At 65.5% G+C, this 228295-nt stretch carries 193 protein-coding genes, 13 tRNA genes, 3 rRNA genes and 2 pseudogenes (1 of these 211 only partly in view); 131 read left to right on the top strand and 80 right to left on the bottom strand.

From position 1 onward, the window contains the following. A protein-coding gene (locus WK25_RS10820; protein WP_040144651.1) for a DUF2863 family protein crosses the window boundary here: on the bottom strand, positions 1-989 show its 5' portion. 229 nt of this gene lie to the left of the window's left edge; the window shows 989 of its 1218 coding nt (coding positions 1-989); the start codon lies at positions 987-989; the stop codon falls past the left edge of the window. A 565-nt stretch (positions 990-1554) separates the two neighbouring features. Between WK25_RS10820 and WK25_RS10815 the strand changes: the two genes are divergently transcribed. The 8 genes from WK25_RS10815 (at position 1555) to WK25_RS10785 (ending at position 8486) form a co-directional block, all read left to right on the top strand. Beyond that, a 16S ribosomal RNA gene (locus WK25_RS10815) occupies positions 1555-3087 on the top strand. A gap of 62 nt (positions 3088-3149) precedes the next feature. After that, positions 3150-3226 (top strand) — tRNA-Ile (locus WK25_RS10810). A 90-nt stretch (positions 3227-3316) separates the two neighbouring features. Further along, positions 3317-3392, top strand: a tRNA-Ala gene (locus tag WK25_RS10805). Positions 3393-3782: 390 nt separating this feature from the next. After that, positions 3783-6663, top strand: a 23S ribosomal RNA gene (locus tag WK25_RS10800). Positions 6664-6793: 130 nt separating this feature from the next. Continuing rightward, positions 6794-6906, top strand: a 5S ribosomal RNA gene (gene rrf / locus WK25_RS10795). Together the 16S, 23S and 5S rRNA genes with 2 tRNA genes alongside form the textbook arrangement of a ribosomal RNA operon. A gap of 330 nt (positions 6907-7236) precedes the next feature. Continuing rightward, entirely contained in the window at positions 7237-7641 is a 405-nt protein-coding gene (cueR, locus tag WK25_RS10790; protein WP_069241571.1) for a Cu(I)-responsive transcriptional regulator, read from the top strand. A 215-nt stretch (positions 7642-7856) separates the two neighbouring features. After that, a complete protein-coding gene (locus WK25_RS30250) occupies positions 7857-8003 on the top strand; it encodes a DUF3563 family protein (protein ID WP_080294620.1) in 147 nt (48 codons plus the stop codon). 114 nt (positions 8004-8117) lie between these two features. Next, positions 8118-8486, top strand: a complete 369-nt coding sequence (locus WK25_RS10785; RefSeq protein ID WP_040144649.1) for a hypothetical protein — start codon at positions 8118-8120, stop codon at positions 8484-8486. Between the two features lie 15 nt (positions 8487-8501). On the opposite strand, the gene WK25_RS10780 is transcribed toward WK25_RS10785, so the two are convergent. Then, complete coding sequence (locus WK25_RS10780) at positions 8502-9347, bottom strand: 23S rRNA (adenine(2030)-N(6))-methyltransferase RlmJ (protein ID WP_040144648.1); 846 nt, start codon at positions 9345-9347, stop codon at positions 8502-8504. A gap of 111 nt (positions 9348-9458) precedes the next feature. Beyond that, positions 9459-10430, bottom strand: a complete 972-nt coding sequence (locus WK25_RS10775) for a potassium channel beta subunit family protein (protein WP_069241979.1) — start codon at positions 10428-10430, stop codon at positions 9459-9461. A gap of 156 nt (positions 10431-10586) precedes the next feature. Here WK25_RS10775 and WK25_RS10770 point away from each other — a divergent pair, with 156 nt between their 5' ends. Further along, positions 10587-11375 carry a 3-hydroxybutyrate dehydrogenase gene (locus WK25_RS10770; protein ID WP_069241570.1) on the top strand — a complete coding sequence of 263 codons (789 nt, stop codon included), beginning with the start codon at positions 10587-10589 and terminating at the stop codon, positions 11373-11375. A gap of 146 nt (positions 11376-11521) precedes the next feature. Here WK25_RS10770 and WK25_RS10765 read toward each other — a convergent pair whose 3' ends face one another. Then, positions 11522-12721, bottom strand: a complete 1200-nt coding sequence (locus WK25_RS10765) for an amino acid aminotransferase (protein ID WP_059548259.1) — start codon at positions 12719-12721, stop codon at positions 11522-11524. A gap of 259 nt (positions 12722-12980) precedes the next feature. Between WK25_RS10765 and uvrB the strand changes: the two genes are divergently transcribed. From uvrB to WK25_RS10735, 5 genes are all read left to right on the top strand, one after another. Further along, positions 12981-15071, top strand: coding sequence for an excinuclease ABC subunit UvrB (uvrB, locus tag WK25_RS10755; protein ID WP_040144645.1), 2091 nt, complete (start codon positions 12981-12983; stop codon positions 15069-15071). 219 nt (positions 15072-15290) lie between these two features. Continuing rightward, positions 15291-15842, top strand: coding sequence for an iron transporter (locus WK25_RS10750; RefSeq protein WP_040144644.1), 552 nt, complete (start codon positions 15291-15293; stop codon positions 15840-15842). Positions 15843-15896: 54 nt separating this feature from the next. Beyond that, positions 15897-16229 (top strand): cupredoxin domain-containing protein, encoded by a 333-nt coding sequence (locus WK25_RS10745; RefSeq protein ID WP_006760846.1) that lies wholly within the window; start codon positions 15897-15899, stop codon positions 16227-16229. Positions 16230-16286: 57 nt separating this feature from the next. Further along, complete coding sequence (locus WK25_RS10740; RefSeq protein WP_040144643.1) at positions 16287-17129, top strand: FTR1 family iron permease; 843 nt, start codon at positions 16287-16289, stop codon at positions 17127-17129. After that, entirely contained in the window at positions 17126-18523 is a 1398-nt protein-coding gene (locus WK25_RS10735) for a 4Fe-4S binding protein (protein ID WP_069241569.1), read from the top strand. Before WK25_RS10740 ends, WK25_RS10735 begins: the two co-directional genes overlap by 4 nt. 312 nt (positions 18524-18835) lie before the next feature. Here WK25_RS10735 and hemP read toward each other — a convergent pair whose 3' ends face one another. From hemP to WK25_RS10720, 3 genes are all read right to left on the bottom strand, one after another. Beyond that, positions 18836-19081 (bottom strand): hemin uptake protein HemP, encoded by a 246-nt coding sequence (gene hemP / locus WK25_RS10730; protein WP_040144641.1) that lies wholly within the window; start codon positions 19079-19081, stop codon positions 18836-18838. Positions 19082-19229: 148 nt separating this feature from the next. Beyond that, positions 19230-19712 (bottom strand): SRPBCC family protein, encoded by a 483-nt coding sequence (locus WK25_RS10725; protein ID WP_040144998.1) that lies wholly within the window; start codon positions 19710-19712, stop codon positions 19230-19232. Positions 19713-19811: 99 nt separating this feature from the next. Next, positions 19812-20684 (bottom strand): pirin family protein, encoded by an 873-nt coding sequence (locus WK25_RS10720; RefSeq protein WP_040144640.1) that lies wholly within the window; start codon positions 20682-20684, stop codon positions 19812-19814. A gap of 122 nt (positions 20685-20806) precedes the next feature. On the opposite strand from WK25_RS10720, the gene WK25_RS10715 reads away from it, so the two are divergent. Continuing rightward, on the top strand, positions 20807-21781 hold the full coding sequence (locus tag WK25_RS10715; protein WP_040144639.1) for a LysR family transcriptional regulator: 975 nt from the start codon (positions 20807-20809) through the stop codon (positions 21779-21781). Between the two features lie 381 nt (positions 21782-22162). Here the strand turns inward: WK25_RS10715 and WK25_RS10710 are convergent, their stop codons facing one another. The 9 genes from WK25_RS10710 to WK25_RS10670 form a co-directional block, all read right to left on the bottom strand. Next, on the bottom strand, positions 22163-22591 hold the full coding sequence (locus WK25_RS10710) for an ExbD/TolR family protein (RefSeq protein ID WP_040144638.1): 429 nt from the start codon (positions 22589-22591) through the stop codon (positions 22163-22165). A 13-nt stretch (positions 22592-22604) separates the two neighbouring features. Continuing rightward, positions 22605-23336, bottom strand: a complete 732-nt coding sequence (locus WK25_RS10705) for a MotA/TolQ/ExbB proton channel family protein (protein WP_040144637.1) — start codon at positions 23334-23336, stop codon at positions 22605-22607. A 34-nt stretch (positions 23337-23370) separates the two neighbouring features. Beyond that, positions 23371-24102, bottom strand: a complete 732-nt coding sequence (locus WK25_RS10700; protein WP_040144636.1) for an energy transducer TonB — start codon at positions 24100-24102, stop codon at positions 23371-23373. A 217-nt stretch (positions 24103-24319) separates the two neighbouring features. Further along, the gene (locus WK25_RS10695; protein ID WP_011885486.1) at positions 24320-24556 is read right to left on the bottom strand and encodes a (2Fe-2S)-binding protein; all 237 of its coding nucleotides are present in this window, start codon (positions 24554-24556) and stop codon (positions 24320-24322) included. 161 nt (positions 24557-24717) lie between these two features. Continuing rightward, positions 24718-25578, bottom strand: coding sequence for a glutamate racemase (murI, locus tag WK25_RS10690; RefSeq protein WP_069241568.1), 861 nt, complete (start codon positions 25576-25578; stop codon positions 24718-24720). A gap of 43 nt (positions 25579-25621) precedes the next feature. Next, on the bottom strand, positions 25622-26098 hold the full coding sequence (bfr, locus tag WK25_RS10685) for a bacterioferritin (RefSeq protein ID WP_040144634.1): 477 nt from the start codon (positions 26096-26098) through the stop codon (positions 25622-25624). A 195-nt stretch (positions 26099-26293) separates the two neighbouring features. Further along, on the bottom strand, positions 26294-27817 hold the full coding sequence (locus WK25_RS10680) for a fumarate hydratase (RefSeq protein WP_040144633.1): 1524 nt from the start codon (positions 27815-27817) through the stop codon (positions 26294-26296). A gap of 44 nt (positions 27818-27861) precedes the next feature. Further along, on the bottom strand, positions 27862-28443 hold the full coding sequence (locus tag WK25_RS10675) for a TIGR00645 family protein (RefSeq protein WP_059548269.1): 582 nt from the start codon (positions 28441-28443) through the stop codon (positions 27862-27864). A gap of 114 nt (positions 28444-28557) precedes the next feature. Continuing rightward, positions 28558-29469 (bottom strand): DMT family transporter, encoded by a 912-nt coding sequence (locus WK25_RS10670; RefSeq protein WP_069241567.1) that lies wholly within the window; start codon positions 29467-29469, stop codon positions 28558-28560. A gap of 326 nt (positions 29470-29795) precedes the next feature. On the opposite strand from WK25_RS10670, the gene acs reads away from it, so the two are divergent. From acs to WK25_RS10655, 3 genes are all read left to right on the top strand, one after another. Next, positions 29796-31778 (top strand): acetate--CoA ligase, encoded by a 1983-nt coding sequence (acs, locus tag WK25_RS10665; protein ID WP_069241566.1) that lies wholly within the window; start codon positions 29796-29798, stop codon positions 31776-31778. 86 nt (positions 31779-31864) lie between these two features. Further along, entirely contained in the window at positions 31865-32209 is a 345-nt protein-coding gene (locus WK25_RS10660) for a DUF4212 domain-containing protein (RefSeq protein ID WP_069241565.1), read from the top strand. 3 nt (positions 32210-32212) lie between these two features. Beyond that, entirely contained in the window at positions 32213-34228 is a 2016-nt protein-coding gene (locus WK25_RS10655) for a sodium:solute symporter family protein (protein ID WP_059546071.1), read from the top strand. Positions 34229-34274: 46 nt separating this feature from the next. Here WK25_RS10655 and WK25_RS10650 read toward each other — a convergent pair whose 3' ends face one another. The 5 genes from WK25_RS10650 to WK25_RS10630 form a co-directional block, all read right to left on the bottom strand. Continuing rightward, positions 34275-34526, bottom strand: coding sequence for a PAAR domain-containing protein (locus tag WK25_RS10650; RefSeq protein ID WP_069241564.1), 252 nt, complete (start codon positions 34524-34526; stop codon positions 34275-34277). Beyond that, entirely contained in the window at positions 34523-35227 is a 705-nt protein-coding gene (locus tag WK25_RS30235) for a hypothetical protein (protein ID WP_080294595.1), read from the bottom strand. Before WK25_RS30235 ends, WK25_RS10650 begins: the two co-directional genes overlap by 4 nt. Positions 35228-35233: 6 nt before the next feature. Beyond that, on the bottom strand, positions 35234-37981 hold the full coding sequence (locus WK25_RS10640) for an SH3 domain-containing protein (RefSeq protein ID WP_226208987.1): 2748 nt from the start codon (positions 37979-37981) through the stop codon (positions 35234-35236). 57 nt (positions 37982-38038) lie between these two features. Then, positions 38039-40546, bottom strand: a complete 2508-nt coding sequence (locus WK25_RS10635) for a type VI secretion system Vgr family protein (RefSeq protein ID WP_069241562.1) — start codon at positions 40544-40546, stop codon at positions 38039-38041. A gap of 777 nt (positions 40547-41323) precedes the next feature. Beyond that, positions 41324-41414, bottom strand: a tRNA-Ser gene (locus WK25_RS10630). 246 nt (positions 41415-41660) lie between these two features. Between WK25_RS10630 and WK25_RS10625 the strand changes: the two genes are divergently transcribed. After that, positions 41661-42281, top strand: a complete 621-nt coding sequence (locus WK25_RS10625) for an HAD family hydrolase (protein ID WP_069241561.1) — start codon at positions 41661-41663, stop codon at positions 42279-42281. A gap of 68 nt (positions 42282-42349) precedes the next feature. Here the strand turns inward: WK25_RS10625 and WK25_RS10620 are convergent, their stop codons facing one another. Continuing rightward, complete coding sequence (locus WK25_RS10620; RefSeq protein WP_069241560.1) at positions 42350-43483, bottom strand: fatty acid desaturase; 1134 nt, start codon at positions 43481-43483, stop codon at positions 42350-42352. Positions 43484-43708: 225 nt separating this feature from the next. Between WK25_RS10620 and WK25_RS10615 the strand changes: the two genes are divergently transcribed. Continuing rightward, positions 43709-44746: an AraC family transcriptional regulator gene (locus WK25_RS10615; RefSeq protein ID WP_040144622.1), complete on the top strand. Its 1038-nt coding sequence runs from the start codon at positions 43709-43711 to the stop codon at positions 44744-44746. A 104-nt stretch (positions 44747-44850) separates the two neighbouring features. Here the strand turns inward: WK25_RS10615 and WK25_RS10610 are convergent, their stop codons facing one another. After that, the gene (locus WK25_RS10610; RefSeq protein WP_069241559.1) at positions 44851-45900 is read right to left on the bottom strand and encodes a lactonase family protein; all 1050 of its coding nucleotides are present in this window, start codon (positions 45898-45900) and stop codon (positions 44851-44853) included. After that, entirely contained in the window at positions 45887-47248 is a 1362-nt protein-coding gene (locus WK25_RS10605) for an MFS transporter (protein WP_069241558.1), read from the bottom strand. The genes WK25_RS10610 and WK25_RS10605 overlap by 14 nt, the downstream gene beginning before the upstream one ends. Positions 47249-48051: 803 nt before the next feature. Between WK25_RS10605 and WK25_RS10600 the strand changes: the two genes are divergently transcribed. Continuing rightward, positions 48052-49032, top strand: coding sequence for an acetyltransferase (locus WK25_RS10600; protein WP_069241978.1), 981 nt, complete (start codon positions 48052-48054; stop codon positions 49030-49032). A 226-nt stretch (positions 49033-49258) separates the two neighbouring features. Here WK25_RS10600 and WK25_RS32260 read toward each other — a convergent pair whose 3' ends face one another. From WK25_RS32260 to WK25_RS10590, 3 genes are all read right to left on the bottom strand, one after another. After that, complete coding sequence (locus WK25_RS32260; RefSeq protein WP_040144619.1) at positions 49259-49381, bottom strand: hypothetical protein; 123 nt, start codon at positions 49379-49381, stop codon at positions 49259-49261. Further along, positions 49372-50604 (bottom strand): MFS transporter, encoded by a 1233-nt coding sequence (locus tag WK25_RS10595; RefSeq protein WP_040144618.1) that lies wholly within the window; start codon positions 50602-50604, stop codon positions 49372-49374. Before WK25_RS10595 ends, WK25_RS32260 begins: the two co-directional genes overlap by 10 nt. A gap of 349 nt (positions 50605-50953) precedes the next feature. Next, positions 50954-51895 carry a LysR substrate-binding domain-containing protein gene (locus WK25_RS10590; RefSeq protein WP_069241557.1) on the bottom strand — a complete coding sequence of 314 codons (942 nt, stop codon included), beginning with the start codon at positions 51893-51895 and terminating at the stop codon, positions 50954-50956. A gap of 122 nt (positions 51896-52017) precedes the next feature. Between WK25_RS10590 and WK25_RS10585 the strand changes: the two genes are divergently transcribed. The 13 genes from WK25_RS10585 (at position 52018) to WK25_RS10520 (ending at position 66788) form a co-directional block, all read left to right on the top strand. Further along, the gene (locus WK25_RS10585; RefSeq protein WP_040144616.1) at positions 52018-53118 is read left to right on the top strand and encodes an alpha/beta fold hydrolase; all 1101 of its coding nucleotides are present in this window, start codon (positions 52018-52020) and stop codon (positions 53116-53118) included. A 163-nt stretch (positions 53119-53281) separates the two neighbouring features. Further along, positions 53282-54031 (top strand): 4'-phosphopantetheinyl transferase family protein, encoded by a 750-nt coding sequence (locus tag WK25_RS10580; protein ID WP_040144615.1) that lies wholly within the window; start codon positions 53282-53284, stop codon positions 54029-54031. A gap of 9 nt (positions 54032-54040) precedes the next feature. Beyond that, on the top strand, positions 54041-54265 hold the full coding sequence (locus WK25_RS31195; protein WP_156789027.1) for a hypothetical protein: 225 nt from the start codon (positions 54041-54043) through the stop codon (positions 54263-54265). Between the two features lie 162 nt (positions 54266-54427). Next, complete coding sequence (gene hutH, locus WK25_RS10570) at positions 54428-55951, top strand: histidine ammonia-lyase (protein WP_040144613.1); 1524 nt, start codon at positions 54428-54430, stop codon at positions 55949-55951. A gap of 4 nt (positions 55952-55955) precedes the next feature. Then, positions 55956-56651 carry a histidine utilization repressor gene (gene hutC, locus WK25_RS10565; RefSeq protein ID WP_040144612.1) on the top strand — a complete coding sequence of 232 codons (696 nt, stop codon included), beginning with the start codon at positions 55956-55958 and terminating at the stop codon, positions 56649-56651. A gap of 39 nt (positions 56652-56690) precedes the next feature. Further along, positions 56691-58379 (top strand): urocanate hydratase, encoded by a 1689-nt coding sequence (gene hutU, locus WK25_RS10560; RefSeq protein WP_040144611.1) that lies wholly within the window; start codon positions 56691-56693, stop codon positions 58377-58379. 2 nt (positions 58380-58381) lie between these two features. Next, a complete protein-coding gene (locus WK25_RS10555) occupies positions 58382-58993 on the top strand; it encodes a HutD family protein (protein WP_069241555.1) in 612 nt (203 codons plus the stop codon). A gap of 4 nt (positions 58994-58997) precedes the next feature. After that, complete coding sequence (hutI, locus tag WK25_RS10550) at positions 58998-60221, top strand: imidazolonepropionase (protein WP_059546050.1); 1224 nt, start codon at positions 58998-59000, stop codon at positions 60219-60221. A 23-nt stretch (positions 60222-60244) separates the two neighbouring features. Then, entirely contained in the window at positions 60245-61621 is a 1377-nt protein-coding gene (locus WK25_RS10545) for a formimidoylglutamate deiminase (protein ID WP_069241977.1), read from the top strand. Between the two features lie 59 nt (positions 61622-61680). Next, on the top strand, positions 61681-62478 hold the full coding sequence (gene hutG, locus WK25_RS10540) for an N-formylglutamate deformylase (RefSeq protein ID WP_069241554.1): 798 nt from the start codon (positions 61681-61683) through the stop codon (positions 62476-62478). A gap of 725 nt (positions 62479-63203) precedes the next feature. After that, positions 63204-64016 carry a gamma-glutamyl-gamma-aminobutyrate hydrolase family protein gene (locus tag WK25_RS10530; protein ID WP_069241976.1) on the top strand — a complete coding sequence of 271 codons (813 nt, stop codon included), beginning with the start codon at positions 63204-63206 and terminating at the stop codon, positions 64014-64016. An 11-nt stretch (positions 64017-64027) separates the two neighbouring features. Beyond that, positions 64028-65365 carry a glutamine synthetase family protein gene (locus WK25_RS10525; RefSeq protein WP_040144606.1) on the top strand — a complete coding sequence of 446 codons (1338 nt, stop codon included), beginning with the start codon at positions 64028-64030 and terminating at the stop codon, positions 65363-65365. Positions 65366-65393: 28 nt separating this feature from the next. Then, entirely contained in the window at positions 65394-66788 is a 1395-nt protein-coding gene (locus tag WK25_RS10520; RefSeq protein WP_069241553.1) for an aspartate aminotransferase family protein, read from the top strand. 121 nt (positions 66789-66909) lie between these two features. On the opposite strand, the gene WK25_RS10515 is transcribed toward WK25_RS10520, so the two are convergent. Beyond that, positions 66910-66984 (bottom strand) — tRNA-Val (locus WK25_RS10515). A gap of 84 nt (positions 66985-67068) precedes the next feature. Next, positions 67069-67551, bottom strand: a complete 483-nt coding sequence (locus tag WK25_RS10510) for an Lrp/AsnC family transcriptional regulator (protein ID WP_040144604.1) — start codon at positions 67549-67551, stop codon at positions 67069-67071. A gap of 192 nt (positions 67552-67743) precedes the next feature. On the opposite strand from WK25_RS10510, the gene WK25_RS10505 reads away from it, so the two are divergent. The 4 genes from WK25_RS10505 to WK25_RS10490 all read left to right on the top strand — a co-directional run bounded on the left by WK25_RS10505 (position 67744) and on the right by WK25_RS10490 (position 72054). Then, a complete protein-coding gene (locus WK25_RS10505) occupies positions 67744-68958 on the top strand; it encodes an amino acid aminotransferase (protein WP_069241552.1) in 1215 nt (404 codons plus the stop codon). Positions 68959-68987: 29 nt separating this feature from the next. Beyond that, the gene (locus WK25_RS10500; RefSeq protein WP_040144993.1) at positions 68988-69374 is read left to right on the top strand and encodes a RidA family protein; all 387 of its coding nucleotides are present in this window, start codon (positions 68988-68990) and stop codon (positions 69372-69374) included. Positions 69375-69505: 131 nt separating this feature from the next. Beyond that, positions 69506-70543, top strand: a complete 1038-nt coding sequence (locus WK25_RS10495) for a porin (RefSeq protein ID WP_069241551.1) — start codon at positions 69506-69508, stop codon at positions 70541-70543. 92 nt (positions 70544-70635) lie between these two features. Beyond that, positions 70636-72054, top strand: coding sequence for an amino acid permease (locus WK25_RS10490; protein ID WP_069241550.1), 1419 nt, complete (start codon positions 70636-70638; stop codon positions 72052-72054). 34 nt (positions 72055-72088) lie between these two features. Here the strand turns inward: WK25_RS10490 and WK25_RS10485 are convergent, their stop codons facing one another. After that, positions 72089-72991 (bottom strand): LysR family transcriptional regulator, encoded by a 903-nt coding sequence (locus WK25_RS10485; protein WP_040144600.1) that lies wholly within the window; start codon positions 72989-72991, stop codon positions 72089-72091. 173 nt (positions 72992-73164) lie between these two features. Between WK25_RS10485 and WK25_RS10480 the strand changes: the two genes are divergently transcribed. The 3 genes from WK25_RS10480 to WK25_RS10470 all read left to right on the top strand — a co-directional run bounded on the left by WK25_RS10480 (position 73165) and on the right by WK25_RS10470 (position 77690). Next, positions 73165-74919 carry an acyl-CoA dehydrogenase family protein gene (locus tag WK25_RS10480; RefSeq protein WP_069241549.1) on the top strand — a complete coding sequence of 585 codons (1755 nt, stop codon included), beginning with the start codon at positions 73165-73167 and terminating at the stop codon, positions 74917-74919. A 14-nt stretch (positions 74920-74933) separates the two neighbouring features. Beyond that, the gene (locus tag WK25_RS10475) at positions 74934-76169 is read left to right on the top strand and encodes a CaiB/BaiF CoA transferase family protein (protein WP_069241975.1); all 1236 of its coding nucleotides are present in this window, start codon (positions 74934-74936) and stop codon (positions 76167-76169) included. 108 nt (positions 76170-76277) lie between these two features. Further along, on the top strand, positions 76278-77690 hold the full coding sequence (locus tag WK25_RS10470; protein ID WP_069241548.1) for an MFS transporter: 1413 nt from the start codon (positions 76278-76280) through the stop codon (positions 77688-77690). Between the two features lie 175 nt (positions 77691-77865). Here WK25_RS10470 and WK25_RS10465 read toward each other — a convergent pair whose 3' ends face one another. After that, positions 77866-78141, bottom strand: coding sequence for an oxidative damage protection protein (locus WK25_RS10465; RefSeq protein WP_006478357.1), 276 nt, complete (start codon positions 78139-78141; stop codon positions 77866-77868). A gap of 49 nt (positions 78142-78190) precedes the next feature. Continuing rightward, positions 78191-79570: an amino-acid N-acetyltransferase gene (gene argA, locus WK25_RS10460; RefSeq protein WP_040144597.1), complete on the bottom strand. Its 1380-nt coding sequence runs from the start codon at positions 79568-79570 to the stop codon at positions 78191-78193. Between the two features lie 23 nt (positions 79571-79593). Between argA and hrpA the strand changes: the two genes are divergently transcribed. The 5 genes from hrpA (at position 79594) to WK25_RS10435 (ending at position 87711) form a co-directional block, all read left to right on the top strand. Then, positions 79594-83796, top strand: coding sequence for an ATP-dependent RNA helicase HrpA (gene hrpA / locus WK25_RS10455; RefSeq protein ID WP_069241547.1), 4203 nt, complete (start codon positions 79594-79596; stop codon positions 83794-83796). A gap of 181 nt (positions 83797-83977) precedes the next feature. Beyond that, entirely contained in the window at positions 83978-84967 is a 990-nt protein-coding gene (locus WK25_RS10450; protein ID WP_040144595.1) for a beta-propeller fold lactonase family protein, read from the top strand. A 16-nt stretch (positions 84968-84983) separates the two neighbouring features. Continuing rightward, positions 84984-85958, top strand: a complete 975-nt coding sequence (locus WK25_RS10445) for a sterol desaturase family protein (protein WP_040144594.1) — start codon at positions 84984-84986, stop codon at positions 85956-85958. A 113-nt stretch (positions 85959-86071) separates the two neighbouring features. Then, the gene (locus tag WK25_RS10440) at positions 86072-86899 is read left to right on the top strand and encodes an EI24 domain-containing protein (protein WP_059546139.1); all 828 of its coding nucleotides are present in this window, start codon (positions 86072-86074) and stop codon (positions 86897-86899) included. Next, positions 86896-87711: a competence/damage-inducible protein A gene (locus WK25_RS10435; RefSeq protein WP_069241546.1), complete on the top strand. Its 816-nt coding sequence runs from the start codon at positions 86896-86898 to the stop codon at positions 87709-87711. The genes WK25_RS10440 and WK25_RS10435 overlap by 4 nt, the downstream gene beginning before the upstream one ends. 140 nt (positions 87712-87851) lie before the next feature. Here WK25_RS10435 and WK25_RS10430 read toward each other — a convergent pair whose 3' ends face one another. After that, positions 87852-88316, bottom strand: a complete 465-nt coding sequence (locus WK25_RS10430) for a rhodanese-like domain-containing protein (protein ID WP_040144591.1) — start codon at positions 88314-88316, stop codon at positions 87852-87854. Positions 88317-88719: 403 nt separating this feature from the next. On the opposite strand from WK25_RS10430, the gene glnA reads away from it, so the two are divergent. The 4 genes from glnA to WK25_RS10410 all read left to right on the top strand — a co-directional run bounded on the left by glnA (position 88720) and on the right by WK25_RS10410 (position 95204). Beyond that, positions 88720-90135, top strand: coding sequence for a type I glutamate--ammonia ligase (gene glnA / locus WK25_RS10425; protein ID WP_040144590.1), 1416 nt, complete (start codon positions 88720-88722; stop codon positions 90133-90135). A gap of 161 nt (positions 90136-90296) precedes the next feature. Then, positions 90297-91439 carry a nitrogen regulation protein NR(II) gene (gene glnL, locus WK25_RS10420; RefSeq protein ID WP_040144589.1) on the top strand — a complete coding sequence of 381 codons (1143 nt, stop codon included), beginning with the start codon at positions 90297-90299 and terminating at the stop codon, positions 91437-91439. Between the two features lie 46 nt (positions 91440-91485). Further along, positions 91486-93015 carry a nitrogen regulation protein NR(I) gene (ntrC, locus tag WK25_RS10415; protein WP_040144588.1) on the top strand — a complete coding sequence of 510 codons (1530 nt, stop codon included), beginning with the start codon at positions 91486-91488 and terminating at the stop codon, positions 93013-93015. Between the two features lie 80 nt (positions 93016-93095). Then, positions 93096-95204: a prolyl oligopeptidase family serine peptidase gene (locus WK25_RS10410; RefSeq protein ID WP_069241545.1), complete on the top strand. Its 2109-nt coding sequence runs from the start codon at positions 93096-93098 to the stop codon at positions 95202-95204. Between the two features lie 23 nt (positions 95205-95227). On the opposite strand, the gene xth is transcribed toward WK25_RS10410, so the two are convergent. Next, positions 95228-96004 carry an exodeoxyribonuclease III gene (xth, locus tag WK25_RS10405; protein ID WP_209824410.1) on the bottom strand — a complete coding sequence of 259 codons (777 nt, stop codon included), beginning with the start codon at positions 96002-96004 and terminating at the stop codon, positions 95228-95230. A gap of 182 nt (positions 96005-96186) precedes the next feature. On the opposite strand from xth, the gene WK25_RS10400 reads away from it, so the two are divergent. Next, positions 96187-96263 (top strand) — tRNA-Met (locus WK25_RS10400). 82 nt (positions 96264-96345) lie between these two features. Here WK25_RS10400 and WK25_RS10395 read toward each other — a convergent pair. Next, positions 96346-97038 carry an aspartate/glutamate racemase family protein gene (locus tag WK25_RS10395; protein ID WP_069241543.1) on the bottom strand — a complete coding sequence of 231 codons (693 nt, stop codon included), beginning with the start codon at positions 97036-97038 and terminating at the stop codon, positions 96346-96348. A gap of 189 nt (positions 97039-97227) precedes the next feature. On the opposite strand from WK25_RS10395, the gene dinB reads away from it, so the two are divergent. Beyond that, positions 97228-98496: a DNA polymerase IV gene (gene dinB, locus WK25_RS10390; protein WP_083252980.1), complete on the top strand. Its 1269-nt coding sequence runs from the start codon at positions 97228-97230 to the stop codon at positions 98494-98496. 58 nt (positions 98497-98554) lie between these two features. Here dinB and WK25_RS10385 read toward each other — a convergent pair whose 3' ends face one another. The 4 genes from WK25_RS10385 to fixL form a co-directional block, all read right to left on the bottom strand. After that, positions 98555-100642: a M3 family metallopeptidase gene (locus tag WK25_RS10385; RefSeq protein ID WP_069241542.1), complete on the bottom strand. Its 2088-nt coding sequence runs from the start codon at positions 100640-100642 to the stop codon at positions 98555-98557. Between the two features lie 277 nt (positions 100643-100919). After that, a complete protein-coding gene (gene folD / locus WK25_RS10380; protein WP_059546129.1) occupies positions 100920-101777 on the bottom strand; it encodes a bifunctional methylenetetrahydrofolate dehydrogenase/methenyltetrahydrofolate cyclohydrolase FolD in 858 nt (285 codons plus the stop codon). A gap of 246 nt (positions 101778-102023) precedes the next feature. Beyond that, a complete protein-coding gene (fixJ, locus tag WK25_RS10375; RefSeq protein ID WP_006493245.1) occupies positions 102024-102662 on the bottom strand; it encodes an oxygen response regulator transcription factor FixJ in 639 nt (212 codons plus the stop codon). Further along, a complete protein-coding gene (gene fixL / locus WK25_RS10370) occupies positions 102659-105175 on the bottom strand; it encodes an oxygen sensor histidine kinase FixL (RefSeq protein ID WP_040144582.1) in 2517 nt (838 codons plus the stop codon). The genes fixJ and fixL overlap by 4 nt, the downstream gene beginning before the upstream one ends. Positions 105176-105448: 273 nt before the next feature. On the opposite strand from fixL, the gene aceE reads away from it, so the two are divergent. From aceE to lpdA, 3 genes are all read left to right on the top strand, one after another. Continuing rightward, positions 105449-108145 (top strand): pyruvate dehydrogenase (acetyl-transferring), homodimeric type, encoded by a 2697-nt coding sequence (aceE, locus tag WK25_RS10365; protein WP_040144581.1) that lies wholly within the window; start codon positions 105449-105451, stop codon positions 108143-108145. A 69-nt stretch (positions 108146-108214) separates the two neighbouring features. Beyond that, a complete protein-coding gene (aceF, locus tag WK25_RS10360; RefSeq protein WP_069241541.1) occupies positions 108215-109864 on the top strand; it encodes a dihydrolipoyllysine-residue acetyltransferase in 1650 nt (549 codons plus the stop codon). Positions 109865-110171: 307 nt separating this feature from the next. After that, positions 110172-111938, top strand: a complete 1767-nt coding sequence (lpdA, locus tag WK25_RS10355; protein WP_040144579.1) for a dihydrolipoyl dehydrogenase — start codon at positions 110172-110174, stop codon at positions 111936-111938. Positions 111939-112127: 189 nt separating this feature from the next. On the opposite strand, the gene WK25_RS10350 is transcribed toward lpdA, so the two are convergent. Then, the gene (locus WK25_RS10350; protein ID WP_040144990.1) at positions 112128-112697 is read right to left on the bottom strand and encodes a phasin family protein; all 570 of its coding nucleotides are present in this window, start codon (positions 112695-112697) and stop codon (positions 112128-112130) included. 671 nt (positions 112698-113368) lie between these two features. Here WK25_RS10350 and pbpG point away from each other — a divergent pair. Beyond that, complete coding sequence (gene pbpG, locus WK25_RS10345; RefSeq protein ID WP_040144578.1) at positions 113369-114502, top strand: D-alanyl-D-alanine endopeptidase; 1134 nt, start codon at positions 113369-113371, stop codon at positions 114500-114502. A 94-nt stretch (positions 114503-114596) separates the two neighbouring features. On the opposite strand, the gene WK25_RS10340 is transcribed toward pbpG, so the two are convergent. Further along, positions 114597-115406 carry an IclR family transcriptional regulator gene (locus WK25_RS10340; protein ID WP_040144577.1) on the bottom strand — a complete coding sequence of 270 codons (810 nt, stop codon included), beginning with the start codon at positions 115404-115406 and terminating at the stop codon, positions 114597-114599. A gap of 186 nt (positions 115407-115592) precedes the next feature. Between WK25_RS10340 and WK25_RS10335 the strand changes: the two genes are divergently transcribed. The 12 genes from WK25_RS10335 to iscX all read left to right on the top strand — a co-directional run bounded on the left by WK25_RS10335 (position 115593) and on the right by iscX (position 124827). After that, positions 115593-116315, top strand: a complete 723-nt coding sequence (locus WK25_RS10335; RefSeq protein ID WP_040144576.1) for a (Fe-S)-binding protein — start codon at positions 115593-115595, stop codon at positions 116313-116315. A 38-nt stretch (positions 116316-116353) separates the two neighbouring features. After that, positions 116354-117766 carry a lactate utilization protein B gene (locus WK25_RS10330; protein WP_069241540.1) on the top strand — a complete coding sequence of 471 codons (1413 nt, stop codon included), beginning with the start codon at positions 116354-116356 and terminating at the stop codon, positions 117764-117766. 126 nt (positions 117767-117892) lie between these two features. Next, on the top strand, positions 117893-118120 hold the full coding sequence (locus WK25_RS10325) for a hypothetical protein (protein ID WP_040144574.1): 228 nt from the start codon (positions 117893-117895) through the stop codon (positions 118118-118120). 101 nt (positions 118121-118221) lie between these two features. Beyond that, positions 118222-118704, top strand: a complete 483-nt coding sequence (locus WK25_RS10320; RefSeq protein ID WP_069241539.1) for a low molecular weight protein-tyrosine-phosphatase — start codon at positions 118222-118224, stop codon at positions 118702-118704. Between the two features lie 117 nt (positions 118705-118821). Continuing rightward, positions 118822-119361 carry a Fe-S cluster assembly transcriptional regulator IscR gene (iscR, locus tag WK25_RS10315; protein ID WP_009691731.1) on the top strand — a complete coding sequence of 180 codons (540 nt, stop codon included), beginning with the start codon at positions 118822-118824 and terminating at the stop codon, positions 119359-119361. Between the two features lie 63 nt (positions 119362-119424). Beyond that, complete coding sequence (locus tag WK25_RS10310; protein WP_059546122.1) at positions 119425-120648, top strand: IscS subfamily cysteine desulfurase; 1224 nt, start codon at positions 119425-119427, stop codon at positions 120646-120648. A 68-nt stretch (positions 120649-120716) separates the two neighbouring features. Continuing rightward, entirely contained in the window at positions 120717-121124 is a 408-nt protein-coding gene (iscU, locus tag WK25_RS10305; RefSeq protein ID WP_009691729.1) for a Fe-S cluster assembly scaffold IscU, read from the top strand. Between the two features lie 148 nt (positions 121125-121272). Next, positions 121273-121596 (top strand): iron-sulfur cluster assembly protein IscA, encoded by a 324-nt coding sequence (gene iscA, locus WK25_RS10300; protein WP_011885413.1) that lies wholly within the window; start codon positions 121273-121275, stop codon positions 121594-121596. Positions 121597-121690: 94 nt separating this feature from the next. Continuing rightward, complete coding sequence (gene hscB, locus WK25_RS10295; protein ID WP_040144989.1) at positions 121691-122218, top strand: Fe-S protein assembly co-chaperone HscB; 528 nt, start codon at positions 121691-121693, stop codon at positions 122216-122218. Positions 122219-122272: 54 nt separating this feature from the next. Continuing rightward, positions 122273-124141, top strand: coding sequence for a Fe-S protein assembly chaperone HscA (hscA, locus tag WK25_RS10290; RefSeq protein ID WP_069241538.1), 1869 nt, complete (start codon positions 122273-122275; stop codon positions 124139-124141). 90 nt (positions 124142-124231) lie between these two features. Then, complete coding sequence (fdx, locus tag WK25_RS10285) at positions 124232-124573, top strand: ISC system 2Fe-2S type ferredoxin (RefSeq protein ID WP_040144570.1); 342 nt, start codon at positions 124232-124234, stop codon at positions 124571-124573. A 44-nt stretch (positions 124574-124617) separates the two neighbouring features. Beyond that, a complete protein-coding gene (gene iscX / locus WK25_RS10280; RefSeq protein ID WP_040144569.1) occupies positions 124618-124827 on the top strand; it encodes a Fe-S cluster assembly protein IscX in 210 nt (69 codons plus the stop codon). Positions 124828-124956: 129 nt separating this feature from the next. Here the strand turns inward: iscX and WK25_RS10275 are convergent, their stop codons facing one another. From WK25_RS10275 to WK25_RS10250, 5 genes are all read right to left on the bottom strand, one after another. After that, complete coding sequence (locus tag WK25_RS10275) at positions 124957-125682, bottom strand: glycine zipper 2TM domain-containing protein (protein WP_040144568.1); 726 nt, start codon at positions 125680-125682, stop codon at positions 124957-124959. Between the two features lie 346 nt (positions 125683-126028). Further along, on the bottom strand, positions 126029-127555 hold the full coding sequence (gene lysS, locus WK25_RS10270; protein WP_069241537.1) for a lysine--tRNA ligase: 1527 nt from the start codon (positions 127553-127555) through the stop codon (positions 126029-126031). A gap of 75 nt (positions 127556-127630) precedes the next feature. After that, positions 127631-128735 (bottom strand): peptide chain release factor 2 gene (gene prfB, locus WK25_RS10265; protein ID WP_144245455.1). Its coding sequence is split into 2 segments (ribosomal slippage): positions 127631-128653 and positions 128655-128735, totalling 1104 coding nucleotides; the frame shifts between segments, so codons are not numbered across the junction. A gap of 141 nt (positions 128736-128876) precedes the next feature. Continuing rightward, complete coding sequence (gene recJ, locus WK25_RS10255) at positions 128877-130574, bottom strand: single-stranded-DNA-specific exonuclease RecJ (RefSeq protein ID WP_069241536.1); 1698 nt, start codon at positions 130572-130574, stop codon at positions 128877-128879. A gap of 10 nt (positions 130575-130584) precedes the next feature. Then, positions 130585-131661: a regulator gene (locus tag WK25_RS10250; RefSeq protein WP_069241535.1), complete on the bottom strand. Its 1077-nt coding sequence runs from the start codon at positions 131659-131661 to the stop codon at positions 130585-130587. Between the two features lie 139 nt (positions 131662-131800). On the opposite strand from WK25_RS10250, the gene WK25_RS10245 reads away from it, so the two are divergent. The 9 genes from WK25_RS10245 to ftsB all read left to right on the top strand — a co-directional run bounded on the left by WK25_RS10245 (position 131801) and on the right by ftsB (position 142791). Continuing rightward, positions 131801-133054, top strand: a complete 1254-nt coding sequence (locus tag WK25_RS10245; RefSeq protein ID WP_040144564.1) for a lipoprotein-releasing ABC transporter permease subunit — start codon at positions 131801-131803, stop codon at positions 133052-133054. Further along, positions 133047-133805: a lipoprotein-releasing ABC transporter ATP-binding protein LolD gene (gene lolD / locus WK25_RS10240; protein WP_080294592.1), complete on the top strand. Its 759-nt coding sequence runs from the start codon at positions 133047-133049 to the stop codon at positions 133803-133805. Before WK25_RS10245 ends, lolD begins: the two co-directional genes overlap by 8 nt. Before the next feature lie 66 nt (positions 133806-133871). Beyond that, positions 133872-134660, top strand: a complete 789-nt coding sequence (locus tag WK25_RS10235) for a TatD family hydrolase (RefSeq protein ID WP_040144562.1) — start codon at positions 133872-133874, stop codon at positions 134658-134660. 57 nt (positions 134661-134717) lie between these two features. Then, positions 134718-137219 (top strand): DNA internalization-related competence protein ComEC/Rec2, encoded by a 2502-nt coding sequence (locus WK25_RS10230; protein WP_069241534.1) that lies wholly within the window; start codon positions 134718-134720, stop codon positions 137217-137219. Positions 137220-137350: 131 nt separating this feature from the next. Then, positions 137351-138196, top strand: a complete 846-nt coding sequence (locus tag WK25_RS10225; RefSeq protein ID WP_040144560.1) for an alpha/beta hydrolase — start codon at positions 137351-137353, stop codon at positions 138194-138196. Between the two features lie 187 nt (positions 138197-138383). Continuing rightward, the gene (locus WK25_RS10220; RefSeq protein ID WP_040144559.1) at positions 138384-140042 is read left to right on the top strand and encodes a CTP synthase; all 1659 of its coding nucleotides are present in this window, start codon (positions 138384-138386) and stop codon (positions 140040-140042) included. After that, positions 140039-140893, top strand: coding sequence for a 3-deoxy-8-phosphooctulonate synthase (gene kdsA, locus WK25_RS10215; protein WP_069241533.1), 855 nt, complete (start codon positions 140039-140041; stop codon positions 140891-140893). Before WK25_RS10220 ends, kdsA begins: the two co-directional genes overlap by 4 nt. 106 nt (positions 140894-140999) lie before the next feature. Beyond that, positions 141000-142283, top strand: a complete 1284-nt coding sequence (gene eno, locus WK25_RS10210; protein WP_011885396.1) for a phosphopyruvate hydratase — start codon at positions 141000-141002, stop codon at positions 142281-142283. An 82-nt stretch (positions 142284-142365) separates the two neighbouring features. Then, a complete protein-coding gene (gene ftsB / locus WK25_RS10205; protein WP_040144557.1) occupies positions 142366-142791 on the top strand; it encodes a cell division protein FtsB in 426 nt (141 codons plus the stop codon). 92 nt (positions 142792-142883) lie between these two features. Here ftsB and WK25_RS10200 read toward each other — a convergent pair whose 3' ends face one another. From WK25_RS10200 to WK25_RS10190, 3 genes are all read right to left on the bottom strand, one after another. Then, the gene (locus WK25_RS10200; RefSeq protein ID WP_059546111.1) at positions 142884-143237 is read right to left on the bottom strand and encodes a hypothetical protein; all 354 of its coding nucleotides are present in this window, start codon (positions 143235-143237) and stop codon (positions 142884-142886) included. Positions 143238-143370: 133 nt separating this feature from the next. Further along, positions 143371-144321 (bottom strand): Hsp33 family molecular chaperone HslO, encoded by a 951-nt coding sequence (gene hslO, locus WK25_RS10195; RefSeq protein ID WP_040144555.1) that lies wholly within the window; start codon positions 144319-144321, stop codon positions 143371-143373. Between the two features lie 25 nt (positions 144322-144346). Then, positions 144347-144871, bottom strand: a complete 525-nt coding sequence (locus WK25_RS10190; protein WP_040144554.1) for a gamma carbonic anhydrase family protein — start codon at positions 144869-144871, stop codon at positions 144347-144349. A 141-nt stretch (positions 144872-145012) separates the two neighbouring features. On the opposite strand from WK25_RS10190, the gene WK25_RS10185 reads away from it, so the two are divergent. The 11 genes from WK25_RS10185 (at position 145013) to WK25_RS31680 (ending at position 154412) form a co-directional block, all read left to right on the top strand. Beyond that, a complete protein-coding gene (locus WK25_RS10185; protein ID WP_069241974.1) occupies positions 145013-145873 on the top strand; it encodes a ferritin-like domain-containing protein in 861 nt (286 codons plus the stop codon). Positions 145874-146086: 213 nt separating this feature from the next. Beyond that, entirely contained in the window at positions 146087-146977 is an 891-nt protein-coding gene (locus tag WK25_RS10180) for an alpha/beta fold hydrolase (RefSeq protein ID WP_069241532.1), read from the top strand. Positions 146978-147058: 81 nt separating this feature from the next. Beyond that, positions 147059-147889, top strand: a complete 831-nt coding sequence (locus WK25_RS10175; RefSeq protein WP_069241531.1) for a 3',5'-nucleoside bisphosphate phosphatase — start codon at positions 147059-147061, stop codon at positions 147887-147889. Between the two features lie 72 nt (positions 147890-147961). After that, positions 147962-148594, top strand: coding sequence for an L-threonylcarbamoyladenylate synthase (locus tag WK25_RS10170; protein WP_040144551.1), 633 nt, complete (start codon positions 147962-147964; stop codon positions 148592-148594). Between the two features lie 45 nt (positions 148595-148639). Continuing rightward, entirely contained in the window at positions 148640-149302 is a 663-nt protein-coding gene (locus WK25_RS10165; protein WP_069241530.1) for a site-2 protease family protein, read from the top strand. An 8-nt stretch (positions 149303-149310) separates the two neighbouring features. After that, positions 149311-150513, top strand: a complete 1203-nt coding sequence (locus WK25_RS10160; RefSeq protein ID WP_040144549.1) for a tryptophan--tRNA ligase — start codon at positions 149311-149313, stop codon at positions 150511-150513. Between the two features lie 9 nt (positions 150514-150522). Beyond that, a complete protein-coding gene (locus WK25_RS10155; RefSeq protein WP_069241529.1) occupies positions 150523-151125 on the top strand; it encodes a class I SAM-dependent methyltransferase in 603 nt (200 codons plus the stop codon). A 47-nt stretch (positions 151126-151172) separates the two neighbouring features. Next, on the top strand, positions 151173-152078 hold the full coding sequence (gene dapA, locus WK25_RS10150) for a 4-hydroxy-tetrahydrodipicolinate synthase (protein WP_040144547.1): 906 nt from the start codon (positions 151173-151175) through the stop codon (positions 152076-152078). 111 nt (positions 152079-152189) lie between these two features. Further along, entirely contained in the window at positions 152190-153335 is a 1146-nt protein-coding gene (gene bamC, locus WK25_RS10145; protein WP_059546103.1) for an outer membrane protein assembly factor BamC, read from the top strand. A 4-nt stretch (positions 153336-153339) separates the two neighbouring features. Then, positions 153340-154116, top strand: a complete 777-nt coding sequence (locus tag WK25_RS10140; RefSeq protein WP_040144545.1) for an MBL fold metallo-hydrolase — start codon at positions 153340-153342, stop codon at positions 154114-154116. A 113-nt stretch (positions 154117-154229) separates the two neighbouring features. Beyond that, a complete protein-coding gene (locus tag WK25_RS31680) occupies positions 154230-154412 on the top strand; it encodes a hypothetical protein (RefSeq protein ID WP_162474623.1) in 183 nt (60 codons plus the stop codon). Between the two features lie 20 nt (positions 154413-154432). Here the strand turns inward: WK25_RS31680 and WK25_RS32405 are convergent, their stop codons facing one another. Together WK25_RS32405 and WK25_RS10135 are read right to left on the bottom strand one after the other, a co-directional pair. Next, positions 154433-154678: a hypothetical protein gene (locus WK25_RS32405; RefSeq protein WP_011657350.1), complete on the bottom strand. Its 246-nt coding sequence runs from the start codon at positions 154676-154678 to the stop codon at positions 154433-154435. Positions 154679-154732: 54 nt separating this feature from the next. Next, positions 154733-155953: a cupin domain-containing protein gene (locus WK25_RS10135; protein WP_040144544.1), complete on the bottom strand. Its 1221-nt coding sequence runs from the start codon at positions 155951-155953 to the stop codon at positions 154733-154735. Positions 155954-155985: 32 nt separating this feature from the next. Between WK25_RS10135 and WK25_RS10130 the strand changes: the two genes are divergently transcribed. Continuing rightward, on the top strand, positions 155986-156528 hold the full coding sequence (locus WK25_RS10130; protein WP_040144543.1) for an FKBP-type peptidyl-prolyl cis-trans isomerase: 543 nt from the start codon (positions 155986-155988) through the stop codon (positions 156526-156528). On the opposite strand, the gene WK25_RS10125 is transcribed toward WK25_RS10130, so the two are convergent. The 6 genes and pseudogenes from WK25_RS10125 to WK25_RS10110 form a co-directional block, all read right to left on the bottom strand. Beyond that, positions 156508-157782: a hypothetical protein gene (locus WK25_RS10125; protein ID WP_069241528.1), complete on the bottom strand. Its 1275-nt coding sequence runs from the start codon at positions 157780-157782 to the stop codon at positions 156508-156510. The genes WK25_RS10130 and WK25_RS10125 overlap by 21 nt on opposite strands. Continuing rightward, complete coding sequence (mutS, locus tag WK25_RS10120; protein ID WP_040144541.1) at positions 157763-160420, bottom strand: DNA mismatch repair protein MutS; 2658 nt, start codon at positions 160418-160420, stop codon at positions 157763-157765. The genes WK25_RS10125 and mutS overlap by 20 nt, the downstream gene beginning before the upstream one ends. 218 nt (positions 160421-160638) lie before the next feature. Beyond that, a pseudogene (locus tag WK25_RS32400) lies at positions 160639-160744 on the bottom strand (inositol monophosphatase); the annotation flags it as partial. Between the two features lie 48 nt (positions 160745-160792). Next, entirely contained in the window at positions 160793-161083 is a 291-nt protein-coding gene (locus WK25_RS31185; protein WP_156789025.1) for a hypothetical protein, read from the bottom strand. A gap of 210 nt (positions 161084-161293) precedes the next feature. Then, the gene (locus tag WK25_RS10115) at positions 161294-162151 is read right to left on the bottom strand and encodes an alpha/beta fold hydrolase (RefSeq protein ID WP_167432644.1); all 858 of its coding nucleotides are present in this window, start codon (positions 162149-162151) and stop codon (positions 161294-161296) included. Between the two features lie 53 nt (positions 162152-162204). Next, a complete protein-coding gene (locus WK25_RS10110) occupies positions 162205-163224 on the bottom strand; it encodes a MerR family transcriptional regulator (protein WP_069241526.1) in 1020 nt (339 codons plus the stop codon). Positions 163225-163798: 574 nt separating this feature from the next. Between WK25_RS10110 and WK25_RS10105 the strand changes: the two genes are divergently transcribed. Next, on the top strand, positions 163799-165067 hold the full coding sequence (locus WK25_RS10105; protein ID WP_069241973.1) for a M20 family metallopeptidase: 1269 nt from the start codon (positions 163799-163801) through the stop codon (positions 165065-165067). After that, positions 165064-165708 (top strand): trimeric intracellular cation channel family protein, encoded by a 645-nt coding sequence (locus WK25_RS10100; RefSeq protein ID WP_069241525.1) that lies wholly within the window; start codon positions 165064-165066, stop codon positions 165706-165708. Before WK25_RS10105 ends, WK25_RS10100 begins: the two co-directional genes overlap by 4 nt. A gap of 571 nt (positions 165709-166279) precedes the next feature. Here WK25_RS10100 and WK25_RS10095 read toward each other — a convergent pair. Both WK25_RS10095 and WK25_RS10085 read right to left on the bottom strand, forming a co-directional pair. Beyond that, positions 166280-167902: an NAD(P)/FAD-dependent oxidoreductase gene (locus WK25_RS10095; RefSeq protein WP_069241524.1), complete on the bottom strand. Its 1623-nt coding sequence runs from the start codon at positions 167900-167902 to the stop codon at positions 166280-166282. Between the two features lie 296 nt (positions 167903-168198). Then, entirely contained in the window at positions 168199-169002 is an 804-nt protein-coding gene (locus tag WK25_RS10085) for an inositol monophosphatase family protein (protein WP_040144538.1), read from the bottom strand. Positions 169003-169281: 279 nt separating this feature from the next. Between WK25_RS10085 and WK25_RS10080 the strand changes: the two genes are divergently transcribed. Both WK25_RS10080 and cysE read left to right on the top strand, forming a co-directional pair. Beyond that, positions 169282-170106: an RNA methyltransferase gene (locus WK25_RS10080; RefSeq protein ID WP_069241523.1), complete on the top strand. Its 825-nt coding sequence runs from the start codon at positions 169282-169284 to the stop codon at positions 170104-170106. Between the two features lie 321 nt (positions 170107-170427). Further along, positions 170428-171201 carry a serine O-acetyltransferase gene (gene cysE / locus WK25_RS10075; protein ID WP_040144536.1) on the top strand — a complete coding sequence of 258 codons (774 nt, stop codon included), beginning with the start codon at positions 170428-170430 and terminating at the stop codon, positions 171199-171201. 62 nt (positions 171202-171263) lie between these two features. On the opposite strand, the gene WK25_RS10070 is transcribed toward cysE, so the two are convergent. From WK25_RS10070 to WK25_RS10055, 4 genes are all read right to left on the bottom strand, one after another. Further along, on the bottom strand, positions 171264-172064 hold the full coding sequence (locus tag WK25_RS10070; protein ID WP_040144535.1) for a UDP-2,3-diacylglucosamine diphosphatase: 801 nt from the start codon (positions 172062-172064) through the stop codon (positions 171264-171266). A 27-nt stretch (positions 172065-172091) separates the two neighbouring features. Continuing rightward, positions 172092-172583: a peptidylprolyl isomerase gene (locus tag WK25_RS10065; RefSeq protein ID WP_040144534.1), complete on the bottom strand. Its 492-nt coding sequence runs from the start codon at positions 172581-172583 to the stop codon at positions 172092-172094. An 88-nt stretch (positions 172584-172671) separates the two neighbouring features. Next, the gene (locus WK25_RS10060) at positions 172672-173247 is read right to left on the bottom strand and encodes a peptidylprolyl isomerase (protein WP_040144533.1); all 576 of its coding nucleotides are present in this window, start codon (positions 173245-173247) and stop codon (positions 172672-172674) included. Between the two features lie 40 nt (positions 173248-173287). After that, positions 173288-174010 carry a tetratricopeptide repeat protein gene (locus tag WK25_RS10055; protein WP_069241522.1) on the bottom strand — a complete coding sequence of 241 codons (723 nt, stop codon included), beginning with the start codon at positions 174008-174010 and terminating at the stop codon, positions 173288-173290. A gap of 234 nt (positions 174011-174244) precedes the next feature. On the opposite strand from WK25_RS10055, the gene cysS reads away from it, so the two are divergent. The 4 genes from cysS (at position 174245) to tilS (ending at position 179091) form a co-directional block, all read left to right on the top strand. Next, a complete protein-coding gene (cysS, locus tag WK25_RS10050) occupies positions 174245-175642 on the top strand; it encodes a cysteine--tRNA ligase (RefSeq protein WP_069241521.1) in 1398 nt (465 codons plus the stop codon). Between the two features lie 43 nt (positions 175643-175685). Continuing rightward, positions 175686-176555 (top strand): DNA-3-methyladenine glycosylase family protein, encoded by an 870-nt coding sequence (locus WK25_RS10045; protein ID WP_040144530.1) that lies wholly within the window; start codon positions 175686-175688, stop codon positions 176553-176555. Positions 176556-176654: 99 nt separating this feature from the next. Further along, entirely contained in the window at positions 176655-177626 is a 972-nt protein-coding gene (locus WK25_RS10040; RefSeq protein ID WP_034207712.1) for an acetyl-CoA carboxylase carboxyltransferase subunit alpha, read from the top strand. Positions 177627-177669: 43 nt separating this feature from the next. After that, positions 177670-179091, top strand: coding sequence for a tRNA lysidine(34) synthetase TilS (gene tilS / locus WK25_RS10035; RefSeq protein WP_069241972.1), 1422 nt, complete (start codon positions 177670-177672; stop codon positions 179089-179091). Positions 179092-179212: 121 nt separating this feature from the next. Here tilS and WK25_RS32395 read toward each other — a convergent pair. Next, positions 179213-179450, bottom strand: a pseudogene (locus tag WK25_RS32395) (hypothetical protein); the annotation flags it as partial. Between WK25_RS32395 and WK25_RS10030 the strand changes: the two are divergent. The 14 genes from WK25_RS10030 to WK25_RS09965 all read left to right on the top strand — a co-directional run bounded on the left by WK25_RS10030 (position 179433) and on the right by WK25_RS09965 (position 196117). Then, the gene (locus tag WK25_RS10030; protein WP_040144529.1) at positions 179433-180686 is read left to right on the top strand and encodes an aspartate kinase; all 1254 of its coding nucleotides are present in this window, start codon (positions 179433-179435) and stop codon (positions 180684-180686) included. The pseudogene WK25_RS32395 and the gene WK25_RS10030 sit on opposite strands and share 18 nt — an antisense overlap. A gap of 110 nt (positions 180687-180796) precedes the next feature. Continuing rightward, a tRNA-Ser gene (locus WK25_RS10025) sits at positions 180797-180890 on the top strand. 206 nt (positions 180891-181096) lie between these two features. Then, positions 181097-182470 (top strand): hypothetical protein, encoded by a 1374-nt coding sequence (locus tag WK25_RS10020; RefSeq protein WP_059546090.1) that lies wholly within the window; start codon positions 181097-181099, stop codon positions 182468-182470. 452 nt (positions 182471-182922) lie between these two features. Further along, positions 182923-184452, top strand: coding sequence for a complex I subunit 4 family protein (locus WK25_RS10015; protein WP_069241520.1), 1530 nt, complete (start codon positions 182923-182925; stop codon positions 184450-184452). Between the two features lie 301 nt (positions 184453-184753). Next, entirely contained in the window at positions 184754-185641 is an 888-nt protein-coding gene (gene cyoA, locus WK25_RS10010; RefSeq protein ID WP_040144526.1) for a ubiquinol oxidase subunit II, read from the top strand. 3 nt (positions 185642-185644) lie between these two features. Beyond that, the gene (cyoB, locus tag WK25_RS10005; RefSeq protein ID WP_040144525.1) at positions 185645-187651 is read left to right on the top strand and encodes a cytochrome o ubiquinol oxidase subunit I; all 2007 of its coding nucleotides are present in this window, start codon (positions 185645-185647) and stop codon (positions 187649-187651) included. After that, on the top strand, positions 187651-188259 hold the full coding sequence (cyoC, locus tag WK25_RS10000; RefSeq protein WP_040144524.1) for a cytochrome o ubiquinol oxidase subunit III: 609 nt from the start codon (positions 187651-187653) through the stop codon (positions 188257-188259). The genes cyoB and cyoC overlap by 1 nt, the downstream gene beginning before the upstream one ends. Then, positions 188260-188592: a cytochrome o ubiquinol oxidase subunit IV gene (gene cyoD, locus WK25_RS09995; protein WP_040144523.1), complete on the top strand. Its 333-nt coding sequence runs from the start codon at positions 188260-188262 to the stop codon at positions 188590-188592. It begins immediately after the preceding gene. Positions 188593-188986: 394 nt separating this feature from the next. After that, entirely contained in the window at positions 188987-189346 is a 360-nt protein-coding gene (locus WK25_RS09990; protein WP_040144986.1) for a hypothetical protein, read from the top strand. A 201-nt stretch (positions 189347-189547) separates the two neighbouring features. After that, complete coding sequence (locus WK25_RS09985; RefSeq protein ID WP_040144521.1) at positions 189548-191431, top strand: extracellular solute-binding protein; 1884 nt, start codon at positions 189548-189550, stop codon at positions 191429-191431. A gap of 50 nt (positions 191432-191481) precedes the next feature. Then, positions 191482-192525 carry a microcin C ABC transporter permease YejB gene (locus WK25_RS09980; protein ID WP_040144520.1) on the top strand — a complete coding sequence of 348 codons (1044 nt, stop codon included), beginning with the start codon at positions 191482-191484 and terminating at the stop codon, positions 192523-192525. Between the two features lie 75 nt (positions 192526-192600). Next, a complete protein-coding gene (locus WK25_RS09975) occupies positions 192601-193698 on the top strand; it encodes an ABC transporter permease (RefSeq protein ID WP_040144519.1) in 1098 nt (365 codons plus the stop codon). Further along, positions 193695-195317, top strand: a complete 1623-nt coding sequence (locus tag WK25_RS09970) for an ABC transporter ATP-binding protein (RefSeq protein WP_069241519.1) — start codon at positions 193695-193697, stop codon at positions 195315-195317. Before WK25_RS09975 ends, WK25_RS09970 begins: the two co-directional genes overlap by 4 nt. 128 nt (positions 195318-195445) lie before the next feature. Beyond that, a complete protein-coding gene (locus tag WK25_RS09965) occupies positions 195446-196117 on the top strand; it encodes a C40 family peptidase (RefSeq protein ID WP_069241518.1) in 672 nt (223 codons plus the stop codon). Between the two features lie 139 nt (positions 196118-196256). Here the strand turns inward: WK25_RS09965 and WK25_RS09960 are convergent, their stop codons facing one another. After that, positions 196257-197183, bottom strand: a complete 927-nt coding sequence (locus WK25_RS09960) for a patatin-like phospholipase family protein (RefSeq protein WP_069241517.1) — start codon at positions 197181-197183, stop codon at positions 196257-196259. A 280-nt stretch (positions 197184-197463) separates the two neighbouring features. On the opposite strand from WK25_RS09960, the gene gltX reads away from it, so the two are divergent. The 9 genes from gltX to WK25_RS09915 all read left to right on the top strand — a co-directional run bounded on the left by gltX (position 197464) and on the right by WK25_RS09915 (position 200665). After that, positions 197464-198873, top strand: a complete 1410-nt coding sequence (gene gltX, locus WK25_RS09955; protein WP_040144515.1) for a glutamate--tRNA ligase — start codon at positions 197464-197466, stop codon at positions 198871-198873. A gap of 127 nt (positions 198874-199000) precedes the next feature. Continuing rightward, positions 199001-199076 (top strand) — tRNA-Ala (locus WK25_RS09950). A gap of 139 nt (positions 199077-199215) precedes the next feature. Next, positions 199216-199291 (top strand) — tRNA-Glu (locus WK25_RS09945). Between the two features lie 80 nt (positions 199292-199371). Further along, a tRNA-Asp gene (locus WK25_RS09940) sits at positions 199372-199448 on the top strand. 63 nt (positions 199449-199511) lie between these two features. After that, a tRNA-Glu gene (locus WK25_RS09935) sits at positions 199512-199587 on the top strand. Between the two features lie 77 nt (positions 199588-199664). Then, a tRNA-Asp gene (locus WK25_RS09930) sits at positions 199665-199741 on the top strand. Between the two features lie 65 nt (positions 199742-199806). Then, positions 199807-199882: transfer RNA gene (locus tag WK25_RS09925), tRNA-Glu, on the top strand. 73 nt (positions 199883-199955) lie between these two features. Beyond that, positions 199956-200032: transfer RNA gene (locus WK25_RS09920), tRNA-Asp, on the top strand. 168 nt (positions 200033-200200) lie between these two features. Further along, positions 200201-200665, top strand: a complete 465-nt coding sequence (locus WK25_RS09915) for a GNAT family N-acetyltransferase (RefSeq protein WP_040144514.1) — start codon at positions 200201-200203, stop codon at positions 200663-200665. A 39-nt stretch (positions 200666-200704) separates the two neighbouring features. On the opposite strand, the gene WK25_RS09910 is transcribed toward WK25_RS09915, so the two are convergent. Beyond that, positions 200705-201583 carry an AraC family transcriptional regulator gene (locus WK25_RS09910; protein WP_040144985.1) on the bottom strand — a complete coding sequence of 293 codons (879 nt, stop codon included), beginning with the start codon at positions 201581-201583 and terminating at the stop codon, positions 200705-200707. A gap of 285 nt (positions 201584-201868) precedes the next feature. On the opposite strand from WK25_RS09910, the gene WK25_RS09905 reads away from it, so the two are divergent. Beyond that, complete coding sequence (locus WK25_RS09905) at positions 201869-202282, top strand: gamma-glutamylcyclotransferase family protein (protein ID WP_040144513.1); 414 nt, start codon at positions 201869-201871, stop codon at positions 202280-202282. 135 nt (positions 202283-202417) lie between these two features. Here the strand turns inward: WK25_RS09905 and aceB are convergent, their stop codons facing one another. Together aceB and WK25_RS09895 are read right to left on the bottom strand one after the other, a co-directional pair. Further along, positions 202418-204010: a malate synthase A gene (gene aceB, locus WK25_RS09900; RefSeq protein WP_040144984.1), complete on the bottom strand. Its 1593-nt coding sequence runs from the start codon at positions 204008-204010 to the stop codon at positions 202418-202420. Between the two features lie 67 nt (positions 204011-204077). After that, positions 204078-204839, bottom strand: coding sequence for a haloacid dehalogenase type II (locus WK25_RS09895; RefSeq protein WP_040144512.1), 762 nt, complete (start codon positions 204837-204839; stop codon positions 204078-204080). A gap of 155 nt (positions 204840-204994) precedes the next feature. On the opposite strand from WK25_RS09895, the gene WK25_RS09890 reads away from it, so the two are divergent. Together WK25_RS09890 and WK25_RS09885 are read left to right on the top strand one after the other, a co-directional pair. Further along, positions 204995-205900: a LysR family transcriptional regulator gene (locus WK25_RS09890; protein ID WP_040144511.1), complete on the top strand. Its 906-nt coding sequence runs from the start codon at positions 204995-204997 to the stop codon at positions 205898-205900. Positions 205901-206058: 158 nt separating this feature from the next. Next, positions 206059-206493: a universal stress protein gene (locus tag WK25_RS09885; protein ID WP_040144983.1), complete on the top strand. Its 435-nt coding sequence runs from the start codon at positions 206059-206061 to the stop codon at positions 206491-206493. 224 nt (positions 206494-206717) lie between these two features. Here WK25_RS09885 and aceA read toward each other — a convergent pair whose 3' ends face one another. From aceA to WK25_RS09870, 3 genes are all read right to left on the bottom strand, one after another. Continuing rightward, the gene (gene aceA, locus WK25_RS09880; RefSeq protein WP_059547756.1) at positions 206718-208025 is read right to left on the bottom strand and encodes an isocitrate lyase; all 1308 of its coding nucleotides are present in this window, start codon (positions 208023-208025) and stop codon (positions 206718-206720) included. A 377-nt stretch (positions 208026-208402) separates the two neighbouring features. Next, the gene (locus WK25_RS09875; RefSeq protein ID WP_040144509.1) at positions 208403-209944 is read right to left on the bottom strand and encodes a DEAD/DEAH box helicase; all 1542 of its coding nucleotides are present in this window, start codon (positions 209942-209944) and stop codon (positions 208403-208405) included. A gap of 356 nt (positions 209945-210300) precedes the next feature. Next, positions 210301-210570, bottom strand: a complete 270-nt coding sequence (locus WK25_RS09870; protein ID WP_040144508.1) for an acyl-CoA-binding protein — start codon at positions 210568-210570, stop codon at positions 210301-210303. 147 nt (positions 210571-210717) lie between these two features. On the opposite strand from WK25_RS09870, the gene tsaB reads away from it, so the two are divergent. The 4 genes from tsaB to WK25_RS09850 are packed head-to-tail and all read left to right on the top strand — an operon-like array spanning position 210718 to position 213935. Continuing rightward, positions 210718-211485 carry a tRNA (adenosine(37)-N6)-threonylcarbamoyltransferase complex dimerization subunit type 1 TsaB gene (gene tsaB, locus WK25_RS09865; protein WP_040144507.1) on the top strand — a complete coding sequence of 256 codons (768 nt, stop codon included), beginning with the start codon at positions 210718-210720 and terminating at the stop codon, positions 211483-211485. After that, positions 211482-211982, top strand: coding sequence for a ribosomal protein S18-alanine N-acetyltransferase (gene rimI / locus WK25_RS09860; RefSeq protein WP_040144506.1), 501 nt, complete (start codon positions 211482-211484; stop codon positions 211980-211982). Before tsaB ends, rimI begins: the two co-directional genes overlap by 4 nt. Beyond that, positions 211969-212979 (top strand): uracil-DNA glycosylase, encoded by a 1011-nt coding sequence (locus WK25_RS09855; RefSeq protein WP_069241516.1) that lies wholly within the window; start codon positions 211969-211971, stop codon positions 212977-212979. The genes rimI and WK25_RS09855 overlap by 14 nt, the downstream gene beginning before the upstream one ends. Beyond that, complete coding sequence (locus tag WK25_RS09850; protein WP_040144504.1) at positions 212976-213935, top strand: DUF1853 family protein; 960 nt, start codon at positions 212976-212978, stop codon at positions 213933-213935. Before WK25_RS09855 ends, WK25_RS09850 begins: the two co-directional genes overlap by 4 nt. 25 nt (positions 213936-213960) lie before the next feature. Here the strand turns inward: WK25_RS09850 and thiD are convergent, their stop codons facing one another. After that, positions 213961-214770 carry a bifunctional hydroxymethylpyrimidine kinase/phosphomethylpyrimidine kinase gene (gene thiD / locus WK25_RS09845; RefSeq protein WP_069241971.1) on the bottom strand — a complete coding sequence of 270 codons (810 nt, stop codon included), beginning with the start codon at positions 214768-214770 and terminating at the stop codon, positions 213961-213963. A 67-nt stretch (positions 214771-214837) separates the two neighbouring features. Next, positions 214838-216145, bottom strand: a complete 1308-nt coding sequence (gene lplT / locus WK25_RS09840; RefSeq protein WP_040144503.1) for a lysophospholipid transporter LplT — start codon at positions 216143-216145, stop codon at positions 214838-214840. A 218-nt stretch (positions 216146-216363) separates the two neighbouring features. Between lplT and alr the strand changes: the two genes are divergently transcribed. From alr to WK25_RS09825, 3 genes are all read left to right on the top strand, one after another. Continuing rightward, entirely contained in the window at positions 216364-217434 is a 1071-nt protein-coding gene (gene alr, locus WK25_RS09835; RefSeq protein ID WP_069241515.1) for an alanine racemase, read from the top strand. A gap of 19 nt (positions 217435-217453) precedes the next feature. After that, entirely contained in the window at positions 217454-218830 is a 1377-nt protein-coding gene (gene radA / locus WK25_RS09830; RefSeq protein WP_040144501.1) for a DNA repair protein RadA, read from the top strand. Positions 218831-218979: 149 nt separating this feature from the next. After that, positions 218980-219246, top strand: coding sequence for a DUF2866 domain-containing protein (locus WK25_RS09825; protein ID WP_040144500.1), 267 nt, complete (start codon positions 218980-218982; stop codon positions 219244-219246). Positions 219247-219426: 180 nt separating this feature from the next. Here the strand turns inward: WK25_RS09825 and WK25_RS09820 are convergent, their stop codons facing one another. After that, the gene (locus WK25_RS09820) at positions 219427-221355 is read right to left on the bottom strand and encodes an ATP-binding cassette domain-containing protein (RefSeq protein ID WP_040144499.1); all 1929 of its coding nucleotides are present in this window, start codon (positions 221353-221355) and stop codon (positions 219427-219429) included. A gap of 136 nt (positions 221356-221491) precedes the next feature. Here WK25_RS09820 and WK25_RS09815 point away from each other — a divergent pair, with 136 nt between their 5' ends. After that, positions 221492-221971, top strand: coding sequence for a glutathione peroxidase (locus WK25_RS09815; RefSeq protein WP_040144498.1), 480 nt, complete (start codon positions 221492-221494; stop codon positions 221969-221971). A gap of 133 nt (positions 221972-222104) precedes the next feature. Here WK25_RS09815 and cls read toward each other — a convergent pair whose 3' ends face one another. The 6 genes from cls to dapC form a co-directional block, all read right to left on the bottom strand. Then, a complete protein-coding gene (gene cls, locus WK25_RS09810) occupies positions 222105-223544 on the bottom strand; it encodes a cardiolipin synthase (protein ID WP_040144497.1) in 1440 nt (479 codons plus the stop codon). Between the two features lie 114 nt (positions 223545-223658). Next, positions 223659-224567, bottom strand: coding sequence for a 50S ribosomal protein L3 N(5)-glutamine methyltransferase (gene prmB / locus WK25_RS09805; RefSeq protein WP_040144496.1), 909 nt, complete (start codon positions 224565-224567; stop codon positions 223659-223661). Between the two features lie 11 nt (positions 224568-224578). Next, positions 224579-225718, bottom strand: a complete 1140-nt coding sequence (gene dapE / locus WK25_RS09800) for a succinyl-diaminopimelate desuccinylase (protein ID WP_059547747.1) — start codon at positions 225716-225718, stop codon at positions 224579-224581. Positions 225719-225798: 80 nt separating this feature from the next. Next, positions 225799-226167: an ArsC family reductase gene (locus WK25_RS09795; RefSeq protein ID WP_040144494.1), complete on the bottom strand. Its 369-nt coding sequence runs from the start codon at positions 226165-226167 to the stop codon at positions 225799-225801. After that, on the bottom strand, positions 226167-226994 hold the full coding sequence (gene dapD / locus WK25_RS09790) for a 2,3,4,5-tetrahydropyridine-2,6-dicarboxylate N-succinyltransferase (RefSeq protein WP_009695700.1): 828 nt from the start codon (positions 226992-226994) through the stop codon (positions 226167-226169). The genes WK25_RS09795 and dapD overlap by 1 nt, the downstream gene beginning before the upstream one ends. 45 nt (positions 226995-227039) lie before the next feature. Next, a complete protein-coding gene (gene dapC, locus WK25_RS09785) occupies positions 227040-228272 on the bottom strand; it encodes a succinyldiaminopimelate transaminase (protein WP_069241514.1) in 1233 nt (410 codons plus the stop codon). Positions 228273-228295: the final 23 nt, after the last annotated feature.

The raw sequence follows: 228295 nt of genomic DNA, 5'->3' as shown, positions 1-228295 counted from the left end.
GCCACGTCGCCGTTTTCGCGGCCGTAGAGCGGCCACACGACTCCATAGATCACGTCGTTGCTGGCGCGTCGCGTGAAGCCGACGCGATACTCGTCGATCCGTCGTTCGCCGAAGCCGGCAACCACAGCACGCAGTTCCTGCGGCGCTGCACCAAGTGTGTCGAAAAGATAACGGATGGCCGTTCGGACTGTGTGCGGACGGATTCGCTCGTCCGCATCACGGCAAGCGGAGTAGTACGCGTCCGGAAGCAGGCATTCGAACTCGCAGCCCGGGAGTGCGACCGACAGATTCGGGCCGCCCTGGGCAGTCCATTGTTCCAGGCATTGGCCGCGTTCGATCCGGTTGCCGTGCTCTTCTTCCTGCCAACGGAACAGCGGTGCGCCGGCGGGGGCGGCGACGACGGCGAGCAGGAAGCGCGGATCGGCCAGAATCGGCGAAGTCTCGGGCAGGTCGCCGAAGCTCAGCTTGGCCGCGTGCTGGCCGACGGCTGCATGCGCGAGTTGCTGGGCGAGCCGGTAGGTCTCGACGTGGTGTCGCGGCAACTGATCGATGCTGTACAGGAACGGCGCGAGTCCCACGAGCGTCCCGGATGCCAGCACATGCGCGTGCAGATGAGCACGCAGCGCGTCCGCGACGTCGCCTTTCAGCGGACCGGACGGGATCATGTAGCGCGTCCATGCAAGAACGGGGACGGCGACCAGCAGTGCATCGTACGGCTGGCCTTCGTGATCGATCACCATCGATTCGCTGTGCGTCTCGGCCATGTCGGCGAGCGCGCCATATGCATCGGGATGATTCTGCTGCAGATGATCGAGTGCCGCGTCGAGCGTCGTCTGGTTGCCGTTGCGAACGATCTTGGCGAGCAGCGCATCGAGCTTCGCTTCCCAGAAGCGATCCTCAATGCGGCTGCCGGAGGCGAAGAGCGCAAGCGACAGGCCGACCAGTTTGTCGGCGTCGGGGGGGAGGCGTTTGGCGATTCGCTGGCGCATATTAAATACGTATAGAAAGAGGCGAAGAACCTCACATTCTAGTCCGTTCTTTGCACCATAAGCGCTCTCGTGCTCGGGCATGGCTGGAAGGTCGTCTGGACGGGGGGCGAAATAAATCCGCCGAACCCCTTGCGCGATCGCTGAACGATGCCTAGAATCACGCCTCTTTCGCGCTAACGGAAACGCGGCGCGGGAGAAGAAGGGAAGCGGTGCGATTGGGTCAGCGGTAGCGGCCCTGGGCACACGAAGCTGAACCCCTCGCGGTCGCAACGAAGCAGTTCAGAAAGTTGTTGACGAGCGAAGAAAGGCGGTTCATAATCTCGCTTCTCTGCTGCTGAAAACGCAGCGCTGCCGGGAAACGCGAAGTTCCTCGCAGGAATGCTCTTTAAAAATTAACAGCCGATAAGTGTGGGCGCTTGATGGCAGCGAGCTGATCCTCGGATCAGAAAGCGAAAGTATCAAGAGTCTCACACTAAAGTAAGTCAGGTTTATGAAGTGATTCATATTCCTGTCAGCTTTGAGTGAGCGACCGGTTCTTAACGGAACCGAAAACAGTAACAGGTTTGAACTGAAGAGTTTGATCCTGGCTCAGATTGAACGCTGGCGGCATGCCTTACACATGCAAGTCGAACGGCAGCACGGGTGCTTGCACCTGGTGGCGAGTGGCGAACGGGTGAGTAATACATCGGAACATGTCCTGTAGTGGGGGATAGCCCGGCGAAAGCCGGATTAATACCGCATACGATCTACGGATGAAAGCGGGGGACCTTCGGGCCTCGCGCTATAGGGTTGGCCGATGGCTGATTAGCTAGTTGGTGGGGTAAAGGCCTACCAAGGCGACGATCAGTAGCTGGTCTGAGAGGACGACCAGCCACACTGGGACTGAGACACGGCCCAGACTCCTACGGGAGGCAGCAGTGGGGAATTTTGGACAATGGGCGAAAGCCTGATCCAGCAATGCCGCGTGTGTGAAGAAGGCCTTCGGGTTGTAAAGCACTTTTGTCCGGAAAGAAATCCTTGGCTCTAATACAGCCGGGGGATGACGGTACCGGAAGAATAAGCACCGGCTAACTACGTGCCAGCAGCCGCGGTAATACGTAGGGTGCAAGCGTTAATCGGAATTACTGGGCGTAAAGCGTGCGCAGGCGGTTTGCTAAGACCGATGTGAAATCCCCGGGCTCAACCTGGGAACTGCATTGGTGACTGGCAGGCTAGAGTATGGCAGAGGGGGGTAGAATTCCACGTGTAGCAGTGAAATGCGTAGAGATGTGGAGGAATACCGATGGCGAAGGCAGCCCCCTGGGCCAATACTGACGCTCATGCACGAAAGCGTGGGGAGCAAACAGGATTAGATACCCTGGTAGTCCACGCCCTAAACGATGTCAACTAGTTGTTGGGGATTCATTTCCTTAGTAACGTAGCTAACGCGTGAAGTTGACCGCCTGGGGAGTACGGTCGCAAGATTAAAACTCAAAGGAATTGACGGGGACCCGCACAAGCGGTGGATGATGTGGATTAATTCGATGCAACGCGAAAAACCTTACCTACCCTTGACATGGTCGGAATCCTGAAGAGATTCGGGAGTGCTCGAAAGAGAACCGGCGCACAGGTGCTGCATGGCTGTCGTCAGCTCGTGTCGTGAGATGTTGGGTTAAGTCCCGCAACGAGCGCAACCCTTGTCCTTAGTTGCTACGCAAGAGCACTCTAAGGAGACTGCCGGTGACAAACCGGAGGAAGGTGGGGATGACGTCAAGTCCTCATGGCCCTTATGGGTAGGGCTTCACACGTCATACAATGGTCGGAACAGAGGGTTGCCAACCCGCGAGGGGGAGCTAATCCCAGAAAACCGATCGTAGTCCGGATTGCACTCTGCAACTCGAGTGCATGAAGCTGGAATCGCTAGTAATCGCGGATCAGCATGCCGCGGTGAATACGTTCCCGGGTCTTGTACACACCGCCCGTCACACCATGGGAGTGGGTTTTACCAGAAGTGGCTAGTCTAACCGCAAGGAGGACGGTCACCACGGTAGGATTCATGACTGGGGTGAAGTCGTAACAAGGTAGCCGTATCGGAAGGTGCGGCTGGATCACCTCCTTTCCAGAGCTTCTCGCAAAGTTGAGCGCTCACGCTTATCGGCTGTAAATTAAAGACAGACTCAGGGGTCTGTAGCTCAGTCGGTTAGAGCACCGTCTTGATAAGGCGGGGGTCGTTGGTTCGAATCCAACCAGACCCACCATTGTCTGACGTGTCGGTGATCGTTAGCGCTTTAGCGCTTACGAGCAGCCCATGCCGATGGCTGTAGTACCTGAGGCAAATCTGTACTCATGGGGGCATAGCTCAGCTGGGAGAGCACCTGCTTTGCAAGCAGGGGGTCGTCGGTTCGATCCCGTCTGCCTCCACCAATTGCGATGATCGTTAGCGCTTCAGCGCTTACGAGCATCTCACTCCCGAAGGGAGCCCAATGGATAATGTTTGATGGAGTTCGAGAGAACGAATCGAACATTACTCATTGGCGATTGAGCCAGTCAGAGCGGTACGAAAGTATCGGCTGTCGTTCTTTAACAATCTGGAAGAAGTAAGTAATTTGGATAGCGGAAGCGTCTTTGAGATGGACGTGAAAACTATCCGGGTTGTGATTGTATCGATGTATCTCAAGATGATTCGAACTTCATGTTCGGCTCCCTACGGGAGTGGGGCCAGAGTAAGCGCTAAAGCGCCAACTCTGGTCGACATCAACTTGGAATACGGCACAACGCGAGAACTCAACCTGTAACGAGACAGACTCGTTATAGGGTCAAGCGAACAAGTGCATGTGGTGGATGCCTTGGCGATCACAGGCGATGAAGGACGCGGTAGCCTGCGAAAAGCTACGGGGAGCTGGCAAACGAGCTTTGATCCGTAGATGTCCGAATGGGGAAACCCACTCCTTATGGAGTATCCATGGCTGAATACATAGGCCATGCGAAGCGAACGCGGTGAACTGAAACATCTAAGTAACCGCAGGAAAAGAAATCAACCGAGATTCCCAAAGTAGTGGCGAGCGAAATGGGATGAGCCTTGCACTCTTTATTTGTATTGTTAGCCGAACGCTCTGGAAAGTGCGGCCATAGCAGGTGATAGCCCTGTAGGCGAAAACAGTATGAAAGAACTAGGTGTGCGACAAGTAGGGCGGGACACGTGAAATCCTGTCTGAAGATGGGGGGACCATCCTCCAAGGCTAAATACTCGTGATCGACCGATAGTGAACCAGTACCGTGAGGGAAAGGCGAAAAGAACCCCGGGAGGGGAGTGAAATAGATCCTGAAACCGCATGCATACAAACAGTCGGAGCCTCGTAAGGGGTGACGGCGTACCTTTTGTATAATGGGTCAGCGACTTACGTTCAGTAGCAAGCTTAACCGTATAGGGCAGGCGTAGCGAAAGCGAGTCCGAATAGGGCGTTCAGTTGCTGGGCGTAGACCCGAAACCAGGTGATCTATCCATGGCCAGGATGAAGGTGCGGTAACACGTACTGGAGGTCCGAACCCACTAACGTTGAAAAGTTAGGGGATGAGCTGTGGATAGGGGTGAAAGGCTAAACAAACCTGGAAATAGCTGGTTCTCTCCGAAAACTATTTAGGTAGTGCCTCGTGTCTCACCTTCGGGGGTAGAGCACTGTCATGGTTGGGGGGTCTATTGCAGATTACCCCGCCATAGCAAACTCCGAATACCGAAGAGTGCAATCACGGGAGACAGACATCGGGTGCTAACGTCCGGTGTCAAGAGGGAAACAACCCAGACCGCCAGCTAAGGTCCCCAAATATAGCTAAGTGGGAAACGAAGTGGGAAGGCTAAAACAGTCAGGAGGTTGGCTTAGAAGCAGCCACCCTTTAAAGAAAGCGTAATAGCTCACTGATCGAGTCGTCCTGCGCGGAAGATGTAACGGGGCTAAGCTATATACCGAAGCTGCGGATGCGTGCTTGCACGCATGGTAGGAGAGCGTTCCGTAAGCCTGCGAAGGTGCGTTGAAAAGCGTGCTGGAGGTATCGGAAGTGCGAATGCTGACATGAGTAGCGATAAAGGGGGTGAAAGGCCCCCTCGCCGTAAGCCCAAGGTTTCCTACGCAACGTTCATCGGCGTAGGGTGAGTCGGCCCCTAAGGCGAGGCAGAAATGCGTAGCTGATGGGAAGCAGGTCAATATTCCTGCACCGTCGTTAGATGCGATGGGGGGACGGATCGCGGAAGGTTGTCCGGGTGTTGGAAGTCCCGGTCGCTGCATTGGAGAAGGCGCTTAGGCAAATCCGGGCGCGTAATTCAAGGGTGTGGCGCGAGCTCCTTCGGGAGCGAAGCAATTGGAAGTGGTTCCAAGAAAAGCCTCTAAGCTTCAGTCTAACGATGACCGTACCGCAAACCGACACAGGTGGGCGAGATGAGTATTCTAAGGCGCTTGAGAGAACTCGGGAGAAGGAACTCGGCAAATTGGTACCGTAACTTCGGGATAAGGTACGCCCTTGTAGCTTGACTGGCCTGCGCCAGGAGGGTGAAGGGGTTGCAATAAACTGGTGGCTGCGACTGTTTAATAAAAACACAGCACTCTGCAAACACGAAAGTGGACGTATAGGGTGTGACGCCTGCCCGGTGCCGGAAGATTAAATGATGGGGTGCAAGCTCTTGATTGAAGTCCCGGTAAACGGCGGCCGTAACTATAACGGTCCTAAGGTAGCGAAATTCCTTGTCGGGTAAGTTCCGACCTGCACGAATGGCGTAACGATGGCCACACTGTCTCCTCCCGAGACTCAGCGAAGTTGAAGTGTTTGTGATGATGCAATCTACCCGCGGCTAGACGGAAAGACCCCATGAACCTTTACTGTAGCTTTGCATTGGACTTTGAACCGATCTGTGTAGGATAGGTGGGAGGCTATGAAACCGGAACGCTAGTTTCGGTGGAGCCGTCCTTGAAATACCACCCTGGTTTGTTTGAGGTTCTAACCTTGGCCCGTGATCCGGGTCGGGGACAGTGCATGGTAGGCAGTTTGACTGGGGCGGTCTCCTCCCAAAGCGTAACGGAGGAGTACGAAGGTACGCTAGGTACGGTCGGAAATCGTGCTGATAGTGCAATGGCATAAGCGTGCTTAACTGCGAGACCGACAAGTCGAGCAGGTGCGAAAGCAGGTCATAGTGATCCGGTGGTTCTGTATGGAAGGGCCATCGCTCAACGGATAAAAGGTACTCTGGGGATAACAGGCTGATACCGCCCAAGAGTTCATATCGACGGCGGTGTTTGGCACCTCGATGTCGGCTCATCTCATCCTGGGGCTGTAGCCGGTCCCAAGGGTATGGCTGTTCGCCATTTAAAGAGGTACGTGAGCTGGGTTTAAAACGTCGTGAGACAGTTTGGTCCCTATCTGCCGTGGGCGTTGGATATTTGAAGGGGGCTGCTCCTAGTACGAGAGGACCGGAGTGGACGAACCTCTGGTGTACCGGTTGTCACGCCAGTGGCATCGCCGGGTAGCTATGTTCGGAAGAGATAACCGCTGAAAGCATCTAAGCGGGAAACTCGCCTTAAGATGAGATATCCCTGGGGACTAGATCCCCTTGAAGGGTCGTTCGAGACCAGGACGTTGATAGGTCGGGTGTGTAAGCGCAGTAATGCGTTCAGCTAACCGATACTAATTGCCCGTAAGGCTTGATCCTATAACAAGTCTGTTTCGCGCTACAGAGCGCGTCGGACGGTTGGATTCTCGTGTGTGATACACACAACCTAAAATTACTGCTTCTTCCCAGATTGGTTCTGTTGGCCATGCCAGCAGGACAACCCTCTTTGCCTGATGACCATAGCGAGTCGGTCCCACCCCTTCCCATCCCGAACAGGACCGTGAAACGACTCTACGCCGATGATAGTGCGGATTCCCGTGTGAAAGTAGGTAATCGTCAGGCTCCCTAAGCCAGAAACCCCCGCCCGAACAGGCGGGGGTTTTTGCATTTGCGGCGGCGGAAATGGCAGCGTGAGAGGCGCTGGCAGCCCGCGGGCGCCTGCGGGCCGCGCCACCGCAAGATCCATCATCAGTGCGGATCGCTTTACCGTCCCGACGGCAGGTCGGTCGATCCGGCTTTCACCAATGCTTCGCCAATTCCGATTGCCGTGGCACACGTCCCCTACGACATCCCGGAAGTGAACCCCGCGATTTGCTACGATCGGTTTGTCGCGCCGCTAGTCGGTGGCGATATCTGCGTTCGCGCCAATGATTGATCGAGAGAGGGTCGGGAATGAATATCGGGGACGCATCGCGCGAATCCGGCGTCAGCGCAAAAATGATACGGTACTACGAAGAGGTCGGCCTCCTTGCACCGAGCAAGCGGAGCGATGCCGGATACCGGATCTACGGCACGGACGAGATCCATATTTTGCGTTTCATCCGCCAAGCCCGCCGGCTCGGTTTTCTCGTCGAGGATATCCGTAAGCTGCTGACCCTGTGGCAGGATCGCTCTCGAGCCAGCGCCGAGGTGAAATCGATCGCCCTTGAGCACGTCGCCGAGCTGGATAAACGCATTGCGGAGTTGAGCGACATGCGGGACACGCTGGCCGATCTCGCAGCGCACTGTCACGGGGACAGCCGCCCCGAATGCCCAATTTTGGCGCGTCTGGCTGCACCTAACGATGACCCAGATTAGTGCAAGCCCTCGGGCTCCAAAACAAGCGGCGAGCTGAAACCTAGCAAGATCAACGGTTTATACGCAATGCTTCAGAATCCATTCCAATCTGGAATGCTCTCCATGCAAGCATTTCACTGGCATCTTGGTGTGGCATCGCTATAATTCGGGATAACCCTATACGGGAAATCCCTGAATCTCGATTCGCCAGGGGTCCCCCTTCCTTGGAGAACATCATGATCGCCTACATCGTCGAAAAGCTGAGCAACTGGTTCGAATCCGCAGAACGTGAGCGCCGCGAGGCCTACCTTGCATCGTCGTCGGACATCGTCCAGCTCGAGAGCCGCATTCGCTCGCTCGAAGCAAACGGCTACTCGCTGTAAATACTGCCGCCGTCAGGCGCAACGTGGCGCCGAACGAAAAGCAAGCCCCGTATTGACGGGGCTTTGTTTTTTTGTGCGATGGATCTGGCGAAATCGTTGGCGCGGCGCTATGGTATGGACCTGCTTTTCAACCGGAAGAATATGATCATGCGCTTGCGTCTCGATGTGCGTCACGTTTCCCGCGCGCGTCTGTTGTTGGGCGCCGCGGTGCTCGTTCATGGCGTCGCGGCTGTTGCCGCGACTTCGTCCCGGCCGCTGATTCTCGATACGCAGCGGGGCGTCCAGGACGGCCAAGGCGGGTTGGTGTTGCAAACGGCTCCGTTTTCGTCCGAACCGATCGTCGAACCCGCCGGCTTGCGAACGACGGCCGGCCAAGGGACCAATTCTTCGGTGCCGCTGTTTGTCGCGCCGTACATCGATGTGCCGGGCTGGAGCGCGTCACCGGCCAATCAGCACCGACCGACCGCGCGTCCGCAGCCGTAACGGCAATCGTCTCCTTCAGTTCGCTCGGTGCTCGATCTCGCACCGAGCGCCACTATCCCGCCCCAGGCGCTCCACCAGATAGGGCAGCACCTCTTTCATGCTCTGTGCGAGCGTGTACGGCGGATTCAGGATGAACATCCCGCTCCCGTAAAGGCCGAGCCCATCCGCGGGCGGGTTCGATACCGTCAACGTCAAATGCAGCCAATTATTTGGCTGCAGTCGCTTGAGCTGTTCCGGAAAACGCTGAGATTCCACTCGGGCGACCTGCGGATACCAGATCGCATAACAGCCGGTCGCGAAGCGCTTCAGGCATTCCGTCACGCACGTCACCGTGCGGGCGTAGTCCTTCTTGTCCTCGTAAGACGGATCGATCAGCACGAGCGCGCGTCGCGGCGGCGGCGGCAGTAGCGCCTTTATGCCTTCGAAGCCGTCACCGGCGAAGATCATCGCGCGTCGCCCCGCATCGCGAAAGTTGTGACGCAACACGTCGATTTCGGTCGTGTGCATCTCGAACAGACGCATCCGATCCTGTTCGCGCATCAAGCGCCACGCGAGATACGGCGATCCCGGATAGTAGTGCAGTTCGCCGTCATCGTTCAGCGCGCGCACTTCGTCGATGTAATCGCCGAGTGCTTCGGGCAGACTCTTGTCGTTCCATAGCGGGCCGATGCCCGTGTCGAACTCGCCCGTCTTGGCCGCGTAGCCGTCGCGCAGCGAATACACACCGGCACCGGCGTGCGTGTCGATGTACCAGTACGACTTGTCCTTCTTGTTCAGGTAGCGCAGCAGTTGGACGACGACGGTGTGCTTGAGCACGTCCGCGTGGTTGCCTGCGTGAAAACCGTGACGATAACTGAGCATGGCTGACTGCCTGAAACGAAAGGTGAATCGATGAAGACGGACGATCGAGCGCGGCCGTCAGGCCGGGCGCCGATGCGGTCGCGTATTGTACGCGAGTGGCCGTGAGCCGCCTTACTCGTATGCATCGCCGACGGCCTCAGCGATGCGCTGCATGATCTCTGGCGTCAGCTTCGCGGCGACGTCGACCGCTCGCATGTTGTCGCCGATTTGCTCGACACGCGATGCGCCCGTAATCACCGAACTCACGCGCGGATTCGCGAGCACCCACGCGATCGCGAGCTGGGCCGTGCTGCAGTCGAGGTCGGCCGCGATCGCGCCGATACGCTCGACCGCGTCGTTGCTGGCCGGATCCGTGAGCCGGTCGCGGAGCCAGTCGTAGCCGGGCAGTTCGGCGCGGCTGCCGGGTGGAACGCCGTTGCGGTACTTGCCGGTGAGTAGCCCCGATGCCAGCGGGCTCCACGTCGTCAGGCCAAGCCCGTAATCGTCATAGAGCCGCGCGTATTCCTGCTCCACCCTTGTACGATGGAACAGGTTGTACTGCGGCTGCTCGACCACCGGCTTGTGTAGATGATGCCGCTCGGTGATTTCGTACGCGGCGCGAATCTCGTCGGCACTCCATTCGGACGTGCCCCAATACAGCGCCTTGCCGCGCGCGATCATGTCGCTCATCGCCCAAACGGTTTCCTCTATCGGGGTGTTGGGATCCGGCCGATGACAATAGACGAGGTCGACGTAGTCGAGTTGCAGCCGGCGCAGCGAGCCATCGATCGCGTTGAGCAGATATTTCCGGTTCAGCGTGTGGTACTGGTTCGGCGCTTCTGCGAGTCCCCAGAAGAATTTTGTCGACACGATGTAGCTGATGCGCGGCCATCCGAGCGACTTGAGCGCGTGGCCCATGATTTCCTCGGATTTACCACCTGCATAGACCTCGGCGTTGTCGAAAAAATTGACGCCGGCGTCCCGTGCCGCAGCAAGGCATTCGCGCGCGACACGCTGGTCGACCTGGTTGCCGTAAGTGACCCACGAGCCAAGCGATAGCTCGCTGATCTGCAGGCCCGAGCGGCCAAGCCTTCGATAGTGCATGCGCATCTCCCGAGATTCGGAACGATCTTAAGCTTAGACGTTTTGCGAACGGTCGGCGGGGCTGATCGTGCACAATAGCGGCTGGCCCGCCAGCATGCTCACGGGACGAATGCGGCGGGATATGCTTTTTCGATCGGATAACGCAAGGAGACGGACATGGCAGCAGATCTGGGCGGCAAGACCGCAGTCGTCACGGGCGCCGCAAGCGGCATCGGCAAGGAAATCGCACTGGAGCTGGCGAAGGCGGGCGCGGCAGTCGCGATCGCCGACCTGAACCAGGACGGCGCGAATGCGGTGGCCGACGAGATCAACAAGGCAGGCGGCAAGGCGATCGGCGTCGCGATGGACGTGACCAGCGAAGAGGCGGTGAACAGCGGCATCGATAAAGTCGCCGAGACGTTCGGCTCGGTCGACATCCTCGTGTCGAACGCCGGCATTCAGATCGTCAATCCGATCGAGAACTATTCGTTCGCCGACTGGAAGAAGATGCAGGCGATCCACGTCGACGGCGCGTTCCTGACGACGAAGGCCGCGCTCAAGCACATGTACAAGGACGACCGCGGCAGCGTCGTGATCTACATGGGTTCGGTGCACTCGCACGAAGCATCGCCGCTGAAGTCGGCATACGTGACGGCCAAGCACGGGCTGCTGGGCCTCGCGCGCGTGCTGGCGAAGGAAGGCGCGAAGCACAACGTGCGCTCGCACGTCGTGTGTCCGGGTTTCGTGCGCACGCCGCTGGTGGACAAGCAGATTCCGGAGCAGGCGAAGGAACTCGGGATCAGCGAAGACGAAGTGGTGAAGAAGGTGATGCTGGGCAACACGGTCGACGGCGTGTTCACGACGGTGCAGGACGTCGCGCAGACGGTGCTGTTTCTGTCGGCGTTCCCGAGTGCCGCGCTCACGGGGCAGTCGTTCGTCGTCAGCCACGGCTGGTTCATGCAGTAACGGCTGATCGAGCGGCAGCGGTGCACGGCGCCCGTGCCGGCATAGGGTCGCAAGCCCGGCCGGAGGGCATAAAAAACGCGCTCCAAGGAGCGCGCTTTCGTTTCGGCGAAAGGACCGGCACGGCCCGATGATGGCCGCCGCCCGCCTTACTTCAGAACCGCTGCGATGGCGTTCGCGACCGCGTCGAGGTTGCGCGTGTTCAGTGCAGCGACGCAGATCCGGCCGGTGCCCACTGCATAGATGCCGAACTCTTCGCGCAGACGATCGACTTGCGCCGACGTCAGGCCCGAATACGAGAACATCCCGCGCTGTGCGTTGATGAAGCTGAAGTCGCGATCGACACCGCTCGCCTTCAGGCGCTCGACCAGACCATTGCGCATTGCGCGGATGCGGTCGCGCATTTCGCCAAGTTCCTCCACCCACGCAGCGTGCAGTTCCGGCGACGCCAGCACGGCTGCGACGACGGCGCCGCCGTGAGTCGGCGGGTTCGAATAGTTCGTGCGGATCACGCGCTTCAGTTGCGACAGCACGCGCGTCGCTTCTTCCTTGCTGGACGTGATGATCGACAGCGCGCCGACGCGCTCGCCGTACAGCGAGAACGACTTCGAGAACGACGACGACACGAACGCATTCAGATCGGCCGCGGCGAACAGGCGCACGGCAGCGGCATCGGCCTCGATGTTCTCGCCGAAACCCTGGTAAGCGATGTCGAGGAACGGCACGAGGTTGCGCGCCTTCACGACGTCGACGACCTGCTGCCATTGCGCTTCGGTCAGGTCCACGCCGGTCGGGTTGTGGCAGCACGCGTGCAGCACGACGATCGTGCCGGCCGCGTAGCCGTTCAGCGCCGCCAGCATGCCTTCGAAGTTCACGCCGTTGGTAGCCGCGTCGTAGTACGGGTACGCGACGACTTCGAAGCCGGCGGCTTCGAACAGCGCACGGTGGTTTTCCCAGCTCGGATCGCTGATCGCGACCTTCACGTTCGGGTTCAGGGTGCGCAGGAAATCGGCGCCGATCTTCAGCGCCCCCGTGCCGCCCAGTGCCTGCGCCGTGACCACGCGGCCTGCGGCGATCAGCGGCGAATCGTTGCCGAGCAGCAGCTTCTGCACGGCCGCATCGTAAGCGGCGATCCCGTCGATCGGCAGGTAGCCGCGCGGCAGGCCCGCCTCGACGCGCGCCTTTTCCGCGTCGCGAACGGCGCGCAGCAGCGGAATCTTGCCTTCTTCGTTCGTGTACACGCCGACGCCGAGGTTGACCTTGGTGGCACGCGTGTCGGCGTTGAAGGCTTCGTTCAGGCCCAGGATCGGGTCGCGGGGAGCAAGCTGGACAGCGGAGAAGAGCGACATGATGATTCGGCAGTAGTGAAAAGAGGGTCAGGCTTTCAGCCGGCGGGGCGGGCGCGGCGGACCGCGCGCCAACTGGCACGGCGCCGGAAAGCGCAGCAGCGTGACATTGTAGCGAATTCGTGCTGCCGAAGGCGGCGATTGCGCGGCGAATTGCGATTTCGAGCCCATGCAGCGCATCGCCGCGCGTCAGGATCCGTCAGCGGTCCGCAACGCCCGGAAGCGCTAGAATAGTTTTTTGCCCTTGCTCCGGCCGCACTCCATGTCCGTACATCACGCCGAAGTCGGCGACACGCTCGACGAATCGAAATTCGTGACCTTCGACGGGTCGCCGTTCCAGTTGTACCAACCGTATCCGCCCGCCGGCGATCAGCCGACCGCAATCGAAACGCTCGTCGAAGGCGTCGGCGATGGCCTCGCGTTCCAGACGCTGCTCGGCGTAACCGGTTCGGGCAAGACCTTCACGATGGCCAACACGATTGCGCGGCTTGGTCGCCCGGCGATCGTGTTCGCGCCGAACAAGACGCTCGCAGCGCAGCTCTACGCGGAGTTCCGCGAATTCTTCCCGCGCAACGCGGTCGAGTACTTCGTGTCGTACTACGACTATTACCAGCCGGAAGCGTACGTGCCGCAGCGCGATCTATTCATCGAGAAGGACTCGTCGATCAACGAGCACATCGAGCAGATGCGGCTGTCGGCGACCAAAAGCCTGATGGAGCGCCGCGACGTGGTGATCGTCGCAACGGTGTCGGCGATCTACGGTATCGGCAACCCGTCCGAATATCACCAGATGATCCTCACGCTGCGCACCGGCGACAAGCTCGGGCAGCGCGACGTGATCGCGCGGCTGATCGCGATGCAGTATTCGCGCAACGAGCAGGATTTCCAGCGCGGCACGTTCCGCGTGCGCGGCGATACGATTGATATTTTCCCGGCCGAGCACGCGGAGTTGGCGGTGCGCGTCGAGCTGTTCGACGACGAGGTCGAGACGCTGCAGCTGTTCGACCCGCTGACCGGACGCGTGCGGCAGAAGATTCCGCGCTTCACCGTATATCCGTCGTCGCACTACGTGACGCCGCGCGATACCGTGATGCGCGCGGTCGAGACCATCAAGGAGGAATTGCGCGAGCGCCTCGAGTTCTTCCATCGCGAAGGCAAGCTCGTGGAGGCGCAGCGCCTCGAACAGCGTACGCGCTTCGATCTCGAGATGCTCCAGGAGCTCGGTTTCTGCAAGGGCATCGAGAACTATTCGCGGCACTTCTCGGGCGCTGCGCCCGGCGAGCCGCCGCCGACGCTGGTCGACTATCTGCCGTCCGACGCGTTGATGCTGCTCGACGAATCGCACGTGCTGATCGGTCAATTGAACGGGATGTACAACGGCGACCGCGCGCGCAAGGAAAACCTCGTCAACTACGGGTTCCGGCTGCCGTCGGCGCTCGACAACCGGCCGCTCAAGTTCCACGAATTCGAGCGCAAGATGCGCCAGGTTGTGTTCGTATCGGCGACGCCGGCCGACTACGAGCAGCGCGTGACCGGGCAGATCGCCGAACAGGTCGTGCGGCCGACCGGGCTCGTCGATCCGGAAATCGAGGTGCGTCCGGCCAGCTCGCAGGTCGACGACGTGCTGACCGAAATCAACGCGCGCGTGGAGGCCGGCGAGCGCGTGCTGATCACCGTGCTGACCAAGCGGATGGCCGAACAGCTCACCGAGTTCCTGGCCGATCACGGCGTGAAGGTGCGCTATCTGCACAGCGACATCGATACCGTGGAACGGGTCGAGATCATTCGCGACCTGCGCCTCGGCACGTTCGACGTGCTGGTCGGGATCAACCTGCTGCGCGAAGGCCTCGATATTCCCGAAGTGTCGCTGGTCGCGATTCTCGATGCCGACAAGGAAGGCTTCCTGCGCGCGGAGCGCTCGCTGATCCAGACGATCGGCCGCGCCGCGCGAAACGTGAACGGCAAGGCGATCCTTTACGCAGACAACATGACGGAATCGATGAAACGCGCGATCGGCGAAACCGAGCGGCGTCGCGCGAAGCAGATTGCGTACAACGAGAAGATGGGCATCACGCCGCGCGGCGTGGTCAAGCGCATCAAGGACATCATCGACGGCGTCTACAACGCCGACGACGCGCGCGCGGAACTGAAGGAGGCGCAACAGCGCGCGAAGTTCGAGGACATGTCGGAAAAGCAGCTCGCGAAAGAAATCAAGCGCCTCGAAAAGCAAATGGCCGACTACGCAAAGAACCTCGAGTTCGAAAAGGCGGCGGCCACCCGCGACCAGCTTGCGTTGCTGCGCGAGCGCGTGTTCGGCGCGAACGTGGGCGACCATGTCAACGGCGGCAGGTAAATCTTTCCAAACGTCACTGAAACCTGTGGGTAACGCCGTTGTAAGCCTTGTCGGATAAGGGTTTTACACGGTGGCTCGTTTGTTCCGAAGCCGGTTCGGTGCTAAACTTCGCAAGTATTGAGAATAGTTCGCATTAACGTTCTTCATTGCGTTAGTGTTTTCGGCGAGCCGTCCGGGAGGGCGGCGCGCAGTGTGTCACACGAATAACAAGGAGTGTCCATGTTGGGTTCTTCGTTTATCCGCACGTCGGTTGCGGTGGCGGCGGCGCTTGCCGCGATGTCGGCCTCGGCCGCCGAATACCCGATCGGCAAGCAGCAGATTCAGGGCGGCATGGAAATCGGTGCCGTGTATCTGCAGCCGATTACGATGGATCCGGAAGGGATGATGCGCAAGGCATCGGATTCGGACATCCACCTCGAGGCGGACATCCATGCGGTCAAGAACAACCCGACGGGTTTCGCGGAAGGCGACTGGATGCCGTACCTGCAGGTCACGTACAAGCTGACGAAGCAGGGCGACGCGAAGTGGAAGGCGGAAGGCGACCTGATGGCGATGGTCGCGAGCGACGGCCCGCACTACGGCGACAACGTGAAACTGGCCGGCCCCGGCAAGTATCACCTGACGATGACCGTGAAGCCGCCGATGCAGTCGGGCCACATGGCGTTCGGCCGCCACGTCGACAAGGAAACCGGCGTGGGTCCGTGGTTCAAGCCCATTACGCTCGAATACGACTTCCCGTTCGCCGGCATCGGCAAGAAGGGCGGGTACTGATCGGTGGTATCACGGCGGCGTGCTTCGGTGCGCCGCCGACGCAGAGATTCCAGAATGAAATTTCCCCAGAAAATCGTCGCTGCAGCCGCTGCGCTGTGGCTCGCCGGCGCCGCACATGCCGCCGATCTGCCGACGTTCAAGCTCGAAATGACCGACGGCAAGCTGAATCCCGCCCGCATCGAAGTGCCGGCCGGCCAGCGCTTCAAGATCGAGATCCGGAATACCGGCAAGGGCGCCGCCGAATTCGAAAGCGTGCAGTTGCGCAAGGAGAAAGTGCTCGCACCGGGCGCTGATTCATTCGTGGTCGTCGCCCCGCTGTCGCCGGGCGAGTACAAGTTTTTCGACGATTTCCACCAGCAGGCACAGGGCGTCATCGTCGCGAAGTAATGCGGTTTATCTGCGTGCGTGCGCACGGTTGTGCCGCCCGCGCGTCAGGAGGGTTCTATGGGTCAGATCTTGTTCATCGTCTGGCGGGAGAGCGTCGAAGCGCTGCTCGTCGTCGGCATCCTCTATGCATGGCTGAAGAACGGCGACGACGATGCGCGTCGCGGCTTGCCCTTCCTGTGGACGGGCGTGGCGGTCGGCCTGTTGATGGCAATCGGCCTCGGCGCCGCGCTCGTCGGCTTCACCGAAGTGCTGTCCGGCGACGCGCAGGACTATTTCCAGACGGCAATGGTGCTGATTGCCTGCGTGCTGATCGTGCAGATGGTGCTGTGGATGCGCCGGCACGGGCGCACGCTGAAACGCGACATGGAGCAGTCGCTGCAGCAGAGCACGCGCGACTCGAACTGGTGGGGCGTCGCGGTGCTGGTCGCGCTCGCGATTGCGCGCGAAGGCAGCGAAACGGTGATTTTCCTGTACGGTCTCGGTTTCGGGCAGTCCGGGCATGTGGACGGCAGCCAGATGCTCGCGGTCGTGATCGGCCTGGGCCTCGCGTTCCTCACGTTCTATCTGTTGCAACTCGGCGGCAAGTACTTCTCTTGGCGGCACTTTTTCCGCGTGACCGAGGTGATGTTGCTGTTCCTCGGCGCGGGCCTGTTCCAGACCGGCGTCGACAAGCTGATCGACAAGGAGATCCTGCCGCTCGGCATCTCGCAACTGTGGGACACGTCGGCGATCCTCGATGATTCGGGCACGTTCGGTTCGCTCGTCGCGACGCTGACAGGCTATCGTGCGCACCCGGCGCTGACGAACCTGATCGCGTATGCGGTGTACTGGGCCGTGGTGTGGCTCCTGATGAAGCGCGCGAGCCGTCGTCAAACCGTTCCTGCGGGACGCGCGGCATGAGCGTCGTCGCCGCAGCCAAGCCGGGCTGGCTCGCGCAAGCGGGCCAGTGGATGCAACGCCACGGCGCGGTGATCCGCGGTATCCAGTGGATCGTGGTCGGCATCTACGCGTTCCTGATCATCGTGCCGGCCGTGTTGCCGCTGCCGGACGATTCCGCACACCTGTGGAACAACCTGACGCTCATCGCGCAGTTCGTGTTCTGGGGCATCTGGTGGCCGTTCGTGCTGCTGTCGATGGTGATGCTCGGCCGCGTCTGGTGCGGCGTGCTGTGCCCGGAAGGGGCGCTGACCGAATATGCGAGCAAGTTCGGCCGCGGCGGCGCGATTCCGCGCTGGATGCGGTGGGGCGGCTGGCCGTTCGTCGCATTCGGCCTCACGACGATCTACGGGCAGATGGTCAGCGTGTACCAGTACCCGCTCGCGGTGCTGTTCGTGCTCGGCGGCTCGACCGTCGGCGCAATTGTGATCGGCCTGCTGTACGGCCGCGAGAAACGCGTGTGGTGCAAGTATCTGTGCCCGGTCAATGGCGTGTTCGGGCTGCTCGCGCGGCTCGCGCCGATGCGTTACAAGGTGGACGAGGATGCGTGGCGCCGCTCGTACAAGAACGGCGAGCACGGGCATCGCGTGATCCCGATCAATTGCGCGCCGCTCGTGCCGTTGCGCAACATGAAGGGCGCCGCGTCGTGTCATATGTGCGGACGCTGCAGCGGGCATCGAGACGCGATCGCGCTGTCGTTGCGCTCGCCGTCCGACGAGGTCGTGAACCTCGGCGCGCAGCAGGCGAATCCGTGGGATACCGCGCTGATCCTGTACGGCCTGCTCGGCGTCGCGATCGGCGCGTTCCACTGGACCGTCAGTCCGTGGTTCGTGCAGATCAAGCAATGGCTCGCGGGCTGGCTGATCGATCATGACATCACTTGGCCGCTCGACACGAACGCGCCGTGGTTCCTGCTGACGCACTACCCGGATCGCAACGACGTGTTCTCGTGGCTCGACGGCGGGCTGATCGTCAGCTACATCGTCGGCACGGGGCTCGTGTACGGCACGGCGCTACTCGTGCTGCTGGCCGGTGCGACGCTGATGCTCGGCCGCTTCGACCGCACGCGTCTGCATCATCTTGCACAGGCGCTGATTCCGATCGCCGGTGCGGGCGTGTTCCTCGGGCTGTCGGCGACGACGCTGTCGCTGTTGCGCGCAGAGCACGTGCCGCTCAGCTGGGCAACGGACGTGCGTATCGCGATTCTCGTGTGCGCGAACGCGTGGAGCGCGTGGCTTGCATGGAAGGTGACGGGGCGCTATGCAGCGTGGCCGCGCCGGCTGGCTGCGTTCGTCTGGTTCGCCGTCGGCCTGGCGGTTGTCGATAGCGCATGGTGGCTGATGTTCTGGGGCTTCTGATCCGGCATTGGCCGCGTTACGGCTGCGCTCTGACGTAACGCGCGACGGTGCATCGCTGTCGGCGTCCGGAGCGCGCCGCAGCGGCATCGACATCGCGTGACGCTTGTTGCGCGCGGGGCCCAAACAAAAAGCGACACGTCGTTCGACGTGTCGCTTTTTTCTTCCTTGTGCGAGAGCCAAAAAAGTGGCTTGGCTTGCTGCAACGGCTGCTTGAGTGTGTTTGCACGAAGGGGTCTAGATCTCGCGTGCAAGCCGTTACGCTGGCTACTGCCCAACACCTCTCAGGGAGGTGGTCCCCACAATACGCTGTCGTTACTTCGTCAGAATCAGTTTGCCCAGCCTCGTCGCGCGTAACTGATACGTTTCGCCGTTATGCGCGATGGCGATGTGGCTGTGACCTTGCAGCAGCGCATCGCTGCTCAGGGTGCGCGTACCGGCGTCGCCATTCCCGGCGGGTTTCGCCGGCGTCGTGACCGCCGCCGTCTTCTGACGGTTGGCGCTCGCGGTGCCGGTCGTGCGGCGCAAGGTCAACGTGGTCGGGCGCATGGTGTCGGTCATTCGGTTGATCGCTAACTGTCGATACGATGGAATGAATTCTAAATGATAACTATTCCCATTTACAAAAACTCTTTATCGATCGATCGGATGAATTCGATAGCCACAGTCAAAGGCGCCAGCGGAGGCGGCCCCTCGGCCGCCGTCGCCGTCAGTGGAGCGGATCGGGGTCCTTGCGCCCCTGCGCGTACTCGCGGATCAGGCGAACCGTGTCGATGTCCGACGTGCGATACGCTTCCTTGACGATGCCATGCGTGTGGCGCGCTTCCTCGCTGTCGTCCGTGACCGTCAGCGTCGTGCGGTACTCGAAGCGCAGGAACAACTCGTGGTCGTCGCGTTCCTCGATCGTCATCGTCAACGAGCCGCCGATTTCGCCGCCGGCCGCATGGACGTCGTAGCGTACCTGCTGGTTCGGCGTGAACGTCACGCGGTCGCGCACGGTTGCATGGCCGTAATGCAGTTCGCGTTCAAGCGTGGTTTCCGTCCGCTCGTGGACGACGCAGCTGTCGAGGCCGATCACGAACAGCTGCGGCTGTTCCGCACGCAGCACGAGGCCTTCCCAGAGCTGTTCGCGGGTCAGGGACGGCACGGCCGGATCGTCGGAGTTGATCTGGATCAGATGTTCGAAGTTCAAGGGGACGAGTTCCTTCTGGTGGCGGGCAGCCACATGGTTCAAGAAGTTATTGTGACGCAAAACGCGCAGCTTCGCGGAACCTGCACCCGCGAGCAGCCGTCACGTTTCGATGCGGCCCATGCGGCCCGTCTGGTAGTCGACGACGGCCTGCCGGATCTCTTCCTCGGTATTCATCACGAACGGGCCATAGCGGACGATCGGCTCGTTCAACGGCACGCCGCCGATCAGCAGCAGATCCAGCGGCGTGTCGCTGGCCTCGAAGGTCGCCGTGTCGCCATCGTCGCCGTAGACCACCATGTGCCGTTCGTCGACGCGCTGCCTGTCCGGCCCGTAGCGGCCCGTTCCCGCGAGCGCGTACGCGAACACGCGATACCCGGCCGGCACCGGCTGCGCGACCGTTGCGCCCGGCTGCAGCGTGAAATGCTGATAGAGGATCGGCGTGCGCGTCTCGATCGCCGCGCGAACGCCGAACGCTTCACCTGCGATCACGCGGACCTGCACCCGGCCGTCGGGCGACGTGGCGTTCGGGATGCGCTCGGCCGAAATCTCCTGGTAGCGCGGTGCGATCAGCTTGTCGCGGCGCGGCAGGTTCACCCATAGCTGGAACCCATGCGAGCGTCCACCTGCCTGTGCGAACTCGGGATCCGGCATCTCGCTGTGCACGACGCCCGCGCCGGCTGTCATCCATTGCACGTCGCCCGGGCCCAGCGTGCCGGCATGGCCGGCGGAGTCGCGGTGGCGAAAACGGCCGTCGAGCACGTAGGTGACGGTTTCGAAGCCGCGATGCGGATGATCCGGCGCGCCCTTGGCCTCGCCGGGCGCATAGTTGACGGGGCCCATTTCGTCGAGCAGCAGGAACGGATCGAAGTCCATCAGCAGCCGGGTCGGAAACGGACGGTGAACCACGAAGCCGCCGCCCTCGGTCGTGCGAAGTGCCGGGTACGTGCGGTCAAGCGAGCGAGCAGTCGTCATGCTGAAGCCCTCGATATCATCGGAATAGCGTTATTTTTGAAACATGGCGCTATTATATTGGGCGTTTTACCGGCCGATTTGCGGCGGGTCGCAATGGATTGTTCTGAAATTGGAACGATGACATGAACATCGATGCACACAACCTGAACGACCTGATGTACTTTTCGCAGGTCGTCGAACACGGCGGCTTTTCGGCAGCGGAGCGCGTGCTGGGTATCTCGAAATCGCGTCTGTCGCGGCGCCTGACCGAACTCGAGGCCGCGCTCGGCGTGCGCCTGTTGCAGCGCTCGACACGCAAGCTCGCGCTGACCGAGGCGGGCGAGCTGTTCTACCAGCATTGCCAGGCAATGCTCGCCGAAGCGCAGGCCGCGATGAACGCGGTGCAGCAGCTGCGCTCGTCGCCGCGCGGCTCGGTGCGCGTGAGCGTGCCCGTGACGCTGTCGCAGACGATGCTGTCGCGGATCCTCCCCGAATTCCTCCACCGTTATCCCGAGGTGAAGGTGCACATCCGTGTGACGAATCGTGTGATCGACTTGTTCGAGGACTCGATCGACGTCGCGTTGCGCGTGCGCTCCGAGCCGCCGCAGAACGCGAACATCGTCGTGCGGCCGCTGTGGCGGACCGAGCAGATGCTGGTCGGCGCGCCGAGCCTGCTGAGCCAGAATGCGCCGCCGCTCGTGCCGGACGATCTGGCGCACTTCGAGACGCTCGATACGCCGAGTGTCGACGGACGGCACGTGTTCACGCTGATCGCCCCGGACGGCACGCGTCACCTGCATGAGCACGATCCGCGGCTCGTGACGGCCGACCTGATGACGATCCGCGAGGCCGTGCTCGATGGCCTCGGCATCGCAGCGTTGCCGGAGATGATGTACGGCAATGCGTTGCGCGCAGGGCAGTTGTCTCCGGTGATGCCGGGCTGGACGCTGCCGGTGCCGCAACTCTATGCCGTTTTCGTGTCGCGGCAGGGGATGCCGCCCGCGGTGCGCGCGTTCGTCGACTATCTGGTCGAGAAACTCGACCACGGCGAGTACAAGCAACCCGGCTGCCCCGAGCGTGCGAAGAAGGAAGCGGCAGTCGATGTTTCGGCCACCTGAATGCGGATTGCCGGTCGTGGCAAATTTGTTTTGTCATTGAAGCGGCGCCTGCAATCGCAAGTTTCAATCGTGCGGGCCTTGAATGCATACGCGCGCAGGCCTATATTGAAATCCCATTTCGCGAAGGAAGCTCTGAGTGGAATCAGGTGGCCGCACATGTTGCGAGCCAGATAGGGCAGAACGCGCAGTCCGTGCAGACCACGGTAGCCGCATTTGCGTTGCTCGAGGCGTAACCGATACCGCCGAAGAGCCCGCCGCCCGAAGGCGCCCGCGTGCGCATGAAAAAAGGCCTTCATCTGGCGATGAAGGCCTTTTACTTTGTGAGGCGCTTACGCGGCCATCGGTGCGCGCGCGACCAGTCGCGCCGACGTCATGCCCGCATTACTTTGCCTTCGCGGTCGGCTCCGTCACGAAGCCGAGCTTCGTCAGACCGCCAGCCTGCGCGTCGGACATGACTTCGGCCACGCGCTCATAGGCCACCTTGCGGTCGGCGCGCAAGTGCAACTCCGGTTGCGGCTGGTGCTTTGCCGCTTCGGCGATATGCGCCTGCAACTGCTCGCGTGTGACCGTTTGGTCGTTCCACATGATCGTGCCGTTGCCCTGAATTGCGACGTCGACCGTCTGCGGTTTCTCGTCGACGGGCTGGCTGCTCGCGTGCGGCAGGTCGATCTTCACCGCGTGCTGCATCGCCGGAATCGTCACGAGGAAAATGATCAGAAGCACGAGCATGACGTCGACGAGCGGCGTCATGTTGATCTCGCTCATCACGCCATCGTCGTCGTCATCGCTGAAGCCGGTGTTCATTGCCATGGTTCGCCTCGTCTCAGCTGGCGCGGGAGGCAAGCCGCAGGCCGTCGCGAGGCGACGACGATGCCAGGCGCGCGCCCGTCACGAAGTACGCATGCAGGCCATGCGCGAAGCGGCGCAGCTTGCTGACCACACCCTTGTTCGCGCGGGTCAGCGCGTTGTAGCCGAGCACCGCGGGAATGGCGACGAACAGGCCGAACGCGGTCATGATCAGCGATTCGCCGACCGGGCCCGCGACCTGGTCGATCGACGTCTGACCCGTCGCGCCGATCGCGAGCAGTGCGTGGTAGATGCCCCACACCGTGCCGAACAGGCCGACGAACGGCGCCGTGCTGCCGATCGACGCGAGAATCGCGAGGCCGGCCTGCATGCGCGAGATGCCTTGGTCCATCGTGTCCTTCAGGCAGCGCGTGACCCAGTCTGACACGTCCATGCGATCGTGCAGATGCGGTTGCGTCTGATGGTGGTGATCGGTGGCTTCCTTGCCCGACAGGGCGAGCGCGAGGAACGGATTGTCGGTCGGCGTCGATGCGGCGAGGCCGAGCTTCTTGATGCCGTCGTCGAAATCGTCCGAATGCCAGAACGCCTGTTCCGCATTCTTCGTCAGACGGTTCAGGCGGACCACGTTCCAGCCCTTGACGATGATCACGATCCACGACAGGACCGACATCACCAGCAATATGATCGCGATCGCGCGCGTGACGAAATCGCCTTGCGCCCAGACGTGCGCGATACCGTAGTTTTGCATGTTCGTTTCCTTTGAAGCTTCCGGAGGAGGCGGGTTAGTCGGTGAGCCCGAAGTTGTAGGGCTGTGTGCGGGCGGCGCGGATCGCCTGGCCGTTTTCGATGTACGGGCGGCAGGTGGTCGAGCGCATCGCGTCGAGCGCCGCATCGTCGAGGCGCGGATAGCCGCTGCTTTTCTGCAGTTCGACGCTCTCGATCTTGCCGGTCACGCCGACGACGAAGTGAACATAAGCGGTGCCGGATTCGCCGCGGCGGCGCGACATCGACGGGTAGTCGGGCTTCACGAAGTTGCATTGGAGCGTCGGCACGTTCTTCGGTGCGCTGACCTGCATCGTTTCGCGAGCCGGGCCGGGCGCAGCGGCCGGCGCCGCCGGTGCGGGCGCGGCCGCGGCGGGCGTCGGGTCTGCTGCCGGTGCAGGCGTCGGCGAGGGATCGGGCGATTGCGCGACCGGCTGAGGTGTCGGTTTCGCCGCCTTCTGCACCGGCTTGGGCTCGGCCTTCGGCTTCACGCGCGGCGTGGGCTTCGGCGGTGCGGGCTGGGGTATCGACTCGGCAGCGACCTGCTGCGCGACCGGCGCGGGCGTAATCAGTTGCGCGGTGATCGACTTGACTTCGACCGCCTTCGGCGGCGGCGCGTTGCGATGGAGCCACGCGGCCGTCAACATGATCGCGTGTGCGGCAAGCACACCGACCGCGACGGTAATGACCCGGGGGTTCATACGTGGGGCAGCCGGCAGAACGCCGGTGGAAGCGGATTGCGAAGCCTGCATGTTAGCTTGAAAGTACGACGTCGCACCCGGGGCGCGGCGGGTGAATCGGTATTACTTGCGGAAGATCAGCAGCGAGATGCACACGGTAGTTAGAAATCCGATCAGCAATTCCATGACAGGCTCCTGGGCAGGTAAGCCGTTGGCTCGCGCGGACAGTGGCTTGCTGACGGTCGGACGTAAAACGCGGCTCGCGCCGCATGCGCACGCTCGGCGCGGCTCAGGCCGCCTTGCGGTCGTAGAACGTTACCGGGATCGGGTGAGCGTGATGCTCGACACCACACCGGCTCGCGCAGACGCCTTGTTCGGCCATGAGGTCGCGCACCGACTCCTCGCACTTGCCGCAGCACGTGGCCACGCCGAGCTCGAACTGGAGTTCATCGAAAGAGCTCACGCCCTCCGCGAGGGACGCGCGAATCTTGCGGTCGGAAACAGACTTGCACACGCAGACGATCATGATGAGTTGCGATAGCTAACGTTAATGCGAATTATTATCATTAAATTTGCGAGCGTTGACAACCCTGGGTCCGGGTTTTTTTAAGGTCATCAGACCCTTGAAGCGAAGCGGAGCGGTGCGGCTCAAAGTAACGACGGCCGCGGGCGATGCGGTGGCCGGTGTCAGGCGGTCGCGCAGGGGCGGGCGTTCGGCGACGAAATGGTGACCGATTCGACCGATGCGTCGAGGCCGAGCAGTGTCGAAGCGAGGGCACGCAGCTGGCGGCCGTCGCTCGTCGAGCAGAATCGTGGCGGTGCGGCACGCGTGCCGGCCGGCGCCCGCAGCGCGCGTTCGTCGAGTACTCGCCCGAGCTGGCGGGCGATCGCGTCGCTGGTGTCGACGATCGTCAGGCGGTCGCCAACCAGGTCGCGAATGGTTTCAGTGAAGAATGGATAGTGCGTGCAGCCGAGTACCAGCGTGTCTGCGCCGTCGTCGAGCATTGGCTGCAGGTAACCGTCGAGCAACGCGCGCAACGCGGGCGAATTCGTGTCGCCGCGTTCGATCGCCTCGACGAGCCCGTGGCCGGGCTGGCAAATGAAGCGCCGGCCGGCGCCGTAGCGGTCGAGCAGCGCTTGGAAGCGCGGACTGTTCAGCGTCGACTGCGTGGCAAGCACGCCGGCGACGCCGCTCGCGGACAGCGCGGCGGCCGGTTTGATGCCCGGCTCGACGCCGACGAGCGGTATCGACAGGCGTTCGCGGACGGCAGCGATCGCGCGCGCCGTCGCGGTGTTGCATGCAATGACGAGCGCTTTCGCCCCTTCGCGCGCAAGCCACTCGCCGATCGCCAGCGTGCGTTCCGTAATGAACGCTTCGTCGCGCGGACCATAAGGCGCGTGATGGGAATCCGCGACGTAGATGAACGACTCGCCGGGCAGGTGCGCGCGCACCGCGCGCAGCACCGACAGGCCGCCGAGCCCCGAATCGAAAATTCCGATGGGCGCGGCGGCGGGGCGAGCCCCGGAATCGGCTGGCTGATTCGACATCGTGATACGGACGGCTGGGGGGCGATCGTGGTGCGCGTGGTGATTACTCGGGCGAACCCATCATCGATTGCTGGTAGTTCTGCAGACCGACCTTGCCAATCAGGTCGATCTGGGTTTCGAGCCAGTCGATGTGCTCTTCGGTGTCGTCGAGAATCTTTTCGAAGATCTCGCGCGATACGTAGTCGCGCACCGATTCGCAGTAGGCGATCGCTTCCTTGCAGGTGGACTGCGAGATCTGCTCGAGCTTCAGGTCGCACTTCAGGATCTCTTCCGTCTCTTCGCCGACGAGCAACTTGTGCAGGTCCTGCAGGTTCGGCAGACCGTCGAGCATGAACACGCGCTCGATCAACCAGTCGGCATGCTTCATTTCGCCGATCGATTCGTCGTATTCGTGCTTGCCGAGCTTGTCGAGGCCCCAGTGTTTGTACATCCGCGCATGCAGGAAGTACTGGTTGATCGCCGTGAGTTCGTTTTTCAGTTGGGCGTTCAGATATTCGATGACTTTCTTGTCGCCTTGCATGGCTGTTCCTTGTTCAGTGGGGCTTCAGAAACCGAACGATAATCGCTCGAACGGGAAAAGCCAAGCCTGGTAGCCTTGTCCGGCTTGCCTTCTACGTGCAACGAGAATCAGTCGCGTAGCAACGGCCACACTCAATAATGAGAATGAGAAGTAAAAAGGCCGGACACGCGTCCGGCCTTTCGTGCAAGCGCGGGCTTAAGCAGTTGCGACAGGAATCTTGCCGATCTTCGCCTGCCACTCCTTCGGACCCGTCTGGTGCACCGACGTGCCCGAAGAATCTACAGCAACTGTCACAGGCATGTCCTGCACGTCGAACTCGTAGATCGCTTCCATCCCGAGGTCTTCGAATGCCAGCACCTTCGCACCGCGGATCGCTTTCGACACGAGGTACGCCGCACCGCCAACCGCCATCAGGTACGCAGCCTTGTGCTTCTTGATCGCGTCGATCGCGACCGGCCCGCGTTCCGCCTTGCCGACCATCGAGATCAGGCCGGTCTGCGCGAGCATCGTTTCGGTGAACTTGTCCATCCGCGTGGCCGTCGTCGGGCCGGCCGGGCCGACCACTTCGTCACGCACCGGATCGACCGGGCCGACGTAGTAGATCACGCGGTTCGTGAAGTCCACCGGCAGCTTCTCGCCCTTCGCGAGCATGTCGGCGATGCGCTTGTGCGCGGCGTCGCGGCCGGTGAGCATCTTGCCCGACAGCAGCAGCGTCTGGCCCGGCGTCCAGCTCGCGACTTCTTCCGGCGTCAGCGTGTTCAGGTCGACGCGCTTGCTGGTTTCCGTGTTCGGTTCCCACTGGACCTTCGGCCATGCGTCGAGCGACGGGGCTTCAAGCTTGGCCGGACCCGAGCCGTCGAGCACGAAGTGCGCGTGGCGCGTCGCCGCGCAGTTCGGGATCAGCGCGACCGGCTTCGATGCCGCGTGCGTCGGTGCAGCCATGATCTTCACGTCGAGCACGGTCGACAGGCCGCCGAGGCCCTGCGCGCCGATGCCGAGCGCGTTGACCTTCTCGTGCAGTTCGACGCGCAACTCCTCGATCCAGTCCTTCGGGCCGCGCGCGATGATTTCCTGAATGTCGATCGGCTCCATCAACGATTCCTTCGCCATCAGCATCGCCTTTTCGGCGGTGCCGCCGATGCCGATCCCGAGCATGCCCGGCGGGCACCAGCCAGCGCCCATCGTCGGGACCGTCTTCAGCACCCAGTCGACGATCGAATCCGACGGGTTCAGCATCACGAACTTCGACTTGTTCTCCGAGCCGCCGCCCTTCGCCGCGACCTGCACGTCGACCTTGTCGCCCGGCACGATCTCGTAGTGGATCACCGCCGGCGTATTGTCCTTCGTGTTCTTGCGGGCGCCTTCAGGCGGATTGACGATCGACGCGCGCAGCACGTTGTCCGGGTGCGTGTAACCGCGGCGCACGCCTTCGTTGATCATGTCCGTGAGGCCCATCGTTGCGCCGTCCCAGCGCACGTCCATGCCGACCTTCACGAAGATCGTCACGATGCCGGTGTCCTGGCAGATCGGACGCTTGCCTTCCGCGCACATGCGGCTGTTCGTGAGGATCTGCGCGATCGCGTCCTTCGCAGCCGGGCTTTCCTCCAGCTCGTACGCGCGGCCGAGGGCCTGGATGTAGTCGAGCGGGTGGTAGTAGCTGATGTACTGCAGCGAATCCGCGATGCTCTGGATCAGGTCTTCCTGTTTGATGACGGTCATGGCTGAGACTCTGTGGGGACAGTGGGGAATACGTTGGCGGCGATTCAGGCCGCCGGTCGGGACGCCGCTGGCGCGTGCGCCTCGTGGAAATGGGCCGGGTGCGTGTGGGTCGTCAGGCGGTCGACCCACGCCATCACGAGCGCCGACACGAGGAACGACACGTGGATGATCACCTGCCACATGATCGCGTGCGTCGTGTGCTGGTCGGGGTTGATGAAGGTTTTCAGCAGATGGATCGACGAAATGCTGATCAGCGCCATCGACAGCTTGACCTTCAGCACGCCCGCGTTCACGTGGTCGAGCCATTCGGGTTCGTCGGGGTGCCCCTCGATGCCGAGACGCGACACGAATGTCTCGTAGCCGCCGACGATCACCATGATCAGCAGGTTCGAGATCATCACCACGTCGATCAGGCCCAGCACCGCGAGCATCACGCTGATCTCGTCGAGGCCGGTCGCATGCGACAGCAGGTGCCAGACTTCCTTCAGGAACAGAAATACGTAGACGCCCTGCGCGACGATCAGGCCCAGATAGAGCGGAACCTGGAGCCAGCGGCTCATGAAAATCAGCCCGGGCAGCGGGCGAAGCGGGCGACGGGTGGAGCCGGGCGAATGCGGGGCGGACATGATGGAGGTACGGGCGCTGTGCGCAGGTATCGGGGGTAATCTTGAAAAAGGCGCGCTATTGTAACGCGTCGGCCGGCGCGGCTGCAGCGACGCGCGGGGTTTGCCGGGGACAGATCACGACGCGCCCGCCGGCGCGCGTTTCACGCGCAGGCTCGCGAGCACGATGCCCGTGACGACGCACGCGAGCGCGATGCCGTGGGCGAGCGTCGGGCGTTCGCCGAGGAACGCGATGCCGTACGCGGCCGCCGCGACCGGCAGCACCGCGCTGAACACGCCGGCCAGGCTGCCCGGCACGTGCCGGATGCCCTTCATCCACAGCCAGAACGAGAAGATGCTGGCCGACAGCCCGTACCAGACGACGAGCGCCCACGTGCCCGCCGGCACGCTTGCGTAATCGAAGTGCCACAGCGCCGTCGCGCCGAGCGGCAGCATCAGACACAGACCGAAGAGATGCGTATACGCACAGATGTCAATCGGCGCGAGGGTCTGCGTAAGCCGTCGCGACAGGATCACGTAGATCGATTCGCAGCACACGGCGCCGAGGATCATCAGGTTGCCGGTCAGCGAGCCGGACGCCGTGCCGCCGGCGCCGTGCATGCCTTCCGCGGCGCCGTTCGCGAGGTTGATCGTCACGACGCCCGCGATGGCGAGCGCGATCGACACGAGTGCACGGCCGTTCGGTTTTTCACGCAGGATCAGCCACGCGAACAGCGCGACGATCGCCGGGATCGTGCTCGTGATCACGCCGGCCGCGACCGCGCTCGTGCGCTGGACGCCGTTGAGCATCAGCAGCGTAAACATGAAGGTGCCGAAGAACGCTTGCAGGAACAGGTTCAGCCACTCCGCGCGCCGGACCGCGCGCATCTTCAACGGGCGGAACAACGGCCATAGCACTGCGATCGCGATCACGAAGCGCAGGGTTGCGAGGATGGCGACCGGGACGAATACGACAATGGATTTGCCGATACCGACGTTGCTGCCGACGAGCACCATCGACAGAACGAGAAAGAGCGCATAGCGATTCAAGCTGGAGTCCGGGGGGCGAGTTCAGTTAGGATTGTAGGGTCGCATTTGTAACAGCGTAAAGCGGACCGCAAGGTCGCCGGCCGGAACGCGACGCGGCGTGCGAAACCGCGCGTCTGCGTAAGTGACGGGTAAGTTCGAGCGCTTATCGTGGAAAGTGCCGGACCCACCGTTCACCGACGCGTGACGTGGTGCGGCGCAGCATCGCGTGCAGCCTTCGGGCGGCGCGCGGGTGAGTGGGAGACACGGCGCAGATGCGCCGGCCAAGACGCGCGGCGCGCACGATCGCGCCGCCATGCAGAGGATTCATGTTCACCAAGGGGTAGTCGATGTCTGCGATTGAATCGGTTCTTCACGAAACCCGTCAGTTTGCGCCGCCCGAGGCGCTCGAGAAGGCGGCGACCGTCTCCGGCATGCCGGCCTACCGCGCACTGGCCGCCGAAGCCGAGCGCGATTACGAAGGCTTCTGGGCGCGCCTCGCACGCGAGGGCCTGAGCTGGCACAAGCCGTTCACGAAGGTGCTCGACGAGAGCAATGCGCCGTTCTACAAGTGGTTCGACGACGGCGAGCTCAACGCGTCGTACAACTGCCTGGACCGTCACGTCGAAGCCGGCAACGGCGAGCGCGTCGCGGTGATCTTCGAGGCCGACGACGGCACCGTCACCCGCGTCACCTACGCCGAGCTCCTCGCACGCGTGTCGCGCTTCGCGAATGCGCTTAAAAAACGCGGCATCGGCAAGGGCGATCGCGTCGTCATCTATATCCCGATGTCCATCGAAGGCATCGTCGCGATGCAGGCCTGCGCGCGCATCGGCGCCACGCACTCGGTCGTGTTCGGCGGCTTCTCCGCGAAGTCGCTGAACGAGCGCCTCGTCGACGTCGGCGCGGTGGCGCTCATCACCGCCGACGAGCAGGCGCGCGGCGGCAAGACGCTGCCGCTCAAGAGCATCGCCGACGAGGCACTCGCGATGGGCGGCTGCGAGGCAGTCAAGAGCGTGATCGTCTATCGCCGCACCGGCGGCAAGATCGACTGGTATGCGCACCGCGACCTGTGGATGCACGAACTGGTCGACGGCGAGTCCGACACCTGCGCGCCGGAATGGGTCGGCGCCGAGCATCCGCTGTTCATCCTCTATACGTCCGGCTCGACCGGCAAGCCCAAGGGCGTGCAGCACAGCACCGGCGGCTACCTGCTGTGGGCCGCGCAGACGATGAAGTGGACCTTCGACTGGAAGCCCGCCGACGTGTTCTGGTGCACCGCCGACATCGGCTGGGTCACCGGCCACACCTACATCGCGTATGGCCCGCTCGCGTGCGGCGGCACGCAGGTCGTGTTCGAGGGCGTGCCGACGTATCCGGACGCCGGCCGCTTCTGGAAGATGATCGGCGATCACAAGGTCACCGTGTTCTACACCGCGCCGACCGCGATCCGTTCGCTGATCAAGGCCGCCGAAGCCGACGAGCACGTTCATCCGAAGCGCTACGACCTGTCGAGCCTGCGCATCATCGGCACGGTCGGCGAGCCGATCAATCCGGAAGCGTGGATGTGGTATCACAAGCACGTCGGCCAGGAGCGCTGCCCGATCGTCGATACCTGGTGGCAGACCGAAACCGGCGGCCACATGATCACGCCGTTGCCGGGTGCGACGCCGACGGTGCCCGGTTCGTGCACGCTGCCGCTGCCGGGCATCATGGCTGCGGTGGTCGACGAGACGGGGCAGGACGTACCGAACGGGCAAGGCGGGATTCTGGTCGTCAAGCGTCCGTGGCCGTCGATGATCCGCACGATCTGGGGCGACCCGGAGCGCTTCAGAAAGAGCTACTACCCGGAGGAACTGGGCGGGCGGCTGTATCTGGCCGGCGACGGCACGGTGCGCGACAAGGACACCGGCTACTTCACGATCATGGGCCGCATCGACGACGTGCTGAACGTGTCGGGCCATCGGCTCGGCACGATGGAGATCGAGTCGGCGCTGGTGTCGCACGAGCTGGTCGCGGAAGCGGCGGTGGTCGGCCGCCCGGACGACACCACCGGCGAAGCGGTGGTCGCGTTCGTCGTGCTCAAGCGTTCGCGCCCGGAAGGCGACGAGGCGGCGGCGCTCGCGAAGGCATTGCGCGACTGGGTCGGCAAGCAGATCGGGCCGATCGCAAAACCGAAGGACATCCGGTTCGGCGACAACCTGCCGAAGACGCGCTCGGGCAAGATCATGCGGCGCCTGTTGCGCTCGCTCGCGAAGGGCGAAGCCATCACGCAGGACACCTCCACGCTCGAGAACCCGGCGATCCTCGAGCAGCTGGCCGAAGTGCGCTGAGCACGCCGGTTGCGCGCATTGCGCGCGCGAGCCCCTGCGCGGCAATCACCGATTGCCCGCGCAGGGGCTTTTTGCTAAATAACGGCATGACCGTTCCGTCCCGTCCGGCGCCTGTCGCGCCGCCGCCCGTACCCGAACCGCTCGCGCGTGCTCACGCGCGCTATTGGCGCTTCAATGTCGTGCTGATCGTGGTGCTGATGGCGATCGGCTTTTCCGTGTCGTTCGTCGTACCGTTTTTTGCACCCGCGCTCGCGGGCATCCGCTTTGCCGGCTTCAGCCTGCCGTTCTATGTCGGCGCGCAGGGCGCGATTCTCGTGTATCTCGTGCTGATCGTCGTGTACATCGGGCTGATGCAGCGTGCGGACCGCACGCTGCGGCGCGCGTACGACGACCATGCGGCGCAGGCGGCCGAGGTACACCATGCGCGCTGATCCATGCTGACGCATCGGCTGATTCGCGCGTACGCGCTCTATACGCTGGGCTTTCTCGGGTTCGTGCTGCTACTGTGGCGGATCGAGCGCGCGACCGGCTCCGGCGTATGGATCGGCTACGTGTTCCTGTTCGTGCCGATCGCCGTGTATGCGGTGATCGGACTGCTGTCGCGCACGTCCGACCTTGTCGAGTACTACGTGGCCGGTAGGCGCGTGCCGTCAGCGTTCAACGGCATGGCGACGGCGGCCGACTGGTTGTCCGCGGCATCGTTCATCGGTCTCGCCGGCTCGCTCTACGCAACCGGCTACGATGCGCTCGCGTACGTGATGGGATGGACCGGCGGGTTCTGTCTCGTTGCGTTCCTGCTTGCGCCTTACGTGCGCAAGCTCGCGCGCTACACGATTCCCGATTTTCTTGGCACGCGGTTTTCGAGCACCGCCGTGCGCGCGCTCGCGGCCGGTGCGGCGATCCTGTGCTCGTTCGTCTACCTGGTCGCGCAAATCCAGGGGATCGGCCTGATCGCGACGCGCTTCATCGGCGTCGACTTCGCGATCGGCATCTTCTGCGGACTCGCCGGCATTCTGGTGTGCTCGTTTCTCGGCGGGATGCGCGCGGTCACGTGGACGCAGGTCGCGCAGTACATCATCCTGATCAGCGCGATCCTGATACCTGTGTCGCTGATTGCGATGAAGAACGGGCTCGGTCCGGTGCCGCAGTTCAATTACGGCAAGCTGATGGAGCGCGTGGCCGCGCGCGAGGCGCAGGTGCGCGACGCAGCCGAGGAACAGCAGGTGAGGGCTGCGTATCGGCGGCAGGCCGCGATCATTCAGACGCAACTCGATCGTCTGCCGGGCTCGTATGCGAACGCACGCCAGCAACTCGTCGAGCAGCTCGCGGACCTGCGGCGCCACAACGGACCGCTGCGCGAGATCAATCAGCGCGAGCGCGAGCTCGCCGACTTTCCGCGCGATCCGACGGCGGCGCGCGTCGCGTGGACCCAGGCACGCGACGATCTGCTTGCGCGGGCGGAACCGCCCGTGCCGATGCATGAACCGTTTCCCGCCGCGAACGACGACGCGCGCAAGCCGCGCGAGCGGAATTTTCTCGCGTTGCTGCTTTGCCTGTCGCTCGGCACCGCGAGCCTGCCGCACATTCTCACGCGCTACAACACGACGACGTCGGTAGCGTCCGCGCGGCGCTCGGTCGGCTGGACGTTGTTCTTCATCGCGCTGTTCTATCTGAGCGTGCCGGTGCTGGCGGTGATGATCAAGTACGAGATTCTCACGAACCTCGTCGGGCGGCCGATCGCCGAGCTGCCCGCATGGGTCACGCAGTGGCATCACTTCGAGCCCGATCTGATCAGCGTCGTCGAGGTGATTCGCGACGGCATCGTCCACTGGTCGGAAATACAGATGCAGCCCGATATGGTCGTGCTGGCCGCGCCGGAGATCGCAGGCTTGCCGTATGTCGTGTCCGGCTTGATCGCGGCGGGGGCGCTCGCGGCCGCGCTGTCGACCGCGGACGGGTTGCTGCTGACGATCGCGAATGCGTTGTCGCACGATGTCTATTACTGCATGGTCGCGCCGGACGCGTCGAGCCAGCGTCGCGTGACGATCTCGAAGGTGCTGCTGCTCGGGGTTGCGCTGTTCGCGTCGTATGTGGCGTCGCTAAATACCGGGAAGATTTTGTTTCTCGTCGGCGCAGCGTTCTCGCTTGCGGCATCCAGCTTCTTTCCGGTGCTCGTGCTGGGCGTGTTCTGGAAACGCACGACGACGCGCGGTGCGATCGCCGGGATGCTGACGGGGCTCGCCGTTTGTGTGTATTACATCGTGTCGACGTATCCGTATTTCACACAGCTCACTGGGTTTGCCGGACGGACGTGGTTCGGGATCGAGCCGATCAGTTCAGGCGTGTTCGGCGTGCCGGCGGGGTTCGTGGTGGCGATCGTCGTGAGTCTCCTGGATCGCGAGCCGGATGAGTATACGCGGGCGTTGGTGGATTACATTCGGCATCCGTGAGGCCGGCCGCGCGTCGGCATGGCAGTGGAAAAACTCGTTGTCTCGCTCAAGTGAGACTCGAAATCAGAAGACAGCCACACGTTGCGCGATGACCGTGCCGCGCGATCGGGACGCCATCATCCGTCATCGACGTGTCGCCTTCCTCGATGAGGTTGGGCGACACGTCGGGATGCTGCGGGCACGACACGCGATCACCCTTGCGCGCGACGTAGCGGCCGTCAAAGCGCATCGTATTTGAGCCGGTTTCAACCTTGCCGCCGTGATCGGTGTCGTCACCGATGCGGATGAGATTCATCATTTGGTGGTCTCGCTACCAGCCGGTTGCCGCGGGGCAGTGCCAAGGCTGTTGGATCGCAGTCGGTTACTTCTTACCCAGCCGCGAACTGAGCTGGTTTTCTTCGGATTTTGGTAAGCCACAAACGTGAATCCATGATAGCTAGTGTACGCATCGACGGATTCTCCAGTCAAAATAAAAACTCCTGGGGTTTTACACGTGTAATCTGGTGCTGAATAGAACTGAAGGCGACCGCTTCCAATGACTGCCATCCCACTTTGCGATTGAGGTATGTCAATAGCAAGCTTCGAGGCCTGCTTATTGAGTTCGTCGCAGTTCAAAGCTGCTTTCGATGGCTTGTGAATACAATCCGAAATGAACTTTCGGTATTTTGACTCATTCACCTTCAGTACGTCTGGATGTTCAGGGTCTCGTGTCACATCCAACGCCTTCATCGAATTTGTATCCAAATTCACCCAGCCGATGGACACTTGCTTGTCAAGATTGTCGGGGCTATCCGCAGCAACATACAGTCTGACACTATAGATCCCATCAGACACATCCTCAATATCAGCGTGGATGTCCTTCTTGTTCATTGCAACGTGCTCAAGCGGAGGCACGACCAACTCTCTTAATTCGCTTTTGCAGATATCAGCTGAGGCGTGGACGCCGCATGAAATCAACAGAAGGAGGGTGAGTGTTACGATTTTATCAACGATTCTCATGTCGGATCACTGAAATGAATTCACGATTCGTGGTGTTATGGATTCGAGTGTTTTTCTGTAAACCGCTTGTGCATTTGCGTCGGTTGAAAACCATCGTGCGTAATTTCCGTTGTAGTGCACTATATACTTGGCCTTGAACTCCATGCCTACGCGCACCGACGAAACCACGACGAACACTTTCTTTCGATTCGTAACTTGCGCATTTCCTCCTACGCCGCTGAGGCCGGCACCTTCAAAGGCTGCCCATGTTCCAATCGGAGGTTCGCTGTAAAAATCGGGAGTCCATCCATAGTACGGCGCTGGACCATGTACTTCCATGCCGCCCGTTCCGCATCGACGATATTGACTCGATTGGAAGTGTCTCGTTTCCGTCCGATACATACGCTCAACCGTCTCGGCGATGGTACGTCCATACTTGTCGAAAATGTATTTTAGTGCGTCCCTAGCGTCTTCTTCTGTGAAGTTGTTTTCGCCAGTGACAGGCTTTGCGATGAAATTGCCGACAATCCCGATCGGATGGAAGTGCCAAGGACTGGGCTCCTTTGGGAAGCCGTCGACACTGGTGACTTGCTCCCACCACTGCAATTTTCCGATCCGCTCGATCTCAGTTTTCCACAGCCACAGTAGCTTCTTCATCAACGGCGACAATGCTTCCCACTTACCCAGGCCACCGCCCCATTCGCTTTCACACCGCACGACGAGGTGGGAGAGGGCTTCTGCTATCCACGGCGTTTCCTGCGCGTGCTTCAGTTCCTGCGCTGTCACCTTTCCGTCGTGATTCGTGTCAATCGCCTTCTCGAGCTTTGTAATGAGCGGGCTCGCATTGACCGTTGCGGCGCTCGCCTCGAATTCGGTTTTGCTTTCATCGGCCAGAAATTGTTCGGCGACGTGGATGTACCGCTTGAGCATGTCGACCGGCATGATGCTGCTGTTGTCGACCAGTTCGAAGCCCGGCCAGTCCCACGGCCCGCACATTCGCACGAGCGGATGGTCCTGCTCGCACACCCATCCGTTGCGGGTACTACCGTCCTTGGTACCGATCTCCACGTAATACCAGTGACGCCCCTTGTCATCTTTCGCGATGCTCCCCGGACCGTTCTTCTCCAAGTCGACGCTCCGGAACACGTCACGGAAATCCGCGCCAGGCCCCTTGGCGTTGGAGAAGTTCAGCGGGAAATCCTTCCAGCCCGGCACGATAGCAGTGGTGGTCGTGTTGGCGAGGCTGCCGTCCACCCAAACGGGCGCCCCGGCGTCGTTGAATACCGGCTTCGTGTGTCGGCCACCATGTACTGGTGCGGCTGTTTTCGGTTGCACCTTGACCCATTTGCCCTTTGCGTCGGCGGCGAAAGGTACAAGTTTGGTACCGGGCTGCAGTTTCTGGTCCGGTTCTGGGAGGTCGGTTACGAGCCGCGCACCCGGCGAGATTTCTAGAAATGCTTTGGATGCAGGTAACTGCTTTGCCCGCTCGCGGCTCTTCTGGATGAATGCTTCGAGTTCGGGGCCTGCGAACACTTCCAGGTGTAGCAGTGGCCGGGTTGGCTTCGCTGGCAATAGCTTCGCGTCCGGGTACCGTAGATAGTGGCCGAACTGGCCGATGACGTCGCCAGCCTTCACCGCATAAGGCTGCTTTAGCACGACGACTGTATCCAGCGGTTTCGGATCGACGATCGGATCAAGTTCTCCGAGGAAGACGTACCCGTATGGCGCGTGCGGCGATACGGACTGACCGACAACGGCCGCAGCCGGAGTGCCGGACTTGATCGCCTTGATTTTCGCCCAGCCGGGGTTCACTTTTGTTTGGTCGTCCGTGTCCGAGACGGTCAACTCTGTACCTTGCGGCAAGATACCGAGGATTTTGCTCTTGCCGTTCGGCAGCTCACGGATGCGGAGGCCCGTGACCGGCGGCGGGAGCGGTGTTGTGTCTTTCGTGTCTTCTTCCGGCTCGGGCACCTTCTTGAAATCGCTCTGGATGAACTCTCCGAGTACATCGCGATTGATCGTGTCACGCAATGATGGCACGGGCACCTTTGGCAGCGGGACCTCTTGCTTGTCTTTCGCCTTGTCGCCGACCCGATAGTAACGATCGCCTTCCCAATACGGCATTGGCCCCATGTTCAGCTTGAAGCGGTCGACCTGAGCGACTTTCGCCTGTTCTGCCGCCGACTGGTAGCTATTGTGGTCCATCGTGTGCATGTACAGGCTGAAGAACGTGAGCGTTTCGTTCTTGCCGGGTGGTGTCGTGCTCGACGTTGGGACTGGCGTCGCCGTTGCTGGCGCCGGGGATGACGTTGCCGGTTGGGCTGCAGCATTGTTGGCTGGCTCCGGCTTTGCGGACGGAGGTGGGGGCGGAGGCAGTTTCAGCCGATGACGGATGAGCACGAAGCCCGTCGAATACAACGCGTGGCGGCCGTCTTGGTAGTCCTGTTCCGGATACTTGCTGTCGAGCCTGTACGCGACGACTTCGCCATCGGCGATCGCGCGAATGCCGTCGTCGTGCTTCAACTGGGCAGCCGTGTTCTGGTCGAAGTGGATGCCGCCATGCCACATGCCATTCGCACCCAGTGGATAGAACCCGTCTTCGGCGGCTGCCAGCGCCTTCATATAGGTCATCGGGTTGGCAGGGTCATCTTTGCCGACCGGTGAGAACGGAAAGGCCCAGTTTAGCGGCGTGTACGGTGCTGTTGCAGGTGCGCTCGGGGCGGTCGCCGGCTTGGCCGGCGGCGCTGGCTTCGCGGTAGGGTGGCTATTGCTCATGTTTCTCGGAATCTCTCGTTTCTCTTTTTTGTCGCTACGGGGTTGTCGGACCGAGCGTCAGCCGGAGAAGAGCGAACCGCGGCCGCCGTCAGTCGAAACTGGCGTCGCCTTCAGCGGATCAAGCTTTATTCCGCTGCCACCGCTTGGTTTATCCCAACTCCCGCATTTTTCCAGAATCTGTCCGGTCGTCACGTTCTCGATCAGACCGCCCTTGATGCTGATGTACGAGCCGCCCGCGCCGATCCACACTTCCTTCGCGGCCGTCAGAATCAGCCGCCCGTCCGCGCTTTCGATCTTCACGTCCTGCAGCCCGACCAGCGAGGCCGAGCCGCTTTGCGCCTGAATGTCTACCGGTCCCTTTGCCGCGAAAATCTTGATGCCGAGGTTTTGTGCGAACAGGCTGATCCTGTCGAGCACGCTGACTAGTAACCCTTTACCGGCGGCCAAGTTGACGTTCTTGCCTGCAACGACGTTCGCGTGCTGGTTCGCCGTGATATGCACCGACTGCTGCGTCGACGCGGCGATGCCTTCCGGACTCGACAGCAGCATCACCGGCTTCGCAAAACCGTTCGCATTGCCCGTGCCGCCGCCCGCTGTACGGCCGCCGCTGGCAGAACCAGCGACCGTGCGCTGCGTTGCGTCGGTGAACGACTTCAGCGCGGCCTGACCGTCCTGAAGGCTGTCGGCACGGTTCGTTTCACTCGCCTTCGATACGGTCTCGAGCACGGCTTCTGCGCCGGCAAGCGGATCGGTGGCGGCCGTTACGTTCAGCGGCTGGGCGGTGGCTGGCTGCGTCGATACATAGAGCCCCTGCTCGGCGCGTACCGCGCCGTACGCGCCGGACTTCAAGTCGAATCCGTTGCCGAGGAACGAGCCGCGCGTGTTATCGGATTGCTCGATCAGGTAGCCCAAATGCAGGTGAGAACTGTAGCTCGACGAGTAGAGGTGGACCCGGTTCTGACCGGTAGCGTCGTCCATGACGAGCTGGTTGAAGCCATCACCGCCGTATTCGCGAGAACGGAAGCCGGACAGCAGGCCGTGCGTGTGCCACACCGGCATCGTCGCGCCACCGTGCAGTCGCGAGATGATTACCGGCCGGTCGCAGTCGCCATTGACGAACCCGAGGAGCACCTGATCATCTTTGCGCAACGGGAAGTAGCCGCCGCGCTTCGAGCCTGCGTCCGGCATCGCCGCGCGAATCCATGACGTGGACTTCGTATTGCGATCCTTTCGACTGTTCGACGTCCGGACCCGCACACGATTGCCGTCGTCCGTGGCAATTTCCTCGTCGCTGTCCGTCACGACGATCGCCGTCTGCAAGTGCATTTCGGGCTTCTCGTGCTCGAACGGGCTGCGGAACGGCGTCTTGCGGCGTTGCGCTTCGATCTCGACGTGAAAAAATCCGATACCGCCATCGCGGTGGCTCACGGTCGTGCCAGTTCCGGCGGCCTTGACCTGTTCGATCTCGCTGCGCAGGCTACGCGGAAATCGCGTGAGCGCGTCTATGCCGGGCAAGTTATTTTGGATCAACCAGTCGCTCGCGATGATCGACAGTTCGCGCTCCTCCTCCGGCAATGCATCGAAGAGGGGATGTCCCGACACCTTGAACCAGTAGCCGGGCAATGCATAGCGGGGACTGCCGATCGCGAAATAGCGTTTTGCTCGCGAAGCCCATTCCTCAGTGCGGATGCGGGCCTGTTGTTGTCCAGCATCGGACTCGGCCCATGTCTGTGAGCCGGTATAAAGATACTCTTCGCCCTGACCGGGTAATTCATCGAGGTCAGCCGCTGGCGTGCTCGCCTGTTTATCGAGGTCAGGCCGCTTATAGTCAACGGTGCCGAGCGTCAGCGTCGCACTTTGCGCGTCCTGCTGTTCGCTCAGCTGAGTAAGCCCGTCGAAATCCTCGTCGGTACCCGCGTGGCTGAACTTCATCTCCGAATTCGGCAGCGACGGCCCGAAATACAGATCGTCCATCATGACGACCTTGTGCGACTTGCCATCCTTCGCGAAATCAAAGCGTGGAAATACGCCGACTTCTTCCAGACTACGGTGCACGAAATTCCAGTCGGTTTCCCACTGCACACGGTGCGAATACGAGCGCATCGCAGTGCGCAGCTCCTGACCATAATTGCCCGCCGCCTGGGGATGCTTGTCGAATACGTCGGTGAGAATTTGCCACCCGCTGGCTTCCTGCCAGTCGCGTCGATCGCTGCTGAGTTTAAGGAAACTTAGCCACGAAGCGAACTGAAGCTGAAAATACGAAACGCTTCCGTCATTTCCAAGGCGGCGAGCCCGCTGCACATAGCCATGGATCGGCAGATAGCCTCCGTCGGTCTGCCGAATCCACAGCGTGACGGGTTGCAGCATCAGCGCATTGAGCTTGATTTTGTCGCCCAATGCGGATGACGCATCGACGACTACCTCGAAGTTGCGTCCGAGGCGCGCGCGAATCTGCGCGTACAGTGGTACGAGCCAGTCATCGCCGAGCGGCGTGTCGAGCTTGATGATGCGATCGAACTGCGCGTGTGCGCCACGCAGCGCCTTCAACAATACTTCCGCGCTCATGCGGTCACCCCGTTCCATGGAAAACGCGCCCGATCGTCAGCAGACACCGAAACGTCGGAATTGCGTAAGCATTTCAGCCGAATATTTCGAATAATTGACAATTAATTTCATTGTGCTTTCATAAAGACGCAACACCTCCCGGACGAGAGTCCGGTCGAATGTGCGAAAGATCATACCAAATGCAGTTCAGCCAGATAACTGTGTGGTGACGATCTTTGAAGATTTATTCCAACCTGTCGAAAGCCCGTTTTTGCAGTATTGAGTGCTTACCGATATGCCGAGCGTTTCAATAGGGCAATTGTTCGCGTATGCGACCCGGGCCGTCGTTTTTGGGGGATAAGGCAGCAATTCTTTACCACTCGGTTAATACCCGTCCTCGAGTACATCGGGGGACCAGGAAGTGCCGAAGAGCGGCAGTCCGCGGCAACGAAACTCAAGCGGCTGCTGACGCTGGAGGAAGATCCACTCCGGCATTTACCTGATTGGCACGCGCCGGATTCCGCAACATCGCGTTCCGGGGATTGCGATAACGCGTACATGGTGAGTGTGTCGGCCGATGACAAAAGTCCGCCGAATCAGACCGTACACGTGCGCGATTCTGAACGCCTCGAGGGTGAAGTATGGGCGACGGCGGGGTGAACGGACACGAGGTGACGCGTGGACATTGCCATGGCCTCGCGAAAGGGGGGGCCTCTACAACCGATCTTGATGCTGGGTGGCATGTTGCAAAAAGCCCCGCAAAATCGATCGATTTTGCGGGGCTTTTTGCACTGATTCTGGCGGAGAGAGGGGGATTCGAACCCCCGATAGGCGATTAACCTATACACGCTTTCCAGGCGTGCGACTTAAACCACTCATCCATCTCTCCGGAAGACCGAGAGTATAGCAAACTCTGGCGGCGGCTCGCCACTCCCTTCGACAATCGCCCGAACCTGGCCCGAAATCCCGCTACCGTGCGCGACCCGGCGTGCGTCCGCCGGTCACATGCAGCCCGACGACGCACGAAAGCCGGCTCCGACGCCGCGCGCCACCGAGGCCTGAACTTGCGATAACAGTGGCACGCCCGCCCGACTCTGCTATCTTCCCCGGCATTCGACCGTTTCCGCAGCCTTCCATGACCGACCGCATCGTCGCCGCATTCGATTTCGACGGCACTATCACGACCACCGACAGCTTTCGTCATTTCGTCCGCTATGCGGTCGGTACACCGCGCTTCGCGTGGGCCGGCCTGCGCGCGCTGCCGTGGCTCGTCGCGATGAAGGCCGGCTTGCTGTCGCGCGGCGATGCGAAGGCGAAGTTCGCGTGGTTCGCGCTCGGGCCGATTCGCGAGGACGCGCTCGACGCACTGGCGCGCCGCTTCGTCGACGACTATCTGCCGAACCTCGTGCGTCCGGACATGCTCGACCGCGTGCGTGAACATCAGGCGCGCCGGCACGAGGTCGTGCTGGTCAGTGCGTCGCCGTCGGTATATCTGGAGAAGTGGGCGAAGTCGGTCGGTATCGACACCGTTCTGGCGACGCGCCTCGCGTTCGAGCGCGGCGCGTTCACCGGGCGGTTGAGCGGCGAGAACTGCTGGGGGCCGCAGAAGGTGGTGCGTTTGCGCGGCTGGTGGGGTAATCGGCCGCCGGCGCAACTGTTCGCGTACGGCGACAGCCGCGGCGACAAGGAAATGGCCGAACTCGCGAACCGCGCGTGGATCCGCGGGCACGGACCGATGCTGCCCATCGGCGACTGACGAGATACGGCCCGAAGACCTGACCGCCATGGCGCGCTCGCACCCGCCCGCCATCACACGTCGACCCGCTAGCCGCCGCGCACTGCGCGCACGCGACGACCGGGGCGAACGGAATCACCGGAATCAACGGGACGATACGCGCCCCAGCGATTCGCGCGCCTGAACGTGCCGACATCATTGAACCGCACACCGACTTCCCGCAGTGCCGCATGCGCGGTGCGCGCAGTCAGCTGCCGGATATAGAACGGATCGCGCACCACGAAATGATGAATCGCATGCGTGCTGCCGAAGTTGAAGCAAAACAGCTGGAACGGCAGCATCCACCACGGATTGAGAACCTGCGTCTGCTGGATCACGTTGCGCGAATCGATGTCGCCGAAGTAATGCAGGTTCGAGCTGACGAAGTTGATGCAGAAGCTACGCAGGAAATTTGGCCCGAGCCACACGACCGCGAGGAAATCGACGACGTGCATCACCTGCTGGACGACGGCTGGCATCGTCACCGCATGGCCCAGCGCATGCAGCGCGAACAGTCCCGCGTGATAGACGATGAACGCATGCCACAGCGCGTAGTACATGTGTCCGATCGGCATGTACGACGACACCTGCTCGATGCGCAAGCGGGCGCGTTCGACGGGATCCTGCGCCGGCTGCGCGGCCACGTACTGTCTGACCTTGCGGCGCATCGCATCGGGCCGCAGCACGACGGCGAGCATCCCGTCCGCGATCATCAGCAGCCGCTTCACGCCCCAACGTTCGCCGTTGGTGATGCCGAATTCCTCGAGATCCGATTCGCCGCCCGATGCCTTGTGGTGATGCAGATGCATGCGCCGCCGCGTCCACGGGTTGATCGTGCCCGGCCGCGTGAGCCAGCACAGCGCCATCATCAGGTGATACGCCCACGGCGTCTTCTTGAAGTACATCAGGTGGATCAGGTCGTGCTCGAGCTCATGGATCAGCGACGTGACGAACGCGGCGAGCGGCAGCGCGACGTACCACGCGATCGCGCCGCGCGCATACAGCCACGCGATCGCGAGCATCGCGCCGACCGACGCCGCCATCACGGTCGCGCCGACGAGGTCCTGGTTGTCGAGCAGCGGAAAGCGCGCGCGGATCGCATCGCTCGCGGCGTTGACCTCGCGACGGACATACGCGACCTTGTCGGCATCGTGGCGCAAGGGGGTTCGTGCAGATGGGCGCATCGATTCGAGTCGGGCGGAAAGAGTGGGGCGCAATGCCGATGTGACGAGCATAGGTGCGCGCGGCAGCACACGCGAGGGCCGTCGGTGCCAATGATGGTGTCATTTCGGGTCACATCGCTTGATGCTCGGACCGGCGACGGGGCGTCGGACGGCTAGAGGCCCGCCGCGGTGTCATTGTGGGCCAGCGACGCTACAATCTGCCGAAACCGCTCCGGAGTTCGCCGCATGGCCTTGTCCGCCCCGGATGCCGCGCGCCAGTTGAACAAGGCGACGGTATCGTCCGCGTATGCACTGTTCATGCTGATGCTCGCCGAGGAGCGCGGCATCGACGCGGGCCGCATCCTCGCCGGCTCGGGCGTCGACCGTGACCGGCTCGCACAGCCGGACGCGCGCATCACGCCGCTGCAGCAGGCGGCGATCGTGTTCAACCTGCTCGACGCAACGAACGATCCGTCGATCGCGATCGAGATCGGGCTGCGCAGCAGTCTCACGAAATCCGGGCTGATCGGCTTCGGGCTGATGAGTTGCGCGACGCTTGGCGAAGCGATCGCGCTCGGCATCCGTTATCTGCCCACGCGCGTGCCGTTTTTCTCGGTGCGGCTCGCGCAGCTCGACGGGATCGTCGATATCGACGTGCTCGAGGCGTTTCCGCTAGGCCGGTTGCGCCAATTCGCGGTGGAAAACTTTCTGGTCGAGACAGCGATCCTGTTCAACTCGCTGCTCGATCCCGCACCGGGACGCACGCTGCAGTCGCGTGCCGAGCTGCATTTCGAATGGCCGGAACCGCCGTGGTTCGAGCGCTATCGCGCGCGGCTGCCGCGCTGTCATTTCAATGCGAGTGCAAACCGGATCCGCTGCGACGCCGCGCTGCTCGACGAGCCGATCGGCACCGCGAACGCGCAGACCGCGCAAATGATCGTCCAGCAGTGCGAGGCCGAACTCGCGCGCCTCGGCTATGCGGAAAGCATCGTCGATCGTGTGCGCAACCTGCTGATCTGCGGCGACGCCGGCTATCCATCGGTGGACGAGGTCGCGCGGGAGCTGCACGTGTCGGCGCGCACGTTGAAACGCAAGCTTGCGGAATTCGGCACGACCTATTCGGCGCTACTCGGCGAGATCCGGTTGCGCGATGCGCTGCGGTTGCTCGAGGGTACGCGCTTGCCGGTCGACGAGATCGCGGCGAGGGTCGGCTATACCGATCGGGCGAATTTCACGCGTGCGTTCAAGCGCTGGACCGGCGTCGCGCCGAGCGAGCGGCGCTGACGACGGGCCGGCGCGCGGGCGCGGCTCGCCGCTGCACGTTGTCCTGAGGGCATCGCTCGATCGGGAAATGCGAACGCACACGCGCTCGCTCGACCGTCGAACGATCAGAAGATTGCAACCCAGTTGGCGCCGCGCCCGCCGGCCACGCGGGCATGCAGCGCGAGCGTGCCATCGTCCGGCGCGATCGCGTAGACCGATACATATTCCGATTGCTCGCCGCATGCGACGAGCCATCGTCCGGACGGATCGATCGCGAAGCCGCGCGGTTGCGTTTCGGTGGCGCTTGCGTGTACGGGTTCGAACGAGCCGTCGGCATCGCGCCGATAGCAGAGCAACTGGCTCGACGTGCGTTCGCTGACGTACGCGAAGCGCTCGTCGGGCGTCAGGTGAAGATCGGCGGCCCAGACGGACGGTTGGCTTGGCGCGGGCGGCCGCGCATGACCTTGCGGGAGGCCGGCAACGGCCGGGTGGCGCGCGCTGACCTCGGCGTCGCCGAGGCGCCCGCTATCGATATTGCGCGTGAACGTCGCAAGCGTCGCCTGGAATTCGCTGACCGCGACGAGCACATGGCCGTCGCGCGCGAAGCGCAGATGGCGCGGCCCGAAGCCGGCAGGCACGCGCGTTTCGCCGTGCTCGACCGCACGCAGGCCGTCGGCATCCTCGACCAGCGCGAACGTCAAGATCCGGTCCGAGCCGAGCGAGCTGACGTAAGCGAACCGGTTGTCCGGCGATACGATCACCGCATGCGCGTTCGCGATGCCGTTCGCGACCTGCAGCGGCGCGCCGTCGCCGTCGCGCACGCGCGCGGCATCGTAGACGGTCAGCGAATTGCCGCCGTACGACGCGCCGAGCAGCCACCGGCCGCTGCGGTCGAGCGACAGATACGCATGGCTTGCGTCGATCGCGGTCGCGCCGATGCGGGCGAACGCGCTGGTGCTGGGCGCGACGCGGAACGCGACGATCGCCGGCTGTTCACCACGCGTCGCGACGTACAGCCGCGCACGATCGGGCTGCACGGCAATCGGCATTACGGCGTCGCCGGTCGGGTAGCGGGCGAGCGGCGCCAGCGCGCCGTCGGATGCAAGCGAGAACGTGGCGAGGTCGCCGTCGGCGGCATTCGAGACGACGACGGTCAGGCGGTCAGTGTTCGGCATGGCGGAGCATCGCGGTGTTCGTGAAGGATTCGTCGGCCGGCAGCCCGCGCGGCGGGTCGCTGCGCCGGTGCGTGCGGGCGAACAGCGCGGCGACCGCGGCGACGAGGGATGCGATCGCGAGCGCATACAAGCCGCCCGTGATCGAACCCGTATGTTGCTTCAGATAGCCGAAGGCCGTCGGCGCGACGAAGCCGCCGAGGTTGCCGATCGAGTTGATCAGCGCGATCACGGCCGCGGCGACGCGCGTGTCGAGGTAGCCTTGCGGGATCGGCCAGAACAGCGACGAGGCGGCCTTGAAGCCGAGCGCGGCGAAGCAGATCGACGCGAACGACCACACGGGATCGTGCGACGTCGACGCGAACAAGCCGCAAGCGGCCAGCACGAGCGCGCACGACAGCCAGCGCTGCGGATGCTTCCACTTTGCGGACAGCAGCGCGAAGCCGTACATCGCGCCGATCGCGATCATCCACGGAATCGTGTTGTACAGGCCGACCTGGAAGTCGGTGAGGCCGCCCATCTTGCGGATGATCGTCGGCAGCCAGAAGGTCGCCGCGTAGATCGTCAACTGAATCGAGAAATACAGGAAGCAGAACAGCACGATCTGCGGGTCGCGCAGCAGCGTCACGGCCGACACGTGCGCCTTCGAGCGCACGTCGCGCGTCGCACGTTCTTCATCGAGCGCATTCTGGAGTGCCGCGCGTTCTTCGGCAGTGAGCCACGTCGCATCGCGGATGTGCGATTTCAGCAAGAGCCAGCACGCGCCGCACAGCGCGACCGAGAACAGCCCTTCGATCAAGAACATCCACTGCCAGCCTTGCAGGCCGTAGCCATGGATCGACAGCAACGCGCCGGTCACGGGCCCCGACAGCACTGAAGCGAATGCGGAACCGCCAAGGAAGATCGCCATCGCCTTGCCGCGCTCCTGCGGCGGCAGCCATTGCGACAGGTACAGCACGACGCCCGGGAAGAAGCCGGCCTCGGCCGCGCCGAGCAGGAAGCGCAGTACGTAGAACGACGTGTCGTTCCACACGAATGCCATTGCGGCCGCGACGATGCCCCACGTCGCCATGATCCGCGCGAGCCAGACGCGCGCGCCGTAGCGCTGCATCAGCAGGTTCGACGGCACTTCGAACAGCGCGTAGCCGACGAAGAACAGGCCGGCGCCGAGCCCGTATGCGGCCGCGCCGATGCCGATCGACGCTTCGAGGTGGCGGTCGACGAAGCCGACGTTTACGCGATCGATGTAGTTCGCGATGAACATGATCAGCACGAGCGGCAACACATGCCACTTCACTTTGGATACGGCGGACGCGAGTGGGTCGCGGCCGCGCAGGGCGGGGGTGGTCAAGGGTGTCTCCGGTGGGTTTGCCAGCGGGGCGCGGCGGCCCGCGTCGGGCGTCGAAATGGCGAGCTGTGTAGTATGTCGTCGTATGACATGTTACGCTGGGCGTACGACGCTGACGTCCCGGGTTTACCCGGGATTATCCGGTATTTTTGCGGTGTGGCGAGTGGTTGTCATGTTTTAAAACATACGATGACTTATGACATAACGCAGATCGTCGTGCTACCCCGTCGCAGGCTCGCGATTCACGAGGGCATTCAGCGGCATGCAGTAGCGAGCCAGCACCCGCGCGTGGCATTACTTCCCCATCCGCTACGAAGCTGTTCGTCCGTCTTTCCCGAGCGCGGTTTGCCGCGCCGCACAGGGCTTCGTACAGGTCGCATGCGGGTAGTGTGATTCGCGATCCTGTTCGCTTGGCGTGCCGACCGTCGTGCGCGTCGAACGGACGGACGTGGTCGCGAATAGCGCATTCGTGCGCGGTACTTCGCCGAAGCGGTCGACGAAGGCGACCTCGCCGCGGGTGAGCGGGGCGCGGCACCGACGTGGCGGACAATGTGGCGCTCACGCAGGCGATCGTCCCGCACACCAAGCGACGCACGCGCGACGCGATGGTGACGATTGACACGGATGCCACTCGCAAGCCGTTTGCAGGCGAAGCGGATTACGCTGTTTCGAAAGAGACGTTGGCGGCTGCGCGTGCGGTTGCGGCACAATGCCGTGCGCGCGAACTCCGCGCCCACCGTATCCGCGTGACCGACGCTGGACACGAGCGGCGGCGCGTGCATGTGCTGACAATGGAGCAACGGATCATGCAGGGACGACCACAGGCGCGGCATTTCTTCGCGTTCAACGGCGACGCGGACGGCCTGTGCGCGCTGCAGCAGCTGCGGCTCGCGGAGGGCGAGCGCGGCACGCTGGTCACCGGCGTAAAGCGCGACATCACGCTGCTCGAGCGCATCGACGCACGGGCCGGCGATCGCGTGACCGTGCTCGACGTTTCCCACGACCGGAATCGCGACGCATGTGCGCGGATGCTGCGCGACGGCGCGGCGGTCCGCTACTTCGACCATCACTTCGCGGGCGAACTGCCCGGCGATCCGCGTTTCGACGCCCATATCGACACGGCCGCCGACGTCTGCACGAGCGCGCTCGTGAACGGCTACCTGGGCGGCCGGCACGTGCGCTGGGCGATCGTCGCGGCGTTCGGCGACGAATTGCCGGCGCTGGGCAACGCGCTCGCGCGCGAGCACACGATCGACGCCACCGAACGCCGTACGCTGGCCGAACTCGGGCTCTATCTGAACTACAACGCGTACGGCGATTGCGTCGCCGATCTGCATTTCGATCCGGCGGTGCTCGCCGACGCGATGTTGCCGTGCGCCGACCCGCTCGACTTCGTGCACGGCACGCCGGTATTCGCGGCGCTGCGCGACGGTTATCGCGCCGATCTGGCGCGGGCATGTACGGTCGCGCCTCTGCGCGACGTGCCGGGCGCGACGCTGATCAGGATGCCGGATCATCCGTGGGCACGACGTGCGACGGGGATGCTCGCGAACGAGCGAATGCGCAACGCGCCACATGCGGCGCTCGCAGTACTGTCGCCGCGTGCACAAGGCGGGCTCGTGGTCAGTGTGCGCGTGCCCGACGGCCGGCCGCTCGGCGCGGACGAATTCTGCCGCGGTTTTCCGACCGGCGGCGGCCGCAAGCGCGCGGGCGGCATCAATCATCTGCCGGAAGCCGAGTTCGACGCATTCGCCGAACGCTTCGAAGCGGCATTCCGTCTCGATTGACACGTATGTGAGTGATGTCCGCGCCGTGCTTTGACGGTGCGGTACCTGTGTGCTCGCGAAGCCCGCGCGGCGGCGCCGGGCCGCCCGCATGCGTGCATGTATGTCCACGACGCGGGCGACGGCGCGCTAGTCGCTGCATTGCTGGCTCGCCCTGCTGGCGGAACGTCGCTGCGTACGACCATCCGGCGTCGTCGCGCATTCGGACGCGCAATGCCGCACGTAGCGCTCAGTCGCAGAACGCCGCGCGCTCGAGCAACGCAAGCGCGATACCCGAATCGAAGTACGCGGCGCCGCACCACGCGACGAACGTGAGCACGCCGGCGGCGAGCAACGCGCGTATCACGCCCATGCCGGCTTGCTCGGCGCCGGCCGCGCGACGCGTGCGTCGTCGATCGGCAGATGCAGGAGCGCCGCCAGCACGCCGAGCGCGATCGAGCCGATCCACAGCGGCAGGTAGGAATGCGTTGCGTCGTACACGATCGCGCCGAGCCATACGCCGAAGAAGCTGCCGAGCTGGTGCCCGAAGAACACGAAGCCGAACAGCGTCGCGATGTAACGCACGCCGAATACTTGCGAGATCACGCCGTTCGTCAGCGGCACCGTGCCGAGCCACGTGAAGCCCATCACCGCGGCGAATACATAGACGCTGACCGGCGACAACGGCGCGGCGACGAATGCGGCCATCGCGAGCGCGCGGACCAGATACAGCACCGACAGCACATACTTGCGCCGCAGCAGGCCGCCGAGATGGCCGCATGCATAAGTGCCGGCCACGTTGGTCAGCGCGATCAGCGCGAGCGCGACGCTGGCGTGGCGAGCAGGCAGGCCGTGATCGAGCAGATACGCGGGCAGGTGGGTCGCGATGAACGCCAACTGGAACCCGCATGCGAAGAAACCGGCATTCAGCAGCCAGAACCCGCGATGCGCGAACGCCTCGCGCACGGCCGCGCCGATCGACTGTTCGTGACCTTCCACGCGATTCGCGGCTTGTGCGGGCCGGTCGCGCACCATGACGGCGAGCGGCGCGAGCATACCGGCGACGAGTGCGAGCGCGATGAATGCATGCTGCCACCCGATGTGTCCGATCAGCACCTGCGCGACGGGCACCATGCAGAATTGGCCGAGCCCCCCGATCGCGCCCGCGACGCCCAGCGCCCAGCTGCGCCGGTCAGGCGGGAACAACCGGCTAAGCGCGCCGTAGATCGACGCGAACGCCGACCCCGACAGCGCGATGCCGATTACGAGCCCCGCACCGAGTGTGAACACGCCGGCGGACGCGGCCAGCGCCATGACGAGTAGCCCGGCCGCATAGAGCAGCATGCCGGCGACGATCACGCGCACCGACCCGAAGCGGTCGGCAATCATTCCGGTGAACGGCTGCGCGAGGCCCCAGATCAGGTTCTGCAGCGCGAGCGCGAGGCCGAACGCTTCGCGCGACCAGCCGTGGTCGAGTGTAACGGGTGCGAGGAACAATCCCTGCACGTGGCGAATGCCGAGCGCGGCGCCCATGATCAGGCCGCCCGCGAGCACCGGCAGCCAGCGGCGCCTGGCGTCTTGTTCGATCGGGGTCATGCGTGTCTCCGGATGCGTGCATGCGGCGCGATGGCCGCGTTCGATCCGATTAGACGATCCGGCCCGATGTCGTTCAAGCGACGATTTGGTCGCGTTCGCATGCTCGTAGGGAATGCGACGGCGGTGATGCGCGGGGAAGCGAGAAACGCGAGAAACGTGTGAAACGCGAGAAACGCGAGAAACGCGAGAAACGAAAGCGCAGCGCGTGGCGCCCTCTACAACCCCGGGAACCGATGTGGTGCGACGGGCCCGCGAGGCAGCGGGGCGTCGCGAGATCGACGCATCGCGTGACGCGTCTCGACGTGACCCGCCGCACGCGCAGCGGCTCGACGCGGACACTTGTGCGCCGCTACCGCAGCGTCGCGCCATACTCGCGGATCGCGGTGTCGCAGTCGGCTGCCTCCGCGACGATCCAGTCGAGCACGTCGGCGACTTCACGGCGCGGCGTCCGATCGTGACGGAACAGCCAGTAACCGTATGCATCCGGCACTGCATGCGACTGCGGGCCGCGCACCGCGAGCCGGCCGTCCGCGAGCATCGGCTCGACGAGTGCGAGCCGTCCGAGCGCGACGCCCTGGCCTGCGATCGCGGCCTGAATCACCTGATCGTACTGGTTAAAGCGCAGCACGCCTTTCGGGCGCACTTCGCCGAGTCCGGCCGCGTGCAGGTACGCGTGCCACCGCAGCTGCGTTTGCGGCGGGCCGTCGAATTCGAGCAACACTTGGTCGGCGATCGCGGCCGTATCCGTGAGGAGCCGCTCGGCCAGCGCCGGGTGTGCGACCGGCACGACGATCTCGTCGAACAGATGCAGCGCGCCGGCCGGTGCGCGCTCGCGCGGACAGTAGCGGATCCCCAGGTCGATGCCTTCCGCGCGCAAATCGAGTACCTTGTCGTTCGCGGCCACGCGCAGGTCGATGTCCGGCAGGCGCGCCTGCAGCCGGCCCAGCCGTGGCAGCAGCCACAGTGCGGTGACGCCGATGCTCGCGGTGATCGTCACGGGCTGTCGTTCGCGCGCGGCGGCAAGCGCGGCGACGGTGTCCTGAAGGCTGAGCAGCGCGGCATCCGCGGCGCGGAACAGGCGCTCGCCTTCCGGCGTGAGCGCGATTTTCCGATAGCCGCGCTGCAGCAGCGCGATGCCGAGATGCGCTTCGAGCGCATGCACCTGGCGGCTGACCGCCGACTGCGTCACGCACAGATCCTGCGCGGCGAGCGTGATGCTCATGCGGCGGCCGACGGCGACGAAACCGCGCACGAGGTCCAGCGACGGGAGACGAACGAGCGGCGTTGACATGCGTGGAACTCATGCGAACGGATCAGCAAGATTGGTTGAGAACGCCGCGCTCGTCAAGTTCAATGGAGGCTGCCCGACCGGGCCGGGCGCCAAGCGATGCAGCGCGCCGGACAGGAGACAGGATGACGATTTCGAACGAAACAGGCGGCGCGGCGCGCACCGCCCGAGCGACCGATCAAGCAGCCGATCAAGCAGCCGATCAAGCAGCCGACCAGGCAGCAGTTCGCCCCGCGGGTGCGTTGCCGCCGGAGCCCGTGACGCTGACCGCTGCCGACGGCTACCCGCTGCGCGGCTACGTGTGGCGGCATCGCGGGGGCGCCGCCGTGCGGCCCGTGACGGTCGTCAATTGCGCTACGTCGGTGCGTTGCGACTATTACTTCCGTTTCGCGGCGTGGCTTTTCGCGCAGGGCCGCGACGTGCTCGTGTACGACTATCGCGGAATCGGGGGTTCGCGCCCGGCGCGGCTGTCGACGTTGCGCGCGAACTGGCTCGACTGGGGGCGGCTCGATTGCGAGGCCGCGCTGCAGTATGCACGCGACGCGTTTCCCGGCCAGCCGCTCGACGTCGTCGCGCACAGCATCGGCGGCTGCGTGCTCGGGCTCGCCGCGTCGAATGTGCACGTGCGCCATGTGGTGACCGTCGGCGCGCAATACGCGTATTGGCGTGACTATCGGCCGGAGGAGCGGCGGCGCATGTGGTGGAAGTGGCATGTCGCGATGCCGGCCCTAGCAGCCGTGTTCGGCTACGTGCCCGCGAAGCGGCTCGGCTGGATGGAGGACACGCCGCGCGGCGTCGCGCTGTCGTGGGTGCGCGCCCAAGCGCGCTTCGAGGACGCGTACACGCGCGGCGTGCTCGCCGAGCCCGCCGCGAGCCGCGCCGCGCTGCCGTCCCGGTTCGCGCGGCTGTCGGCGCCGATGCTCGCGATTGGCATCGACGACGACGGATTCGGCACGATCGACGCGATCGAGCGGCTCGTCGGCTATTACACGGGCAGCGACGTCACGCACCTGCGGATCGCCCCGCGCGACATCGGCGTCGATGCGATCGGCCACTTCGCGTTCTTCCACAGTCGCTTCACCGACACGCTGTGGCCGGTCGCGCTCGACTGGCTGCGGCACGGCGCATTGTCGGCCGACGCGCCGGGCCGCGTGCACGCATCCCATCCGGCGCGGCGCGCGGACCGAGCGGGAAGCGACGGGCAGGGTGCCGTCGCACACGGCTGAACGGGCCTATCCCGTTCTGGCCGTCCAGCCATCGGGCGAACGCGTCGACGAAACGGCGAGTTCGCGATACGGCAATTGCGCGCGCCTGACTGGAACACGGCGATTCGCGTGCAGCGCGATCGATTAACATCGGACGCTCAACCCGACTGGCTGCTTCCCTCCGATGTCCGCTCCGCACGATTCCGAAATGTCTGCCGACCTGCGCCGTGCGTGGCGCGTACGCATGCTTGACGTGCCGCCTGCCGCGTTGCGCGCCGGCGTGCAGGTCGCGCGCATCGACTTCGACTGGCGCGTGCCGCTCGCGTCGCCAGCCTATGCAGCGCTGAGCGATGCGGAGCGCGCGCGCGCGGCGCGCTATTTGAGGCACGAGGACGCGGTGCGCAGCGCCGCGACGCGCGCCGCGCTGCGCGACGTGCTCGGCGCGGCGCTCGGCATGGCGCCGCAAGACGTCTCGATCGTCGTCGACGAAGCGGGGCGGCCGTCACTCGACCCGGCGCATCGTGCGTCGCTGGATTTCAACGTGTCGCACGCGGGCGATCATGCACTCATCGCATGGGCGTCGGCACGCGTCGGCGTCGATATCGAAAACTGCAGCCGCACGGCCGACTGGCGAGGGCTGGCCGCCGAAGTATGCGCACCGGCCGAGGCCGCATATCTCGAGAGCCTGCCGCTGGCTGCGCGCGCCGGCGCGTTCATGCGCGTGTGGTCCGCGAAGGAGGCGCTGCTGAAAGCGCTGGGCACCGGCATCGTCGGTGGGCTGCGCGCATTCGCGGTCGTGCCGCCGCGCGATGCGACGACGCCCGCGACGACGATCGTCGAGCCGGCCGCTCCGGCCGCCGGCGTGGCTGCGTTCGACGCGGGCTGGCTCGACGCGGCACCCGGCTACGCCGCGTGCGTCGCCTGGACGCGCTGAGCGGCGCGCTTGAGCGAGTGGCGCGTCGTCCAGCGCCACACGGTACGCGTTGATCGCATCGCCGATCGGGACAGCGGCTCGGGGGCGGGCGATGTGTCGCCCGCGAGCGCGCAGGTCGCGACGAGCACACCGTGGCTGAACGGGGCGGCCAACCGGAACGCGATGATCATGCCAGTGCGCCCTTTGCCGAACTACCGTGAAGCGATGATTCGTATGCTCATAAAAATCAAATAATCGCAACATATGTTAATTGGCCGGCTTGACGAACCGGCGCCGCGGGCCGATCGGGGCATCAGGGAAACTCCCGAGTCCAAATCGTGAAAACGGACTTGTCTAGACAAGTTTGGATGGCTACACTGCAATCCATCCCGAACTTGTCTAGACAGGATTGCTCACATGATTACGTTGACCCCCGGCCACCTGACCCTTCCGCAACTGCGCAAGATCGCTCGCGAATCGGTGCAGCTCCAGCTCGACCCCGCAAGCTTCGCGAAGATCGACGCGGGCGCGAAGGCCGTCGCCGACATCGCGGCGAAAGGCGAGCCGGCATACGGTATCAACACCGGCTTCGGCCGCCTTGCCAGCACGCATATCCCGCACGACCAGCTCGAGCTGCTGCAGAAGAATCTGGTGCTGTCGCACGCGGTCGGCGTGGGCGAGCCGATGGCGCGTTCGTCGGTGCGCCTGCTGATGGCGCTGAAGCTGTCGAGCCTCGGCCGCGGCCACTCGGGCATTCGCCGCGAGGTGATGGACGCGCTGATCACGCTGTTCAACGCGGACGTGCTGCCGCTGATCCCGGTGAAGGGATCGGTCGGTGCATCGGGCGACCTGGCGCCGCTCGCGCACATGTCGGCCGTGCTGCTCGGCGTCGGCGAAGTGTTCATCCGCGGCGAACGCGCGAGCGCGCTCGACGGTCTGCGCGTCGCGGGCCTCGCGCCGCTGACGCTCCAGGCGAAGGAAGGTCTCGCGCTGCTGAACGGCACGCAGGCGTCGACGGCGCTCGCGCTCGACAACATGTTCGCGATCGAAGACTTGTACCGCACCGCGCTCGTCGCCGGTGCACTGTCGGTCGACGCGGCAGCCGGCTCGGTGAAGCCGTTCGATGCACGGATCCACGAACTGCGCGGTCATCAAGGCCAGATCGATGCGGCAGCGGCGTACCGCGAGCTGCTCGAAGGTTCGCCGATCAACCAGTCGCACCGCGACTGCGACAAGGTGCAGGATCCGTACAGCCTGCGTTGCCAGCCGCAGGTGATGGGCGCGTGCCTGGACCAGATGCGCCACGCGGCCGACGTGCTGCTCGTCGAAGCGAACGCCGTGTCGGACAACCCGCTGATCTTCCCGGATACCGGCGAAGTGCTGTCGGGCGGCAACTTCCATGCGGAGCCCGTCGCGTTCGCGGCCGACAACCTCGCGCTCGCCGCGTCGGAAATCGGCGCGCTGGCCGAACGGCGCATCGCGCTCCTGATCGATGCGACGCTGTCGGGCCTGCCGCCGTTCCTCGTGAAGGACGGCGGCGTGAACTCGGGCTTCATGATCGCCCACGTGACGGCTGCCGCGCTCGCGTCGGAAAACAAGACGCTTGCACATCCGGCATCGGTCGATTCGCTGCCGACCTCGGCGAACCAGGAAGACCACGTGTCGATGGCAACGTTCGCCGCACGCAAGCTGGCCGACATCGCGGACAACACGAAGCACATCCTCGCGATCGAACTGCTCGCCGCCGCTCAGGGCGTCGACCTGCGCGCGCCGTTCCATACGAGCCCGAAGCTCGCGCCGGTGATGGAAACGATCCGCAGCAAGGTCGCGCACTACGAGCTCGATCACTACTTCGCGCCGGACATCGCGGTGATCGCGCAACTGGTCGGCGAGCGTGCGTTCGCGAAGGTCGCGCCGTTCTCGTTCGCATCGGAACAGTAAGCCCATGAGCGCGCCGGTCTACCAGGAGATCAAGGATTTCATCCTGGGCCGCATTCACGCCGGCGACTGGGCGGAGGGCGACCAGGTGCCGTCCGAGAACGAACTCGCCCGCGAGTTCAAGGTCGCGCGCATGACCGTCAACCGCGCGCTGCGCGAGTTGACGGCCGAGCAGGTGCTGACGCGCATGAAGGGCGCCGGCACCTACGTCGCACGGCCGAAGTACGAATCGACGCTGGTGGCGATCCGCAGCATCTCGGAGGAGGTCGACGCGCGCGGGCATGCGTACCGCGCCAGCGTGCTCGGCCTCGAGACGATCCGCGCCGACGAGGCGCTCGCCGACGAGATGCAGGTGGCCGTGCGTGCGAAGCTGTTTCATTCGCAGGTGTTGCACTTCGAGAATGACGAGCCCGTCCAGCTCGAAGAGCGCTGGGTGAATCCGGCGGTCGCGCCGGATTATGCCGAGCAGGATTTCACGAACACGACGCCGAACCTGTACCTGATGCGCGCGGCTCCGCTGCAGCGTGTCGAGTACCGGATCGAAGCGGCGGCCCCGGCGCCCGAGCGGCGCGAGCAGCTGCGAATGGACGACGTCGAGCCGTGTCTCGTTTTACACCGACGCACCTGGTCGCAGGGTGTCGTCGCCTCGGTGGCGAATCTGTGGCATCCCGGCAGCCGTTATCGCTTCACCGGGCATTTCTGATTCCTTGTTGATATTTATTTTCCTTCGGGAGCAGTCGTCATGAACCATCCGAAACACATCGATCCCCGTCTCGATCCGACGCGTACGATTCGCGCGCCGCGCGGCAGCGAGAAGGTCTGCAAGACCTGGCTGGCCGAAGCGGCCTACCGGATGATCCAGAACAACCTGGATCCGGAAGTTGCCGAGCATCCGCACGCGCTCGTCGTGTACGGCGGCATCGGCCGCGCGGCGCGCAACTGGGAATGCTACGACCAGATCCTCGCGTCGCTGAAGGATCTCGAGGAAAACGAAACGCTGTTGATCCAGTCGGGCAAGCCGGTCGGGGTGTTCCGCACGCACAAGGATGCGCCGCGCGTGCTGCTCGCGAACTCGAACCTCGTGCCGCACTGGGCCACCTGGGATCACTTCCACGAGCTCGACCGCAAAGGCCTGATGATGTACGGCCAGATGACGGCCGGCAGCTGGATCTACATCGGCAGCCAGGGGATCGTGCAGGGCACCTATGAAACGTTCTTCTCGGTCGCGAACCAGCACTTCAACGGCGATCCGTCGGGCCGCTGGATCCTGACGGGCGGCCTCGGCGGGATGGGCGGCGCGCAGCCGCTCGCGGCGACGATGGCCGGCTTCTCGATGATCGCGGTCGAATGCGACGAGACGCGCATCGACTTCCGCCTGAAGACGCGTTACGTCGACAAGAAGGCGACGACGCTCGACGAAGCGCTCGGCATGATCGACGAAGCGAAGCGTACCGGCAAGCCGGTGTCGGTCGGCCTGCTCGGCAACGCGGCCGACGTGTTCGCGGAACTCGTGCAACGCGGTATCACGCCGGACTGCGTGACCGACCAGACGAGCGCGCACGATCCGATCAACGGCTACCTGCCGCAGGGCTGGACCGTTGCGCAATGGCGCGAGGCGCAGAAGGTGGATCCGCAAAGCATCGTAAAGGTGGCGAAGCAGTCGATGGCCGTGCAGGTGCGGGCGATGTTGACGCTGCAGGAACGCGGCGCGGCCACGCTCGACTATGGCAACAACATCCGCCAGATGGCGCTGGAAATGGGCGTCGAGAACGCGTTCGACTTCCCGGGTTTCGTGCCGGCCTACATCCGCCCGCTGTTCTGCGAAGGCAAGGGCCCGTTCCGCTGGGTCGCGCTGTCCGGCGATCCGGAAGACATCTACAAGACCGACCAGAAGGTGAAGGAGCTGATCCCGGACGATCCGCACCTGCACAACTGGCTCGACATGGCACGCGAGCGCATCGCGTTCCAGGGCCTGCCGGCACGGATCTGCTGGGTCGGCGTGAAGGACCGCTACCGCCTCGGCCAGGCGTTCAACGAGATGGTGAAGAACGGCGAACTGAAGGCGCCGATCGTGATCGGCCGCGACCACCTCGACACCGGTTCGGTCGCGAGCCCGAACCGCGAGACGGAATCGATGAAGGACGGCTCGGACGCCGTCAGCGACTGGCCGTTGCTCAACGCGCTGCTGAACACCGCAGGCGGCGCATCGTGGGTGTCGCTGCACCATGGCGGCGGCGTCGGGATGGGCTTCTCGCAGCACTCGGGCGTCGTGATCGTCGCCGACGGCACCGCCGACGCGCACGAGCGTCTCGGCCGCGTGCTGCTGAACGACCCGGCGACGGGCGTGATGCGCCACGCGGATGCCGGCTACGAACTCGCGCAGCAGACGGCCCGCGAAGCCGGCCTGAAGCTGCCGATGCTCGGCCGCTGAGCATGACGGCGCTCGACCAGGCGCCGCTGCACGCAACGATGATCCGCGCGGCGGATCTCGTTGCGTCGCCGTGGAAGAACGGCGGCGGCGTGACGCGCGAAATCGGCGCGTTTCCCGTCGGCGCCGCGCTCGACGCATTCGCATGGCGCGTGAGCGTCGCGGACGTCGCCGCGGCCGGGCCGTTCTCGCGGTTCGACGGCGTCGACCGCACCCTCGTGCTGCTGTCCGGCACGGGCATGACGCTCGCGGAAGCGGGCGGCGTGCGCCACGTGCTCGATACGCCGCTTGCGCGCGCGGACTTCGCGGGCGAAACCGCGGTTGATGCGACGCTGCACGACGGCGCGACACGCGACTTCAACCTGATGACGCGCCGCTCGGCCGCCCGAGGCACGCTCGACGTGTGGCCCGAGGGCACGCATCGCGTCGGACCCGCCGACACCGTGCTGCTGTTCTGCGCGGCCGGTGCGGTCGGCGTCGGGATCGACGGCGCGCACCATGCATTGCAAGAAATGGACACGCTGCGGCTCGACGGGCTGCAGCGTGCGTTTGACGTCGTCGTGAGCGGAGGCGGTGCGCTGCTCGCCGTGTCGCTCGCCGTCGGCGAACGGGACTGAACGCATGAAACCGACTGTCTGGCATCACCTGAGGCTGTGTCCGCACGGCCATCCCGACGAAACGATCGACGATGCGGCGATCGCCGTCGACGAAACCGGCGCGATCGTCTGGCTCGGCGCGTTTTCCGCGCTGCCGCACGGTTATGCGCATTGGCGCCGGGAAGACCTGCACGGCGCGTGGGTGACGCCGGGCCTCGTCGACTGCCATACGCACCTCGTGTACGGCGGCACGCGCGCAGACGAGTTCGCGCAGCGCCTCGCCGGCGTCAGCTACGAGGAGATCGCGCGGCAGGGCGGCGGGATCGTGTCGACGGTGCGCGCGACGCGCGCGGCCGACGAGACGACGCTGTTCGTGCAGGCCGCCGCGCGCCTGCAGCCGCTGCTCGCCGAAGGCGTGACCGCGATCGAGATCAAGTCCGGATACGGGCTCGACCTCGCGAGCGAGCGCAAGATGCTGCGCGTTGCGCGCCAGCTGGGCGAGCGCTTTCCGGTCACCGTCTACACGACGTTCCTCGGCGCACACGCGCTTCCGCCCGAATACGCGGGCCGCGCCGACGAATACATCACCGAAGTGTGCGACCGGATGCTGCCGGCGCTGGCCGACGAAGGCCTCGTCGACGCGGTCGACGTATTCTGCGAACGCATCGGCTTCTCGCTCGCGCAGACCGAGCGCGTGTTCGACGCCGCAACGCGGCGCGGCCTGCCGGTGAAGCTGCACGCGGAGCAATTGTCGAACGCGGGCGGCACCGCGCTTGCCGCGCGTTATCGCGCGCTGTCGGCCGATCACCTCGAATTTCTCGACGAAGCCGGCATCGAAGCGATGAAGGCGGCCGGCACGGTCGCCGTGCTGCTGCCCGGCGCGTACTACTTCATTCGCGAAACGCAACTGCCGCCGATCGACCTGCTGCGCAAGCACGGCGTGCCGATCGCGCTCGCGACCGATCACAATCCGGGCACGTCGCCGCTCGAATCGCTGCTGTTGACGATGAACATGGGCTGCACGCTGTTCCGGCTGACCGTGCCCGAGGTGTTGCAAGGCGTCACGCGCCATGCGGCGGCGGCGCTCGGGCGCGCCGATCGGCACGGCGTGCTGGAGGCCGGCCGCCAGGCCGATTTCGCGGTCTGGTCGGTCGGCTCGCTGTCGGAGCTCGCGTACTGGATCGGCCGGCCGCTGTGCGAGCAGGTCGTACGCGGCGGTTCGACGGTGTTTCGACGGATGAACGGCTAGCCTTGCAAGAGACGATACTCACCATGACCGAAATGACGCTGTTCGCGGACCATGCCTACCTGCCCGACGGCTGGCGCCGCAACGTGCTGCTGCGCTGGGACGCGACCGGCACGCTGACCGACGTGACGCCCGACACCGATGCGCCGGCCGGCGTCGCGCACGCGGCCGGGCCCGTGCTGCCGGGCATGCCGAACCTGCATTCGCACGCATTCCAGCGCGCGATGGCGGGGCTCACCGAATACCGCGCGAATCCCGCCGACAGCTTCTGGAGCTGGCGCGACCTGATGTACCGCTTCGCGCTGAAGATCACGCCCGACGCGCTCGCGGCGATCGCGCGCTGGCTGTACGTCGAGATGCTGAAGTGCGGCTATACGTCGGTGTGCGAGTTCCACTACGTGCATCACGCGCAGGACGGCTCCCGCTATCCGCAGATCGCGGAGCTCGGCACGCGCGTGATCGACGCGGCGCGCCTGGCCGGCATCGGCATCACGATGCTGCCGGTGTCGTACCAGTTCGCCGGCTTCGGCAACAAGCCGCCGCGCGACGATCAGCGCCGCTTCATCAACACGCCGGACGGCTTGCTCGAACTGCTCGACGCGATGCGTCGCGTCGCGCCCGAGCACGGCGCGTTGCGTTACGGCGTCGCGCCGCACTCGCTGCGCGCGGTGTCCGAAAACGGGCTGCGCGTGCTGCTCGAAGGATTGCCGGACGACGCACCGGTACACATCCATATCGCCGAACAGACGGCTGAAGTCGACGATTGCGTGCGCGCATACGGTGCGCGCCCGGTGCAATGGCTGCTCGATCGTTTCGACGTCGATGCGCGCTGGTGCCTCGTACACGCGACGCACGTCGACGCGGCCGAAACGGCGGCGCTCGCGAAGCGCCGCGCGGTGGCCGGCCTGTGCCTGACGACCGAAGCGAACCTCGGCGACGGCGTGTTTCCTGCGGTCGACTATCTCGCGCAGGGCGGCGTGATCGGCGTCGGCTCGGACAGCCACGCATCGGTCGACTGGCGCTCGGAACTGCGTCTGCTCGAATACGGGCAGCGGCTCGTGCACCGGGCGCGCAACGTGCTCGCGAGCGACACGCAGCCGCACGTCGCGGATCGCCTGTTCGACGCATCGCTCGCGGGCGGTGCACAGGCGAGCGGCCGGCGCATCGGCGCGCTGCGCGAAGGTTGTCGCGCCGACTGGATCGTGCTCGATCCCGATCATCCGGCGATCGCGGAGCACGGCAGCGAAGCGTGGCTGTCCGGCGCGGTGTTCGCCGAGCACGGCGACACGCCGGTGCTCGACGTCTACACCGGCGGCGAGCGCGTCGTGAGCGGTCGCCGTCATCGCGACGAAACCGCGGCGTATGCCGATTACCGCGCCGCGCTGGCGCAACTGCTGCGCTGACGCGCGGCTCGCGGCGCATGCGGTCCACCTGCGCCGGCAGACTTTTACGGTGATGCGACATGACTGAACAACCGGCTGTATTAACGCTGAAGCAGGGCACGCTGCCGCTGCTGATCTCGATTCCGCACGCAGGCACCTATATCCCCGACGACATCGCTGCAACGATGACGCCCGAGGCACGCTTCGTCGACGATTGCGACTGGCATCTCGAACGGCTGTACGGGTTCGCAGCCACGCTCGGCGCGTCGATCCTCGTGCCGTCGCACGCGCGTTACGCGGTCGACCTGAACCGTCCGCCCGACAACGAGAACCTGTATCCGGGGCAGGACACGACCGGGCTCGTGCCGATCGACACGTTCGACAAGGCGCCGCTGTATCCGGCGAATACGCTGCCCGACAACGACGAGATCATGCGCCGTCGCGACCGCTACTGGCGGCCGTATCACGCCGCGTTGCAGGCAGAAATCGCGCGGCTCAAGCGCGAGCATGGCCGCGTGCTCGTGTGGGAAGCGCATTCGATCCGCTCGCACGTGCCGCGCTTCTTCGACGGGCGCCTGCCGGACTTCAACTTCGGCACGTCGAGCGGCGCGAGTGCGCGGCCCGGCCTCGCCGAGGCGCTGGCCGCGTGCGTGACTGCGCACGGCGGCTATACGGCCGTCGCGAACGGGCGCTTCAAGGGCGGCTACATCACGCGTCATTACGGCGTGCCCGCCACCGGTGTCGAGGCCGTGCAACTCGAACTGTCGCAGATCACGTACATGGAAGAGACGCGTCCGTATGCGTACGACGAAGCGCGCGCTGCCCGCATCGTGCCGCTGTTGCAGACGCTGGTCGAAACCGCGCTCGCGCATCGCTGAGCCGTCGCTGCGTGGCATGCGGCGGCGCGGCTCGGCATCGCGCGGCGGTGCGCCGGCAACCGCCGTGCACGCCGACGCAGCGCACAAAACGGCATCGACCCGGCCGGGCGATGCCGTTTTTTTTGTCCGATCGATACCGCGATCGATACCCGAAAATTTGACGCAATTTTTAGTTGATATAAGCTGAATGTCAGGAAGTCGTCACGCGCGCACCGGCCGCGACGGCGCCAATCAGCACTGCGCTGCGCCGGAATCCGCTGCGAGACCCCTTGCCGACGTGTCGCCGCGCGGCATTGCCGCCTCAGCTTCATCGCGACACGTGTTCTGCCTTCATCAGTCAGTCGAGTACGATCGTGAAAGCCGCCAGCCCTTCGATACGCCGGACCCGAAGTCCGTCGGCGGGCGCGCCGCCTCAGGCCGGGCCGATCCGGCATGCTGATCGCGGCACGCGCGCCGCCCTCATACGCGAGCCCCGTTTCTTCGCTGTGTTCCACCGCGGCCTGCGCCGCTTCAACCTCGTGACCGCGCACGTGTTCAGCGCGGTGCAGTGCGACGGCAGCGCTTCGTTGTTGCCCTAGCGTCCTTTCCCGTATTCACATCGGATCGTCCGGCCGGCTGCCGCTTCGTTCTCGCAGCATGGCCATGCATATACGCGCGCCGTGCCGGCGAGCGTACTCGTTGTATCGCGCGCATGCGTGCGGCGCGCACTCACTCCGGAGGCGATCATGCGCCCGCGCCCGATCGTAGCCGTCACCGCCGACCGCATCGTGCGCGGCGCGCATCCGAACCACACGGCAGCGGAGAAGTATCTGGTCGCGCTGGTCGACGGCGCCGGCACGCTCGCGTTCGTGCTGCCCGCGCTCGGTGTACGCCAGCCGGTCGATGCGATCGTTGCAGCGGTCGACGGGCTGCTGCTGACCGGCAGCTATTCGAACGTCGAACCGCATCGCTATGGCGGCGCGGCGAGTGCGCCTGACACGCTGCACGATCCCGCACGCGACGCGACCGCGCTGCCGCTGATTCGCGCGGCGATCGACGCGGGCGTGCCCGTGCTCGCGATCTGCCGCGGAATGCAGGAGTTGAACGTCGCGTATGGCGGCACCCTTCATCAGCGACTCCATGCGAGCCCGGGTTTCGCCGATCATCGCGAACGCGAAGGCGATCCGCTCGAGCGGCAGTACGGCCCCGCGCACCGCGTGCAATTTACGGCCGGCGGCCTGCTGCAGCGGGTCGCGCACGGTGCGCGCGACGCGATGGTCAATTCGCTGCACGACCAGGGGCTCGCGCGGCTCGGCGCGGGGCTCGCCGTCGAGGCGTGCGCGCCAGACGGGCTCATCGAAGCCGTCAGCGTGCGCGGCGCGCGCGCATTCGCACTCGGCGTGCAATGGCATCCCGAATGGCGCCATGCGGAACAGCCGCTGTCGCGCGACATCTTCGCGGCATTCGGCGCGGCGTGCCGCGCGCGAATGACGCATCGCCTTCATGCGGCCGGCGGCGCCATGCCGTCGCCGGCCGCATCCGACATCGACATCGACTAACGAGGCCGATCATGCAACCCGAACTGAGTGAATTCCTGCGTCAGCACCGCATCACCGAAGTCGAGGCGATCATTCCCGACATGGCCGGCATCGCGCGCGGCAAGATCATTCCGCGCAACAAGTTCGAGTCCGGGGAATCGATGCGCTTGCCGCAGGCCGTGATGGTGCAGACCGTCACCGGCGATTATCCGGAGGACGGCACGCTGACCGGTGTGACCGATCCCGACATGGTCTGCGTGCCCGATCCTTCGACGATCTGCCTGATTCCGTGGGCCGTCGATCCGACTGCGCAGGTGATCCACGATTGCGTGCATTTCGACGGCTCGCCGGTCGAGATTTCGCCACGCTACGTGCTGCGCCGCGTGCTCGACCTGTACCACGCGAAGGGCTGGAAGCCGGTGGTCGCGCCCGAGCTCGAGTTCTATCTGGTCGACATGAACGCCGATCCCGACCTGCCGTTGCGTCCGCCCGTCGGGCGCACGGGCCGCGCGGAAACCGGCCGCCAGTCGTACTCGATCGAAGCCGTCAATGAGTTCGATCCGCTGTTCGAGGACATCTATGAATATTGCGAGATGCAGGGCCTCGACATCGAGACGCTGATCCATGAGGTCGGCGCCGCGCAGATGGAGATCAATTTCGTGCACGGCGACGCGCTGTCGCTCGCCGATCAGGTATTCCTGTTCAAACGCACGGTGCGCGAAGCCGCGCTGCGCCACAACATGTACGCGACGTTCATGGCCAAGCCGATGGAAGGCGAGCCGGGCTCGGCGATGCACATCCACCAGAGCCTCGCCGATGCGCGCACGGGCCGCAATCTATTCGCCGACGAGGGAGGCGTCGTGTCGCCGATGTTCCATAGCTATCTCGCCGGCTTGCAGAAGTACACGCCCGCGCTGATGCCGATTTTCGCGCCGTACATCAACTCGTATCGACGGCTGTCGCGCTTCATGGCCGCGCCGATCAACGTGCAGTGGGGATACGACAACCGTACCGTCGGCTTCCGGATTCCGCAATCGGCGCCCGTTGCGCGGCGCATCGAGAACCGGATTCCGGGCGTCGACTGCAACCCGTATCTCGCGTTCGCGGCGACGCTCGCCGCCGGCTATCTCGGTCTCACGCAGCAGCTCGAGCCGACCGAGCCAATCGCATCGGACGGCTACGATCTGCCGTACCAGTTGCCGCGCAACCTGGAGGAGGGGATCTCGTTGATGGCCGCGTGCACGCCGCTCGCCGGCATTCTCGGCGACAAGTTCGTGAAGGCGTACCTCGCGCTGAAGGAAACGGAGTACGAAGCGTTCTTCCGCGTGATCAGCTCGTGGGAACGCCGCCATCTTCTGCTGCACGTGTAAGCGTGCGGCGCCGACTAGCGGAGGCAACATGACCGAACGAAACGACACCGTCGCCGGGCGCTCGACCGCCGAATACCGCGCGCTCGACGCCGCGCACCACATCCACCCGTTCTCGGACATGGGCGCGCTCAATCGCGCGGGCAGCCGCGTGATCGTGAAGGCCGACGGCGTGTACCTGTGGGACTCGGACGGCAACAAGATCATCGACGGGATGGCCGGGCTCTGGTGCGTGAACGTCGGCTACGGCCGCAAGGAGCTGGCCGACGCCGCGTATCGGCAGATCCAGGAGCTGCCGTTCTACAACACGTTCTTCAAGACGACGCATCCGCCGATCATCGAACTGTCCGCGATGCTCGCCGAAGTGACGCCCGCCGGCTTCAATCACTTCTTCTATTGCAACAGCGGCTCGGAAGGCAACGACACGGTGCTGCGACTCTTGCACCAGTACTGGCGCGTCGAGGGCAAGCCGCAGAAGAAATATGTGATCTCGCGCCGGAACGGTTATCACGGCTCCACGATCGCCGGCGGCACGCTCGGCGGGATGGGCTACATGCACGAACAGATGCCGTCGAAGGTCGAGCACATCGTGCATATCGATCAGCCGTATTTCTTCGGCGAAGCGCAACCTGGCGACACGCCCGAAGCATTCGGTCTCGCGCGCGCGCAGCAGCTCGAAGCGAAGATTCTCGAGCTCGGCGCGGAGAACGTCGCCGCATTCATCGGCGAGCCGTTCCAGGGCGCGGGCGGCGTGATCTTCCCGCCGTCGACGTACTGGCCGGAAATCCAGCGGATCCGCCGCAAGTACGACATCCTGCTCGTCGCCGACGAAGTGATCGGCGGCTTCGGCCGCACCGGCGAATGGTTCGCGCATCAGCACTTCGGCTTCGAGCCGGACCTGATCACGATGGCCAAGGGCCTGACGTCCGGCTACGTGCCGATGGGCGCGGTGGGCATCCACGAGCGCGTCGCGCGGCCGATCATCGAGCATGGCGAATTCAATCACGGCCTCACGTATTCGGGCCACCCGGTCGCGGCGGCGGTCGCGGTCGCGAACCTCAAGCTGCTGCGCGACGAAGGGATCGTCGAGCGCGTGAAGCGCGATATCGGGCCGTATTTCCAGCGCCGCCTGCGCGATGCGCTGGGCGATCATCCGATCGTTGGCGAGATCGTCGGAGCGGGGCTCGTCGCGGGCGTTCAGCTTGCGCGTGACCGTGCGCGGCGCGAGCGATTCGACGCGAGCGTCGATATCGGCACGATCTGCCGCGACTTCTGCTTCAACGGCAACCTGATCATGCGTGCGACCGGCGACCGGATGCTGCTGTCGCCGCCGTTGGTGATCCGAGAGGCGGAGGTCGACGAGATCGTCGACAAGGCGAAGCGCGCGTTTGACGCGACGGCGGAGCGGGTGGGGAGGGCAGGATAGCCGGTCGTTGCCCCACGAACCTGTTCGCGAGTGCAAGGACGCGTGCAGGGGAGGCAGCAGCGGAAAATCGGGCGCAAAACGAAAAGGGCCTGCGTCGTGAGACGCAGGCCCTTGAATTCTTTGGTGGGCGGTACTGGGATCGAACCAGTGACCCCTGCCGTGTGAAGGCAGTGCTCTACCGCTGAGCTAACCGCCCAAAGAAGCTGAAATTATGTCAGAGCTTTTGCGGTTCGTAAAGTACTTTCTTCAACTATTTTTTCAGGCCGGTGCAAAAGGTTCGTCAGGTGCCCGTGGACGGCTCGACGAGATCGAGAATCGAGCCGTCGCGCTTGAGCGTCGCGAGCACGATGCTCGAATTGATCGACATCACGCCCGTCGCACGGTGCAGCCGGTTGATCACGAAATCGGAGTAATGATCGAGGTCGCGCGCCCGCACCGTCAGCACATAGTTCGAGCCGCCCGTCACGATTTGCGCGGCGATGACTTCCGGCCATTCCTGGATCGCCTCCACGAAGCGGTCGTGCCATTCGGGCACGTCCGGCCGCATCGACACATGCACGAGCGCCTCGAATGCGACGCCGACCTTCTTCGGCTCGATCGTGCAGCGGTAGCCCGAAATGGCGCCGCGCTCCTCCAGCAGCTTCACCCGCCGCAGGCACGCGGACGGCGACAGCGCGACCGCATTCGCGAGGTCCTGATTGCTGATGCGTCCGTCCCGTTCGAGATGCCGGAGGATCCGCATGTCGGTTCGATCCAGATTCATTTCGCAGAATCCCGTAATTTTTGACGTGACAGTCGCAGACTCTACTGCAAACCAGGCGATTCGTCATCGATAAGTGAAGCTCATTCTATTTCGTCCTCGATAACATGCGCCCCATGCCTCCGACCGCGCGACCTGACTTGCTGTCACGCCGCCGGCCGCCTCGCCGCCTTCAACTTCTACCGTCATACCGCCATGTACGAACACGTTCCCGCCTATCCGGGCGACCCGATTCTGTCGCTGTTCCAGGCGTTCCAGCAGGATGCCCATCCGCACAAGGTCAATCTCAGCATTGGGCTCTACTACGACGATGCGGGCCGGATCCCCGTGCTCGAGAGCACACGTCTCGCGGCCGAGCGCGTGCGCGACGCCGGCGCGCCGCATACATATCTGCCGATGGAGGGACTCGCCATGTATCGGCAGGGCGTGCAGCGCCTCGTGTTCGGCGCCGACTGCGCGGCGCTCGCGCAAGGACGCATCGCGACGCTGCAGACGCTCGGCGGCTCGGGCGCGCTGCGGCTCGGCGCGGAGTTCGTGAAGCGCTATTTTCCCGACAGCGCGATCTGGGTCAGCGATCCGACGTGGGACAACCATCGCGTGATCTTCGCGGCGGCCGGTCTCGACGTGCACACCTACCCGTACTACGACGAATCGCGCAACGACCTGCGCGTCGACGCGATGCTCGCGGCGCTCGACGCGCTGCCGGCGCGCAGCATCGTGCTGCTGCAGCCGTGTTGCCACAACCCGACCGGCCTCGACCTCGGCCGCGACGCATGGCGCGCGGTGATCGACGTGCTCGCGCGTCGCCGGCTGATTCCGTTCCTCGACATGGCGTACCAGGGCTTCGGCGACGGGCTCGACGACGACACATGGGCCGTGCGTGCGATCGTCGAAGCGGGGCTGCCGGCGATCGTCAGCAACTCGTTTTCGAAGAACTTCTCACTGTACGGCGAGCGCGTCGGCGGCCTGTCGATCGTCTGCGCGGGCGCGAGCGAAGCGGCGACGGTGCTGAGCCAGTTGCAGGCCGGCGTGCGCCGCACCTATTCGAGCCCGCCGCTGTTCGGCGCGCAGCTCGTGTCGACCGTGCTGAACGACGACGTTCTGCGCGCGTGCTGGGAAGACGAGGTGGCGGAGGTGCGCACGCGCATCAAGCGCATGCGCGGCGCGCTGAAGGCGCGGCTCGACGCGCGCTTGCCGACGCCCGCGTTCGATGCGCTCGTCACGCAGCGCGGCATGTTCAGCTACACGGGCATCGCCGCGACCGACGTGGACCGGCTGCGCGCGGCGCACGGCGTCTACCTGCTGCGCTCCGGCCGCATGTGCATCGCGGGCCTGAACGACGCGAACGTCGATCATGTCGCGCACGCGATCGCCGACGTGCTCGGCGCCCCGTCGCGCCGGGCCGCATGAGCGGCCGGGCCGAACCGAAGGAGTACACGATGGCAGATACGATCCCTGTCGACTTGCCCCAGCTCGCGCAGCCGTTCTCGTGGGCGACCCGCGCGGGCGGGCTGATGTTTACCGGCCACGGGCCGGTCGATGGGTCCGGCGCGATCGCCGGCGACACGATGACCGAGCAGGCGCGCATCACGCTCGGCAATCTCGCGAAGGCCGTCGCGGCGGCCGGCGCGACGATGGACGACGTCGCGCAGGTGCTCGTCTACCTGTCCGACGTGAAGGCGATGCCCGAATTCGACGCCGAATACCGGCGCCACTTCCGCGAACCGTACCCGAACCGCACGTGCGTGGGCGTGCAGGGCTTCGCGCATCCGGAGATGCGCGTCGAACTCGTCGCGTACGTCGCGCTGCCGGCGGCACGCGGCTAGCCGGCACGCGACTTCGCGACGATTGCAGCACCCGCGATTAGCGACAAGTACCAACACCCCCGACGAACACAACAATTCAGACAAGGATGGAGACGAAGATGAAGCGCATTACTCGATTCGCACTACCGACGATGGCGGGCCTGCTCGCCGCCAGCGGCGTGATGGCGCAAAGCAGCGTGACGCTGTACGGCATCGTCGACCAGAGCATTCGCTACACGACGCATGCGAACGCATCGGACGACGCCAGTGTGCAGATGACCAACGGCGCGATCACCAACAGCCGCTGGGGCTTGAAGGGCAGCGAAGCGCTCGGCGGCGGGCTGCAAGCGATCTTCCGGCTGGAGAGCGGCTTCGAGCCGCAGACCGGGCAGCTCGACGGCGCGCTGTTCGGCCGCTACGCGTACGTGGGTCTCGCGAGCGACTGGGGCACCGTGAAGCTCGGCCGGCAGGCGACCGAGGCGTTCAACCTGTTCGGCGATCTCGATCCGCTGACGGTCGGCAACTACACGGCCAACATGTGGCCGTACTTTCTCACGCAGGGCCGCGCGAGCAACGTGGTCAGCTACGACGGCACGTTCGGCGGACTGAACGTCGGCGCGAGCTACGGTTTCGGCGGTGTCGCGGGCAGCCTCGGCGCGAATGCGTACTGGGGCACGCACGCGTCGTACACGCTCGGCGGGCTGATGGTCGGCGCGACCTACCAGCAGGTGCGCGACCTGACGAGCCGCGCGCAGCAGGCATGGGGCGCGGGTGCGCGCTACGCGTTCGGCGCGACGACGCTGTACGCCGGCTATCTGGGCGGGATCGACCGCACTGGCATGCTCGACCGACAGCTGCTGAATGCGCCGGGCCGCGACGTAACCTACGGTTCGTTCGGCGACAATCCGCGCCGCGACGCGATCTTCTATGCCGGCGCGAGCCTGAAGGTCACCCCGGCAGTCTCGGTGACGGGCGTTGCGTATTACGACGACATCCGCAACGTGAACGGCATCGCGGGCAACGGCGGGAAGCGCTATACGGGCGTGCTCGAGGCCGAGTACGCTCTGTCGAAGGCCACGCAGGTCTACGCGACGGTCGACTACAACCGGGTGACAGGCGGCGCGTTCACCGAAATGCCCGGACGCGGCAATCAGACGGGTATCGCGGCCGGCTTGCGCCACCTGTTCTGAGCACGTGGCGCGCGGTGGCCGGTGCGGTCCGGCGCCGGTCCGTGCGCCGTCGGCGGTTCGACCGGACACACGTTTTCGAACGAGGTCATTCGATGCAATCAGAAGGGCAATTCCAGCACATCACGGCGCGCGAGCAGGGTCTGCGCCGCACGCTTTCCGCACCGCAGATGGCGATGATCGCGATCGGCGGCGCGATCGGCACGGGTCTGTTTCTCGGCAGCGGCTTCGCGATCGGCTTCGCCGGTCCGAGCGTGCTCGTCAGCTACGCGATCGGCGCGTTCATCTCGCTGCTGCTGATGGGCTGTCTCGCCGAGATGACGGTCGTGCACCCGACCTCCGGGTCGTTCGGTGCGTACGCCGAACATTACGTGAGCCCGTGGGCTGGGTTCCTCGTGCGCTATGCGTACTGGGCGTGCATCGTGCTCGCGGTCGGCACCGAAGTCACCGCGATCGCGCTGTACATGAAGTACTGGTTCCCGGGCGTGCCGGGCTGGCTGTGGATCGTCAGCTTCTCGGCGCTGCTCGTGTTCGTCAACGCGCGCAGCGTCGACGTGTTCGGCGCGGTCGAATACGGCTTCTCGGTCGTGAAGATCGCGGCGATCGTCGGCTTCATCGTGCTGGGCGCGTACGTCGTGTTCGGCAATCCGGCGCTGGTCGGCGACGGCGCGGCCGGCGCGGGCTTCCACCATTACACCGAGCACGGGGGGTTCTTCCCGAAGGGGATGTGGGGGATGTGGGTCGCGGTGATCGTGTCGATCTTCAGCTACCTGAGCATCGAGATGATCGCCGTCGCCGCGGGCGAGGCGGAAGATCCCGAGCGCGCGGTCACGCGCGCGTTCCGCTCGACGATCGTGCGGCTCGTGCTGTTCTATCTCGTCACGCTTGCGCTGATGCTCGCGATCGTGCCGTGGACGGCAGCGGGGCGCGACGAGAGCCCGTTCGTGAAGGTGATGGAGGCGATCCGCCTGCCGGGCGCGGCCGGCGTGATCAATTTCGTCGTGCTGATCGCCGCGCTGTCCGCGATGAACAGCCAGATCTACATCACGACGCGGATGATGTTCAGCCTGTCGCGCGCGGGCTACGCGCCCAAGGCGCTCGGCGAAGTGAACGCGCGCGGCGTGCCGTTCGGCGCGCTGATGCTGTCGACGCTCGGCATCGCGCTCGCGACGGTCCTGAGCGTACTGTATCCGGGCGAGTCGTTCACGATCATGATGGCGGTGTCGATGTTCGGCGCGCTGTTCACGTGGATGATGATCTTCGCGACGCATTACTGCTTTCGGCGGCGGCGCGCGGCGCTCGGCCTGCCGGCACCCGCGTTCCGCATGCGCGGCTTTCCGCTGCTGACGCTGCTCGGCGCAACGCTGATGCTGGCAGTGATGGTGACGACCTACTTCACGGCCGAGTTCCACATGACGCTGATCTTCGGCATTCCGTTCCTGATAGCGCTGTCCGTCGTGTATGCGGTGTGGTATCGGCGCGCGCAACCGGTGCTGCAGCCGGAAGCGAAGTAGCGTGGCACTACCGGCGCGCAGCGGGCGCGCCGGCTCAGCCCACAAGCGCGGGCAGCGCGTCGATCGACGTGCGCACGTAGTCCGCGAAGCGCAGTGCGACCGGTTCGGCGGTGCCGCTGCGCTTCAGCTCCAGCGTGCGCGATTCCAGCGACGCATCCTTCAGCGGCCGGAACGCGAGCCGGTCGCTCTTCACCTGCTGCAGCACGCGCGGCACGAGCGCGATGCCCATCCCGAATTCGATCATCGACAGGATCGTCTGCCAGAGCCGCGCCTCGTGACGGATCAGCGGGCTGAATCCCGCGTTCACGCATTGCGCGATGATCAGGTCGTGATAGTGCGGCGCCGCGTCGCGCGGAAACAGGATGAACGGTTCCGCGGCCAGCGCGGCGAGTGCGACCTGCCGGCGCTGTGCGAGCGGATGCGCGGCCGGCAGGCAGCAGACGAACGGTTCCGCGTAGACGGGCGCCGATTCGACTTCGGGCGGGCAGTGGCCCCAGTGCGCGTAGCCGAGATCGATCTGGCCGCGCTGGATCGCCAGCACCTGCGCCTGCGTGTTCATCTCGCTCAGCACGATCTCGACGCCCGGATAGTCGGCCTCGAAGCGTCTCACCGCGTCGGGCAGCCCGCGATACAGCATCGAATGGACGAAGCCGATCCGCAGCCGTCCCGCTAGACCGGACGCCGAGCGTACGGTGAGCCGCTCCGCCTCGGCCGCCTGCAGCAGCAGCCGGCGCGCTTCGCCGAGCAGCACCGCGCCCGCGTTGGTCAGCGCGACCGTCTTGTTGGTGCGGGAAAAAAGCTGCACGCCGAGCGCATCCTCGAACTTGCGGATGTCGAAGCTCAGCGCCGGCTGCGAGATAAACAGGCGCTTCGCCGCGCGCCCGAAATGCAGCTCCTCGGCGACCGCCACGAAGTAGCGCAACTGCCTCAGTTCCATGGTGCGTCCTCCCCGCATCGGCATCGATAAGCATCGTTTATCGTACCGGATAAATCCTGTATTGGACGCTTATCGATCGCGCGCCTACGCTCTGTCGAACGCCTGGCACCCGCCGGCCGCGCCGCCACGGCGCGGGCACCGGCCGGCAGCCGGGCCACCATGGAGACGCATGCATGAACGACACCGCTCGCACGCCGGACACCGGTGCGGCCAACAACATCCCCGATAGCCGGGGCATCAACTTCTTCACGGCCGATCCCGATCTCGGCGCGTTGCTGAAACTGCATCTCGGCGCGACCCGCTACGCGGAACTCGAGCCGCAGCTGCACGCGCTCGGCGCGCGCGTGTCGGGCGAACTCGACGCGTGGGCGTCGCGCGCGGACAAGCATCCGCCCGTGCTCGAGCATCGCAACCGGCGCGGCGAAGCCGTGCAGCGGATCGACAAGGATCCCGCGTATGTCGCGCTCGAACGGGTCGCTTACTCGGAGCTAGGGCTCGCGGCGCTGAGCCATCAGCCCGGGGCGGTGGCGCCGCTCGTCAAATACGCGCTGACGTTCCTGTTCGTGCAGGCGGAATTCGGGTTGTGCTGCCCGGTCAGCATGACCGATTCGCTGACGCGCACGCTGCGTCGTTTCGGCGATCCGGCGCTCGTCGAACACTATCTGCCGAGGCTCGCGTCGCGCGATTTCGACACGCTGTTCCAGGGCGCGATGTTCATGACCGAGCAGGCGGCCGGCTCGGACGTCGGCCGCATCGCGACGCGTGCGGTGCGCGAAGCCGACGCGCGGGGCGGCGCGGTGTGGCGCCTGTACGGCGACAAGTGGTTCTGCTCGAACGCGGACGCCGACCTGGCGATGGTGCTCGCGCGGCCCGACGGCGCGCCGGACGGCATCAAGGGACTCGCGCTGTTCCTGTTGCCGAAGACGCTGCCGGACGGCACGCGTAATCGCTACCGGATCGTGCGGCTGAAGGACAAGCTCGGCAGCCGTTCGATGGCGAGCGGCGAGATCGCGCTCGAAGGCGCGCAGGCCTGGCTGATCGGCGAGATCGGCCGCGGCTTTCACCAGATGGCCGACATGATCAACATGTCGCGGCTGTCGAACGGCGTGCGCGCGGCGGGCCTGATGCGGCGCGCGCTGAACGAGTCGCTGCACGTGGCCGCGCATCGCGCCGCGTTCGGCCGCAAGCTGATCGAGATGCCGCTGATGCAGCGTCAGTTGATGAAGATGCTGCTGCCCGCCGAGGCCGCGCGCGCGATGTTCATGCACATCGCGCTGCTGCTGCCGCAAGCGGACGCGGGCGACGAGCACGCCGCGCGCTGCGTGCGCATCCTGACACCGCTGATCAAGTTCCGCGCGTGCCGCGATGCGCGCCGCGTGACGGGCGACGCGATGGAGGTGCGCGGCGGCACAGGCTACATCGAGGAATGGAGCGATGCGCGCCTCGTGCGCGACGCGCATCTCGGCTCGATCTGGGAAGGCACCAGCAACATCGTCGCGCTCGACGTCGCGCGCGCCGCGCAGCGCGAGCAGGCGCTCGACGCGCTGCGCACGTTCCTCGCCGACCGGCTCGGCGCGGCACCGCTGCCGGATGCGAGTCGCGCGGCGCTGCGGCGCATTCTCGCGCGTGCGTGCGATGCGCTCGCGCGGGTCGCGGCGGAAGGCGATGACGCGCGCGTGCGACAGGCCGCGTCGGCGCTTTACTACGCGAGCGCGGCCGTGCTGATGGCGTGCGAGGGCGCACAGCTCGCACCGGATTACCGGCGCCTCGCGCTCGCGCACCTGGTCGTGCGTCACAAGCTTCTGCCGGTCGACCCGCTCGCACCGGCGTCGCGCGACGACGAAGCGGCGGCGTTCGACGCGCTGCTGCGCGGCACACCGGTACCGCTCGACATGGCGCTCGACCTGCTCCCGGAGGTCGAGCGATGAGCGCGACGGAAGCGATGAACGCGCTGCGCGGCGCGCTCGACGGGCTCAAGGTCGTCGACCTGAGCCGCGTGCTCGGCGGTCCGTACTGCACGCAGGCGCTCGCGGATCACGGCGCGACCGTGATCAAGATCGAGCCGCCGGACGGCGACGAGACGCGCGGCTGGGGGCCGCCGTTCCTCGGCGACACCGCGTGGTATTTCATGGGCGTGAACCGCAACAAGGAGGGGCTCGCGCTCGATCTGTCCCGCGACGAAGGGCGCGCGATCCTGTGGCGCCTGCTGGAGGACGCCGACGTGCTCGTCGAGAATTTCAAGCCCGGCACGCTCGCGCGCTGGGGCATGGACTATGCGCGCGACCTGCGGCTTCGGTTCCCGCGCCTGATCCACTGCGCGGTGACGGGCTTCGGCGAGGACGGCCCGCTCGGCGGGTTGCCCGGCTACGATGCGGTGATTCAGGCGATGGCCGGGCTGATGAGCGTGAACGGCGAGCGCGATGGCGACGCGATGCGCATCGGGTTGCCGATCGTCGACATGGTCACCGGGCTCAACGCGCTTGCCGGCATTCTGCTCGCGCTCGCGGAGCGCGAAAGAAGCGGGCAGGGGCAGTCGATCGACATCGCGCTGTACGACTGCGGCGTGTCGCTGCTGCATCCTCACCTGCCGAACTTCTTCGGCTCGGGGCGCGTGCCCGAACGCAGCGGCAATGCGCATCCGAACATCGCGCCGTACGACAGCTATCGTACGGCGACGGCGCCGATCTTCCTCGCGGTCGGCAACGACCGGCAGTTCGCGCGCCTCGTCGCGCATCTTGGCGCGCCGGCGCTCGCGGGCGATCCGCGCTTCGCCGACAACCGCAGCCGCTGCGCGCACCGGCCCGAACTGAAGGCCGAGCTCGAGGCACGGCTCGCCGCCCATCCGTGCGAGCCGCTGGCGCGCGACCTGATGGCGGCGGGCGTGCCGTGCGGGCCGGTGCGCACGGTCGCCGACGTCGCGCGCGACCCGCATGCGCTGCACCGCGAATTGTTCGTCGAGATCGGCGCATATCGCGGCACGGCGTCGCCGGTGAAGCTGTCGCGCACGCCGGCGACCTATCGTTCGCCGCCGCCCGTGCTCGGCCGCGACACGCGCGCGGTGCTCGACCGCCTCGGCGTCGATCCCGCGCTCCAGCAACGATTGCTCGACGCCGGCGTGCTGAAGGTCGCGCCGGACCCGACGCTTTGCAGGGACAAGCCGCTCGACGCAAGGCAATGAAGGCGACGTAAAGCGACGTAAAGCACGACCGCCAGCCGGCGGCGCAAGGCCGGCCATCCGGCAAGGCGCGCGACAGTCGCGCCGCCGATCAGAATCATGGAGACATCGATGAGCCGTCCGCAATCCCCGTCCGCCGCGCAGCCGCGGCCTGGCCGTGCCGCCGTCGCGGCATTCGTCGGCACCACGATCGAGTGGTACGACTTCTACATCTACGGCACCGCCGCCGCGCTCGTGTTCGGCAAGGTGTTCTTTTCGAGCACGATGGATCCGGGCGTCGCGACGCTGCTCGCATTCGTCACGTTCTGGGCGGGCTTTGCCGCGCGGCCGCTCGGCGGAATCGTGTTCGGGCATCTCGGCGATCGCGTCGGCCGAAAGACCGCGCTCGTGATCACGCTGGTGATGATGGGGCTGGCCACGACGGGCATCGGCCTGCTGCCCGGCTATGCGTCGATCGGTGTGTGGGCGCCGGCGGGCCTTGTCGTGCTGCGCGTGTTGCAGGGCATCGCGGTCGGCGGCGAGTGGGGCGGCGCGGTGCTGATCGCGAGCGAGAACGCGCCGAAGCATCGCAGCATCCTCTATGCGGCGTTCGCGCAGCAGGGTTCGCCCACCGGCAACCTGCTCGCCACCGCCGCCTTTTTCGCGCTGAGCACGCTGCCGACGCCGTCGTTCCTGATGTGGGGCTGGCGCATTCCGTTCCTGCTGTCGGCGGTGCTCGTGATCATCGGGATGGTGATCCGGCTGCGGCTCGAGGAATCGATCGACATGCAGCGCGTGCTCGCGCGCAAGCGCACGGTGAAGCTGCCGCTGCGCGACGTCGTGCGCGACCACTGGCCCGTCGTGCTGCTCGCGGCCGGCACGTTGCCGGTGATCAACGTCACGTATTTCCGTAGCACCTTCGCGCTGTCGTGGGCGACGAAGGAACTCGGCTACGCGCAGGGCACGTTTCTCGGCATCCTGTCGCTCTCGCTCGTCGTGCAGTTCCTGATGCAGCCGGTCGGCGCGTGGTTCGTGTCGAAAGTCGACATGCGGCGCGCGATGTGCTGGATCCTGATTCCCGAGATCGTGCTGATGCCGGTGATGTTCCATGCGCTCGCGACGCGTTCGTACTGGATCGCCGTCGCCGGGATGTGCATCTCGACGATCCCGTCGGCGATGTTCTACGGCGCGGTCGGCGGCGTGCTCGCGCGCGTGTTTCCTGCCAACATCCGCTACACGGGCCTGTCGCTCGCGTATCAGTTGAGCGCGCTCGTCGTCGGCGGCGGCACGCCGGTGCTCGCGCAGGCGATCCTGAACGCGACCGGCAGCATCGTCGGCGTCGCGATCGCGTCGGGGCTGTACGCGCTCGTGTCGCTCGCATGCATGCTCGCGCTGCTGAATCGCACCGGCTACCGCGCGGACGAGTTGTCGACGGCCGAGCGCAGCGATGCGGCCGAATGGGGTGCCGAAGGCGCGAGCGCTGAAAGTCCGACCGGCGAGACCGCGCAGGCGGGCGACCGCGCTGCGTTGAAGCCGGCTGGTTGAATCCGCCGTGCCGGCGCGATTTGCCGATTCGGCGGCAGCGCACGCGCCGGCCGGATCGCATCGACCCGATTCCGCCCTCCCAAAAGCAAACGGCACCGTGCGATACACGGTGCCGTTTGCCTTGTTTCGCTTCGCAACGCGGCCGGCGCGACCGGCCCGCGCGATTCGCGGTGCTTCAGCCTTCCGTCGGCGGCACGTAACCGGACGCCTGATCCGCGCCGTCGCCGAAGAAGTACTTCTCGGTCTGCTTCATCAGATACTGGCGTGCGCGCGGGTCGGCCATGTTCAGGCGGTTCTCGTTGATCAGCATCGTCTGCTGCTTGAGCCAGCCTTGCCACGCTTCCTTCGATACGCTTTCGTAGATGCGCTTGCCGAGTTCGCCCGGCAGCGGCGGGAAATCGAGGCCTTCGGCTTCCTTGCCGAGCTTCGCGCATTGGATCATTCGAGCCATCGTGTACTTCTCCTGTAATCGGTCTGGGGGAGGGCGGGCGTGCCTGCGCTCAGAGCTGTTTCATCAGCACGAGCGACTTGCGCTGCCAGTTATAGAGTTTGCGGCGGTCTTCCGGCAGGTCGTCGACGCTGACCTTGACGAAGCCGCGCTTGAGGAACCAGTGCTCGGTGCGCGTCGTGAGCACGAAGATGTGCGTGAGGCCGCGCGCGCGGGCGCGCTGCTCGATGCGCTTGAGCAGGCGCTCGCCGTCGCCCGAGCCCTGTGCTTCAGGCGCGACCGTCAGGCACGCCATCTCGCCGATCTTTTCCTGCTGGTACGGATACAGCGCCGCGCAGCCGAACAGCACGCCGTCGTGCTCGATCACCGAGAAGTGGTCGATGTCGCGTTCGATCTGGTGCCGGCCGCGCCGCACCAGCGTGCCGTCCGACTCGAGCGGCTCGATCAGCGCGAGGATGCCGCCGACGTCGTCAGGCGTCGCCTCGCGCAGGCTTTCGAGGTTCTCGTACGAGATCATCGTGCCGACACCGTCGTGCAGGAACAGCTCGAGGAGCATGCTGCCGTCGAGCGACTGCGGAATCAGGTGCGCGCGCGTCACGCCGCCGCGGCATGCGCGGATCGAATGCTTCAGGAAAAACGCGTCGTCGCCCTGGATGTTGCCCGAATCGAGCAGTTCGGCGGCCGCGTCGAGCGACATTTCGCGAATCAGCACGCCTTCGTCGTCCACGATGCCGGGCGCTTCGGTCAGGAAGATGATCTTGTCGGCGCGCAGCGCGATCGCAGCGGCCGACGCGACGTCTTCCATCGACAGGTTGAACGCCTCGCCGGTCGGCGAGAAGCCGAGCGGCGACAGCAGCACGAGCTTGCGGCTCGCGAGCGAGTGGCGGATCGATTCGGCGTCGATCTTGCGCACGATGCCCGTGTGTGCGAAATCGACCCCGTCGAGAATCCCCACCGGCCGTGCGGTCACGAAATTGCCGGACACGACGCTGATGTGCGCGTGCGCCATCGGCGAATTCGGCAGCCCCTGGCTGATCGCGGCCTCGATGTCGAGGCGCACTTCGCCGGCCGCCTCCTTCGCGGATTCGAGCGCGCGCGCATCGGTGATGCGCAGCCCGTGCGAAAACTCGGATTCGACTCCGTGCAGGCTCAGCTGCTCCTCGACCTGCGGCCGCGAGCCGTGCACGAGCACGATCTGGATGCCCATCGCCTGCAGCAGCGCGATGTCGGACACGAGCGCGTTCAACAGCCCCTGCTGCACCACCTCGCCGCCGAACCCCACGACGAACGTGCTGTTGCGGAACTTGTGGATATAGGGCGCGACGGAGCGCATCCAGTCGACGAACTGCGCGTGGCTGGCGGCCGAATCGTCGGCGGCCGGCGGCGTCGCGGCGCCGGTCTGGGCGGGTGGGAGGTCGGTTTGGGAATTCATGGGCGGGATTATAATGCGCCCCCATGTCGAATGTACCTAAAAGTCCCGCGCCGACGCGGGCCAACGCGCCGTCGGCGAAGCACCCGGAAGGTGCGGCCGATGCGCGCCGGCAGCACGGCGAGCCGCGCCAGCAGCAGCAACAGCAACAGCAGGCGGGCAAGCCGCCGCGCGGCGACGAACGGCGCCGCAACGACGGCGACGGCCAGCCGAGCCCGCAGGGCCGCCCGGCCGCAAAGCGCGCGCCGGAAGCTGCCGAGCGTGCGCCGCGTCGAGAGCGCCCGCCGCGCGCGGCCGTGCCGCCGAACCCGGTCCCGCCGATCACGTACCCGGAAAGCCTGCCCGTGTCGGGCAAGCGCGACGAGATCGCTCGCGCGATCGCCGCTCACCAGGTCGTGATCGTCTGCGGCGAAACGGGTTCGGGCAAGACCACGCAGCTGCCGAAGATCTGTCTCGATCTGGGGCGCGGCCTCGGCGCCGGCGGCACCGGCCTGATCGGCCATACGCAGCCGCGGCGCCTCGCCGCGTCGTCGACCGGCCGGCGCATCGCCGAGGAACTCGGCACGCCGTTCGGCGAAGTGGTCGGCTACAAGGTGCGCTTCACCGACAATCTTGCGCCCGGCGCGTCCGTGAAACTGATGACGGACGGCATCCTGCTCGCCGAGACGCAGACGGACCCGCTGCTGAAGGCGTACGACACGCTGATCATCGACGAGGCTCACGAGCGCAGCCTGAACATCGACTTCCTGCTCGGCTACCTGAAAGAGATCCTGCCGCGTCGGCCCGACCTGAAGCTGATCGTCACGTCTGCGACGATCGACGCCGACCGCTTTGCGCGCCATTTCGGCACGGACGAACGTCCGGCGCCGGTGATCGAGGTGAGCGGGCGGCTGTATCCGGTCGAGATGCGCTATCGTCCGGTGGCCGAGGATCGTCCGGCCGTCAAGAACGCCGAAGGGACGGGCGGCCGCGACCGCGTGAAGACCGCGCGCGAGGCCGAACGCGACCTGATGGATGCGATCGTGGACGCGGTCGACGAACTGTGCCGCGAAGGCCCCGGCGACGTGCTGGTGTTCCTGCCGGGCGAGCGCGAGATCCGCGAGGCGGCCGAGGCGCTGCGCAAGCACCATCCGCCGCACACCGAGATCCTGCCGCTGTTCGCGCGGCTGTCGGCCGCCGATCAGGACAAGGTGTTCAAGGCGTCGAACGCGCGCCGCATCGTGCTCGCGACGAACGTGGCCGAAACGTCGCTGACGGTGCCGGGCATTCGCTACGTCGTCGATACCGGTCTCGCGCGCGTGAAGCGCTATTCGTACCGGAACAAGGTCGAGCAACTTCAGGTCGAGTCGATCTCGCAGGCCGCCGCGAACCAGCGCGCAGGTCGCTGCGGGCGCGTGGCCGACGGCGTGTGCATCCGGTTGTACGAGGAAAGCGACTACCAGGCGCGTGCGCGTTTCACCGATCCGGAAATCCTGCGCTCGTCGCTCGCGTCGGTGATCCTGCGGATGAAGTCGCTACACCTGACGGCGATCGAATCGTTCCCGTTCCTCGAACCGCCGCCCGGCCGCGCGATCGCGGACGGCTACCAGCTGCTCAACGAGCTCGGCGCGGTCGACGACGACAACGCGCTGACGCCGCTCGGCCGCGAGCTCGCGCGGCTGCCGCTGGACCCGCGCGTCGGCCGGATGATTCTTGCCGCACGCGACCAGCAGTCGCTGCGCGAGGTGCTGATCATCGCGAGCGCGCTGTCCGTGCAGGACCCGCGCGACCGTCCGATCGACGCGCAGGAGCAGGCCGACCAGGCGCACCGCCGGTTTGCCGACGAGCGCTCCGAATTCCTGCAGTGGCTGAAGATCTGGGCGTGGTTCGAAGAAGCCGTCGCGCACAAGAAGTCGAATCGCCAACTCATCGACGCATGCCGGCAGAATTTCCTGTCGCACCTGCGGCTGCGCGAGTGGCGCGACGTCCATTCGCAGCTGCTGACGGTCGTGCGCGAGCACGGCTGGCGGCTCAACGACGCCGAGGCGACTTACGAACAGGTGCACCTGGCCCTGTTGACCGGTCTGCTCGGCAACATTGGCATGAAAGCGGACGACGATCCGCACTATCTGGGCGCGCGCGGGATCAAGTTCTACCTGTGGCCGGGCTCCGCGCTCGCGAAGAAGGCCGGCCGCTGGGTGATGGCGGCCGAACTCGTCGAGACGAGCCGGCTGTACGCGCGCTGCCTCGCGAAGATCGAGCCCGAGTGGGTCGAGAAGATCGGCGCGCATCTGCTGAAGAAATCGCTGTCGGAGCCGCACTGGGAAAAACGTCCCGCGCAGGTCAGCGCCTTCGAGCGCGCGACGCTTTACGGGCTGCCGATCTACAACCGGCGCCGCGTCGCGTTCGGCAAGCAGGATCCGGCGCGCGCACGCGAGTTGTTCATCCGCGGCGCGCTGGTCGACGGCGAATTCGACACGAAGCTGCCGTTTTTCGCGCACAACCGCAAGCTGCTCGCGGATATCGAGCAGCTCGAGCACAAGTCGCGCCGGCAGGACGTGCTGGTCGACGACGAGCTGATCTACGCGTACTACGATCACGCGATTCCGGAAGGCATCCACACGGGCGCCGCGTTCGAGCGCTGGTATCGCGACGAAGTGAAGAAGGGCGGCCAGCCGGAAGACAAAGCGCGGCTGCTGTACCTGTCGCGCGACGATCTGATGCGCCACGAGGCGGCCGGCGTGACGACCGAGCTGTTCCCGAAGCGCGCGACGATGGCCGGCGTCGAGATGACGCTCACGTACCACTTCGAGCCCGGCACGCCGCGCGACGGCGTGACGCTCGCGGTGCCGCTGTTCGCGCTGAACCAGGTCGACGCACGCCGCTGCGAATGGCTCGTGCCCGGGATGCTGAAGGAGAAGGTGCAGCTGCTCCTGAAATCGCTGCCGCAGAAGCTGCGCCGCCACTGCGTGCCGCTGCCCGAATACGCGGCCGGTTTCGTCGAGCGCACGGGCCGCGAGCGCTTTGGCGCGGGCGGCCTCGTCGAGGCGGTGATTGCCGACGTGCGCGACCAGACGCAGGTCGCGATGAAGACGGCCGACTTCAAGCTCGAAACGCTGCCCGCGCACCTGTTCATGAACTTCAAGGTGATCGACGAGCACGGCCGCCAGCTCGCGATGGGGCGCAATCTCGCGCAACTGCGCCAGGAGCTCGGCACGCAGGCGCAGCAGCAGTTCCAGAAAATCGCTGCTGCATCGACGATCGCACCCGGCGGCGAAGCGGGCGCGGCTCCTGCGTCGGCGCCCGCGGCCGCGCCGGGCGCAGCGGCGAAGGGCGGGAAGCCGGGCAAGGGCGCCGCACCGCATACGGGCGTTGCGGCGGAAGCCGGCGCGACCGCGCTGTACGAGAACCTGACGACGTGGAATTTCGGCAAGCTGCCCGAGCTGCTGGAAATACGCCGGCGCGGCCAGACGCTGTACGGCTATCCGGCGCTCGTCGATCGCGGTACGCATTGCGACGTCGAGGTGTTCGACTCGCCAGAGGAGGCCGCACGCATTCACCGCGCCGGCTTGCGGCGGCTGTTCGCGCTGCAGCTGAAGGAGCCGATCAAGTTCCTCGAGAAGAATTTGCCGGGGCTGCGCGAAATGGCGATGCAGTACATGTCGCTCGGCACTCAGGACGAGTTGCGCGACCAGCTGATCGACACGGCGCTCGATCGCGCGTGCCTGCAGGAGCCGCTGCCCGACGACGATGCGAGCTTCCACGCACGCCGCGACGAGGGCCGCAGCCGCCTGAACCTGCTCGCGCAGGAGATCGCGCGGCTCGTTGGCCAGATCCTCGCGGAATACGCGGGGCTCGCGAAGAAGCTCGCGCAGGCGAAGCCGTTCGTGCAGGCCCATGCCGATCTGCAGCAGCAGCTCGGTGCGCTGGTCGGCAAGCGCTTCGTGATCGATACGCCTTACGCGCAGCTTGCGCATTTCCCGCGCTACCTGAAGGGCATGGCGCTGCGAATCGACAAGCTGAAGGCGGACCCGGCGCGCGACGCGAAGCAGTCGGCGGAGCTGCTGCCGCTCGTCCAGCAATACCAGCGCGCGGTGTCGCAGCGCGGCGGCGTCGTGGATCCGCGGCTCGCGGAATTCCGCTGGCTGCTCGAGGAACTGCGGATTTCGCTGTTTGCGCAGGAACTGCGCACGCCGATGCCTGTCTCTGTCAAGCGCCTGCACAAGGTCTGGGAGTCGATGCAGCGCTAGCGCGGCGGCGCTCGTCCCGGCCGGTGGCGGGGCAGCGCTCTGGCCCCGCCGTGCGGCGTGCGCCGCGGCGGGGTGCACGGCCGCCGCGGCATGCGGCGAAGTGGCGCAACACGGCCCCGGGTCAACCGGAGAGGCCCGCCGAACGTTCTACAATGACTGCTGTTCCACGACGTGAGTCTTCATGCGCACTTTCCTTTCCTTCGGCCGCACGCTTGCGCTGGCCGCCGCCGTGCTGGCGCCAGCCGCACACGCGAACAACGTGATCGTCCTCAACTCGGCCGAAGCGACGCTTTCCCTGATCGACCAGCAGACCCGCGAGGTCGTTTCCACGATGCCGACCGGCAAGGAACCGCACCACCTGATGGCGACGCCCGACAATGCGTCGCTGATCGTCGCGAATTCGGTCTCGAACAGCCTGATGTTCCTCGACCCGAAGACGGGTAAGGTGCAGCGCACCGTCGAAGGGATCGACGATCCGTACCAGCTCGGCTTCTCGCCCGATCGCAAATGGTTCGCGGCGGCCGGGCTGCGGCTCGACCGCGTGGACCTCTACAGCTACGACGGCCGTGACCTGCACCTCGCGAAGCGTGTGCCGCTCGCGGTGATGCCGAGCCACCTCGCATTCACGAAGGACAGCAAGACGCTGCTCGTGTCGCTGCAGGTATCCGGCGAGATCGCGGCGATCGATCTGCCGACGCAGACGGTCAAGTGGAAGATGAAGGTCGGCAAGGTGCCGGCGGGCCTGTGGCTCACGCCGGACGACAAGTTCCTGCTGGTCGGGATGACCGGCGCCGATTACGTCGCAGTGGTCGACTGGCGCAACCAGAAGGTCGTCAAGGAAATCTACACGGGCAAGGGCGCGCACAACTTCCGCTCGCTCGCCGACGGCACGCATGTCGCGGTCACGAACCGGGTCGCGAACACGATCAGCATCATCGACGAAAACACGCTGACCAACGTCGGCGACATCACGGGCCTGCTGCCGGGGCCGGACGACATGGAGTTGTCCGCCGACAAGAAGACGCTGTGGGTGACGTTCCGCTTCGCGAAGAAGGTGGGTATCATCGATCTTGCATCGCGCAAGCTGGTGCAGACGATCGCCGTCGGCCGCTCGCCGCACGGGATCTACTTCTACGACCGCGCGCCGTGGAAGGCTGCGAACGGCGCGTGACCGGCGGAGGCGGACGATGCTGCACCTGATCGATGCGTTCGTGTCGGACATCCAGACCTGGCTGTACGTCGACGTCGTGCAGCCGCTCCTCTTCAAGTTCAACTTGATGGACTATGACGAGGACACCTACGACGCGCTGTATTGGGTAATCGTCGGCGCGCTGCAGATGGTGCTGATGTTCGCGCTGCTGCGCCCGCTCGAGGCGCTCGCACCGGTCGAGCGGTGGAAGAACCGCCGCGCGGTGCGGGTCGACGTGATCTACACGGCAATCTCGAAGCTCGGCATCTACACGCTGTTCTTCTTCTTCGCGCTGCAGCCGGTGTTCGACCGGTTCCAGGCGTGGCTGCGCCTGCACGGCGTGTCGAACTTCAACCTCGACTATCTGTGGCCGGGCGTGACGTCGCAGCCGATCGTCGCGTTCGCGATCTACCTCGTCGTGCTCGATTTCGCCGGCTACTGGTATCACCGCTGGCAGCACAAGTTCGGCATCTGGTGGGAGTTGCACGCGGTGCATCACAGCCAGCGCCAGATGTCGCTGTGGTGCGACGACCGCAACCACCTGCTCGACGACGTGATCCAGTCGTGCTTCTTCGCGGCGATCGCGCTCGTGATCGGCGTGACGCCGTCGCAATTCGTCGTGCTGACCGCGGTCACGAACTTCCTGCAAAGCATTCAGCATACGAATGCGCGGCTGTCGTATGGCCGGCTCGGCGAGCGTCTGCTCGTGAGTCCGACCTTCCACCGACGCCACCACGCGGTCGGCTACGGCCACGAAGGCACCAAGTACGGCTGCAACTTCGGCGTGCTGTTCCCGTGGTGGGACATGATGTTCGGCACTGCATCGTGGAACCGCACGGTCGAGCCGACCGGCATTCGCGAGCAGGTCGAAGGCGTGTCCTACGGCGACGGCTTCTGGGCGCAGCACTGGCTCGCGTTCGTGCGGATCTTCCGCCGCCTTGTGCCGGCAAAGCGCGGCGCGGCGTCGGCCTGAGCCGGTCCCTTCTTCCCGTTGAACGCCTTTCCGACACGGCCCGCCTGCGCTTTGGCGCACGCGGGCCGCGTGGTTTATCCTTTCCCCGTTTTTCTTCCTCGATACAGGTCCGCATGAACGACTTGCTGCGCTCCTTCGTCCGGGCATTCGCCAGCGCGCTGCACCCGCGCATGCTGTGGCTGACCCTGATGCCATTCGTCGTGTCGGCGCTGCTATGGGGCGTCGTGCTGTGGTTCTCGTGGCAGACGCTGATCGACGTCGCGCGCGGCGCGCTCGACGGGTTCGTGCTGACCGCCGCGCTGTATCGCGCATTCGACGCGCTTGGCATGTCGCAACTGCATGCGGTCGTCGCGCCGTTCGTCGTCGTGTCGCTCGCGATTCCGCTGATCGTGCTGACCGTGCTGCTGCTGATCGCGACGATCTCGATGCCGGTCGTGATCAAACACCTGTCGAACCGCCAGTTCGTCGCGCTCGAAGCAAAGCGGGGCGGCACGTTCGTCGGCAGCGTGTTCAATTCGCTCGGCGCGGCGATCGTCGGCGTCGTGCTGCTCGTCGTCACGATTCCGCTGTGGCTGATCCCGCCGTTTTTCGCGCTGCTGCCGCCGGTGATCTGGGGCTGGCTCACGTACCGCGTGATGACCTACGACGCGCTCGCTCAGCATGCGAGCCGCGACGAACGCCGCGCGCTCGTGCGCCAGCATCGCTGGCCGTTGATTGCGATCGGCGTCGCGACCGGCCTGCTCGGCACCGTGCCCACGTTCGTATGGGTGTCATCCATCTGGATGATGGTGCTGTTTCCGTTCGTGGCAGCAGCGATGATCTGGGTTTACGCTTTCATCCTCGTCTTCTCGGCGCTGTGGTTCGGGCACTATTGCCTGCGCGCGCTCGACGACCTGCGCGCGAGCTCGCGCGCCACCGCAATCGACATGGGGCAGGCATGAGTATCGGCATCATCATCATCGGCGACGAAATCCTTTCAGGCCGCCGGCAGGACAAGCATCTGGCGAAGGTCATCGAGCTGCTCGGCGCGCGCGGCCTCGCGCTCGACTGGGCCGAATACGTCGGCGACGATCCGGCGCGCATTACCGCGACGCTCGCACGCGCGATCGCGTCCGGCGACATCGTGTTTTCCACCGGCGGAATCGGTGCGACGCCGGACGACCACACGCGCCAGTGCGCGGCCGCCGCGCTCGGTGTGCCGCTCGAGCTGCATCCGGAAGCGAAGGCGCTGATTTCGGAGCGCATCCGCGAGACGCATGCCGATCCGGCCACGCCGGTCGACTTCGAGTCGCCGGAAAACCGGCACCGCTTCAACATGGGCGTGTTTCCGGCCGGGGCGACGATCATCCCGAACGGCTACAACCGGATTCCGGGCTTCTCGGTCGGCGATCTCCATTTCGTGCCGGGCTTCCCGGTGATGGCGTGGCCGATGATCGAATGGGTGCTCGACACGAAGTACCGCCATCTGCATCACGCGACGCCGCATGCGGAGCGCTCGCTGTACGTGTTCGAACTGCCGGAATCGACGCTCACGCCGCTGATGGAAAAGATCGAGCGCGATTTTCCCGGCGTGCGCGTGTTCAGCCTGCCGAGCGTCGGCGACGCCGAGCGCGGCGGGATCTACGCGCGCCGGCATATCGATCTCGGTGTGAAGGGCGAGCCGGAAGCGGTCGCGGCCGCGTTCGTGAAGCTGCGCGAAGGCGTGCATCTGCTCGGCGGCGACGTCGTCGAACCGGACGCGCCGCGCGCGTGAGCGGCGCGCGCATCGTTCTCGCATGCGTGCCGCAACCGCGGCTGCGGAAACAACACGGGCCGCGCAACGCGGCCCGTCATCGGGATGTCATCGCCCGGCTCGACGATGTCGCAGGCGGGAGTGACTGAGCGGACGCGCGCTCAGGCGCCGATCCACGGCAGTTTCCGGAAGCACCAGCCGTCGACCGTCTTGCGGTGGCCTTCGGCGTCCTTGCCGCCTTCGAAGCCTTCGAGCAGGTCGAACGCCTTCGTGAAGCCGGCCTGCGCGGATGCGACCGCGGCGAGCTTCGAGCGCGCGGCGCTGCGGCACAGGAACAGGATCGGCGTATCGGCAGGCACGGCCGCTTTCAGTTCATTGATGAATTCGGCATTCGGCACGCCGCCCGGATAACGCGTCCATTCGATGTGCAGATACTGGCCGTCGCCGACAAGCGGGCGGCCGATCCAGTCCAGCTCTGCACGCGTGCGCACGTCGACGAGGCGCGCCGACGGATCGAGCTGCAGCAGTTCGAATGCCTCGACCGGCAGCAGTGCGCCGGCATAGTCGAGTGCGCCTTGGGCGCGGCGTTCTTCGGCCTTCGCGTAAAGCTGGTCGAGCGTACTCATGGCGGGAGGTCTCCATATCGTTAAACAAATATTCTAGCGCGGCGCCGGCGGGCGGATGTCCGCATGTCCGCGCGCGCATGCACCGCGCACGGTTTCACCAAAAGCGTGCAGAATGACTGGCGTGCACCAAAGATGTGTTCGTGTGATGGTGGAGGGAACCAAGTGCACCATGGTGGTGCCGGCGTGCAGCCGATAGTGCGGCGCTTGGCCCCGGAATTGCGCAGCGGAGCCCCGCTGCGGCGCGGCCTGGCACGATTCGCGTCGGTTTTGCGATGACTGGCACGGAAGCTGCTATATAGAATTCGGTCGACCCGGGGCACGCTGCGCCAAGCAAGACTCCGGGCAGCTCGATAAACGAGGCGGTTCCCAGTCCGCCGGAATTGTTCAATCAGGAGAAGAGGTTATGAGTAAAACCGTCGCCGACGTCATGCAGCTCGTGAAGGACGAGGACGTCAAGTTCGTCGATTTCCGCTTCACGGATACGCGCGGCAAGGAACAGCACGTGTCGGTGCCGGTTTCGGCGTTTGACGAAGACAAGTTCGAGAGCGGCCATGCATTCGACGGTTCGTCGATCGCCGGCTGGAAGGGCATCGAGGCGTCGGACATGCTGCTCATGCCGGACCCGAGCGCCGCGTTCATCGACCCGTTCTACGAAGAGTCGACCCTCGTGCTGACCTGCGACGTGGTCGAGCCGGCAGACGGCAAGGGCTACGAGCGCGACCCGCGTTCGCTCGCGAAGCGCGGCGAAGCGTACCTGAAGAGCACGGGCCTGGGCGACACCGCCTACTTCGGTCCGGAACCGGAATTCTTCATTTTCGACTCCGTCCAGTGGAACACGGACATGTCGGGCTGCTTCGTGAAGATCAACTCGGAAGAAGCGCCGTGGTCGGCTGGCAAGGAATTCGAAGGCGGCAACACGGGCCACCGTCCGGGTACGAAGGGCGGCTACTTCCCGGTCGCGCCGGTCGACACGTTCCAGGACATGCGTTCGGAAATGTGCCTGCTGCTCGAACAGCTCGGCATCCCGGTTGAAGTGCACCACCACGAAGTCGCGGGCCAGGGCCAGAACGAAATCGGCACGAAGTTCTCGACGCTCGTGCAACGCGCGGACTGGACGCAATGGTCGAAGTACATCATCCATAACGTCGCGCATTCGTACGGCAAGACGGCGACGTTCATGCCGAAGCCGGTCGTCGGCGACAACGGTTCGGGCATGCACGTTCACCAGTCGATCTGGAAGGACGGCCAGAACCTGTTCGCGGGCAACGGCTACGCCGGCCTGTCGGAATTCGCACTGTTCTACATCGGCGGCATCATCAAGCACGCTCGCGCGCTGAACGCGATCACGAACCCGACGACGAACTCGTACAAGCGCCTGGTTCCGCACTTCGAGGCGCCGGTGAAGCTCGCGTACTCGGCACGCAACCGTTCCGCGTCGATCCGCATTCCGCACGTGTCGAACCCGAAGGGCCGTCGTATCGAAACGCGCTTCCCGGACCCGATGGCCAACCCGTACCTGTGCTTCACCGCGCTGATGATGGCCGGTCTCGACGGCGTGCAGAACAAGATCCATCCGGGCGAAGCAGCGGACAAGAACCTGTACGACCTGCCGCCGGAAGAGGATGCAAAGATCCCGACCGTCTGCGCAGGCCTCGACCAGGCACTGGAAGCGCTCGACAAGGATCGCGAGTTCCTGACGCGCGGTGGCGTGTTCACCGACGGCATGATCGACGCGTACCTCGCGCTGAAGGAGCAGGAGCTGGCGAAGTTCCGCATGACGACGCATCCGATCGAGTTCGAGATGTACTACTCGCTGTAATCGGCGATGGCGCTTCCGATCAGCGCCGTCATGCCGGTTCGTTCCCGTCGTGCGGCTTGCGGCGGGAACCGCGGAGTCTGAAAGGGGACGGCGTCCAGCCGTCCCTTTTTTGTTCCGAAAATTTTCATTTTCCGGCCCGGTGGGGCGCGACGACACGCAAGATGGCTCTGAAGAATCTGATCAAGGCGAAGACGGGGCACCTCGAGCGACTGACGGACGACGAGCGGCTCGCACGCTCGGGCCTGCTTGCAGGGCTGGAAGCGCTGCCGACGGTCGTGATCGTGCTCGACCGCAAGACGCTCAGGATCGCATTCGCGAATCCGTCCGCGGAGGCGATGCTCGACATCTCGCGCCGGCAGCTCGCGCAGCGGCCGTGGGGCGAGATTTTCCCGAACGCGAACGAACTCGCGTCGACGATCACCGCGATCGGCGAGGAGCGCTTTCACGCGACGCATCTCGACACCGTGCTCGACCGGCCGGGCCGAGAGGCGCTGCACGTGCATGCGATCGTGGGTTTCCTCGAGACGGCGCCCGATTTCGTGCTCGTCGAACTGTTCGAGAACGAGCGGCAGTCGCGCACGGATCGCGAGGAGCGTATCCACGACCTGACCGCGGTCAACAAGCAACTGATCCGCAACCTCGCGCACGAGATCAAGAATCCGCTCGGCGGCATTCGCGGCGCAGCCCAGCTGCTCGAATTCGAACTGAGCGAGCTCGAGCGCGGCGAGTTGCGTGAATACACGCAGGTGATCATCAAGGAGTCCGATCGCCTGCAGACGCTCGTCGATCGCCTGCTGGAGCCGCATCGGCATCCGCACATCGTCGGCGACGTGAACATTCATGAAGTGTGCGAGCGCGTGCGCGCGGTGATGCTCGCGGAATTTCCGCGCGGCCTCACGATCGAGCGCGACTACGACGTGAGCGTGCCGGACCTGCGCGGCGACAAGGAGCAGTTGATCCAGGCGCTGCTGAACATCGTGCGCAATGCCGCGCAGGCACTGCGCGAACGGATCGCCCAAGGCGATGCGAAGATCGAGCTGCGCACGCGCGTTGCGCGCAAGGTGACGATCGCGAAGCGCCTGTACAAGCTGGCACTCGACTTGCACGTGGTCGACAACGGGCCCGGCATTCCGGACGAGATTCGCGACCGAATCTTTTATCCGCTCGTGTCCGGGCGCGACGACGGCAGCGGCCTTGGCCTCACGCTCGCGCAGACGTTCGTGCAGCAGCACGACGGGATGATCGAGGTCGAGAGCCGGCCTGGACGTACCGAATTTCAGATCCTGCTGCCGCTCGACCATTGAGCGGCAGCAGGACGATTCACCGGATTCACCAATATCTGACCGACCTATGAAGCCGATCTGGATAGTAGACGACGATCAATCGATCCGCTGGGTGCTCGAAAAGGCGCTCGCCCGGGACAGCTTCGCGACCAAGAGCTTCGCGAACGTGCGCGATGCGCTGGCCGCGCTCGATCACGAGACGCCGCAGGTGCTCGTGTCCGACATCCGGATGCCGGGCGGCTCCGGCCTCGAGCTGCTGCAGGCGATGCATGAGCGGCTGCCGGGGCTGCCCGTCATCATCATGACGGCGTTCTCCGATCTCGACAGCGCGGTCGCGGCGTTCCAGGGCGGCGCGTTCGAGTATCTCGCGAAGCCGTTCGACGTCGACAAGGCCGTCGAGCTGATCCGCCGAGCGGTCGAGGAAAGCCTGCGCGGCGGCGCGCCGCAGGACGAGCGCCTGGCCGAAGCGCCCGAGATGCTCGGCCAGGCGCCCGCGATGCAGGACATGTTCCGCGCGATCGGCCGGCTGTCGCATTCGGCCGCGACCGTGCTGATCACGGGCGAATCGGGCACCGGCAAGGAACTCGTCGCGCGCGCGCTGCATCGTCACAGCCCGCGTGCGAACGGCCCGTTCATCGCACTGAACACCGCGGCGATTCCGAAGGACCTGCTCGAATCCGAACTGTTCGGCCACGAGCGCGGCGCGTTCACCGGCGCGCAGACGACGCGCCAGGGCCGCTTCGAGCAGGCCGAGAACGGCACGCTGTTCCTCGATGAAATTGGCGATATGCCGTTCGATCTGCAAACGCGGTTGTTGCGCGTGCTGTCGGACGGGCAGTTCTATCGCGTCGGCGGCCACAATCCGCTGCGCGCGAACGTCCGCGTGATCGCCGCGACGCACCAGAATCTCGAGGCGCGCGTGCGGCAGGGGTTGTTCCGCGAGGACCTTTACCATCGGCTCAACGTGATCCGGCTGCGGCTGCCGCCGCTGCGCGAACGCAGCGAGGACATCGCGCTGCTCACGCGTCACTTCCTGCAGAAGAGTGCGCGCGATCTCGGCGTCGAGCCGAAGCGCGTGTCCGACGAGGCGCTCGCGTACCTGACGTCGCTGCCGTTTCCCGGCAACGTGCGGCAGCTCGAGAACCTCGCTAACTGGTTGACCGTGATGGCGCCCGCGCAGACCGTCGAAATCAAGGACCTGCCACCCGATCTCGTGCCGACAGGCGCACCGGGGGCGGTGCCGACCGATGGCGCGGATGCGAACGGCGCGGTAAACGGCGGCGGGGCCGGCGACGCTGCGCGCGCGCAGCCGCCGGCCGGCGCGGCCCCGCTGACGGCGGCGCCGGTCGCGGCCGCACCGAACGGTGCGCCCGCCGGCTATCCGATGTGGGAAAGCGGCTTGCGCACCGAAGTCGCGCGGCTGCTGCGCGAGAATTCGGCCGACGTGATGGACGAACTCGCGCGCCGCTTCGAGGCCGCGGTGATTCGCGAGGCGCTCGACTTCACGCGCGGCCGCAAGGTCGAGGCGGCGGAGCGGCTTGGCATCGGCCGCAACACGATCACGCGCAAGATCCAGGAACTGCACCTGGAGCCGTAAGCCACCGTCGCGGCATGCGCGAGCATCGCGCATGCCGCGATCGGACATAATCGCGGTTTGCCGCCACGCGCACTTCCGTCATGTCCGATTTCTTTCGCTGGCCCGCCGGGGCCGATCCCTTCCGTTTCCTCGAATCGCTCGACAGCAAGCGCGCTCGCGCGTGGGTCGACGAGCAGAATGCGCGCACGCGTGCAGCACTGCGCGACGACGATGCGTATCGCGCGCTCAGCGCGCGGCTCGCGCACGCGTATTTGCCGCGCGAGCGCCCGGTGATCCCGACACGCTGGCGCGACTGGGCGTACGACCTGTGGCAGGACGATCTCCATCCGAAGGGCCTGTGGCGTCGCGCACGCTGGGACGACTGGCGCGCCGGGCGGCCCGACTGGGAAACGCTGCTCGACGTCGATGCGCTCGGTGCGCAGGAGGGCGAGTCCTGGGTCTTCGAGCAGGACGCGATCCTGTATCCGGACGGCGACCGCGCGCTGCTGTCCCTGTCGCCGGGCGGCGCAGACGCGGTCGTCGTCCGCGAGTTCGACCTGGTGGAGCGCTGGTTCGTCGACGACGGATTCACGATCGACGAGCCCGGGCATCACACGATCGGCTGGATCGATCGCGATACCGTCTACGTGAGCTGGGATCGCGGCGAAGCGCACGCGACCGCTGCCGGTTATCCGTACGACGCCCGCCGGTGGGTGCGCGGCACGCCGCTCGCCGACGCGCCGGTCGTGTTTCGCGGCGAACCCGACGACATCAGTGCGGGCGCGTGGTTCGACCCGATCGACGGCCGCCACGTCGCGTGGCGCAGCGTCGACTTCTTCGACGCGCATGCGTACCGGCTGACCGAAGCGGGCGAGTGGGCGCGCTACGACGTGCCGACGCACGTCGAAGTCGGCTTCTGGGAAGGCTGGCTCGTGCTCGAGCCGCGGCTCGACTGGGACTGCGGCGGCACGCGTCACGCGGGCGGCTCGCTGCTCGCGATTCGCGAGCAGGCGTTCCTCGCCGCGTCGCGCGCGTTCACGACGCTGTTCGAGCCGCAGCCGTCGACGTCCGCATGCACGTGGACACACACGCGTACGACGCTGATCGCGAGCTGGCTCGACGACGTGCACAACCGCACGATGCTGTGGCAGCCGCGCCAAGACGACGGCGGCGCGTGGACGTGGGACGCGCGGCCGTTCGAGTGGGCAGGCGATGCGCAGGTCGACGTCGAGCCGGTCGAGCCCACGCTGAACGACGACGTGTATGTGGACGTCGATACCTATCTCGATCCGCCCGAATGCTGGCTCGCCGATCTCGGCGATCGCGCGGCCGATGCGCGGTCGCGCCGCGTATTGCTCGACCGGCCGCCGGTGCGGTTCGCCGCGGACGGGCTCGTCGTGCGTCGTGCGAATGCGCGCTCGCTCGACGGCACGGTCGTGCCTTATACGCTGATCGGGCCGCGCGATGCGCTCGATGGGTCCGGCGGCTCGAGTCGCGTTGCGCGGCCGTGCCTGCTGTCGGGCTATGGCGGCTTCGCGATTCCGAACCTGCCGGGCTACAGCGATGCACTCGGCATCGGATGGCTCGAGCGCGGCGGCGTCGCGGCATTCGCGCACATCCGCGGCGGCGGCGAATTCGGGCCGCGGTGGCACGTCGACGCCCAGCGCGAGCATCGTCAGCGCTCGTTCGACGACTTCATCGCAGTGGCGGAGGACCTGATTCGCACCGGTGTGACGACGGCCGCGCAGCTCGGCATCGAAGGCGGCAGCAACGGCGGGTTGCTGGTCGCCGCGTGCATGATGCAGCGTCCGGAGCTCTTCGGCGCGGTGCTGTGCCGCGTGCCGCTGCTCGACATGCAGCGCTACCCGAAGCTCCATGCCGGTGCCGCGTGGCTCGACGAGTACGGCGATCCGGACGATGCGCGCGAGGGCGCGGCGCTTGCGGCCTATTCGCCCTATCACCGTGTGCGCGAAGGTATCGTGTATCCGCCGCTGCTGCTGACGACGTCGACGCGCGACGACCGCGTGCATCCGGCGCATGCGCGCAAGATGGCCGCGCGCATGCATGCGCTCGGCCACGAACGGGTGTGGTACTGGGAGAATACCGACGGCGGCCACGGCAGCGCCGACGATCTCGAACGCGCGGAAGCGGATGCGGCGGAGTTCGGCTTCCTGTGGGCGCATCTCGGCCCTGCGCCCGCGCGCGGGTGAGCGCGGGCGGGCGCCGAGCGGCGTTAGCTGACGACCGCGACGACCGGCGTGTGGTCGGACGGCTGGTCCCATGTGCGCGGCGCGCGGTCGACTTCGCACGACGTGCAGGTATCGGCGAGCGCCGGCGACAGCAGCACGTGGTCGATGCGCAGCCCCGCATTGCGGCGGAACGCGAACATCCGGTAGTCCCACCACGTGAAGGTCTTCTCGGGTTGCTCGAAGCGCCGGAACGCATCGACGAAGCCGAGCTCGATCAGCTTCGCGAAGTGCGCGCGCTCCTGCGGCGACACGAGGTTCTGGCCGACCCATTTCGCCGGGTCGTGCACGTCGCGGTCTTCCGGCGCGATGTTGAAGTCGCCGAGCAGCGCGAGCTTCGGATAGCGCTGCATTTCGGCGGCGAGCCATGCATGCAGCGCGTCGAGCCACTGCATCTTGTAGACGAACTTGTCGGAGTCGGGCGCCTGGCCGTTAGGAAAATACGCGGACACGATGCGCACGCCTTCGACCGTCACGGCGACCACGCGTTGTTGCGGATCGTCGAAGCCGGGGATGTTGCGCACGACGTCCGATTCGTCGACGGTGAGCGTGTCGCGGGCGAGGATCGCGACGCCGTTGTAGGTCTTCTGGCCTGCGAACCAGCTGCGGTAGCCGATGGCCTCGAGATCGGCGCGCGGATACTTCTCGTCCGGCAGCTTCAGCTCCTGCAGGCACAGCACGTCGGTGCCGCTTTGCGCGAGCCAGTCGAGCACGTGCTGTTTGCGGACGTTGAGCGAGTTGACGTTCCAGGTGGCAATTTTCATGAACGGGAATGCGTGCGGGGTGAGTGCGAAGGCCGCCATCTTACCGCGAGCACGGGGCACGAACGCGCGCGGCGCGCGATGCACCGCGCATGCTTCCCGTGCGGTGTCGCGCTGGCTTCCGAAGAAATTGTGACAAAAGTGTTGACGTGAGTGCTCCCTCACCCTATAATTTATTTCTCTGACGCGGGGTGGAGCAGTCTGGCAGCTCGTCGGGCTCATAACCCGAAGGTCGTAGGTTCAAATCCTACCCCCGCAACCAAGCACACCAGACGATGTGCAGCGCAAGTGACCGATGCGCGCTTCGTCGACAAGAACCCGGCTCCGTGCCGGGTTTTTTGTTTTCAGCGTGCCGCCCACTCGACCGCCGCCTGCGCATGCAGGGCTGTCGTGTCGAACACCGGCAGCGGCGAGTCGTTCTGTCCGATCAGCAGCGTGATCTCCGTGCAGCCGAGAATCACCGCCTGCGCGCCGCGTTGCGCCAGTTCCTCGATGATCGTCACATAGGCCGCGCGCGATCCCGCATCGATCACGCCATGACACAGCTCGTCGTAGATGATCCGGTGCACGTCGCCGCGCGCGGATTCGTCCGGTATCAGCACGTCGAGGCCGAACCTGTCGCGCAAGCGTTCCGCATAGAACGGGAGTTCCATCGTATAGCGCGTGCCGAGCAGCGCGACGCGCTCGACGCCGGCGGCGCGCAGCGCGGCGCCGGTCGGGTCGGCAATGTGCAGGAACGGTAGCGATACCGCCGCCTCGATCGCGCCGTACACGCGGTGCATCGTATTGGTCGTCAGCACGATGAGATCGGCGCCGGCCGCTTCGAGCCGGCGTGCGGCATCCGCCATCCGTTCGCCGAGCGCAGCCCAGTCGTGTGCACGCTGCAGCGCTTCGATCTCCGCGAAATCCACAGTGACGAGCACGCTCTTCGCGTTGTGATGGCCGCCGTGCAGCGCCTTCGAATGGCGGTTCACCATCCGGTAATACTCGGCCGACGATTCCCAGCTCATCCCGCCGATCAGTCCGATCGTCTTCATCCGTCACCTGTGCGTTTCGTATGTCGTGGCGGACAAGTATAGGGACCGGCCCGTGCGCGCGGCGGTACGATCCGCGCGAAGCCGGCCGGTACGGCGCCGCCGCGTGAAGGTGGCCGGCGGCGGGCGGTGGGACGCCGCGCGTGCGGCGACGGCGGCACGGCGCAGCACGCAGCAGTTGAAACGGGCACTGTGTTTTTGTACAGTATCGGCACCGTGAACCCGACCATCATTTCGCCAGCCGATCCGGGCGCGCCGCAAAACGGCGACGTGCCGCCGCGCGTGCGCAAGATCATCCACTGCGACTGCGACTGCTTTTATGCGTCGGTGGAGATGCGCGACGACCCGTCGCTGCGCAACCGGCCGCTGGCCGTCGGCGGCCGGCCCGACCAGCGCGGCGTGATCGCGACCTGCAACTACGAGGCGCGGCGCTACGGCGTGCATTCGGCAATGTCGTCGGCGCTGGCGATGCGCAAGTGTCCGGACCTGCTGATCCTGCCGTCCGCGATGGACAAGTACCGCGCGGCGTCGCGGCAGATCATGGCGATCTATCGCGATTACACGCACGACGTCGAGCCACTGTCGCTCGACGAGGCGTATCTCGACGTCACCGGTTCGCAACTCTGCCAGGGCAGCGCGACGTTGATTGCGCGCGAGATCCGCCAGCGCGTGTACGACACGGTCGGCGTGACGGTGTCGGCCGGCGTCGCGCCGAACAAGTTCATCGCGAAGATCGCGTCCGACTGGAACAAGCCCGATGGTCTGTTCGTCGTGCGCCCGCATGAGGTCGATGCGTTCGTCGCGGCGCTACCGGTGCGCAAACTGCACGGGGTCGGCAAGGTGACGGCCACGCGGCTCGACCGGCTTGGCATTCAGACCTGCGCGCAGCTGCGCGACTGGTCGCTGATCGATCTGCATCGCGAATTCGGCGCGTTCGGCCGCCGTCTGTACCAGCTCGCGCGCGGCATCGACGAGCGGCCGGTGCAGGCCGATCAGGAGCGCAAGTCGGTCAGTGTCGAGACGACCTACGTGACCGATCTGACGACGCTCGAACAATGCGCGGACGAAATCCGCCGCCTCGTCGTGCAGCTCGATGCGCGGATCGCGCGCGCGGGCGCGACACGCTCGATCCGCAAGCTCTACGTGAAGATCCGCTTCGCCGATTTTCAGCGCACGACCGTCGAATGCGTGGCCGACGCGACGAATGCGCAGACGGCCGTCACGCTGCTCGCGAAGGGGCTGCAGCGGCGCGCGCAGGCGGTGCGGCTGCTCGGTGTCGGCGTGCGCATCGACGAGGACACCGCCGAGCGCCGCGGGCAGTTCTCGCTGTTCGACGACGAAGCCGATCGCGTAGGCGTTTCAGCTCACGCGGGCACCAGCCTGAACGAGCCGCGCAACGCCGGTTACGCCGGCGACGCGGGCGACAAGGACGACAAGGACGACAAAACGCCGGCGCAATGAAAAAAGGCACCGCCGAAGCGGTGCCTGTCGATGCCGCCGGGCGTCCGGCGCTGCGCGCTCAATGCGCGGGGGAGGCCATCCCGTTGTGGCGCAGCAGCGCGTCGATTTCCGGCTCGCGGCCGCGGAACGCCTTGAACGAATCCATCGCCGGGCGGCTGCCTCCGACTTCGAGGATCTCGCGGCGATAGCGCGTGCCGGTCGCCGCGTCGAGCACGCTGCCGCCGGCGGCGGCCGCTTCCTCGAACGCCGCGTACGCGTCGGCCGACAGCACCTCGGCCCACTTGTAGCTGTAGTAGCCGGCTGCATAGCCGCCCGCGAAGATGTGGCTGAACGTGTTCGGCCAGCGCGAGAACGCGGCTTGCGGGATCACGTGGTAGCGCTCGTTGATCTCGCGCGCGAATGCGTTCACGCCGGTCGTGCCGGCCGGGTCGAAGTCGACGTGCAGCAGCATGTCGAACATCGAGAACACGATCTGGCGCAGCGTGCCGAGGCCGCTCTGGAAATTCTTCGCGGCGATCATCTTGTCGAACAGCTCGCGCGGCAGCGACGCGCCCGTATCGACGTGAGACGACATCGACGACAGCACGTCCCATTCCCAGCAGAAGTTTTCCATGAACTGCGACGGCAGCTCGACCGCATCCCATTCGACGCCGTTGATGCCCGACACGCCGAGCTCGTCGACGCGCGTGAGCATGTGATGCAGACCGTGGCCGAATTCATGAAACAGCGTGATGACTTCGTCGTGCGTGAAGCACGCGGGCTTGCCGCCGACCGGCGCCGAGAAGTTGCACGTGAGGTACGCGACCGGCGTTTGCACGGTGCCGCCGCGCTTCGCACGCGCACGCGCATCGTCCATCCACGCGCCGCCGCGCTTGCCTTCGCGTGCATACAGATCGAGATAGAACTGCGCGACGAGCGAGCCGTCGCGATTCTCGACGCGGAAAAAGCGTACGTCCTTGTGCCACACCGGCGCGTCGTCGGGCTTGATGCGCACGCCGAACAGCGTTTCGGTGACGGTGAACAGGCCCTTCAGCACGGCCGGTTCCGGGAAGTACTGCTTGACCTCGTTTTCCGAGAACGCGTAGCGTTGCTGGCGCAGGCGTTCGGCCGCGAATGCGACGTCCCAGGGCGCGAGCTCGGTCAGGCCGAGTTCCTTTGCCGCGAACGCGCGCAGCTCGTCCCAGTCCTTCTCCGCATGCGGGCGCGCGCGCGTCGCGAGATCCTCGAGAAACGCGATCACCTGCTGAGGCGATTCGGCCATCTTCGGCGCGAGCGACACTTCGGCGAAGTTTCGGTAGCCGAGCATCTGCGCTTCTTCGCGACGCAGCTTCAGTTCGTCTGCAACGATCGCCGTGTTGTCCCATTCCGCTTTGCCGCCACCGTATTGCGGCCCGAGTTCCGATGCGCGCGTCGCATACGCGCGGTACAGCGTCTCGCGCATCGCGCGGTTCTCCGCGTACTGCAGCACCGGGAAATAGGACGGGAAGTGCAGCGTGAATTTCCAGCCTTCCTTGCCGTCCTTCTGGGCGGCTTCGCGAGCCGCTTCGATCGCGTCGCCGGGCAGGCCGGCGAGTTCGGCTTCGTCCTGCGCGAAATACGCATACGCGTTCGTTGCATCGAGCACGTGGTCGGAAAATGCCTTCGACAGCGCGGCCTGCTGCTCCTGCAGTTCGGCGAAGCGCGGCTTCTGCTCTTCCGGCAGCTCGGCCCCGGACAACCGGAAATCGCGCAGCGCGTTGTCGAGGATCTTCTTGCGTTCGGTGGACAACGTCGCGTATTCGGCGCTCGCGGCGATCGCCTTGTACTTTTCGTAGAGCGCGAGGTTCTGGCCGACGCTCGACCAGAATTCGGTCACGCGCGGCAGGTTCTCGCCGTACGCGGCGCGCAGCTCCGGCGTATCGGCGACCGCGTTCAGATGGCCGACGACGCCCCACGCACGCCCGAGCGGCTCGGTCGCCTGCTCGACCGTCTCGACGATCGCGGCCCACGTCGCCGGCGTCGCGGACGCGCTTGCCCTCTCGACCGCGCGGTTGGCGGCTTCGAGCAGCGTATCGAGGGCGGGCGTCACGTGTTCGGGGCGAATCTCGCCGAAGCGGGGCAGGCCGGAGAAATCGAGGAGCGGATTGGTATTGGCGCTGGCGGACATTAAGACTCCCTGTCTGTTGCCGGATGAACCGGGGTGAAAAGGGTGGGGCGCGATGCGACGACGCCCGATACCGACATTATTGGGGCGCATCGCGCGGTTTCCAATCGTTAGTTTCTAACGGGACGATTGGACACGCCGGGCGCGGGGTCGGATGCGTGCGGCAGGCAGCATGACGCGGGATGGTGTGACAGCGTTGCGACGCGGCCGCGATGACGGCCGGCCGGGCGCCGGCGCACGAACGCGCGCCGGCTGGACGGAAAGTGGGCTTGCGTGCCGCTTACGCGCCGGCGGCGGCGCGCTCGGCCGCTTCGATCGTGTTGATCAGCAGCATCGTGATGGTCATCGGGCCGACGCCACCCGGCACCGGCGTGATGTGGCCGGCAACTTCCTTCACGCCCGCGAAGTCGACGTCGCCGCACAGCTTGCCCGCGTCGTCGCGGTTCATGCCGACGTCGATCACCGTCGCGCCGGGCTTGACCATGTCGGCCGTCAGGATGTTGCGCTTGCCGACGGCGGCCACCACGATGTCGGCCTGCCGCGTGTGCGCAGCGAGATCGCGGGTCTTGCTGTGGCAGATCGTCACCGTCGCACCGGCTTCGAGCAGCAGCATCGCCATCGGCTTGCCGACGATGTTCGAGCGGCCGATCACGACCGCGTTCGCGCCCTGCAGCGGAATGTCGTGCGCTTCGAACATCTTCATCACGCCATACGGCGTGCACGGGCGGAACAGCGGCTTGCCCGTCATCAGCGCACCGGCGTTAGCGACGTGGAAGCCGTCGACGTCCTTCTCGGGCGCGATCGCCTCGATCACCTTGTGGCTGTCGATGTGCGCCGGCAGCGGCAGCTGGACCAGGATGCCGTGGATTTTCGGATCGCGGTTCAGTTCGTCGATGCGCGCGAGGAGATCGGCTTCCGACAGCGTGTCCGGGTACGCGTCCTTCTGCGAGAAGAAACCGTTGTCTTCGCACGCCTTGATCTTGTTGCGCACGTAGACTTCGCTCGCCGGGTTCGCGCCGACGAGAATCACCGCGAGACCGGGCTGGTGGCCGCGTGCGGTCAGGGCGGCGGCACGCTCGGCGGCCTGCGCGCGCAAGGTCTTCGAGAGGGCGTTGCCGTCGATGAGGAGGGCTGTCATGGTGGTGGTCCTGCCGGGAAGTTGGAATGCGGGCGTGCGACGCACGAAACGCCGCAGCAAAGCACGCAATTATACCGGTCGCCTGCCGTCGTCCGACAGCGAATACAAGGAAAGCGTCATGGCGACGCTGCCGGCGCCCCGGGAGGAGACGCCGGGCCGTGCCGCGCGAGGGGGCCGCATCGCGCGGCGCGGCGGTGCGGTGACGCGGCCTGGCCGGGGCCGGCGCCCCGCGGCCGCCCGCGATGCTCAGGCCTGCTTCTTCGACAGCGCGAGGCGCAGCAGATCGGCGACCGTGTTGACGTTCAGCTTTTCCATGATGTTCGCGCGGTGCGCTTCGACCGTCTTGATGCTGATCCCGAGATCGTCGGCGATCTGCTTGTTCAGGCGGCCGGCGATGATCCGCTCGAGCACTTGCTGCTCGCGCGCGGTCAGCTTCGACAGGCGTTCGCTCGCGGCGCGCTGTTCCTGAACGCTCTTGCTTTCGCTTCGGGCCTTGTCGAGCATCCGCTCGACGAGCTTGCGCAGCTCGGCCTCGTCGAACGGTTTCTCGATAAAGTCCATCGCACCCTTTTTCATCGTCGAGACCGCCATCGGCACGTCGCCGTGGCCCGTGACGAAGATGATCGGCAGCGCCGCGTTGTCGGCGATCAGGCGTTCCTGCAGTTCGAGGCCGCTCATGCCCGACATCCGCACATCGAGGATCAGGCACGCGATCTGGCCGGCCTGCTGGGCCGGCTGATACGCATCGAGGAACTGTTCGGCGCTCGAGAAGCATTGCACGCGATAGCCGTTCGCCTCCAGCAGCCAGCGCAGCGAATCCCGTACGGCCTCGTCGTCGTCGACGACGAAGACAGTTTCCTGAGTAGTGGTGACAGGGCTATTCATAGTTCTCCCGTAACGGTATGTGATGCCGATGCCTCGCGCCCCCCTTGGCGGAGCTCAGCGGGTTCCCCAATGGGCAGGCTGCAGTGGAATGTCGCGCCGGAAATGCGGCCGTCCGGTTCGACATTGTTGACCACCCACAGACGCCCCCGATGCGATTCGATGATCGAACGGCAGATGTTCAGCCCCATGCCCATGCCGTCGGACTTGGTGCTGTAAAACGGTTCGAACAGGCGTTCGGCGGTCGCTTCGTCGACGCCCGGACCCTGGTCGATTACGCGGATGTCGACGAAACCCGCGTCGATGTCGGCGACGACTCGGATCACGCCGTCCGCCGACGCCGGCTTCACGTCGGCCATCGCCTCGGCCGCGTTCTTCATCAGGTTCACGAGCACCTGTTCGATCAGCACGGGGTCGACATAAATAATAGGCATTCTTGCGAGGATTTCCGTGACGATCCGGATCCTGCGCTTCCTGGCCTCGATTTCGGCGAGCCCGACCGCGTCGGCGACGATGTCCGCGACCCGCGCCGGCTGGCGCTTCGGCTCGCTGCGCTTCACGAATTCGCGTATCCGCTTGACGATCATCCCCGCGCGCAGCGCCTGCTGCGCGGTCTTCTCCAGCGCGGGCTGCAGCGTCTCCGGCGTGCCGCGGCCGCTCTTCACGAGCGCGAGCGTACCCGAGCAGTAGTTGTTGATTGCGGCGAGCGGCTGATTCAATTCGTGAGCAATCGACGACGCCATTTCGCCCATCGTCATCAATCGACTCGTGAACTGCAGCTTCTCTTCCTGTTGTTGCGCGAGTTCCTGCGCCTTCTTGCGGGTCGTGATGTCGGTCGCGATCTGCATCTGCGCGAGATGGCCGTCCACCCACTGGATGTACTGGCGACGCACCTCGAACCACTTCTGGATGCTCTCGACGTATACCTCCTGCGCGTCGGCCGTGCTGCTCGTCAGCGCGGCTGCCGGCAGGCCCGCGAACGCATCCACCATGTCGATCGAGTCGGACGATGCCTGCGCCCGATCGAAGCCGCCGCCCGACAGTTCGAGATGGCCGTCCGGGCGGATCCCGAACAGGTGGCGGTAGTAGCGGTTCGCGAACAGCAGCTCGGCCTCGTCGGCCGCGAGCACCGACACCGCGGCGTCGAGGCTTTCGAGCACCGTCGTGAAGCGTTCGTGCGCGGCCGCGAGTTCTTCGCGCGCGCGCTTCGGCTCGGTGATGTCGGTCATCGACGACATCCACCCGGTCTGGCGTCCGGAGCTGTCGATCAGCGGCGACACGTAGAGGCGCGCATGGAACAGCGTGCCGTTCTTGCGCCGTACGCGCAGCTCGAAGCCCGAGCTCGGCGCCTTGCCGCGCAGCGTCATGTCGAGCTGGCGCTGCATTTCCGGGTACGCGTCGCGCGGCCAGTACGGGAACGGCGCGACCTTGCCGACGAGGTCCGTCTCGTCCCAGCCGGTCATTCGGCAGAAGGCCGGATTCACGTGCGTGATGCGGCCGTGCATGTCGAGCACGCGCATGCCGATCAGCACCGAGTTTTCCATTGCGCGGCGGAAGAACGCTTCCGCGTACAGCGCCTGCTGTGCCTCGAAACGCTGGCGCGTGTGCTTCCACAGGCTCCAGAGGCTCCACAGCACGAAGCACGACAAGCCGGCCACGAGCCACACGAGCGTGTTGTTCGTCAGGTTCGTGAGCTGCGGAAATGCGTAGACACGCACGGTCAGCCCCTGGCCGGGCGGATCGAGCGGGAGGTCGTAGTGGGAGTCGCGCGGCAGGCGCGGGCGTGTCGACGTCGACGACAGTTCGCGATTGTTCGAGTCGGTGATCGAGATCTTGTACTTCGACGACAACTCCTGGGGGATGTCGTGCTTCAGGATCCCTTCGACCGAGAACACCGCGGCGATCGAGCCGAGATATTCGCGGTCGCCGCGCATCACGGGCGTCTGCAGCGTGATGAAGCCGTTGCCGAAGTCGTCGTAAAGCAGCGGCGAATACGCCTGGCGGCGCGTGCTGCGCGCTTCGTCGTACGCGCCGCGCACTGCGTCCTGCATTTGCGCGTCGCCGGGCTTCGCGAGCCGCTGGCCGAGCAGCGGCGGATGCACCGTCGGCCAGCGCTGCACGCCGGGCGCGGTGTACCAGTTCAGATAGAGGATTTCCGGATGCGTCTGCATCACGTCCGCGACGGCCATCTGGAAAGCGTTCTGGTCGAGGCGGCCGGACGCGAGATCGCGCGACAGCGCCTGCAGCTGCTCCTGCGCACCCGTCATCGACAGGCGGATCTGCTGCTGCGCCCATGCGACGTTGCGGAACAGCGTGTCTTCCTGCTGCTGCTGTTCGCGGCGATTGAGGCTCCATAGAATGAGGCTCATCACCACGAGGAACACGAGGATCGACAGCAGGGGCGTCAGCAAATAGGAATTGGACCACCACGGTCCGTGGTGCCAGCGGGACGGCTGCGACTCTGCCGGCGGGCCCGACGGTCGCGCCGAGCGTGCGAAAAGCCGATCGGTCAACATGGCAGGATTGTAGCGCAGCGCAATACATGGAAAACCCATGCCGGATATGTTGAACGGAAACGAATTTGTGCGCGCGCCGCGCGCCTCGGAGCCCCGCCGGATGGGTGCAGCGCAGCAATATTCCGCATTACGAGAAAAGATCTCATAATTCGAAAATTTTGTTGCGCGTGTCCGGGCACGCTCATTACAATCCGTCGGAGCTTGCCCGCAGCCGGTCGCGTCGCGTCGTCTGCACGAGAGCGATCCTCACATTCCAGGACCCAGGAGACGAGAATGTCCGCTGTACCGAACGAAGTGATGAAATATGTCGCCGCCGAACGTGACGACGACCCGCAAGAAACCGTCGAATGGCTCGAGTCGCTCGATGGCGTGATCTCCTCCGTGGGCACCGGCCGCGCGCACTACCTGATCGAAAAGCAGATCGAATTCGCGCGCATGCATGGCGAACACCTGCCGTTCTCCGCCAATACCCCGTACATCAACACGATTCCGGTCGAAGCCCAGGCGAAGATTCCGGGCGACCAGGACATCGAGCACCGCATCCGTTCGTACACGCGCTGGAACGCGCTCGCGATGGTGCTGCGCGCAGGCAAGGACACGAACGTCGGCGGCCACATCGCATCGTTCGCCTCGGCCGCGACGCTCTATGACGTCGGCTACAACCATTTCTGGCACGCAGCGTCCGATCAGCACGGCGGCGATCTCGTGTTCGTTCAGGGCCACTCGTCGCCCGGCGTCTACTCGCGCGCGTTCCTGCTCGGCCGCCTGTCGGAAGAGCAGCTCGACAACTTCCGTCAGGAAGTCGACGGCAAGGGCATCTCGTCGTATCCGCACCCGTGGCTGATGCCGGACTTCTGGCAGTTCCCGACCGTGTCGATGGGTCTCGGCCCGATCATGGCGATCTACCAGGCGCGTTTCATGAAGTACCTGGAATCGCGCGGCATCGCGAAGACGGAAGGCCGCAAGGTCTGGGCATTCCTCGGCGACGGCGAGACCGACGAGCCGGAATCGCTCGGCGCGATCGGCATGGCGAGCCGCGAGAAGCTCGACAACCTCGTATTCGTGATCAACTGCAACCTGCAGCGTCTCGACGGCCCGGTGCGCGGCAACGGCAAGATCATCCAGGAACTGGAATCGGAATTCCGCGGCGCCGGCTGGAACGTGATCAAGGTCATCTGGGGCAGCCGCTGGGACGCGCTGTTCGCACGCGACAAGTCGGGCGCGCTGATGCGCCGGATGATGGAATGCGTCGACGGCGAATACCAGACGTACAAGTCGGAGTCGGGCGCATACGTTCGCGAGCACTTCTTCAACACGCCTGAGCTGAAGGCGCTCGTCGCCGACTGGTCGGACGACGACATCTGGGCGCTGAACCGCGGCGGCCACGATCCGCACAAGATCTACGCGGCATTCCACGAAGCGACCAACACGAAGGGCGCGCCGACCGTCATCCTCGCGAAGACCATCAAGGGCTACGGGATGGGCGAGTCGGGCCAGGCGATGAACATCACGCACCAGCAGAAGAAGCTGCCGGTCGAGCAACTGAAGAAGTTCCGTGACCAGTTCCGCCTGCCGATCACCGACGAGCAGATCGCTGACGTGCCGTACCTGAAGTTCGAGGAAGGCTCGAAGGAACTCGAATACATGCGCCAGAAGCGCATGGACCTCGGCGGCTACCTGCCGCACCGGCGCGAGAAGGCGACGTCGCTGCCGGTGCCGGCGCTCGACGCGTTCGAGCCGCTCCTGAAGGGCACGGGCGAAGGCCGCGAGATCTCGACGACGATGGCGTTCGTGCGGATCCTGAACATCCTGCTGAAGGACAAGGCGCTCGGCAAGCGCGTCGTGCCGATCGTCCCGGACGAATCGCGTACGTTCGGCATGGAAGGCCTGTTCCGCCAGATCGGTATCTGGAACCAGGAAGGCCAGAAGTACGTGCCGGAGGATTCCGACCAGCTGATGTTCTACAAGGAATCGCAAACCGGCCAGATCCTGCAGGAAGGCATCAACGAAGCGGGCGGCATGTGCGACTGGATCGCGGCGGCGACGTCGTACTCGACGCACGGCGAGATCATGGTGCCGTTCTACATCTTCTACTCGATGTTCGGCTTCCAGCGGATCGGCGACCTCGCATGGGCGGCGGGCGACATGCGCTCGCGCGGCTTCCTGCTCGGCGGCACCGCCGGCCGCACGACGCTGAACGGCGAAGGCCTGCAGCACGAAGACGGCCACTCGCTGCTGTGGGCGGCATCGGTGCCGAACTGCGTGAGCTACGACCCGACGTTCGGCTACGAACTCGCGGTGATCATCCAGGACGGCCTGCGCCGCATGGTGCAGGACCAGGAAGACGTGTACTACTACATCACGGTGATGAACGAGAACTACGAGCACCCGGCGATTCCGCAGGGCGAGCACGTGGCGGCCGACATCATCAAGGGCATGTACTCGTTCAAGAAGGCCGACGCCGACAAGAAGGCGCCGCGCGTGCAGTTGCTGGGCGCGGGCACGATCTTCAACGAAGTAATCGCCGCCGCCGAGCTGCTGAAGAACGACTGGGGCGTCGCCGCCGACCTTTGGAGCGTGCCGAGCTTCACCGAGCTCGCGCGCGAAGGCCACGACGTCGAGCGCTGGAACCTGCTCCATCCGACCGAAGAGCGTCGCCTGTCGCACGTGCAGAAGTGCCTGAAGGACACGCAAGGTCCGGTCATCGCATCGACCGACTACGTGCGTGCGCTGGTCGACCAGATCCGCGGCCAGATCGATCGCCGCTTCGTTGTGCTGGGCACCGACGGCTTCGGTCGTTCGGACACCCGCGAGAAGCTGCGTCACTTCTTCGAAGTCGACCGTCACTGGGTCACCGTCGCCGCGCTGAACGCGCTGGCCGACGAAGGCACGATCGAGCGCAAGGTTGTCGCGGATGCGATCGCCAAGTACAACCTCGATCCGTCGAAGCCCAACCCGATGACCGTTTAACGCACACGCCCGTGTGATGCCGCGCGCCGCTTCCCGGAGAGGCGCGCGCGGCCATGGAGACACAAAAAGATGAGTCAAGCGATCGAAGTGAAGGTGCCGGATATCGGCGATTACAAGGACGTGCCGGTGATCGAGATCGGCGTGAAGGTGGGCGATACGGTCGAGCCGGAGCAATCGCTCGTCACGCTCGAGTCGGACAAGGCGACGATGGACGTGCCGAGCCCGGTTGGCGGCGTGGTGAAGGAGATCAAGGTCAAGGTCGGCGACTCCGTGTCGGAAGGCTCGCTGATCGTGCTGCTCGAAGGCAGCGCAGCCGGCCAGGCGAACGGCGCGGCCGCGCCGGCCGCGGCGCCGGCACCTGCAGCAGCGCCGGCACCGGCCGCAGCGCCCGCGGCCGCACCTGCCGCATCCGGCGGTACGCTCGAAGTGAAGGTGCCCGACATCGGCGACTACAAGGATGTTCCGGTTATCGAAATCGGCGTGAAGGTGGGCGACACGGTCGAGAAGGAACAGTCGCTCGTCACGCTCGAGTCGGACAAGGCGACGATGGACGTGCCGAGCCCGGCCGCCGGCGTCGTGAAGGACATCAAGGTAAAGGTGGGCGATTCGGTGTCGGAAGGCACGCTGATCGTGCTGCTCGAAGCCGCCGGCGCATCGGCTGCGGCCGCACCGCAGGCGAGCGCACCGGCGCCCGCCGCAGCCGCTGCGGCGCCTGCCGCTGCACCGGCACCGGCGAAGGCCGCACCGGCTCCGGCACCGGCTGCCGCTGCACCGGCCGCTGCGCCGTCGGGCGAATACCGCGCCAGCCACGCATCGCCGTCGGTGCGCAAGTTCGCGCGCGAACTGGGCGTCGAAGTCGCGCGCGTGCAGGGTACCGGGCCGAAGGGCCGCATCACGAAGGAAGACATCACGGGCTTCGTGAAGGGCGTGATGACGGGCCAGCGCGCGGCGCCGGCTGCGGCAGCCGCGCCGGCAGGCGGCGGCGAACTGAACCTGCTGCCGTGGCCGAAGGTCGACTTCTCGAAGTTCGGCCCGTTCGAGGCGAAGCCGCTGTCGCGCATCAAGAAGATCTCGGGCGCGAACCTGCATCGCAACTGGGTGATGATCCCGCACGTCACGAACAACGACGAAGCGGACATCACCGAGCTCGAAGCGCTGCGCGTGCAGCTGAACAAGGAGCACGAGAAGGCGGGCGTGAAATTCACGATGCTCGCGTTCGTGATCAAGGCAGTCGTCGCCGCGCTGAAGAAATTCCCGACTTTCAACGCGAGCCTCGACGGCGACAACCTGGTGTTCAAGCAGTACTACCACATCGGGTTTGCCGCCGATACGCCGAACGGTCTCGTCGTGCCGGTGATCCGCGACGCGGACAAGAAGGGACTCGTCGACATCGCGAAGGAAATGGCCGAACTGTCGAAGGCTGCGCGCGACGGCAAGCTGAAGCCCGACCAGATGCAGGGTGGCTGCTTCTCGATTTCGTCGCTCGGCGGGATCGGCGGCACGCACTTCACGCCGATCATCAACGCGCCGGAAGTCGCCATCCTCGGGCTGTCGCGCGGTCAGATGAAACCGGTGTGGGACGGCAAGCAGTTCGTGCCGCGGTTGACGCTGCCGCTGTCGCTGTCGTATGACCATCGTGTCATCGATGGCGCGGAAGCCGCGCGGTTCAATGCGTATCTCGGCGCGTTGCTGGCCGATTTCCGCCGCATCATTCTTTGATGAGCGTGGGAGTGGCTCGCGCGGGCGTGGTCTTTTTGTCAGTGATCCGCGCCTCGTCGTTGAACCTGTTGCGCTAACGGTCTACCAGTGTCGCCCCTGCGCGGGGCGGCGGTTACTTTTCTTTGTCCCACAGGGACTACCTTCGGGTCGTCTTCCAAAGAAAAGTAACCAAAAGAAAGGCGCGTCCTTGGGCGGACGGCAAAGGTGGTACTGCCCAGGTTCGTGTTCTTTGGTCGGGCCGTAGTCGCGGGTTTTTCTCTGCGGGCTTCTCCCCCTCTGTCTGCAGCCAATCAAGAAGGGGACAGTAATGAGTCTCATCGAAGTCAAGGTTCCGGATATCGGCGATTTCAGCGGCGTCGATGTCATCGAAGTCAACGTCAAACCCGGCGACGTGATCGAAAAAGAGCAAACGCTCATCACGCTCGAATCCGATAAAGCCTCCATGGAAGTGCCCAGCGACGTCGCCGGCACCGTGAAGGAAATCAAGATCAAGGCCGGCGACAAAGTCTCGCAAGGCACGGTCATCGCCATCGTCGAAGCATCGGCAGGCGCTGCCGCACCCGCGAAGGCACCGGAGCCCGCGAAGGCCGCAGCACCGGCTCCGGCCCCTGCGCCCGCCGCTCCGGCGGCCGCGCCGCAAGCCGGCAGCTACGGCGGTGCCGCCGACATCGAGTGCGACATGCTCGTGCTCGGCGCCGGCCCCGGCGGCTACTCGGCCGCGTTCCGCGCCGCCGACCTCGGCATGAAGACGGTGCTGGTCGAGCGCTATTCGACGCTCGGCGGCGTGTGCCTGAACGTCGGCTGCATCCCGTCGAAGGCACTGCTGCATACGTCGCTCGTCGTCGAGGAAGCGGCGGCGCTTGCTTCGCACGGCATCACGTTCGGCAAGCCGCAAGTCGATCTCGACAAGCTGCGCGACTTCAAGGGCGGCGTCGTCAAGAAGCTGACGACGGGCCTCGCCGGCATGGCCAAGGCACGCAAGGTCGAAGTGGTCACCGGCGTCGGCGCATTCGTCGATCCGTACCACATGGAAGTGCAGGGCGAAAACGGCAAGAAGGTCGTCAAGTTCAAACAGGCGATCATCGCCGCCGGCTCGCAAGCGGTGAAGTTGCCGTTCATGCCCGAAGATCCGCGCGTCGTCGACTCGACGGGCGCACTCGAACTGCGCCAGTTGCCTAAGCGCATGCTCGTGATCGGCGGCGGCATCATCGGCCTCGAAATGGCAACGGTCTACTCGACGCTCGGCGCCGAGATCGACGTCGTCGAAATGATGGACGGCCTGATGATGGGCGCCGATCGCGATCTCGTGAAGGTCTGGGAAAAGTACAACGCGAAGCGGTTCGGCAACGTGATGCTGAAGACCAAGACGGTCGGCGCGGAAGCGAAGGAAGACGGCATCTACGTGAAGTTCGAGGGCGAGAAGGCGCCGGCGGAAGCGCAGCGCTACGACCTCGTGCTCGTCGCGGTGGGCCGTAGCCCGAACGGCAAGAAGATTGGTGCCGACAAGGCCGGCGTCGCCGTCACCGACCGCGGGTTCATCGAAGTCGACAAGCAGATGCGCACGAACGTCCCGCACATCTTCGCGATCGGCGACATCGTCGGCCAGCCGATGCTCGCGCACAAGGCCGTCCATGAAGGCCACGTCGCGGCGGAAGCCGCACACGGCGAGAAGGCGTACTTCGACGCGCTGCAGATCCCGTCGGTCGCGTACACCGATCCGGAAGTGGCGTGGGCTGGCAAGACGGAAGACCAGTGCAAGGCCGAAGGCATCAAATACGGCAAGGCCGTATTCCCGTGGGCCGCGTCGGGCCGCGCAATCGCAAACGGCCGCGACGAAGGCTTCACGAAGCTGATCTTCGACGAGGAAACCCATCGCGTGATCGGCGGCGGCATCGTCGGCCTGAACGCGGGCGACCTGATCAGCGAAGTGTGCCTCGCCGTCGAGATGGGCGCGGACGCGGAAGACATCGGCAAGACGATCCATCCGCACCCGACGCTCGGCGAATCGGTCGGCATGGCCGCCGAACTGTACGAGGGCGTCTGTACCGACCTGCCGCCGCAACGCAAGAAGTAACGGCATCGGCACGGCCCGCCGCGCGCCGGCCGCAAAAACGCCGCCGCCCGGAATTTCCGGACGGCGGCGTTTTGTTTCGGACGGCCGACTGCAGCCGCGCCAACAATCTGACGGTGCCCGATAAGCACGTTCGGGCGCCGGAAACGAAAAAGCCGCGCATGGCGCGGCTTCTTCAGGAGCAGCGGACGCTTACGCGGCCGGCTTGCTCGTCGTACGGCGCGAGGCAGCGGCCGTCGCGGCCTTCGTCGCGACAGCGGCAGCCGCGTTGAAGTTCGTTTCCGCGATCTCGACCGCTTGCTTCGCAGCCTTCTGGACCGTTTCGTACGTCGTGTTCGCGGCGTTCAGCGCCGACTTCAGCGCGGCGACAGCCGTTTCCGAACCGGCCGGCGCGTTCTTCGCGACGTTGTCCACGAGCGCCTGGACCTTCTTGTTCTGCTCTTCGAACTGAGCTTCGGCGACCTTCGCGAACTCCGCTTGCGTCGACGACGCGATTTCGTACAGGTGACGGCTGTACGACAGCACCTTTTCCGCGACCGGCTGCGACAGGCTTGCCTGCAGCGCGATCAGCTCCTGCGCATCTTTCACCGACAGCAGACGCTGCGCGTTTTCCTGGCTTTCCGTCAGCGTCGACTTCACGACCTGCAGATTCAGTTCGATCAGCTTTTCGACGCCTTCGAACGCCTTGGTCGTCAGACCGAACAGGCTCTCGAGGTTGGCTTTCTGTGCGGCGGCGATTTGCTCGGGGGTCAGCAAGGACATGTCAAGCTCCTGAAAAGCGATCGCGTCGATCGCAGGGATAAAGGGCACTACGACGGGGAACTTCGGTGCGCGCGCTTTGTGCAACGCAGCAATGAGCCATATTTTAGGGCACCGAAAACTGTTGTCAAGCACTTTTTGTGCGTTGCACAATCGCGACAAATTATCGACAAAACAACAAGTTATCGTGGTCGTTCGGAATCGGTTTCAGGCGTGATCCCAGATGGTGCGCACGCGGGCGGGGCACACGCATCGCACCATGATCCAGCACAGGTAAACCTGACAGGCACGTGGAACGTTATGCTTCTGTTCCTGTCGAAAAGCGCGCCGTTTCGATGCGTACGCCGTGGCGACGTGCCGCCGCCACGGCTGTGACCGGTGCCATTGGCACACCGAGCGCCGGATACGTACTTTCCCGCTTTACGTACTTTCCCCGCTTTAACTTGTCGCCGAAGTGACGTTATCTCAATTAACCGCGTGGTAATCGGGAGACGGGTACTGTCGGGCCGCGCTCTCCATCAATTTTTTCGATGGGAGCGGGAGGGTCGATCGATGGAAGGTCGGTCGATTCTTACATTCCGGTTTAAAGACGATCGGTAAGTGCCTAATATTGCTCTTTTTTTCAGCTTTAACTACACTTGCGGAAACCTCCCGCCCGCTTTGTCCAGACCCCAATGAAAGCCGAATCGTTTTCACCACGCAGATTGTTGCAGAGCATGACGCTCGGCACGGCTGTGTCGGTCGCCGTCGCGTTGCTCGCGACCGCCGTGCCCGCTGACGCAGTTGCCGCCACTGCGAAGACCCACCAGGCCGCCAAGAAAGCCGCTTCCGCTTCGTCCGCGAAGAAGAAGACCGCGAAAGCCGCCTCCGCCAACGTCGCGTCGGCCGATGGGCCTCGGGCATCGCGCAAGCGCGTGACGCTCGCGTCGAACGTGCACGGCCATCGCGGTGCGGTGCGCAAGGTTGCGTTCCAGCCGCGCCGCCCGACGGTCGGCCAGGCCTTCGGCCTGCACGACACGCCTGACGCGCTCGCGCTGCGCTCGAGCGTCGCATACGTCGTCGACCAGAATACCGGCGAGCCGCTGTTCGACAAGAATTCGCACGCGGTCGTGCCGATCGCGTCGATCTCGAAGCTGATGACGGCGATGGTCGTGCTCGACTCGAAGGCGCCGATGACCGATCAGCTCGAAGTCACCGACGAGGACCGCGATTACGAAAAGGGCACGGGCTCGCGCCTGTCGGTCGGCTCGGTCCTGTCGCGCGAGGACATGCTGCACATCGCGCTGATGGCCTCGGAAAACCGCGCGGCGGCCGCGCTGTCGCGGTACTACCCGGGCGGGCGTCCGGCGTTCATCGCGGCGATGAACGCGAAGGCGAAGGCGCTGGGCATGAACGACACGCACTTCGAGAATTCGACGGGTCTGTCGAGCTCGAACGTGTCGAGCGCGCGCGACCTCGTGAAGATGGTCAATGCGGCGTACCAGTACCCGCTGATTCGCCAGTTCTCGACTGATCGTACCTACGATGTCTATACCGGCAAGCGTAACCTCGTCTACAACAGCACGAATGCGCTGATTCGCGGCAACGGCTCGTGGGACATCGGTCTGCAGAAGACGGGCTTCATCAACGAGGCGGGTGAATGTCTCGTGATGCAGGCGACGATCCATGGCCGGCCGATGGTGATGGTGCTGCTGGATTCGTTCGGCAAGTATTCGCGCTTTGCCGACGCGGCGCGCCTGCGCAACTGGCTGGATGCCGGCGGCGGCGAGCGGCTGACGGCGGCCAACACCGCGAACGGCGGCACCTGATCGCACCGCGGCGGCGCGCCGCCGCGTACCGGTCGCAAAAGAAAAAGCCCCGCGACAGCGGGGCTTTTGCGTTGGTGAACAGCGAACGCGCGGCTCACGCGTGCCGTTGCAGCCCTTCCGTGTCTTTTTCGGGGGCGGGGCGGTAGCCGAGCGATTCCGAGATGGTCAGTGCGGTGCGGCTCAGCTGGCCGAGCCATGCGTCCTGCAGCCGGTCGGCCGGCGCCGACAGCGACAGGCCCGCGACGAGCTTGCCCGAGTCGTCGTAGATGCCGGCGGCGATGCAGCGCACGCCGAGCTCCAGCTCCTCGTTGTCGCGTGCACACGATTGCTGGCGCACGATCGTCAGTTCGCGCTCGAGCTTCGCGATGTCGGTGATGCTGTTCTGGGTATGTCCGGACAGCCCGGTGCGCGTCGCATACGCACGCACGCGCGCCGTTTCGTCGGCCGCGAGAAACAGCTTGCCGACCGACGTCAGGTGCAGCGGCGCACGTCCGCCGATCGCGCGGACAACCTGCATCCCCGAACGCTCCGAATAAGCGCGTTCGATATAGACGATTTCGTCGCCCTGGCGCACCGACAGATTCACCGTCTGCCCGGTGAGGCGGTGCAGTTCGCGCATCGGCATCAACGCTGCGTCGCGCACCGACAGGCGCGCCTTCACGAGGTTGCCGAGCTCGAGCAGCCGCATGCCGAGCCGGTAGGTGCCGGGATCGGAGCGGTCGACGAGGCGGCACGTCACCATGTCGTTGAGGATGCGGTGCGCGGTCGACGGATGGAGATCCGTGCGCTGCGCAAGTTCCTTCAGGCTGACGGGGTCGCTGTGCGCGGCGAGCGCGTCCAGCAGCCGCATCATGCGTTCGATCACCTGGATCGATGTTTTGGAATCCGGGGCGGGTTGGCTCATGTCGGGGGGAGAATCGGTTGACGCGTCAAGCGGTGTTGCGACGATTGTATCTCGTATTGTGAAAAAAGCGAACGCCGTTCGAGGAAGTCCTCGCTTGGGATGGCTGTCGGCGGTTGTACACGCGCCGGCGTTGGTCCCGCCGGCCAAACGGCGGATAATGAGGGCCGTTTTCTCGAAGGAGCGCATATGCGAGTCGGTTTGTTCGTGACCTGCCTGGTCGACCTGATGCGTCCGGAAATCGGCTTTTCGGCGCTGAAACTGATTCGCGATGCCGGCTACGAGGTATTCGTGCCGCCCGCGCAAACCTGCTGCGGCCAGCCGGCCTACAACTCGGGCGACCGCGCGCTCGCACGCGACCTCGCCGAAAAGACGCTGCGCGAGTTCGAGCAATTCGATTACGTCGTCGCGCCGTCGGGTTCGTGCGGCGGCATGATCCGCGCGCACTACGGCGACCTGTTCCGCGACGACCCCGAACTGATGGGGCGCTATGTGCGGTTCCAGCAGAAGGTCTACGAACTCACCGATTTCCTCGCGAACGTTGCAAAGGTCACGCTGCCGCCCGGCGAATTCGCCGGCCCCGTCACGTATCACGATTCCTGCTCCGGCCTGCGTGAGCTCGGCGTGAAGGCGCAGCCGCGCGCGCTGCTCGCGCAGCGCGGCGTTGCCGTCACCGAGATGAAGGACTGCGAGCACTGCTGCGGCTTCGGCGGCACGTTCGCGGTGAAGTACGGCGGCATTTCGGCGGCAATCGCCGACGAAAAATGCGCGAACGTGCGCGCGTCCGGCGCGGGTGCAGTCGTGCTCGGCGACCTCGGCTGCATGCTGAACATCGAAGGGCGGTTGCGCCGCATCGGCGACCGCGACACACGCGTGCTGCACGTTGCGCAGGTCCTGGCGGGCGACGTTTGACGACGCCCGGTTCCGCTCACATTTCTCCCGATACCGCGATGCAAGTCCAATCGATGCATTTCAAGGCGCGTGCCGGCCAGAAGCTCGCCGACCAGCGTCTGCAGCAGAACCTGAAGAAACTGTCGACGAAGTTCGTGTCAGCACGTGCGGACGCGATGACGGCGATCGACTTCCCGGCGACGCGCGCCGCGCTCAAGGCGCGCCGCAATCGTGCGCTGGAAAACCTCGATGTATGGCTCGACGCTTTCGAGCGCGAGGCGACGCGGCGCGGCACGACGGTGCTGTATGCGGAAACGACGGCGGATGCCGCGCGGCTCGTCGCCGATATCGCTCGGCGCCACGACGTGAAGAAGGTCATCAAGACGAAGTCGATGGTCTCGGAGGAAATGCGCCTGAACGCGGTGCTGGCCGAAATGGGCGTGCAGTCGATCGAGACGGACCTCGGCGAATACATTCTGCAGATCAACGACAACGAGCCGCCGAGCCACATCATTGCGCCCGTCGTCCACAAGGACAAGGACGAGATCGCCGACCTGTTCGCGCGCACGCACCAGCGCGAGCGGCTGACCGAGATTCCGGACATGACGCGCGAGGCGCGCGAGGTGCTGCGTCCGCATTTTCTGTCGGCCGACATGGGTGTGACGGGCGGCAACTTCGTCATCGCCGAGACGGGCTCGGTTGCGATCGTCACGAACGAAGGTAACGAAGGGATGTGCACGGTGATGCCGCGCGTGCATGTCGCCGTGACGGGCATCGAGAAGGTGCTGCCGACGCTCGAGGATCTCGCGACCGCGATGCGCCTGCTGCCGCGCTCCGCGACCGGGCAGAAGACGTCGAACTACTTTTCGCTCCTCACCGGCCCGCGCGGCCCGGGCGACGAAGACGGGCCCGAGCACAACTACGTGGTGCTCGTCGACGGCGGCCGCACGGGCCTGCTCGGCGGCGAGTTCCAGGAGATGCTGCGCTGCATCCGCTGCGGCGCGTGCATGAACCATTGCCCCGTGTACCAGAAGGTCGGCGGCCACGCATACGGATGGGTCTATCCGGGCCCGATGGGATCGGTGTTGACGCCCAGTTACGTCGGCGTCGATCACGCGCTCGACCTGCCGCAGGCCGCGACGCTGTGCGGCGAGTGCGACAGCGTGTGCCCGGCCGGGATCCCGCTGTCGCACCTGCTGCGCACGCTGCGCGAGAAGCAGGTCGAGCGGCACCTGCGGCCGTGGCGCGAACGGGCCGCGCTTGCGGCCTGGGGCTTTTTCGCGCGCCGGCCGATGCTCTACGCGTTGACGACCAAACTCGCGGTGCGGATTCTCGAGCGGCTCGGCGGCAGCGGAGGCACGCTGCGGCGCCTGCCGATGATGGGCGGGTGGATGGACACGCGCGACATGCCGACCCCGACCGGCCGCACGTTCCGCGAACTGTACGCAGCATCGCAAACTCACCTCGGCTGACGACTGTTCATCGAGCGGCAACAGAGCGTTCGCTATTTACATATTTATCCTGATAGATGCGGTCTATAGAATGTGGCTTGTAGTCCCCGAAAGTGGCTTCGGGGAATGAGGTCAAGGAGCCGCATCATGAGAAAGACAATATCGATGTACTGGCCGCTGGCAATCGTCGTCCCGCTCGCCGCGGCCGCTTATCTGCACGCGATCGGCGATGCGCCGTCGCGTGGCCCGATCGCCGTGCATCAGGCATCGGCCGAACTGGCGCGCGCGGTATCGTTCGGGCTCGTCGGCGACGCGGCGACGCCGTTGCCGGCCGCTTCCGGCGATGTCGTGCTCGCTGCACCGAAGGCGCTGTAATGCACGCGGCCGTCGCTTTGCGCGGCGGCGCGATTCCGCACGCCTTTGTATAATGGCGTGTTGTTCTCCGTCGCGGTTCGCCGCCCCTTTCCGATAGAGCGATGACCCGCGTTGCGATCTGTTTTGTCTGTCTCGGCAATATCTGCCGTTCGCCCACCGCAGAAGGCGTGATGCGTCACCAGGTGGACGCGGCCGGGCTGGCCGACCGGATCGCGATTGATTCGGCGGGCACCGGCGACTGGCACGTCGGCGAGCCGCCCGACACGCGCGCACAGGCCGCTGCACGCACGCGCGGCTATGACTTGTCTGCGTTGCGGGCGCGACAGGTGAGCGCGGCGGATTTCGAGCGGTTCGACCTGCTGCTGGCGATGGATGAAGCAAACCTCGCCGAGCTGCGCCGGCGCTGCCCGGCCGAGCATCGCGACAAGTTGCGTCTGCTGATGGAGTTCGCGCCGGGCGCGGCCGAGACCGAAGTCGCCGATCCTTATTTCGGCGGTGCGCAGGGTTTCGAGCAGGTGCTCGATCAGGTCGAGCGCGCGTGCGCGGGCCTGCTGGAGACGCTGCGCAGCCGCGCGGCACGCTGATCGCGGCACGGTATTCAGCGCATTGCGAATACCCTGCCGTAGACATGGATACTTGACTAAAAACGTCAAATATTTATACTTGACCAAAATCGTCAAGATTGCAGTCCCCTAGACACCATGAGACTCACCACCAAAGGCCGTTTCGCCGTCACGGCGATGATCGACTTGGCACTGCGCCAGGAGCAGGGCCCGGTGACGCTTGCAGGCATCAGCCAGCGCCAGCGGATTTCGCTCTCGTATCTCGAACAGTTGTTCGGCAAGCTGCGCAGGCATGAAATCGTCGAATCCGTGCGCGGCCCGGGCGGCGGTTACAACCTCGCGCGCCGCGCGCAGGACGTCACCGTTGCCGACATCATCATCGCAGTCGATGAGCCGCTCGACGCCACGCAGTGCGGCGGCAAAGGCACGTGCGACGGCTCGAAGCAGCCCGACGGCCATTGCATGACGCACGAGCTGTGGTCGACCCTGAACCAGAAAATGGTCGAATACCTCGATTCGGTATCGCTGCAGGATCTCGTCGATCAGCAGCGTGCTCGCGAGGGCGCACCGGCGGTGCTGCGCGACCGGCGCACGCCGGAGCCCGTCGCGGCGCCGGCCGAACCCGTGCGCACGATGCCGCTCGGCCCCAATTCGGTGTTCAACATCGCGAGTTCGTGAACGCGAACGCGCCGTACACCCCATAACGCACATAGTCCCTGCACAGAATCCCCGGAGCGACAGATGACCCAAGAGACTCTCCACCTGCCCATCTACATGGATTACAGCGCGACGACGCCGGTCGATCCGCGGGTGGTCGACAAGATGGTGCCGTACCTGCGCGAGCAGTTCGGCAACCCGGCATCGCGCAGCCACGCGTACGGCTGGGATGCCGAACGCGCGGTCGAGGAAGCGCGCGAACAGGTGGCTGCGCTTGTGAATGCGGATCCGCGCGAAATCATCTGGACGTCTGGCGCAACGGAATCGGACAACCTCGCAATCAAGGGTGCCGCGAACTTCTACAAGGGCAAGGGCAAGCACATCATCACGGTGAAAACCGAGCACAAGGCCGTGCTCGACACCTGCCGCGAGCTCGAGCGCGACGGCTTCGAAGTCACCTATCTCGACGTGAAGGAAGACGGCCTGATCGATCTCGACGTGTTCAAGGCCGCGCTGCGCCCGGACACGATCCTCGTGTCGGTGATGCACGTGAACAACGAGATCGGCGTGATCCAGGACATCGAAACGATCGGTGAGATCTGCCGCGAGAAGGGCATCGTGTTCCACGTCGACGCCGCGCAGGCGACCGGCAAGGTCGAGATCGACCTCGCGAAGCTGAAGGTCGACCTGATGTCGTTCTCGGCGCACAAGACGTACGGCCCGAAGGGCATCGGCGCGCTGTACGTGCGCCGCAAGCCGCGCGTGCGCATCGAAGCGCAGATGCACGGCGGCGGCCACGAGCGCGGAATGCGTTCGGGCACGCTGCCGACGCACCAGATCGTCGGCATGGGCGAGGCGTTCCGCATCGCACGCGAAGAAATGGCGACCGAGAACGAGCGTATCCGCATGCTGCGCGACAAGCTGCTGCGCGGGCTGTCGCAGATCGAGGAAACGTACGTGAACGGCGACATGGAGCACCGTGTCCCGCACAACCTGAACATCAGCTTCAACTTCGTCGAAGGCGAGTCGCTGATCATGGCGATCAAGGACGTCGCAGTGTCGTCGGGCTCCGCATGCACGTCGGCGTCGCTGGAGCCGTCGTACGTGCTGCGCGCGCTGGGCCGCAACGACGAACTCGCGCACAGCTCGATCCGCTTTACCGTCGGCCGCTTCACGACCGAGCAGGAAGTCGACTTCGTGATCGAACTGCTGAACAGCAAGATCGCGAAGCTGCGCGAACTGTCGCCGCTCTGGGAAATGCACCAGGAAGGCATCGATCTGTCGACGATCGAATGGGCCGCACACTGAACACCGCATTGAATACATTCGCGGGCGGATTTGCGCACGCAGACGTAACGAGTCAAGGAGTCTGAGTCATGTCATACAGCAACAAGGTTCTGGATCACTACGAAAACCCGCGTAACGTCGGTTCGTTCGCGAAAGACGACGACGCGGTCGGCACGGGCATGGTCGGCGCGCCGGCCTGCGGCGACGTGATGAAGCTGCAGATCCGCGTCGGCGCGGACGGTGTGATCGAAGACGCGAAGTTCAAGACGTACGGCTGCGGTTCCGCCATCGCGTCGAGCTCGCTCGTGACCGAATGGGTGAAGGGCAAGACGCTCGACGAGGCGCTGTCGATCAAGAACACGCAGATCGCCGAGGAGCTTGCGCTGCCGCCGGTGAAGATTCACTGCTCGATTCTCGCGGAAGACGCGATCAAGGCAGCCGTGGCCGACTACAAGAAGCGCCACGACACCAAGGAAGGCGATCAGGCAGCGGCCTGACCGGCATCGAGCGGTTTCTCGATAATACGCCGGGTCGCCCCAAGTTTCATTGACCCCCTCGGGGGAGGTCCGGCGCGAAGCGACGGGTTTGTGGGGCGCTTGGAAGGGAACGCGGCGGGCTCCTGCGGCACGCTGCGGCAAGGACATCATGGCAATTACACTGACCGAAAAAGCAGCACAGCACGTCCAGAAGTACCTCGTCCGTCGCGGCAAGGGTGTGGGCCTGCGGCTTGGCGTTCGCACGACCGGGTGCTCGGGGCTCGCGTACAAGCTCGAGTATGTCGACGAGCTGGCCCCCGAGGATCAGGTGTTCGAGAGCCATGGCGTGAAGGTCGTCGTCGATCCGAAAAGCCTTGCGTACATCGACGGCACCGAGCTCGATTTCGCCCGCGAAGGCCTGAACGAAGGGTTCAAGTTCAACAACCCCAACGTGAAGGACGAGTGCGGCTGCGGCGAATCGTTCCGCGTGTGATGCGGGCTTCCGCGCGATGCGGGCAAGAGGCGGCACGGGCCGCCTTTTTAATGTGCGGCGTTTGCCGCGCGACGAACCGGAATTGAACGCGACGATGGTTTCGCTGAAAGACAGCCACTTCGATCTGTTTCACCTGCCGGCGCAATTCGCGCTTGACGAGGCGGCGCTCGACAACGCGTACCGCACGGTGCAGACGCAGGTGCACCCGGACCGCTTCGCGGCGGCCGGCGACGCGCAAAAGCGTATTGCGATGCAATGGGCGACGCGCGCGAACGAGGCGTACCGCACGCTGCGCGATCCGCTGAAGCGCGCAACCTACCTGCTGTCGCTGCGCGGCGTCGACATCGGCGCGGAAAACAACACCGCGATGGAGCCGGCGTTCCTGATGCAGCAGATGGAGTGGCGCGAGGGCATCGAGGATGCCGCGGCGGCCCGCAACGTCGACGCGCTCGATGCGCTGCTCGCAGAGCTGCGCGACGAAAAGCGCGTGCGTCTCGAGCGCCTCGGCACGCTGCTCGACAGCGGCGCGGACCAGGCCGCCGCCGAGGCCGTGCGCCAGCTGATGTTCATCGAACGGGTCGCGTCGGAGGTGGGCGCGCAGATCGAACGTCTCGAAACTTAACCGCGTGCCTCGCGGCACGCGCAGCAAACGGGCCGAGCGCCCGAACGAACCAAGATGGCTTTACTGCAAATTTCCGAACCGGGCATGGCGCCGGCGCCGCATCAGCGGCGACTCGCTGTCGGGATCGATCTCGGCACGACGAATTCGCTGGTCGCGGCCGTGCGCAACAGCGTGCCCGAAGTGCTGCCGGACGAAGCGGGCCGCGTGCTGCTGCCGTCGGTGGTCCGTTATCTGGAGAGGGGCGGCCGCCGTATCGGCTACGACGCGAAGGAGCAGGCGGCGACCGATCCGCGCAACACGATCGTGTCGGTCAAGCGCTTCATGGGCCGCGGCAAGGCCGAAGTCGAAGGCGCCGCGAACGCGCCGTACGAATTCGTCGACGCGCCGGGCATGGTGCAGATCCGCACGATCGACGGTGTGAAGAGTCCGGTCGAAGTGTCGGCCGAGATTCTCGCGACGCTGCGTCATCGTGCGGAAGACACGCTCGGCGACGAACTGGTCGGCGCGGTGATCACGGTGCCCGCGTATTTCGACGATGCGCAGCGCCAGGCGACGAAAGACGCCGCGCGTCTCGCGGGCCTGAACGTGCTCCGCCTGCTGAACGAACCGACGGCAGCCGCGATCGCGTACGGTCTCGACAACGCGGCCGAAGGCCTGTACGCGGTGTACGACCTTGGCGGCGGCACGTTCGACCTGTCGATCCTGAAGCTGACGAAGGGCGTGTTCGAAGTGCTGGCCGCGGGCGGCGATTCCGCGCTCGGCGGTGACGATTTCGACCACGCCTTGTTCAACCACGTGCTCGCGCAGGCCGGTCTCGACGCGAAGGCGCTCGCGCCGGAGGACGTGCGCCTGCTGCTCGATCGCGTGCGCGTGCTGAAGGAGGCGCTGTCGTCCGCGCCCGACGCGTCGCTCGACGTGACGCTGTCGAACGGCGCACATCTCGTGCAGACGATTTCGCACGACACGTTCGCGTCGCTCGTCGAGCCGCTCGTGCAGCGCACGCTGACGCCGACCCGCAAGGCGCTGCGCGATGCGCAGGTGACGCCGGCCGACATCAAGGGTGTCGTCCTCGTCGGCGGCGCGACGCGCATGCCGGTGATCCGCGATGCGGTCGCGAAATATTTCGGCCAGCCGCCGCTCGTCAATCTCGATCCCGATCAGGTCGTCGCGCTCGGCGCGGCGATCCAGGCGGACCTGCTCGCGGGCAATCGCGGCAGCGGCGACGACTGGCTGTTGCTCGACGTGATTCCGCTGTCGCTCGGTGTCGAGACGATGGGCGGCCTCGTCGAGAAGATCATTCCGCGCAATTCGACGATTCCGATCGCGCGTGCGCAGGAATTCACGACGTTCAAGGACGGCCAGACCGCGATGGCAATCCACGTCGTGCAGGGCGAGCGTGAACTCGTTGCAGATTGCCGGTCGCTCGCCCGATTCGAGCTGCGCGGCATTCCGCCGATGACGGCCGGTGCGGCGCGCATTCGCGTGACGTACCAGGTCGACGCGGACGGCCTGTTGTCCGTGTTCGCGCGCGAGCAGCATTCGGGCGTCGAAGCGTCGGTCGTCGTGAAGCCGTCGTACGGCCTCGCCGACGACGACATCGCGAAAATGCTTGAGGACAGCTTCAAGACCGCCGAAATCGACATGCGCGCACGTGCGCTGCGCGAAGCGCAAGTCGAGGCCGAGCGGATGATCGAGGCGACGCAAGCCGCGCTCGCGGCCGACGGCGAACTCCTCGACGACGCCGAACGCGCGCAGATCGACACGCTGGTCGCGGCGCTGCGCACGGTCGCGCAGGGCGAGGAGGCGGACGCAATCGAAGCGGCGACGAAAACGCTCGCCGACGGCACCGACGAATTCGCTGCGCGCCGGATGGACAAGAGCATCAAGCGTGCATTGTCGGGTCGACGCCTCGACGAGATCTGAGAACGAGCGACTTGCACGCGGGCCGATGACGGCCCGCGCGATATTGAACCGTGCGGCGCCAGCCGCCGCACTCTGACTGACGGAACGGACATGCCTCAACTGGTGGTGCTGCCTCACGTCGAACTGTGCCCGGACGGCGCAGTGATCGACGCGACGCCCGGCAAGAGTATTTGCGACAATCTGCTCGACAACGGGATCGAGATCGAACACGCGTGCGAGAAGTCGTGCGCATGCACGACGTGCCACGTGGTGATCCGCGAGGGTTTCAACGATCTCGAGCCGTCCGAGGAGGACGAAGACGACCTGCTCGACAAGGCGTGGGGCCTCGAGCCGACGTCGCGCCTGTCTTGCCAGGCGATCGTGAAGGAAGATTCGGACCTGGTGGTCGAGATTCCGAAGTATTCGATCAACCACGCGAAGGAAAACCACTGACGGACGGGCGGGGCGGACTCGCAGCGTACACGGGAGAGCAGGCCATGAAATGGACCGATTCGCGCGAAATCGCCATCGCGCTGGCAGACAAGCATCCGGACGTCGATCCGCAGCGAATCAATTTCGTGGATCTGCGCCAATGGGTGATCGAACTCGACGGTTTCACCGACGACCCGGCTCACTCGGGCGAGAAGATCCTCGAAGCGATTCAGGCGCACTGGATCGACGAATCGGACTTCGACGACGAGGACTGACGATCGTCCGGCGCCTGAGCGAACATGCTCGATGGCGCCCGCCAAAGGAAAAGGCTCGTGATGCATGCATCGCGAGCCTTTTTTTCATTGCCGGTGCCGGGCAAGGACCGCCCGGCATTTCGTGATCCGTCAGACGCCGACCAGCGTGCCGTTTTCGATCCGCACGCGCTGGCCCTGACCGAACGGCGGCGGGTTGTGGTACGTGAACGTGCGCGTTGCACCGCTTTCCATCTGGACCTGCACCTGATAGTCGGTTTCCGCGCGCACCTGCTTCTCGACCTGGTTGCCCGCGAGGCCGCCGCCGAGTGCGCCGATGATCGTCATCGCGGTGCGGCCGTTGCCGTGACCGAACTGATTGCCGAGCAGGCCGCCGGCGGCCGCGCCGCCGACCGCGCCGATCCCCGAGCTCTGGCCGGGCGTGCGCGTCTGCGTGATCGCGATAATCGTGCCGCAGGTCTGGCAATACGCCGGCTGCGCGGGCGTGGACGGCTGCTGCGCGTATTGCGGCGGTTGCGGTGCCGGCGTGTGCCGATGGTGCGTGGCGGCCGGCCGCGGCGCGGGCTTCGGTTCAGCTTGCGCGACGGCCTTTTGCTGCGCAGCCCGCTCGGCTGCTTCCTGCTGAGCCTGCGCGGCGCGCGCGGCACTCGCGGCCGCTGCCGTGTCGACGGCCGGCTGCGACGCAATCAGCGCGGCTTGGGTCTGGCCGTTCTCCGCGTTATTGCTGCTGGCCTTGGGGAAGATGCCCGTAATCGCAGCGGTGGCCGCGAGGCTTGCGACGATGACGGCGCCGGCCGCGGTCGCGATCAGCGGATGGAGGCGTTGCTTTTGCGGCGTGGTCTGATTCTGGTTGTCCATTTTTTTCTCCTGTGTCGATCCGGCCCGGCACGGTGGCGCTGGCTGGATCCCACGCTCGGGAGCGATCAGACTCGGCGTTCCGGCGCCTCGTTCTGGTCCCGTGATCATGCGTGGTGACGCAACAGGAGTGTCGTCCACGCGCTGGCGTCGCACCGTATCAAGGTGTAACGAATTGCAGCGCAGGATTGACGCCCGGTACCGGGAAAACCCGTAGCAACGCGTCGCGGCAAGGAGAATAAACGGGGATGGATCGTGCGCCGGCGGACGCCGGCAGGCAGGATTTACGCGCGGTTACAAAGCCGTAGTGTGCGCCGCAGGGCGCGGCGCACACGCAACCAGCCAGCCGTCAGTCTTCGCGGCGCAGATGCGGGAACAGCAGCACGTCGCGGATCGTCGGGCTGTCGGTCAGCAGCATCACCAGACGGTCGATGCCGATCCCGCAGCCGCCCGTCGGCGGCATCCCGTGTTCAAGTGCGCGGATGTAATCGGCGTCGAAGTACATCGCTTCCTCGTCACCGGCATCCTTCTGCTCGACCTGCTTCTTGAAGCGGGCGGCCTGATCTTCCGGATCGTTCAGTTCCGAGAAGCCGTTCGCGATCTCGCGGCCGGTCATGAACAGCTCGAAGCGCTCGGTGATGCCCGGCACCGTATCCGATGCGCGCGCGAGCGGCGACACTTCGACCGGGTAGTCGATGATGTAAGTCGGCTCCCACAGCTGCGATTCGGCGGTTTCTTCGAACAGCGCGAGCTGCAGCGCGCCGATGCCGGCGTTCAGGAAGGCCGGCTGCAACACGTCGACGCCCAGGCGCTTCAGTTCGGAACGCAGGAACGCGTCGTCCGACAGCTGGCCGTCGGTGTACTGCGGCGCGTATTTCTGGATCGCCTGCGTGATCGTCAGACGGTGGAACGGCTTCGCGAGGTCGAGCTCGCGGCCTTGGTACTGGATCGTCGCGGTGCCGAGCGCATCGATTGCCGCCTGACGGATCAACTGCTCGGTGAAGTCCATCAGCCAGCGGTAATCGGTGTACGCGGCGTAGAACTCCATCATCGTGAATTCCGGGTTGTGGCGCGGCGACACGCCTTCGTTCCGGAAATTGCGGTTGATTTCGAACACGCGCTCGAAACCGCCGACGATCAGGCGCTTCAGGTACAGCTCCGGCGCGATGCGCAGGAACATCTGCATGTCGAGCGCGTTGTGATGCGTGACGAACGGCTTGGCCGCCGCGCCGCCCGGGATCGGATGCAGCATCGGCGTCTCGACTTCCATGAAGTCGGCGTTGTCCATGAACTTGCGGATCGACGCGATGGTCTTGGTGCGCGCGCGGAACGTATCGCGCGTTTCCGGCGTGACGATCAGATCGACGTAGCGCTGGCGGTAGCGCATTTCCTGGTCGGCGAGGCCGTGGAACTTGTCAGGCAGCGGACGCAGCGCCTTCGACAGCAGGCGCAGCTCCTTGCACTGGACCGACAGCTCGCCCTTGTTGGTGCGGAACAGCACGCCGCGGGCGGCGATGATGTCGCCGAGGTCCCACTTCTTGAATGCGTCGTAGGTTTGCGCGCCGACGTCGTTCGGCGTCACGAAGAACTGGATCTGGCCCGAACCGTCCTGTACCGTCGCGAAACTCGCCTTGCCCATCACGCGCTTGAGCATCATGCGGCCGGCGATCGACACCTCGACCGGGTTCGCTTCGAGCGCGGCCTTGTCCGAGTCAGCGAATTTCGCCTGCAGATCGGCGGCGTGATGCGTCGGCCGGAAGTCGTTCGGATAGGCGACGCCTTGCTCGCGCAACGCGCGCAGCTTCTCGCGGCGCTCGGCGATGATCTGGTTTTCGTCCGCCGCGACGGCGGGCTGCGTTTGGGTCGGTTCGGTCATGATGGTCGGAATTCGGAGTGGGGGCGGCAACGCAACGGGGAGGGCGGCGCGACCGGACAGGCCGCGCCGCGGCGCTTACACGCCCTGTTTGAGGCTCGCGCTGATGAAGTCGTCGAGATCGCCGTCGAGCACGGCCTTCGTGTTGCTCATTTCGACGTTCGTACGAAGATCCTTCACGCGGCTCTGGTCAAGCACGTACGAGCGGATCTGGTGGCCCCAGCCCACATCGGTCTTGCTCGATTCGAGCTTGTCCTGCTCGGCCTGGCGCTTGCGCATTTCGGCTTCGTACAGGCGCGACTTCAGCATGGCCATCGCTTCGGCACGGTTGCGGTGCTGCGAGCGGTCGTTCTGGCACTGCACGACGATGCCGGTCGGCATGTGCGTGATCCGCACGGCCGAGTCGGTCTTGTTGATGTGCTGGCCGCCCGCGCCCGATGCGCGGTACGTGTCGATGCGCAGGTCGGCGGGGTTCACCTCGACTTCGATCGAATCGTCGATTTCCGGATACACGAACACCGACGAGAACGACGTGTGACGCCCGCCCGACGAGTCGAACGGCGACTTGCGCACGAGGCGGTGGATGCCGGTTTCGGTGCGCAGAAAGCCGTACGCGTATTCGCCCGACACCTTGATCGTCGCGTTCTTGATGCCCGCGACGTCGCCGTCGGATTCTTCGAGCACTTCGGCCTTGAAACCCTTGCGCTCGCAATAGCGCAGGTACTGGCGCAGCAGCATCGAGGCCCAGTCGCACGCCTCGGTGCCGCCGGCGCCGGCCTGGATGTCGATGAAGCAGTTGTTCGGATCGGCCGGGTTCGAGAACATCCGGCGGAATTCGATGTCGCCGACGCGTGCTTCGAGCTTCTTCGCGTCTTCTTCGGATGCGACGAGGGTGTCTTCGTCGCCTTCCTCGCGGGCAAGCTCGAACAGGTCGAGCGCGTCGCGCAGATCGCTATCGAGCGCCGTCAGCGTCGTGACGACGCCTTCGAGCAGCTTTTTCTCGCGGCCGAGTGCCTGGGCGTTCTTCGAATCGTTCCAGACGTTCGGGTCTTCGAGTTCCTTGTTGACTTCGGTCAGACGCGCAGCTTTGGCGTCGTAGTCAAAGATACCCCCGAAGCTCGCCCGCGCGGTTGCGCAGGTCGAGCAGGGAGCTTTCGATCGCGTTGAGACGTTCCGCTTCCATGATCGTTCGCTGTTCTTGCGTCGTAAAAAAGCGGAATTATAGCCGATCGGCGGGGTTTCCCGGTGACGCCGAGTGTGCTTGCATCGGCGCCGCGCGCCAGTCCGGCGCGGCGCGCATGCGGGCGCCGAGCGCCGCCGGCGCTCAGCCTGCGGCGTGCTCGACGACCAGCTGCACGCGCGTCACGCCGTTCCACGTGTCGGCCACGAGGCGGTACGCAATCAACGCGCTCGCCGGCAGCGGGTCGGTGTGGTTGAACCAGATGGCGTTGAAACGCTGGCGGCCGCGTGCCAACTGCAGCTTCAGGTGCTTTTCCTTCACGAGCGACTGCGACACCACATCGAATTCGCCGGAAAAAAGCGGGGCCGGAAAGCCCTGGCCCCAGACCGCTTCGTCGAGCAGCCCGACGAACTGCGGCGTGAAATACGCTTCCTCCAGCTCGCCGTCGGTCTCTATTACGCGCGCGAGCGCATCGTCGGACAGCCACTCGCGCGCAACCGCCTCGAACGCGGCTGCGAAGCGCGGTACGTTGGCGGTGTCGAGCGTGAGGCCCGCGGCCATCGCGTGGCCGCCGAACGCGACGATCAGGTCGGGCTCGCGCTTGGACACGAGGTCGAGCGCATCGCGCAGGTGGAAGCCGGGGATCGAGCGGCCCGAGCCCTTGACCCGCGCGCCGGCGTCGTCCGCATGCGCGAACGTGAACGACGGGCGGTGGAATTTCTCCTTGAGCCGCCCGGCCACGATGCCGATCACGCCCTGGTGCCATGCGGGATTGAACAGCGTGATCGTGCATGCGTCGGCCGGATCGACGGCGGCGAGATCGGCGAGCGCCTGCTGCTGCATGCCGGCCTCGATCTCGCGGCGCTCGCGATTCATCGCGTCGAGCTGCTGCGCGAGCTCCCACGCACGACCGATGTCGTCGGTGATCAGGCATTCGATGCCGAGCGACATGTCGGAGAGCCGCCCGGCGGCGTTCAGGCGCGGGCCGACGCCGAAGCCGAGGTCGAAGCCCGACGCGGTGCGCGTTTCGCGGCCGGCGGCGCGGAATAGCGCGGCCACACCCGGTTGCATGCGGCCGTTGCGGATGCGCTGCAGCCCTTGCGCGACGAGCACGCGGTTGTTGCCGTCGAGCCGCACCACGTCCGCGACGGTGCCGAGCGCGACGAGGTCGAGCAGCCCGTCGAGGCGCGGTTCGGCTTCCTTGCTCGCGAACGCGCCGCGGCGGCGCAGCTCGGCGCGCAGCGCGAGCAGCACGTAGAACATCACGCCGACGCCCGCGATGTGCTTGCTCGGGAACGTGCAGCCGGGCTGATTCGGGTTGACGATCGCGCGCGCGGCGGGCAGCGCGTCGCCGGGCAGGTGGTGGTCGGTCACGAGCACGTCGATGCCGCGCGCATTCGCGGCTTCGACGCCCGCGACGCTCGCGATCCCGTTGTCGACGGTAATGAGCAGATCGGGCTTGCGCGCGGCGGCCAGTTCGACGATTTCGGGCGTGAGCCCGTAGCCGTATTCGAAGCGGTTCGGCACCAGGTAGTCGATCTGCGCGCCGAACATGCGGAGCCCCCGCACCGCGACCGCACACGCGGTGGCGCCGTCGCAGTCGTAATCGGCGACGACCAGCAGGCGGCGGCGGTCCGCGATCGCATTGGCGAGCAGCGTTGCGGCGTCCGCGCAGCCCTTCAGCTCGGTGGGGGGCAACAGGCGTGCGAGCGCGATTTCGATGTCGGCCGGGGATTGCACGCCGCGCGACGCATACAGGCGCGCGAGGACAGGGTGCAGCCCGTGGCGTGCGAGCGCTTCGGCGTCGGCGGGCGCGACGGGGCGGGTAACGATCCGGGTCATACAGGTGTGGTTATTCGAACAGGGACGCCAGCGCGCGGCGGCGCCAGAACTTGCGCAGATCGCCGCGCGTTGCGTGCAGCGTGACGGAACTCGTGTCGCCGCACAGCGTTAAGCCGACACCGGCCAGCTCGCCGCTTTGCAGCGCCGCGAGCGACGGTGCGAACCAGTCGCGCTCCAGCGCGGCGAGCGCATCGTGCCAGCGCGCCCAGTCCTGTTCGATGAACGGGGCGGTCAGCGCCGGCAGTTCGACGAGCGTCGCGCCGGCGGCCGCCGGCAGCGCACCGTATGCGGCCGGCACCGCGCCGGCGTCCGCGTGCGCGGCGCGCGCGAGGCCGAGCGCCGCGGGCGACGCGGACAGCACGCGCCCGAACGGCTTGCCGACCGGCTTCAGCGTGCCCTGCGCATGGAACCAGATCGAGTTGACGGCCGGCAATCCGCGCGCCTCGCGCGCTTCGTTGACCGGATGCTGAAACCACGCCATCTGTACTTCGTTCTGCAGCTTCATCCACATCCGCGAGCGTTCGCCGGTGTGCGCTTCATGCGGCAGCCAGATCTCGATGTTGCGGCCGCTCGCGCGCAGCGGCGCGGCGCCGGCGAGGCGCGCCAGCTGCTCGCTCGACAGATACCAGCGCGCGGGTTGCGGCGCTTCGAGCCGTACGCCGAGCTCCTCGATCAACGGGCGCGCGACTGCCAGTAGCGCGGCGGCATCGCCGTCGTCGAGCGCGAGGCTGGCCGGATCGACGAGCACGAGATGATCGTGCGCGATTTCGACGTGGACGGGCTCGACGCACGCCCATGCGTGCGTGCCGGGGTCGCCGCCGTCGGCCAGCAGCATATACGGTGCGAGCGGCGCCTCGTCGGCGGCATTGCCGTGGGTCGCGCCGAACTGGCGGGCCAGCCAGCGCTCGTGCGGCAGCGTGCGCTGGAAGTCCTCGCCGGTCACGCGCTCGGCGAGGCTCGCGCGGGCGAGCAACTTTTCGAGCGCGGGACTGTCCAGCGTGTGCAGGGACGAGGCCGCATCGGCCGCCGACGGCAGCGCGAACGGAACGAGAAAATGGAGGCGTCGGTCGTGCATGATGGTGCGCATTGTATGGCAAACTGCGCGCGTGATCGGGCCGGCCGACGGTCCGGGCGGGTCCGAACTCGTCCGGCGACGTTTTTTTGACCGCGCCCGGGCGGCCGGCCGCGGGCCGCCTTCCCCGCCGTAACCAGCAGAAAGGATTCGCTTGAAACTTCCGTACGAATGGCAGATCGGCTGGCGCTACACGCGCGCCGGCAAACGCACGACCGGCAACGGCTTCATTTCCTTCATCGCGCTCGTGTCGATGCTCGGCATCGCACTCGGTGTCGCCGCGCTGATCGTCGTGCTTTCCGTGATGAACGGCTTCCAGAAGGAAGTGCGCGACCGCATGCTGTCCGTGCTCGCGCACGTCGAGGTTTTCTCGCCGACAGGCTCGATGCCCGACTGGCAATTGACCGCGCAGGAGGCGCGCCGCAATCCGTCGGTGATCGGCGCGGCGCCGTACGTCGACGCCCAGGCGCTGCTCACGCGCCAGGACGCGGTGAACGGCGTGATGCTGCGCGGCGTCGAGCCGTCGCTCGAGCCGCAGGTGTCGGACATCGGCAAGGACATGAAGGCTGGCCAGCTCGCCGCGCTCGTGCCCGGTCAGTTCGGCATCGTGCTCGGCGATGCGCTGGCCGGCAATCTCGGCGTGACGGTCGGCGACAAGGTCACGCTGGTGGCGCCCGAAGGCACGATCACGCCGGCCGGGATGATGCCGCGGCTCAAGCAGTTCACGGTCGTCGGCGTGTTCGAGTCAGGACACTACGAATACGACAGCACGCTCGCGATGATCAACATCCGCGACGCGGAGGCGCTGTTCCGGATGTCCGCGCCGACCGGCGTGCGGCTGCGGCTCACGGACATGCAGAAGGCGCCGCAGGTCGCGGTCGAGCTGTCGCACACGCTGTCGGGCAGCCTGTACATCCGCGACTGGACCCAGCAGAACAAGACCTGGTTTTCGGCCGTGCAGATCGAGAAGCGGATGATGTTCATCATCCTCACGCTGATCATCGCGGTCGCGGCGTTCAACCTCGTGTCGTCGCTCGTGATGACGGTGACCAACAAGCAGGCCGACATCGCGATCCTGCGCACGCTCGGCGCGCAGCCGGGCTCGATCATGAAGATCTTCGTCGTGCAGGGCGTGACGATCGGCTTCGTCGGCACCGCGTCCGGCGTCGCGCTCGGCTGCCTGATCGCATGGAGCATCCCGTGGCTGATTCCGATGATCGAGCATCTGTTCGGCGTGCAGTTTCTGCCGCCGTCCGTCTACTTCATCAGCGAGCTGCCGTCCGAGCTCGTCGCGGGCGACGTGATCAAGATCGGCCTGATCGCGTTCGCGCTGTCGGCCGTGGCGACGCTCTATCCGAGCTGGCGCGGCGCGAAGGTGAAACCGGCGGAGGCGCTTCGCTATGAATGACCGCGCGACCGCATTCGCGGATTCACGACAACCCATCAGACAGGATTCGGCAGGTATGCAGGAATACGTGCTTCAGGCGCGCGGGATCACGAAGGCGTTCGTGCAGGGCGGCTTCAACGTGCAGGTGCTCAACAACGCCGAGCTGACGGTGCGGCGCGGCGAGAAGCTCGCGGTCGTCGGCGCGTCGGGCTCCGGCAAGAGCACGTTGCTGCACGTGCTGGGCGGCCTCGACGAGCCGAGCGCCGGCGAGGTGTCGCTGCTCGGCAAGCCGTTCACGCAGCTCGCCGAGCGTGAGCGCAACGAACTGCGCAACCGGGCGCTCGGGTTCGTCTACCAGTTCCATCACCTGCTGCCGGAATTCACCGCGCTGGACAACGTCGCGATGCCGCTGCGCATCCGCCGGATGACGACCGACGACGCGCGCGCGCAGGCACAGGCGATGCTCGAGCGTGTCGGTCTCGGCCCGCGTGCGAAGCATCGGCCGGGCGAGCTGTCGGGCGGTGAGCGGCAGCGCGTCGCGATCGCGCGCGCGCTGGTGACGAAGCCGGCGTGCGTGCTTGCCGACGAGCCGACCGGCAACCTCGACGGCTCGACGGCCGACACGGTGTTCAACCTGATGCTCGAACTGTCGGAGACGCTCGAAACGAGCTTCGTGATCGTCACGCACGATCCCGAGCTTGCCGCGCGCTGCGACCGCATCATGCGCTTGCGCGACGGCGTGCTCCACGAGGAGCCGGCGCTGCCGGTGTGAACGAAGGCGTTCGCCGCGCCGCCCGGTGAAGCCGGGTGGCGCGGCGGGCGCGCAGGAAAGCCGCCCATGTGGATCGATACGCATTGCCATCTCGATGCAGCCGAATTCGACGCCGACCGCGACGCGGTCGCCCACGCGGCGCGCGCGGCCGGTGTGTCGTGCATCGTGATCCCGAGCGTCGGGCGCGACAATTTCACGACGGTGCGCGAACTGGCGCAGCGCACGCCGGGCGCGGTCTATGCGCTCGGCATTCACCCGATGTTTACGCCGCACGCGCGCGACGAGGATCTCGACCGCTTGCGGATGGAAATCGAGGCGAGCCTCGACGATCCGCGTTTCGTCGCGATCGGCGAAATCGGTCTCGATTACTTCGTGCCGGGCCTCGACGAAGGCCGGCAGCAGTTTTTCTATCAGGGGCAGCTGCGGCTCGCGCGCGAATTCGATTTGCCGGTGCTGTGCCACGTGCGCAAGTCGCAGGACCGTGTGCTCGCCGGGCTGCGCCGCTTCGGCGTGCGGCGCGGCATCGCGCACGCGTTCAACGGCAGTTTCCAGCAGGCCGACGCGTATCTCGCGCAGGGGCTGCATCTCGGCTTCGGCGGCAACGTGACGTTCGAACGCGCGCGGCAGATTCGCCGGCTCGCGGAACAGTTGCCGCTCGATGCGATCGTCGTCGAGACGGATGCTCCCGACATCGCGCCCGAATGGGCGTACAAATCGCGCAATGCGCCCGACCAGGTGCCGCGCATCGGTGCCGTCCTCGCGGAACTGCGCGGGATCGACACGCACGCGCTATCCCTATCCACAACGGCTAACGCGCGCGCCGCGCTGCCGCGCCTCGCACTTTCGTCCGCATAATCGTTGCCGGAATGCGCCGCCCCGACCACGGCGGCGCCGGGTCGACGAGGAGGCGCGATGCGCGTGGGCTGGATCGCGTTCGCACTCGGCGTCGTCGTGCTGCAGCGGCAGGCGGCGTTGCCGGGCGTGGGCGCTTGGGCATGCGGTGCGGTGATGCTTGCGGGATGTGGCGTGTTGCTCGCAGGGGGTGCGCGGCGCCCGCGCACCCGCACGATCGTCGTGCTGCGCTGGATGCTGTGTGCAAGCGCCGCGTGCGCGATCGGATTCGGCTATGCAGCCGCGCGCGCCGAATGGCGGCTCCGCGACAGCCTGCCCGTCGAACGGGAAGGGCGCGACATCGTTATCACTGGAGTGATTCGCGGATTGCCCGCCATCGACGACGCCGGTGCGCGAATGCTGTTCGCGGTCGAATCGAACGAGGCCGGGCTGGCCCGCTTTCCTCCGCTGATCCGCTTGTCGTGGCGCACGTACGGTGCATCCGCCGCTCGCGATGCGATGCCGGATTTGCGAGCGGCCCAGCGCTGGCGTCTGGTCGTGCGCCTGAAGCGTCCGCATGCAGAGGCGAATCCCTTCGTGCGCGACAGCGAGGCAGCGTGGCTTGCCGCCGGAATCCGGGCGACCGGCTACGTCGTCGCACCCGAGCGGGCGCAACTGCTCGACGCGCGCGCATCGGGATGGCGTGCGTCGATCGATCGGTCGCGCGACGTGCTGCGCAGGCGCATCGGCGCAGCGCTCGGCAGCGACGCGCCTCATCGCGGCATCGTGGCCGCGCTCGCGGTTGGCGATCAATCCGGGATCGGCGACGACGACTGGCGCGTGCTGCGCAATACGGGCACCAGTCATCTGGTCGCGATCTCGGGGCTGCATGTCGGGCTCGTCGGCGCGCTCGCCGGCGGGATCGCATCAATGGCCTGGCGGCGCCTGCGCTGGCGTGGACATGCAGCGGCGTTGCTGATGCCGGCGCCTTATGTAGCCTCAGTCGCCGCGCTGACGGCCGCTGCCGCGTACGCGGCGCTCGCCGGCTTCAACGTGCCGGCGCAGCGTGCATGGTGGATGATCGCGGCCGGTGCGGCCGCTTATCTGGCGGGGCGCAGCGTGCCGACGTCCGCGGTGCTGTGCGCGGCCCTTGGCGGCGTGCTGCTCGTCGATCCGTGGGCGGTGTTGTCGGCCGGGTTCTGGCTGTCGTTCGGCGCCGTCGCGGTGATTCTGATGGCGGTCGCGGGCTGGCGTGCGGTGCGCGAATTCGACGGAGACCATGTGAGCGACGGCAGCGAGCGTCCGGACGGCGCCGCCGCAGATGCCCGCCGCAAGCGGCTGACAGCATGGTGCGCGCATGCCGGGCGTCGAGTCGCCGACGCGACGCGCGTGCAGTACGCAGTGACGATCGGTCTCGCGCCGCTCACGGCCGCGTGGTTCTCGCAAATTTCGGTGTCGGGGCCGCTCGGCAACGCGTTCGCGATTCCGTGGGTCAGTTCCGTCGTGACGCCGGTCGTGCTGGCCGGTATCGGATTGCCCGCGCCGTTGGACGGTTATGCGTTCCGGCTCGCGCATGCGGCGCTCGAACCGATGATGGCGCTGCTGCGGCACCTGGCCGACTGGCCGGCCGGCGTGTTCTGGCTGCGCATGCCCGGCTGGCCCGCGCTGGCGCTGGCCTGCGCGGGTGCCGGATGGGCGCTGATGCCGCGCGGCTGGCCGCTGCGCTGGGCTGCGCCGCTCACGTGGCTGCCGCTCGTTGCGCCAGCACCCGATACGCCGCCGCACGGCGGCTTTCGCTTGACGGTGCTCGACGTCGGGCAAGGCGCGTCGGTGCTGGTCGAGACCGCCAATCGGACGCTGCTGTTCGACGCGGGGCCGGGGGCGGAATCGACGCATGCCGGTACGCGGATCGTCGCGCCGTCGTTGCGTGCGCGCGGAATCCGCACACTGGATTCGCTCGTGCTCAGCCACGCGGACGCCGATCACGCGGGCGGTGCGCAGGCCGTTTATGCGGCGGCCGACGTACGCCAGCTGCTTGCCGGCATTGCGCCGCGGCACCGGCTGTGGCGCGCCGCGGAAGCGGCCGGCGTGGCCGATCGGCTCCCGTGCGCGGCCGGGCAGCGGTGGACGTGGGATGGCGTCTCGTTCACGATGCTGTGGCCGCCGCGCGCGTCGGCGGGTCGGTCGAATGAACGATCGTGCGTGCTTCGCATCGACGCAGGCGGTACGTCGGCGCTGCTGACAGGCGACATCGACGCGCGCGCCGAGCGGCAGCTCGTGGCCGACGCACGCGATGCGCTGGCCGCGCAGATCCTCGTCGTCCCGCATCACGGCAGCCGCACGTCGTCGGTCGAGCCTTTCCTCGATTCGGTCGGGCCGCGCGTCGCGGTATTTCCTGTAGGCTATCGCAATCGCTTCGGGCATCCGCACCGGACGGTCCTCGCGCGCTACGCGGCGCGCGGGATTCCGCTGCCGCGCACCGATCGCGACGGCGCCGTGCGGTTCGACGTCGCGCCCGCAGGCGGCGGTTTCGCGTTCGAGCGTTATCGGCATGCGCAGCGGCGCTACTGGATGGACCGGTGACGGCTGCGCTGGCGCTGCGGAATAACCGACGGCGGGCTCGGGATTGCGCCAGCGGCATTCGACCAACCGCGAAGCATGCGGCGGGAGCCATTACCGGCACGCGGTTCCGCCGACAAAGGAGACACCGGCGTTTGAAGGACATCATCCATTTCTCGCATGCGAACGGTTTTCCGGCGTCGACGTACCGGACGATCTTCGCCGAGCTGGCAGACGATTACGAGCTGCGCTACATCGAGCGGATCGGCCACGATCGCCGCTACCCGGTGACGCGCGACTGGCCGCATCTCGTCGACCAGTTGCTCGACGACATCGGCCGCCGCTACGAGCGTCCGGTGTGGCTCGTCGGCCATTCGCTCGGCGGCTACCTGTCGCTGATGGCCGCGCTGAAAAAGCCGCAGTGGGTGCGCGGCGTGGTGATGATCGATTCGCCGATCATCGCGGGATGGCGGGCGCGCGCGCTGCGCGCGAGCCAGTGGGCTGGGCTCGACGAACGGTTGTCGCCGGCGGCGGCGACACGCAACCGGCGCACGCGCTGGACGAGTCGCGACGAAGCCTGGCGGCACTTCCACGAGAAGCCGGCGTTCGCGCGCTGGGACGAGCGAATGCTGTCCGACTACATCGACCACGGGATTCCGCAGGCCGGTGCGGACGGCGCGCGCGCGCTCGCGTTCGACCGGCAGGTCGAGTACCTGATCTACCGGACGCTGCCGCATACGCTCGGTCCGCGGCTCGCGCACGGTGCACCGGTGCCGCTCGGCTTCCTGGCCGGCACGCGTTCGCGCGAGGTGCGGCAGGTCGGGCTCGATGCGACGCGCCGCGCCGCGCGCGGGCGCATCGAATGGATCGAGGGCAGTCATCTGTTCCCGATGGAGCGGCCGATCGAGACGGCCCGCGCATTGCAGCGGATGCTGAATACGCTGAAGGCGGCCGAGGCCGGCGTGCCGCGCGACGGCGCCGTGTTCGCGCAGCGGGCGTGACAGGGGTGCGAAGCGGCGCCCGGTGCGCCGCGTCAACCGGCGCGCGGTTGCAGCCGCAGGTCGGCCGGTTCGCCCCGGCCGCGCAAGGCTGACGCGGCACGGTGCGAAAGGGCGCGATCATCGCGTCAATTGCTGAGAGAAGGGCGGGCTTTACGGTATAATCCGTTTTTCCCGCGAGCATCCAGCGATGACCAAATATGTTTTCGTCACCGGCGGCGTAGTTTCTTCCCTCGGCAAGGGTATTGCCGCCGCCTCTCTCGCCGCGATCCTCGAATCGCGCGGTCTGAAAGTCACCCTCCTCAAACTCGATCCCTACATCAACGTCGACCCCGGCACGATGAGCCCGTTCCAGCACGGCGAAGTGTTCGTGACGGAAGACGGAGCGGAGACCGACCTCGACCTCGGCCACTATGAGCGCTTCATCAGCACGAAGATGCGCAAGGCCAACAACTTCACGACCGGCCAGATCTACGAATCGGTGATCCGCAAGGAACGCCGCGGCGACTATCTCGGCAAGACCGTGCAAGTGATTCCGCACATCACGAACGAAATCCAGGCGTTCATCGAGCGCGGGGCGGCATCGGCCACCTGCGGCGAACCGGACGTCGCGATCGTCGAGATCGGCGGCACGGTCGGCGACATCGAGTCGCTGCCATTCCTCGAGGCCGCGCGCCAGATGAGCCTGCGCCTCGGCCGCAACAGCGCGTGCTTCGTGCACCTGACGCTCGTGCCGTACGTCGCGACCGCGGGCGAGCTGAAGACGAAGCCGACCCAGCACAGCGTGCAGAAACTGCGCGAGATCGGCATCCTGCCGCACGTGCTGCTGTGCCGTGCGGACCGCCGCATCCCGGACGACGAATCGAAGAAGATCTCGATGTTCTCGAACGTGCCGGAAGACGCGGTGATCTCGGTGTGGGACGCCGACAGCATCTACAAGATTCCGCAGATGCTGCACGATCAGGGCCTCGACCGCATCATCTGCGAAGAACTGAAGCTGTCGCCGAAGGACGCCGATCTCGGCATGTGGTCGGAGCTCGTCGAGAAGCTGGAAAACCCGAAGCACGAAGTCACGATCGGCATGGTCGGCAAGTACGTCGACCTGACCGAGTCGTACAAGTCGCTGATCGAAGCGCTGCGCCATGCGTCGATCCACACATCGACCAAGGTCAACATCGAGTACATCGATTCGGAAGAACTCGAGGCGAACGGTGTCGACAGTCTGAAGCATCTCGACGCCGTGCTGGTGCCGGGCGGTTTCGGCCGTCGCGGCACGGAAGGCAAGATCGCTGCGATCCGCTATGCGCGCGAGTCGAAGGTGCCGTACCTCGGCATCTGCCTCGGCATGCAGCTCGCGGTGATCGAATTCGCACGCGACGTCGTCGGCCTGAAGCAGGCGAACAGCACCGAGTTCGATCCGGACACGCCGGAGCGCGTGGTCGCGCTGATCACCGAATGGTACGACCGCGAAGGCAAGGTCGAGACGCGCAGCGAGGAGTCCGATCTCGGCGGCACGATGCGCCTCGGTTCGCAACGCTGCCCGATCAAGCCGGGCACGATGGCCGAAGAGATCTACGGCAAGGACGTGAACGAGCGCCATCGCCACCGTTATGAAGTCAATAACCGCTTCGTGCCCCAGCTCGAAGCCGGCGGCCTTATCATCAGCGCCCGTACCCCGAGCGAGGATCTGCCGGAAATGATGGAGCTGCCGCGCTCGATGCACCCGTGGTTCGTCGGTGTCCAGTTCCACCCGGAATTCACGTCGACGCCGCGTGACGGTCATCCGCTGTTCAAGTCGTTCGTCGAAGCGGCGCTCGCCAACCAGCAAGCGCGCGGAGCAAAAGCATGAAGCTGTGCGATTTCGAGGTCGGTCTCGACCAGCCTTTCTTCCTGATCGCGGGTACCTGCGTCGTCGAATCGGAGCAGATGACGATCGACACGGCGGGCCGCCTGAAGGAGATCTGCGAGAAGCTGAACGTACCGTTCATCTACAAGTCGTCCTACGACAAGGCGAATCGCAGCTCGGGCAAGTCGTTTCGCGGCCTCGGAATGGACGAAGGGCTGCGGATCCTCGGCGAGGTGAAGCGGCAGCTCGGCCTGCCGGTGCTGACCGACGTGCATTCGGTCGACGAGATCGAGCAGGTCGCGTCGGTCGTCGACGTGCTGCAGACGCCGGCGTTCCTGTGCCGTCAGACCGACTTCATCCACGCATGCGCGCGCTCGGGCAAGCCCGTCAACATCAAGAAGGGCCAGTTCCTTGCGCCGCACGACATGAAGAACGTGATCGACAAGGCGCGCGACGCCGCGCGTGAAGCCGGTCTGTCGGAAGACCGCTTCATGGCGTGCGAACGCGGCGTCTCGTTCGGCTACAACAACCTCGTGTCCGACATGCGTTCGCTTGCGATCATGCGCGAGACGGGCGCGCCGGTGGTGTTCGACGCGACCCACTCGGTGCAGCTGCCGGGCGGGCAGGGCACGAGTTCGGGCGGCCAGCGCGAGTTCGTACCGGTGCTCGCGCGTGCAGCGGTGGCGACGGGCGTCGCGGGCCTGTTCATGGAAACGCATCCGAATCCGGCCGAAGCGAAGTCCGACGGTCCGAACGCGGTGCCGCTGAACCGGATGGGTGCGCTGCTGGAGACGCTCGTCACGCTCGACCAGGCGGTGAAGCGCAATCCGTTCCTGGAAAACGATTTCAATTAAAGACCGAATGAACCTTGCGGCGGCTTCGCGCGTCAGTAGCGAAAGCGGTTGCGGCACGCGTGCCGCCGCAGTTTGAAGAATCCATCGTCATTCTCAGAGGAAACCCATGAGTGCAATCGTAGATATCATCGGCCGCGAGATTCTGGATTCGCGCGGCAACCCCACCGTCGAATGCGACGTGCTGCTCGAGTCGGGCACGATGGGCCGCGCGGCGGTGCCGTCGGGCGCGTCCACCGGCTCGCGTGAAGCGATCGAACTGCGTGACGGCGAAGCCGGCCGCTACAACGGCAAGGGCGTGCTGAAGGCCGTCGAGCACATCAACACCGAGATCTCCGAAGCCATCATGGGCCTCGACGCGTCGGAACAGGCGTTCCTCGACAAGACGCTGCTCGAGCTGGACGGCACCGACAACAAGTCGCGCCTCGGCGCGAACGCGATGCTGGCCGTGTCGATGGCCGTCGCGAAGGCAGCCGCTGAAGAAGCCGGCCTGCCGCTGTACCGCTACTTCGGCGGCTCGGGCGCGATGCAACTGCCGGTTCCGATGATGAACATCGTCAACGGCGGCGCGCACGCGAACAACAGCCTCGACATCCAGGAATTCATGATCGTCCCGGTGAGCCAGCCGACGTTCCGTGAAGCACTGCGTTGCGGCGCGGAAGTGTTCCACGCACTGAAGAAGATCCTGAGCGACCGCGGCATGAGCACGGCAGTCGGCGACGAAGGCGGCTTCGCACCGAATTTCGGCAGCAACGACGAGTGCCTGTCGACGATCCTGCAGGCGATCGAGAAGGCCGGCTATCGTGCGGGCGAAGACGTGCTGCTGGCGCTCGATTGCGCGGCATCCGAGTTCTATCACGACGGCAAGTACCAGCTCGCTGGCGAAGGCCTGCAACTGTCGTCGGCCGAATTCACCGACTACCTCGCGACGCTCGCCGACAAGTTCCCGATCGTGTCGATCGAAGACGGCATGCACGAAGGTGACTGGGACGGCTGGAAGCTGCTGACCGAGCGCCTGGGCAAGAAGGTTCAGCTCGTCGGCGACGACCTGTTCGTCACGAACACGCGCATCCTGAAGGAAGGCATCGAGAAGGGCATCGCGAACTCGATCCTGATCAAGATCAACCAGATCGGTACGCTCACCGAAACGTTCGCGGCGATCGAAATGGCGAAGCGCGCGGGCTACACCGCCGTGATCTCGCATCGCTCGGGCGAAACGGAAGATTCGACGATCGCGGACATCGCGGTTGGCCTGAATGCCGGCCAGATCAAGACGGGTTCGCTGTCGCGCAGCGACCGTATCTCGAAGTACAACCAGCTGCTGCGCATCGAGGAAGATCTCGGCGACATCGCGAGCTACCCGGGCAAATCGGCTTTCTATAACCTGCGCTAACGCGCTACTATCGGGTTCGTCATCTCGACGCCGCTCTGTGCATGTCGCGCGGAGCGGCGCTTCTTATATCTGCGTCTCCTACATGCGGCTTGTCACTGTCGTCCTGATTGCCTTGCTGGCGCTCATTCAGTACCCCCTATGGTGGGGACACGGCGGCTGGCTGCGGGTGCACGAATTGCGCCAGCAGCTCGGCGATCAGTTGCAGAAGAACGCGGACGAGAAGCTGCGCAACGAGCGGATCGCTGGCGAGGTTCAGGATCTGCAGAGCGGTACCGCCGCGATCGAGGAGCGCGCACGTTACGAGATGGGGATGGTGAAGGACGGCGAAGTATTCGTGCAGTTCGTGTCGCCGAATGCGCCGGCTGCGCCGCTGAGCAACACGCCGTCGAATACGTCGACGCGCGGTGCAGTGTCCGCGGCGCCCGTGCGCGTCGTGCCGAACCCGCAATCGATCGCGAAGCCGTCGCGGCATCACGGCGGCGACAAAGGCAAGACCGCGCATCACTGAGCGGCAGTCCGAACCATTCAACGAGCGCGGGAAATACCGCGCTTTTTTATTTCCTCGCAGTCGTCAATCGGATCTGCCGACGCGGCGGCGCATCACCACCACCAGCCCGGATAGCCATAGCCGATGCCGGTGCCCCACCGGTTGCCCCAGCCGCCGCTGTAATAACCGCCGTATACCGTCACCGGCGGCGGCGCGTAATACGACCATGCGCGCGCGGCAGCTTCCGCCGCCATCGCATCGTTCTGCTCGCGCAGCACCTGCCGGTCGATTTCGTCGTAGCGTTTGCGCTCGGCGCTCGACAGGGCGGGCGGCTGGCCGCCCGACGTACCGGCTTCGGGCAGGCGGCTCAGGATCGTCGACGAAGGCGGCTGCACCGCGCAGCCGGTGAGCGCCAGCATGCCGGCTGCGACGCTGGTCAGGACGAGAGTGCGGAACGGGCGATTCATCTGTTTCTCCAGCAGCGCGCCGCCAGCGCGAAGCGGCTTGCGCCGAAGGCCGGGCCCGCGGCGCGCAAGCCGTACGTGCGACGCTTGTGCGCCATTATGCGCCCGCGCCAGCTTCGCGACACGGGCGCGCGGCTCAATGGCGCTGATCGGTCGCGGGCGTGATCCCGGTCGCGAGTTCCGGTGCGGCGAACAATTGCGCGACGTCGACGGGATCGAACTCGTAGCGCTGGTTGCAGAACTCGCAGTGGATCTCGACATGACCGCGCTCGACGATCACGCTGTCGACTTCTTCGCGGCCGAGCATGCGCAGCATCGCGCCGACCTTCTCGCGCGAGCACGAGCACTGAAAACGCGTACCGGCGGGATCGAAGTGCTGCACGTTTTCTTGCCAGAAGAGGCGGCGGAACACGACTTCCGGCTCGACCTCGAGCAGTTCCTTCGCGGACAGCGTGCTGCCGAGCGTGCAGACGCGCTCCCAGGTGTCGGCGTCGGTCTCGGCGTTGCGCGGCACGATGCCGCCGTCGCCCGGCAGCTTTTGCAGCAGCATGCCGACCGCACGGTCGCGGTCGGCCGCGAGCCACAGGCGGGTGTCGAGCTGCTCGGAATGGTGCATGTAGTGCTCGAGCACCTGCGACACCGACTCCAGCGGCCCGTCCACGCCGTTCAGCGGCACGATCCCCTGATATGGCTGCTGGCCCGGCAGCTTTTCCGCCGGGTCGAGCGTAATCACGCAACGGCCGTGGCCGCTCGCGTTGACGAGCGTCGCAAAGTGCGTATCGTCGCCGATCGTCTGCGCGGCATCGCCGGCGAACTTGGCCGTCGCGCGCATCGACAAGTCCGAGTTGCACTGGACGACCAGCATCTGGACCGGCCCGTCGCCGAAGATCTGCATGATCAGGGTGCCGTGAAATTTCAGGTTCGCCGACAGCAGCGCGCACGCGGCCATCATCTCGCCGAGCACCGTGCGCACCGGAGCAGGGTAGTCGCGGCGGGAAAGCACCTCTTGCCACGTGTTGCGCAGCGACACGATCTCGCCGCGCACGGGTGCCGAATTGAACATGAATTTCTGTAACTGGTCGCTCACTCTTGTTCCTTGAAATCCGCGCGAATCATCCGATCCGCACGAGTTGCTCCTTGAAATGCGCACGCCGCTCGACGTACGTCTTTGCGTTTGCGCGCAGCCGCGCGATGTCGTCGGCCGACAGCTCGCGCACGACTTTCGCCGGGGCGCCGAGAATCAGCGAATTGTCCGGGAACGTCTTGCCTTCCGTCACGACCGCGCCGGCACCAACCAGACAGTTGCGGCCGATCACCGCGCCATTCAAGACCACCGCCTGAATTCCGATCAGCGACCCCTCGCCGATCGTGCAGCCGTGCAGCATTGCCTGGTGCCCGATCGTCACGTTTTCGGCAATCGTCAGAGGAAACCCGGGGTCCGTGTGCAGGACTGCGCCTTCCTGGACGTTGCTGCCCGCACCCACCGTGATCGTCTCGTTGTCGCCGCGAATCGTCGCACCGAACCATACGCTCGCGTTTTCGTCGAGCACGACCTTGCCGATGATGGCCGCCGTATCGGCGACGAATACGCTTTCGTGGATCGTCGGGGCCGTATCGCCCAGTTTGTAGATCGTCACGGAGTCTCCTGGTCTCTTCGATGGTGGGCGCCGGTAGAATGGCGCGTCTGGCGTGCCGTGCGCATCGCGTTGCGGCACAAACGCATATTGTAAACCGTCGCGTGCATGCGTTCCCGCGAGGCGCGCGCGGTGTCACGTTCGATGAGCATGGAGTCTTCTTCTTTCCCTGCCGTGCAGGTGTGCGTGCGGCGCGCCGCGCTCGACGCGCTGCGGATGTCGGCGCCGGCCGCGAAGGCCGCACAGGTGCGTGCGCTGTACGACGCATGGCTGGCCGGGCAGGCCGCGATTGCGCCGGCGCTCGGGCTGGACGAACCCGCGGGGCTGCCGGGGCGGCCGATACGCCCGCCGCTCGTCGAACCGCGCCAGCTCGAGCGGCGCAGCATGCGTTCGCCCGCGGGGCGGGCGGTGCTGCTGCACGCGCTCGCGCATATCGAATTCAATGCGATCAATCTCGCGCTCGACGCGGTGTGGCGCTTCGCGGGCATGCCCGAAGCATTCTATGCAGACTGGCTCAAGGTCGCGGCCGAGGAGGCCTATCACTTCACGCTGCTGTCCGATCGACTCGCCGACGGGTTCGGCCACGCATACGGCGATTTTCCCGCGCACAACGGACTGTGGGAAATGTGCGAGCGGACCAAGGGCGACGTGCTTGCGCGCATGGCGCTCGTGCCGCGAACGCTGGAGGCGCGCGGGCTCGACGCATCGCCGCCGATCCGCGCGCGGCTGTTGCAGGCAGGCGACGATGCGTCCGCGGCGATCCTCGACGTGATTCTGCGCGACGAGATCGGCCACGTCGCGATCGGCAACCGCTGGTTCCGGTATCTGTGCGACGCGTCGGGCCTTGATCCGGTATCGACCTACCGTCAGCTTGCCGAGCGATACCACGCGCCGCGGCTGCGCGGCCCGTTCAATTTCGATGCGCGCCGCACGGCAGGATTCGAGCAGGCGGAACTGGACGAACTTGCTGCGCAGGACGCGGCCGACGGCAAAGCGGCGGATTAGGCCGCCGAGACGCTGCGGTCTCGACGTGCCGGCACACGCCCGCGATACCGCCGTTCGGGCGCTGCCTCGCCTCGGCGTGGCTTGGTCCGCTCGACGCTCGCGCCCGCCGTGTCGCCGAGTCGCCATGGCTAGAGAGCGCTCTCGACTCTCGGACGCCGGATCGCCTGCGCCGCCGCTATAATCGAACGACCATTCTTTTTTTGGCGGCTGCAAATGAGTGCCTCGAGTTCTGTTTCCGATTTCGTCACGGTGCGCGGCGTGAAGCTGCATGTGCGCCGCTGGGGCCGGCCCGATGCGCCGACGCTGTTCATGCTGCATGGCTGGATGGACGTCGCGGCGTCGTTCCAGTTCGTCGTGGACGCGCTCGCGGGCGACTGGCAGGTGGTCGCGCCGGACGCGCGCGGCTTCGGCCTGTCCGACTGGCCGGTCGCACGGCGGGGCGGCGGGCATTACTGGTTTCACGAATATCTCGGCGATCTCGACGCGCTCATCGATCACTATGCGCCGACCGGCGAAGTCAATCTGGTCGGGCACAGCATGGGCGCGAACGTCGTGTGCCTGTACGCGGGTGCGCGGCCCGAGCGCGTGCGGCGCGTGGTGGATCTCGAAGGATTCGGGCTTGCGCCCGCCAAGGCCGAGCAGGCGCCGCGACGGCTGCGCGGCTGGCTCGACGAACTGCGCGAGCCGCCGGTGCTGCGTCCGTACGCGTCGCTCGACGACGTCGCGGCGCGGCTGATCAAGACCAATCCGCGGCTCGCGCCGCACCGGGCCGAATTTCTTGCCGCGCACTGGTCGAAGCGGGGTGACGACGGCCAGTACCATCTGCTGGCGGACCCGGCGCACAAGATCGCGGGGCCGCAGCTGTACCGGCTCGACGAGGTGATGGCCGTGTGGAAGCAGGTGCGCGCGAAGGTGCTGCACGTCGAGGCGGTCAATTCGCCGACGCTCGCGTACCTCGCGGGCGACATTCCGCTGCCGGAGTTCAAGGCCCGCTTCGCGGTGTTCCCGGACTGGCGCGAAAAGCTCGTCGAGGATGCCGGTCACATGGTTCATCACGATCAGCCGGAACAAATCGCCGCGCTGATCGAGGCGTTCTGCGCTTGAGCCGGCGGCGGCAGCAGCGGCGGGGCGGGCGGCGCAATTGCCGCATTGCAGTAGAATGAAGCTTCACCTGCCATACTGACGATGAACGCCGATCTCCACTGCCATTCGAATGTTTCCGACGGGTTGCTGTCGCCTGCCGACGTCGCGCGCCGCGCCCATGCCGGCGGCGTGACCCTGTGGGCGCTGACCGACCACGACGAAATCGGCGGCCAGGCGGCGGCGCGCAGCGAGGCGGAAGCGCTCGGCATGCGCTACCTGAGCGGTGTCGAGATTTCGGTTACATGGGCGTCGCGCACGGTGCACATCGTCGGGCTGCACATCGATCCGTCGAACCCGACGCTCGTCGACGGCCTCTATCGCACGCGCCACGGCCGCGCGGCCCGCGCGCAGGCGATCGGCGCGCAACTCGAGACGCTTGGTATTCCCGGCGCGTACGAAGGCGCGCTGAAGTATGTTTCGAATCCCGACCTGATTTCGCGCACGCACTTCGCGCGATTCCTGGTCGAGAACGGCCACGCCGCATCCACGTCGGACGTGTTCGATCGCCTGCTCGGCGACGGCAAGCCCGGTTTCGTTCCGCACCGCTGGGCGACGCTGTCGGATGCCGTCGGATGGATCCGCGCGGCGGGCGGCGAGGCCGTGGTCGCGCACCCGGGCCGCTACCGCTACACGCCGGTCGAATTCGACGCGTTCTTTGGCGAATTCATCGATCTCGGCGGCCGCGCGATCGAGGTCATCACGGGCAGCCATACGCCCGACCAGTATCGCGAATACGCGGACGTCGCGCGCCGCTTCGGCTTCGAAGTGTCGCGCGGCTCGGATTTCCATGCGCCGGGCGAGGGCCGCGTCGAACTCGGCGGCCTGCCGCCGTTGCCGCCCGAGCTGAAACCGGTCTGGGAGCGCTGGCTCTGACGCGTCGAGGCCGCTGGCCGTTCGCGTCGGCGCCCGCGCGCGCATCCGACTTTCCCTTCTTTACGTGCCTCCATGTCCCAGTTCTTCAGGATTCATCCGGATAATCCGCAGCCGCGCCTGATCAAGCAGGCAGCGGACATCGTCAGCAAGGGCGGCGTGATCGCGATGCCGACCGATTCGAGCTACGCGCTCGCTTGCCATCTCGACGACAAGGACGCGGTCGAGCGCGTGCGCCGCATTCGCGGCCTCGACGAGAAGCAGCACCTGTCGCTGCTCGTGCGCGACCTGTCGGAACTCGCGAACTTCGCGATGGTGGACAACCGCCAGTACCGGCAGATCAAATCTGTGACGCCGGGCCCGTACGTGTTCATCCTGCAGGCGACGAAGGAAGTGCCGCGCCGGCTGTCGCATCCGTCGCGCAAGACGATCGGGCTGCGCGTGCCCGATCACGCGATCACGCTCGCGCTGCTCGAGTCGCTCGGCCAGCCGCTGCTCGGCACGACGCTGATCCTGCCGCCGGACGACGAGCCGCTGAACGATCCCGAGGAGATCCGCGCGCGGCTCGAGAAGCAGGTCGATCTCGTGATCGACGGCGGCGCGTGTCCGCGCGAGCCGTCGACGGTGATCGACCTGACGGCAGACGTGCCGCAGCTCGTGCGCGCGGGGCGCGGCGCGCTCGAACCGTTCGGATTGTCGGTTGCGTAAGCGCCGTTCATTTTTGCGCGAGTGCGCTTGTTACAATAACGCGATATGGATGCTTCCCTGATACAGACCATCGCCGTCTACGCGCTGCCCGTGATCTTCGCGATCACGCTGCACGAGGCCGCGCACGGCTATGCCGCACGCCTGCTGGGCGACAACACCGCGTACATGATGGGACGCGTATCGTTCAATCCGATGCGCCACATCGACCCGCTCGGCACGATCGCGATTCCGCTCGCGATGTATTTCCTGACGGGCGGCGCCTTTCTGTTCGGCTATGCGAAGCCGGTGCCGGTGTCGTTCGGCAACCTGCGCGATCCGCGCTGGGGCAGCCTGTGGGTGTCCCTCGCGGGGCCGGCCTGCAACTTCGTGCAAGCGCTGGTATGGGGCGTGTTGACCATCGTGCTGCCAGTCGTCGGCATCGACGAACCATTCTTCACGCGGATGGCCTATGCGGGCGTCAGCGCGAACCTGGTGCTCGGCGTGTTGAACCTCTTTCCGCTGCCGCCGCTCGACGGCGGCCGCATCCTGGCGGCGCTGCTGCCGCCGAAGCAATCGATCGCGCTGTCGCGCATCGAACCGTACGGTTTCATCATCGTCCTCGTGCTCGTCGCGACGGGCATGCTGACGAACTTCTGGCTGCGCCCGCTTGTGAACGCCGCGGCCGGCGTGCTGAGCGCCATCCTGTCCCCCTTCGCCTCGCTTTTCTAACGACAATCATGTTCCCAGATCGTATTTTCTCCGGCATGCGACCCACCGGGTCGCTGCACCTCGGCCACTACCACGGCGTGCTGAAAAACTGGGTGAAGCTGCAGTCCGAGTACCCGTGCTTCTTCTGCGTGGTCGACTGGCATGCGCTTACGACGCACTACGAAACGCCCGAGGTCATCGAGAAGAACGTGTGGGACGTGCTGATCGACTGGCTTGCGTCCGGCATCGATCCGGCGCAGGCAACGCTATTCATCCAGAGCAAGGTGCCGGAACACGCGGAACTCGCGCTGCTGCTCGGCATGAGCACGCCGCTCGGCTGGCTCGAACGCGTGCCGACGTACAAGGAGCAAATGGAGAAGCTGAAGGACAAGGACCTGTCGACCTACGGCTTCCTCGGCTACCCGGTGCTGATGGCGGCCGACATCCTGCTGTATCGCGGCTCGCTCGTGCCGGTCGGTGAAGATCAGGTGCCGCACGTCGAGATGACGCGCGAGATCGCCCGCCGCTTCAACTACCTGTACGGCCGCGAGCCGGGCTTCGAGGAGAAGGCGCTCGAAGCCGCGAAGAAGCTCGGCGGCAAGCGCGCGAAGCTCTATCACGAGTTGCGCAACGCGTACCAGCAGGACGGCGACGACGAAGCGCTCGAGCAGGCGCGTGCGATGCTGCAGGAATCGCAGAGCCTGTCGATGAGCGATCGCGAGCGGCTGTTCGGCTATCTGGAGGGCGCCCGCAAGATCATTCTGGTCGAGCCGCAGGCGTTGCTGACCGAAGCGTCGCGGATGCCGGGCCTCGACGGCCAGAAGATGTCGAAGTCGTACGGCAACACGATCGGGCTGCGCGAGGACGCGGAGACGATCACGAAGAAGGTCCGCACGATGCCGACCGATCCCGCGCGCGTGCGCCGCACCGATCCGGGCGACCCCGACAAGTGCCCTGTTTGGCAGCTGCACCAGGTCTATACCGATGAAGCGACGCACCAGTGGGTGCAGAACGGCTGCCGCTCGGCGGGCATCGGGTGCCTCGACTGCAAGCAGCCTGTCGTCGAAGGAATCCTGCGCGAACAGCAGCCGATGCTCGAACGCGCGCAGAAGTACATGGACGACCCGTCGCTGCTGCGTGCGATCGTCGCAGACGGTTGCGACAAGGCGCGCAAGCACGCGGTCGAGACGATGCGCGACGTGCGCGAGGCGATGGGCCTGTCGTACACCTGAGCGGACGGCATGCGCGAACCCGTCATTACCGCCGCGGGCGGCCACGTCGCCCAGACCGAACCGTCGCGCTGGGTTGCGCGCTGGTCGCGGCTCGTCCCCGCGGGCGGCGCGGTGCTTGACGTCGCCGCGGGCGGCGGCCGCCATGCGCGCTGGTTCGCGTCGCACGGGCACCCGGTTGTCGCGCTCGATCGCGATCCGGCCGCACTCGGCGCATTGCGCGCGATTCCCGCTGTCGACGCGCGCGACGCGGATCTGGAAGGCGCACCGTGGCCGTTGCCGGCGGGCGTGTCGTTCGCGGCCGTAATCGTTACCCATTATCTGCATCGACCGCTCTGGCCCCATCTGCTCGATGCGGTCGCCCCGGGCGGCGTGCTGATCTACGAAACCTTCGCGCAAGGAAACGAAACGGTCGGCAAACCGTCCAATCCCGCGTTCCTGCTCGCCCCGGGCGAGCTGCTGGACGCGGTGCGCGGCCATCTGCGGGTAGTCGCATACGAGGACGGATTTGTCGCCGCGCCACGCCCGGCGTTCGTGCAACGCATCTGCGCGGTACGCGAGGGCGCGACCCCGACGGCGGGGGCGGGAATTCCACGTTACGAACTGCCCGGCTAATCCGTTACAATCCCAACGTTTACCGGTACATCAATCAATCGCGTTTCATGGCTAACGGCACCCAAGACGGCATTCAAATCCGCGGCAGCATCCCCGCGATCGTCACCCCGATGCTCGAAGACGGCAGTCTCGATCTGCCGGCGTTTCGCAAACTGATCGACTGGCACATCGAGGAAGGCACCGACGCGCTCGTCGTGGTCGGCACGAGCGGCGAGTCGGCAACGCTCAACGTCGAAGAGCACATCCTGATGATCCGCACGGCCGTCGAGCATGCGGCGAAGCGCATTCCGATCATCGCGGGCGCAGGCGGCAATTCGACTGCCGAGGCGATCGAGCTGTCGAAGCACGCGAAGGCGGTCGGCGCCGACGCGACGCTGCAGGTCGTGCCGTACTACAACAAACCCACGCAGGAAGGGATGTACCGTCATTTCAAGACGATCGCGGAAGCGGTCGATCTGCCGGTCATCCTGTACAACGTGCCGGGCCGCACGGTCGCGGACATGACGCACGAGACCACGCTGCGCCTGGCGCAGGTGCCGGGCATCATCGGCGTGAAGGAAGCGACCGGCAACATCGACCGTGCCGCGCACCTGATCAAGGCCGCACCGAAGCATTTTGCGATCTACAGCGGCGACGATCCGACCGCGATCGCGCTGATGCTGCTCGGCGGCCACGGCAACATTTCGGTGACGGCGAACGTCGCGCCGCGCGCGATGAGCGAACTGTGCCGCGCCGCGCTGGCCGGCGACGTCGCGACGGCGCGCGCGCTGCACATGAAGCTGCTGTCGCTGCACAAGAATCTGTTCATCGAGGCGAACCCGATTCCGGTGAAATGGGCGCTGCAGACGATGGGCAAGATGCAGGGCGGCATCCGCCTGCCGCTCACGCCGCTCGACGAGCGTTGCCACGATGTCGTGCGTTCGGCTCTCGTCGAGGCCGGCGTCCTCGCCTGATGCACGGGCGGCCGCGTTCTGCGGCCGCCGGCTCGACCCCTGATCAACCCGCACCGGCCGGCTCCGTCCGGCGCCGCTCCTGACGAGCGTTCTAGCAAGACGAAGGATTTCATGAAACGTTTCGCCTTTTCCTCTCGCGCCATCCAGGTTTCGGTGATGGCGCTGGCGCTGGGCGCGCTCGCCGGCTGCGATACGCTGAACGATTATCTGGCCCCCGACAAGGTCAACTACAAGAACACGGGCTCGGCACCGCCGCTCGCAGTGCCGAGCGACCTGAAGCCGGTGCCGACGACCCAGCAGTTCGTCGCACCGCCGAGCAACGCCGGCCTCGGCACGCTGCCGCCGCGGGCGACCACCGCCGCCGGCAATGCGACCGACGGCGTGCCGAGCGCGCAGGATCCGCTCGGCATGCACATCGAGCGCGACGGCGATCGCCGCTGGCTCGTCGTCGATGGCCGCACGCCCGAGCAGCTGTGGCCGATCCTGAAGGAATTCTGGCAGGAGAACGGCTTCTCGCTGAAGACCGACGCACCGTCGACCGGCATCATGGCTACCGACTGGGCCGAGAACCGCGCAAACATTCCGGACGACTGGTTCCGCCGTACGATCGGCAAGGTCATCGACTTCGCGTACTCGTCGGGCACGCGCGACCGCTTCCGTACGCTCGTGAACCGGACGCCGGACGGCAACACCGATATCTCGATCACGCACAGCGCGATGGAGGAAATGATGGTCGGTCCGCAGGGCGGCACGTCGTCGCGCTGGGAAGAGCGTCCGCGCAACCCGGTGCTCGAGGCCGTGTTCCTGTCGAAGCTGATGCAGAAGTTCGGGCTGAGCGATGCGCAGGCGAAGCAGCTGCTGGCTGACGCGCGTCCGGCGACGGCGCCGGCGCAGGTCCGCGACACGAGCGGCGGCGCCGCGACGCTGCAACTCGCGGAATCGTTTGACCGTGCGTGGCTGCGCGTCGGTCTCGCGCTCGACCGCACCAACTTCGCGGTCGACAACCGCGACCGCGAGAAGGGTCTGTACACGGTGCGCTACGCGAACACGATGGAGGAGCTGAAGCGCGACGGCCTGTTCGGCAAGCTGTTCTACGGCGGCCCGTCGGCGGCCAAGCCCGGCAAGGAATATCTGGTCAACGTGCGCGCGCAGGGCACTGGCGGCACGCAGGTGGCGGTAGTCGACGCGAACGGCCAGATCGACAACTCGTCGGACGCGCAGCGGATCATTTCGCTGCTGCACGCCCAACTGAACTGATCGCGTGCGCTTCGCCAGCCTCGGTAGCGGCAGCGAAGGCAACGCGCTGGTCGTCGAGGTGTCGAGCGGCACGACGACCACCCGCGTGCTGCTCGACTGCGGTTTTTCTGCGAAGGAGGTCGAGCGCCGGCTCGGCCGACTGAATCTTGGCATCGACGATCTCGATGCGATCCTCGTCACCCACGAACACAGCGACCACGTCGGCAGCGCGTTGACGCTCGCGCGGCGCGGCTCGCTGCCGCTCTACATGAGCTGGGGCACGGCCCGAGCCGTCGGGGCGGATGAAGCCGACGTCGACCTGCACGTACTGTGGGGCGACGAGACGGCCGCGATACGCGATCTGGCCGTGATCCCCTACACGGTGCCCCACGACGCGCGGGAGCCGCTTCAATTCGTCTTCATGGACGGCTGCCGCCGGCTCGGCGTGCTGACCGACGTCGGCATGGCCACGCCGCACATCACGGCCGTGCTGAGCGGCTGCGACGCGCTCGTGCTGGAATCGAACCACGATACCGCGATGCTTGCCGGGAGCCGCTACCCGCAGTCGCTGAAGGCGCGCATTGGCGGCACGCACGGCCATCTCAGCAATGACGCCGCGGCCGGTATCCTCGCATCGCTCGAACGCAGCCGCCTCCAGCACCTCGTGGCGGCTCACCTGAGCCAGCAGAACAACCGGCCGGAGCTGGCCCGGCAGGCATTTGCCGGCGTGCTGGGAACGGACGGGGAGGAGGTAGTCGTCGCCACGCAGGATACGGGTTTCGACTGGCTTACGCTCGGCTGAGCGGGCGTGGAAGAGGGCGGTCGGCGTGGCCGGCCGCCGTGGCGGCATCGCGCGGTGCGCGGAACCGACAGACGTAAAAAAACCGGCCTCGCGGGCCGGTTTTTTTTCAGCTGATGCTGAGGCTTACTGGCTTGCGCCCGAAGCCGGAGCAGCCGTCGCTGCCGAAGCAGCCGACGCCACAGCAGCAGCTGCATCGCTCGCAGCAGCCGAAGCCGACGAAGCTGCAGCCGATGCGTCGCTCGCAGCACCAGCAACTGCCGAAGCAGCCGACGAAGCAGCAGCAGCAGCGTCGCTAGCAGCCGACGAAGCAGCTTGATCAGCGCTCTTGTTGCAAGCAGCCAGTGCAACAGCAGCCAACAGGGAAGCTACGAGGAGGGATTTCTTCATGATCACGTCCTTTTATGGTTAAAGGTAAGCAACAGCGCGAAACAATACCGGTAATGTGCTCCAACACCGACCTGGGCCGCTGGTGGAGACGCACTTCTAGAGCGTGAATCTTCCCTACGGCTTGGGCGGAAATTATATGCACTTTCCTATCGACCGTCGACAAATGCGGGGTCAATACGTTGTCTTTCCCATACAGAATTTGATCTGCACGGGCATACGGGGCGATTCACTAAATCCGGCTTCCGACCCGTATCCAGCCCGCACAATACCACTCGTGCAGCAAGGCTGTCATTGAGGGAACCCGGGATAGTGTTACAAACCGTTTCGCCTCCATCCGACGCCGATTCGCCAGCTCCGGCAGCCATTCACCGGCCTGCTCGAGCGGTTCTTCTTCGCCATTAATGAAGTACGAGCGCGCGTTATACATCAATGCGGCCCTTCTGTCGAGATATACGCCGCGACGTGATGCCTGCGCGACGAATGCGGCCTCGGACAGCGGGCGCGCCGGCGGCTCGAATACGACGTTGGATTTAGGTTCGCTCAGGTAGCAGCCCAGGAATTGCGCGACGTCGCGCTTGCGCCAGCGTATCGCGTCGACGATCTCCGCGACGCGATCGACCATCGCAGGCGGCAGCTGTGCGGGTGTGTCGACGGCCGGCTGCTTTGGATCGCGGTAGAGTGCGTCGCCGCGGTCATCGCGCAGGCCGCCGCGTTCCGCGAGGTAGTACAGGAACTGCGCGCCCAGTTCGCCGGCCGACGGCGCCCTGAAGCCGATCGAGCAGGTCATGCATTCGCCCTCGGCCACGCCGTCGTGCGCGATGTGCGGGGGCAGGTACAGCATATCGCCCGGCTCCAGCACCCACTCGTCGCTCGGCTCGAAATGCTCGAGGATCTTCAGCGGCACGTCGGGCCGCAGCGACAGGTCCGTCTGCGCGCCGATTCGCCAGCGGCGCCGGCCTTCGACCTGCAGCAGGAATACGTCGTACGAGTCGAAATGCGGGCCCACGCCGCCGCCGTCGGTCGCATAGGAAATCATCAAGTCGTCGAGCCGCGCGTCCGGCACGAAGCGGAACCGGTCGAGCAGCGCCCGGGCGGCGTCGACGTGCAGGTCGAGCCCTTGCACGAGCAGGGACCACGACTTGCGCGACACGGCCGGCAGTGCGCCCGGTTCGAACGGACCGTGCGCCAGTTGCCACTTGTTACGAAAATGGGTGATGAGTCGCGATTCGGCGTCATAGTCGGCTGCCAGCTCGAACAGCGCATCGCGCGTGACCGGTGGCTTCACGCCGGGGATCGCCTGACGGATCAGCAGCGGTTTCTTTTGCCAGTAGCGGCGCATGAATTGCGCGGGCGTGAGGCCGCCGAGCAGCGGTGTGGGATGATCGGGGGGCGGCGCGCCGAGCGGGGCGGCAGCGGCGTCCCGCGGTTCGGCTTGAGACCGGTTGCGCATCGTATAATGAGACTTGTATTTGGGAGAATTGGATGAAAATCGCAAAAAACACCGTCGTGTCGGTCGCTTACAAGCTGTCGGATGCGCAAGGCAATCTGATCGAGGAAAGCGACGAGCCGATGGTTTATCTGCACGGCGGCTATGATGGCACGTTCCCCAAGATCGAGGAACAGCTCGACGGCCAGGAGCCCGGTTACCAGGCGCAGATTCAGCTCGAGCCGCAGGACGCGTTCGGCGACTACGATCCCGAACTCGTGAAGATCGAGCCGCGCGATCGTTTTCCCGAGCCGCTCGAAGTGGGCATGCAGTTCGAAGGCACGCCGGAAGACGGCGACGAGGAAGTGGATTCGCTGATCTATACGGTCACCGACATCGCCGACGACAAGGTCGTGCTCGACGGCAATCACCCGCTCGCAGGCATGGCGCTGCGTTTCGCGCTCACGGTGAAGGACGTGCGCGAAGCGACCGACGACGAGATCGAGCATGAGCATGCGCACGGCGCGGAAGGCCTCGAAATCGTCGACGAGGACGAAGACGACGACGGCGACACGCCGTCAGGGCGTACGCTGCACTGAACTGGCGGGCAGGCCCGGCGCCGGCCCCGAAGCAGCGGGCGGCGCGGGCCACGCAGCACCGCTCGGCGGCGTACCGTCGCCTTGCAGCGGCGGCGCAACCGACGACGAGTCCGGCAATGCAGGCAGCGCAGGGATCTCGGGCATCTGGGGCAGCGGCACGTCGTCGCGCGGTACGGCCGGCAGCGCGGGCGGAACCGGCAGGTTCTTCGGTACCTCCTGCAGGCTCACGTTGAAGATCGTCTGCCGTGCCGGCGATACGTTCACCTTCACCCATTGAGTCGCCGGATGACGCGGTCCGATGGCGACCCGCGTCACATTCCCGACCAGCACACCGTCGTCCGCATGCAGCGGCCGATCGATCAGAAAACCGTTCGGCAGCGGCACGCTGCTCGCGTGCATCACCAGTATCGGGCCGCGGAACGTCGCCGCTGCCTTCACCAACGTACGTTTGAGCTCGCGAAAGCCGTCGCGCACGCGCGGCCGGTTAAAGCGCAGCCACGCAAAACGTTCGGCGCGTTCGTAGCGATCGAATTGCGGATCGCCTTCGAAAATCACCACCATCGCACGCGCATCGCGCCGCTTCGCAAATTCGGCTGCATGGTCGATCCAGAAGCCGTTTGCGACCACGCGGTCCTCGAACTCGCCGTTGCGGCCGCCGGCCGTCAAAAAATGATTGTTCGGCGCCGGTGCGTTAAGTGCGACGTAGACGACGTCGTCATGCATCCAGCGCGCGTTTTCGCGATACGGCCGGAAGCGCGCGACCTCGCTTTCGCGCGTGATCGGCAGTGCGCCGGGATCGGGCAGCGCCGCGTCGGCAAGCAGCGACTGCCGCACGAAATCCAGCCGCTCGACAGGATCGTAGCCGCCGCCGGCCGTCGTGCCGCAGGTCACCCAGTCATCGTGGCCGGGCACGAACACCAGCGGCGCGCGCGCCGCGTTCAGGATTGCGCCGCGCTGCGTGTATAGCGCGTCGCGGCATGCTTCCCTCGCACCCTTGAGGTCGCCGGCATAGACGACGAACGCCAGGCCACGCTCCCGCGCGATCGCATCGAGCAGCCGCTGGGCAGTCGGCTCGTCAGCCGGTGCGTCGATTACGCCGGACACGACCGCGAACGAGTAGGGCGCGGCCGAGCGCTTCGGCGGTGCGGCCAGCGCTTCACCCTGGGCCAGTGCGAGCGCCGCCGCGATCAGCGCGGCGGCGGCGGCGCGGGCGGGTACGCCCGACGCGACGCGTTTATGCGTGCCCGTCGGCATCGTGCGAGCGAACCAGCGCGCGCAATTCATACAGCAGGTCGAGCGCGTCGCGCGGCTTGAGGTCGTCGGGATCGATGCCTCGCAGCTTTTCGAGCGCAGGATGCGGGGTGGGGGATGCCGCGGGCGCATCCGCGCATTCGAACGCGTCGCCCGCCACCGACGGCGCGCTGAACAGATCGAGCTGCGGCGTGTGCTGCGTGGCCGACTGCTGTTCCAGATACGCGAGATGCTTGCGCGCCGCGCGGATCACGGGCGCCGGCACGCCCGCCAGCTGCGCGACCTGCAGCCCGTAGCTCTGGTTCGCGGGACCTTCGTTCACCGCGTGCAGGAACACGATGCCGTGGCCGTGCTCGACCGCCGACAGGTGAACGTTTGCCGCTTGCGGGAATTCGGCCGGCAGTTGTGTCAGTTCGAAGTAGTGCGTCGCGAACAGCGTGTAGCAGCCGTTCTGCGCGAGCAGATGGCGCGCGATGGCCCACGCGAGCGCGAGGCCGTCGAAAGTCGACGTGCCGCGGCCGATTTCGTCCATCAGCACGAGGCTTTGCGGGGTCGCGTCGTTCAGGATCGCCGCGGCTTCGGTCATTTCGACCATGAAGGTCGAACGGCCGCCGGCGAGGTCGTCCGCCGCGCCGATTCGCGTGAAGATGCGGTCGATCGGGCCGAAGCAGGCCGATTTCGCGGGCACGTAGCTGCCGACGTACGCCATCAGCGCGATCAGCGCCGTCTGGCGCATGAACGTCGATTTACCGCCCATGTTCGGGCCGGTGATCAGCAGCAGCTTGCGCTCGGCGCCGAACCGGCAATCGTTGGCGATGAACTGCTCGACCTGCGCTTCGACGACCGGGTGGCGGCCCTGTTCGATCTCGATGCCGATCTCGTCGGTAAACGTAGGCGCGACCCAGTCGAGCGTGCGCGCACGCTCGGCGAACGCGGCGAGCACGTCGAGTTCCGCAAGCGCGGACGCGACGCGCTGGCACTCGGGAATGAACGGCAGCAGCGCCTGCAGCACGCCGTCGTACAGCGCGCGCTCGCGAGCCAGCGCGCGTTCCTGCGCGGACAACGCCTTGTCCTCGAAGGTTTTCAGTTCGGGCGTGATGTAGCGCTCCGCGTTCTTCAGCGTCTGGCGACGGCGATAGTCGTCGGGCACCTTGTCGGTCTGGCCGCGCGTGACCTCGATGTAGAAGCCGTGAACCTTGTTGTATTCGACGCGCAGGTTCGCGATGCCGGTGCGCGCACGTTCGCGTGCTTCGAGATCGATCAAAAACTGCCCGCAGTTCTCGGAGATGTCGCGCAACTCGTCGAGGTCCGCATCGTAGCCGCGCGCGATCACGCCGCCGTCACGGACCATCGCGGCGGGCTCCGGGGCAATCGCGCTCGTCAGCAGGTCCAGGCATTCCGCGGGTGGCGCGAGCGCCGCGTCGATGCGGGCAAGCGCGTCCGCGTTTGCAACGATCGCACCGATGCGTTCGCGCAATGCCGGCAGCGCGGCGAACGTGTCGCGCAGGCTCGAGAGGTCGCGCGGCCGCGCTGACAGCAGCGCGAGACGCCCGGTGATCCGCTCGACGTCGGCGATTTGGCGCAGCGCGCTGCGCAATGCATCGAGACTCGCATTCGCGGGCGCATCGAGCAACGCGCCGATCGCTTGCTGGCGCGCCTGCGCGGCGACCGATGCGCGCGGCGGATGATGCAACCAGTGACGCAGCAGCCGGCTGCCCATCGTCGTGCAACAGGTGTCGAGCAGCGAATACAGCGTCGGCGATTCGGTGCCGCGCAGCGTTTCGGTCAATTCGAGGTTGCGGCGTGTCGCCGGATCGAGCCCGATATATTCGGTTTCGTTTTCTACTTTCAGGCTGCGCACGTGACGCAGCTGCTGGCCCTGGGTGGCCGCCGCGTACAGCAGCAGCGCACCGGCTGCGCCGCATGCGCTCGTCAGCGAATGGGCGCCGAAGCCGTCGAGGCCCGCGACGTCGAGCTGGTCGCACAGCCGCTGGGTGCCCGATGCGATGTCGAAGTGCCATGCCGGTACGCGCTTGATTGCGCCAGCGCCGGCGGGCACGGTGTCGGTTGCGCCGTCCGCGGTCAGGATTTCGGCGGGGCGGATGCGCTCGAGCGCGGCGCCGAGCTGGTCCGGCTCGATTTCTGCGAGCCGCAGTGCGCCGCTTGCGAGGTTCAGCCACGCGAGGCCGATGTTGACCGCGACGCCGCGCTTGTTGTGGCCCGTGCACATCGCGAGCAGGTAGACGTCGCTCTTGTCGGACAGTAGTGCCGCATCGGTCAGCGTGCCGGGTGTGACGACGCGCACGACTTTGCGTTCGACGGGACCCTTCGACGTGGCCGGATCCCCGATCTGCTCGCAGATCGCGACCGATTCGCCCATCTTCACCAGCTTTGCCAGGTATTGCTCGACCGCGTGATGCGGAACGCCGGCCATCTTGATCGGGTTGCCCGCCGATGCGCCGCGCTGCGTGAGGGTCAGGTCGAGCAGGCGTGCCGCTTTCTCGGCATCCTCGAAGAACAGCTCGTAGAAGTCGCCCATCCGGTAGAAGACGAGCGTGTCGGGGTGATCGGCCTTGATGCGCAGGTACTGCTGCATCATTGGAGTGTGGCCAGCAAAGGCCTCGGGCGACAGCGTGGTCATAGATCCGGCGTAAAGTTGCTTGAGTTGCCCGAGTTTACCAGCGGCGTCGACGATGGCGTTCCGGATTGGTCGATTGGCCGACCGTTGCGGCGCTCGAACGCCAACGCACGTGCGTGGAAAATGCACACCGCGCATCGTCCCGCGTCAGACGTCGACGGCCCGTGCCGCATGAAGCGGACACGGGCCGTTGAATTGCGCGCCACGCACGGCGGCGATTGCCGGGCTACCGGATGTGCGCGGCGGTAGCGGTTCAGCGATCGTCTGCGCGTCGATCTTCGGGTTCGCTGCGACGATCTCGTGGCGATGCAGAAAGCGAGCTTCGCCGATGAGGCTGCAAGCCTCGGCGTTCGAGGATCGACAACGGACTATTGTTTATAGGCCGCGCTTAAGACGCCCTGCATAATCATGGGCAGCTTCGTCCAGTGAACGGCTGGCGTTGGCTGTTGCGATCAGGTCTTGCACGAACCACGGAAGGACGAGCGTCGTTTCTGCGCTCGACAAACCGACTTTTACGCGTTGCGAAGTGTAGTCAGGTTGAGGCACGGTTACTGGAAGGGCGCCATTGGATTGGGGTGCGTCAGCCGCGATGGCTTGCGAGTGCGAAAGTTGTGCGCTCATCAAAAGCGTAAGCGCAGTGGCCGCATGTCGGACAGATGTGTTCATTTTTCATTCATTCCTTCCGAAAAATTGAATCAGCAAAGCAGGTAATCATCCTAGTGAATTCGTTGCACGCAAAGTATGTGAAATTTGTCAATATCTGTGCGTGAAGCTCACGCCGAGTGCTCGCGTGAGCAAGCGCGCGTTATCACACGGCTTTACCGCCGCGACCCGCGTCTGACGGTAACAAAGACCAGACGTACTGAGGCGTGCGGTTCAAGAACGCGGATCGAGCCATTTACCGATGAGGCGGGCAACCTGCCGCCGGCGCTCGATCATCACCATATGCCCTTCGCCTGAGAGCGTGTGACGGGTCGCAGCCGGCACCCACGCGGACGTTTCATGGATTGCGTCGGCGAAGATCGGATCCGAGGCGCCACAGACGATTAACGTATCCGCGCGGATTTTCTGCGGCCAAGGCGAATCGTCGTCCGCATCGTCGCGCAACGCGCGCAAGGTACGCACAATGACGTCTCTTTCGTTCACCAACGATGCGATGTCGTGGCGTCGACCGAACAACGCCGCACGGAGGAGCACATTGCGCCAGCATGCGCGGAAGCACCCGGACATCGTTTCGAGCAGCCTCACGTAATCGGAGCGAGCCGCGTGGACGATCTGCTGTTCGACGAGCCGGCAGCCTCCAGCGGACAGGCGGTGCGCACTCGAGACCAGCGCGAGTCGGGAAACGAGCGTCGGGTGGGAAGCCGCGAGGCGCGCCGCGACGACACCTCCGAACGAGATGCCCATGAGCGTCGTGCACTTCCAATGCGCGGCGATGCCGCGGGCAATTTGCTCTGCGATGTCGGCGATCCGGTATTGAGTACCGGGCGCGTCAGGATAGCCGAGCAATACGAACGGTGTGCCGGCAGGCAGAATACCGGCAACGCGGCGCACGTCGCGCCGCAACCGCCGCAAGGTCGTCTTCGCGACGAAGGCTTGTCCACCGTTTAGCACGACGACGGCGGGCGGTTCGTTTCCTACCTGTGTGGCGAGAATGCCGCCTTCCAGCCGCTTCGATCGAACGGGGCGAGCACCGATTCGGAACGCGAGTCGATCGTCCGGGATGGGGTTCATGCGCTTTCTCCGTTGAAAGGGAGCCAGCATGAACCCTGACGTTCACGTGAGGGTCAAGCTCCGGGCCCATTATTGGCATGTTCGGCGTCAACTGCTTCTTGGCGTTGCAGCCACGTGAGTACGTCGGGGCTCATCGGATGGCCCGCTTGCAGCATGGGCTCTTCAGACAGGGCATCCAGCAGCTTGCGTCGCAGCGCTGCGTCCCCACGTGTCGTTCGGTCGAGCAGCGAGCGCCAGCGGCTCACGAGCGCGGATGAATCGGCGGTGGCGTCGCAAGCAATCGCCAGTTCGACATCTGCGCCTAGCGTGAGCCATTCTGCCGACAGCGTCTTGTCCAGGCGTTGCAAATCATCATCGGTGAGGTGACGCCTCAAGGCCGCCAGATGCAGACGAGTCGCCGGTTCGATGTAGGCGATCAGCGTATGGTCAAGCCCCGCATGGTCCGGAGCTTGCGCTGCTTCGCCGTGCAGTTTCCGCCAGCGCCGCGTAATGGTGACGTCGCCGTCCATCCATTGCATCGCGGCGCCTAACCAGCGATATGCGAGCCTCTGCGCTTCGTGGGCATCGGGCGGCACACGTCGATCCATTGCGTCGCGCACGTCGGTGAACAACTGCGACAAGGTGGCTTCCATGCCTTTCCAACGCGCGAGGATCTCCGCGATTTCGGCCGTGTTGAAGTGTTCCCGATATCGATCGAGCAAGGCGAGGGTGTCTGGCCAGTCGGTGTCACGCCAAGTCATGCCTGAATCGGAGGCGGCTTGCAGGACCGCGAGTCGCTCGTTCAGCGTATTCAATCTTGTCAGCTCCGCGGCGATCGCCCGGCGGCTTTCGACGATCACTTCCGCCAAAGCAATCTGCCGGGTGTGCAGCATTCGTGCAATCGCGTCTAGTGTAAGGCCCAGACCGCGCAGTGCTTGGATCGTCTTGATTGTCGAAACGCTGGCTTCGTCATACAACCGGTAGCCTGCAGTGGAGCGTCCGATCGGCTTCAATAAGCCTGTCTGATCGTAGTAGTGCAACGCACGAACAGTAATGCCGCAACGCCGGGCGAGCATGCCCACGGTTAATGGCATAGCGACTCCGTCAACATTGCATAACGGTGCATGTTTTGGCGCAGGTTTTGATTTTTGCGTTGTCAGACACGGCGCAGATACTGCTGCATTATCTCGAGCCCGGGTGCAGGTGCTGCGGTGGCTTGCATACTCATGTGGCCGCGAAAAGTTGCTTTGGCCGCCAGAGTTTACCAGCGGCCCTGACGCGCGAGCGCGAAGTTCGCCTTTCGGCCGGAAGGCGCCATGCGCGGTCTCGGCGACACGGCCCTGCGGGCGACCGCTCTGTCCGATGACTCGACAGGAGCTTTCGGATTGCCGCTACTCGGACTATGGTTCCCTTGTATTCCTGTCCCGCTTCGGGGCAGTAGACGATCTGACGGAAACGTCATACGAAGTGTCAGGGCAGAGGCGACTCGCCCGGATGTTCCGTGTTTCACCTTGTCGCATGCATCGGATGACGCTGGTCGGCGAAATGCGTACGTCGTTCCCGCCGCCGGGCCGCCAGATCGGCTGCAAGTGCTTCCGGGCTTCACCGCCGGCCGGCGCGTGCAATGCGACATCGGCCACCGCAACGAACCATTTGAAAGGATCGATCATGCCTGCATTGGTGGAAGCGACCAAGGGCGCCGTGGAAAGCCTCTTGCCCGAACTCGAAGCGATCTACAAGGATCTGCATGAGCATCCCGAACTGTCGATGCAAGAAGTGCGCACCGCACGTATTGCAGCCGATTATCTCGAGAATGTCGGCTATGACGTCACGCGGGGTGTCGGCGGGACTGGCGTCGTGGCAGTGTTACGCAACGGCGACGGTCCGACTGTAATGCTGCGCGCCGACATGGATGCGCTGCCGATGGCAGAAGCGACCGGATTGCCCTATGCCAGCACGGTGACGGCGAAGGACGAGGATGGCCTCGAAGTGGGCGTCGCGCACTCGTGCGGCCACGACATGCACGTGACGTGGCTGATGGGTGTATCGCACCTGATGGCCGCGCACCGGCACGCGTGGCGCGGAACGCTGATGGCGGTCTTTCAGCCGGGCGAGGAAGTGGCGCGCGGCGCCCGCAGCATGATTGACGACGGCATGGCCGAGCGCTTCCCGAAGCCTGACGTGATCCTTGGTCAGCACGTCATGGTTGGCGCAGCGGGCACGGTCGGCTACCGGAGCGGCACGATTCTTTCGGCGGCAGACAGTTTGAAGGTACGGCTGTTTGGGCGCGGTTCGCACGGATCGCAGCCACAAACCTCGATCGATCCGGTCATCATGGCGGCGTCGACCGCGCTCCGCCTGCAGACAATCGTATCGCGGGAAATCTCCCCGCGCGATAGTGCGGTGCTGACGATTGGTGCGCTACAGGCTGGAACGAAAGAGAACATCATCCCCGACGACGCGACGCTCAAGCTCAACATGCGCACATTCGATGAAGACGTGCGCGAATACATGCTGGGGGCTATCCGGCGCATCTGCTGTGCGGAGTGCATGGCGTCCAACGCACCACGCGAGCCCGAATTCACGACGCTCTCGAGCTATCCGCTGACGATCAACGACGCGCAGACAAGCGAGCGTGTGCAGGCGGCGTTCGAAGCGCACTTTGGCGAACGCGCCTACGAAACGCCCCCGGCGGCGGCGAGCGAGGACTTCAGCGTATTCGGCCGCGAATGGGGCGCGCCATATGTGTTCTGGTTCATCGGCGGAACCGATCCGGATACATTCGCAAAGGCGTTGGCAGAGAAAAAGCTCAACGAAATTCCCAGTAACCATTCGCCGAAGTTCGCGCCGGTACTCGACCCGACGCTGCGTACGGGGCTGGAAGCGATGCTATGCGCGGCCGGCGCGTGGCTCGACAAGCGAGATCCGTCGGCGTGAATTCGCACGCGGCGTACTTCGCTCTCGATCTGGTCGGGACATTCGTATTTGCCATGAGCGGCGCGGTGGCTGCTCGCCAAAAGCGGCTGGACCTGTTCGGCATCTTGTCCATCGCGTTCATGGTGGCATGCGGCGGCGGAATCGTGCGTGACGTCTGCATTGGCGCGATCCCGCCGGCGGGGCTTTCAAACTGGAGATATCTGGCGGCTTCCGTGCTCGCGACCGCAGTCGCAATTTTCGCGTATGCGCCGGTACGCCGTCTGCGGCAGCCCGTCCTCTTCTTCGATGCGATTGGCCTCGGCCTGTTCGCCGTGGCCGGTGCGCAAAAGGCGCTGAGCTTCGGACACAATGCGGAGCTCGCCATTGTGCTCGGCATCGTGACTGCGGTCGGCGGCGGTGTCATGCGCGACGTCGTGCTTTCGCGCCTGCCGGCCATTTTGGACCGCGAGGTTTATGCGACGGCTGCGCTCGCCGGTGCGGGCACGCAGGTTCTGTTCTCGTCCGCGCATTGGACGCAGTGGTGGACTCCATGGTGCGCGACGATCGTCTGCGTCGCCATTCGGCTCGCTTCGCTTCGGTTTGGCTGGCGCCTGCCCACGTTTCGGGTGCAGCGCGCCAGCGAGCTGCCCGGCAAAAAATAGCCCGTGTCGACATGCGAATGTGACAACGCCCGGTTTTCACCAGTGCATGTTTGCCGCGCGCAGGTCGGCCCAAGGAAGGTGCGAATTTGTGCCGCCCTTGCAACTGCAATTCGAAGCACGCGATGGGTGTTACCGATCACCCGCCGACACTGCATGCTGCGCCGTCGTAACCCGGTCCAGGCAAACAAGCTCCATCGTGGATTGCCGGGGAGCGTCCGAGACGAACGTCGGGGTTCGGTGGCAGTCCATCGCCAAAATTATCGGCGTAGCTCTTGACGTAGCTTTCTACGCCGACCTTTGTCCAATAACGAGCAGGTACCGCTGCATCGTTTGAGTGTGGCGAGCAAAGGGCTCGGACGACGGCGTGGTCATAGGTCCGGCGTAAAGTTGCTGCCCGGGTGCTCCGAATTTACCAGCCGCTTCGATGCACAAGCGCGAAGATCGCCGTGTAGCGAGGTGCAGCAGATCGCAGCCGACGGCACCCGGCGATCCATTCGCGTCGCCGCTCGGGCGTTGAAGGGCCGGTATCTCCCGGCGCACGCCACTGCGCGCGCCGGGCGGGTCGAACCGATCAGGACTTTTGCGCCGACACCAGATCGAGCGCCACCGCCTGCGCGACCTCGATCCCGTCGATAGCTGCCGAGTAAATGCCGCCCGCATACCCGGCGCCTTCGCCCGCCGGATACAGCCCTTCGACGTTCAAGCTCTGGTAGTTGTCCTTGCGCCGGATCCGGATCGGGGACGACGTGCGCGTCTCCACGCCGGTGAGCACCGCATCGTGCATCGCAAAGCCGGCGATTTTGCGGTCGATCTGCGGCAGCGCTTCACGAATGGCTTCGATCACATAGTCGGGCAGGGCGGTGCTGAGGTCGGTCGGGCGCACGCCCGGCTTGTACGACGGCACCACGGAGCCGAGCGACGTCGACGGCCGGCCCGCGATGAAATCGCCGACCAGCTGGCCCGGCGCGCTGTAGTCGCCGCCGCCGAGCTCGAACGCGCGCTCTTCCCATTTGCGCTGGAACGCGATACCCGCGAGCGGGCCGCCCGGATAATCTTCCGGCGTGATGCCGACGACGATGCCGGCGTTCGCGTTGCGCTCGGCACGCGAATACTGGCTCATCCCGTTGGTGACCACGCGCCCCGGCTCGGACGTTGCCGCGACCACCGTGCCGCCCGGGCACATGCAGAAGCTGTAGACCGCACGGCCGTTGCTGCAGTGGTGAACCACCTTGTAGTCCGCCGCGCCGAGCTGCTTGTGGCCCGCGAACTTGCCGAAGCGGCTGCGATCGATCACGCCCTGCGGATGCTCGATCCGGAAACCGAGCGAGAACGGCTTGGCTTCGACGTAGACGCCGCGATCGTGCAGCATCTGGAACGTATCGCGCGCGCTATGGCCCACGGCCAGCACCACGTGATCGCAGCGCAACGTTTCGCCGTTCGACAGCTTGAGCGCGCGCACCTTGCCGTGTTCGATGTCGATATCCTCGACGCGGGTTTCGAAGCGCACTTCGCCACCCAGTTCATGGATGCTCGCGCGCATCTTTTCCACCATGCTGACGAGGCGGAACGTGCCGATGTGCGGCCGGCTCAGATACAGGATGTCCTCGGGCGCGCCGGCCTTCACGAATTCGTCGAGCACCTTGCGGCCGTAGTGGTGCGGATCCTTGATCTGGCTGTACAGCTTGCCGTCGGAGAACGTGCCGGCACCGCCTTCGCCGAACTGCACGTTCGACTCCGGATTGAGCACGCTCTTGCGCCACAGGCCGAACGTGTCCTTGGTGCGCTCGCGCACGGCCTTGCCGCGCTCGAGGATGATGGGGCGAAAGCCCATTTGCGCGAGGATCAGCCCGGCGAACAGCCCGCACGGGCCCATGCCGATCACGACCGGACGCAGAAAGTTGCCGTGCTCGGGCGCCTTCGCAACGAAGTGGTACGTCATGTCGGGCGTCACGCCGCAATGCGGCGTGCCGGCGAGCCGCGGCAACACGGCGGCTTCGTCCTTGACCTCGACATCGACGATATACGTGAGCTTGATGTCGGAGCGCTTGCGCGCGTCGTGCGCACGGCGGAACACCGTGTAACGGAGGAGCCCGTCCGCGGCCACGCCGAGCTCCTTGAGGCGCGCGCGAATCGCGGCTTCAAGGGCGCTCTCGGGATGGTCGAGCGGGAGTTTGATTTCGCTTAGCCGTAACATGAGTAGTCGGATACGGTCGCCACGAAGCCGTGGCGGTGTTGAAACGGGCTGCGGCCGGCATGCCCGCGGCGGCGTCCGTCGCGCGCGCATGTCGCGAGCCGATCGTCAGGCGACGGAAAGCGCGCGACGCGCGGCGGCACGCCGGACCACTCGGGCAAGCTCGGCACGGGCGCCTGAAGCGACTCCCGCGAGAAGAAGAGTACTTCGCGCTCCGGACGACCGGAAGGCGGCAGGCGCTTCATCATGACGGTGCCAGCGAGTGGTTGACGCAAAAGCCGCGCCGCACGGGCGCGGGCTTATTCCGCTGCCGGATGCAGCCGGCTGTAGCGGTTCAGGATCGGGATCATCTGCGCGTAGATCTTCGGGTTCGCCGCGACGATCTCGTGGCGATGCAGGAAATCGGCGTCGCCCGTGTAGTTGCCGACGAGACCGCCGGCTTCGGTGATCAGCAGACTGCCGGCCGCCATGTCCCACACGTTGATGCCCTGCTCGAAGAACGCGTCGAGGCGGCCCGCTGCGACGTTCGCGAGGTCGAGTGCGGCCGCGCCCGGGCGGCGCAGGCCCGTGCAGGCTTGCGTCATTTCAGTGAACAGGCGCGCGTATGCGTCGAGGCCATCCTTTTCGCGGAACGGGAAGCCCGTGCCGACCAGTGCATCGGCCAGGCGGTCGCGCCGGCCGACGCGGATGCGGCGGTCGTTCAGGTAAGCGCCGCGGCCGCGCGTGGCCGTGAACAGGTCGTTCTTGTTCGGATCGTAGACGACGGCCTGCGTAACGATGCCCTTGTGTTCGAGCGCGATCGATACGCAGTAGTACGGGAAGCCGTGGATGAAGTTCGTCGTGCCGTCGAGCGGATCGATGATCCACTTGAATTCGGATTCGTTCTCCGATTCGCCCGATTCTTCCGCAAGGATCGCGTGGTCGGGGTAAGCGGTTTTCAGCGTCTCGATGATCGCCTCTTCGGCGGCCTTGTCCACTTCGGTGACGAAGTCGTTCTGCTGCTTCTTGCGAATCTCGATCAGGTCGAGATCGAGGGATGCACGATTGATGATCTGTCCGGCGCGGCGCGCAGCCTTGACAGCAATGTTGAGCATGGGATGCATGAGCCTGGATCCTGTAGCCGACGGCACGGGCCGCCACGAAGTGGAACATACCGCCCGGAGCAGCGCGAACGTGCCGGGCGAAATGAGACGCGAATTGACAAAGAGCGGGGTACGACCCGCGCCGCGCGGTGTGCGACGCGTAAGCGCATGATTTTACCCGATTTTCGAACGTTTCGGGGGCTCCGAATACGGGGAAACCCCACTGGCCGTCCGGACGAGTGGGTTTGTCGCGACGATGGCGATACCATACTGCCATTCCGATGAACCGAGCCGTATGTAGTGGAAACTCCGCAGAACCCCACCGCGCCGTCCGAATCGGGTGGCGCCTCGTCTCCGCCGCCGTCCGGCGGCTTCACATCAATCCGTTTCGTGCTCGTCGAGCCCAGCCATCCCGGCAATGTCGGGGCGGCCGCCCGCGCGCTGAAGACGATGGGTTTCTCTCGCCTTGTGCTGGTGGCGCCGCGCGTGCCGCACGTGCAGAGCGATCCCGACGCGATCGCGATGGCGAGCGGCGCCGACGACGTCCTCGCGTCCGCGCATGTCGTGCCCACGCTCGGCGACGCGTTGGCCGGCGTCCACTGGTCGATCGCGCTGACCGCGCGCACGCGCGAATACGGGCCGCCGCGCCTCGCGCCGCGCGCGGCCGCCGAGCACGCGTGCACGCAGGTGGGCGGCGGCGATATCGCCCTGGTGTTCGGCAACGAGCGTACGGGTCTCGCGAACGAGCACGTCGAGCAATGCAGTGCGCTTGCCCATATCCCGGCAAATCCGGCCTACAGCTCGCTGAACCTCGCGCAAGCGATCCAGGTGCTCGCGTACGAACTGCGCGTCGCGTTCCTGGCGCAGGCAAGCGAGGCGTCGCCCGCGGCGCACGTCGACGTCGGCACGCTCGCGCAGAGCGACGAGATCGAGCGGATGTATGCGCACCTCGAAAACGCGCTGATCGCGCTGGATTTTCTCGATCCGCGCAACCCGAAGAAGCTGATGCCGCGGCTGCGGCGCCTGTTCGCGCGCACCGGTCTCGAGCGCGAGGAAGTCAACATCCTGCGCGGCATCGCGAAGCACATCCTGCTGAAGTCGGGAACGGCCGAAGGCGACGCGTAGGCGTCCGGCGCGGCGGCTGCCGCGCGCTTTCGCGTTCGACGGCTGTGATGGGGTGGCGCCGCTTGCGTCCGTCGCGGTGCACTGGTTGGCGGGGATGGCGGCCCATGCATCTTGCGGTGCCTGCAAGCAGTCATTGTCGGGCCGCCGGAACGGTCGTTTCCGTCGAATACCCGTGCCGCCGGCGGGTGAACGCGCGACGCCGAGCGGCCGCTCGCGAGTGGCCCTACAATCGCCGGACGTCATAAGCAAATTACCCGGCAAGATAACGACCGGCCATTGCCGGCGGCGCCCGCCGGCCTTTTCCTCAGCCCAGATCCGATCATGTTCACTAGACTGCGCGAAGACGTTGCGACGATACGCGAGCGGGATCCCGCCGCTCGCAGTGCCTGGGAAGTGCTGACCTGTTATCCGGGCCTGCATGCGCTCGTGCTGCATCGGTTTGCGCATGCATGCTGGCGCGCGAAACGCTACTGGCTCGCCCGTTTCGCGTCGCAGGTCGGCCGCTTCCTGACGGGGATCGAGATCCATCCGGGCGCGACGATCGGCAGGCGCGTGTTCATCGATCACGGCATGGGTGTCGTGATCGGCGAGACCGCGATCGTCGGCGACGACTGCACGATCTATCAGGGCGTGACGCTCGGCGGCACATCGCTCACGCGCGGCGCGAAGCGCCATCCGACGCTCGAACCCGGCGTGATCGTCGGCGCGGGCGCGAAGGTGCTCGGCGGTTTCACGGTTGGCGCGGGCGCGAAGATCGGTTCGAACGCGGTCGTGGTGAAGCCGGTGCCGGCGGGTGGCACCGCGGTCGGCAATCCGGCGCGCATCGTGATGCCGGCGCAACCGAAGCCGCAACCCGAGCGTGCCGCATTCTGCGCATACGGGATCACGCCGAACGCGGACGACCCGATGTCGCTCGCGATCCACGGGCTGATCGATCACGCGGCGAAGGAGAGCCGGCGCGTCGACGAGATCGTCGCGGCGCTGGAGCGGCTCGGCACGCATCTGGAAACGCTGCAGGGTGCCGACGCAGCGCGACTCGACCTGCGCCGGCTGTCGGCTGTGCTGGAAGGCAACGCAGTCGAACGGCAGTCGTAACCCGCCGCATGCCGGCGGCGCCAGACGCGTCGAGCGCCGTCAGCGGAATGCAGTCGAATGCGTTACTCGAGCGGCATCGCGTGGATGCCTTCCGCATCGACACGCAAGTAACCGCCGCGCGGCGTGCCGTGATCCAGATCCCAGTCGGGCAGCACCCAGCGAATTCCGCCCGGTTCCAGATGGCGGGCAGGGCGATGCGTATGGCCGTGAATGATCACGCTCGCGCGGCTTTTCCGGAATAGCGCGGCCACGCCTTCACGCGTGACATCGTAGATGGACGAAGCAGCGCGCATCCGGCCCGCTTCGCTGTTCGAGCGCATCCGCTGCGCGAGCGCGCGACGCCAGCGGAACGGCCATGCGAGGAACAGCGCCTGCGCGACGCGATTGCGCGCAAATCGCCGAAACACCTGGTAGCCGCGATCGGCCGTGCATTGCGCATCGCCGTGCGCGAGCACGATGCGCTGGCCGAATGCCACGATCAGCGCCGGGTCGGGCAGCAGGATTGCACCGGCCGCCTTCATGAAGCGCCGCCCGAGCAGAAAATCGCGGTTACCGTGCATCACGTAGAGCGCAATGCCGCGTTCGGAGAACGTATGCATCAGCGCGGCCATGCGGGCCGCGAACGGATCGTCGTCGAGCACGTCGTCGCCGATCCAGTATTCGAACAGGTCGCCGAGAATGAACACCGAGTCGGCGCTGTCGGCGGTGTATTTCACGAAATGCTCGAACGCGGCGACCGTCTTCGGAATCGCCTCGCTCAGATGCAGATCGGAGAGAAACAGGAACGGGCGTGCGGCTTGCGCGTATTCGCGCTCGCCCGGCACGCCCGCGGAGACGCTTCGCGGCGGACTCTCCTGCAACATCGAAGTGCCTCCGTTACGGCTGGTGCGTTAGACCACCACGGCCTTTTCGATCACGACGTCGTCAGTCGGCACGTCCTGATGGAAACCCGCGTTGCCCGTCTTCACGGCCTTGATCTTGTCGACGACGTCCTGACCTTCGACGACCTTGCCGAACACCGCGTAGCCCCAGCCTTGCGGCGTCGGCGACGAGTGGTTCAGGAAGTCGTTGTCGTTGACGTTGATGAAGAACTGGGCGGTCGCCGAATGCGGATCGTTCGTGCGCGCCATCGCGATCGTGTAGTTGTCGTTCTTCAGGCCGTTGTTCGCCTCGTTGTCGATCGGCGCGTCGGTCGGCTTCTGCTTCAGGCCCGGCTCGAAGCCGCCGCCCTGGATCATGAAGCCGTTGATCACGCGGTGGAACACCGTACCGTCATAGTGGCCCTTCTTCACGTAGTTGAGGAAGTTCTCGACCGTCTTCGGTGCCTTCGCGGCGTCCAGCTCGAGCTTGATCACGCCGTGGTTCGTATGCAGTTCAACCATGATGAATTCCTTCGGTATGGCGGTTTAAATGGCACGCGGCCGGTCGTACGACGCGGCCGCGTGTGGCGCCGGACGTGCCGGCAGGTGCTTACTTCGAGACGATGCTCGCGGATTCGATCACGACCGGCTGGGCCGGCACGTCCTGCATCGGGCCGCGCGAGGTCGTCGCCACGCCTTCGATCTTCTTCACGACGTCGAGGCCAGACACGACCTTGCCGAACACCGCGTAGCCGTTGCCGTCCGGGTTCGGGTAGTCGAGGCCGTTGTTGTCAACCGTGTTGATGAAGAACTGCGCGGTGGCCGAGTTCGGATCGCTGGTGCGCGCCATCGCGATCGTGCCCGTCAGGTTCTTCAGACCATTGCGGCTTTCCAGCGGGATCGGCGCGCGGGTCGGCTTCTCCTCGAAGTTGGTCTTGTAGCCGCCGCCCTGGATCATGAAGCCCTTGATCACGCGATGAAAGATCGTGCCGTTGTACTGGCCGGCCTTCACGTAATCGAGGAAGTTGGCGACCGTCTTCGGCGCCTTCTCCGGGTAGAGCTCGACGCGGATGTCGCCCTGCGAGGTCTTGAGCTGCACGATCGGGTGCGCGGTGGCCGATTGCGCGAAGGCAGGCGCGGTCGCGAGAAGGGCGGCGCCGCCAAGCGCCAGCAACAGACGTTTCATTGCGATCCTCAGGTTGGGAGGGAGGGAAGGTTGCGCCGCTTTACTGCGACGGCGCGACGTACGGCGCCGCCAGCGCACCGGACGGACCGTTGAACTGGAACGTCGGCGACATCGGCAGCGTGGTGGTGCTCACGTTTGCGGCGGCACGGTCGGTGTACGCGCGCGTGGCGGGCGTGACGTTGTGCGCGCCGGCGGCCGGCTTCGGCGGCGACACGATCTTCTGCACGTCGGCGAGGCGCTGTGCGGTCGCGCCGCTCGTGTGGCCGAGCGATTGCGCGCGCTTGTACGACTCGGCCGCGAGCCGCAGGTACAGGTCGCCGAGGTTCTCGTACGCGAGCGAGTAGCTCGGGTTCGCTTGCGTCGCCGTGACGAGCGCGCTGCGCGCTTCGTCGTAGCGGCCGTGCTTCGCGTAGAGCGCCGCGAGGTTGTTGTAGGGCTCGGGCAGTTCGGGGTAGGCCTGCGTGATCGCGACGAACTGCTGGATCGCGTCGTCGTCGCGGTTCAGGCGGGCGAGCACGGTGCCGCGCTTGAACTGCGCCTGCACGTCGTGCGGATTCGCCGCGATGCGCGCGTCGAGTTGCGCGAGCGCCTGCTTCCATTGCTTGCCGGCGATCGACGCGTCGATTTCGGGCGTGCCGTCGGCGGTGGCCGGAGCCTTTTGCGCATGCGCCGCGGGGGCCGCGAAAAGCGTCAGTGCGACGCCCACGACGGCGGTCGCAACGAGGGTCGCAGCGCTCGGCGCACGGCCGCGATGAGGTTTCATAGGCGTAAATCGGAATGTTATACTCCGACCCATTCTAACAAAACGTCTGCGCGTTCCGGCGAGCCGCAGACAGTCTTTCTTTGCCTCTCGTGGCCGTCACCGCTGTGCTTGCAGCCTGACCGCCCCATGTGATATCGAGGACGCGCGGCGTCGTGCCGTAACAGGCGGTCCGTCCGTGTCGCATGCTGGGCGAGCTTCGCCAGGGCGGTTTCCTTCGGCTCACGGTTCATCTCTATGGAATCACTGCGCATCTACAACACGCTCGCGCGTGACAAGCAAGTTTTCGTGCCGCGCCAGTCCGGCGAAGTGCGGATGTACGTATGCGGGATCACCGTCTACGACTATTGTCACGTGGGCCACGCGCGCATGCTGGTCGTGTTCGACCTCGTCCAGCGCTGGCTGCGTGCGATCGGCTATCGGGTCACGTACGTGCGCAACATCACCGACATCGAGGACAAGATCATCCGTCGCGCGGTCGAGAACGGCGAGACGATCAAGTCGCTGACCGACCGTTTCATCGACGCGATGCACGAGGATGAGGCGGCGCTCGGCATTCAGCGGCCCGACATCGAGCCGCGCGCCACGCAGTTCATTCCGCAGATGCTCGGAATGATCGAGAAGCTCGAGGCGAACGGCTACGCGTATCAGGCGGGCGACGGCGACGTCAATTATTCGGTGCGCAAGTTCGCGAACTACGGGAAGCTGTCGGGCAAGTCGCTGGACGACCTGCGCGCGGGCGAACGCGTCGCCGCGAACGATGCAAAACAGGATCCGCTCGACTTCGTGCTGTGGAAGCGCGCGAAGGAGGGCGAGCCTGAAGGCGCGTCGTGGTCGTCGAAGTACGGGATGGGCCGGCCGGGCTGGCACATCGAGTGCTCCGCGATGGGTTGCACGCTGCTCGGCGAGCATTTCGACATTCACGGCGGCGGGCAGGATCTGCAATTCCCGCACCACGAGAACGAAATCGCGCAGAGCGAAGGCGCGACCGGCCAGACGTTCGTCAATTACTGGATGCACAACGGCTTCGTGCAAGTGGACAACGAGAAGATGTCGAAGTCGCTCGGCAACTTCTTCACGATCCGCGAAGTGCTCGAGCGGTACGACGCCGAGGTCATGCGCTTCTTCATCGTGCGCACGCACTACCGGTCGCCGCTCAACTACAGCGACGTGCACCTCGACGATGCGCGTGCGTCGCTCACGCGTCTGTATACGGCGCTGAAGGATGTCGAACCCGACACGCTCGCGCTCGACTGGAACGAGCCGCATGCGCAGCGTTTCGCGGCCGCGATGAACGACGACATCAATACGCCGGTCGCGGTGGCGACGCTGTTCGAGCTGGCCGGCGAGGTCAACCGCACGCGCGATGCGTCGCTCGCGCGGCAGCTGAAGCAATTGGCGGGTCTGCTGGGCCTGCTTGGCCGCGAGCCGCGCGCGTTCCTGCAGCAGGGCACCGGCGCCGCGCAGGCGGGTGGGCTCGCAGCCGATGAAATCGAGGCGAGGATCGCCGCGCGCGTCGCGGCGAAACGAGCGAAGGACTATGCCGAAGCGGACCGGATTCGGGCGGAACTGCTCGATGCCGGCATCGCACTTGAAGACAAACCGGGCGGATCGACCGAATGGCGTCGCGTATGAGCGCGGTGCGTTCCACTGACCGATCCGTCAGGTAGGAGGCAAGATGGCAACGGCCAGAAAAGCGCCGGTCAGGCGTGCGACTCCGCTCGCCGCGCGTCCGGCAGCCAAGCGCTCGCCAACGGCAAAGGCGGACGCTGCGCGCGCCATGCCGAACGGCGCGATGAACGGTCATGCGAAGCCCGCCCGCGCGAAGGGCGCGGATGCGGCGCAGCCGGAGGTCGCGATGGCGGCTGCGGACCCGGCGCGCAAGTCGCGCGCATCCGATCCGGCAGCCGACGCCGCGGATGGTATCGTGCGTCCCGCATATTGGGACAAGGCGTGCGCAGATCTCGTCAAGCGCGACCGGATCCTGAAGAAGCTGATCCCGAAGTTCGGCCCGGCGCATCTGGTGAAGCGCGGTGATCCGTTCGTTACACTCGCGCGCTCGGTCGTCGGGCAGCAGATTTCGGTGCCGTCCGCACAGGCGCTGTGGGCGCGCATCGAGGATGCGTGTCCGAAGCTCGCGCCGCAGCCGGTGATCCGGCTCGGTGCGGACAAACTGATCGGATGCGGGCTGTCGAAGCGCAAGACGGAATACATTCTCGACCTTGCGCAGCACTTCGTGTCCGGTGCACTGCACGTCGACAAATGGACGTCGATGGACGACGAGGATGTGATCGCGGAACTTACGCAGATCCGCGGCATCAGCCGCTGGACGGCCGAGATGTTCCTGATCTTCAACCTGTCGCGACCGGACGTCCTGCCGCTCGACGATCCGGGCCTGATCCGCGCGATCAGCGTCAATTACTTTAGCGGGGAGCCCGTCACACGCAGCGAGGCCCGCGAAGTGGCCGCCAACTGGGAGCCGTGGCGCACTGTCGCGACCTGGTATATGTGGCGCAGTCTCGACGTGCCCGACACTGACGCAGACTGACGGCTATCAGGTTTTAAACATCAATAGTTGAGAGCCGGTTTTGCACATCGCCCGCGCGGGTAGAATACGCGCTGCCGCAAGACCCAAGGATTCGAACACATGAAGACCACGTTTCTGGATTTCGAACAGCCGATCGCCGAACTCGAGGCCAAGATCGAAGAGCTGCGATTCGTGCAGGACGACTCGGCTGTCGATATTTCGGAAGAAATCGAGCGGCTGTCGAAGAAGAGCCAGCAACTGACGAAGGATCTGTACGCGAACCTGTCGCCGTGGCAGGTCTCGCAGATCGCCCGGCATCCGCAGCGTCCGTACACGCTCGATTACGTCGCGGAACTGTTTACCGATTTCCACGAACTGCATGGCGACCGCGCGTTCGCGGACGATCTGTCGATCGTCGGCGGTCTCGCGCGCTTCGGCGGCCATCCGTGCATGGTGATCGGCCACCAGAAGGGCCGCGACACCAAGGAACGCGCGGCGCGCAACTTCGGGATGCCGCGCCCGGAAGGCTATCGCAAGGCCGAGCGCCTGATGCGCCTCGCCGAGAAGTTTGGTCTGCCGATCTTCACGTTCGTCGACACGCCGGGCGCCTATCCGGGCATCGGTGCGGAAGAGCGCGGCCAGTCGGAAGCGATCGGCCGCAATCTGTACGTGATGGCGGAGCTGAAGACGCCGATCATCACGACGGTGATCGGCGAGGGCGGTTCGGGCGGCGCGCTCGCGATCGCGGTGGCCGATACGGTGATGATGCTGCAGTTTTCGACCTACTCGGTGATCTCGCCGGAAGGTTGCGCGTCGATTCTGTGGAAGAGCGCCGCAAAGGCGCCCGAGGCTGCCGAAGCACTCGGCCTCACCGCCCATCGCCTGAAGGCGCTCGGGCTGATCGACAAGATCGTCAACGAACCGCTCGGCGGCGCGCATCGCGATCCGAAGGGCATGGCTGCGCTGCTGCGCCGCGCGCTTGCGGATTCGCTGCGCCAGTTCCAGGGCATGAGCATCGATGCGCTGCGCGAGCGTCGCTTCGAGCGCCTGATGGCCTACGGCAAGTTCAAGGAAACCACGCCCGGCGCGTGACCGGCATGTGCACCTCGCGCGCCATCCGGCGCGCGTTTCGATCGTGATCCCTCCGACCCAACTCAGCGCCGATCGCGTCGTCCTCGACGCGATCGGCGTTGCGCTTTCCGACATGCCGTCAGATGCTCAGATCGCGATTGCGTACAGCGGCGGCCTCGACTCGACGGTACTGCTCGACGCGGCCGTGCGCGTCGCGGGCGCAGAACGTTGCATCGCGCTGCACGTGCATCACGGACTTAGCGCGAACGCCGACGCCTGGGTCGCGCATGCGCAGGCGACGGCCGAACGGCTTGGCGTCGCGTTCGAATCCGAGCGTGTCGACGTGCCGCACGACAGCGGCCTCGGCGTCGAGGCGACCGCACGCAAGCGCCGATATGCTGCGCTCGATGCGATGTGCGAGCGTCGCGGCGTGGCGGCGCTCTGGATCGCGCAGCATGCGGACGATCAGGCCGAGACCGTGCTGCTGCAATTGTTGCGCGGCGCGGGGATTGCCGGTCTGGCCGCGATGGCGCCGCGCTATCGTCCGGATGGTGCAAGCGTCGAGCGCGTGCGGCCGCTGTTGCGATTGTTGCGTGCGCAACTGGAACGCTACGCGGTTCAGCGCGGGCTCGCCTGGATCGACGATGAATCGAACGGCGACACGCGCTATGCGCGCAACGCGTTGCGCATCGACGTGCTGCCGACGCTGGCTGCGCACTTTCCGGGCTTTCGCGATGCGCTCGGTCGCGCGGCCCAGCACGCGGCTGCCGCGCAGCGGCTGCTCGACGATCTGGCCGAACTGGATTTCGCCGGCGCCGCGCGCGACGAAGGTCGTGCGCTGTCGCGCGATGCACTCGTGGCGTTCGACGACACGCGCGGTGCGAACCTGTTGCGTTTCTGGATGCGCCGGCTCGGGTTGCCGGGCGCGTCGGCAGCGCGGCTCGCGAACATGATGCGGCAACTGCGCGCCGCGCACGACGCGCATGCGCTGCGCGTCGACCACGCGGGGCAGTGCCTGCGGCTCTATCGCGACATGGTTTACTGGGAAGCCGGCGACAGCGCCGATCCGGCCGACGACGGTACCGGCACGCCGCATCCAGAGTCCTCGTTGGCGTGGGATGGCCAGGAAGTCTGGCACGTGCCGGCATGGCGCGGCACGTTCGTGTTTGCGCCGGCCGACGCGGACAGCGCCGGCGCGGTGCCGGAGGCGCTGTTGCGCAGCGCCGCGCTCGTCGCACGCGCCCGTGCGGGCGGCGAGCGGCTGCGGACGTCGCCCGGCGGGCCCGGGCGCACATTGAAGAACCTGTTCCAGGAGCGCGGCGTGCCGGCATGGCAACGCGACGTGCCGCTGCTGTTCGCGGGCGACCGGCTCGTGTACGTGCCGCAGCTCGGCGTGAATCATGTCGATGGGCTCACCGGCAACGTGCTTTCCGGCGACGCCCGGTGGCGCCGGATCGAATGGCGTCCCGACGTGCTGATCGCGTAGCGCCGATATGCGCTGCGGCGCGTGATCGAACGCTGGTTTTCACCATTTGGTAAACGGCGCCGGAACGCTTGCCAACGGGCGAGCGGCTTGTCAAGCCGCCCTCTATCGGGTACGCTCGGTCGTTTGCTCGGCTCGATTTTTGAGCGATTTGTGCAGGTTTTCCGCGTGACGTACCCGGTTTGCGCGGCCTGATCGGCCTTCCGGGCAAAATCCGTCACGCTTGCGTGTTGCGTCCCAGCCGTCCCCCTCGTCGTCCGTCCACAGCCACAAGCCGCGTGACCGAACGGCAACGCGGCCTGCCCAGCGCGCCCGTGCGGCTTCTCCTTCAGTTCAGAACGACAATGGCACTCATCGTACACAAATACGGCGGCACTTCGATGGGCTCGGTCGAGCGCATCAAGAACGTCGCGAAACGCGTCGCAAAATGGCATCAGGCCGGGCACCAGATGGTGGTCGTGCCGTCCGCGATGTCCGGCGAAACCAACCGCCTGCTCGGTCTCGCGAAAGAGATTTCGAGCCAGCCGAGCCCGCGTGAGCTCGACATGATCGCGTCGACCGGCGAGCAGGTCAGCGTCGGCCTGCTGTCGATCGCGCTGCAGGAAATCGGCGTCGAGGCCGTGAGCTATGCCGGCTGGCAAGTGCCGATCAAGACGGACAGCGCATTCACGAAGGCGCGCATCCACTCGATCGACGACGAGCGCGTGAAGGCCGATCTGAACGCCGGCAAGGTCGTGATCATCACGGGCTTTCAGGGCGTCGATCCGGACGGCCACATCACGACGCTGGGCCGTGGCGGCTCGGATACCTCCGCGGTGGCGGTGGCGGCCGCGCTGGATGCCGAAGAGTGCCTGATCTACACGGACGTCGACGGCGTCTACACGACCGATCCGCGCGTGGTCGAAGAGGCGCGACGCCTCGATCGCGTGACGTTCGAGGAAATGCTGGAAATGGCAAGCCTCGGCTCGAAGGTCCTGCAGATCCGCTCGGTCGAATTCGCCGGCAAATACCAGGTGAAGACGCGTGTGCTGTCGAGCCTGACCGATCCGCTGATTGCGCTCGACGAAGAAATGCGCTCGGGCACCCTGATTACTTTTGAAGAAGACGAGACCATGGAAAAGGCAGTCATTTCCGGCATCGCGTTCCAGCGCGACGAAGCACGCATTGCGGTGATGGGTGTGCCCGACAAGCCGGGCATCGCGTATCAGATCCTCGGCCCGGTCGCCGATGCGAACGTCGACGTCGACATGATCATCCAGAACCAGAGCGTCGAAGGGAAGACGGACTTCACGTTCACGGTCGGGCGCGGCGACTACCAGAAGGCAATGGACATCCTCACGAACCAGGTGCAGGGCCATGTGAGCGCCGAGCGCGTGCAGGGCGACCCGAAGGTGTCGAAGGTGTCGGTCGTCGGCGTCGGCATGCGCTCGCACGTCGGTGTCGCGAGCAAGATGTTCCGTACGCTGTCGGAAGAGGGCATCAACATCCAGATGATCTCGACGTCCGAAATCAAGATTTCGGTGCTGATCGACGAGAAATACATGGAACTGGCCGTCCGCGCGTTGCACAAGGCATTCGAACTCGACCAGGCCGCGTGAGTTTTCCGTGATGCATTGAAGAAAATGCATCACGGAAATTGACGCGCGGTTCGAAACCCTATATTATCTCGTTCTCGTCGCACTGCCTCCTTGGTGCGAGCGAAAGTTTGGGAGACGTGGCCGAGAGGTCGAAGGCACTCCCCTGCTAAGGGAGCATCTGGGCCAAAACCTGGATCGAGGGTTCGAATCCCTCCGTCTCCGCCAAAAGCGGTGACAAAGCCCCGCAAGTTCTCGGACTTGCGGGGCTTTTTCTTTTTCTCGCTTCGTTTCCCCGTCTTTTCCGATTTGCATCGATGCGCCGCTCGGCGCCGCGCTTCGTCCGGACAGCCAATCAATGCTCGACTTCAGCGATGCCGATGGGCTAAATACGCGTATCGCCTCGCATGGCTCACGTCGGAGTTCCGGCACGCATGCATTCCGTCCTGACCATCATTTCGCATCGGCCTGTCGACGGGCTCGTCGCAAATCATGCGTGCTACGCGCAAGAGCACGGCTACCGGCATGCGATCGTCGACGGCATGCACGTGTACGGCGAGCGCCAGCAGGTGCTGCACAAGTATCACGCGATCATCGCGCAGCTCGTCGCGATGGAGGAGGGCGCGCTGCTGCTCGTGCTCGATCCGTTTTCGGTCGTGTTCGGCCGGCATGCGCTTGCCGATGTCGCGGCCGGTTACGATGCGATCGTCACAACGCAGACGCCGAAGTCGGCGCTGCCTGCGGCGAGCGGCATGATCTTTCGCAATGTCGCCGACGTGCGCGAGCGCTTGCGTGCGCTGGCCGTGGAACTCGGCCAGTGGGCAATGCATCTGCCCGAGCGACAGCGCGAGTGCGAGGCGACGCTCCTTGCCGTGCACTTCCCGCCGTTGCCGTTCGACCGGCCGCTTGCGAACGGCCATTACGCGTCGGCCCAGACAGTGTGGGGTGACGGTCATGCGATCGACGTGGTTGTCGGCGCGCAGCCGCTCGTCGCACATCAAGCGCCCGAATGGCGGCAGATCGACGGCGTCTGGACGCCGACGCCCGACTACGACTTTCGCTACGTGCTCGCGCTCGTCCACGATGCCGGGCGCCTCCGGTACGGCGAGCAGCCGCGCGCGATGGACGACTGGCGCGCCGCGCAGCAACGCACGCGCGAGCCGGCGCGCCATCTGAACCCGCACGCCGACATCGCGTTCGTGAGCCTGCACACGTCGCACATCGCCGGTTACGGCGATATTCACGAAGACAACTTCGTTCGCTATTGCATGCGACACGGCTACGCGTATCACGCGTACCGCGAGCCGCCTGCGTTCGTGCCGGCCGGCGTCGATGCGAACTGGGCGAAGCTGCACCTGATCCGCGAACATTTGCCGGACCACGCATTCGTGTTCTGGGTCGACGCCGACATACTCGCGATCGACCAGCGCCAGACGGTCGAGCGCGTGGTCGACGGGCGGGATTTCGTGATCGGGACCGACCACACCGCGTGGGCGATCAACTCGTGCATGATCGGCGTGCGCAACGTCGCGCCGATGCGTGAACTGGTCGACCGCATTTGCGCACGCATCGAGCATCTCGACGACCGGTCGTCCGTCTATGCGAGCGGCGGCGACCAGCAGGCGATCTATGTGGAACTGCTGCACGCCGGCATGATCGACGCGCGCTACGTCGTCGACGCGATGTCGCTCGCATGCTCGCCCGTGTATGCGACCCGCGACAGCCGCTTCGTCCATTTCCCTGCGCAGCACAACCACTATCGTGCAGTCACGATGCGCGTATGGGACAGGCTCAGCCGCGAGCGCTGACGCGCGGTTGGCGTGGCGGCCGACGTGCGTCCCGATCGTAACGATCGTATGCGATGAAATAACAATGAAAGCATCGATGTAAGGAAAGATGCGCGCGCGACTATCGTTCCGTTCGCTTTGTTCTTGCGCGTCGCAACGGCGACATTTCGTCAAAAATGCGGCGTCGCGTCGATTCGGGCCGTCTGCTCCGCACAGCAATACAAAATATTACGCAGAAAAATCAACTGCCTATCGAAGTACGGCGAAACACGGCTCTGCTGCGCTGCAAAAAATATTCAATCGCCGTATGCTCGTTAACCCGATAGCGCTTGAGCGGCGTCAAGCATCGTCCTGATTCCGCTTTACATTTTGCCAACATTGGCGATCCACGAAATCTATCTGTCGATTTGATTTCGTTCCCTTCGTCACGCCTGTTTCCCGATGCAGTGCGCGACCTTCTCAAGGCTGTTGACATGCAAGACTTTCCCTTTCTGAGCCTGGCGATCTGGGCTCCGATCCTGTTCGGCGCGTGCCTGCTGCGCGCCGGTTCCGACCGTCATCCGAATCGCACGAGACTGATCGCGCTCGTCGGCGCGCTGGCGGGGTTGGCCGCCGTCGTGCCGCTCGTGGCCGGCTTCGATTCGCACTCGGCCGCGATGCAGTTCGTGGAAACGCGCGACTGGCTGGCCGCGTTCAATGCCGGCTGGCGTGTCGGGATCGACGGCGCGTCGCTGTGGCTCGTCGTGCTGACTGCCTTCACGACGCTGGTCGTCGTGATCGCGTCGTGGGAATCGGTGACAGTGCGCGTCGCGCAGTACTACGCGTCGTTCCTGATCCTGTCGGGGCTGATGGTCGGCGTGTTCGTCGCACAGGACGGGCTGCTGTTCTTCATCTTCTTCGAGGCGACGCTGATCCCGCTGTACCTGCTGATCGGCACATGGGGCAGGGAGCATCGCGTGTACGCGGCCGTGAAGTTCTTTTTCATCTCGTTCGCGGGTTCGCTGCTGCTGTTGATGGCGATGCTGTACCTGTTCGCGAAGTCGCATACGTTCGACATGAACGCATGGCGCACGCTGCAGCTGGGCTTCGCGCCGCAGTTGCTGGTGTTCTTGGGCTTCTTTGCAGCGTTTGCGGTGAAGGTGCCGATGTGGCCCGTCCACACGTGGCTGCGCGACGTGTACACGGACGGCCCGACCGGCGCTGCGCTGATGCTCGCGATGCTCAAGCTCGGCGGCTATGGCTTCCTGCGCTTTGCACTGCCGATCACACCGGACGCGAGTCACTTCTTCGCGCCGGCCGTGATCGCGCTGTCGCTGTTCGCGATCGTCTATGCGAGCCTGATCGCGCTCGCGCAGACCGACCTCGGCAAGCTGCTCGCGTATTCGACGGTCGCACACATGGGGATCGTCACGCTCGGGCTGTTCCTGTTCAACCGGATCGGCGTCGAGGGCGCGATCGTGCAGCTCGTGTCGTACGGTTTCGTCGCCGGTGCGATGCTGTTGTGCGTGAGCGTGCTGGTCGATCGCACGAAGCAGCGCGAGATTGCCGCATACGGTGGTGTGGCGGGGGTGATGCCGCGCTTCGCGATGTTCTCGGTGCTGTTCGCGATGGCCAACGTCGGCCTGCCGGGCACGTCCGGTTTCGTCGGCGAGTTCATGGTCATCATGGGCGCGATTCGCGTGAACTTCTGGATTGGCGCGATTGCGGCGCTCACGCTGATCCTCAGCGCGTCGTACACGCTGTGGATGATCAAGCGCGTCGTGTTCGGCAAGGTCGCGAGCGCGCATGTTGCGAAGCTCGCCGATCTCAGCCGCCGCGAGATCGTGATGTTTGCGTCGCTCGCACTGATCGTGCTGATGGTCGGCGTCGATCCGAAGCCGTTTACCGACGCGATCGATCCCACGGTCGGCCGGTTGATTCAGGATGCCAGCCATTCGAAGTTGCCGGCCGACGACGGCGGCGCGCCCGCGCAACCCGCATACATGGCATCGGCGCACGGCTGATCGCGCGACACGGTGCGGCAGCCCGCATCGCGAGACGATGCGGGCCGTCGTTGCGCGCACATCCATCGGTGTAGCGACGCACGCGATCGCAAGCCGGCGGCCACTCTCCCGGTGGTTCGCAGCCATCTTCCGGTCGCGTGAATTGCCCCGCGACAATCTGTCTCACAACAGATTTTGCAATGATGATTTGCCGTCATCGCCGGTTTTTCATCGCGCCCGCGCGACGTATGATTCGGCCACTTTCGTGGATCGGATGCGCATCGGGCATACGCAACGGATTCAATGACCCTCGGGCTGTGTGATGAATAGAAAAGCTTCAAAAGGCTGGACGGCGCTGATATCGATCGGCGCGGCATTGAGCCTGTCAGGCTGTAATTTAGATGTACTAAATCCGAAAGGAAGCGTGGGCGCTGCCGAGAAGGCGCTGATCGCGACGTCGACTTGGGCGATGCTGATCGTCGTCGTGCCGGTGATCCTGCTCACGCTGTGGTTCGCGTGGCGTTACCGCGCATCGAACCGCAACGCCACGTATGCACCTAACTGGTCGCACTCGACCGCGATCGAGGTCGTGATCTGGACGGTGCCGACGCTGATCATTCTGTTTCTCGGCGTGCTCACGTGGAAAACCACGCACGAGCTCGATCCGTACAAGCCGCTTGAGTCGTCGGTGAAGCCGATCGACGTCGAGGTCGTCGCGCTCGACTGGAAATGGCTGTTCATCTATCCGGAACTCGGCATCGCGTCGGTGAACCAGCTTGCGATTCCGGTCGGCACGCCGGTTAATTTCCGTATCACGTCGGATTCGGTGATGAACTCGTTCTTCATTCCGCAGCTAGGCGGCCAGGTCTACGCGATGGCCGGCATGCAGACGCGCCTGCACCTGATCGCCGACGAAGCCGGCGACTACGCAGGCACGTCCGCCAACTTCAGCGGGCGCGGCTTCTCCGACATGAAGTTCCGCACGCTCGCCGAGCCGCGCGAGCAATTCGACGCGTGGGTGCAGAAAGTGAAGGCATCGCCCGAGCGGCTCGACGCAACTGCGTACGGCACCGTCGCGCAGCCAAGCGAGAAGGCGCCCGTACGCTACTTCTCGTCGGTCGATCCGCGGCTCTTCCACAACATCATCGCGAAATACAACGATGGCCACGTCCTCGACCTGAAGGACGCCGCCTGCGGCACGAAGGGGTAACGCATGTTCGGCAAACTCACACTTTCGGCGATCCCGTTCGATCAGCCCATCATCATGGGGGCGGGCGCCTTCATGGGGCTGGTCGTGCTGGGCATACTCGCCGCACTGACGATCACCGGCCGCTGGAAGTGGCTGTGGACGGAATGGCTGACGACGGTCGACCACAAGAAACTCGGCGTGATGTACATCATCGTCGCGATGATCATGCTGCTGCGCGGCTTCGCCGACGCGATCATGATGCGCATGCAGCTCGCGCTCGCGTACAACGCGCCCGGCTATCTGCCGCCGCACCACTATGACCAGATCTTCACGGCACACGGCGTGATCATGATCTTCTTCATGGCGATGGTGTTCATGGTCGGCCTGATGAACCTGGTCGTGCCGCTGCAGATCGGCGCGCGCGACGTCGCGTTCCCGTTCATCAACTCGCTGTCGTTCTGGATGACGGCGGTCAGCGCGATCCTGATCAACGTGTCGCTCGTGATCGGCGAATTCGCGCAGACCGGCTGGCTCGCGTATCCGCCGCTGTCGGAGCTGCAGTTCAGCCCGGGGGTAGGGGTCGACTACTACCTGTGGGCGTTGCAGATCTCGGGCGTCGGCACGCTGCTGACGGGCGTGAACTTCTTCGTGACGATCATCAAGATGCGCGCGCCCGGCATGACGCTGATGAAGATGCCGGTGTTCACGTGGACGGCGCTTTGCACGAACGTGCTGATCATGGCGTCGTTCCCGATCCTGACTGCGACGCTCGCGCTGCTCGGCCTCGACCGTTACCTCGGCATGCACTTCTTCACGAACGAAGCCGGCGGCAACGCGATGCTGTATCTGAACCTGATCTGGGCGTGGGGCCATCCGGAGGTGTACATCCTGATCCTGCCAGCGTTCGGGATCTTCTCGGAAGTCATTGCGACGTTCGCGAAGAAGCCGCTGTTCGGCTACAAGACGATGGTGTACGCGACCTGCGCGATCATGGTGCTGTCGTTCCTCGTGTGGCTGCATCACTTCTTCACGATGGGCTCGGGTGCGAACGTGAACGCGTTCTTCGGGATCATGACGATGATCATTGCGATCCCGACCGGCGTGAAGGTGTTCAACTGGCTGTTCACGATGTATCGTGGCCGGATCCAGTTCACGACGCCCGTGCTGTGGACGATCGGCTTCATGGTCACATTCACGCTCGGCGGCATGACGGGCGTGATGATGGCGATCCCGGGCGCGGACTTCGTGCTGCACAACAGCCTGTTCCTGATCGCGCACTTCCACAACGTGATCATCGGCGGCGTGCTGTTCGGTTATCTCGCTGGCTTCAATTACTGGTTTCCGAAAGCGTTCGGCTTCAAGCTGAACGAGAAGCTCGGCAAGGCGGCGTTTTGGTTCTGGCAGGTCGGCTTCTACGTCGCGTTCGTGCCGCTCTACGTGCTCGGCTTCATGGGCATGACGCGTCGCCTGAACCACTACGACAACCCGGCGTGGCATCCGTGGCTGCTCGTCGCCGCGTTCGGCGCGGTGCTGATCGCGATCGGCATTGCGTGCCAGCTGTTGCAACTGGTGGTCAGCATTCGCAACCGCAACCTGCCGGCCTATCGCGATACCACGGGCGATCCGTGGGGCGGCCGCACGCTGGAATGGGCGACGTCGTCGCCGCCGGCTGACTACAACTTCGCGGTGATTCCGCAGGTGCGCGCGCTCGATGCGTACGCGGACATGAAGGCGCGCGGCGACGGCCGCCCCGACCCGGCAGCGATCCGCGACATCCACATGCCGTCGAACACGTGTGCCGGTCTCGTCGTCGCGGTCTTCAGCCTGGTGCTCGGCTTCGCGCTGGTGTGGCACATCTGGTGGATGGCGATCGGCGGGCTGGCGGGTATCGTCGCGACGCTCGTGATCTACAGCTCGCGTGACAACGACGGCTACTACATCCCTGCGACGAAGGTGCGCAAGATCGAAGAGAAGCAACCGGCGGCGCGCGTGGCCACGCGCGTCGACGACGTGGAACTGGAGGCCAACTGATGTTGCAGAAAACCTTGAGCGCGACCCTGGTCGAGCACGACGACCATCCTCCGTCGCATTCGGTGTTCGGCTTCTGGCTGTACCTGATGACCGACTGCGTGATCTTCGCGGCGTTGTTCGCGACGTTCGCGGTGCTCGGCAACCAGTACGCGGGCGGCCCGACCGCGAAGGACCTGTTCGACATTCCGGGCGTCGCGGTCGAAACCGCCGCGCTGCTGCTGTCGAGCATCACGTACGGCTTTGCGATGCTGGCCGCGTACAAGCAGCGTCGCGGCGCGCTGCTTGCGTGGCTCGCGGTGACGTTCGTGCTCGGCGCGGCGTTTCTTGCAATGGAGCTGCGCGAGTTCTCGCACCTGATCGCGCAAGGCGCGGGCCCGCAGCGCAGCGCGTTTCTGTCAGCGTTCTTCACGCTGGTCGGCACGCACGGGCTGCACGTAACCGCAGGCCTCCTGTGGATGATCGTGCTGGCCGGGCAGATCGTGTTGCGCGGCGGCGATCTGACCGACCGCGACCTGCGGCGTCTGACGTGCCTGAGTCTCTTCTGGCACTTCCTCGACATCGTGTGGATCTGCGTGTTTTCCTTCGTCTACCTCGCGAGCGTGATCTAAATGGCCCATTCGCATTCGTCTCAACTCGGAGAAGGGCACGGCAGCGTCGGCGGCTATGTCGCCGGTTTCATCCTGTCGGTGCTGCTCACGGCCGCGTCGTTCGGCCTCGTGATGGGCGGCGTGCTGTCGCCGCACGCGTCGCTGATCGCGCTCGCCGCGCTCGCGTTCGTGCAGATCGTCGTGCACCTCGTGTACTTCCTGCACATGAACGGTTCGTCCGGTCAGCGCTGGAACGTGATGGCGTTCAGCTACACGGTGCTCACCGCGGCGATCCTGATCGTCGGCACGCTGTGGGTGATGCACAACGTCAGCATGAACATGATGTCGCGTTGAGCAGCATCGCGGCGCAGTGCGCCGGCCACGGAGAAGCGGCACGCGCGTGCCGCTTTTTTTTTCGCCTGCCTGCCGCCGATTGCCATCGGCCATCTGCCGTCGGCCACGTTCGGCGTTGTCCGGCGGACTGCACCGGCGCGCACGGGAAGCAGTATGATTGCGCGCACCCTGCGTGCGCTGCGGCCGCGTATCCGGCGCGATAGCGGCGCGCAAGCCGCGCGCGGGCAGGCCGGCCAAGCCACGACCGCCCGCTGAGGGCCGTCAATTGTTACAAGACGTTAGCGAGCCGTCCCCGGCGCGATGCCGCGCATCAGTTCTTACAAACTTGAAATATGCGGAGATGGCGCCGGCCGTTATAGTCGAATCACACATGAAACAACTCGAAGAGGAATCCATGAAGACTTTGCGTGTTGCCTCGCTCTTGACCGGTGTGACAGCCTTGCTCGTGTCGGGCGCAGCAATGGCGGGAGTCAATGTCGGGATCAACGTCGGCGTGCCGGCTCCGGTCTACGTCGCACCTGCGCCCGTGTACGCGCCGCCGCCTCCGCCGCCGGTCGTCTACCAGCCGGCGCCTGTCTATGCACCTGCGCCCGTGTACGGGCCGGCACCGGCTATCGTGATCGGCTGGCACGGCGATCGCTACTGGGACGGCCGCCGCTACTGGGCGCGCGACGAGTGGTACCGCCATCATGGCCGCGGCTGGGATCGTGGGCATGGTCACTGGGATAACGGCCGTCACAACGGCTGGCGCTGATCGAACTGCGACGCACGCGCGATGCGCGTGCCCCGAAAGAAGAACCGCCCGCGTGGCGGTTTTTCTTTTGCGCCTCCAACGTACACGCGATCGGCGCGACGCTCCGGCGCCACGCATGGAAAGCCGCGGTCTGGCTCGACGTCGAGTTCAATGGGTAGAATCGACCCTCGTTCCATTCCACAATCGACCGACAGGGCCACTATGACGAAGGGTTCGCCCCGGGCCACGGCCGCGCGCATCCGCTTCGGCGCCGCGCAGGCGGTACGGGCCGCCGGCCGCGCGGCGGCAGTATGGGCAATACAGGCGCTGCTGGCCGCGACGGCCGCGCACGCGGCCTATGCGATTGCACAGTACGGCGAGCCGAAATATCCGCCGGGCTTCAAGCATTTCGACTATGTGAACCCGGATGCGCCAAAGGGCGGCACGCTGGTGCTCGCGAACCCGAACCGGCTGACGTCGTTCGACAAATTCAATCCGTTCACGATGCGCGGCAACCCCGCGCCGGGCATCGACATGCTGTTCGAGAGCCTCGCGACCGGCAGTTCCGACGAGCCGGCGTCCGCGTACGGCCTGCTCGCCGACGACATCGACATCGCGCCGGACCGCCGCTCGGTCACGTTCCACCTGAATCCGCGCGCGCGCTTTTCGAACGGCGATCGCGTCACGGCCGACGACGTCAAGTTCTCGTTCGACACACTCAAGAGCAAACAGGCCGCGCCGCAGTTCGGCGCGTACTTCGCCGAAATCACGAAGGCCGTGGTGGTCGATCCGGCGACCGTGCGCTTCGAATTTCATAGCGCGAACCGCGAGTTGCCGCTGATTGCCGGCGGCGTGCCGGTGTTCTCGCGCAAGTGGGGGCTGCGCGCGGACGGTTCGCGCATTCCGTTCGACCAGCTTGCGTTCGAGCAGCCGATCGGCAGCGGCCCGTACCTGATCGATCATTACGACAACGGCCGCACGATCACGTACCGGCGCAATCCCGCGTATTGGGGCGCCGACTTGCCGGTGCGGGTCGGCACCAACAATTTCGAGCGGATCGTCTACAAGCTGTACGGCGACGGCGTCGCGCGGCTCGAGGCGTTCAAGGCCGGCGAGTACGACGTGCTGGTCGAGTACATCGCGCGCAACTGGGCGCGCCGCGACGTCGGCAAGCGTTTCGACAACGGCGAGCTCGTCAAGCGCGAATTCCGCCAGCACAATGGCGCGGGCATGCAGGGCTTCTTCATGAACCTGCGCCGACCGCTGTTTCGCGACGTGCGCGTGCGTCAGGCGCTTGACCTCGCGTTCGACTTCGAATGGCTGAATCGCCAGCTGTTCTACGGCGCGTACACGCGCCTCGACAGCTATTTCGCGGACACCGACCTGCAGGCAACCGGTACGCCGGGCCCGGGTGAACTGAAGCTGCTCGAGCCGCTGCGCGCGCAGCTCGACCCGGCCGTGTTCGGTCCGATGGTTACGCAACCGAGCACGAATCCGCCGGGCTCGCTGCGCGCGAACCTGTTGAAGGCTCGCGCGCTGCTCGCGCAGGCAGGCTGGACCTATCGCGACGGCGCGTTGCGCAATGCGAAGGGCGAGCCGTTCGCGTTCGAGATCCTCGACGATTCCGGCGGATCGATGCAGGGCGTCGTGACCGCCTATCAGCGCAATCTCGCGAAGCTCGGCATCGACGCGCGCTTTCGCACGGCCGATTTCGCGTTGCTGCAAAAGAGGCTCGACGCATTCGACTACGACATGACGACGATCCGCCTGCCGGGCGTGCAGGTGCCGGGCGCCGAACAATATTCGCGCTACGCGAGCAAGTTCGCGGACGAACCGGGCTCCGACAACCTGATCGGCCTGAAGTCGCCTGCGGTCGACGCGTTGCTGCACGCACTCGGCACCGCGCAGACGCGCGAAGAACTGCTCGACGCGACGCATGCGCTCGACCGCGTGCTGATGCATGGCTACTACGCGGTGCCGCAGTGGTACAGCGGGACGCACCGGATCGCGTACAAGCGCACGCTTGCCTATCCGCAGACGCTGCCGCTGTACTATTCGGCCGAGGGCTGGGTCGTATCGACCTGGTGGGCCAAGCCCGATCACTGAAGCCGCCTGCTTTCATTCAATCCAGCCTGACGATCGCGAGTCGACGCCTTATGTGGAGCTACATCCTCAAACGCCTGCTGCTGATGGTCCCGACGCTCGTCGGCGTGCTCACGCTCACGTTCGCCGTGATTCAGTTCGTGCCGGGCGGGCCGGTCGAACAGGCCGTGCAGGAGCTGCGCAAGGGCGCGACGGAGCAGGGCGCGACACCGTTCGGCATGCGCGCGCATACGGGCGTCGACGCGCAGCAGCTCGCGCAGCTCAAGGCGCTGTATGGTTTCGACAAGCCGCCGCTCGAGCGCTATTGGCTGATGCTGAAGCGCTTCGCGCGCTTCGATCTCGGCGAAAGCTACTTTCGCCATCAAAGCGTGTGGTCGCTGATCGTGCAGAAGCTGCCGGTGTCGATCAGCATCGGGCTGTGGACGTTCTTCGTCACGTACCTGATCTCGGTGCCGCTCGGCATCGCGAAGGCCGTGCGCAACGGCTCGCCGTTCGACGTCGCGACGAGTCTCGTCGTACTGGTCGGCTATGCGATTCCGGGCTTCGTGCTCGGCGTGCTGCTGCTCGTGCTGTTCGGCGGCGGCTCGTTCTGGCAGCTGTTCCCGCTGCGCGGGCTCACGTCGGACAACTTCGCGCAGCTATCGCTCGGCGGCAAGGTGCTCGACTACCTGTGGCACATCGCGCTGCCGATCACCGCATCGGTCGTCGGCAGCTTCGCGGTCGTCACGATGCTCACGAAGAATGCGTTCCTCGACGAAATCCGCAAGCAATACGTGCTGACCGCACGCGCGAAAGGGCTCGCCGAGCGCACCGTGCTGTGGAAGCACGTGTTCCGCAACGCGATGCTGCCGCTGATCGTCGGGTTCCCCGCCGCATTCATCGGCGCGTTCTTCACCGGCAGCCTGCTGATCGAGACGCTGTTCTCGCTCGACGGCCTGGGGCTGCTGTCGTACGAATCGGTCGTGCGGCGCGACTATCCGGTGGTGCTCGGCACGCTGTACCTGTTCACGCTGATCGGGCTCGCAACGAAGCTTGTCTCCGACCTCTGCTACGTGTGGGTCGACCCGCGCATTCAATTCGACAACCTGGAGCGCTGACATGAAACCGTCCGTCCGCACGCTGCCTGCCCGCGCATCGGCCTGCGTACCCGCGCTCGCCACACGAGGTGCGCGATGAACCGGGCCGTCGTGTCGTCCCGCATCGACGCCGCGCGGGCGCGCGTGTCGCCATCGCCCGCACGCCGCGTGTGGCGGCGTTTTCGCCAGCAGCGCCTCGGCTACTGGAGCTTCGTGATCTTCGTCGTCGCGTTCGCCGCGAGTCTCGCGGCGCCGCTGTGGTCCAACGACAAGCCGCTCGTGGTGCGCTATGACGGCCACTACTATTTCCCGATGTTCCATGCGTACCCGGAGACGACTTTCGGCGGCGACTTCCCGACGCCGGCCGACTATCTCGATCCATACGTGCGCAAGCGGCTCGATGCGCCGGGCAACTTCGTCGTCTACCCGCCGAACCGCTATTACTACGACACGTTGAACTACTTCTCGGACGTGCCGAATCCGGCGCCGCCGTCGCGCGCGAACTGGCTCGGCACCGACGCGCAAGGGCGTGATCTGCTCGCGCGGCTCGTGTACGGGTTCCGTGTGTCGGTCGAGTTCGGATTGATCCTTACGGCCATCGGCACGCTGCTCGGGATTGCGGCGGGCGCGGTGCAAGGCTTCTTCGGCGGACGCATCGACATCGTCGGGCAGCGGTTGATCGAAATCTGGAGCTCGCTGCCGGAGTTGTATCTGCTGATCATCTTCGCGTCGATCTTCGAGCCGAGTTTCCTGCTGCTGATCGTGCTGCTGTCGCTGTTCGGCTGGATCGGCCTCGCCGACTACGTGCGCGCCGAGTTCCTGCGCAACCGCACGCAGGACTACGTGCGCGCGGCACGCGCGATGGGCCTCACGAACTGGCAGATCATCTGGCGCCACGTGCTGCCGAACAGCATGACTCCCGTGATCACGTTCCTGCCGTTCCGGATGAGCGGCGCGATCCTCGCGCTCACGAGCCTCGACTTTCTCGGGCTCGGCGTGCCGCCGCCGACGCCGAGCCTCGGCGAGCTGCTGGCGCAGGGCAAGGGCAATCTCGACGCGTGGTGGATCTCGCTATCGACGTTCGGCGTGCTGGTCGCGACGCTGCTGCTGCTGACCTTCATGGGCGACGCGCTGCGCAACGCGCTCGACACGCGGATCGCCGACTCGGTGCGCGCGGCGGGAGGGCAGCGATGAGCGATACGGTCGTATCGAATACGGACGAACCGCTGCTGTCGCTCGAGCATCTGCACGTGCGCTTCGGCGACACGGTTGCCGTCGACGACGTGACGCTCGCGATCGGCCGCGGCGAGCGCATCGCGCTCGTCGGCGAGTCGGGGTCGGGCAAGAGCGTGACCGCGCTCTCGATCCTGCGGTTGCTGCGCGACGCCGACGTGAGCGGCACGATCCGCTTCGCCGGCCAGGACCTTGCCGGCAAGAGCGAGCGCGAGATGCGCGGGCTGCGCGGCTCGGACATTGCGATGATTTTCCAGGAGCCGATGACCGCGCTGAACCCGCTCTACACGATCGGCGCGCAAATCGGCGAGACGATCGTGCTGCACGACGGCGTGTCCGCGGCCGAAGCGCGCAAACGCGCGGTGGCGCTGCTCGCGCGCACCGGTATCGGCGAGCCGGAGAAGCGCGTCGACAGCTATCCGCACCAGCTGTCGGGCGGCCAGCGCCAGCGCGCGATGATCGCGATGGCGCTCGCGTGCCGGCCGCGCCTGCTGCTCGCCGACGAGCCGACTACCGCGCTCGACGTGACGATCCGCGCGCAGATCGTCGATCTGCTGCTCGAACTGCAGCGCGAGGAGGCGGAAAAGCGCGGCATGGCGATTCTGCTGATCACGCACGACCTGAACCTGGTGCGGCACTTCGCGCAGCGGGTCGCGGTGATGGAACGCGGTCGGCTGGTCGAAAGCGGGCCGGTCGAGCGGATCTTCGCGGAGCCGGAGCATCCGTATACGCGGCGGCTCCTGAACAGCCGGCCGCAGCGCGCGGTCGCGCCGGTCATGCCGATTGCGCCCGTCGTGCTCGATGCGCGCCACGTGAGCGTGCAGTTCGCGCGCAAGCGGCCGGGTTTCGCGGGATGGTTCGGCACGGCGCCGGTGACGGCGGTCGCGGACGTGTCCGTATCGGTGCGCCAGGGCGAGACGCTCGGTATCGTCGGGGAATCCGGCTCCGGGAAGTCGACGCTCGCGATGGCGCTGCTCGGACTGCAAAAGACGACGCACGGCGAGATCGAGTTTCAGGGGCGCGCGCTGTCGAGCTACCGCGGCCGCGAGCAGACCGCGCTGCGCTCGAACATGCAGGTCGTCTTTCAGGACCCCTTCAGCTCGCTGTCGCCGCGTCACACGATCGAGCGCATCGTCGGCGAGGGGCTCGAGCTGCATCGGCCCGAGCTGACGCCCGATGCGCGCCGCGCGAAGTCGCTCGCCGTGCTGCGCGAAGTCGGCCTCGACCGGACGGTGCTGCATCGCTATCCGCACGAATTCTCCGGCGGCCAGCGCCAGCGGATCGCAATCGCGCGCGCGCTCGTGCTCGAGCCGCGCATCCTGATTCTCGACGAACCGACGTCGGCGCTCGACGTGTCGATCCAGCAGCAGGTGCTGAAGCTGCTCGCGAATTTGCAACAGAAATACAACCTCGGCTATGTATTCATCAGCCACGACCTCGAGGTGATCGGCGCGATGGCCCACCGCGTCGCGGTGATGCAGGGCGGGGCGATCGTGGAGTCCGGCGAGGTCGCCGACATCTTCACGAGGCCGTCACATCCTTACACACAAAAGCTGTTGAAAGCGGTCTGGAAAGCGTGATAGGCGTCCAATGGTCTGACCATCTCGATTGTATTTTTTAATTTGTTTTGACAAACGATTACGCGCTGGCTAGTATCGACCGAAATTTTCCGCCAATCAGCTGATTTTTAAGCAAATTCCATCGACCAATGCAGCATCGATCCCTGACCCAGGCATGCGCGCGCACCGTCGCCGGGCTGTTCATCGGCGCCCTGTTCGCAGCAGCTCCCGGCGCGTTCGCCGATGAAGTCAGCAGTTTCAACCAAAATGTCACGAATTCGACTCAAATCGGGTCGACTTCCGCCACTCAGCAGACCACCGCGCAGCCGTCGGGCGGTGCGAAGTCGTTCCTCGCCGGCATGGCGGGGAAAGCCGGCGACGTCGTCGTCGGTGCGCTCAACATGATCGGGGTGCGCTATCGCTGGGGCGGCAACTCGCCGGATTCGGGCCTCGACTGCAGCGGCTTCGTCCGCTACGTGTTCCAGGACACGCTCGGCATGTCGCTGCCGCGCCGCGCCGAAGAGATGAGCCGCGTCGGCGAGAAGGTCAGCATGAGCAACCTGAAACCGGGCGATCTCGTGTTCTTCAACACGATGCGCCGCACGTTCTCACACGTCGGCATCTATATCGGCGACAACAAGTTCGTGCATTCGCCGTCGACGGGCAGCACGATCCGCGTCGACGATCTCGACAGCGGCTACTGGGAAAAGCGGTTCACCGGCGCACGCCGGCTCGAGTCGGAGTTTCCGATGAAGGCCGACGACCTCCGCCAGCGCGTGCGCGCGACGATCGGCGACGACTCGTCGAACGGCAGCAACTGACACATTCGCCGGCGCTGCGCCGGAGCGACGAAACCCTGTCACCGGAAGGCGGCAGGGTTTTTTGTTTTCAGGGCACGGGAAAAGGGTGCGCCGCCGGCGGCGTGCACGGTCGCGCACCGCCCGCCGCGATGCGTGTACCTTACGCGGCCGCAACGCCGCGGGCTGCCGCGAGCTTGCGTTGCAGTTCCGGCATGATCCGCGCGACGGCTTCCTCGCCCGCGAGTATCGCCGCGTTGCGCTGATTGAAATCGCTGCCGCCCATCGCCGCGAGGTTCGGGCGGACCACGACGTCCGCGTATTTGTCGAGCTCGTAGGTCTTGATCGTCTGGCCCATGATCGTGAAGGTTTGCAGCAGCATATCGATCGGGTTGTTGGTCGCCGCGCCGTCCGGCCGCGACGAGATGTCGACCGCGATCACGAAGCTCGCGCCCATCCTGCGCGCGAACGAAGCCGGCACCGGGCTCACGAGGCCGCCGTCGACATATTCGCGACTGCCGATCTTCACGGGCTCGAACACCGACGGTACGCTACACGACGCGCGCACCGCGAGCCCCGTATTGCCCTGCTGAAACAGGATCGGCTGGCCGTTCTGCAGGTCGGTCGCGACGATGCCGAGCGGCTTGGCCATCTTCTCGATCGGCCGGTTGTTGAGCGTCTTGTTGAGGAAGTTCTGCAGCGCGACGCCCTGCAGCAGCCCGCGCGAGCGGAACGGCAGCGCCCAGTCGCTGATCGCCGCCTGGTCCATGTCGAGCGCGATCTTGTTGATCTGCAGGCCGGTCATTCCCGATGCGTACAGCGCGCCGACTACCGAGCCCGCGCTGGTACCCGCGACGATCTCGACCGGGATGCCGCGTGCTTCGAGCGCTTTCAACACGCCGATGTGCGAGAAGCCGCGCGCGGCGCCTCCGCCGAGTGCGATGCCGATCTTCACGGGCTTCTCGTGCGATTGCGCGGAATTCACGGCGTTGCCGGGACGGGACTTGTCGCCGAACGACGTGCAGGCGGCGAGGCTGGCGGACGCGCATGCGATCGTGAAGTGGCGGCGCGACAGGCGAGGGGACGACATCGAATGGTTCTCCGGCGGCTTGGCGGCGAGCGGGGGAGCCCGCGGCGGCGATAGTTTCCGAGCGGCCGCGCGGCGGTATCCGTGCGGCCGGCGCGGCGCCTGCTGGCAGCCGCGGCGCGCACATCATAAAGCAAGCGGTGCGCTTGGCGCGAAGGCGGGCGCGAGTATAATTCCGGCTTCTTTCCCGTTCCGGGCGCGGCCGGCCCCGTTGCAGTCCGGGCTGCCGCCGTCGATCCCGCGTCGAATCATTCATGCGCCCCAGGCGTTCGAGTTACCGTTTATGACCCGTCCTGTCCGTACCCGCTTCGCGCCGAGTCCCACCGGCTTCATCCATCTCGGCAACATCCGCTCTGCGCTCTATCCGTGGGCGTTCGCCCGCAAGATGAAGGGCACGTTCGTGCTGCGTATCGAGGACACCGACGTCGAGCGCTCGTCGCAGGAAGCGGTCGACGCGATCCTCGAAGGGATGCAATGGCTCGGGCTGGATTTCGACGAAGGCCCGATCTACCAGATGCAGCGGATGGATCGCTACCGCGAAGTGCTCGCGCAGATGGTCGACCAAGGTCTCGCTTACCCGTGCTACATGTCGGCCGAGGAACTCGACGCGCTGCGCGAACGCCAGCGCGCGGCCGGCCTGAAGCCGCGCTACGACGGCACGTGGCGTCCGGAGCCGGGCAAGGTGTTGCCCGAACCGCCGGCCGGCGTGAAGCCGGTGCTGCGTTTCCGCAACCCGCTGACCGGCACGGTCGTGTGGGACGACGCGGTGAAGGGCCGTGTCGAGATCTCGAACGAGGAACTCGACGACCTCGTGATCGCGCGTCCGGACGGCACGCCGATCTACAACTTCTGCGTGGTCGTGGACGACATGGACATGAACATCACGCACGTGATCCGCGGCGACGACCACGTCAACAACACGCCTCGGCAGATCAACATCCTGCGCGCGCTCGGCGGCGAACCGCCCGTCTATGCGCACCTGCCGACCGTGCTGAACGAGCAGGGCGAGAAGATGAGCAAGCGGCACGGCGCGATGAGCGTGATGGCCTATCGCGACGCAGGCTTCCTGCCGGAGGCTGTCGTCAACTATCTCGCGCGTCTCGGCTGGTCGCACGGCGACGCGGAAATTTTCTCGCGCGAGCAGTTCGTCGAATGGTTCGACCTCGAGCATCTCGGCAAGTCGCCTGCGCAGTACGACCACAGCAAGCTGAGCTGGCTGAACGCGCACTACATCAAGGAAGCCGACAATGCGCGCCTCGCCGGCCTGGCGAAACCGTTCCTCGATGCGCTCGGCATCGATGACGCGGCGATCGCAACGGGCCCGGCGCTCGATGCGGTGGTCGGTCTGATGAAGGACCGCGCGACGACGGTCAAGGAAATCGCGGAAGGCGCCGCGATGTTCTACCGTGTGCCGGCGCCGGAGCCCGATGCGCTCGCGCAGCACGTGACCGACGCGGTGCGCCCCGCGCTCGCCGATCTCGCCGGCGCGCTCAAGGCGGCCGACTGGACGAAGGAGGCGGTATCCGCGGCGCTGAAGGCGACGCTCGCGACGCACAAGCTGAAGATGCCGCAACTCGCGATGCCGGTGCGCCTGCTCGTGGCGGGCACCACACATACGCCGTCGATCGACGCGGTGCTCGTGCTGTTCGGTCGCGATGTCGTGGTATCGCGTATCGAGGCCGCGCTGGCTTGAGGTCGCGGTAGCGCGAAGCCGGTTGCGCGTGACGTCGCGGCGGCTTCGCAAAAAATTTCGCTCGAATCGCAAAAAGGGTATTTACAAGTTCAAATTCGGTCCATATAATCTCATTTCTGTTCTGCAAGGGGGTATAGCTCAGCTGGGAGAGCGCTTGCATGGCATGCAAGAGGTCAGCGGTTCGATCCCGCTTACCTCCACCATCAGAACAAAATGATTGATTTGTGAAGCAGTGCTAGTGGTAATAAATGCTTCACAAAATGATTTAAAGCAGTTAAAATTTCGGCCTTCGCTGTTGACGATGAGTGAATAGCGAAAGTCAGACAGGTCTGAAAAGATCATGTCCCCTTCGTCTAGAGGCCTAGGACATCACCCTTTCACGGTGAGTACAGGGGTTCGAATCCCCTAGGGGACGCCAGATTCAGCGGCGTTTCATGGAAGTGTCGCGAGGCTTGCAGGAACGTAACCGACGTCCTGCAGGTAACGGTGCAGAAAGTTGGAGCGGTAGTTCAGTCGGTTAGAATACCGGCCTGTCACGCCGGGGGTCGCGGGTTCGAGTCCCGTCCGCTCCGCCAGAACGAAGCCCGTTCAAGACGTTTTTGAGCGGGCTTTTGTATTAAAGATGTAAGCAGTACGTTGTCCCCTTCGTCTAGAGGCCTAGGACATCACCCTTTCACGGTGAGTACAGGGGTTCGAATCCCCTAGGGGACGCCAGATTCAGCGGCGTTTCGTAGAAGTGTCGCAACGCTTGCAGATCGTGAACGTGGTCTGCAGGTGGGGTAAGAAAAGCTGGAGCGGTAGTTCAGTTGGTTAGAATACCGGCCTGTCACGCCGGGGGTCGCGGGTTCGAGCCCCGTCCGCTCCGCCAGAACGAAGCCCGTTCAAATGAACGTTTTGAACGGGCTTTTGCGTTAAAGATGTAAGCAGTACGTTGTCCCCTTCGTCTAGAGGCCTAGGACATCACCCTTTCACGGTGAGTACAGGGGTTCGAATCCCCTAGGGGACGCCAGATTTCGGCGTCGTTCGAACAAACGATGCGCCGGCAGGAAGTAACCGACGCCTGCCAGGCAAGAAGCAAGACTGGAGCGGTAGTTCAGTCGGTTAGAATACCGGCCTGTCACGCCGGGGGTCGCGGGTTCGAGTCCCGTCCGCTCCGCCAAAAATGAAGAAGCCCGCCTCGTGCGGGCTTTTTCATTTGTATCGTCGGAGGCGCACGCCGTCGGCTTCTCAACTGCGTCGCTGGCCCGTACGCCGCTACGAGAAATTCGTGATTGCATCCGCTCGCGACTGCGCTATCGTGGCGGGATGCGTTCTCGACCCTTGCGCGATGCTCGATCCGACCGACCTGCGACTCCTGTATCAGCTCCGGCCCGCGGAGCCCGGCGATTTTCCGTTTGCCGAGGCGCTGACCCACGGCAACATGGGCGGCTATTACAAGCGACACGGGCTTGTCTGGCGCAGCGACCTCTTCTATGCGAGCTGGCGCGAATCCGAGAACTTCATCCTGGAAGCGGACGGCGAGCGCATCGGCGTGCTGCGCGTGACAGAAGAGGGCGATTCGCTGCACATCCGCGACGTGCAGATCGCCGCCGGCCATCGCGGGCAGGGCGCCGGCACGTACATGCTCGACATGTCGCACCGCTGGGCGCGTGCCCGCGGGCTGCACGAACTGCAATTGCGCGTATTCGTCGACAATCCGGCCGCGAAGCTTTACGAGCGGATGGGCTATCGTGTCACGGGGCCGAGGCTCGCGCAGCTCGGATCGATTCGTCACATGGTGCGTCCGGTCTGAGCGCCGGGCGGGACAACGCCGCGTCCGCCGCCGCGGTGGTCAGCGGGTGACGCCGGTCGCGTCGTCGCCGGCCGTTTCGTCGCCCGCGGCGCGGCTTCCCGCGCTGCGGGGTTCGTAGCCGCGCAGCATGAACGCGCGCGGGCTTTCGCCGAATGCGCGCCGGAACATCGCCGAAAACGCGCTCTGGCTCTGGTAGCCCAACTCGCGGGCGATATGCGACAGCGGACGACCCTGGTTCAACAGCGGGATCGCACGCGCGAGCAGCGCCTGCTGCCGCCATTGCGAGAAACTCACGCCCAGTTCCTGCCTGAACAGCCTCGATATCGTCCGCGTGCTCGCACCGACTTCGCTCGCCCAGTGTTCGAGCGATTCCGCGTGCGCCGGCTGCGCGAGCACCGACTCGCACAGCATGCGCAGCCGTTTCTCGTCAGGCATCGGTACCGCAAGCGGCAGCGGCTCGGCGTGACTCAGTTCGTCGAGCACAAGCCCGCATAGCAGCCGCTCGCGCGCATCACTCAGTTCACGCGCGTCGAGCGCGATGATCAGCTCGCGCAGCAACCCCGTCACCTCCACCACGCGGCACGCATCGAGTCCGTCCGGCACGATCGATTCGTCGATGTACAGCGTGCGCAAATACGCGTCCTCGACGATCACCACCTCGTGCGTCACGTGCGGCGGCACCCAGATCGCGCGGGACGGCGGCACCATCCACGTCGTTCCGGTCGTGGCGACGCGCAGCACGCCGCGCGACGCATACGCGAGTTGCGCCCACGCGTGCGTGTGCAGCGGAATCCGGCGCCCGGCATCGACCTGCCGCGCCCGCACACGCATCGGATGGACGCGGGTCGGCGCGAACTCGGGCGGGATGTCGATGACGTCGTAAGGGTTCGATGCGTCGGCTTGGTCAGGCGGATTCATGGGCGATTCGGTCGGCGCGGGCGGCGATGCCGTCATTTTAGAAGGCGCCGCGCACGCGCATGCGGCGGTTTTTCGGCCGATAATGCACCGTTCAAATGAACTTTATATGGGGCCGCGCGTATGCCGGCTCGTGCGAGCCGTATTCAGACTGCGCGGCTTGTGCGGACGCAATGAACCATCGGGCCGCGATTTCGATCCGCCAAGGTGGGCGCGGTGTCGCGCGAGCGGTGCTCCGGCCGCGACGGCCCTGGCTTGGCATCGGCTGAATCGAAGAGGAGAACCAAGATGCGTTACGTATTCGTCTACGGCACGTTGAGGGCAGGAGAAGCGAACGACATCGCCCGTGCGGCCGCACGGCACGGAATCGCCGCGCCGACGTTGCTGGGTGCGGCAGCGCTGCCCGGCGAACTATACGATTTCGGTACGTACCCGGGGATGATCGCCGGGTCGGACAGCCAGTCGCTCGTATGGGGCGACGTCTACGAAATCGACGAGCAACTGGTGCCCGTGCTCGACGAGATCGAGCGCATCTATCCTGGCGTCGACACGTTGTTCCGGCAAGAGCCGGTTACCGTCGAACTCGGCGGGCGCTCGTATGCGTGCGTTTATTATCCGGTCGCCGCGCATGCGGCGGCCGACCGTCCACGGATCGAATCGGGCGATTGGGTGCAGCATCGGCGCGAGCGGGAAGCCGCCTGAGCGATTCGGCGGCCGTCCACGCCGACGAAGAAAAAGCGCCCGCCGGGCGCTTTTTTTCATGTCGCCGGGACCGGGCCGCGCGACCTGCGGCGAGCAAGGCTGCGACGGCCCGTTCGGGGAAGACTGCCCTCGCGCTCAGATTTCCTCGTACAGCGGCAGCGTCAGGAATTCGGTAAAGCCTTCCGACGTCGACATCTGCTCGAAAATCGCCGCGGCACGCTCGTACGGCTGCGTGTTGCCGCCGACCGAGCGCTTCACGTTGTCGAGCTCCGCCTTCGCGAATTCGCGCACGAGTTCGGCGGTGACCTTGCGGCCGTCGTCGAGCACGCCCTTCGGCGAGCGGATCCACTGCCACACCTGCGAGCGGGAGATCTCGGCGGTCGCTGCGTCTTCCATCAGATTGTGGATCGGCACGCAACCGTTGCCGTCGAGCCATGCGCCGAGGTAGTGAATGCCGACGTTGATGTTGTTGCGCAGGCCCGCTTCGGTGATCGGTGCTTCAGGCTGGAAGTCGAGCAGGTTAGCGGCTTCGATCTGCACGTCGTCGCGCTGCTTCGAGATCTGGTTTGGCTTGTCGCCGAGCACCTTGACGAATTCCTCCATCGCGATCGGCACGAGGCCCGGGTGCGCGACCCAGCCGCCGTCGTAGCCGTCGGTCGCGTCGCGCTGCTTGTCCGAGCGCACGCCGCCCATCGCTTTCTCGTTCGCTTCCGGATCGTTCTTGATCGGAATCAGCGCGCTCATCCCGCCGATCGCCGGCGCGTTGCGTTTGTGGCAGGTCTTCAGCAGCAGCAGCGCATACGCACGCATGAACGGCACCGTCATCGTGATCTTCGAACGGTCGGCCAGGCAGAAGTCGCGGTCGTTCTTGAATTTCTTGATTGCCGAGAAGATGTAGTCCCAGCGGCCGGCGTTCAGGCCCGAGCTGTGTTCGCGCAGTTCGTACAGAATTTCGTCCATCTCGAACGCGGCGAGGATCGTCTCGATCAGAACCGTCGCGCGAATCGTGCCGCGCGGCACGCCGACCGCCTCCTGCGCCGCGACGAAGATGTCGTTCCACAGACGCGCCTCGAGGTGGCTTTCCATCTTCGGCAGGTAGAAGTACGGGCCCGAGCCGCGTGCGATCAATTCCTTCGCATTGTGGAACAGAAACAGCGCGAAATCGAAGATGCCGCCGGACACGCGCTGGCCGTCGACCGTCACGTGCTTCTCGTCGAGGTGCCAGCCGCGCGGACGCACGATCAGCGTCGCGACCTTGTCGTTCAGCTTGTACGACTTGCCGTTCTGTTCGAGCGAGATCGTGCGGCGCACTGCGTCCTTCAGGTTGATCTGGCCGTCGATCTGGTTCGTCCAGTTCGGCGCGTTCGAATCCTCGAAGTCCGTCATGTACGAATCGGCGCCCGAGTTCAGCGCGTTGATGATCATCTTGCGCTCGACGGGACCGGTAATCTCGACGCGGCGGCACTGCAGGTCGGCGGGCAGCGGTGCGACCTTCCAGTCGCCTTCGCGGATCGCTTTCGTTTCGGCGAGGAAGTCCGGACGTTCGCCGGCGTCGAGGCGGCGGGTGCGTTCGACGCGCGCCTGCAGCAGCGCCTGGCGGCGCGGTTCGAACGCGCGGTGCAGCGCCGCGACGAGCGCAAGCGCGTCGGGCGTCAGGATCGCTTCATAACCCGGCTTGATTTCGCCGGTGATCGCCATGCCTTGCGGCAGCGTGATCGGGGTGCTCATGAGTCTCATCTCCTTGGTCGGTCAGTTGCGGTTTCGGTGAAGGGGTAAGGCGGCAGCGCCGCGGTCGTCATGCGCCCGGGCCGGGGCGCGTGCGGTTTGCGGGTTTGCCGGACGGAGCCGGGGTGGCGAGGAATGCGAGCAGATCGGCCATGCCGCTGCCGGTGCCGTCGGGCGGCACGCCGAGTTCTTCGGCGGGCGCACCCGTGCGGTTGAGCCAGAACGTCGTGTAGCCGAACCACGCGGCCCCAGCGACGTCCCACGCGTTCGACGACACGAACACGATCCTGCGCGGGTTCGGGCCGAAGGCGGCGGTGCCGAGCGCGTACGCGACCGGGCTCGGCTTGTACGCGCGCACCGCGTCGGCCGACAGCACGCGGTCGAACAGGCCGATCATGCCGGCGCTCTTGATCGCGATGTCGAGCATGTCCGGATTGCCGTTCGACAGGATCGCGAGCGGCGGCCGCGGGTCGAGCGCGCGCAGCGTGCGCAGCGCGGGCACCGTGTCGGGATAGGTGGACAGGCACGCATATTCGTCCATCAGCCGCTTCTCGGCTGCGCTGTTCAGCGTAAGCCCGAGCCGGCGCGCGGCGAAGCGCAGCGCATCGAGCGTGATGTCGCGAAACGGGCGATAACGGGCGCCGGACGGATCGGCGAGCGTGCGCAACTGCGAGTATTCGATTTGCTTGCGTCGCCACAGCTGCGACAACCGCTCCCCGTGACCGGGAAACATCTGCTCCGCCGCGGCCACGACCGCATGCACGTCGAACAACGTGCCGAATGCGTCGAAGAGGATTGCGTCGGGAGAGGAGAGTGTCGTTGTGGCCGACATAGCCTTGCGCTCCAGTTTCAGAGGTCAAGTCGATTCTATTAGTGATCACAGGTGCTAAAAAAGACGCTAATCATCACTTGATCTTTTACTTTCATATACCTAATCTTGAGCGGCTTTAGTCAATATGCGGGGCGGGCACGCCGTCCTGTCGATTCATGGACCGGTTCAAACAGATCGAAACGTTCGCCGCGGTCGCGGCGAAGGGCAGCCTGTCGGCGGCCGCGCATGCGGAAGGCGTCGCGCCGGCGATCATCGGCCGCCGCCTCGATGCGCTGGAGGAGCGGCTCGGCGTCAAGCTGCTGGTGCGTACCACGCGCAAGCTCACGTTGACGTTCGAAGGCTCGGCGTTCCTCGAGGATTGCCAGAGGATCATCAACGACATGCAGAACGCGGAGGCGAGCGTGTCGGCCGGCGGCGTGAAGGCGAGCGGTCACCTGCGCATTTCCGCGCCGGCCGGCTTCGGGCGGCGCCACGTCGCGCCGCTCGTCCCCGAATTCAGCGGTGCGCATCCGGACGTGTCGGTGACGCTCGATCTGTCGGACCGGATGGTCGACCTCGTCAACGAAGGGTTCGATTGCGCGGTGCGGCTCGGCGAGCTGCCCGATTCGTCGCTGGTGTCGCTGAAACTCGGCGAGAACCGGCGCGTGTGCGTCGGCTCGCCCGCGTATCTCGCGCGGCGCGGCACGCCGGTCACGCTCGCGGAGCTCGCGCGCCACAACTGCCTCGCGCTCGCCGCGAACGCGAACCAGCAGCGCGGCTGGTCGTTCCAGGAGGACGGCAAGGTCGTGTCGATCCGCGTGAACGGCACGATGGAGTGTTCGGACGGCGCGGTGCTCCACGAGTGGTGTCTCGCCGGTTATGGCCTGGCGTGGCGATCCTGGTGGGAGGTCGGCGAGGACATCGCGGCCGGCCGCCTCGTCAGCGTGCTCGACGCATTCGCCGCGCCGCCGATCGGCATCCACGCGGTGTTTCCGCAGCGCCGCCACTTGCCGCTGCGCGTGCGGCTGTTTCTCGATTACCTGAAACACACGTACGAGCGGCCCGGATACTGGGGCGAGTAAGCGGCGCTCGCCCGCGTGTTTCCGATATGAGGACGAACCCGCTGCCGGCGCCGGCCGGCGTGTTTCGCGCACTACAATCGAAACAGGCATGCGCGACGCGCCGGGGCCGGCCCGATGGGTTCGCGGCGCGCGCGGTGCGACTGACGAAGGAGGGCGCGATGTTCAGGCACATCCTCGTTCCAACCGACGGTTCCGAACTGTCGCAGAAGGCGATCGACGGCGCGATCGATCTCGCGCGCGCGGTCGGCGCGCGGGTCACAGCCTATGCGTGCCTGCCGCAGTATCCGTATTCGCCGTTTTCCGAAGTGATCATCGAGCCGCCCGCCGATTTCCGCGCGCGCAGCGAACGCGAGGCGCGTGCGCACCTCGACGACGTACAGGCGGCCGCGACGGCCGCCGGCGTCGTCTGCGACAGCTGGACGAGCGTGCATCCGTCGCCGTACCTCGGCATCATCGAGGCGGCCGAGCGCGGTGGCTGCGACGTGATCTTCATGGCGTCCCACGGACGCCGCGGGCTCGGCAGCCTGCTGATCGGCAGCGAAACGCAGCGCGTGCTGACCCATACGAAAATTCCGGTGATCGTCTATCGGTAGTCGTGGCGGCGTCCGGTGCCGCCCGGGCGGCGGCACGGCTGTGCCGCTGAAAAAAGGGCGCGCCGGACGAAGCCGGCGCGCATCGTTGCAGGCGGCCGCAGCCGCGCGCGGCCGGTCGCGCGCCGTTCGCCGCGCGCCTGCCGTCTCCTCCCTGATTGTTGTCCGGTGCTGCCGATGCCGCGCGCCCCGGTGACGCGCGCGCAGCGGCGTCGCGCTTGCACGCGTTACGCGACCTTCTTGCCGTCGAAGAACTGCTCGTCTTCGGTCGAACCGTGCAGCGCGGTCGTCGACGCTTCGCGCTCGACCGTCTGCGTCACCGCGTCGAAGTAGCCGGTGCCGACTTCGCGCTGGTGCTTGACGGCCGTGAAGCCCTTGTCGGCCGCCGCAAACTCGGCCTGCTGCAGTTCGACGAACGCGCTCATCTGCGTGCGGGCATAACCGTGCGCGAGGTTGAACATCGAGTAGTTCAGCGCATGGAAGCCGGCCAGCGTGATGAACTGGAATTTGTAGCCCATCGCGCCGAGTTCCTTCTGGAACTTCGCGATGGTCGCGTCGTCGAGGTTCTTCTTCCAGTTGAACGACGGCGAGCAGTTGTACGACAGCATCTTGTCGGGGAACTGCTTGTGGATCGCCTCGGCGAACTTCTTCGCATACTCGAGATCCGGCTTGCCCGTTTCGCACCAGACGAGGTCGGCGTACGGCGCATACGCGAGCCCGCGCGAGATCGCCTGCTCGATGCCGGGCTTCGTGCGGAAGAAGCCCTCGACCGTGCGCTCGCCGGTCAGGAACGGCTTGTCGTTGTCGTCGATGTCGGACGTGATCAAGTCCGCCGCTTCCGCGTCGGTGCGCGCGACCAGCACGGTCGGCGTACCCATCACGTCGGCGGCCAGACGTGCGGCCGTCAGCTTCGCGACCGCTTCGCGCGTCGGCACGAGCACCTTGCCGCCCATGTGGCCGCACTTCTTCACCGACGCGAGCTGGTCCTCGAAGTGAACGCCCGATGCGCCGGCCTCGATCATCGCCTTCATCAGTTCGAACGCGTTCAGCACGCCGCCGAAGCCGGCTTCCGCGTCGGCGACGATCGGCGCGAAGAAGTCGACGTAGCCTTCATCGCCCGGATTCTTGCCTTCCGACCACTGGATCTGGTCGGCCCGGGTCAGCGTGTTGTTGATGCGCTTGACGACGAGCGGCACCGAGTTGGCCGGGTACAGCGACTGGTCGGGGTACATTTCGCCCGCGACGTTCGCGTCGCCGGCCACTTGCCAGCCGGACAGGTAAATTGCCTTCAGCCCGGCCTTCACTTGCTGCATCGCCTGGTTGCCGGTCAGTGCGCCGAGCGCGTTGACGAACGGCTCCTCGTTGATGAGCGCCCACAGCTTTTCCGCGCCGCGCTTCGCGAGCGTGTGTTCGACGGCGATCGAGCCGCGCAGGCGGACCACGTCCTCAGCCGTGTAGTTGCGCTTGATGCCCTTCCAGCGCGGATCCGTTTCCCATTGCTTTTGCAGTTCCTGTGCCTGTTGCTGTCGCGACATGATGAGCTCCTTGATGCGGTGTGTTGCCTGTGAGTCGAATCGGACGGTGATGATGCCGTTCTCGAAGCGGGTGCAATGCGTTTCCGTTTCGTGAAGTCTTGTATAAGAGTCTAGGCAAACCGCAGGGAGCGAAACAGGGGGGTGGTTCAGGGATATCGAGATTTTTTATTGATTTAAAATCAATTACTTATGTAGTGTGTTTCACAATAAGAAACGCACTTTCCCATCCCGCAATACGCACCCTTGTGCCACGCAGCATGGTTTTTTACGACGCAAAAAAATTTTTTGCATCGTGAAATTTGGCGAGAGGCGAAAAAAACCGGCGCGGAGGCGCCGGTTTGCCGGATGGGCTGGGCGGCCGAGCCGCCCGCGCGTACTTACGACGCCGAATTGCTGCGGCGCGGGCCGCTGCTGCGCTGGCCATCGCGACGCGGGCCGCCGTCGCGGCTGCCGCCCGGCTTGCCGCTCCAGCCACCGCCATTGCCGCTGCCGTAGCTGCGGCCGCTGTTGCCGCCGTAGCCACCGCCCGGCTTGCCGCCGAAACGACGACCGCCGTTACCGCCGCCCGGACGGCCGCGGCCGCCTGCGCGCTCGTTGCGCGGCGGCGCCTTGCGCGGCTCGAAGCCTTCGATCACGTTGACCGGCAGCGGCGAACGCACGAAGCGCTCGATGCGCTTGAGCGCACCTTGTTCGGCGTGGTGCACGAGGCTCACCGCGGTGCCCGAACGGCCGGCACGGCCGGTACGGCCGATACGGTGCACGTAGTCTTCCGCGAACTTCGGCAGGTCGTAATTGAACACGTGCGTGATGCCGGGGATGTCGATGCCGCGGGCTGCGACGTCGGTCGCGACCAGCACGCGCACGCGGCGCTCGCGCAGCGCACGGATCGTGCGGTTGCGTGCGCCCTGCGGCAGGTCGCCGTGCAGCGCGGCCGACTGGAAGCCGGCGTCGGCGAGGCGGCCGGCGAGCTGGTCCGCATCGATCTTGGTCGCCGTGAAGATGATCGCCTGGTCGAGCGCGTTGTCGCGCAGCAGGTGATCGAGCAGGCGGTCCTTGTGGTCGCGGTCGTCGACATAGTGCACCGTCTGCGCGATGTTCGCGCGCGATTCGATCTTGGCGGTGATCTCGATGCGTTCCGGATCCTTCAGCAGGCGGCTCGTCAGCGAACCGATCTTGCCGTCGAGCGTAGCCGAGAACAGCATCGTCTGGCGCGACTCGGGCGTTGCCGCGACGATCGTCTCGATGTCGTCGATGAAGCCCATGTCGAGCATGCGGTCGGCTTCGTCGAGCACGAGCATCTTCAATTCGGACAGGTCGATGCGGCCGCGCTCGAGGTGGTCGAGCAGACGGCCCGGCGTGGCGACCAGGATTTCGGGGTTCTTCGCGAGCAGCATCAGCTGCTGGCCGTATGCGACGCCGCCGAGAATGCTGACCGTGCGCAGGCGCTTCAGATGCTTGCCGTACGTCGACGCGGCCGTGGTGACCTGCATCGCGAGTTCGCGGGTCGGCGTCAGCACGAGCAGGCCCGGACGCGCGACGGGTTGCGGGCGGCGCGCGCGACGATCGCCCTGGTTCGGTTCACGCGGCGCGCGCGGCTGCTGCGCCTGCGCCTTTTGCAGCTGCGCGAAACGCTCGATCGCGGGCAGCATGAATGCGGCGGTCTTGCCCGAACCGGTCGGGCTCGATACCAGCAGGTCGCGGCCGGCGATGCCGGCCGGAATCGCGCGCTGCTGAACCGGCGTCGGCTTGGCGTAGCCGGCGGCCTCCAGCGCGGAGACGATCTCCGGCGACAGCCCGAGCGACGCGAAAGTCGGTTCGTCCGACGCCGGTTCGACCGCGGCCGGTGCGGCGGCGTCGTCGAGACCGAGCGCCTGGTCGGCGATCGCGTTGAGCGGGCTGGTGTTGATGCTCGAAGTCATAACAATCCTTGAAACACAGTGGGTGAAACGTCGGCGCCAATCGCGCATACCCAAGTCGTCGGATTCAGCGAGCAAATCGGGAAACGGGTGCAATCCGCCGAACCTTCGGCGGATGAGGCATTAGAAGCTGTTTTGGGTGCGGCGCGCTTCTGGAGCGGGGCCGCCAGCCTAGTTGACGACCGCGAGGGTCGAAGCAGGAGGGGACAGGTTCTAAACCGGATTGGAGCTTAACGCTACGAGGCGTCGGGCCGGAACGGCTTGCGAGCCGAGCGCGGAGATGACGCAGCCAGTATTATAGAGAAATTTGCTGCGCTGCGCCACCGATTTGATTACATCTTACGGCGAGCGGCGGGCGATCAGGACGCCGTGCCGTTCTTCAACGATTCGACGAGCTCGATGTACTGCTGTTTGGCTGCATCCGGCGGCGTCCCCTTCAGCGCTTCCCACGCGTCGTACTTGTACTTGCCGACGATGTCGGTGAAGCCCGGCTTGTCGCCGTGCGCGTCGCCGTCGGTCGCCTGCTTGAAGAGCGCGTACAGGCGCAGCAGGGTCAGGTTGCCCGGTCGCTCGGTCAGTTGCTTGACGTCGACCTGAGCCTGGTCGAAGCGGGCGGCGAGTTCGCTCATCGTGTGTCTCCGTGACGGTTTCAGATCGGCCGATCTTAACAAGGGGCGCGCCGTGCGGGGTCGAGCGATCCTTCCAAACCGCCGGCCGGCCGGCGCGTGCGTCGCGATCGGGGCCGATCGCCCGTCAGAGCGGGGCGCCGCATTACAATGTCGGCCATGACGCAAACAGTGCTCCTCGCCATCGATACGTCGACCGAATACTGCTCGGTCGCATTGCTGCGCTCGGCTTCGGCCGGTGACGCCGTTTCCACCCCGCAAACCTGGGTACGCCACGAACTGACGGGCGCCGTGTCGAGCACGCGCGTGCTGCCGGCGATCCAGGAACTGTTCGCCGAATCCGGCCTGACGTTCGCCGACTGCGACGCGATCGCATTCGGGGCCGGCCCCGGCTCGTTCACCGGGCTGCGCACCGCGACCGGCATCACGCAAGGTCTCGCGTTCGGACGCGGGCTGCCCGTCGTGCCGATCGGCACGCTGCTCGCGTGCGCCGAGCATGCGCGGCTGCGCGCGCCCGGCACGACGCGCGTGCTGGCGGCGCTCGACGCGCGGATGGACGAAGCGTACTGGGCCGACTTCGGATGGGACGACGACGCGGGCGACTGGCGCACGCTCCATCCCGCATCCCTCGATGCGCCGGGCGCCGTCGGCGTGCCCGACGTGCCGTTTACGCTTGCGGGCAACGCGGCGGCCGCGTTCGGCGCACAACTGCCGGCCGCAGCCGCCGCGGCCGTGATCGACGGCGACGCGCTGCCCCATGCGCTGGCGGTCGCGCATGCGGCGCTGCGTGCGTTCCGCGCCGGCCGTACGGTGCAGGCCGATCAGGCCGCGCCCGAGTACGTGCGCGACAAGGTCGCGCAGACGACCGCGGAGCGGGTCGCGGCACGCGCCGCGCAGACGGGCGGAGCGACAGGATGACGGGCGTACTGTTGAGCGATCGTTATCTGTCGCCGATGACCGATGCCGATCTCGATGAAGTGGTCGCGATCGAGCAGGTCGCGTACGAGTTTCCGTGGAGTCGCGGAAACTTCGAGGATTCGCTGCGCAACGGCTATTTCGGCGTATGCCTGCGGCACGTGACGGGCGCGCTCGTCGGCTATTGCGTGCTGATGCCGGTGATCGACGAGATGCACTTGCTGAACCTGTGCGTTGCGCCGGCCGCCCAGCAGTCCGGCGCGGGGCTCGCGCTGCTGCGCGAAGCCGTGCGCATCTCGCGCGCGGAAGGGCTCGACGGCGTGCTGCTCGAGGTGCGGCCGTCCAATCCGCGGGCGATTCATTTATACGAGCGCTTCGGCTTCGTGACGATCGGCCGGCGCAAGAATTACTATCCGGCGCGGCATCGCAGCCGTGAAGACGCGCTGGTGATGCGTCTGACGCTGAACAAGGACGAAGGGGATGCGCATGGCGTGGGCTGAAGCAGCGCTCGAGGAACTGGGGCTCGCGCAGATCTGGGTGCGGCGCGGACAGCACGCGCCGCGCGAGGAAGCTGCGCACGTGTCGGCTGCGGAAACGGGCGCGACCGACGAATTGCCGGCCGTCGCGGCGGCGCCGGAGCCGGCGCGCCCGCACGGCACGCAGTTGTCTGCACGCACGTTGTTACGTGACGATACCCCGCCGGTTGGCGCGGCCGCACCCGCTGCGGCGCCGGCCGGCGAAGCGGTCTGGGCGACTGCACGCAGCGCGATGGACGGCGATCGCGGGTCTGCCGCTACCGCGGACGATATCCCGCCGCCTGCCGAAGACGATTTCGCGTGGTTCGACGCAGCGCCGCCCGGCGATCCGCTTCCGCCTACGGAATCGCGCGCCAGCGCGACGCCGGTCGCGATGCTCGACTGGGACGCGCTCGCCGAGCGAGTGGCCGGCTGCACGAGCTGCCGCCTGTGCGAAAAGCGCACCAACACCGTGTTCGGCGTCGGCGATCGCGAAGCGGACTGGATGCTGATCGGCGAAGCGCCGGGCGAGAACGAGGACAAGCAGGGCGAGCCGTTCGTCGGCCAGGCCGGGAAGCTGCTCGACAACATGCTGCAGTCGCTCGCGCTCAAGCGTGGCAACAACGTCTACATCGCGAACGTGATCAAGTGCCGCCCGCCGGGCAACCGCAACCCGGAGCCGGACGAGGTCGCGCGCTGCGAGCCGTATCTGCAGCGCCAGGTCGCGCTCGTGAAGCCGAAGCTGATCGTCGCGCTCGGCCGCTTCGCCGCGCAGACGCTGCTGAAGACCGATTCGAGCATCGCGTCGCTGCGCGGCCGCGTGCACACGTACGAAGGCGTGCCGGTGATCGTCACCTACCACCCGGCGTACCTGCTGCGCAGCCTTCAGGACAAGTCGAAAGCGTGGGCAGACCTGTGCCTCGCGCGCGACACGTTCGAGCGGGCCGGCGGCGCCGATCCGAACGGGCCGGCCGGGCCATGACGCACGGCGCGGCGCTCGCGTTCGTCGATACGCTGCGCGACGCCGCGGTGCGCGATCTGGGCTGGCTCCTCGCGAGCCCGAGCCTGCTGACCGCGGCGCCTGGCGCGCCGCTCGCGCGTCCGTGGGCGGACGCGGTCGAACGCGTGGCCGCAGAAGCGTGGCTCGTCGCGCTCGATGCCGCGCCCGAGCCGCTGCACCGCGCGCTCGACGCAGTGAGGCCGGTGCGGCTCGGCCGTTACGCCGAATGCCTGCTCGAATATTTCCTGATACACGGGCCGTCGCTGCGGCTCGTCGCCGCGAACCTGCCGCTGCGCAGCAACGGCAAGACGCTCGGCGAAGTCGATTTCCTCGTCGATGCGCCGGGCGGCCAGCGCCTGCACTGGGAACTGGCGGTGAAGTGCTATTTATGCGCGCCGGTGCCGGGCGACGCTTCGCTCGCCGACTTCGTCGGCCCGAATCTCGTCGACCGGCTCGACCGCAAGCGCAGCCGCCTGCTCGACCATCAGTTGCGGCTCAGCGATCGCCACGGGTTCGCGCTGCTCGGCTACGGCGCGCCGTCCGATGCGCAGATGTTCATACGCGGCTGGCTGTTCTATCCGCATGGCGTGCCGCTGCCGCCGGTGTCCGCGGAAATCGCCGCCGACCATTCGCACGGCTTCTGGCTCACGCATGCGCAATGGCCGCGCTGGGCGTCCGCACAGCCCGGCGGCGCCGCGTGGAGCGTGCTGCCGCGGCTCGCCTGGCTCGCGCCGCGGCGCGCGGGCGCCGACGCCGCGCTGGAACCTCTCGCGCATTCGCTGACGCTGCCGTCGATATTGAATGCTCGGCAGGCGCCCGCGCTGATTGGCGTGTATCGCCGGTACGACGACGGCGTATGGCGGGAGACCGCGCGCGGCTTCATCGTGCCGGACGACTGGCCGGCCCGTGCGCAGGCGTTCGCCGCGCAGGACCGTTGAGCGTGCAGCGCGCGTCAGACGCGCGCTACCACCAGCGATGAAAGTGATGGACCGGGCCGACGCCGCGGCCGACGTCGAGTTCGCCGCTTGCGGCGATCGCGCCGGTGAGGTACGCCTTCGCTTCGCGTACCGCGCTGTCGAGATCGGGCTGCTGTGGCAGCAGTGCGGCGATCGCCGACGACAGCGTGCAGCCGGTGCCGTGCGTATTGCCGACCGGCACGCGCGTGCCGTCCAGTCGCACCGCGTGCGCCGCATCCACGAGCCAGTCGGGGCTCGCGGCCGTGTCCGGCAGATGGCCGCCTTTCATCAGCACGGCGCGCGCACCCGTGTTCAGCAGCGCGCGGCCTTGCCGGACCATGTCGTCTTCGGTGGTTGCGTGCGCATCGCCGAGCAACGCGGCCGCTTCCGGCAGGTTTGGCGTGACGACGGTCGCGAGCGGCATCAGCGCGTCGCGCAACGCGTCGACTGCATCGGGCGCGAGCAGCGCATGTGCGCTCTTCGAGATCATCACGGTATCGAGCACGACGAAGCGCGGCGCATAACGGCGCAGCGCGTCGGCCACCGCGTGTACGATCGCCGCGTTCGCGAGCATGCCGATCTTGACTGCGTCGATGCGGATGTCGTCGAACACCGCGTCGAGCTGCGCGGTCACGAACGCGGCGTCCGGCGCGTGCACGCCGGTCACGCCGCGCGTATTCTGCGCGGTCAGTGCGGTGATTGCGCTCGCACCGTACGCGCCGAGCGCGGAGAAGGTTTTCAGGTCGGCTTGGATGCCTGCGCCGCCACCGGAATCGGAGCCGGCGATCGTCAGGATGTTGGGGATCGAATGCGTCATGATGGCAGCGCGCCGGCGCACAGACCGGCGCCGGCGGGCGGAAGCGAAATGAAACGCAAGTGTAGCGTCAGTGGCGCGACTCGCCGATCAGCGCAACCGAGTCGAACTGCCGCTGGTTCGCCTGGTGGCGGCGCATCACGAGCCACATCGTCAGGCACACGAACGTGCCGAACAGCACGATTACGACGCCGACCGGCACGTCGAGCCAGACGAGCACCGCATACAGGCACAGCATCACGAGCACCGACAGGTTCTCGTTGAAGTTCTGAACCGCGATCGAGTGGCCGGCCGACAGCAGCACGTGGCCGCGATGCTGCAACAGCGCATTCATCGGAACCACGAAGTAGCCGGACAGCGCGCCGACGCAGATCAGGAAGATGTACGCGACGATCAGGTAGACGGGCAGGCGCAGGTGGCCGAAGTGCACGGCCCAGTGTGCCGGGAACAGGTCGCGCGTGTAGAACGCCATCAGCATTACCGCGATGCCCATGATGATCCCGACCGGCAGCACGGTGAGCGATTTCTTCAGCGGAATCCGCGCGGCGGCGGCGATCGCGCCGCCCGCGACGCCGACCGCGACCACCGCCTGCAGGATCGCGCCCTCCGACAGCGACATGTTCAGCGAGACTTCGGCCCACTTCAGCACGATGAACTGCAGCGTCGCGCCGGCCCCCCAGAACAGCGTCGTGACCGCGAGCGAGATCTGGCCGAGCTTGTCGCGCCAGAGCACCATGAAACAGTCGGCGAAATCGGTGAGCAGCCTGACCGGGCCGCGCTCCTGCTTCGGATAGCGCGCGCCGGTATCGGGGATTCGCAGGTTGAAGATCGCGGCGATCACGTAGATCGCCATGATGATCGCCATCGCGGCTTCGGCCGGCGTGCCGATCCACGCGGGCGTGTGCGCGATCACGTGCGACGCGATGTGCGGGCTGATCAGCGCGCCGCCGAGCACGGTGCCGAGGATGATCGAGCTGACGGTCGTGCCCTCGATCCAGCCGTTCGCGGCGACGAGCCGGTCGGCCGGCAGCAGCTCGGTCAGAATCCCGTATTTCGCTGGCGAGTAGGCGGCGGCGCCGAACCCGACGATCCCGTATGCGATCAGCGGATGCGCGCCGAACAGCATGATCAGGCAGCCGACGACCTTGATTGTGTTGGTGATGAACATCACACGGCCCTTCGGACGCGAATCCGCGAACGCACCGACGTATGCCGCGAGCACCACATAGGACAACACGAAGAACAGCTTCAACAGCGGTGTCATCCAGTTCGGGGCGTGGAGGTCTTTCAGCAGGGCGATGGCGGCGATGAGAAGCGCATTGTCGGCCAACGACGAGAAAAACTGCGCGGCCATGATGGTGTAAAAACCTTTTTTCATCTGATGCGATGCTTTCGTCGCTGCGGCAGGGCCGCGTAGGCCGCCTGGTATGCGATCGGCTTATTCCGTTCGAAATGGGTTGTGCGCACGGCTTTATAACACGAAAATACGGCAGTTCGGACTAGCAAGATTCCCCGATCGTTCCGCAAATTGTCGGCTTCGGTGCTCAAAAGGCGCGGTAAGCTGATGATTCGCAAGCGTCTTTACGTAAATTTCCCATGCCGCGCCCGATCTCCGCCACCATCCATACCGCCGCTCTCGCGAACAATCTCTCCGTCGTCCGCCGCCTTGCCGGCCCGTCCAAGGTCTGGGCGGTCGTCAAGGCCAATGCGTACGGCCACGGTCTCGCGCGCGTGTTTCCGGGCTTGCGAGGTACCGACGGCTTCGGCCTGCTCGACCTCGACGAGGCGGTGAAGCTGCGCGAGCTCGGTTGGGCCGGCCCGATCCTGCTGCTCGAAGGGTTCTTCCGCTCGACCGACATCGACGTGATCGACCGTTACAGCCTGACGACGACCGTCCACAACGACGAGCAGATGCGGATGCTGGAGACGGCGCGGCTGTCGAAGCCCGTCAACGTGCAGCTGAAGATGAACAGCGGGATGAACCGGCTGGGTTATACGCCGGAAAAATATCGCGCGGCGTGGGAGCGCGCCCGTGCGTGCCCGGGCATCGGGCAGATCACGTTGATGACCCATTTTTCGGATGCCGATAACGAGCGCGGCGTCGCCGAGCAGCTTGCGACGTTCGAGCGCGGTGCGGAAAACATTGCCGGTGCGCGCAGCCTCGCGAATTCGGCCGCCGTGCTGTGGCATCCGGATACGCACTTCGACTGGGTGCGGCCGGGGATCGTACTCTACGGCGCATCGCCGTCGGGTGTGTCGGCCGATATCGCGGATACGGGCCTGAAGCCGGCGATGACGCTCGCGTCGGAGCTGATTGCCGTGCAGACCATCGCGAAGGGGCAGGCGATCGGCTACGGCTCGACGTTTCTCGCGCAAACGCAGATGCGCATCGGCGTCGTCGCGTGCGGTTACGCGGACGGCTATCCGCGCGTCGCGCCGGAGGGCACGCCGGTGATCGTCGACGGCATCCGCACGCGGATCGTCGGCCGCGTGTCGATGGACATGATCACTGTCGATCTGACCCCGTGCCCGCAGGCCGGCATTGGCGCGCGCGTCGAGCTGTGGGGCAACGCGCTGCCGATCGACGACGTCGCGCGGCATTGCGGGACCATCGGTTATGAACTGATGTGCGCGGTCGCCGCCCGCGTACCGGTGCGCGCGGAATAACGGAATAAGGGCAGCACGCGTGGCCAAACAGAAAACCGTGTACGTCTGCAGCGAGTGCGGCGGACAAACTCCGAAGTGGCAGGGCCAGTGCCCGTCATGCCAGGCGTGGAACACGCTCGTCGAATCGGTCGCCGAGTCGCCGGCCGCCCATCGATTCCAGTCGCTCGCGAAACGCGCGCCGGTGCAGCGCCTCGTCGACATCGAGGCGGCCGACGTGCCGCGCTTCTCGACCGGCATCGGCGAATTCGATCGCGTGCTGGGTGGCGGGCTGGTGCCGGGCGGCGTCGTGCTGATTGGCGGCGATCCGGGCATCGGCAAGTCGACGCTGCTGCTGCAGTCGCTGGCCGACATCGCGAGCGAGCGGCGTGCGCTCTATATCAGCGGCGAGGAATCGGCCGCGCAGATCGCGTTGCGCGCGCAACGGCTGGCACTGCTCGACGGCGGCGCGCCGGCGGCAGAGCTGAAGCTGCTCGCTGAAATCCAGCTCGAGAAGATCCAGGCCGCGATCGACGCCGAACGGCCGGACGTCGCCGTGATCGACTCGATCCAGACCGTCTATTCCGATGCGCTGACGTCGGCGCCGGGCTCGGTCGCGCAGGTGCGCGAGTGCGCGGCGCAGCTCACGCGCATCGCGAAGCAGTCGGGCACCGCGATCATCATGGTCGGGCACGTGACGAAGGAGGGCAACCTCGCCGGGCCCCGCGTGCTCGAGCACATCGTCGACACGGTGCTGTACTTCGAGGGCGATACGCATTCGTCGTTCCGGCTCGTGCGCGCATTCAAGAACCGTTTTGGCGCCGTCAACGAACTCGGCGTGTTCGCGATGACCGAGCGCGGGTTGCGCGGCGTGGCAAACCCGTCTGCGCTGTTCCTGTCGCAGCACGAGCAGGTAGTGCCGGGTTCGTGCGTGCTTGTCACGCAGGAGGGTACGCGTCCGCTGCTCGTCGAAATCCAGGCGCTCGTCGATACGGCCCACGTGCCGAATCCGCGCCGGCTCGCGGTCGGGCTCGAGCAGAACCGGCTCGCGATGCTCCTCGCGGTCCTGCACCGGCACGCGGGCATCGCCTGTTTCGACCAGGACGTGTTCCTGAACGCGGTCGGCGGCGTGAAGATCACCGAGCCGGCCGCCGACCTCGCGGTGCTGCTCGCGATTCATTCGTCGATGCGCAACAAGGCGCTGCCGAAAGGGCTGATCGTATTCGGCGAAGTCGGGCTGGCGGGCGAGATCCGGCCGTCGCCGCGTGGCCAGGAGCGGCTGCGCGAGGCGGCGAAGCTCGGTTTCACCGCCGCGCTGATCCCGAAGGCGAACGCGCCGAAGCAGCCGATCGACGGGCTGAACGTAATGGCCGTCGAGCGGCTCGAGCAGGCAATCGACCGCGTGCGCGATCTCGAATGACCGCAGGCGGGCGGCTGCACCGCGCTCCTGCCGGGGGTGTTCTATCGCGTAATTGGCTGTAAAGAATATGTAGGCTGCTGTAACCCGCCGGACATCGCTTTTCCCTATCCTTTGCCGGATTGTCGAACCGCGCAATGCGAAGGGAACCTATGTTGAAACAGTATGGGGAAACGCCGGGCGGACGCCTTTACAACCTGCGCGGCTGCCGCGTATCCGAACCGATCGTCCAGCCGTGGGGCGGTGGATGCCGGATCGTCGAGTGGATCGACGACGACGGGCGTCTCGCGCGCCGCGTCGTGTCCGAGGACGTGACTGAAGCCGAGGTCGTAGCGGTAATCCGCCGGCCGACCGAAGGGCGGCGTCACCTGATGGGTGACGACGAGCAGATGCCGCGCGATACGTTGCCGCGGCGCTAAGCGCATCGCGGGCCGCTGTATCGGCGAAGCAACGACGACAAGGCCGGGCCAGGGCGCCCGGTCTTGTCGTTTCCGGGTTTGGCGCCGTGTCGGGCGCGAGCGGCCCCGCTTGCCGCCGCCGACGCACCGGCGAGCGCGCCTACGCCAATCGCGCGCCGGCCGACCGTGCCCGGGCCAGGATCAGCCGATCTGCTCGAGTTCTTCCTGCACCGCGAGCCAGTCGGCCTCGACCGTTTCGAGCCGCGTATTGACCTCGCCCAGCTTGCGGATCGCTTCGGTCAGTTCCGTCTTGCGCGCGGCGTCGTAGCTCGCCGGATCGGCGACGAACGCGTCGAGTCGCGCCTTCTCCGCGTGCAGCGTTTCCATTTCCTTCTCGAGCTTCGTAATCCGGTTCTGCAGCGGCTTCTTCAGTTGCGACAAGCGCTGGCGCTCCTCGGCCGCCTGACGCTTCTGGTCCTTGCGGTTCACCGCCGGGTCGGCGCCCGCGGACACGCTGTCGGCCTTCGCGGCCGCGCGCTGCTCGGCCGCATGCTGCAGCAGCCAGTCGCGGTAGTCGTCGAGGTCGCCGTCGAACGGCTGGAGACGATGCTTCGCGACGAGCATGAACTGGTCGGTGGTCGCACGCAGCAGGTGACGATCGTGCGACACGAGGATCAGCGTGCCTTCGAATTGCGCGAGCGCCATCGTCAGCGCGTGGCGCGTTTCGAGGTCGAGGTGGTTGGTCGGTTCGTCGAGCAGCAGCAGGTTCGGCTTCTGCCAGATGATCAGCGCGAGCGCGAGCCGTGCTTTCTCGCCGCCGGAGAACGGGCCGACCGGGCTCGTCGCCATGTCGCCCGAGAAATTGAAGCCGCCGAGGAAGTCGCGCAACTCTTGTTCTCGCGTGTCGGGTGCGAGCCGCGCAAGATGCGCGAGCGGCGAATCGTCTTCGCGCAGTGTTTCGAGCTGGTGCTGCGCGAAATAGCCGATCGTCAGGCCCTTGCCGTCGCGCACATGCCCCGACAGCGGCGCGAGCGTGCCGGCCAGCGTCTTGATCAGCGTCGACTTGCCCTGGCCGTTCGCACCGAGCAGGCCGATGCGCTGGCCGTTCTGGATCGACAGCGTGACGCGCTCGACGATCGGGATCTCGGTGCCGTCGTCGGCATGGTAGCCGCAGCGCACGTCTTCCATCACCATCATCGGGTTCGGCGCGGCGTCGGGCGTGCGGAACTCGAACGTGAACGGCGACGCGATGTGCGCAGGCGCGATCAGTTCCATCTTCTCGAGCGCCTTCATCCGGCTCTGTGCCTGCTTGGCCTTGGTCGCCTTGGCCTTGAAGCGGTCGACGAAGCTCTGCAAGTGCTCGATCGTCTTCTGCTGTTTTTCGTACGCGCTTTGCTGGAGCGCCAATTGCTGCGCACGCAACACCTCGAATTGCGAGTAGTTGCCGCCGTAGCGCTTCACCTGGCGGTTTTCCAGATGCAGCGTGACGTTGCAGATCGAATCGAGGAATTCGCGGTCGTGCGAGATCACGACGAGCGTGCCGGGATAGCGGTGCAGCCAGTCTTCCAGCCAGACGATCGCGTCGAGGTCGAGGTGGTTGGTCGGCTCGTCGAGCAACAGCAGGTCGGAGCGGCACATCAGCGCTTGCGCGAGGTTCAGCCGCATGCGCCAGCCGCCGGAGAAACTCGCGACCGATTCGCGCGTCTGCGCGAGCGTGAAGCCGAGGCCGAGCAGCAGCGCTTCCGCGCGCGCCGGTGCGGTATAGCCGTCTGCATCGGCGAACGCCGCATGCGCGTCGGCTTCGGCGGCGCCGTCATGCGCGGCAGAAGCGGCGGCGATGCGCGCCTCGATCTCGCGCAGGGCAGTGTCGCCGTCGAGCGTGTAGTCGAGCGCCGAGCGGTCGACGGCGGGCGTTTCCTGCGACACGTGGGCGATCCGCCACGACGGCGGCATCGAGAAATCGCCGCCGTCGGAATGCAGCTCGCCCCGCAGCACCGAAAACAGCGTCGATTTGCCGGCGCCGTTCGCGCCGATCAGGCCGGCCTTCTCGCCGGGATTGAGCACGAACGAGGCCGACTCGAACAGCGGCTTGGTGCCGCGCGCAAGGCTGAACTGATTGAAACGGATCACGGCGGGGATGACTGGCCAAAACCGCTATTCTAGACCGCGCGCGGGTCGCGCCGGATATCGGCCGTTCGGCCGATCCCGCGACGGCGCGATTTCGCCTAGACTCCACGTCGATCCGGTTTCGTAAAAGGAGTGCCCGATGTCCACCCTGTATTCGTTCACGGCCGACACGCTCGCCGGCCAGCCGGCGTCGCTCGATGCGTATCGCGGCAAGGTGCTGCTGATCGTCAACACCGCGAGCGAGTGCGGCTTCACGCCGCAATATGCGGGCCTGCAGAAGCTGTACGACCAGTACGCTGCGCGCGGCTTCTTCGTGCTCGGCTTCCCGTGCAACCAGTTCGGCAAGCAGGAGCCGGGCGATGCCGCGCAAATCGGCGCGTTCTGCCAGCGCAACTACGGCGTCACGTTCCCGATGTTCGCGAAGATCGACGTGAAGGGCGAGCACGCGCATCCGCTGTACCGCTACCTGACCGACGAGGCGCCCGGCATCCTCGGCCTGAAGGCGATCAAGTGGAACTTCACGAAATTCCTGGTCGACCGCGAAGGGCGCATCGTCAAGCGCTATGCGCCGTCGACGAAGCCCGACGAAATCGCCGCGGACATCGAGAAGCTGCTTTGAGCGTTTGAAACGGCGCGCGCGGTGACAGAGCCGGGCGGGGCAGGCGTGCCGCGCTCGCCTCGTACGATTGCAGCGCATTCGAGCGTGCGCCGCGGTGCCGGCCGCGGGGGCGAATCCGCGGCTTGGGCCGGTGCTACAGGATCGGCGCGAACAGGCGGGCGACGTGCATCGCGATGCGCCGCCACGCCGGCGAGAGCCGGTACTCGCTCGCATCGACCTCGTAGGCCTGCGCGAAATCGGCATCGAGCATCGCTGCGACCTCGTCGGCAAACGCACGGTCGACGGTCAGCACCATGATCTCGAAGTTGAGGCGGAACGAGCGATTGTCGAGATTCGCGCTGCCGACCGCGGCCGCGCTGCGGTCGATCAGCACGACTTTCTGGTGCAGGAATCCGGGCCGGTAGCGGAACACCTTCACGCCCGCGTCGACGAGGTCCCGTGCGTACAGCTTCGACGCCTCGAACACGACGTAGTGATCGCGCCGGCTCGGGATCAGGATGCGCACGTCGACGCCGCGCATCACCGCAAGCTTCAGTGCGGCGATTACCGCCTCGTCGGGTACGAGATAAGGTGTCGTGATCCACACCCGTTCGCGCGCGGCATTGATCGCCTCGACGAAGAACAGCGAGCCCGTTTCCTGTTTGTCGGCCGGCCCCATCGGCACCGCAAGGCAATGCATCGTGTCGTCGGGGAGCGCCGGCGGCGGTCCGGCGAGCGGCGGCAGCGTTTGCGTGGCCCAGTGCCAGTCTTCGGCGAACACGTACTGGATGCTGGCGACCGCGGGGCCGCGAATCTCGATATGGGTGTCGCGCCACGGCGACAGGCGCCGGTTCGCACCGAGATACTCGACGCCGACGTTGTGGCCGCCGACGAACGCGCGATTACCGTCGACGACGACGATTTTGCGATGGTTGCGGAAGTTCAGCTGGAAGCGGTTGACGAACTTGCGGTGGGTCGCGAACGGCGACACTTCGACGCCGCCGCGGCGCAGCGTATCGACGTAGCTGTGCGGCAGGTCGAAGCTGCCGATGCTGTCGTACAGCACGTAGCAGCGTACACCCGCCGCCGCGCGCGCGAGCAGCGCGTCGCGCAGCATCTGGCCGAGTGCGTCGTCGCGCACGATGAAAAACTGGACGATCACGTAATCGCGCGCGGCATCGATCGCCGACAGGATCGCCGAGAAGGTCGCATCGCCGTTCACCAGCGTGCGCACCGCATTGCCGCCGACGAACGGCATGCCGCCGAGCCGCGTGAGCGCGAGCACGGCGGCGCGGCCGATCGCGTCGGCGGCCGGCCCGTCGGTTGCGCCCGCATCGAGCCACGGTGCGCGCGGCGTGTGCGTGCGCAGCGCCTTCGTTTCCTGGCGCCGCGCGTCGACGTAGCCGGAGAACTTGCTGCGGCCAAGGAACAGGTAGGGGATGAGCGTCAGGTACGGCATCGCGGCGAGCGACACGGCCCATGCGATCGCGCCTTGCGACGTGCGCGTGTTCATGAGCGCGTGACACGCCGCGACGATCCCGAGCACGTGGATGGCCAGGATCAGGGTGCCCAGATGTAGCCAGTCGAGGGTCATAGGCGCGTGACGGACTCCTGAAGTCAGGCGGCGCGGCGGCCGCTCACGCGCATCTTACCGAACCGTGCGGGACAGCGGGGCGCCGTGCCGCATGGTTCGGTCGCAGCGTGCCGGTCAGGCCTTGCGCGGCAGGTCGGACGCCTGGATCAGGAATACGGTGTCATCGCCCGCGCTGGTGGGCAGCCACGTGAGTTCGAGGCCGCCGAACGCGGCTTCGACGTTCTCGCGCTCGTTGCCGATTTCGACGACGAGCACGCCGTCGTCGTGCAGCCACTTGTGCGCTTGCGCGATGATTCGCCGCACGATGTCCATCCCGTCGTCACCGCCGGCGAGTGCCATTTCGGGCTCGTGCCGGTACTCGGCCGGCAGCGCCGCCATCGACGCCGCGTTCACGTACGGCGGGTTCGTCAGGATCACGTCGTAGCGTGCGCCGGGTTCCGTGCGGAACGCGGGCAGCGGTGCGTACAGGTCGCCGCGGTGCAGCGTGATGCGATCGTCGAGGCCGTAGTCGCGCACGTTGATTTCTGCGACTTCGAGCGCCTTGTCCGACAGGTCGACCGCGTCGATCTCGGCGTTCGGGAACGCGCTGGCCGCGAGGATCGCGAGGCAGCCGGAGCCGGTGCACAGCTCAAGTACCGCGCCAACTTGCTCGGGGTCGGCGACATACGGCTGCAGCCCGTCGTCGAGCAGCTCGCCGATGAACGACCGCGGCACGATCACGCGCTCGTCGACGTAGAAGCGGTGTCCATGCATCCACGCTTCATGCGTGAGATACGCGGCCGGCACGCGCTCCGTCGCGCGTCGTTCGATCACCGCGAGCACGGCGTCGATTTCGTCGGGCAGCAGGCGGGCATCGAGGAATGGCTCGAGCGTGTCGAGCGGCAGGTCCAGCGTATGCAGTACGAGGTATGCGGCTTCGTCGTACGCATTGTCCGAGCCGTGACCGAACGCGAGCTTCGCCTTCGAAAAACGGGTGACCGCGTAGCGCAGCAGATCGCGAACAGTTGCAAAAGGTGTGGTCATGCAGGGCTCCGTCAGGCGATCAGTTGTTCGAGCACGCCGCGGTATATGTTCTTCAGCGGGTCGATGAAGCGCACGTCGATGTGCTCGTCGATTTTATGGATGCTGCCGTTCGGCGGCCCGAATTCGATCACCTGCGGGCAGATACGTGCGATGAAGCGTCCATCGGACGTGCCGCCTGTCGTCGACAGCTCGGTCGTGAGGCCGGTCTCCGCGCGGATCGCGTTTTCGAGCGCGTTCGACAGTTCGCCGCGCGGCGTGAGGAACGGCAAGCCGCTCACCGACCACTTCAGCGAGTATTCGAGCGCGTGCTTGTCGAGGATCGCATGCACGCGCGCCTGCAGGCCCTCGACGGTGCTCGCCGTCGAAAAGCGGAAGTTGAACATGAGCTCCGCATGGCCGGGGATCACGTTGGTCGCGCCGGTGCCCGCGTGCAGGTTCGACACCTGCCACGTGGTCGGCGGAAAGTATTCGTTGCCTTCGTCCCACTGTTCGGCGGCGAGCTCGGCGAGCGCCGGTGCGAGCAGGTGGATCGGGTTCTTCGCGAGGTGCGGGTACGCAATGTGGCCCTGCACGCCCTTGACGATCAGTTCGCCCGACATCGAGCCGCGGCGGCCGTTCTTCACGACGTCGCCGAGGGCGGCGGTCGACGTCGGCTCGCCGACGATGCAGTAGTCGAGACGTTCGCCGCGCGCTTCGAGCAGTTCGACGACCTTCACGGTGCCGTCGGTGGCCGGGCCTTCCTCGTCGCTCGTGATCAGGAATGCGATCGCGCCGCGGTGGCCGGGGTGGGCCGCGACGAATTCCTCGGACGCGACGACGAACGCCGCGAGCGACGTCTTCATGTCTGCCGCGCCGCGGCCGTACAGCTTGCCGTCGCGATGCGCGGGAATGAACGGCGGCGATGTCCACTGTTCGAGCGGGCCGGTCGGGACGACGTCGGTGTGGCCCGCGAACGCGAGCAGCTTGCCATCGCGGCCGTCGGTGCCGCGCTTGACGGCCCACAGATTGGTCACGCCATGCGACGCGATGGTCTCGCATTCGAAGCCGAGCGCCTCGAGGCGTTCGGTCATGATCTGCTGGCAGTGCTGATCGTCGGGCGTGACGGACGCACGGGCAATCAGCTGTTCGGTAAGGGCTAGGGTGGCGGACATGGTTCGGACCACTTTCGATAAAAAATGCCGGCGCGGGGCCGGCAGCGATGAGGCGTCTTGCGCGGCCGCGCAGCGCGCCCCTAGGCGGCAAACAGCGCCGCGTACTGGTCGGCGACGAAGCCGAGCGATTTCACGCGACCGTTGACGACGAGAACGGGCCGCTTGATGACCGACGGCTTGTGGATCATCAGCGCGACTGCGCCGGACTTCGTTTCCGCGGCCGCCTTCATGGCGTCGTCCAGGCCGCGCCACGTCGTGCCGCGCTTGTTCACGAGCGCGTCGAGCGACACGTCCTTCAGCCAGTCTTCGACGAGCGGTGCACTGACGCCGAGCTTCTTGAAGTCGTGGAACTCGAACTCGACGCCGTGCTCGTCGAGCCACACGCGGGCCTTCTTCACGGTGTCGCAGTTCGGGATGCCGTAGACGACCACGGTGCGCGGCTTGGCCATCAGTCGCCTCGCAGCAGCTCGTTCAGGCCGACCTTCGCGCGGGTCTTCGCGTCGACCTTCTTCACGATCACCGCGCAGTACAGGCTGTGCGAGCCGTCCTTCGACGGCAGGTTGCCCGCGACGACGACCGAGCCGGCCGGGATGCGGCCGTAGCTGACTTCGCCGGTTTCGCGATCGTAGATCTTCGTGCTCTGGCCGAGGTACACGCCCATCGAAATCACCGAGTTCTCCTCGACGATCACGCCTTCGACGACTTCCGAGCGCGCGCCGATGAAGCAGTTGTCTTCGATGATGACGGGGTTCGCCTGCAGCGGCTCGAGCACGCCGCCGATGCCGACGCCGCCCGACAGGTGCACGTTCTTGCCGATCTGTGCGCACGAACCGACCGTCGCCCACGTGTCGACCATCGTGCCTTCATCGACGTACGCGCCGATGTTGGTGTACGACGGCATCAGCACGACGTTCTTCGCGATGAACGAGCCGCGGCGCGCGATGGCCGGCGGCACGACGCGGAAGCCGCCCGCGGCGAAGTCTTCGGCCGTGTAGTTTGCGAACTTCGACGGCACCTTGTCGTAAAACTGCGAGTAGCCGCCGGCCGGCATCGGTGCGTTGTCCTCCAGGCGGAACGACAGCAGCACGGCTTTCTTCAGCCACTGGTGCACGGTCCAGTTGCCGTCGATCTTCTCGGCGACGCGCAGTGCACCTTTGTCGAGCTGCTCGATCGCGTGAGCGACGGCTTCCCGGACTTCGGCGGGCGCGGCCTTCGGCGACAGCTCGGCGCGGTTTTCCCAGGCGGTATCGATGATTTGCTGAAGTTGTTGCGACATGTTCGTTTTCGCAGGAGATGGATGGAATTGATCGGGATGGACGTCTTACCGCGCGAGTGAGCGGCAGAAATCGACGATGCGTTGCGCGCCCTCGACGCATTCGGGGGTGCCCGCGACGAGCGCGATCCGGATGAAATCGCGGCCCGGATTCGTGCCGCGCGCGTCGCGCGCCAGGTACGAGCCGGGCAGAACCGTCACATTATAGTCGGCGTACAGTCGGCGGGCGAACTCGGTGTCCGACAGGCCGGTGCGCGCGACGTTGGCCCACAGGTAGAACGCGGCGTCGGGCAGCTTCACGTCGATCACGTCGGCGAGCATCGGCGTGACCGTGCTGAACTTCTGCAGATACAGCGCGCGGTTGTCGCGCACGTGCGCCTCGTCGTTCCACGCGGCGATGCTCGCGTGCTGCCACACCGGCGACAGCGCGGCGCCGTGATACGTGCGGTACAGCAGGAATTTTTTCAGCAGCGCGGCGTCGCCGGCGACGAAGCCCGAGCGCATGCCGGGCACGTTCGAGCGCTTCGACAGGCTCGACAGCATCACGAGCCGCTCGAAGCCGCGGCCGAGGCGATGCGCGGCCTCGAGCCCGCCGAGCGGCGGCGCCGCTTCGTCGAAGTAGATTTCCGAATAGCATTCGTCCGACGCGATCACGAAGCCGTGACGGTCCGACAGCGCGAACAGCTCGCGCCAGTCGTCGAGCGTCAGCACGGCACCGGTCGGGTTGCCGGGCGAGCACACGTAGAGCAACTGTGTGCGCGCCCACACTTCGTCGGGCACGGCCGCGTAGTCGCACGCGAAGTTGCGCGCCGGGTCGCTGTTCGCGAAATAGGGTTCGGCACCGGCGAGCAGCGCCGCGCCTTCGTAAATTTGATAGAAAGGATTCGGACAGAGTACGATCGCTTTCTTGCCGTCGGTGCGCGCCCGCGCGTCGATCACCGTCTGCGCGAGCGAGAACAGCGCCTCGCGCGAGCCTGACACCGGCAGCACCTGCGTGGCCGGATCGATCGCCGGCAGCCCGTAGCGGCGTTCGAGCCACTGCGCGATCGACGTGCGCAGCGCGTCCGAGCCGGCCGTGGCCGGGTACGACGCGAGGCCGTCGAGCGCGGCGACCACGGCGTCGCGGATCAGCGCGGGCGTCGGGTGCTTCGGCTCGCCGATGCCGAAGCTGATCGGTTTGAGTTCGCCGGAAGGCGTCACGTCCTTGAACAGGGCGCGCAGCTTTTCGAAGGGATAGGGCTGGAGCGAATCGAGTCGAGGGTTCACGGGCGAAGCGGCCATCGCGGCCGGTTGGAGCGAAAGGG

This window comes from Burkholderia latens (assembly GCF_001718795.1).
GTDB classification, from domain to species: Bacteria; Pseudomonadota; Gammaproteobacteria; order Burkholderiales; family Burkholderiaceae; genus Burkholderia; species Burkholderia latens_A.
The sequence above is the reverse complement of the archived record's forward strand: the minus strand, read 5'-3'. Positions and strand labels throughout refer to the sequence as shown.

What these genes read in the sequence shown, in the direction of transcription:
- cueR (WP_069241571.1), top strand. Translation starts at nt 7,237, where the DNA reads ATGAATATCGGGGACGCATCGCGCGAATCCGGCGTCAGCGCAAAAATG.
- WK25_RS30250 (WP_080294620.1), top strand. Translation starts at nt 7,857, where the DNA reads ATGATCGCCTACATCGTCGAAAAGCTGAGCAACTGGTTCGAATCCGCA.
- WK25_RS10785 (WP_040144649.1), top strand. Translation starts at nt 8,118, where the DNA reads ATGGACCTGCTTTTCAACCGGAAGAATATGATCATGCGCTTGCGTCTC.
- WK25_RS10780 (WP_040144648.1), bottom strand. Translation starts at nt 9,347, where the DNA reads ATGCTCAGTTATCGTCACGGTTTTCACGCAGGCAACCACGCGGACGTG.
- WK25_RS10775 (WP_069241979.1), bottom strand. Translation starts at nt 10,430, where the DNA reads ATGCACTATCGAAGGCTTGGCCGCTCGGGCCTGCAGATCAGCGAGCTA.
- WK25_RS10770 (WP_069241570.1), top strand. Translation starts at nt 10,587, where the DNA reads ATGGCAGCAGATCTGGGCGGCAAGACCGCAGTCGTCACGGGCGCCGCA.
- WK25_RS10765 (WP_059548259.1), bottom strand. Translation starts at nt 12,721, where the DNA reads ATGTCGCTCTTCTCCGCTGTCCAGCTTGCTCCCCGCGACCCGATCCTG.
- uvrB (WP_040144645.1), top strand. Translation starts at nt 12,981, where the DNA reads ATGTCCGTACATCACGCCGAAGTCGGCGACACGCTCGACGAATCGAAA.
- WK25_RS10750 (WP_040144644.1), top strand. Translation starts at nt 15,291, where the DNA reads ATGTTGGGTTCTTCGTTTATCCGCACGTCGGTTGCGGTGGCGGCGGCG.
- WK25_RS10745 (WP_006760846.1), top strand. Translation starts at nt 15,897, where the DNA reads ATGAAATTTCCCCAGAAAATCGTCGCTGCAGCCGCTGCGCTGTGGCTC.
- WK25_RS10740 (WP_040144643.1), top strand. Translation starts at nt 16,287, where the DNA reads ATGGGTCAGATCTTGTTCATCGTCTGGCGGGAGAGCGTCGAAGCGCTG.
- WK25_RS10735 (WP_069241569.1), top strand. Translation starts at nt 17,126, where the DNA reads ATGAGCGTCGTCGCCGCAGCCAAGCCGGGCTGGCTCGCGCAAGCGGGC.
- hemP (WP_040144641.1), bottom strand. Translation starts at nt 19,081, where the DNA reads ATGACCGACACCATGCGCCCGACCACGTTGACCTTGCGCCGCACGACC.
- WK25_RS10720 (WP_040144640.1), bottom strand. Translation starts at nt 20,684, where the DNA reads ATGACGACTGCTCGCTCGCTTGACCGCACGTACCCGGCACTTCGCACG.
- WK25_RS10715 (WP_040144639.1), top strand. Translation starts at nt 20,807, where the DNA reads ATGAACATCGATGCACACAACCTGAACGACCTGATGTACTTTTCGCAG.
- WK25_RS10710 (WP_040144638.1), bottom strand. Translation starts at nt 22,591, where the DNA reads ATGGCAATGAACACCGGCTTCAGCGATGACGACGACGATGGCGTGATG.
- WK25_RS10705 (WP_040144637.1), bottom strand. Translation starts at nt 23,336, where the DNA reads ATGCAAAACTACGGTATCGCGCACGTCTGGGCGCAAGGCGATTTCGTC.
- WK25_RS10700 (WP_040144636.1), bottom strand. Translation starts at nt 24,102, where the DNA reads ATGCAGGCTTCGCAATCCGCTTCCACCGGCGTTCTGCCGGCTGCCCCA.
- WK25_RS10695 (WP_011885486.1), bottom strand. Translation starts at nt 24,556, where the DNA reads ATGATCGTCTGCGTGTGCAAGTCTGTTTCCGACCGCAAGATTCGCGCG.
- murI (WP_069241568.1), bottom strand. Translation starts at nt 25,578, where the DNA reads ATGTCGAATCAGCCAGCCGATTCCGGGGCTCGCCCCGCCGCCGCGCCC.
- bfr (WP_040144634.1), bottom strand. Translation starts at nt 26,098, where the DNA reads ATGCAAGGCGACAAGAAAGTCATCGAATATCTGAACGCCCAACTGAAA.
- WK25_RS10680 (WP_040144633.1), bottom strand. Translation starts at nt 27,817, where the DNA reads ATGACCGTCATCAAACAGGAAGACCTGATCCAGAGCATCGCGGATTCG.
- WK25_RS10675 (WP_059548269.1), bottom strand. Translation starts at nt 28,443, where the DNA reads ATGTCCGCCCCGCATTCGCCCGGCTCCACCCGTCGCCCGCTTCGCCCG.
- acs (WP_069241566.1), top strand. Translation starts at nt 29,796, where the DNA reads ATGTCTGCGATTGAATCGGTTCTTCACGAAACCCGTCAGTTTGCGCCG.
- WK25_RS10660 (WP_069241565.1), top strand. Translation starts at nt 31,865, where the DNA reads ATGACCGTTCCGTCCCGTCCGGCGCCTGTCGCGCCGCCGCCCGTACCC.
- WK25_RS10655 (WP_059546071.1), top strand. Translation starts at nt 32,213, where the DNA reads ATGCTGACGCATCGGCTGATTCGCGCGTACGCGCTCTATACGCTGGGC.
- WK25_RS10650 (WP_069241564.1), bottom strand. Translation starts at nt 34,526, where the DNA reads ATGATGAATCTCATCCGCATCGGTGACGACACCGATCACGGCGGCAAG.
- WK25_RS30235 (WP_080294595.1), bottom strand. Translation starts at nt 35,227, where the DNA reads ATGAGAATCGTTGATAAAATCGTAACACTCACCCTCCTTCTGTTGATT.
- WK25_RS10640 (WP_226208987.1), bottom strand. Translation starts at nt 37,981, where the DNA reads ATGAGCAATAGCCACCCTACCGCGAAGCCAGCGCCGCCGGCCAAGCCG.
- WK25_RS10635 (WP_069241562.1), bottom strand. Translation starts at nt 40,546, where the DNA reads ATGAGCGCGGAAGTATTGTTGAAGGCGCTGCGTGGCGCACACGCGCAG.
- WK25_RS10625 (WP_069241561.1), top strand. Translation starts at nt 41,661, where the DNA reads ATGACCGACCGCATCGTCGCCGCATTCGATTTCGACGGCACTATCACG.
- WK25_RS10620 (WP_069241560.1), bottom strand. Translation starts at nt 43,483, where the DNA reads ATGCGCCCATCTGCACGAACCCCCTTGCGCCACGATGCCGACAAGGTC.
- WK25_RS10615 (WP_040144622.1), top strand. Translation starts at nt 43,709, where the DNA reads ATGGCCTTGTCCGCCCCGGATGCCGCGCGCCAGTTGAACAAGGCGACG.
- WK25_RS10610 (WP_069241559.1), bottom strand. Translation starts at nt 45,900, where the DNA reads ATGCCGAACACTGACCGCCTGACCGTCGTCGTCTCGAATGCCGCCGAC.
- WK25_RS10600 (WP_069241978.1), top strand. Translation starts at nt 48,052, where the DNA reads ATGCAGGGACGACCACAGGCGCGGCATTTCTTCGCGTTCAACGGCGAC.
- WK25_RS32260 (WP_040144619.1), bottom strand. Translation starts at nt 49,381, where the DNA reads ATGGGCGTGATACGCGCGTTGCTCGCCGCCGGCGTGCTCACGTTCGTC.
- WK25_RS10595 (WP_040144618.1), bottom strand. Translation starts at nt 50,604, where the DNA reads ATGACCCCGATCGAACAAGACGCCAGGCGCCGCTGGCTGCCGGTGCTC.
- WK25_RS10590 (WP_069241557.1), bottom strand. Translation starts at nt 51,895, where the DNA reads ATGTCAACGCCGCTCGTTCGTCTCCCGTCGCTGGACCTCGTGCGCGGT.
- WK25_RS10585 (WP_040144616.1), top strand. Translation starts at nt 52,018, where the DNA reads ATGACGATTTCGAACGAAACAGGCGGCGCGGCGCGCACCGCCCGAGCG.
- WK25_RS10580 (WP_040144615.1), top strand. Translation starts at nt 53,282, where the DNA reads ATGTCCGCTCCGCACGATTCCGAAATGTCTGCCGACCTGCGCCGTGCG.
- hutH (WP_040144613.1), top strand. Translation starts at nt 54,428, where the DNA reads ATGATTACGTTGACCCCCGGCCACCTGACCCTTCCGCAACTGCGCAAG.
- hutC (WP_040144612.1), top strand. Translation starts at nt 55,956, where the DNA reads ATGAGCGCGCCGGTCTACCAGGAGATCAAGGATTTCATCCTGGGCCGC.
- hutU (WP_040144611.1), top strand. Translation starts at nt 56,691, where the DNA reads ATGAACCATCCGAAACACATCGATCCCCGTCTCGATCCGACGCGTACG.
- WK25_RS10555 (WP_069241555.1), top strand. Translation starts at nt 58,382, where the DNA reads ATGACGGCGCTCGACCAGGCGCCGCTGCACGCAACGATGATCCGCGCG.
- hutI (WP_059546050.1), top strand. Translation starts at nt 58,998, where the DNA reads ATGAAACCGACTGTCTGGCATCACCTGAGGCTGTGTCCGCACGGCCAT.
- WK25_RS10545 (WP_069241977.1), top strand. Translation starts at nt 60,245, where the DNA reads ATGACCGAAATGACGCTGTTCGCGGACCATGCCTACCTGCCCGACGGC.
- hutG (WP_069241554.1), top strand. Translation starts at nt 61,681, where the DNA reads ATGACTGAACAACCGGCTGTATTAACGCTGAAGCAGGGCACGCTGCCG.
- WK25_RS10530 (WP_069241976.1), top strand. Translation starts at nt 63,204, where the DNA reads ATGCGCCCGCGCCCGATCGTAGCCGTCACCGCCGACCGCATCGTGCGC.
- WK25_RS10525 (WP_040144606.1), top strand. Translation starts at nt 64,028, where the DNA reads ATGCAACCCGAACTGAGTGAATTCCTGCGTCAGCACCGCATCACCGAA.
- WK25_RS10520 (WP_069241553.1), top strand. Translation starts at nt 65,394, where the DNA reads ATGACCGAACGAAACGACACCGTCGCCGGGCGCTCGACCGCCGAATAC.
- WK25_RS10510 (WP_040144604.1), bottom strand. Translation starts at nt 67,551, where the DNA reads ATGAATCTGGATCGAACCGACATGCGGATCCTCCGGCATCTCGAACGG.
- WK25_RS10505 (WP_069241552.1), top strand. Translation starts at nt 67,744, where the DNA reads ATGTACGAACACGTTCCCGCCTATCCGGGCGACCCGATTCTGTCGCTG.
- WK25_RS10500 (WP_040144993.1), top strand. Translation starts at nt 68,988, where the DNA reads ATGGCAGATACGATCCCTGTCGACTTGCCCCAGCTCGCGCAGCCGTTC.
- WK25_RS10495 (WP_069241551.1), top strand. Translation starts at nt 69,506, where the DNA reads ATGGCGGGCCTGCTCGCCGCCAGCGGCGTGATGGCGCAAAGCAGCGTG.
- WK25_RS10490 (WP_069241550.1), top strand. Translation starts at nt 70,636, where the DNA reads ATGCAATCAGAAGGGCAATTCCAGCACATCACGGCGCGCGAGCAGGGT.
- WK25_RS10485 (WP_040144600.1), bottom strand. Translation starts at nt 72,991, where the DNA reads ATGGAACTGAGGCAGTTGCGCTACTTCGTGGCGGTCGCCGAGGAGCTG.
- WK25_RS10480 (WP_069241549.1), top strand. Translation starts at nt 73,165, where the DNA reads ATGAACGACACCGCTCGCACGCCGGACACCGGTGCGGCCAACAACATC.
- WK25_RS10475 (WP_069241975.1), top strand. Translation starts at nt 74,934, where the DNA reads ATGAACGCGCTGCGCGGCGCGCTCGACGGGCTCAAGGTCGTCGACCTG.
- WK25_RS10470 (WP_069241548.1), top strand. Translation starts at nt 76,278, where the DNA reads ATGAGCCGTCCGCAATCCCCGTCCGCCGCGCAGCCGCGGCCTGGCCGT.
- WK25_RS10465 (WP_006478357.1), bottom strand. Translation starts at nt 78,141, where the DNA reads ATGGCTCGAATGATCCAATGCGCGAAGCTCGGCAAGGAAGCCGAAGGC.
- argA (WP_040144597.1), bottom strand. Translation starts at nt 79,570, where the DNA reads ATGAATTCCCAAACCGACCTCCCACCCGCCCAGACCGGCGCCGCGACG.
- hrpA (WP_069241547.1), top strand. Translation starts at nt 79,594, where the DNA reads ATGTCGAATGTACCTAAAAGTCCCGCGCCGACGCGGGCCAACGCGCCG.
- WK25_RS10450 (WP_040144595.1), top strand. Translation starts at nt 83,978, where the DNA reads ATGCGCACTTTCCTTTCCTTCGGCCGCACGCTTGCGCTGGCCGCCGCC.
- WK25_RS10445 (WP_040144594.1), top strand. Translation starts at nt 84,984, where the DNA reads ATGCTGCACCTGATCGATGCGTTCGTGTCGGACATCCAGACCTGGCTG.
- WK25_RS10440 (WP_059546139.1), top strand. Translation starts at nt 86,072, where the DNA reads ATGAACGACTTGCTGCGCTCCTTCGTCCGGGCATTCGCCAGCGCGCTG.
- WK25_RS10435 (WP_069241546.1), top strand. Translation starts at nt 86,896, where the DNA reads ATGAGTATCGGCATCATCATCATCGGCGACGAAATCCTTTCAGGCCGC.
- WK25_RS10430 (WP_040144591.1), bottom strand. Translation starts at nt 88,316, where the DNA reads ATGAGTACGCTCGACCAGCTTTACGCGAAGGCCGAAGAACGCCGCGCC.
- glnA (WP_040144590.1), top strand. Translation starts at nt 88,720, where the DNA reads ATGAGTAAAACCGTCGCCGACGTCATGCAGCTCGTGAAGGACGAGGAC.
- glnL (WP_040144589.1), top strand. Translation starts at nt 90,297, where the DNA reads ATGGCTCTGAAGAATCTGATCAAGGCGAAGACGGGGCACCTCGAGCGA.
- ntrC (WP_040144588.1), top strand. Translation starts at nt 91,486, where the DNA reads ATGAAGCCGATCTGGATAGTAGACGACGATCAATCGATCCGCTGGGTG.
- WK25_RS10410 (WP_069241545.1), top strand. Translation starts at nt 93,096, where the DNA reads ATGTCCGATTTCTTTCGCTGGCCCGCCGGGGCCGATCCCTTCCGTTTC.
- xth (WP_209824410.1), bottom strand. Translation starts at nt 96,004, where the DNA reads ATGAAAATTGCCACCTGGAACGTCAACTCGCTCAACGTCCGCAAACAG.
- WK25_RS10395 (WP_069241543.1), bottom strand. Translation starts at nt 97,038, where the DNA reads ATGAAGACGATCGGACTGATCGGCGGGATGAGCTGGGAATCGTCGGCC.
- WK25_RS10385 (WP_069241542.1), bottom strand. Translation starts at nt 100,642, where the DNA reads ATGTCCGCCAGCGCCAATACCAATCCGCTCCTCGATTTCTCCGGCCTG.
- folD (WP_059546129.1), bottom strand. Translation starts at nt 101,777, where the DNA reads ATGACAGCCCTCCTCATCGACGGCAACGCCCTCTCGAAGACCTTGCGC.
- fixJ (WP_006493245.1), bottom strand. Translation starts at nt 102,662, where the DNA reads ATGAATAGCCCTGTCACCACTACTCAGGAAACTGTCTTCGTCGTCGAC.
- fixL (WP_040144582.1), bottom strand. Translation starts at nt 105,175, where the DNA reads ATGTTGACCGATCGGCTTTTCGCACGCTCGGCGCGACCGTCGGGCCCG.
- aceE (WP_040144581.1), top strand. Translation starts at nt 105,449, where the DNA reads ATGTCCGCTGTACCGAACGAAGTGATGAAATATGTCGCCGCCGAACGT.
- aceF (WP_069241541.1), top strand. Translation starts at nt 108,215, where the DNA reads ATGAGTCAAGCGATCGAAGTGAAGGTGCCGGATATCGGCGATTACAAG.
- lpdA (WP_040144579.1), top strand. Translation starts at nt 110,172, where the DNA reads ATGAGTCTCATCGAAGTCAAGGTTCCGGATATCGGCGATTTCAGCGGC.
- WK25_RS10350 (WP_040144990.1), bottom strand. Translation starts at nt 112,697, where the DNA reads ATGTCCTTGCTGACCCCCGAGCAAATCGCCGCCGCACAGAAAGCCAAC.
- pbpG (WP_040144578.1), top strand. Translation starts at nt 113,369, where the DNA reads ATGAAAGCCGAATCGTTTTCACCACGCAGATTGTTGCAGAGCATGACG.
- WK25_RS10340 (WP_040144577.1), bottom strand. Translation starts at nt 115,406, where the DNA reads ATGAGCCAACCCGCCCCGGATTCCAAAACATCGATCCAGGTGATCGAA.
- WK25_RS10335 (WP_040144576.1), top strand. Translation starts at nt 115,593, where the DNA reads ATGCGAGTCGGTTTGTTCGTGACCTGCCTGGTCGACCTGATGCGTCCG.
- WK25_RS10330 (WP_069241540.1), top strand. Translation starts at nt 116,354, where the DNA reads ATGCAAGTCCAATCGATGCATTTCAAGGCGCGTGCCGGCCAGAAGCTC.
- WK25_RS10325 (WP_040144574.1), top strand. Translation starts at nt 117,893, where the DNA reads ATGAGAAAGACAATATCGATGTACTGGCCGCTGGCAATCGTCGTCCCG.
- WK25_RS10320 (WP_069241539.1), top strand. Translation starts at nt 118,222, where the DNA reads ATGACCCGCGTTGCGATCTGTTTTGTCTGTCTCGGCAATATCTGCCGT.
- iscR (WP_009691731.1), top strand. Translation starts at nt 118,822, where the DNA reads ATGAGACTCACCACCAAAGGCCGTTTCGCCGTCACGGCGATGATCGAC.
- WK25_RS10310 (WP_059546122.1), top strand. Translation starts at nt 119,425, where the DNA reads ATGACCCAAGAGACTCTCCACCTGCCCATCTACATGGATTACAGCGCG.
- iscU (WP_009691729.1), top strand. Translation starts at nt 120,717, where the DNA reads ATGTCATACAGCAACAAGGTTCTGGATCACTACGAAAACCCGCGTAAC.
- iscA (WP_011885413.1), top strand. Translation starts at nt 121,273, where the DNA reads ATGGCAATTACACTGACCGAAAAAGCAGCACAGCACGTCCAGAAGTAC.
- hscB (WP_040144989.1), top strand. Translation starts at nt 121,691, where the DNA reads ATGGTTTCGCTGAAAGACAGCCACTTCGATCTGTTTCACCTGCCGGCG.
- hscA (WP_069241538.1), top strand. Translation starts at nt 122,273, where the DNA reads ATGGCTTTACTGCAAATTTCCGAACCGGGCATGGCGCCGGCGCCGCAT.
- fdx (WP_040144570.1), top strand. Translation starts at nt 124,232, where the DNA reads ATGCCTCAACTGGTGGTGCTGCCTCACGTCGAACTGTGCCCGGACGGC.
- iscX (WP_040144569.1), top strand. Translation starts at nt 124,618, where the DNA reads ATGAAATGGACCGATTCGCGCGAAATCGCCATCGCGCTGGCAGACAAG.
- WK25_RS10275 (WP_040144568.1), bottom strand. Translation starts at nt 125,682, where the DNA reads ATGGACAACCAGAATCAGACCACGCCGCAAAAGCAACGCCTCCATCCG.
- lysS (WP_069241537.1), bottom strand. Translation starts at nt 127,555, where the DNA reads ATGACCGAACCGACCCAAACGCAGCCCGCCGTCGCGGCGGACGAAAAC.
- recJ (WP_069241536.1), bottom strand. Translation starts at nt 130,574, where the DNA reads ATGACCCGGATCGTTACCCGCCCCGTCGCGCCCGCCGACGCCGAAGCG.
- WK25_RS10250 (WP_069241535.1), bottom strand. Translation starts at nt 131,661, where the DNA reads ATGCGCACCATCATGCACGACCGACGCCTCCATTTTCTCGTTCCGTTC.
- lolD (WP_080294592.1), top strand. Translation starts at nt 133,047, where the DNA reads ATGAATGACCGCGCGACCGCATTCGCGGATTCACGACAACCCATCAGA.
- WK25_RS10235 (WP_040144562.1), top strand. Translation starts at nt 133,872, where the DNA reads ATGTGGATCGATACGCATTGCCATCTCGATGCAGCCGAATTCGACGCC.
- WK25_RS10230 (WP_069241534.1), top strand. Translation starts at nt 134,718, where the DNA reads ATGCGCGTGGGCTGGATCGCGTTCGCACTCGGCGTCGTCGTGCTGCAG.
- WK25_RS10220 (WP_040144559.1), top strand. Translation starts at nt 138,384, where the DNA reads ATGACCAAATATGTTTTCGTCACCGGCGGCGTAGTTTCTTCCCTCGGC.
- kdsA (WP_069241533.1), top strand. Translation starts at nt 140,039, where the DNA reads ATGAAGCTGTGCGATTTCGAGGTCGGTCTCGACCAGCCTTTCTTCCTG.
- eno (WP_011885396.1), top strand. Translation starts at nt 141,000, where the DNA reads ATGAGTGCAATCGTAGATATCATCGGCCGCGAGATTCTGGATTCGCGC.
- ftsB (WP_040144557.1), top strand. Translation starts at nt 142,366, where the DNA reads ATGCGGCTTGTCACTGTCGTCCTGATTGCCTTGCTGGCGCTCATTCAG.
- WK25_RS10200 (WP_059546111.1), bottom strand. Translation starts at nt 143,237, where the DNA reads ATGAATCGCCCGTTCCGCACTCTCGTCCTGACCAGCGTCGCAGCCGGC.
- WK25_RS10185 (WP_069241974.1), top strand. Translation starts at nt 145,013, where the DNA reads ATGAGCATGGAGTCTTCTTCTTTCCCTGCCGTGCAGGTGTGCGTGCGG.
- WK25_RS10180 (WP_069241532.1), top strand. Translation starts at nt 146,087, where the DNA reads ATGAGTGCCTCGAGTTCTGTTTCCGATTTCGTCACGGTGCGCGGCGTG.
- WK25_RS10175 (WP_069241531.1), top strand. Translation starts at nt 147,059, where the DNA reads ATGAACGCCGATCTCCACTGCCATTCGAATGTTTCCGACGGGTTGCTG.
- WK25_RS10170 (WP_040144551.1), top strand. Translation starts at nt 147,962, where the DNA reads ATGTCCCAGTTCTTCAGGATTCATCCGGATAATCCGCAGCCGCGCCTG.
- WK25_RS10165 (WP_069241530.1), top strand. Translation starts at nt 148,640, where the DNA reads ATGGATGCTTCCCTGATACAGACCATCGCCGTCTACGCGCTGCCCGTG.
- WK25_RS10160 (WP_040144549.1), top strand. Translation starts at nt 149,311, where the DNA reads ATGTTCCCAGATCGTATTTTCTCCGGCATGCGACCCACCGGGTCGCTG.
- WK25_RS10155 (WP_069241529.1), top strand. Translation starts at nt 150,523, where the DNA reads ATGCGCGAACCCGTCATTACCGCCGCGGGCGGCCACGTCGCCCAGACC.
- dapA (WP_040144547.1), top strand. Translation starts at nt 151,173, where the DNA reads ATGGCTAACGGCACCCAAGACGGCATTCAAATCCGCGGCAGCATCCCC.
- bamC (WP_059546103.1), top strand. Translation starts at nt 152,190, where the DNA reads ATGAAACGTTTCGCCTTTTCCTCTCGCGCCATCCAGGTTTCGGTGATG.
- WK25_RS31680 (WP_162474623.1), top strand. Translation starts at nt 154,230, where the DNA reads ATGCTGAGGCTTACTGGCTTGCGCCCGAAGCCGGAGCAGCCGTCGCTG.
- WK25_RS10135 (WP_040144544.1), bottom strand. Translation starts at nt 155,953, where the DNA reads ATGCGCAACCGGTCTCAAGCCGAACCGCGGGACGCCGCTGCCGCCCCG.
- WK25_RS10130 (WP_040144543.1), top strand. Translation starts at nt 155,986, where the DNA reads ATGAAAATCGCAAAAAACACCGTCGTGTCGGTCGCTTACAAGCTGTCG.
- WK25_RS10125 (WP_069241528.1), bottom strand. Translation starts at nt 157,782, where the DNA reads ATGCCGACGGGCACGCATAAACGCGTCGCGTCGGGCGTACCCGCCCGC.
- mutS (WP_040144541.1), bottom strand. Translation starts at nt 160,420, where the DNA reads ATGACCACGCTGTCGCCCGAGGCCTTTGCTGGCCACACTCCAATGATG.
- WK25_RS31185 (WP_156789025.1), bottom strand. Translation starts at nt 161,083, where the DNA reads ATGAACACATCTGTCCGACATGCGGCCACTGCGCTTACGCTTTTGATG.
- WK25_RS10115 (WP_167432644.1), bottom strand. Translation starts at nt 162,151, where the DNA reads ATGAACCCCATCCCGGACGATCGACTCGCGTTCCGAATCGGTGCTCGC.
- WK25_RS10110 (WP_069241526.1), bottom strand. Translation starts at nt 163,224, where the DNA reads ATGCCATTAACCGTGGGCATGCTCGCCCGGCGTTGCGGCATTACTGTT.
- WK25_RS10105 (WP_069241973.1), top strand. Translation starts at nt 163,799, where the DNA reads ATGCCTGCATTGGTGGAAGCGACCAAGGGCGCCGTGGAAAGCCTCTTG.
- WK25_RS10095 (WP_069241524.1), bottom strand. Translation starts at nt 167,902, where the DNA reads ATGTTACGGCTAAGCGAAATCAAACTCCCGCTCGACCATCCCGAGAGC.
- WK25_RS10085 (WP_040144538.1), bottom strand. Translation starts at nt 169,002, where the DNA reads ATGCATCCCATGCTCAACATTGCTGTCAAGGCTGCGCGCCGCGCCGGA.
- cysE (WP_040144536.1), top strand. Translation starts at nt 170,428, where the DNA reads ATGTTCACTAGACTGCGCGAAGACGTTGCGACGATACGCGAGCGGGAT.
- WK25_RS10070 (WP_040144535.1), bottom strand. Translation starts at nt 172,064, where the DNA reads ATGTTGCAGGAGAGTCCGCCGCGAAGCGTCTCCGCGGGCGTGCCGGGC.
- WK25_RS10065 (WP_040144534.1), bottom strand. Translation starts at nt 172,583, where the DNA reads ATGGTTGAACTGCATACGAACCACGGCGTGATCAAGCTCGAGCTGGAC.
- WK25_RS10060 (WP_040144533.1), bottom strand. Translation starts at nt 173,247, where the DNA reads ATGAAACGTCTGTTGCTGGCGCTTGGCGGCGCCGCCCTTCTCGCGACC.
- WK25_RS10055 (WP_069241522.1), bottom strand. Translation starts at nt 174,010, where the DNA reads ATGAAACCTCATCGCGGCCGTGCGCCGAGCGCTGCGACCCTCGTTGCG.
- cysS (WP_069241521.1), top strand. Translation starts at nt 174,245, where the DNA reads ATGGAATCACTGCGCATCTACAACACGCTCGCGCGTGACAAGCAAGTT.
- WK25_RS10045 (WP_040144530.1), top strand. Translation starts at nt 175,686, where the DNA reads ATGGCAACGGCCAGAAAAGCGCCGGTCAGGCGTGCGACTCCGCTCGCC.
- WK25_RS10040 (WP_034207712.1), top strand. Translation starts at nt 176,655, where the DNA reads ATGAAGACCACGTTTCTGGATTTCGAACAGCCGATCGCCGAACTCGAG.
- WK25_RS10030 (WP_040144529.1), top strand. Translation starts at nt 179,433, where the DNA reads ATGGCACTCATCGTACACAAATACGGCGGCACTTCGATGGGCTCGGTC.
- WK25_RS10020 (WP_059546090.1), top strand. Translation starts at nt 181,097, where the DNA reads ATGCATTCCGTCCTGACCATCATTTCGCATCGGCCTGTCGACGGGCTC.
- WK25_RS10015 (WP_069241520.1), top strand. Translation starts at nt 182,923, where the DNA reads ATGCAAGACTTTCCCTTTCTGAGCCTGGCGATCTGGGCTCCGATCCTG.
- cyoA (WP_040144526.1), top strand. Translation starts at nt 184,754, where the DNA reads ATGAATAGAAAAGCTTCAAAAGGCTGGACGGCGCTGATATCGATCGGC.
- cyoB (WP_040144525.1), top strand. Translation starts at nt 185,645, where the DNA reads ATGTTCGGCAAACTCACACTTTCGGCGATCCCGTTCGATCAGCCCATC.
- cyoC (WP_040144524.1), top strand. Translation starts at nt 187,651, where the DNA reads ATGTTGCAGAAAACCTTGAGCGCGACCCTGGTCGAGCACGACGACCAT.
- cyoD (WP_040144523.1), top strand. Translation starts at nt 188,260, where the DNA reads ATGGCCCATTCGCATTCGTCTCAACTCGGAGAAGGGCACGGCAGCGTC.
- WK25_RS09990 (WP_040144986.1), top strand. Translation starts at nt 188,987, where the DNA reads ATGAAGACTTTGCGTGTTGCCTCGCTCTTGACCGGTGTGACAGCCTTG.
- WK25_RS09985 (WP_040144521.1), top strand. Translation starts at nt 189,548, where the DNA reads ATGACGAAGGGTTCGCCCCGGGCCACGGCCGCGCGCATCCGCTTCGGC.
- WK25_RS09980 (WP_040144520.1), top strand. Translation starts at nt 191,482, where the DNA reads ATGTGGAGCTACATCCTCAAACGCCTGCTGCTGATGGTCCCGACGCTC.
- WK25_RS09975 (WP_040144519.1), top strand. Translation starts at nt 192,601, where the DNA reads ATGAACCGGGCCGTCGTGTCGTCCCGCATCGACGCCGCGCGGGCGCGC.
- WK25_RS09970 (WP_069241519.1), top strand. Translation starts at nt 193,695, where the DNA reads ATGAGCGATACGGTCGTATCGAATACGGACGAACCGCTGCTGTCGCTC.
- WK25_RS09965 (WP_069241518.1), top strand. Translation starts at nt 195,446, where the DNA reads ATGCAGCATCGATCCCTGACCCAGGCATGCGCGCGCACCGTCGCCGGG.
- WK25_RS09960 (WP_069241517.1), bottom strand. Translation starts at nt 197,183, where the DNA reads ATGTCGTCCCCTCGCCTGTCGCGCCGCCACTTCACGATCGCATGCGCG.
- gltX (WP_040144515.1), top strand. Translation starts at nt 197,464, where the DNA reads ATGACCCGTCCTGTCCGTACCCGCTTCGCGCCGAGTCCCACCGGCTTC.
- WK25_RS09915 (WP_040144514.1), top strand. Translation starts at nt 200,201, where the DNA reads ATGCTCGATCCGACCGACCTGCGACTCCTGTATCAGCTCCGGCCCGCG.
- WK25_RS09910 (WP_040144985.1), bottom strand. Translation starts at nt 201,583, where the DNA reads ATGAATCCGCCTGACCAAGCCGACGCATCGAACCCTTACGACGTCATC.
- WK25_RS09905 (WP_040144513.1), top strand. Translation starts at nt 201,869, where the DNA reads ATGCGTTACGTATTCGTCTACGGCACGTTGAGGGCAGGAGAAGCGAAC.
- aceB (WP_040144984.1), bottom strand. Translation starts at nt 204,010, where the DNA reads ATGAGCACCCCGATCACGCTGCCGCAAGGCATGGCGATCACCGGCGAA.
- WK25_RS09895 (WP_040144512.1), bottom strand. Translation starts at nt 204,839, where the DNA reads ATGTCGGCCACAACGACACTCTCCTCTCCCGACGCAATCCTCTTCGAC.
- WK25_RS09890 (WP_040144511.1), top strand. Translation starts at nt 204,995, where the DNA reads ATGGACCGGTTCAAACAGATCGAAACGTTCGCCGCGGTCGCGGCGAAG.
- WK25_RS09885 (WP_040144983.1), top strand. Translation starts at nt 206,059, where the DNA reads ATGTTCAGGCACATCCTCGTTCCAACCGACGGTTCCGAACTGTCGCAG.
- aceA (WP_059547756.1), bottom strand. Translation starts at nt 208,025, where the DNA reads ATGTCGCGACAGCAACAGGCACAGGAACTGCAAAAGCAATGGGAAACG.
- WK25_RS09875 (WP_040144509.1), bottom strand. Translation starts at nt 209,944, where the DNA reads ATGACTTCGAGCATCAACACCAGCCCGCTCAACGCGATCGCCGACCAG.
- WK25_RS09870 (WP_040144508.1), bottom strand. Translation starts at nt 210,570, where the DNA reads ATGAGCGAACTCGCCGCCCGCTTCGACCAGGCTCAGGTCGACGTCAAG.
- tsaB (WP_040144507.1), top strand. Translation starts at nt 210,718, where the DNA reads ATGTCGGCCATGACGCAAACAGTGCTCCTCGCCATCGATACGTCGACC.
- rimI (WP_040144506.1), top strand. Translation starts at nt 211,482, where the DNA reads ATGACGGGCGTACTGTTGAGCGATCGTTATCTGTCGCCGATGACCGAT.
- WK25_RS09855 (WP_069241516.1), top strand. Translation starts at nt 211,969, where the DNA reads ATGGCGTGGGCTGAAGCAGCGCTCGAGGAACTGGGGCTCGCGCAGATC.
- WK25_RS09850 (WP_040144504.1), top strand. Translation starts at nt 212,976, where the DNA reads ATGACGCACGGCGCGGCGCTCGCGTTCGTCGATACGCTGCGCGACGCC.
- thiD (WP_069241971.1), bottom strand. Translation starts at nt 214,770, where the DNA reads ATGACGCATTCGATCCCCAACATCCTGACGATCGCCGGCTCCGATTCC.
- lplT (WP_040144503.1), bottom strand. Translation starts at nt 216,145, where the DNA reads ATGAAAAAAGGTTTTTACACCATCATGGCCGCGCAGTTTTTCTCGTCG.
- alr (WP_069241515.1), top strand. Translation starts at nt 216,364, where the DNA reads ATGCCGCGCCCGATCTCCGCCACCATCCATACCGCCGCTCTCGCGAAC.
- WK25_RS09825 (WP_040144500.1), top strand. Translation starts at nt 218,980, where the DNA reads ATGTTGAAACAGTATGGGGAAACGCCGGGCGGACGCCTTTACAACCTG.
- WK25_RS09815 (WP_040144498.1), top strand. Translation starts at nt 221,492, where the DNA reads ATGTCCACCCTGTATTCGTTCACGGCCGACACGCTCGCCGGCCAGCCG.
- cls (WP_040144497.1), bottom strand. Translation starts at nt 223,544, where the DNA reads ATGACCCTCGACTGGCTACATCTGGGCACCCTGATCCTGGCCATCCAC.
- prmB (WP_040144496.1), bottom strand. Translation starts at nt 224,567, where the DNA reads ATGACCACACCTTTTGCAACTGTTCGCGATCTGCTGCGCTACGCGGTC.
- dapE (WP_059547747.1), bottom strand. Translation starts at nt 225,718, where the DNA reads ATGTCCGCCACCCTAGCCCTTACCGAACAGCTGATTGCCCGTGCGTCC.
- WK25_RS09795 (WP_040144494.1), bottom strand. Translation starts at nt 226,167, where the DNA reads ATGGCCAAGCCGCGCACCGTGGTCGTCTACGGCATCCCGAACTGCGAC.
- dapD (WP_009695700.1), bottom strand. Translation starts at nt 226,994, where the DNA reads ATGTCGCAACAACTTCAGCAAATCATCGATACCGCCTGGGAAAACCGC.
- dapC (WP_069241514.1), bottom strand. Translation starts at nt 228,272, where the DNA reads ATGGCCGCTTCGCCCGTGAACCCTCGACTCGATTCGCTCCAGCCCTAT.